At 38.8% G+C, this 230,686-nt stretch carries 219 protein-coding genes and 3 tRNA genes (2 of these 222 cut by a window edge); 114 read left to right on the top strand and 108 right to left on the bottom strand.

Annotated features, from left to right (window positions below; all coding sequences use genetic code 11):
* Together EJ994_RS08635 and EJ994_RS08630 are read left to right on the top strand one after the other, a co-directional pair.
* Nucleotides 1-823: the final stretch of a T9SS type B sorting domain-containing protein gene (locus tag EJ994_RS08635; RefSeq protein ID WP_126592085.1), read on the top strand. Its footprint begins 977 nt before the window's first position; the window shows 823 of its 1,800 coding nt (coding positions 978-1,800); the start codon falls outside the window, past its left edge; it ends in the stop codon at nt 821-823.
* A 123-nt stretch (nt 824-946) separates the two neighbouring features.
* Nucleotides 947-2,407, top strand: coding sequence for a T9SS type B sorting domain-containing protein (locus EJ994_RS08630; protein ID WP_126592084.1), 1,461 nt, complete (start codon nt 947-949; stop codon nt 2,405-2,407).
* 50 nt (nt 2,408-2,457) lie between these two features.
* Here EJ994_RS08630 and EJ994_RS08625 read toward each other — a convergent pair whose 3' ends face one another.
* Together EJ994_RS08625 and EJ994_RS08620 are read right to left on the bottom strand one after the other, a co-directional pair.
* The gene (locus EJ994_RS08625; RefSeq protein WP_126592083.1) at nt 2,458-3,963 is read right to left on the bottom strand and encodes an OmpP1/FadL family transporter; all 1,506 of its coding nucleotides are present in this window, start codon (nt 3,961-3,963) and stop codon (nt 2,458-2,460) included.
* 35 nt (nt 3,964-3,998) lie between these two features.
* Nucleotides 3,999-5,333, bottom strand: coding sequence for a hypothetical protein (locus tag EJ994_RS08620; protein ID WP_241240884.1), 1,335 nt, complete (start codon nt 5,331-5,333; stop codon nt 3,999-4,001).
* A gap of 95 nt (nt 5,334-5,428) precedes the next feature.
* Between EJ994_RS08620 and proS the strand changes: the two genes are divergently transcribed.
* The 4 genes from proS to rpsT all read left to right on the top strand — a co-directional run bounded on the left by proS (nt 5,429) and on the right by rpsT (nt 7,486).
* Nucleotides 5,429-6,904: a proline--tRNA ligase gene (gene proS / locus EJ994_RS08615; protein WP_126592082.1), complete on the top strand. Its 1,476-nt coding sequence runs from the start codon at nt 5,429-5,431 to the stop codon at nt 6,902-6,904.
* Nucleotides 6,905-6,984: 80 nt separating this feature from the next.
* A tRNA-Glu gene (locus EJ994_RS08610) sits at nt 6,985-7,056 on the top strand.
* Between the two features lie 59 nt (nt 7,057-7,115).
* Nucleotides 7,116-7,187 (top strand) — tRNA-Glu (locus EJ994_RS08605).
* A 47-nt stretch (nt 7,188-7,234) separates the two neighbouring features.
* Nucleotides 7,235-7,486: a 30S ribosomal protein S20 gene (gene rpsT / locus EJ994_RS08600; protein WP_099572807.1), complete on the top strand. Its 252-nt coding sequence runs from the start codon at nt 7,235-7,237 to the stop codon at nt 7,484-7,486.
* A 114-nt stretch (nt 7,487-7,600) separates the two neighbouring features.
* Here rpsT and EJ994_RS08595 read toward each other — a convergent pair whose 3' ends face one another.
* The 3 genes from EJ994_RS08595 to rho form a co-directional block, all read right to left on the bottom strand.
* The gene (locus tag EJ994_RS08595) at nt 7,601-8,287 is read right to left on the bottom strand and encodes a hypothetical protein (RefSeq protein WP_126592081.1); all 687 of its coding nucleotides are present in this window, start codon (nt 8,285-8,287) and stop codon (nt 7,601-7,603) included.
* Between the two features lie 14 nt (nt 8,288-8,301).
* Nucleotides 8,302-9,018 carry a hypothetical protein gene (locus EJ994_RS08590; RefSeq protein ID WP_126592080.1) on the bottom strand — a complete coding sequence of 239 codons (717 nt, stop codon included), beginning with the start codon at nt 9,016-9,018 and terminating at the stop codon, nt 8,302-8,304.
* Nucleotides 9,019-9,230: 212 nt separating this feature from the next.
* On the bottom strand, nt 9,231-10,844 hold the full coding sequence (rho, locus tag EJ994_RS08585) for a transcription termination factor Rho (RefSeq protein ID WP_126592079.1): 1,614 nt from the start codon (nt 10,842-10,844) through the stop codon (nt 9,231-9,233).
* 190 nt (nt 10,845-11,034) lie between these two features.
* Between rho and EJ994_RS08580 the strand changes: the two genes are divergently transcribed.
* Nucleotides 11,035-11,445: a DUF4293 domain-containing protein gene (locus EJ994_RS08580; RefSeq protein WP_126592078.1), complete on the top strand. Its 411-nt coding sequence runs from the start codon at nt 11,035-11,037 to the stop codon at nt 11,443-11,445.
* 108 nt (nt 11,446-11,553) lie between these two features.
* Here the strand turns inward: EJ994_RS08580 and EJ994_RS08575 are convergent, their stop codons facing one another.
* Complete coding sequence (locus EJ994_RS08575) at nt 11,554-12,048, bottom strand: metallophosphoesterase family protein (protein WP_126592077.1); 495 nt, start codon at nt 12,046-12,048, stop codon at nt 11,554-11,556.
* Nucleotides 12,049-12,143: 95 nt separating this feature from the next.
* Here EJ994_RS08575 and truA point away from each other — a divergent pair, with 95 nt between their 5' ends.
* Complete coding sequence (gene truA, locus EJ994_RS08570) at nt 12,144-12,893, top strand: tRNA pseudouridine(38-40) synthase TruA (RefSeq protein ID WP_126592076.1); 750 nt, start codon at nt 12,144-12,146, stop codon at nt 12,891-12,893.
* Complete coding sequence (locus EJ994_RS08565) at nt 12,886-14,652, top strand: ABC transporter ATP-binding protein (protein WP_126592075.1); 1,767 nt, start codon at nt 12,886-12,888, stop codon at nt 14,650-14,652. The genes truA and EJ994_RS08565 overlap by 8 nt, the downstream gene beginning before the upstream one ends.
* Nucleotides 14,653-14,656: 4 nt before the next feature.
* Here EJ994_RS08565 and EJ994_RS08560 read toward each other — a convergent pair whose 3' ends face one another.
* Genes EJ994_RS08560 through folP form a run of 3 tightly spaced genes read right to left on the bottom strand, consistent with a single transcriptional unit; the run spans nt 14,657 to nt 17,125 of the window.
* Entirely contained in the window at nt 14,657-15,460 is an 804-nt protein-coding gene (locus EJ994_RS08560) for a DUF3667 domain-containing protein (RefSeq protein ID WP_126592074.1), read from the bottom strand.
* Nucleotides 15,457-16,245, bottom strand: a complete 789-nt coding sequence (gene cdaA, locus EJ994_RS08555; protein ID WP_126592073.1) for a diadenylate cyclase CdaA — start codon at nt 16,243-16,245, stop codon at nt 15,457-15,459. The genes EJ994_RS08560 and cdaA overlap by 4 nt, the downstream gene beginning before the upstream one ends.
* Nucleotides 16,246-16,300: 55 nt before the next feature.
* Nucleotides 16,301-17,125: a dihydropteroate synthase gene (folP, locus tag EJ994_RS08550; RefSeq protein WP_126592072.1), complete on the bottom strand. Its 825-nt coding sequence runs from the start codon at nt 17,123-17,125 to the stop codon at nt 16,301-16,303.
* 102 nt (nt 17,126-17,227) lie between these two features.
* Between folP and EJ994_RS08545 the strand changes: the two genes are divergently transcribed.
* The 7 genes from EJ994_RS08545 to EJ994_RS17600 all read left to right on the top strand — a co-directional run bounded on the left by EJ994_RS08545 (nt 17,228) and on the right by EJ994_RS17600 (nt 26,105).
* A complete protein-coding gene (locus tag EJ994_RS08545; protein ID WP_126592071.1) occupies nt 17,228-17,779 on the top strand; it encodes a DUF1599 domain-containing protein in 552 nt (183 codons plus the stop codon).
* 3 nt (nt 17,780-17,782) lie between these two features.
* Nucleotides 17,783-18,880, top strand: a complete 1,098-nt coding sequence (locus EJ994_RS08540; RefSeq protein WP_126592070.1) for a BT_3928 family protein — start codon at nt 17,783-17,785, stop codon at nt 18,878-18,880.
* Between the two features lie 22 nt (nt 18,881-18,902).
* Entirely contained in the window at nt 18,903-19,652 is a 750-nt protein-coding gene (gene tpiA / locus EJ994_RS08535; RefSeq protein ID WP_126592069.1) for a triose-phosphate isomerase, read from the top strand.
* Between the two features lie 74 nt (nt 19,653-19,726).
* Nucleotides 19,727-20,563: a 50S ribosomal protein L11 methyltransferase gene (gene prmA / locus EJ994_RS08530; RefSeq protein WP_126592068.1), complete on the top strand. Its 837-nt coding sequence runs from the start codon at nt 19,727-19,729 to the stop codon at nt 20,561-20,563.
* Between the two features lie 21 nt (nt 20,564-20,584).
* Nucleotides 20,585-20,860: an ATP-dependent Clp protease adaptor ClpS gene (locus EJ994_RS08525; protein WP_099572822.1), complete on the top strand. Its 276-nt coding sequence runs from the start codon at nt 20,585-20,587 to the stop codon at nt 20,858-20,860.
* A gap of 60 nt (nt 20,861-20,920) precedes the next feature.
* Nucleotides 20,921-23,722, top strand: a complete 2,802-nt coding sequence (locus EJ994_RS08520) for a triple tyrosine motif-containing protein (protein ID WP_126592067.1) — start codon at nt 20,921-20,923, stop codon at nt 23,720-23,722.
* A 280-nt stretch (nt 23,723-24,002) separates the two neighbouring features.
* Nucleotides 24,003-26,105 carry a family 16 glycosylhydrolase gene (locus EJ994_RS17600; protein WP_241240883.1) on the top strand — a complete coding sequence of 701 codons (2,103 nt, stop codon included), beginning with the start codon at nt 24,003-24,005 and terminating at the stop codon, nt 26,103-26,105.
* Between the two features lie 8 nt (nt 26,106-26,113).
* Here the strand turns inward: EJ994_RS17600 and EJ994_RS08510 are convergent, their stop codons facing one another.
* From EJ994_RS08510 to EJ994_RS08490, 5 genes are all read right to left on the bottom strand, one after another.
* The gene (locus EJ994_RS08510; protein WP_126592066.1) at nt 26,114-26,401 is read right to left on the bottom strand and encodes a hypothetical protein; all 288 of its coding nucleotides are present in this window, start codon (nt 26,399-26,401) and stop codon (nt 26,114-26,116) included.
* Nucleotides 26,402-26,716: 315 nt separating this feature from the next.
* The gene (locus EJ994_RS08505; RefSeq protein WP_126592065.1) at nt 26,717-27,130 is read right to left on the bottom strand and encodes a DUF6691 family protein; all 414 of its coding nucleotides are present in this window, start codon (nt 27,128-27,130) and stop codon (nt 26,717-26,719) included.
* A gap of 1 nt (nt 27,131) precedes the next feature.
* Complete coding sequence (locus EJ994_RS08500) at nt 27,132-27,689, bottom strand: YeeE/YedE family protein (RefSeq protein ID WP_126592064.1); 558 nt, start codon at nt 27,687-27,689, stop codon at nt 27,132-27,134.
* A gap of 471 nt (nt 27,690-28,160) precedes the next feature.
* Nucleotides 28,161-28,382 carry a hypothetical protein gene (locus EJ994_RS08495; RefSeq protein ID WP_099572828.1) on the bottom strand — a complete coding sequence of 74 codons (222 nt, stop codon included), beginning with the start codon at nt 28,380-28,382 and terminating at the stop codon, nt 28,161-28,163.
* 278 nt (nt 28,383-28,660) lie between these two features.
* On the bottom strand, nt 28,661-30,997 hold the full coding sequence (locus EJ994_RS08490; RefSeq protein WP_126592063.1) for a spondin domain-containing protein: 2,337 nt from the start codon (nt 30,995-30,997) through the stop codon (nt 28,661-28,663).
* Nucleotides 30,998-31,283: 286 nt separating this feature from the next.
* On the opposite strand from EJ994_RS08490, the gene EJ994_RS08485 reads away from it, so the two are divergent.
* Nucleotides 31,284-32,411, top strand: a complete 1,128-nt coding sequence (locus EJ994_RS08485; RefSeq protein WP_126592062.1) for a LytTR family transcriptional regulator — start codon at nt 31,284-31,286, stop codon at nt 32,409-32,411.
* A gap of 21 nt (nt 32,412-32,432) precedes the next feature.
* On the opposite strand, the gene EJ994_RS08480 is transcribed toward EJ994_RS08485, so the two are convergent.
* The 4 genes from EJ994_RS08480 to EJ994_RS08465 all read right to left on the bottom strand — a co-directional run bounded on the left by EJ994_RS08480 (nt 32,433) and on the right by EJ994_RS08465 (nt 35,315).
* Entirely contained in the window at nt 32,433-33,356 is a 924-nt protein-coding gene (locus tag EJ994_RS08480; RefSeq protein WP_126592061.1) for a DUF5777 family beta-barrel protein, read from the bottom strand.
* Entirely contained in the window at nt 33,349-33,900 is a 552-nt protein-coding gene (locus EJ994_RS08475) for a YceI family protein (RefSeq protein WP_126592060.1), read from the bottom strand. The genes EJ994_RS08480 and EJ994_RS08475 overlap by 8 nt, the downstream gene beginning before the upstream one ends.
* On the bottom strand, nt 33,881-34,321 hold the full coding sequence (locus EJ994_RS08470) for an OB-fold protein (protein ID WP_126592059.1): 441 nt from the start codon (nt 34,319-34,321) through the stop codon (nt 33,881-33,883). Before EJ994_RS08470 ends, EJ994_RS08475 begins: the two co-directional genes overlap by 20 nt.
* Nucleotides 34,322-35,241: 920 nt before the next feature.
* Nucleotides 35,242-35,315: transfer RNA gene (locus EJ994_RS08465), tRNA-Arg, on the bottom strand.
* Nucleotides 35,316-35,390: 75 nt separating this feature from the next.
* Here EJ994_RS08465 and EJ994_RS08460 point away from each other — a divergent pair.
* Nucleotides 35,391-35,903, top strand: a complete 513-nt coding sequence (locus tag EJ994_RS08460; protein WP_126592058.1) for an adenine phosphoribosyltransferase — start codon at nt 35,391-35,393, stop codon at nt 35,901-35,903.
* On the opposite strand, the gene EJ994_RS08455 is transcribed toward EJ994_RS08460, so the two are convergent.
* From EJ994_RS08455 to EJ994_RS08445, 3 genes are all read right to left on the bottom strand, one after another.
* Nucleotides 35,900-36,052, bottom strand: coding sequence for an SsrA-binding protein (locus EJ994_RS08455; RefSeq protein WP_126592057.1), 153 nt, complete (start codon nt 36,050-36,052; stop codon nt 35,900-35,902). The genes EJ994_RS08460 and EJ994_RS08455 overlap by 4 nt on opposite strands.
* Before the next feature lie 522 nt (nt 36,053-36,574).
* Nucleotides 36,575-38,740 (bottom strand): M23/M56 family metallopeptidase, encoded by a 2,166-nt coding sequence (locus tag EJ994_RS08450; RefSeq protein ID WP_126592056.1) that lies wholly within the window; start codon nt 38,738-38,740, stop codon nt 36,575-36,577.
* Nucleotides 38,740-39,099: a BlaI/MecI/CopY family transcriptional regulator gene (locus EJ994_RS08445; RefSeq protein ID WP_126592055.1), complete on the bottom strand. Its 360-nt coding sequence runs from the start codon at nt 39,097-39,099 to the stop codon at nt 38,740-38,742. Before EJ994_RS08445 ends, EJ994_RS08450 begins: the two co-directional genes overlap by 1 nt.
* Before the next feature lie 160 nt (nt 39,100-39,259).
* On the opposite strand from EJ994_RS08445, the gene EJ994_RS08440 reads away from it, so the two are divergent.
* Together EJ994_RS08440 and EJ994_RS08435 are read left to right on the top strand one after the other, a co-directional pair.
* Complete coding sequence (locus tag EJ994_RS08440; protein ID WP_126592054.1) at nt 39,260-40,198, top strand: calcium/sodium antiporter; 939 nt, start codon at nt 39,260-39,262, stop codon at nt 40,196-40,198.
* 97 nt (nt 40,199-40,295) lie between these two features.
* Nucleotides 40,296-41,810, top strand: coding sequence for a carboxypeptidase-like regulatory domain-containing protein (locus EJ994_RS08435; RefSeq protein WP_164721440.1), 1,515 nt, complete (start codon nt 40,296-40,298; stop codon nt 41,808-41,810).
* Nucleotides 41,811-41,864: 54 nt separating this feature from the next.
* On the opposite strand, the gene EJ994_RS08430 is transcribed toward EJ994_RS08435, so the two are convergent.
* Nucleotides 41,865-42,887, bottom strand: a complete 1,023-nt coding sequence (locus tag EJ994_RS08430; RefSeq protein WP_126592052.1) for a glutamine synthetase beta-grasp domain-containing protein — start codon at nt 42,885-42,887, stop codon at nt 41,865-41,867.
* A 193-nt stretch (nt 42,888-43,080) separates the two neighbouring features.
* Here EJ994_RS08430 and EJ994_RS08425 point away from each other — a divergent pair, with 193 nt between their 5' ends.
* The 9 genes from EJ994_RS08425 (at nt 43,081) to pyrF (ending at nt 52,416) form a co-directional block, all read left to right on the top strand.
* On the top strand, nt 43,081-45,267 hold the full coding sequence (locus EJ994_RS08425; protein ID WP_126592051.1) for a glutamine synthetase III: 2,187 nt from the start codon (nt 43,081-43,083) through the stop codon (nt 45,265-45,267).
* A 67-nt stretch (nt 45,268-45,334) separates the two neighbouring features.
* Complete coding sequence (locus EJ994_RS08420; protein WP_126592050.1) at nt 45,335-46,513, top strand: AIR synthase related protein; 1,179 nt, start codon at nt 45,335-45,337, stop codon at nt 46,511-46,513.
* A gap of 49 nt (nt 46,514-46,562) precedes the next feature.
* Nucleotides 46,563-47,006 carry a ubiquinol-cytochrome c reductase iron-sulfur subunit gene (locus tag EJ994_RS08415; protein ID WP_126592049.1) on the top strand — a complete coding sequence of 148 codons (444 nt, stop codon included), beginning with the start codon at nt 46,563-46,565 and terminating at the stop codon, nt 47,004-47,006.
* 28 nt (nt 47,007-47,034) lie between these two features.
* Complete coding sequence (locus EJ994_RS08410; protein WP_126592048.1) at nt 47,035-47,469, top strand: thioredoxin family protein; 435 nt, start codon at nt 47,035-47,037, stop codon at nt 47,467-47,469.
* Nucleotides 47,466-48,461 carry an FAD:protein FMN transferase gene (locus tag EJ994_RS08405; protein WP_241240882.1) on the top strand — a complete coding sequence of 332 codons (996 nt, stop codon included), beginning with the start codon at nt 47,466-47,468 and terminating at the stop codon, nt 48,459-48,461. Before EJ994_RS08410 ends, EJ994_RS08405 begins: the two co-directional genes overlap by 4 nt.
* Before the next feature lie 9 nt (nt 48,462-48,470).
* Nucleotides 48,471-48,680 carry a DUF4266 domain-containing protein gene (locus EJ994_RS08400; RefSeq protein WP_099572873.1) on the top strand — a complete coding sequence of 70 codons (210 nt, stop codon included), beginning with the start codon at nt 48,471-48,473 and terminating at the stop codon, nt 48,678-48,680.
* A 388-nt stretch (nt 48,681-49,068) separates the two neighbouring features.
* Entirely contained in the window at nt 49,069-50,352 is a 1,284-nt protein-coding gene (locus EJ994_RS08395) for a DUF3570 domain-containing protein (RefSeq protein ID WP_126592047.1), read from the top strand.
* A gap of 134 nt (nt 50,353-50,486) precedes the next feature.
* The gene (gene prfA / locus EJ994_RS08390) at nt 50,487-51,563 is read left to right on the top strand and encodes a peptide chain release factor 1 (RefSeq protein WP_099572875.1); all 1,077 of its coding nucleotides are present in this window, start codon (nt 50,487-50,489) and stop codon (nt 51,561-51,563) included.
* 31 nt (nt 51,564-51,594) lie between these two features.
* Nucleotides 51,595-52,416, top strand: a complete 822-nt coding sequence (gene pyrF, locus EJ994_RS08385) for an orotidine-5'-phosphate decarboxylase (protein WP_126592046.1) — start codon at nt 51,595-51,597, stop codon at nt 52,414-52,416.
* Nucleotides 52,417-52,419: 3 nt separating this feature from the next.
* On the opposite strand, the gene EJ994_RS08380 is transcribed toward pyrF, so the two are convergent.
* Nucleotides 52,420-52,614, bottom strand: coding sequence for a hypothetical protein (locus tag EJ994_RS08380; RefSeq protein ID WP_126592045.1), 195 nt, complete (start codon nt 52,612-52,614; stop codon nt 52,420-52,422).
* 223 nt (nt 52,615-52,837) lie between these two features.
* Here EJ994_RS08380 and EJ994_RS08375 point away from each other — a divergent pair, with 223 nt between their 5' ends.
* Complete coding sequence (locus EJ994_RS08375; protein ID WP_126592044.1) at nt 52,838-53,626, top strand: alpha/beta fold hydrolase; 789 nt, start codon at nt 52,838-52,840, stop codon at nt 53,624-53,626.
* Nucleotides 53,627-54,314: 688 nt separating this feature from the next.
* Here EJ994_RS08375 and EJ994_RS08370 read toward each other — a convergent pair.
* From EJ994_RS08370 to EJ994_RS08340, 7 genes are all read right to left on the bottom strand, one after another.
* Entirely contained in the window at nt 54,315-55,115 is an 801-nt protein-coding gene (locus EJ994_RS08370) for a hypothetical protein (RefSeq protein WP_126592043.1), read from the bottom strand.
* A gap of 24 nt (nt 55,116-55,139) precedes the next feature.
* Nucleotides 55,140-56,846 (bottom strand): SusD/RagB family nutrient-binding outer membrane lipoprotein, encoded by a 1,707-nt coding sequence (locus tag EJ994_RS08365; RefSeq protein WP_126592042.1) that lies wholly within the window; start codon nt 56,844-56,846, stop codon nt 55,140-55,142.
* A gap of 24 nt (nt 56,847-56,870) precedes the next feature.
* Complete coding sequence (locus tag EJ994_RS08360) at nt 56,871-60,110, bottom strand: SusC/RagA family TonB-linked outer membrane protein (protein WP_126592041.1); 3,240 nt, start codon at nt 60,108-60,110, stop codon at nt 56,871-56,873.
* A gap of 603 nt (nt 60,111-60,713) precedes the next feature.
* Nucleotides 60,714-62,234 carry a helix-turn-helix domain-containing protein gene (locus tag EJ994_RS08355; RefSeq protein ID WP_126592040.1) on the bottom strand — a complete coding sequence of 507 codons (1,521 nt, stop codon included), beginning with the start codon at nt 62,232-62,234 and terminating at the stop codon, nt 60,714-60,716.
* A 348-nt stretch (nt 62,235-62,582) separates the two neighbouring features.
* Nucleotides 62,583-63,287, bottom strand: a complete 705-nt coding sequence (locus tag EJ994_RS08350; protein WP_126592039.1) for a DUF4197 domain-containing protein — start codon at nt 63,285-63,287, stop codon at nt 62,583-62,585.
* A 37-nt stretch (nt 63,288-63,324) separates the two neighbouring features.
* Complete coding sequence (purU, locus tag EJ994_RS08345) at nt 63,325-64,176, bottom strand: formyltetrahydrofolate deformylase (protein WP_126592038.1); 852 nt, start codon at nt 64,174-64,176, stop codon at nt 63,325-63,327.
* 97 nt (nt 64,177-64,273) lie between these two features.
* Nucleotides 64,274-64,663, bottom strand: coding sequence for a hypothetical protein (locus tag EJ994_RS08340; RefSeq protein WP_099572884.1), 390 nt, complete (start codon nt 64,661-64,663; stop codon nt 64,274-64,276).
* A 111-nt stretch (nt 64,664-64,774) separates the two neighbouring features.
* On the opposite strand from EJ994_RS08340, the gene EJ994_RS08335 reads away from it, so the two are divergent.
* Nucleotides 64,775-65,233 (top strand): Lrp/AsnC family transcriptional regulator, encoded by a 459-nt coding sequence (locus EJ994_RS08335; RefSeq protein ID WP_126592037.1) that lies wholly within the window; start codon nt 64,775-64,777, stop codon nt 65,231-65,233.
* Between the two features lie 113 nt (nt 65,234-65,346).
* Nucleotides 65,347-66,759: an alpha/beta hydrolase gene (locus EJ994_RS08330; protein ID WP_126592036.1), complete on the top strand. Its 1,413-nt coding sequence runs from the start codon at nt 65,347-65,349 to the stop codon at nt 66,757-66,759.
* Here the strand turns inward: EJ994_RS08330 and EJ994_RS08325 are convergent.
* Nucleotides 66,746-67,483 carry a DJ-1/PfpI family protein gene (locus EJ994_RS08325; RefSeq protein ID WP_126592035.1) on the bottom strand — a complete coding sequence of 246 codons (738 nt, stop codon included), beginning with the start codon at nt 67,481-67,483 and terminating at the stop codon, nt 66,746-66,748. The two genes, EJ994_RS08330 and EJ994_RS08325, sit on opposite strands and share 14 nt — an antisense overlap.
* Before the next feature lie 87 nt (nt 67,484-67,570).
* Between EJ994_RS08325 and EJ994_RS08320 the strand changes: the two genes are divergently transcribed.
* Entirely contained in the window at nt 67,571-68,218 is a 648-nt protein-coding gene (locus EJ994_RS08320; RefSeq protein WP_126592034.1) for a DUF1684 domain-containing protein, read from the top strand.
* A 63-nt stretch (nt 68,219-68,281) separates the two neighbouring features.
* Here the strand turns inward: EJ994_RS08320 and EJ994_RS08315 are convergent, their stop codons facing one another.
* From EJ994_RS08315 to crcB, 4 genes are all read right to left on the bottom strand, one after another.
* Nucleotides 68,282-69,346, bottom strand: coding sequence for a porin (locus EJ994_RS08315; RefSeq protein WP_126592033.1), 1,065 nt, complete (start codon nt 69,344-69,346; stop codon nt 68,282-68,284).
* Between the two features lie 118 nt (nt 69,347-69,464).
* Entirely contained in the window at nt 69,465-70,703 is a 1,239-nt protein-coding gene (locus tag EJ994_RS08310; protein WP_126592032.1) for an ammonium transporter, read from the bottom strand.
* Between the two features lie 30 nt (nt 70,704-70,733).
* Nucleotides 70,734-71,072 carry a P-II family nitrogen regulator gene (locus EJ994_RS08305; RefSeq protein WP_126592031.1) on the bottom strand — a complete coding sequence of 113 codons (339 nt, stop codon included), beginning with the start codon at nt 71,070-71,072 and terminating at the stop codon, nt 70,734-70,736.
* Nucleotides 71,073-71,362: 290 nt separating this feature from the next.
* Complete coding sequence (crcB, locus tag EJ994_RS08300; protein ID WP_126592030.1) at nt 71,363-71,734, bottom strand: fluoride efflux transporter CrcB; 372 nt, start codon at nt 71,732-71,734, stop codon at nt 71,363-71,365.
* A 550-nt stretch (nt 71,735-72,284) separates the two neighbouring features.
* On the opposite strand from crcB, the gene EJ994_RS08290 reads away from it, so the two are divergent.
* Nucleotides 72,285-72,671, top strand: a complete 387-nt coding sequence (locus EJ994_RS08290) for a nucleoside triphosphate pyrophosphohydrolase family protein (RefSeq protein WP_099572894.1) — start codon at nt 72,285-72,287, stop codon at nt 72,669-72,671.
* Between the two features lie 24 nt (nt 72,672-72,695).
* Here the strand turns inward: EJ994_RS08290 and EJ994_RS08285 are convergent, their stop codons facing one another.
* Nucleotides 72,696-73,766 carry a branched-chain amino acid aminotransferase gene (locus tag EJ994_RS08285; RefSeq protein WP_126592028.1) on the bottom strand — a complete coding sequence of 357 codons (1,071 nt, stop codon included), beginning with the start codon at nt 73,764-73,766 and terminating at the stop codon, nt 72,696-72,698.
* Between the two features lie 106 nt (nt 73,767-73,872).
* Between EJ994_RS08285 and EJ994_RS08280 the strand changes: the two genes are divergently transcribed.
* The 10 genes from EJ994_RS08280 (at nt 73,873) to EJ994_RS08235 (ending at nt 83,399) form a co-directional block, all read left to right on the top strand.
* The gene (locus EJ994_RS08280) at nt 73,873-74,355 is read left to right on the top strand and encodes a DUF4920 domain-containing protein (RefSeq protein WP_126592027.1); all 483 of its coding nucleotides are present in this window, start codon (nt 73,873-73,875) and stop codon (nt 74,353-74,355) included.
* Nucleotide 74,356: 1 nt separating this feature from the next.
* Complete coding sequence (gene mnmD, locus EJ994_RS08275; RefSeq protein ID WP_126592026.1) at nt 74,357-75,019, top strand: tRNA (5-methylaminomethyl-2-thiouridine)(34)-methyltransferase MnmD; 663 nt, start codon at nt 74,357-74,359, stop codon at nt 75,017-75,019.
* A gap of 106 nt (nt 75,020-75,125) precedes the next feature.
* Nucleotides 75,126-76,088, top strand: a complete 963-nt coding sequence (locus tag EJ994_RS08270; RefSeq protein WP_126592025.1) for a TIGR01777 family oxidoreductase — start codon at nt 75,126-75,128, stop codon at nt 76,086-76,088.
* 137 nt (nt 76,089-76,225) lie between these two features.
* The gene (locus EJ994_RS08265; RefSeq protein WP_126592024.1) at nt 76,226-76,774 is read left to right on the top strand and encodes a nucleotide exchange factor GrpE; all 549 of its coding nucleotides are present in this window, start codon (nt 76,226-76,228) and stop codon (nt 76,772-76,774) included.
* Nucleotides 76,775-76,782: 8 nt separating this feature from the next.
* Nucleotides 76,783-77,904, top strand: coding sequence for a molecular chaperone DnaJ (dnaJ, locus tag EJ994_RS08260; protein ID WP_126592023.1), 1,122 nt, complete (start codon nt 76,783-76,785; stop codon nt 77,902-77,904).
* 261 nt (nt 77,905-78,165) lie between these two features.
* Nucleotides 78,166-79,104 carry an ABC transporter ATP-binding protein gene (locus tag EJ994_RS08255; protein WP_126592022.1) on the top strand — a complete coding sequence of 313 codons (939 nt, stop codon included), beginning with the start codon at nt 78,166-78,168 and terminating at the stop codon, nt 79,102-79,104.
* Nucleotides 79,097-80,425, top strand: coding sequence for an ABC transporter permease (locus tag EJ994_RS08250; protein ID WP_126592021.1), 1,329 nt, complete (start codon nt 79,097-79,099; stop codon nt 80,423-80,425). Before EJ994_RS08255 ends, EJ994_RS08250 begins: the two co-directional genes overlap by 8 nt.
* 2 nt (nt 80,426-80,427) lie before the next feature.
* Nucleotides 80,428-81,372, top strand: a complete 945-nt coding sequence (locus EJ994_RS08245) for a mechanosensitive ion channel family protein (protein ID WP_126592020.1) — start codon at nt 80,428-80,430, stop codon at nt 81,370-81,372.
* Nucleotides 81,351-82,226 (top strand): DUF6268 family outer membrane beta-barrel protein, encoded by an 876-nt coding sequence (locus tag EJ994_RS08240; protein WP_126592019.1) that lies wholly within the window; start codon nt 81,351-81,353, stop codon nt 82,224-82,226. Before EJ994_RS08245 ends, EJ994_RS08240 begins: the two co-directional genes overlap by 22 nt.
* 9 nt (nt 82,227-82,235) lie before the next feature.
* Nucleotides 82,236-83,399, top strand: coding sequence for a sigma-54-dependent transcriptional regulator (locus tag EJ994_RS08235; protein ID WP_126592018.1), 1,164 nt, complete (start codon nt 82,236-82,238; stop codon nt 83,397-83,399).
* Between the two features lie 7 nt (nt 83,400-83,406).
* Here the strand turns inward: EJ994_RS08235 and EJ994_RS08230 are convergent, their stop codons facing one another.
* Nucleotides 83,407-84,102: a hypothetical protein gene (locus EJ994_RS08230; protein WP_126592017.1), complete on the bottom strand. Its 696-nt coding sequence runs from the start codon at nt 84,100-84,102 to the stop codon at nt 83,407-83,409.
* 195 nt (nt 84,103-84,297) lie between these two features.
* Here EJ994_RS08230 and EJ994_RS08225 point away from each other — a divergent pair, with 195 nt between their 5' ends.
* From EJ994_RS08225 to EJ994_RS08215, 3 genes are all read left to right on the top strand, one after another.
* Nucleotides 84,298-85,179 (top strand): PPK2 family polyphosphate kinase, encoded by an 882-nt coding sequence (locus EJ994_RS08225; protein ID WP_126592016.1) that lies wholly within the window; start codon nt 84,298-84,300, stop codon nt 85,177-85,179.
* Nucleotides 85,151-86,566, top strand: coding sequence for a M20/M25/M40 family metallo-hydrolase (locus EJ994_RS08220; RefSeq protein ID WP_126592015.1), 1,416 nt, complete (start codon nt 85,151-85,153; stop codon nt 86,564-86,566). The genes EJ994_RS08225 and EJ994_RS08220 overlap by 29 nt, the downstream gene beginning before the upstream one ends.
* A 102-nt stretch (nt 86,567-86,668) precedes the next feature.
* The gene (locus EJ994_RS08215) at nt 86,669-87,601 is read left to right on the top strand and encodes a peptidylprolyl isomerase (protein WP_126592014.1); all 933 of its coding nucleotides are present in this window, start codon (nt 86,669-86,671) and stop codon (nt 87,599-87,601) included.
* Nucleotides 87,602-88,100: 499 nt separating this feature from the next.
* On the opposite strand, the gene EJ994_RS08210 is transcribed toward EJ994_RS08215, so the two are convergent.
* Both EJ994_RS08210 and EJ994_RS08205 read right to left on the bottom strand, forming a co-directional pair.
* Nucleotides 88,101-88,295 carry a cold-shock protein gene (locus EJ994_RS08210; protein ID WP_013304911.1) on the bottom strand — a complete coding sequence of 65 codons (195 nt, stop codon included), beginning with the start codon at nt 88,293-88,295 and terminating at the stop codon, nt 88,101-88,103.
* A gap of 130 nt (nt 88,296-88,425) precedes the next feature.
* Nucleotides 88,426-89,064, bottom strand: coding sequence for a peroxiredoxin (locus tag EJ994_RS08205; RefSeq protein WP_099573786.1), 639 nt, complete (start codon nt 89,062-89,064; stop codon nt 88,426-88,428).
* A 109-nt stretch (nt 89,065-89,173) separates the two neighbouring features.
* On the opposite strand from EJ994_RS08205, the gene EJ994_RS08200 reads away from it, so the two are divergent.
* Nucleotides 89,174-89,701, top strand: coding sequence for a YfiT family bacillithiol transferase (locus EJ994_RS08200; RefSeq protein ID WP_317128100.1), 528 nt, complete (start codon nt 89,174-89,176; stop codon nt 89,699-89,701).
* A 25-nt stretch (nt 89,702-89,726) separates the two neighbouring features.
* Here EJ994_RS08200 and EJ994_RS08195 read toward each other — a convergent pair whose 3' ends face one another.
* Entirely contained in the window at nt 89,727-90,263 is a 537-nt protein-coding gene (locus EJ994_RS08195; RefSeq protein ID WP_126592012.1) for a GNAT family N-acetyltransferase, read from the bottom strand.
* A gap of 149 nt (nt 90,264-90,412) precedes the next feature.
* On the bottom strand, nt 90,413-90,973 hold the full coding sequence (locus tag EJ994_RS08190) for a thioredoxin family protein (protein ID WP_126592011.1): 561 nt from the start codon (nt 90,971-90,973) through the stop codon (nt 90,413-90,415).
* 106 nt (nt 90,974-91,079) lie between these two features.
* Here EJ994_RS08190 and EJ994_RS08185 point away from each other — a divergent pair, with 106 nt between their 5' ends.
* Together EJ994_RS08185 and EJ994_RS08180 are read left to right on the top strand one after the other, a co-directional pair.
* Nucleotides 91,080-92,003 (top strand): bile acid:sodium symporter family protein, encoded by a 924-nt coding sequence (locus tag EJ994_RS08185; protein WP_126592010.1) that lies wholly within the window; start codon nt 91,080-91,082, stop codon nt 92,001-92,003.
* An 8-nt stretch (nt 92,004-92,011) separates the two neighbouring features.
* The gene (locus EJ994_RS08180) at nt 92,012-93,049 is read left to right on the top strand and encodes a lysophospholipid acyltransferase family protein (RefSeq protein WP_126592009.1); all 1,038 of its coding nucleotides are present in this window, start codon (nt 92,012-92,014) and stop codon (nt 93,047-93,049) included.
* 25 nt (nt 93,050-93,074) lie between these two features.
* On the opposite strand, the gene EJ994_RS08175 is transcribed toward EJ994_RS08180, so the two are convergent.
* The 3 genes from EJ994_RS08175 to EJ994_RS08165 all read right to left on the bottom strand — a co-directional run bounded on the left by EJ994_RS08175 (nt 93,075) and on the right by EJ994_RS08165 (nt 97,875).
* Nucleotides 93,075-95,594 (bottom strand): M14 family metallopeptidase, encoded by a 2,520-nt coding sequence (locus EJ994_RS08175; protein ID WP_126592008.1) that lies wholly within the window; start codon nt 95,592-95,594, stop codon nt 93,075-93,077.
* 85 nt (nt 95,595-95,679) lie between these two features.
* Complete coding sequence (locus EJ994_RS08170; RefSeq protein WP_099573779.1) at nt 95,680-96,054, bottom strand: PUR family DNA/RNA-binding protein; 375 nt, start codon at nt 96,052-96,054, stop codon at nt 95,680-95,682.
* Between the two features lie 69 nt (nt 96,055-96,123).
* Nucleotides 96,124-97,875, bottom strand: coding sequence for an ABC transporter ATP-binding protein (locus tag EJ994_RS08165; protein ID WP_126592007.1), 1,752 nt, complete (start codon nt 97,873-97,875; stop codon nt 96,124-96,126).
* A gap of 170 nt (nt 97,876-98,045) precedes the next feature.
* On the opposite strand from EJ994_RS08165, the gene nusB reads away from it, so the two are divergent.
* From nusB to EJ994_RS08145, 4 genes are all read left to right on the top strand, one after another.
* The gene (gene nusB, locus EJ994_RS08160) at nt 98,046-98,993 is read left to right on the top strand and encodes a transcription antitermination factor NusB (protein ID WP_126592006.1); all 948 of its coding nucleotides are present in this window, start codon (nt 98,046-98,048) and stop codon (nt 98,991-98,993) included.
* Nucleotides 98,994-99,041: 48 nt separating this feature from the next.
* On the top strand, nt 99,042-99,512 hold the full coding sequence (locus tag EJ994_RS08155) for a DUF1573 domain-containing protein (RefSeq protein WP_126592005.1): 471 nt from the start codon (nt 99,042-99,044) through the stop codon (nt 99,510-99,512).
* A 23-nt stretch (nt 99,513-99,535) separates the two neighbouring features.
* The gene (gene yajC / locus EJ994_RS08150) at nt 99,536-99,823 is read left to right on the top strand and encodes a preprotein translocase subunit YajC (protein ID WP_126592004.1); all 288 of its coding nucleotides are present in this window, start codon (nt 99,536-99,538) and stop codon (nt 99,821-99,823) included.
* A 93-nt stretch (nt 99,824-99,916) separates the two neighbouring features.
* Entirely contained in the window at nt 99,917-101,266 is a 1,350-nt protein-coding gene (locus tag EJ994_RS08145) for a Gfo/Idh/MocA family protein (RefSeq protein WP_126592003.1), read from the top strand.
* An 8-nt stretch (nt 101,267-101,274) separates the two neighbouring features.
* Here the strand turns inward: EJ994_RS08145 and EJ994_RS08140 are convergent, their stop codons facing one another.
* On the bottom strand, nt 101,275-101,871 hold the full coding sequence (locus EJ994_RS08140) for a YdeI/OmpD-associated family protein (RefSeq protein WP_126592002.1): 597 nt from the start codon (nt 101,869-101,871) through the stop codon (nt 101,275-101,277).
* Nucleotides 101,872-101,876: 5 nt separating this feature from the next.
* Entirely contained in the window at nt 101,877-103,103 is a 1,227-nt protein-coding gene (gene pepT / locus EJ994_RS08135) for a peptidase T (RefSeq protein ID WP_126592001.1), read from the bottom strand.
* A gap of 64 nt (nt 103,104-103,167) precedes the next feature.
* Between pepT and EJ994_RS08130 the strand changes: the two genes are divergently transcribed.
* Nucleotides 103,168-103,623 (top strand): hypothetical protein, encoded by a 456-nt coding sequence (locus EJ994_RS08130; RefSeq protein ID WP_126592000.1) that lies wholly within the window; start codon nt 103,168-103,170, stop codon nt 103,621-103,623.
* Between the two features lie 77 nt (nt 103,624-103,700).
* Nucleotides 103,701-104,744, top strand: coding sequence for a quinone-dependent dihydroorotate dehydrogenase (locus tag EJ994_RS08125; RefSeq protein WP_126591999.1), 1,044 nt, complete (start codon nt 103,701-103,703; stop codon nt 104,742-104,744).
* Between the two features lie 130 nt (nt 104,745-104,874).
* On the opposite strand, the gene EJ994_RS08120 is transcribed toward EJ994_RS08125, so the two are convergent.
* Both EJ994_RS08120 and EJ994_RS08115 read right to left on the bottom strand, forming a co-directional pair.
* Nucleotides 104,875-105,291: a Dabb family protein gene (locus EJ994_RS08120; RefSeq protein WP_126591998.1), complete on the bottom strand. Its 417-nt coding sequence runs from the start codon at nt 105,289-105,291 to the stop codon at nt 104,875-104,877.
* Nucleotides 105,292-105,330: 39 nt separating this feature from the next.
* Complete coding sequence (locus tag EJ994_RS08115) at nt 105,331-107,394, bottom strand: T9SS type B sorting domain-containing protein (RefSeq protein ID WP_126591997.1); 2,064 nt, start codon at nt 107,392-107,394, stop codon at nt 105,331-105,333.
* 206 nt (nt 107,395-107,600) lie between these two features.
* Here EJ994_RS08115 and EJ994_RS08110 point away from each other — a divergent pair, with 206 nt between their 5' ends.
* A complete protein-coding gene (locus EJ994_RS08110) occupies nt 107,601-108,221 on the top strand; it encodes a LysE family translocator (protein WP_126591996.1) in 621 nt (206 codons plus the stop codon).
* 45 nt (nt 108,222-108,266) lie between these two features.
* Nucleotides 108,267-109,133: a hydroxymethylglutaryl-CoA lyase gene (locus EJ994_RS08105; RefSeq protein ID WP_126591995.1), complete on the top strand. Its 867-nt coding sequence runs from the start codon at nt 108,267-108,269 to the stop codon at nt 109,131-109,133.
* Here the strand turns inward: EJ994_RS08105 and EJ994_RS08100 are convergent.
* Nucleotides 109,130-109,486: a hypothetical protein gene (locus EJ994_RS08100; RefSeq protein ID WP_126591994.1), complete on the bottom strand. Its 357-nt coding sequence runs from the start codon at nt 109,484-109,486 to the stop codon at nt 109,130-109,132. The genes EJ994_RS08105 and EJ994_RS08100 overlap by 4 nt on opposite strands.
* Before the next feature lie 173 nt (nt 109,487-109,659).
* On the opposite strand from EJ994_RS08100, the gene EJ994_RS08095 reads away from it, so the two are divergent.
* The 6 genes from EJ994_RS08095 to EJ994_RS08070 all read left to right on the top strand — a co-directional run bounded on the left by EJ994_RS08095 (nt 109,660) and on the right by EJ994_RS08070 (nt 117,291).
* Nucleotides 109,660-110,166 carry a ferritin gene (locus EJ994_RS08095; protein WP_099573765.1) on the top strand — a complete coding sequence of 169 codons (507 nt, stop codon included), beginning with the start codon at nt 109,660-109,662 and terminating at the stop codon, nt 110,164-110,166.
* A gap of 352 nt (nt 110,167-110,518) precedes the next feature.
* Entirely contained in the window at nt 110,519-110,767 is a 249-nt protein-coding gene (locus tag EJ994_RS08090) for a hypothetical protein (protein WP_126591993.1), read from the top strand.
* 186 nt (nt 110,768-110,953) lie between these two features.
* On the top strand, nt 110,954-112,246 hold the full coding sequence (locus EJ994_RS08085) for a DUF4856 domain-containing protein (RefSeq protein ID WP_126591992.1): 1,293 nt from the start codon (nt 110,954-110,956) through the stop codon (nt 112,244-112,246).
* 101 nt (nt 112,247-112,347) lie between these two features.
* Nucleotides 112,348-113,475: an imelysin family protein gene (locus tag EJ994_RS08080; RefSeq protein WP_126591991.1), complete on the top strand. Its 1,128-nt coding sequence runs from the start codon at nt 112,348-112,350 to the stop codon at nt 113,473-113,475.
* Nucleotides 113,475-114,839 (top strand): HTTM domain-containing protein, encoded by a 1,365-nt coding sequence (locus tag EJ994_RS08075; RefSeq protein WP_126591990.1) that lies wholly within the window; start codon nt 113,475-113,477, stop codon nt 114,837-114,839. The genes EJ994_RS08080 and EJ994_RS08075 overlap by 1 nt, the downstream gene beginning before the upstream one ends.
* Nucleotides 114,820-117,291: a TonB-dependent receptor domain-containing protein gene (locus EJ994_RS08070; protein ID WP_126591989.1), complete on the top strand. Its 2,472-nt coding sequence runs from the start codon at nt 114,820-114,822 to the stop codon at nt 117,289-117,291. Before EJ994_RS08075 ends, EJ994_RS08070 begins: the two co-directional genes overlap by 20 nt.
* Nucleotides 117,292-117,352: 61 nt before the next feature.
* Here EJ994_RS08070 and EJ994_RS08065 read toward each other — a convergent pair whose 3' ends face one another.
* Together EJ994_RS08065 and EJ994_RS08060 are read right to left on the bottom strand one after the other, a co-directional pair.
* A complete protein-coding gene (locus tag EJ994_RS08065) occupies nt 117,353-118,054 on the bottom strand; it encodes a helix-hairpin-helix domain-containing protein (RefSeq protein ID WP_126591988.1) in 702 nt (233 codons plus the stop codon).
* Nucleotides 118,051-118,488, bottom strand: coding sequence for a hypothetical protein (locus EJ994_RS08060; protein WP_126591987.1), 438 nt, complete (start codon nt 118,486-118,488; stop codon nt 118,051-118,053). Before EJ994_RS08060 ends, EJ994_RS08065 begins: the two co-directional genes overlap by 4 nt.
* Nucleotides 118,489-119,016: 528 nt before the next feature.
* On the opposite strand from EJ994_RS08060, the gene guaB reads away from it, so the two are divergent.
* Nucleotides 119,017-120,489 carry an IMP dehydrogenase gene (guaB, locus tag EJ994_RS08055; RefSeq protein ID WP_126593677.1) on the top strand — a complete coding sequence of 491 codons (1,473 nt, stop codon included), beginning with the start codon at nt 119,017-119,019 and terminating at the stop codon, nt 120,487-120,489.
* Nucleotides 120,490-120,571: 82 nt separating this feature from the next.
* On the opposite strand, the gene EJ994_RS08050 is transcribed toward guaB, so the two are convergent.
* Together EJ994_RS08050 and lysA are read right to left on the bottom strand one after the other, a co-directional pair.
* The gene (locus EJ994_RS08050) at nt 120,572-121,105 is read right to left on the bottom strand and encodes a thioredoxin family protein (protein ID WP_126591986.1); all 534 of its coding nucleotides are present in this window, start codon (nt 121,103-121,105) and stop codon (nt 120,572-120,574) included.
* 60 nt (nt 121,106-121,165) lie between these two features.
* Nucleotides 121,166-122,404: a diaminopimelate decarboxylase gene (lysA, locus tag EJ994_RS08045; protein WP_126591985.1), complete on the bottom strand. Its 1,239-nt coding sequence runs from the start codon at nt 122,402-122,404 to the stop codon at nt 121,166-121,168.
* 181 nt (nt 122,405-122,585) lie between these two features.
* On the opposite strand from lysA, the gene EJ994_RS08040 reads away from it, so the two are divergent.
* The 3 genes from EJ994_RS08040 to EJ994_RS08030 all read left to right on the top strand — a co-directional run bounded on the left by EJ994_RS08040 (nt 122,586) and on the right by EJ994_RS08030 (nt 125,306).
* Nucleotides 122,586-123,224 (top strand): LON peptidase substrate-binding domain-containing protein, encoded by a 639-nt coding sequence (locus tag EJ994_RS08040; RefSeq protein WP_126591984.1) that lies wholly within the window; start codon nt 122,586-122,588, stop codon nt 123,222-123,224.
* Between the two features lie 125 nt (nt 123,225-123,349).
* A complete protein-coding gene (gene sucC / locus EJ994_RS08035) occupies nt 123,350-124,543 on the top strand; it encodes an ADP-forming succinate--CoA ligase subunit beta (protein ID WP_126591983.1) in 1,194 nt (397 codons plus the stop codon).
* Between the two features lie 427 nt (nt 124,544-124,970).
* Nucleotides 124,971-125,306 carry a hypothetical protein gene (locus EJ994_RS08030; protein WP_099573751.1) on the top strand — a complete coding sequence of 112 codons (336 nt, stop codon included), beginning with the start codon at nt 124,971-124,973 and terminating at the stop codon, nt 125,304-125,306.
* Between the two features lie 40 nt (nt 125,307-125,346).
* Here the strand turns inward: EJ994_RS08030 and EJ994_RS08025 are convergent, their stop codons facing one another.
* Nucleotides 125,347-125,712, bottom strand: a complete 366-nt coding sequence (locus tag EJ994_RS08025; RefSeq protein ID WP_126591982.1) for a DUF1456 family protein — start codon at nt 125,710-125,712, stop codon at nt 125,347-125,349.
* A 213-nt stretch (nt 125,713-125,925) separates the two neighbouring features.
* Here EJ994_RS08025 and EJ994_RS08020 point away from each other — a divergent pair, with 213 nt between their 5' ends.
* On the top strand, nt 125,926-126,327 hold the full coding sequence (locus EJ994_RS08020) for a TerB family tellurite resistance protein (RefSeq protein WP_126591981.1): 402 nt from the start codon (nt 125,926-125,928) through the stop codon (nt 126,325-126,327).
* Here the strand turns inward: EJ994_RS08020 and EJ994_RS08015 are convergent.
* On the bottom strand, nt 126,324-127,592 hold the full coding sequence (locus EJ994_RS08015) for a DUF2254 domain-containing protein (RefSeq protein WP_126591980.1): 1,269 nt from the start codon (nt 127,590-127,592) through the stop codon (nt 126,324-126,326). The two genes, EJ994_RS08020 and EJ994_RS08015, sit on opposite strands and share 4 nt — an antisense overlap.
* 197 nt (nt 127,593-127,789) lie before the next feature.
* Between EJ994_RS08015 and EJ994_RS08010 the strand changes: the two genes are divergently transcribed.
* Nucleotides 127,790-128,215, top strand: a complete 426-nt coding sequence (locus EJ994_RS08010) for an Hsp20/alpha crystallin family protein (protein WP_126591979.1) — start codon at nt 127,790-127,792, stop codon at nt 128,213-128,215.
* 101 nt (nt 128,216-128,316) lie between these two features.
* On the opposite strand, the gene EJ994_RS08005 is transcribed toward EJ994_RS08010, so the two are convergent.
* From EJ994_RS08005 to EJ994_RS07980, 6 genes are all read right to left on the bottom strand, one after another.
* Nucleotides 128,317-129,837, bottom strand: a complete 1,521-nt coding sequence (locus EJ994_RS08005; protein WP_126591978.1) for a M20/M25/M40 family metallo-hydrolase — start codon at nt 129,835-129,837, stop codon at nt 128,317-128,319.
* 136 nt (nt 129,838-129,973) lie between these two features.
* Nucleotides 129,974-131,965: an excinuclease ABC subunit UvrB gene (gene uvrB, locus EJ994_RS08000; protein ID WP_126591977.1), complete on the bottom strand. Its 1,992-nt coding sequence runs from the start codon at nt 131,963-131,965 to the stop codon at nt 129,974-129,976.
* A gap of 150 nt (nt 131,966-132,115) precedes the next feature.
* On the bottom strand, nt 132,116-133,849 hold the full coding sequence (locus EJ994_RS07995) for a T9SS type B sorting domain-containing protein (protein WP_126591976.1): 1,734 nt from the start codon (nt 133,847-133,849) through the stop codon (nt 132,116-132,118).
* Between the two features lie 22 nt (nt 133,850-133,871).
* Nucleotides 133,872-136,442, bottom strand: a complete 2,571-nt coding sequence (locus tag EJ994_RS07990; RefSeq protein WP_241240881.1) for a T9SS type B sorting domain-containing protein — start codon at nt 136,440-136,442, stop codon at nt 133,872-133,874.
* A gap of 279 nt (nt 136,443-136,721) precedes the next feature.
* On the bottom strand, nt 136,722-137,552 hold the full coding sequence (locus tag EJ994_RS07985; protein ID WP_126591974.1) for an ABC transporter permease: 831 nt from the start codon (nt 137,550-137,552) through the stop codon (nt 136,722-136,724).
* An 18-nt stretch (nt 137,553-137,570) separates the two neighbouring features.
* Entirely contained in the window at nt 137,571-138,473 is a 903-nt protein-coding gene (locus tag EJ994_RS07980; RefSeq protein ID WP_126591973.1) for an ABC transporter ATP-binding protein, read from the bottom strand.
* A gap of 88 nt (nt 138,474-138,561) precedes the next feature.
* On the opposite strand from EJ994_RS07980, the gene EJ994_RS07975 reads away from it, so the two are divergent.
* Complete coding sequence (locus tag EJ994_RS07975) at nt 138,562-139,647, top strand: hypothetical protein (protein ID WP_126591972.1); 1,086 nt, start codon at nt 138,562-138,564, stop codon at nt 139,645-139,647.
* Here the strand turns inward: EJ994_RS07975 and EJ994_RS07970 are convergent.
* Genes EJ994_RS07970 through EJ994_RS07945 form a run of 6 tightly spaced genes read right to left on the bottom strand, consistent with a single transcriptional unit; the run spans nt 139,644 to nt 145,142 of the window.
* The gene (locus EJ994_RS07970) at nt 139,644-140,702 is read right to left on the bottom strand and encodes a nucleoid-associated protein (RefSeq protein ID WP_126591971.1); all 1,059 of its coding nucleotides are present in this window, start codon (nt 140,700-140,702) and stop codon (nt 139,644-139,646) included. The two genes, EJ994_RS07975 and EJ994_RS07970, sit on opposite strands and share 4 nt — an antisense overlap.
* 43 nt (nt 140,703-140,745) lie before the next feature.
* Complete coding sequence (locus tag EJ994_RS07965) at nt 140,746-141,243, bottom strand: IS1096 element passenger TnpR family protein (RefSeq protein WP_126591970.1); 498 nt, start codon at nt 141,241-141,243, stop codon at nt 140,746-140,748.
* A 26-nt stretch (nt 141,244-141,269) separates the two neighbouring features.
* Complete coding sequence (locus EJ994_RS07960; RefSeq protein WP_126591969.1) at nt 141,270-142,301, bottom strand: COX15/CtaA family protein; 1,032 nt, start codon at nt 142,299-142,301, stop codon at nt 141,270-141,272.
* 3 nt (nt 142,302-142,304) lie between these two features.
* Nucleotides 142,305-143,723: a CCA tRNA nucleotidyltransferase gene (locus EJ994_RS07955; RefSeq protein WP_126591968.1), complete on the bottom strand. Its 1,419-nt coding sequence runs from the start codon at nt 143,721-143,723 to the stop codon at nt 142,305-142,307.
* A gap of 4 nt (nt 143,724-143,727) precedes the next feature.
* The gene (locus EJ994_RS07950) at nt 143,728-144,288 is read right to left on the bottom strand and encodes an L-threonylcarbamoyladenylate synthase (RefSeq protein WP_126591967.1); all 561 of its coding nucleotides are present in this window, start codon (nt 144,286-144,288) and stop codon (nt 143,728-143,730) included.
* A gap of 23 nt (nt 144,289-144,311) precedes the next feature.
* Nucleotides 144,312-145,142: a glycosyltransferase gene (locus EJ994_RS07945; RefSeq protein ID WP_126591966.1), complete on the bottom strand. Its 831-nt coding sequence runs from the start codon at nt 145,140-145,142 to the stop codon at nt 144,312-144,314.
* Nucleotides 145,143-145,243: 101 nt separating this feature from the next.
* Here EJ994_RS07945 and EJ994_RS07940 point away from each other — a divergent pair, with 101 nt between their 5' ends.
* A complete protein-coding gene (locus tag EJ994_RS07940) occupies nt 145,244-146,074 on the top strand; it encodes a glycosyltransferase family 2 protein (protein ID WP_126591965.1) in 831 nt (276 codons plus the stop codon).
* Here the strand turns inward: EJ994_RS07940 and EJ994_RS07935 are convergent.
* Complete coding sequence (locus EJ994_RS07935) at nt 146,056-146,850, bottom strand: glycosyltransferase family 2 protein (RefSeq protein WP_126591964.1); 795 nt, start codon at nt 146,848-146,850, stop codon at nt 146,056-146,058. The two genes, EJ994_RS07940 and EJ994_RS07935, sit on opposite strands and share 19 nt — an antisense overlap.
* Nucleotides 146,851-146,943: 93 nt before the next feature.
* Nucleotides 146,944-147,759: a 2,3,4,5-tetrahydropyridine-2,6-dicarboxylate N-succinyltransferase gene (locus tag EJ994_RS07930; RefSeq protein ID WP_126591963.1), complete on the bottom strand. Its 816-nt coding sequence runs from the start codon at nt 147,757-147,759 to the stop codon at nt 146,944-146,946.
* A 100-nt stretch (nt 147,760-147,859) separates the two neighbouring features.
* Between EJ994_RS07930 and ruvX the strand changes: the two genes are divergently transcribed.
* From ruvX to EJ994_RS07910, 4 genes are read left to right on the top strand one after another with little or no spacing between them, the layout of a single operon-like run.
* Nucleotides 147,860-148,270, top strand: a complete 411-nt coding sequence (gene ruvX / locus EJ994_RS07925; protein WP_126591962.1) for a Holliday junction resolvase RuvX — start codon at nt 147,860-147,862, stop codon at nt 148,268-148,270.
* A gap of 31 nt (nt 148,271-148,301) precedes the next feature.
* A complete protein-coding gene (locus tag EJ994_RS07920; protein WP_164721439.1) occupies nt 148,302-148,961 on the top strand; it encodes a DUF1919 domain-containing protein in 660 nt (219 codons plus the stop codon).
* Between the two features lie 3 nt (nt 148,962-148,964).
* Nucleotides 148,965-149,555: a peptide deformylase gene (gene def / locus EJ994_RS07915; RefSeq protein ID WP_126591960.1), complete on the top strand. Its 591-nt coding sequence runs from the start codon at nt 148,965-148,967 to the stop codon at nt 149,553-149,555.
* A 60-nt stretch (nt 149,556-149,615) separates the two neighbouring features.
* Nucleotides 149,616-150,038, top strand: coding sequence for a DUF5606 domain-containing protein (locus EJ994_RS07910; RefSeq protein WP_099573728.1), 423 nt, complete (start codon nt 149,616-149,618; stop codon nt 150,036-150,038).
* Nucleotides 150,039-150,090: 52 nt separating this feature from the next.
* Here the strand turns inward: EJ994_RS07910 and EJ994_RS07905 are convergent, their stop codons facing one another.
* The 4 genes from EJ994_RS07905 to EJ994_RS07890 form a co-directional block, all read right to left on the bottom strand.
* Nucleotides 150,091-151,707, bottom strand: coding sequence for a family 20 glycosylhydrolase (locus EJ994_RS07905; RefSeq protein ID WP_126591959.1), 1,617 nt, complete (start codon nt 151,705-151,707; stop codon nt 150,091-150,093).
* A gap of 6 nt (nt 151,708-151,713) precedes the next feature.
* Nucleotides 151,714-152,367, bottom strand: coding sequence for a GDSL-type esterase/lipase family protein (locus tag EJ994_RS07900; RefSeq protein WP_126591958.1), 654 nt, complete (start codon nt 152,365-152,367; stop codon nt 151,714-151,716).
* A 90-nt stretch (nt 152,368-152,457) separates the two neighbouring features.
* Complete coding sequence (locus EJ994_RS07895; protein ID WP_126591957.1) at nt 152,458-153,333, bottom strand: alpha/beta hydrolase; 876 nt, start codon at nt 153,331-153,333, stop codon at nt 152,458-152,460.
* Between the two features lie 19 nt (nt 153,334-153,352).
* On the bottom strand, nt 153,353-154,075 hold the full coding sequence (locus EJ994_RS07890) for an MIP/aquaporin family protein (RefSeq protein WP_126591956.1): 723 nt from the start codon (nt 154,073-154,075) through the stop codon (nt 153,353-153,355).
* A 180-nt stretch (nt 154,076-154,255) separates the two neighbouring features.
* Between EJ994_RS07890 and EJ994_RS07885 the strand changes: the two genes are divergently transcribed.
* Nucleotides 154,256-154,723: a hypothetical protein gene (locus tag EJ994_RS07885; RefSeq protein ID WP_126591955.1), complete on the top strand. Its 468-nt coding sequence runs from the start codon at nt 154,256-154,258 to the stop codon at nt 154,721-154,723.
* 106 nt (nt 154,724-154,829) lie between these two features.
* On the opposite strand, the gene EJ994_RS07880 is transcribed toward EJ994_RS07885, so the two are convergent.
* Nucleotides 154,830-155,663: a sugar phosphate isomerase/epimerase family protein gene (locus tag EJ994_RS07880; RefSeq protein WP_126591954.1), complete on the bottom strand. Its 834-nt coding sequence runs from the start codon at nt 155,661-155,663 to the stop codon at nt 154,830-154,832.
* A 319-nt stretch (nt 155,664-155,982) separates the two neighbouring features.
* Between EJ994_RS07880 and mazG the strand changes: the two genes are divergently transcribed.
* The 5 genes from mazG to EJ994_RS07855 all read left to right on the top strand — a co-directional run bounded on the left by mazG (nt 155,983) and on the right by EJ994_RS07855 (nt 160,685).
* Complete coding sequence (mazG, locus tag EJ994_RS07875; protein WP_126591953.1) at nt 155,983-156,759, top strand: nucleoside triphosphate pyrophosphohydrolase; 777 nt, start codon at nt 155,983-155,985, stop codon at nt 156,757-156,759.
* Between the two features lie 81 nt (nt 156,760-156,840).
* Nucleotides 156,841-158,208, top strand: a complete 1,368-nt coding sequence (locus tag EJ994_RS07870) for an MATE family efflux transporter (protein WP_126591952.1) — start codon at nt 156,841-156,843, stop codon at nt 158,206-158,208.
* Between the two features lie 19 nt (nt 158,209-158,227).
* A complete protein-coding gene (locus tag EJ994_RS07865; protein ID WP_126591951.1) occupies nt 158,228-158,455 on the top strand; it encodes a hypothetical protein in 228 nt (75 codons plus the stop codon).
* A 5-nt stretch (nt 158,456-158,460) separates the two neighbouring features.
* The gene (locus tag EJ994_RS07860; protein ID WP_126591950.1) at nt 158,461-159,030 is read left to right on the top strand and encodes a phosphatase PAP2 family protein; all 570 of its coding nucleotides are present in this window, start codon (nt 158,461-158,463) and stop codon (nt 159,028-159,030) included.
* Nucleotides 159,027-160,685, top strand: a complete 1,659-nt coding sequence (locus tag EJ994_RS07855; RefSeq protein WP_126591949.1) for an ArnT family glycosyltransferase — start codon at nt 159,027-159,029, stop codon at nt 160,683-160,685. The genes EJ994_RS07860 and EJ994_RS07855 overlap by 4 nt, the downstream gene beginning before the upstream one ends.
* Before the next feature lies 1 nt (nt 160,686).
* Here the strand turns inward: EJ994_RS07855 and EJ994_RS07850 are convergent, their stop codons facing one another.
* From EJ994_RS07850 to EJ994_RS07830, 5 genes are all read right to left on the bottom strand, one after another.
* Nucleotides 160,687-161,562, bottom strand: a complete 876-nt coding sequence (locus tag EJ994_RS07850; protein ID WP_126591948.1) for a lysylphosphatidylglycerol synthase transmembrane domain-containing protein — start codon at nt 161,560-161,562, stop codon at nt 160,687-160,689.
* Nucleotides 161,546-162,505 (bottom strand): glycosyltransferase family 2 protein, encoded by a 960-nt coding sequence (locus EJ994_RS07845; protein WP_126591947.1) that lies wholly within the window; start codon nt 162,503-162,505, stop codon nt 161,546-161,548. The genes EJ994_RS07850 and EJ994_RS07845 overlap by 17 nt, the downstream gene beginning before the upstream one ends.
* Nucleotides 162,506-162,594: 89 nt before the next feature.
* Nucleotides 162,595-163,611 carry a methylmalonyl Co-A mutase-associated GTPase MeaB gene (meaB, locus tag EJ994_RS07840; RefSeq protein ID WP_241240893.1) on the bottom strand — a complete coding sequence of 339 codons (1,017 nt, stop codon included), beginning with the start codon at nt 163,609-163,611 and terminating at the stop codon, nt 162,595-162,597.
* 85 nt (nt 163,612-163,696) lie between these two features.
* Nucleotides 163,697-164,284, bottom strand: coding sequence for a DUF2911 domain-containing protein (locus EJ994_RS07835; RefSeq protein WP_126591945.1), 588 nt, complete (start codon nt 164,282-164,284; stop codon nt 163,697-163,699).
* A 38-nt stretch (nt 164,285-164,322) separates the two neighbouring features.
* Nucleotides 164,323-165,231: an aldose epimerase family protein gene (locus tag EJ994_RS07830; RefSeq protein ID WP_126591944.1), complete on the bottom strand. Its 909-nt coding sequence runs from the start codon at nt 165,229-165,231 to the stop codon at nt 164,323-164,325.
* 105 nt (nt 165,232-165,336) lie between these two features.
* Between EJ994_RS07830 and EJ994_RS07825 the strand changes: the two genes are divergently transcribed.
* From EJ994_RS07825 to EJ994_RS07815, 3 genes are read left to right on the top strand one after another with little or no spacing between them, the layout of a single operon-like run.
* Nucleotides 165,337-165,879, top strand: a complete 543-nt coding sequence (locus EJ994_RS07825; protein ID WP_126591943.1) for an RNA polymerase sigma factor — start codon at nt 165,337-165,339, stop codon at nt 165,877-165,879.
* Nucleotides 165,863-166,441 (top strand): hypothetical protein, encoded by a 579-nt coding sequence (locus EJ994_RS07820; protein ID WP_126591942.1) that lies wholly within the window; start codon nt 165,863-165,865, stop codon nt 166,439-166,441. The genes EJ994_RS07825 and EJ994_RS07820 overlap by 17 nt, the downstream gene beginning before the upstream one ends.
* Nucleotides 166,425-167,879, top strand: a complete 1,455-nt coding sequence (locus tag EJ994_RS07815; protein WP_126591941.1) for a hypothetical protein — start codon at nt 166,425-166,427, stop codon at nt 167,877-167,879. Before EJ994_RS07820 ends, EJ994_RS07815 begins: the two co-directional genes overlap by 17 nt.
* A 96-nt stretch (nt 167,880-167,975) precedes the next feature.
* Here EJ994_RS07815 and EJ994_RS07810 read toward each other — a convergent pair whose 3' ends face one another.
* Nucleotides 167,976-168,710 (bottom strand): sugar-binding protein, encoded by a 735-nt coding sequence (locus EJ994_RS07810; RefSeq protein WP_126591940.1) that lies wholly within the window; start codon nt 168,708-168,710, stop codon nt 167,976-167,978.
* 249 nt (nt 168,711-168,959) lie between these two features.
* Nucleotides 168,960-169,658, bottom strand: coding sequence for a peptide-methionine (S)-S-oxide reductase MsrA (gene msrA, locus EJ994_RS07805; protein WP_126591939.1), 699 nt, complete (start codon nt 169,656-169,658; stop codon nt 168,960-168,962).
* Nucleotides 169,659-169,758: 100 nt separating this feature from the next.
* Here msrA and EJ994_RS07800 point away from each other — a divergent pair, with 100 nt between their 5' ends.
* Together EJ994_RS07800 and EJ994_RS07795 are read left to right on the top strand one after the other, a co-directional pair.
* The gene (locus tag EJ994_RS07800; RefSeq protein ID WP_126591938.1) at nt 169,759-170,439 is read left to right on the top strand and encodes a peptidoglycan DD-metalloendopeptidase family protein; all 681 of its coding nucleotides are present in this window, start codon (nt 169,759-169,761) and stop codon (nt 170,437-170,439) included.
* A 184-nt stretch (nt 170,440-170,623) separates the two neighbouring features.
* Nucleotides 170,624-170,860 carry a hypothetical protein gene (locus tag EJ994_RS07795; RefSeq protein ID WP_126591936.1) on the top strand — a complete coding sequence of 79 codons (237 nt, stop codon included), beginning with the start codon at nt 170,624-170,626 and terminating at the stop codon, nt 170,858-170,860.
* Here the strand turns inward: EJ994_RS07795 and EJ994_RS07790 are convergent.
* A complete protein-coding gene (locus EJ994_RS07790; RefSeq protein ID WP_126591937.1) occupies nt 170,857-172,590 on the bottom strand; it encodes an FAD/NAD(P)-binding protein in 1,734 nt (577 codons plus the stop codon). The two genes, EJ994_RS07795 and EJ994_RS07790, sit on opposite strands and share 4 nt — an antisense overlap.
* A gap of 437 nt (nt 172,591-173,027) precedes the next feature.
* Between EJ994_RS07790 and EJ994_RS07785 the strand changes: the two genes are divergently transcribed.
* Both EJ994_RS07785 and EJ994_RS07780 read left to right on the top strand, forming a co-directional pair.
* The gene (locus EJ994_RS07785) at nt 173,028-173,264 is read left to right on the top strand and encodes a hypothetical protein (protein WP_126591936.1); all 237 of its coding nucleotides are present in this window, start codon (nt 173,028-173,030) and stop codon (nt 173,262-173,264) included.
* Nucleotides 173,265-173,895: 631 nt separating this feature from the next.
* Complete coding sequence (locus EJ994_RS07780) at nt 173,896-174,135, top strand: hypothetical protein (protein WP_126591935.1); 240 nt, start codon at nt 173,896-173,898, stop codon at nt 174,133-174,135.
* Here the strand turns inward: EJ994_RS07780 and EJ994_RS07775 are convergent.
* On the bottom strand, nt 174,132-174,851 hold the full coding sequence (locus tag EJ994_RS07775; RefSeq protein ID WP_126591934.1) for an arylesterase: 720 nt from the start codon (nt 174,849-174,851) through the stop codon (nt 174,132-174,134). The genes EJ994_RS07780 and EJ994_RS07775 overlap by 4 nt on opposite strands.
* 61 nt (nt 174,852-174,912) lie before the next feature.
* Here EJ994_RS07775 and EJ994_RS07770 point away from each other — a divergent pair, with 61 nt between their 5' ends.
* The 4 genes from EJ994_RS07770 (at nt 174,913) to EJ994_RS07755 (ending at nt 179,766) form a co-directional block, all read left to right on the top strand.
* Nucleotides 174,913-175,602: an ABC transporter ATP-binding protein gene (locus EJ994_RS07770; protein WP_126591933.1), complete on the top strand. Its 690-nt coding sequence runs from the start codon at nt 174,913-174,915 to the stop codon at nt 175,600-175,602.
* A 47-nt stretch (nt 175,603-175,649) separates the two neighbouring features.
* Complete coding sequence (locus EJ994_RS07765) at nt 175,650-178,148, top strand: ABC transporter permease (RefSeq protein WP_126591932.1); 2,499 nt, start codon at nt 175,650-175,652, stop codon at nt 178,146-178,148.
* A gap of 230 nt (nt 178,149-178,378) precedes the next feature.
* Nucleotides 178,379-179,263: a RidA family protein gene (locus EJ994_RS07760; RefSeq protein ID WP_126591931.1), complete on the top strand. Its 885-nt coding sequence runs from the start codon at nt 178,379-178,381 to the stop codon at nt 179,261-179,263.
* A gap of 32 nt (nt 179,264-179,295) precedes the next feature.
* Nucleotides 179,296-179,766 (top strand): RidA family protein, encoded by a 471-nt coding sequence (locus tag EJ994_RS07755; protein WP_126591930.1) that lies wholly within the window; start codon nt 179,296-179,298, stop codon nt 179,764-179,766.
* A 365-nt stretch (nt 179,767-180,131) separates the two neighbouring features.
* Here EJ994_RS07755 and EJ994_RS07750 read toward each other — a convergent pair whose 3' ends face one another.
* From EJ994_RS07750 to EJ994_RS07735, 4 genes are read right to left on the bottom strand one after another with little or no spacing between them, the layout of a single operon-like run.
* Entirely contained in the window at nt 180,132-181,790 is a 1,659-nt protein-coding gene (locus tag EJ994_RS07750; RefSeq protein WP_241240880.1) for a serine hydrolase, read from the bottom strand.
* On the bottom strand, nt 181,787-182,125 hold the full coding sequence (locus EJ994_RS07745) for a hypothetical protein (RefSeq protein WP_126591929.1): 339 nt from the start codon (nt 182,123-182,125) through the stop codon (nt 181,787-181,789). Before EJ994_RS07745 ends, EJ994_RS07750 begins: the two co-directional genes overlap by 4 nt.
* 1 nt (nt 182,126) lies before the next feature.
* Nucleotides 182,127-182,681 carry an RNA polymerase sigma factor gene (locus EJ994_RS07740; RefSeq protein ID WP_126591928.1) on the bottom strand — a complete coding sequence of 185 codons (555 nt, stop codon included), beginning with the start codon at nt 182,679-182,681 and terminating at the stop codon, nt 182,127-182,129.
* Between the two features lie 6 nt (nt 182,682-182,687).
* The gene (locus EJ994_RS07735) at nt 182,688-183,029 is read right to left on the bottom strand and encodes a DUF6249 domain-containing protein (RefSeq protein ID WP_126591927.1); all 342 of its coding nucleotides are present in this window, start codon (nt 183,027-183,029) and stop codon (nt 182,688-182,690) included.
* 238 nt (nt 183,030-183,267) lie between these two features.
* On the opposite strand from EJ994_RS07735, the gene EJ994_RS07730 reads away from it, so the two are divergent.
* From EJ994_RS07730 to EJ994_RS07700, 6 genes are all read left to right on the top strand, one after another.
* Nucleotides 183,268-184,284 carry a hypothetical protein gene (locus tag EJ994_RS07730; protein ID WP_126591926.1) on the top strand — a complete coding sequence of 339 codons (1,017 nt, stop codon included), beginning with the start codon at nt 183,268-183,270 and terminating at the stop codon, nt 184,282-184,284.
* 364 nt (nt 184,285-184,648) lie between these two features.
* Complete coding sequence (locus EJ994_RS07720; protein ID WP_126591925.1) at nt 184,649-185,062, top strand: EthD family reductase; 414 nt, start codon at nt 184,649-184,651, stop codon at nt 185,060-185,062.
* A gap of 113 nt (nt 185,063-185,175) precedes the next feature.
* A complete protein-coding gene (gene rlmF / locus EJ994_RS07715) occupies nt 185,176-186,135 on the top strand; it encodes a 23S rRNA (adenine(1618)-N(6))-methyltransferase RlmF (protein ID WP_126591924.1) in 960 nt (319 codons plus the stop codon).
* A gap of 48 nt (nt 186,136-186,183) precedes the next feature.
* A complete protein-coding gene (locus EJ994_RS07710) occupies nt 186,184-186,618 on the top strand; it encodes a GNAT family N-acetyltransferase (protein ID WP_206507186.1) in 435 nt (144 codons plus the stop codon).
* A 115-nt stretch (nt 186,619-186,733) separates the two neighbouring features.
* The gene (locus EJ994_RS07705) at nt 186,734-188,086 is read left to right on the top strand and encodes a DEAD/DEAH box helicase (RefSeq protein ID WP_126591923.1); all 1,353 of its coding nucleotides are present in this window, start codon (nt 186,734-186,736) and stop codon (nt 188,084-188,086) included.
* Nucleotides 188,087-188,383: 297 nt separating this feature from the next.
* Nucleotides 188,384-188,641, top strand: a complete 258-nt coding sequence (locus tag EJ994_RS07700; RefSeq protein ID WP_126591922.1) for a hypothetical protein — start codon at nt 188,384-188,386, stop codon at nt 188,639-188,641.
* A gap of 161 nt (nt 188,642-188,802) precedes the next feature.
* On the opposite strand, the gene EJ994_RS07695 is transcribed toward EJ994_RS07700, so the two are convergent.
* From EJ994_RS07695 to EJ994_RS07650, 11 genes are all read right to left on the bottom strand, one after another.
* Nucleotides 188,803-190,389 carry an amidohydrolase family protein gene (locus EJ994_RS07695; protein WP_126591921.1) on the bottom strand — a complete coding sequence of 529 codons (1,587 nt, stop codon included), beginning with the start codon at nt 190,387-190,389 and terminating at the stop codon, nt 188,803-188,805.
* 39 nt (nt 190,390-190,428) lie between these two features.
* Nucleotides 190,429-192,948, bottom strand: a complete 2,520-nt coding sequence (locus EJ994_RS07690) for a M14 metallopeptidase family protein (RefSeq protein ID WP_126591920.1) — start codon at nt 192,946-192,948, stop codon at nt 190,429-190,431.
* Nucleotides 192,949-193,062: 114 nt separating this feature from the next.
* Complete coding sequence (locus tag EJ994_RS07685) at nt 193,063-194,277, bottom strand: sensor histidine kinase (RefSeq protein WP_126591919.1); 1,215 nt, start codon at nt 194,275-194,277, stop codon at nt 193,063-193,065.
* A gap of 227 nt (nt 194,278-194,504) precedes the next feature.
* Nucleotides 194,505-197,867, bottom strand: coding sequence for a preprotein translocase subunit SecA (gene secA, locus EJ994_RS07680; protein WP_126591918.1), 3,363 nt, complete (start codon nt 197,865-197,867; stop codon nt 194,505-194,507).
* A gap of 213 nt (nt 197,868-198,080) precedes the next feature.
* Complete coding sequence (locus EJ994_RS07675; protein WP_027064442.1) at nt 198,081-198,305, bottom strand: DUF2795 domain-containing protein; 225 nt, start codon at nt 198,303-198,305, stop codon at nt 198,081-198,083.
* Nucleotides 198,306-198,441: 136 nt separating this feature from the next.
* A complete protein-coding gene (locus EJ994_RS07670; RefSeq protein ID WP_126591917.1) occupies nt 198,442-199,017 on the bottom strand; it encodes a cob(I)yrinic acid a,c-diamide adenosyltransferase in 576 nt (191 codons plus the stop codon).
* Nucleotides 199,018-199,099: 82 nt separating this feature from the next.
* Entirely contained in the window at nt 199,100-199,240 is a 141-nt protein-coding gene (locus EJ994_RS17420; RefSeq protein ID WP_164721438.1) for a hypothetical protein, read from the bottom strand.
* Between the two features lie 31 nt (nt 199,241-199,271).
* Nucleotides 199,272-199,622, bottom strand: a complete 351-nt coding sequence (locus tag EJ994_RS07665; RefSeq protein ID WP_126591916.1) for a hypothetical protein — start codon at nt 199,620-199,622, stop codon at nt 199,272-199,274.
* A 341-nt stretch (nt 199,623-199,963) separates the two neighbouring features.
* Entirely contained in the window at nt 199,964-200,200 is a 237-nt protein-coding gene (locus tag EJ994_RS07660; protein ID WP_099573705.1) for a hypothetical protein, read from the bottom strand.
* Nucleotides 200,201-200,410: 210 nt separating this feature from the next.
* Nucleotides 200,411-202,282 (bottom strand): ABC-F family ATP-binding cassette domain-containing protein, encoded by a 1,872-nt coding sequence (locus EJ994_RS07655; RefSeq protein WP_126591915.1) that lies wholly within the window; start codon nt 202,280-202,282, stop codon nt 200,411-200,413.
* Between the two features lie 15 nt (nt 202,283-202,297).
* Nucleotides 202,298-203,485: a DUF4105 domain-containing protein gene (locus EJ994_RS07650; RefSeq protein ID WP_126591914.1), complete on the bottom strand. Its 1,188-nt coding sequence runs from the start codon at nt 203,483-203,485 to the stop codon at nt 202,298-202,300.
* A 174-nt stretch (nt 203,486-203,659) separates the two neighbouring features.
* On the opposite strand from EJ994_RS07650, the gene EJ994_RS07645 reads away from it, so the two are divergent.
* The 8 genes from EJ994_RS07645 (at nt 203,660) to EJ994_RS07610 (ending at nt 213,079) form a co-directional block, all read left to right on the top strand.
* Nucleotides 203,660-204,415, top strand: coding sequence for a CDP-alcohol phosphatidyltransferase family protein (locus EJ994_RS07645; protein WP_126591913.1), 756 nt, complete (start codon nt 203,660-203,662; stop codon nt 204,413-204,415).
* Nucleotides 204,416-204,418: 3 nt separating this feature from the next.
* Nucleotides 204,419-204,892 (top strand): GyrI-like domain-containing protein, encoded by a 474-nt coding sequence (locus tag EJ994_RS07640; protein ID WP_126591912.1) that lies wholly within the window; start codon nt 204,419-204,421, stop codon nt 204,890-204,892.
* A complete protein-coding gene (locus EJ994_RS07635; RefSeq protein WP_126591911.1) occupies nt 204,892-206,148 on the top strand; it encodes an MFS transporter in 1,257 nt (418 codons plus the stop codon). The genes EJ994_RS07640 and EJ994_RS07635 overlap by 1 nt, the downstream gene beginning before the upstream one ends.
* Before the next feature lie 11 nt (nt 206,149-206,159).
* Nucleotides 206,160-206,546: a DUF4345 domain-containing protein gene (locus EJ994_RS07630; protein ID WP_126591910.1), complete on the top strand. Its 387-nt coding sequence runs from the start codon at nt 206,160-206,162 to the stop codon at nt 206,544-206,546.
* A gap of 54 nt (nt 206,547-206,600) precedes the next feature.
* A complete protein-coding gene (locus EJ994_RS07625) occupies nt 206,601-207,407 on the top strand; it encodes a DUF4198 domain-containing protein (RefSeq protein WP_126591909.1) in 807 nt (268 codons plus the stop codon).
* Between the two features lie 57 nt (nt 207,408-207,464).
* Nucleotides 207,465-208,094 (top strand): low molecular weight phosphatase family protein, encoded by a 630-nt coding sequence (locus tag EJ994_RS07620; RefSeq protein WP_126591908.1) that lies wholly within the window; start codon nt 207,465-207,467, stop codon nt 208,092-208,094.
* A gap of 81 nt (nt 208,095-208,175) precedes the next feature.
* Entirely contained in the window at nt 208,176-210,596 is a 2,421-nt protein-coding gene (locus tag EJ994_RS07615) for a hypothetical protein (protein WP_126591907.1), read from the top strand.
* 92 nt (nt 210,597-210,688) lie between these two features.
* Nucleotides 210,689-213,079 carry a hypothetical protein gene (locus EJ994_RS07610; RefSeq protein ID WP_126591906.1) on the top strand — a complete coding sequence of 797 codons (2,391 nt, stop codon included), beginning with the start codon at nt 210,689-210,691 and terminating at the stop codon, nt 213,077-213,079.
* A gap of 7 nt (nt 213,080-213,086) precedes the next feature.
* Here EJ994_RS07610 and lptB read toward each other — a convergent pair whose 3' ends face one another.
* The 4 genes from lptB to EJ994_RS07590 are packed head-to-tail and all read right to left on the bottom strand — an operon-like array spanning nt 213,087 to nt 216,057.
* Nucleotides 213,087-213,827 (bottom strand): LPS export ABC transporter ATP-binding protein, encoded by a 741-nt coding sequence (gene lptB, locus EJ994_RS07605; protein WP_099573887.1) that lies wholly within the window; start codon nt 213,825-213,827, stop codon nt 213,087-213,089.
* Nucleotides 213,828-213,878: 51 nt separating this feature from the next.
* Complete coding sequence (locus EJ994_RS07600; protein WP_099573888.1) at nt 213,879-214,229, bottom strand: carboxymuconolactone decarboxylase family protein; 351 nt, start codon at nt 214,227-214,229, stop codon at nt 213,879-213,881.
* Nucleotides 214,230-214,231: 2 nt separating this feature from the next.
* Nucleotides 214,232-215,080, bottom strand: a complete 849-nt coding sequence (gene tatC / locus EJ994_RS07595) for a twin-arginine translocase subunit TatC (RefSeq protein WP_126591905.1) — start codon at nt 215,078-215,080, stop codon at nt 214,232-214,234.
* Entirely contained in the window at nt 215,080-216,057 is a 978-nt protein-coding gene (locus EJ994_RS07590; RefSeq protein ID WP_126591904.1) for an SIS domain-containing protein, read from the bottom strand. Before EJ994_RS07590 ends, tatC begins: the two co-directional genes overlap by 1 nt.
* A gap of 173 nt (nt 216,058-216,230) precedes the next feature.
* Between EJ994_RS07590 and EJ994_RS07585 the strand changes: the two genes are divergently transcribed.
* Nucleotides 216,231-218,441 carry a RecQ family ATP-dependent DNA helicase gene (locus tag EJ994_RS07585; RefSeq protein WP_126591903.1) on the top strand — a complete coding sequence of 737 codons (2,211 nt, stop codon included), beginning with the start codon at nt 216,231-216,233 and terminating at the stop codon, nt 218,439-218,441.
* On the opposite strand, the gene EJ994_RS07580 is transcribed toward EJ994_RS07585, so the two are convergent.
* Complete coding sequence (locus EJ994_RS07580) at nt 218,442-219,497, bottom strand: LD-carboxypeptidase (protein ID WP_126591902.1); 1,056 nt, start codon at nt 219,495-219,497, stop codon at nt 218,442-218,444. It abuts the gene before it with no gap.
* Between the two features lie 176 nt (nt 219,498-219,673).
* On the opposite strand from EJ994_RS07580, the gene EJ994_RS07575 reads away from it, so the two are divergent.
* A complete protein-coding gene (locus EJ994_RS07575; RefSeq protein ID WP_410504176.1) occupies nt 219,674-220,153 on the top strand; it encodes a fasciclin domain-containing protein in 480 nt (159 codons plus the stop codon).
* A gap of 80 nt (nt 220,154-220,233) precedes the next feature.
* On the opposite strand, the gene EJ994_RS07570 is transcribed toward EJ994_RS07575, so the two are convergent.
* From EJ994_RS07570 to EJ994_RS07555, 4 genes are all read right to left on the bottom strand, one after another.
* Nucleotides 220,234-221,547, bottom strand: a complete 1,314-nt coding sequence (locus EJ994_RS07570; RefSeq protein ID WP_126591900.1) for a carboxypeptidase-like regulatory domain-containing protein — start codon at nt 221,545-221,547, stop codon at nt 220,234-220,236.
* A gap of 351 nt (nt 221,548-221,898) precedes the next feature.
* Nucleotides 221,899-222,642 (bottom strand): 23S rRNA pseudouridine(2604) synthase RluF, encoded by a 744-nt coding sequence (rluF, locus tag EJ994_RS07565; RefSeq protein WP_126591899.1) that lies wholly within the window; start codon nt 222,640-222,642, stop codon nt 221,899-221,901.
* A gap of 22 nt (nt 222,643-222,664) precedes the next feature.
* Complete coding sequence (locus tag EJ994_RS07560) at nt 222,665-223,801, bottom strand: serine hydrolase (RefSeq protein WP_126591898.1); 1,137 nt, start codon at nt 223,799-223,801, stop codon at nt 222,665-222,667.
* Complete coding sequence (locus EJ994_RS07555; RefSeq protein WP_126591897.1) at nt 223,802-224,050, bottom strand: hypothetical protein; 249 nt, start codon at nt 224,048-224,050, stop codon at nt 223,802-223,804.
* Nucleotides 224,051-224,190: 140 nt separating this feature from the next.
* Between EJ994_RS07555 and EJ994_RS07550 the strand changes: the two genes are divergently transcribed.
* From EJ994_RS07550 to EJ994_RS07530, 5 genes are all read left to right on the top strand, one after another.
* A complete protein-coding gene (locus tag EJ994_RS07550; protein WP_126591896.1) occupies nt 224,191-225,090 on the top strand; it encodes a peptidyl-prolyl cis-trans isomerase in 900 nt (299 codons plus the stop codon).
* Entirely contained in the window at nt 225,083-226,531 is a 1,449-nt protein-coding gene (locus EJ994_RS07545; RefSeq protein WP_126591895.1) for a peptidylprolyl isomerase, read from the top strand. The genes EJ994_RS07550 and EJ994_RS07545 overlap by 8 nt, the downstream gene beginning before the upstream one ends.
* Before the next feature lie 4 nt (nt 226,532-226,535).
* On the top strand, nt 226,536-227,489 hold the full coding sequence (locus tag EJ994_RS07540) for an AAA family ATPase (protein ID WP_126591894.1): 954 nt from the start codon (nt 226,536-226,538) through the stop codon (nt 227,487-227,489).
* A 183-nt stretch (nt 227,490-227,672) separates the two neighbouring features.
* On the top strand, nt 227,673-229,946 hold the full coding sequence (locus EJ994_RS07535) for an aconitate hydratase (protein ID WP_126591893.1): 2,274 nt from the start codon (nt 227,673-227,675) through the stop codon (nt 229,944-229,946).
* A gap of 73 nt (nt 229,947-230,019) precedes the next feature.
* On the top strand, nt 230,020-230,577 hold the full coding sequence (locus EJ994_RS07530) for a TlpA family protein disulfide reductase (RefSeq protein WP_126591892.1): 558 nt from the start codon (nt 230,020-230,022) through the stop codon (nt 230,575-230,577).
* 8 nt (nt 230,578-230,585) lie between these two features.
* Here EJ994_RS07530 and EJ994_RS07525 read toward each other — a convergent pair whose 3' ends face one another.
* Nucleotides 230,586-230,686, bottom strand: partial view of a carotenoid biosynthesis protein gene (locus tag EJ994_RS07525; protein WP_126591891.1) — the end only. It continues 544 nt past the right edge of the window; only the last 101 of its 645 coding nucleotides appear in the window; its start codon lies beyond the right edge, outside the window; it ends in the stop codon at nt 230,586-230,588.

Raw genomic sequence — 230,686 nt, 5'->3', positions numbered from 1 at the left:
CTATATACCAACTGAACCCTCCCAAACCATATTTGTAAGAACTACCTCCATTGCAAATACCAATTGCTTCGATGTTTCAGAATCCTTTGAAATAAATACCGTTGCGGTACCGGAGTTAGATTTTCCCACTTCGGTTTTTATCTGTGAGGATACACCAGTAGCAACCGTAGGACAGAGAATTCCAAATCCGGATTACTCTTATTCATGGGATTCTGGTCAAGTGTCTTCTCAGATTACGGTAACCACAGAGGACACGTATACGTTATCTGTTACCAATGTACAAGGAGCCGTTAGTTGTGTTGGCGTGCGATCGGTAACCGTAACCTTTTCCAGACCTCCGGTAATTACGGATATTGACGTAGTATACGATGACGATAGCAATATGGTAACCGTATTTACTCAGGAAGATGGTGATTTTGAATATCAATTAGATGATAAAGGCCCTCAAAGTGCTCCTGTTTTCAGGGATATCCTTCCAGGACTACATAGTATTACCGTGAACGATAGAAACGGATGTGGAGCTGATACGCAGGAGGTTGTTATTGTAGGCTTTCCAAAATTCTTTACACCAAATGGAGATGGGATTAACGATTTATGGACAGTTGGGGGTATGAGCGTTCTAGATAATCCTGTGGTTCATATCTACGACAGGTTTGGGAAATTATTATTTCAAATGGACGAAAATAGTCCGGGTTGGAATGGTAATTCCAATGGAAAACTAATGCCGGCGTCAGATTATTGGTTCAAACTTTCTTATACCGATCAGGACGGGCAGTTGGCCACTGCAAAATTTATCAACAATCACTTTAGTATCAAGCGCTAAGTTCGCTCTCGCACCATAAAAGTGTATTTCATCGATTAAGTGCATAAAAATCCGATATAGGATACTAAACTGGGAGCAACATAGTTATTATATACGTTAGTATATGAAATAGCCCCACATTTTATGCGAATACTTTTTTGTGCTGCCTTTTGTTTTTTCCTTCAAGTATGGGAGACGAACGCTCAAAACTCACCGGATTGTAGAACAGCGATACCCGTGTGTGCGGACCAACCTATAATGGGTCTCGCTGATGGTGGTGGTGATATAGACGATTTTGACCCGGAGGTTATCACGCAGACTGGTTGCCTTGAAAAGGGTAGTGTTAGCTCTGCCAATATAGAAAACAACACATCGTGGTACGTCTTTAGGGCGGGCACTGGTGGTCAAGTGGGCTTTGATATAGAAGCCCTCCCTACCAATGGCGGAATGGGAACGCCCACTGCGGAGTGGGATTTTGCTGTCTATGGCCCATATGATGAAACAAGTGGACAAAACTTTTGTTCAATTATTGGTGATGGTACTTCTGAACCAATTCGCTGCAATTACGAAGTGAACAATACTAATTTTACCGGGGTAGGGGTTAATCCCGAAAATGGTCAGGAAGGAGCTCCTTTCCTAGTCGGAAGCCAGAATACCTATGATGAGTGGTTAGATGTAGAGCCCGGTGAAATCTATTATATCCTGATAAACAATTTCAATACTAATTTCGATGGCGACCCTGAGCCATACATGCTCACCTTCACCGGAAGTTCTGTTCAAGAAGACCAGAATACAGCTTTGGACTGTACCCTGAGAGATGAATTTTTAGGTTTGGATATCATAGCCTGTGAGGGAGACCCTGATATAACCTTGAGTGCTTTGAACTCTCCCGCCGGTTCTAATATAGCCAGTGTGGAATGGACAGTAGATTATGAAGACGACGGCACTGTTGACGATACCTTAACGGGTTCCGGTCCTTTCGGAGCTGAACTGGTGGTTTCCAGTCCTAATTCCGGACGTTATTTTGCGAGGATTACAACACTATCTGGTTCTCCGCAATTTGTGGAAGACCAAGGAGGTATTTTAATAACCTTTTTCGGTATTCCTGTATTAGACCGCGTAGAGATATTGGAGACGAACTTAGCCATAGACCCTGACATCAATAACGTTGAGATTATTGTAGATGGTGATGGTTCTTATGAATATTCACTCAATGGGGGTGCCTTCCAGGATGACCCTATTTTTATGGATATCCCTCCGGGACTAAATACTATTATTATCAATGATAAAAACGGATGTGGTACTACAGAACCCATCGAATTTTTAGTCGTAGCCTATCCCAAGTTCTTTACTCCAAATGCGGACGGTATAAACGATTTATGGAATATTAGGGGTATAGAAACCTTGACCGATCCGGCCGTATTCGTTTTTGACCGTTACGGTAAACTAATAAAACAGCTAGGCCCCGTTGGTGGCTGGGATGGTACTTTTAACGGCAGACCAATGCCATCTACCGATTATTGGTTCCGGTTTGAATATGCGGAAGACGATGCGGGTATTGTCGTTGCCAAGACTAGGAAAACGCACTTTACTTTAAAACGATAAAAAAAAGCCGCTATTTTGCGGCTTTCTTTTTTTATCTACAATTCTTTTTGTTAAAAGTTAAGCGTATAACTTAATGTAGCATTGGTAAGTATTCTATTGATCATTATAGGCGTTGTAACACCCGTATCAAAAATACTTTCATTAATATCCTGTTCAGTTCTGTTAATTCCGAAATCCAATCTGCTGCCTCCAAAATTGTATCCGATACCCGCGGAGAATCCGGTTAAATCATCAATAGTATTTCCATTGGCGTAGGGGCTTTGCTCAAATCGATAACCGCCTCTTAGACTAATTTGTTTAATTCTGTATTCACCACCTAACCTAAAGGTTGAAACTGCTGCAAGTTCATTGGAAATCTGTGCGTTAACAGTTTGAAAGCTAACATCGTTCGTTGGTCTCAGCTCTGCCTGTGAAAAATCCTGATAACCATAGTCAAAACTCAATAACCCGTTTTTGCCAAAGATTATTGCCATGCTACCGGTTAGTTTGCTAGGTGTTTTAATTCTATATACATCAAAAAGGTTGATGATATTAAAATCTATAAAGCCAATATCATCATCCGCCAAGTCCGAACTTATGCGTTGCGAAAAATCATCCGTTAAACGATACCAAGTAGGTGACTGATAGCTACCGCCTAATCTTACATAGTCGTTTAGCTTTGCAATTGCCCCAACACTAAAAGAAAATCCGTTTCCTTCGGTACTAAGAAAATTGTCAAAAGTTGTATTCTGTATTTCAGAGTCGGCATCATAACCACTCTCCCTTAGTTGGTCCAGCCTGTCATAAAATATACTATGGAAGTTTAAGGAACCACCGATGTACAGGACGTCCCTGTATTGGGATGCCGCGTTTAGCGTAAATTTACTATTATACCCGGCCGTTGTTCTAGAAAATTGTTGGTTTACGCTGGAATATGTGGCATTGCTCACATAATCTGTAGTGCTGTCATCATCACCTACGGGGTCAATTAAACCGCCATAGTACCCAAGAAAAGCTTGTTGGCTAGCGAAACCCTGATTTGCACCAATATCTAGATAAGCGTCTTCTATAAATTCACCCTCCTGCAAAAGAATGGAATTGAACGGTACCCCTTGGGCGAAATTCAAAAAGTAGTTATCGACACCTTCCGTACTTTGTCCGGAGGCAAGGATTCTATTTTCGAAATTTTGAGTTACATCGTAATTAAAGGCTAGCGTGAATTTTTTCCAATCAGCGTCATCATCCAAGGTCTTGAAAACGAACGCTCCTCCAATTTGGTTCAAATCCGTGTCATTGAAAGAGGTATTGTTCAGTGTTCCAAAATAGCTGGCATCGTTATCTCTGGAATAGTAGGAACCCGACAGTGTTATTAAACTGTTGTTGAAAACCGCAGACCCCGCCGGATTTATATTTAATGATGATAAATCCCCACCGAGAGCGCCAAAAGCACCGCCCATGGCTTGGAACCTTGCCGTACCCTGAAGGTTTTCATTAGAATACCTAAGCACGTCATTTATATTCTGGGCACTACCTATTAGACATAGGGATAGGGCTATGAAAGTTAAATACTTTTTCATTTATAATTTTTTTAGTTTGAGTAAATTGGAAAATATTACTGTCTTCTTCCGCCGCCTCTACTACCGCTAGATCGTGACCCAGAAGATCTTGAACCGCTTCCAGAACTTCTATAGCTGCCAGAGCTTCTTGAACTACTTCCAGAACTTCTATAGCTGCCAGAGCTTCTTGAACTACTTCTACCGGAACTATAATTTCTACTTCTAGAGCTACTACTTCTTCCAGAACTGTAGCCACTACTTCTTGAACTTGTTCCCGATCTGCGATATGTAGATGTTCTTGGCGTCGTCATCCTACTGGTTCTAGCACTAGACCTTGAAGAAGAAGTACCACTTCTGTATCCACTGGTTCTTGGACTCGTACTGCTGTACAATCTTCCACTCCTTGATGAACTGTTGTATCTAGGAGTTGCCCTGGTGCTTCTACTGGTCCTATAAGCCCTGTTCTGATCTACGCCTACCGTTCTTCTAGAAGTAGTATTACCTCTGTAACTCCTGTTGCTTATGGCGCTTCTTGATCTTGCACTTGAAGAGCGAGTACCCGTACTTCTGTATCTTGGAGAATTACCTCTCCTTGTGTTCACGTTAGACCTCCCTCTAAGTGACGTAGCTATGCCGCTGTTGTTTACAGTATTCCTGTTATAATATCCTCTTCGAGAATTGTTGAAAGCAAAATTTTGTCCCCTGAAATTTCTGCCGTTCCAAGCCCAGTTGTTGTAGCCCCATCCAAAGCCGCCGCCCCAGCCCCAGTTGTTCCACCCAAGACCGTAGCCGCCCCAGCCCCAATTGTTCCAGCCAAAACCGCCTCCCCATCCAAAGCCGCCACCCCAGCCAAAGTTGTTCCAACGGTTCCATCTCCAAGGATTGTTCCAGCCCCATCCAAAGCCACCACCCCATCCGAAGCCACCGCCCCAGAGAAAAGGATCGTTCCAGCCCCATCCAAAACCGTTATTCCATCCATTATTGTGAAAATTGATGCTTACATTGGTAGCATTATCTCCCCATCCTCCAAAACCTTGGTAGTCGTTACTATTATTGTAATAATCTACTAATTGGTCCTGATTGACATCTTCGTCGATACCATTACTAGCGTATGAATCAACATCAGTAAAGATTTCACTATCTAGTATTTCATCATATTGATTGGCTTTTTGTTCAAAATAATCAGAGTAGGTATTAGACTCCTCTTGCTGTCTCTGGGTATATCCTTGTCGCGGTTGCCGTTCCGTAACACGTGGTGTGTCACTGGAATAGATTCCATCGTTGTCATAATATGACGCTTGCTGATAAGAACCACAGGAAACGAACAGCGCTGCTAAAATTGCAATCGCTGAAATGTTGCGCAATTTGTTGAGGGGTAGAGAATATATCATCAGTCTAAAATTAATTGTTGAACATATTAAAAATAACTAGTTTTACCGAATTATTTTTCTTCAATAAACACAAGTTTTGTGCCAAACTACTTAAAATGGGTAAAAATTTAACGAGCAGAAGCGAAGATTATTCTAAATGGTACAACGAACTCGTCGTGAAGGCGGATTTGGCAGAAAACTCTGGCGTAAGAGGCTGTATGGTCATAAAGCCTTATGGCTTTGCCATATGGGAAAAAATGCAAGCAGGTTTGGATAAGATGTTCAAAGAGACGGGTCATGAAAACGCCTATTTCCCTCTTTTTATTCCAAAATCATACCTGAGTAAGGAAGCAAGTCATGTAGAAGGTTTTGCCAAGGAATGTGCCGTAGTAACGCACTACAGATTAAAAAACGCTGAAGACGGAAGCGGTATTATAGTAGATCCCGATGCGAAACTCGAAGAGGAGTTGATCGTAAGGCCTACGTCGGAAACCATCATATGGGATACCTACAGAAAATGGATTCAGTCCTATAGGGATTTACCATTACTAATAAATCAGTGGGCCAATGTAGTGCGTTGGGAGATGCGTACACGTCTTTTTCTTAGAACCGCAGAATTTTTGTGGCAAGAAGGGCATACTGCCCACGCTACGGAAAAAGAAGCATTGGAAGAGGCGGAACAGATGATGCACGTGTATGCCGATTTTGCTGAAAACCATATGGCCGTTCCCGTTATTAAAGGGGTGAAAACGGAAAGTGAACGTTTTGCAGGTGCTATTGAAACGTATTGTATTGAGGCATTAATGCAAGATGGTAAAGCCTTGCAAGCAGGAACTTCCCACTTTTTGGGTCAAAACTTTGCGAAGGCTTTTGATGTGAAATTTGCGAACAAGGAAGGTCAGAAAGAATATGTTTGGGCTACATCTTGGGGAGTTTCAACAAGATTGATGGGGGCTTTAGTGATGACGCATAGTGATGATAATGGCCTAGTGTTACCACCAAAACTTGCGCCAATTCAAGTGGTAATCGTTCCAATATATAAAGGGCTTGAACAGTTGGACGAAATATCCGCAAAAGTACAGCCTTTGTTGAAAGAACTAAGGAAGAATGGGATAACCGTGAAGTATGATAATAGGGATACGCATAAACCTGGTTTTAAATTCAATGAATATGAACTTAAAGGTGTTCCCGTGAGATTGGCCATTGGAAAAAGAGACATGGAGAACGGTACGTATGAGGTGGCTCGGAGAGATACTTTGGAAAAAGAGACCGTGCCTATGGAAGAAGTAGTTGCAAAAATTGAGTTTTTGTTAGAAGACATTCAGAAGAATATCTACACAAAGGCATTCAACTATAGAAAAGAGCACATTACTTTGGTGGAAACTTATGATGAATTCAAAGATGTTATAGAAAATAAGGGTGGTTTTGTCTCGGCACATTGGGACGGAACTTCTGAGACAGAAGAACTGATTAAAAACCAAACAAAGGCTACGATTAGGTGTATTCCTATTGATGCAAAAGAAGAGGCTGGTACCTGCATGGTCACAGGAAAACCTTCTACAAAAAGAGTGCTATTTGCCAAGGCTTATTAAAAGATTTTAAAAAATAATATCAAGGAGTTGTGGTAGTAAAAAATAATTGTATTTTTGCATCCGCAATTGTATAACGCAATGGCCCGTTCGTCTAGGGGTTAGGACGCCAGGTTTTCATCCTGGTAACAGGGGTTCGATTCCCCTACGGGCTACAAGGTTTAATGAATAGTTTTTAAGTTAAGAAATCGTTTTTGATTCTTAACGTTTATTGGGCCCGTTCGTCTAGGGGTTAGGACGCCAGGTTTTCATCCTGGTAACAGGGGTTCGATTCCCCTACGGGCTACTTAATTTAATGGAAGAAATTCCATGGAAAATATAACAAGTTAAAAGATGGCAAATCATAAGTCTGCATTAAAAAGGATAAGAAGAAACGAAGCGGTACGTTTACGTAACAGGTATCAGCACAAAACAACCCGTAACGCAATTAAGAAATTGCGTTCTGAAGAAAACAAAAAAGATGCAGAAGCTCTTTTTCCAAGTGTTGTTAGTATGATCGACCGTTTAGCGAAACGTAATATCATTCATGATAACAAAGCGGCCAATTTAAAAAGTAAATTAGCCAAGCACGTAGCTGCGCTTTAAAAATTTATAATTTAATACAAGAAGCCTTCTTTTTTAAAGAGGGCTTTTTTTGTTCTAGGAGTTTCAAACTCTTATCCTCCGCTGAACACAGCTATGTTTTTATTCGATAAGTCATTAGCGTGATATTTCATACGGTTTGGTTCTTTTGACTTTGAGAAATCCAATTACAAAGCAAGCATAAAAAATTGCGATGGAGAGGTAGTGAAACCTGGCTAATTTTAAATGATTGTATAGTTCATATTCAAAACTGATAATATACATGGTAATAGGATAAAAAAGATGAAAGAAAATAATTCCAATACTTATCCAAAATAATAGGTTGCTGGTTTTTAGGGCGAAGCTGTCTTTTTTTAGTTGTAGTAGGTATATCAAAGCAGAACCAGCAGTAAAAAACGAACCAACGATTATGGCATAATTCTGCGGGTCAACATAAAAATTCTGAACGAAGAGATTGACAATGCTCACAACTATGAAAACTACTATACCAAGTTTCACAAACTTTTTGCTTTTGATCGTAATAAGGACTTTGTGATAAATTGATAGAAAATATAAGTAGAAGATAATATCGAATACATTGAAAATAAGTGTATTGTAATAGCTATATTCTTCTTTATATACAATTTGTATTTCATCAAAATTCCTAACCATAAAACCTAAAACTTCAGATAATACGGTATAGGCAATGAGTATGGGTAAGTACTTTAAAGCGGTGTCGTAGTACTTCCTATACCGTACTATTGAAAGTAAAAGCGCAGCAAAATAGAGTAAAAAGTAATAGTTATGGTATATAAGCTCTAGCATGGACTATATCTAATTTACTGATTTTTTGGCGGTGGTACACCGGTCCCCCTATTCATCGTAAGGCTTGTTCCGCCCTGTAAACTATATGTTGGCAAGGCGGTAGTAGATTCTAAATTTGGAATGAGTGAGGCGTAAGCTTTGGTTTCGGTATCTTCAATTGTACCAAATCCTTTTATCTCTCCAAAATTATTGTTCAAAGGAACTACTTCTGCACCCCTTGCACCTTGTGCAATATAAAAGAGGTAATCTCGTTGACCATCGTTATAGGTTGGAGAAATAAGTATAGAATTCTGTCTTGGATGTTTTATAGAATCCTTAGTTCCGGGAAAAAAGGTTTCATCTGGATAATTAGAAAAATAGAATCGCAAGGTGGAAATTTCAACATCGGCTTTTTTGGCCTCCTGCTCAATAAATGCTAAGTACTGCTTTATGGTCTTATAGTCATAATAGACAAATCTTCCTACATCAAACGGTTTTTCTTTTTCAGTGCTCTCCACTTGTAAATTCTTTCGAATTCTATTAATGGAGTCCTCGTACCTTTGAATAAGCGGAACGCGTCTTTCACTATAGGTGTCATAGGCTTTTCTTGCGTCAGGTATTTGAACAATTTGTTCCGGTGCCAGAACTTCAATTTCTTCTTTCTGTTCATTAGGTTTTACTTCTCCACAACTTATGAGGTTTAGGACCAATGCGATAACGAGTACGTTTAGTAAGGTTCTTGATTTTTTCATTTTGTAATTAGTTTTAAAGATTAGCATGCTTTATGAGAAAATACGGCTATAGATTGGGGGAAGAATCTTTAACGCATTAAAGATATTAAATTACGGATAGTGTGCTTCATCCTATAAAAGAAATCGACGGAACCCTTTATTTCTAAATAAGATGAATTAAAAAACCCCAATTTCGTAAGCGAAATTGGGGTCTATTTAAATATTACAATCAATTATTGATTCATTGTCATCAAGAACTCTTCGTTGTTCTTTGTCTGTTTAAAGCGTTGTTCAATAAATTCCATTGCTTCAACAGGATTCATATCGGCCAGATACTTACGCATGATCCACATGCGTTGTAAGGTGCTTTCATCCAATAGCATGTCATCACGTCTTGTACTAGAAGAAGTAAGGTCTATGGCAGGGAAGATTCTTCTATTCGCAATCTTACGATCTAATTGAAGTTCCATGTTGCCGGTACCTTTAAATTCTTCAAAGATTACTTCGTCCATTTTTGAACCGGTCTCGGTAAGTGCTGTGGCAATTATGGATAATGATCCACCACCTTCAATATTACGAGCAGCTCCAAAGAATCGTTTCGGCTTATGCAATGCGTTGGCATCTACACCACCACTTAACACTTTTCCTGAAGCAGGCTGCACGGTGTTATACGCTCTTGCCAATCTTGTAATCGAATCTAATAGTATAACCACATCATGGCCGCATTCTACCAGTCGTTTTGCTTTTTCCAATACAATATTCGCTACCCTTACGTGCTCGGTAGCTTCCTTATCGAACGTAGAGGCAACGACTTCGCCCCTAACATTTCGTTGCATATCGGTAACCTCTTCAGGACGCTCATCAATTAATAATATTATTTGATATACTTCTGGATGATTTGCCGCTATACCGTTGGCAATATCCTTTAACAACATGGTCTTACCCGTCTTGGGTTGAGAAACGATCATACCTCTTTGCCCCTTTCCAATAGGAGAGAACAAATCTATAATCCTGGTTGAAATGGTGCTTTGTCTTTCCGCAAGATTAAATTTCTCTTGTGGGAACAAAGGCGTAAGGTGTTCAAAAGAAACCCTGTCCCTCACAATTTGAGGGTCAATTCCGTTTATCTTGTTCACTTTTATAAGAGGAAAGTACTTTTCACCTTCTTTAGGAGGACGCACGTTTCCTAATACCGTATCTCCGGTTTTTAACCCGAATAACCGTATTTGAGACTGGGACACATAAATATCGTCAGGAGAAGAGAGGTAATTATAATCGGACGACCTTAGGAAACCATAACCATCTTGCATAATGTCAAGAACTCCTTCACTAGCTATAATGCTATCAAACTCATATTCCGGTTCTTTGTAACGGTTCTTTAGATCCTTGTCAAAATTACTCTTGTCGTGGTTGTTCCTAGGGTTATGTTGTTTTTTGCTGTTTTGATTTCTGTTTTGGTTGGGATTGGATTTTTTCTGGAAATCCTTCTTGTCTTTATCCGCCGGTCTAGGTCTAGGTCTAGGTTTTGGTTTTTCCTGAGATGTAGCGGTAGCTTCATCTTTGGGTGATTCGGTATTTGAAACTTCTTTTTTTTTCTCGGATTTTGCGGGCGCATCCTCCTTCTTTTCCACTTTGCGGGTCACTCTTGGTTTAGGTTTTTTTACCGCTTCGGTTTTTGCGGGTGGGGCAACGGCTGCAGCTGCTTTTGGGTTTGCTGCCTGTAAGTCTAGAATTTGATAGACTAAATCTAACTTTTTTAAGGTCTTAAATTTTGGAACATTAAGTCCTTTAGCTATTTCCTGAAGCTCAGGTAGCTTTTTTGATTTTAAATCTGAAATCTCAAACATTAATTATGGAATAAATTATACGTGTTTTGTATTGACAAGAAGTAAACTGTTAACTTGGGTATGCTTTGGAATTGATCTTCCTAAGGTAAGTGTTACGATATAACGTCACAATAATACAAATTATTTTCAATAATTAGACGATAATTTTTAAAAAGACCTGTATTTTTGTTGTCCCAAGTAGAAAAAGGATATGATTCAAAGAATACAGAGCATATATTTGGTAATAGTAGCCCTAATCACTGGGATATTACCATTTTTTGTGAATCTTTGGTCAGATGCTAAAGGTGTAGAAATATATGCGCAGAACGAAATTTTTATTTCCAGTGCTTTTTATATTTCCGGAGCTCTAGCCTTAATAGCCATCTTTTTGTTCAAGAATAGAAAAAACCAGTTTGTAGTGAACAGACTGAATATGATATTGAATCTTTTTTTACTAGGATTTTTCGTTTACCGATCGCTAAACTTATCCGGAGAAACTTTAGTTTCTGAGAAGGGTATTGGGATGTTGATTCCAGTATTTTCTATCGTTTTTTTAGTTCTTGCAAACAGAGCTATCAAGAAGGATGAAGATCTTGTAAAATCTGTTGATCGTTTGCGTTAAACCTAACATCTTAGTAGTATTAGTGCGTAAAACCCGGGGTAGTTCCCGGGTTTTTTATGAGCAGCTTTTTGAACTTTTTGTCGTTAAATTTTTGAATTGATAAGTGAATTAACGTTTCCCCAGTTCTATTATTTCTAAATCCTTAATATCCTTTCCATCGATAACGAAGCGTAGCATGGTCCTTACTTGGTGAAAGCCGTGCTTGCCACATGCTCCGGGATTCATGTGGAGTACGTTAAGTTTTTTATCCCACATCACTTTTAGAATATGTGAATGTCCGCAGATGAATAGCTTTGGAGGGTTTTTCGTGATTTCCGACCTTGTTCTGGAATTGTATTTTGGAGGGTAACCGCCTATATGGGTTATCCATACATCTACGTCTTCGCAATGAAACCTATTGTTCAGAGGAAATTCTTTCTGTATGTTATAATCGTCAATATTGCCATGAACTCCTCGCAAAGGTTTTATATTGGATAAGGTATCCGTAACTTTTAGAGAGCCGATATCACCCGCATGCCAAATTTCATCGGCTTTAGCGGCATATTTCAAAATAGCGTCGTCCACATGGGAATGTGTGTCGGATAGCAGTAGTATTTTTGTCATATAATAGTGGGTAATACTTAATTGTTTATGGATATCTAACTGAATTCTTGCTTTGCTTTTGATATCTTTGTGTACCACAATATTAGCATATCCTTTTGAGATATTTCATTCAATTTTCATACTTCGGCAAAAACTACCATGGTTGGCAGAAACAGCCTAACGCTATAACGGTTCAGGTAATTCTAGAAGACGCACTATCTAAAATTACACGTGCTAAAATTGAACTGGTAGCGGCAGGGCGCACCGATGCCGGTGTTCATGCAGAACAAATGTATGCCCATTTTGATATAGATAAAATTGAGGACACCACAGATTTGATCCATAGGTTAAATTCCCTATTACCAGAGGATATTGCCGTTCAAAAATGTTTGCCAGTTCAGTCCGATGCGCATGCCAGATTTCACGCTTCAGAACGGTCGTACGAATACCACATAACAAAATCCAAAAATCCTTTCTTAAAAGACACCGCACACTATATCATACAATCCTTGGATATGGAAATGATGAACAGAGCATCCAAGATTTTGCTAGGGAAGCAAGATTTTGAGTGTTTCTCTAAATCAAATACGGATGTGCATACGTACATGTGCGACATAAAAGAGGCTTTATGGGTTGCAGAAAATGATAAGGTCATATTCAAAATTACGGCCGATCGCTTTCTTAGAAATATGGTCAGGGCTGTAGTTGGTACCTTGTTAGAGGTAGGTACGGGTAAAAATTCTGTTGACCATGTTAATACCGTCTTAAAAAGTAAGGATAGGAGTAAAGCAGGAGTTTCTGTACCCGCAAAAGGATTATATTTGACTTCTATTATCTATCCCAAGACCATATTTAGTAATGGATAAAGACTCCGGAAAAGCTTTTGATACAAAACTTTTTAAGCGCCTAATGGCGCACACGCGCCCTTACAGGATTACCTTTTATGGGGTTGCTTTAGCGGCAATTTTACTTTCTGGTTTTGCGGTCTTGAGTGCGGTGCTTTTAAAACTCATCATTGACGATGCCGTTAAGGGTAGCGATGCCCAAAAGCTTTTAAATTTAACTATTGGTATGTTAGCCGTGCTTATCGGTCAAGTGGTCAGTCAATTGTGTTTTAATTACTATGCAAATTTGTTGGGAGAATCTGTAATCAGGGATGTAAGGATTAACTTGTTCCAAAAGATGCTCGGTTTCCGAATGAAGTATTTCGATAATTCTTCACTGGGTGTACTTGTTACAAGAGCTGTTGCGGATATGCAGCGAATAGGAGAAATTTTTAGTCAGGGCTTCTTCGTTATTGTGGCCGATTTGCTAAAAATGCTGGTAGCTGCCGCAGTAATGTTATTAATAAATTGGAAACTGGCACTAATAGTCTTTGCGGTACTTCCGCTCATATTATACGCTACCCGCTTATTTCAAAAAGCAATGAAGGTAGCCTTTACAGAGGTTAGGGCAGAGGTGTCCAATTTAAACTCCTTTGTGCAAGAACGTATTACGGGTATGCGCATCGTGCAATTGTTCACCAGGGAGAAAATTGAAAGCGAAAATTTTAGGAAAATCAACGAGAAGCATCAAAACGCTTGGCTAAAAACAGTATGGTATAACTCTATTTTTTTTCCTATTGCTGAAATTGTTTCTTCAATAACCGTTGGTCTAGTAGTTTGGTATGGAGGATTGCAGAACGTAGCGGGCATTACCGATGATGTGGCGGGTACGGTCTTTGCTTTTATCATGTTGATAGATTTACTCTTTAGACCCTTAAGACAGATAGCGGATAAATTTAATACCCTACAAATGGGTATGGTTGCTGCAAACAGGGTTTTTAAAATATTGGATACCGATAGTACCATTGAAGATGTCGGTACTATTGTAAAGGATAGGGTAAAGGGCGATATCAGTTTTGAGCATGTAAAATTCGGTTATCTTGAAGATGAAGAGGTGCTTCATGGTATTTCCTTTGAGGTAAAGGCGGGTGAAACAGTCGCTATTGTTGGTGCCACGGGAGCCGGTAAGTCTACCATAATAAACCTTTTGAACCGATTTTACGAAATAAATGCAGGTACTATACGTGTAGACGGTACGGATATCAAAGAATATAAATTGGCATCTTTAAGAAGTCATATCGCTGTAGTATTGCAGGATGTGTTTTTGTTTGCGGACACTATTGCCAACAACATATCGTTAAAGGATACATCGGTAACGGTTTCCGATATAGAGAATGCGGCCAAAGCCATTGGGGTCGATGAATTTATCACAAGTCTGCCAGGGGGATATGCCTACAACGTAAAGGAACGAGGCACCATGCTTTCTAGTGGACAACGGCAATTGATTGCTTTTCTAAGAGCTTATGTAAGTAACCCAAGTATTTTGGTGTTGGATGAGGCCACATCTTCTGTGGATACCTATTCTGAACAGTTGATTCAAAAAGCTACCGAGAAGATTACGGAGGGTAGAACATCAATAGTAATTGCGCACCGATTGGCCACCATTAAAAAGGCCGATAAGATTATAGTTATGGATGCCGGAAATATCGTAGAAATGGGCACACATCAAGAACTTCTTAAAAAAGGCGGTTACTATAACAATCTTTACGAAGCGCAATTCTTGGCAGAGGAAGTAGCTTAGTCAATTATTTTGCAGGAGCTAAATTTGCAAAAGTGTCGGTAAAAAAGGCGAGATACATACCCAGAAGAACAATTATAATTGCAAATACCGCACCTAAAATCACCAAGAAAAATAGAAGCTTTAATACCGTCTGTTTCAGATTAAGCTTAAAAATTTTCTTGAACATATAACTGAAATACAAAATTTGGAATATTCCATTTATTGAAGCAGCATAATAAATAAGTTGAGCGTTCCAGATAAATATAATGTACATTAGGTTAACGCATATGGACATTTGAGAATAACCATAAATATTCATTACAAAATGCTCGCTAAGGTTGTACTCCTTTTTATTAATGAAAATTAGTCTGGATATTAATGCTAAAAATGGAAGCATTAAAACATAAAATAGATTTTGATATTCAAAAGTATAATCTTGAAATTTTTTAGCTAAGTCCACACCAAACCTATCGGAGTCGGTCATTTCTTGAGTATTCATAGAGCTGAACTGATAATCCATTGCTTCCGGAAAATACTGCTTGTTCAAGAAGACGAACAGACCACCTAACATTACTGCAATAGTAAAATAACTAATGGGATTGAGGTATTTTTTTCGAACACCTTTGATGTAGCCAACAATCACCAAATCTGGATTTGTAAAAAGGTTTTTGAAAGTGATTAGGAACGTATTGTCAATATTGAAGAAGCGCTCAACGGCGTCATACCAAAGATTTTTAACTGTTATCCTGTTTCGAATCACTTTAGCACCACAATCGGGGCAAAAACTGTAATCCGTTCGTAGCGTGTTCTCGCAGTTCTTACAATTCATTGAATTAAATCCTGTTTGAGCATTGCACCCAAATGCGTTAGGGAATCATACAATACAAATTCGCCATTCTTTATGTAGGAAATCAGTCCGGTCTCTTCGCTCACTACAATACTTAGGGCATCCGTTTTTTCCGTTATGCCCACTGCGGCTCGATGTCGTAATCCAAAACGCAGTGGTATGTTGCGTTCATTTGAGACGGGTAAAATAACGCGCGTCGCAACGATATAGTTGTTCACTATTACCGCCGCTCCGTCATGTAAAGGACTATTTTTATAAAAGATACTCTCTAAAATGGGCTGGGTGATTTCAATATTCATACGGTCACCCGTATTTTTAATAAAATCTAGGGAATTATTTCTTTCTATTACTACAATGGCTCCCGTCTTGGAGGCTGCCATTTTTTCACATGCTTTTAAAATAGCGTCTACGTCTACGCTGGTAACAATGCCCTCTTGCCTTAGAAATTTAAAATGCTTAATAAAGTTTCGTTTGTTGGCAAAATTCGTGGAGCCGATCATCAAAAGAAATTTTCGTATTTCCTGTTGAAAAACAATGATTAGGGCTATTAATCCTACTTGCATAAATGCGCCGACCATGCTACTGATCATTTCCATGCCCAAAAGCTCCGTAAGCTTCCAAAATGCCCAAACGATGACGATACCAATGAAAATATTAATGGCCACTGAGCCACGTACCAATTTATAGATGTAATAAAGGAGTACGGCTACTAAGACAATATCCAGGACATCCGTAATCTTAAAATCAATAAAATTCAAAAAATCCAAGTGGTGCCGTTTTTGTAAAATTAACAAAAATAGATGAACGAAAACCGTATAAGTTCTATGCTTCTAGCTGTTCCTGTAGCTTTACACATTCCATAGCTTCTTTTACATCGTGTACCCGCAGTATCTTGGCACCTTTGTGTAATGCTAACATGTGTAAAGCCGTAGTTCCGTTCAGTGCCTGTTCTGGAGTTTTTTCCAACAGCTTGTAGATCATGGATTTTCTGCTTAGACCAACCAATACGGGATGGTCTATTATTTTAAAAAGGTCGAGTTTATTGAGTAAAGTATAATTTTGGGCTAAGGTTTTAGCAAACCCGAACCCCGGGTCAATAATGATATCTTTTATGCCTAATGCTTTCGCCGTCGCTAATCGTTCTGAAAAGAAGAATAGAATATCATTGAGTAAATCGTCATATACGGTTTGCTTCTGCATGGTTTTTGAGTTCCCTCTCATGTGCATCATAATATAGGGTGCTTTTAGTTCAGCGACGGTGGGCAGCAAAGCTTCATCCTTTAGGCCTGCCGAAATATCGTTTACTATGGCAGCCCCACGTTCTACACATGCGCGAGCAACGGCCCCTCTAAAGGTATCAATAGAAAGTAATGTTTCAGGAAAACGTTTCATTATGACTTCTACTACAGGTAGTATTCGTTTTAATTCCAGCGTTTCTGAAACAAAAGGAGCCCCAGGCCTAGAACTGTAGGCACCAACATCTATAAAGGTTGCTCCTTCCGTTAGCATTTTTTCTACATGTTTTAATATCCTGTGCTCATTTTTAAACTTTCCGCCATCATAAAATGAGTCTGGAGTAACATTTAAAATACCCATAATTTTGGGTGTTGAAAGGTTGATTAGATTGCCATTACAATTGATGGTCATATATTGGTTTATGATGATTTTGTTGTAAATCCTAAGTTTGAACCCTCTGTTTTGATGGTTACGAAATTTTAAGCGAAATTTACACAAATTAGAAAGAATTACATGCGAAACACGGTAGCGGAGTATGATGCAGTTATAAACATATGCAAGGAGTTGTACCAAAAGAAAATGTTGGATTATGGTGCTGCTTGGCGTATTCTAAGATTACCATCTCTTACAGACCAGATCTTTATAAAGGCGCAACGTATTAGGGGTTTACAGGAAAACGAGGTCCATAAGGTAGATGAAGATGAAAAATCAGAGTTCATAGGTATTATTAATTATGCGATAATGGCTTTGATTCAGTTAGAACTAGGTGTTGCGGAACAGCCCGATTTAGAACCTGAGAAGGCTATGGCGCTTTACGAGAAACATTGCGAAATCACAAAGCAATTGATGCTTGATAAAAATCACGATTACGGAGAGGCGTGGCGCGACATGCGCGTAAGTTCCTTAACGGATTTGATACTTCAAAAATTATTACGCGTAAAGACTATCGAGAATAACAAGGGAAAAACTTTAGTGAGTGAAGGTATAGACGCTAATTATCAAGATATGGTCAATTATGCCGTATTTGCACTGATTCACTTGAAAGTAGGACAAAATCTAAGCTAGAGTATGAGGTATATTGTTGGAGTAGTTCGGATTTTTGTCGGTATTCTTTTCATTATTAGCGGATTCATAAAGTTAAATGACCCTGTAGGTTTTTCTTTTAAGTTAGAGGAATACTTTAGTCAAGGTGTGCTGGATTTACCGGTCTTTGTTCCTTATGCACTGGCCATATCAATCATCGTAGTGATTTTAGAGGTCCTTTTAGGTGTATTCTTAATTGTGGGTTTTAAGGTTAAATTTACGCTTTGGAGTCTTTTGGGCATGATCGTGTTCTTTACATTTCTCACGTTTTACTCCGCTTATTTTAATAAGGTTACTGATTGCGGTTGTTTTGGAGATGCCATAAAATTGACGCCATGGGAATCCTTCACAAAGGATATCATTTTATTGGCCCTTATTCTATTGCTGTTTTTTGGTAAAAAGTATATCGCACCTTTGTTCAGGCCATTTCTGGGCAAAGCTTTGATTGGGCTGTCTCTGCTTTTTTGCATTATTTACGTCAACCATGTTTTAAACCATTTACCAGTAATAGATTTTAGGCCTTATGAAATAGGAAAAAATATCGAGGATGGTATGGGCGTTCCTGAAGGCGCACCAAAAGCTATCTTTGAATATTCATGGAAATTCAATGTAAACGGGAAAGAGGAAATTTATGTCACCAATGGTGATTATCCTACCGTTGATGGCGAATTCATAGGCGTAGAAACGGAAGAAATTCAGAAAGGATATGAACCACCCGTTCATGATTTCACCATTGAGCAGAACGGTGAAGACTTTGCAGGTCAGTTGCTTCAAGAGCCTAAATTGCTGATGATCGTAGCTTATGATTTAAGAAAATCCGATTTGGATGCTTTCAAAGAAGTAAAGCGTATTACCGATAAGGCTTTAGAAAATGGTTATAAGGTGATAGGGATGTCTGCTTCAGGGCCTGACCAAACCGATGCTCTTGTCGCTAATAATAATCTTGGATTTCAGTTTTATTTTACGGATGAAACCACACTAAAGACCATAGTTAGGTCTAATCCTGGTGCCTTGGTATTGGAAAAAGGAACTATTGAACAAAAAGTACATTACAACGATTTAGACGAATTGGTTTTTAACTAGAAACAGAATTAAAATAATAAAAATGAGAAGTAAAATTGTAGCTGGAAATTGGAAAATGAATAAGAATTTGGACGAGACGGAAGCCCTTTTATCTGCCTTGGCCGCCAAATTACCAGATACCGTCGCTGAGGTAATGGTTGCGCCTACCTATATCAACCTGACCGCTGCAGTACGCAATCTGGAATCATCAAAAATTGAGGTCATTGCACAGAATATGCATTTTGCGGAAAGCGGGGCCTATACTGGAGAAATTTCTGCGGATATGCTTTTAAATGTCGGTATCAATACAGCCATAATAGGTCACTCGGAAAGAAGAGCTTATTTTGGTGAAACTGACGAAATTTTAGCTAAGAAAGTGACTACTGCTCTAGAGAAAGGTATCAGAGTAATGTTCTGTTTTGGAGAAGAGTTGGAAGATCGCAAGTCCGGAAATCACTTTGCTGTGGTAGAAAGTCAATTGAAGAACGCATTATTCTCTTTAGAGACTTCGGCATGGAGTAAAATTATTTTAGCTTACGAGCCGGTTTGGGCCATCGGAACAGGAGAAACGGCGTCTCCGCAACAAGCTCAGGAAATGCATGCATTTATCCGTAAAACCATAGGAGAGGCCTTTGATACCGGTGTAGCCGATAAAGTGTCTATACTCTATGGCGGTAGTGTAAAGCCAGGAAACGCTGAGGAAATTTTTTCTAAGCCAGATGTAGACGGAGGTCTTATTGGCGGTGCGTCTTTGGTTGCGGATGATTTTGTCGCAATCATCAAAGCTATTTAAAAAGTACAAATTCAGTAGTTGTTCCTTTAGGAGGTTTAAGGGTATGTTTTCATACCCTTTTCAATGTAATAAAAATGGAGAATTCTGTCTATATAGAGTATAAATTTCGAATAGCACCCTTGCAACCCGCGTCCGATATTTTAGTCGCTGAGCTTGGTGAAGTAGGATTTGAAAGTTTTGTGGAGAATGAAACAGGTGTTCTTGCTTACATTCAAAAACAAGAATGGTCTGCGGATATTCTTGATGATGTCACTATCCTAGATAACCCCAATTTTAAAATAACACATGCGATTCAAGAAATTGAACAGGAGAATTGGAACGCCACCTGGGAGCAGAATTTTGAACCCATTTTAGTGGAGGGTGACTGTATGATTAGAGCTCCATTTCATGAAAAATCCAGTGCCACTTACGATATCGTAATTGAACCTAAAATGAGTTTTGGTACGGGACACCATGAAACCACCCATATGATGGTTCAGCATCTTCTAGAATTAGACCTGGTAAGTAGGGCAGTACTGGACATGGGGAGTGGAACAGGTGTTTTGGCGATACTATCCGCTTTAAAAGGTGCAACGGTCGTTGATGCCATAGATATTGATAATTGGTGTTATTTGAACGCAATGGAAAATGTAAAGCGCAACAAGGTTAGTTTTATAGCGGTATATGAAGGTGATGCCAGTCTGTTAAAAAATCAGGAGTACGACTTGATAATTGCGAACATCAACAGAAACATTTTACTAGAAGATATACCTAAATATGTAAGATGCCTTAAACAAGAAGGCATACTCTTGCTGAGCGGGTTTTATTTGGAGGATTTGGATTTGGTCAATAAAAAGTGTTCGGAACAAGGTTTGCAATTTGAAAAAAACTTCGAAAAAAATAAATGGGTTGCAGCAAAATATGTATTTTAGGGTATAAGAAAAAGAATTGTGATGAGCACTAAAGAAAAAATTTCCGAAGAGCTACTTGTAGAGGAAGAGACCGTAAGGCAGAATGAAATTGTTCTCTTCAATGACGATGTCAATACTTTTGACCACGTCATCGAGACCTTGATGTCAGTCTGTGAACATACACCGGAACAGGCAGAGCAATGCTCTTTGATTGTTCATTATAAAGGCAAGTGCACTGTCAAAACAGGGGAGTACAATGACTTGGAGCCACGATGTTCTCGCTTGTTACAGGCCGGTCTGAGTGCAGAATTAGTCTAAAAATTAGATTAGAGTTTCATTGTTGCTTATATTTAGCTAAACTCATAGTATAGCTAAGTTTTGCGTTCGTTATTCCTTGTAGTATTTATTTTTTGCTGTAATTGCGTCTATTCGCAAGCACTCCCTCCTATACAGAACTTTACACCCCTGGATTATAACGGAGAGAATCAAAATTGGGGTATTACCCAAGGAGAGGATGGTCACATATATGTAGCTAACAACCATAATTTATTGGAGTACGATGGTGTACGCTGGAATATTTATAAATCACCTAACGCGTCGGTTTTTCGGTCTATAGATGCCAAGGGGTCCTTGCTGTTTACAGGTCAATATTTAGAATTTGGATTTTGGGAAAGAGACGACTTTGGGAATTTGAATTATACCTCCATATCCAAGCAGCTTAAAGAACCTATGCTCGAGGATGAGGAGTTTTGGAATATCGTAACGGTAGAAGACTGGGTGTTGTTTCAATCATTGGATAGAATTTATAGCTATAATATTCAAACCAAGGAATTTGAAATATTAGAAGCTGAATCTAACAAGGCTCATATTTTTAAAGTAGAAGGTACGGTATACTTTCAAAATCAAAATGAAGGTATTTATAGGATTCGGAACGGTAAACCTATATTGGTTGTTGATGATTCTACCATTAAAGGTAGAGGTGTAGTGGGTATTTATAAAACAGACGATTATCTCACCTTGGTTCTAGATGATGCGCAGATACTTCATGTAAGTGAAAAAGAGAGTGTGGTATCCAGTATTTCTGCAACGAACGATTTAAAAGGGCTAAATGTATATTGTACGGCACAACTCAAGGACGGTTCTCTTGTTCTAGGAACAATTTCCAAGGGAATTTTTCAAATCAGTAGTACGGGGCAACTTATTAGAAGAATAAACCAGCGTAAAGGTCTTAACAACAATACGGTCTTAGCGGTTTTTCAAGATGTGGATGATAATCTCTGGTTAGGTCTTGATAATGGTTTAAGCATAATAAATCTTAATTCACCTTTCAATGAATATGTGGATAATCTTGGTCGTTTGGGTCTAGTATATACATCAAAATCATTTGACAATAACCTTTATTTAGGTACCAATCAAGGACTTTTTGTTAAGCCAGAAAACACCGAGGACGACTTTAAAATGATAGCCGGTACCGATGGCCAAGTTTGGAGTTTGAGGGCTATTGATAATATTCTTTTTTGTGGTCACAACAAAGGTACCTTTCTTATTGAGAATGAAAACGCACGTTTAATTTCCAAACTACCAGGTACATGGGATATGAAAGCTATCAATGAAAGTGCCGAGGTAATTCTTCAGGGAAATTACGATGGGTTATCTACCCTAAAAAAGGAAAATGGGAATTGGATTTTTGGTAGTAAGATTTCCGGATTCGATATTTCAAGTAGATTTTTTGAAATTCTAGATGACGGGAAAATACTGGTCAATCATGAATACAAGGGGTTATACGAACTTACTGTCGATTCCACTTTTCGCAAAGTACTTCATTCTGAAACACATCCAATAATGGGACATGGTTCTAGTATTTTGGAATATCAGAATAAACTTATTTATGCATCTTTGGATGCAGCTTTTAGAAAAGAGGAAGATAGTTTGGTCTTCAAGCCAGATACGACCCTTATCAGAATGTTGTTCACTGAGGAAGGTGGTGTAACAAGTGCTCTGATACCGGATAAAAAAGCCAATAGGTTTTGGTGCTTTACTAAAAAAGGACTCACCTATATTGTTCCAAGTGCCTTCAACAGCACCTTGAAAGCGCAGACCATACCAATCCCAACTTTTTTTCGTAAAAGTTTGGGGGTCTTGGGTTTTGAAAATCTTACTGGAATCAAAGATGAAAAATATCTAATTGGCATTTCTAATGGTTATGTAGAGTTAGATGTAGCCAAAGTGAAAGAATCTGTGCATCGTATAAAAATCAACCAAGTCAGTAATCGGTTAGGAATAGAGGAGACCTCCAGAATGTCCCTATCCTCAACGCAGCTATTGCCACATAATCAAAATTCTGTTTCTTTTTATTATGCAGTACCGCAGTATGATAAGTTCAGTGAGGTATTTTATCAATATCGTCTACTTGGGTTGTATGATGAATGGAGTCCATGGGGCAACTTACCGGAGATGTCGTTCAACAACTTAGCGTATGGTACTTACGAATTTCAAGTAAGGGCTAAAGTGGGTAATTCTATTTCAGAAAATATGGCGTCGTATACGTTTCAGATAGAGCGACCTTGGTATTGGTCTAGATTGGCAATAATCCTATATTTCATCGGTTTAATGGTTGTTCTTTTTGGCGTACACAGATTATATAAATCGTACTACTCCAAAAAACAAAAAAGAATTCTGAATATTGAGAAAAAGAAATCGAAGCGGAAAAAACTCAAGGCCGAGAAAGAACTGATTGAAGTAAGGAACGATAAATTAAAGAGTGAGATTGAAGCTAAGAATCGTGAACTGGCCGTAGCCACAATGAGTATGATTAAGAAGAATGAATTTTTGAACGCCATAAAACACGAGCTCACCAAGATTGAAAGTACTGCGGAAATTAAGAGTGTAATTAGGACTATTGACAAAAGCATAACGAATGAAGACGATTGGAAATTTTTTGAAAAAGCGTTTAATAATGCGGATAAGGAGTTTTTAAAAAAGATAAGAAATATCCATCCAGCGCTTTCGCCAAATGATTTAAAGCTTTGCGCCTACCTAAGATTAAATTTGACCTCTAAAGAAATAGCACCCTTACTAAATATTTCTGTTCGTAGCGTTGAGGTAAAACGCTATCGATTGCGTAAGAAATTGGATTTATCTCATGAAAGTAGTCTTACCAAATATATTATGGAGTTATAAACACTACAACAAGATTGAAAATAACCACAACATTACCCATACAATGTTCTATTTTGAGGTAAACCATTAGCTTTTTGTATTCTTGTCAACGACACGTTTTTACTTGTGAAATTGCTTATATGGTATTTTTAGTTCATTTTTTTTGAATTGTATGTTTTTTGTAGTGGTAGTTTTTGCGAATTCTTCTATTTACTTTTCTAATTTGCATCATGATATTAGGAAGCCTTCTTCGTAGGTTCTGCTTAATGTGAAATAAAAACTAAACTAAAATCAATTTCAAATGAAAAAGAATTTTGCAACTTTTATCTTTAGTATGTTGAGCATAATTGCGGTTGTCGTTTCTTGTAAGAACGATGACGATATTATGTTGCAGGGTATAATTCCAGAAAACTTGGTAGTAGATACTAACGTCTCAACAAACGGATCAGGTGTAGTGGAAATTACACCAAGTGCGGACAATGCGGTTACGTTTATCGTAAGTTTTGAGCCAGATGCTGCTAATGTCGTCGTAGGTAGAGGCGAGACCGCTACTTACAAGTACACTATGACAGGGCAATCTAGCTACGATATCACGGTTACTGCATACAGTATTGGTGGTGGTAAAATTAGTTCTACTGTTACCGTTAATCTCGAAGTAAGTCCCCAGATAGATCCTGAGGTACTTCAAAACTTAGCAGGTGCTGGTTCTAAGAGATGGGTTTGGGCTCAAACGACTGGTGGGCATTTCGGGGTTGGTCCAACAACAGGTGATTTTCCCGAGTTTTTTAGTGCTACACCAAACTCATTGAACCCTTGTTTATATGACGACGTTCTAGTTTTCAGCTTTGATGACAATGGTACTTTGACCTATACCCTTGACCCAGGAGCGGACGGCCAAGTTTTTGTAAACTGGACAGAGGTAAACCGATTCTTCCCTGAGGCAAGTCCAGAACAATTTGTAGATGAATGTAGGGATATAAGTGCGCAGGCTAGCTTTCAAAGTGAGTTTAACGTTACAGATAATGTTGATGGTACACGCACTCTTAGTGTAGGGGATAGCTTCCTTAGTTATTGGGCGGTAATTTCCGGAGAATATCAAATTACGGAACTTACAGAAAATAAATTAACCGTAAGGGGAATAAGTCAACCGTTTAATGGTGACGATCCACTAGCCTGGTACAGTACTTTTGTTCCCGAAGGAGACACTAGTGGTGGTGAGCCATTAGTATCGGTTTTCTCTAATCTGGTATGGTCGGACGAGTTTGATGCTGACGGTGCTCCAGATCCTGCAAATTGGACCTATGACCTTGGTAATGGTGATAACGGATGGGGAAATGGTGAGTTACAATCCTACACGGACGATGCTTCAAATGTTATTGTTGAAGGAGGTAATCTAAAGATTACTGCGCGCACTGAGGCTTCTAATGGGCAGGGTATTTATTATTTTGATGACTTACAGTTATTTAATGCGGGAGGTGCTAGCCAAAGTGTAATCCAAGATTTTGAAGGTGCTGCGCCCGCTTTTACTGATTTTGGAGGTGCTTTCTCCGCTGTAATAGCCAATCCTGACGCAAGTGGTTTGAATACGTCGGCCACGGTGGCACAGACTACAAAACCGCAGGGTTCCGAAACTTTTGCCGCATCATTCTTCGATGTCACTACGGCAATAGATATCCCCGCTAATCCTGAAATAAGACTTAAAACGTGGTCCCCGATAGCTAATGCCGTTGTGAGGATAAAATTGGAGGATTCTTCCAATGGAGATAACTTTGCAGAAGTTGATGCTATGACGACCGTTGCAGGTGCATGGGAAGAGTTAACTTTTGATTTTAGTGGTGCCGGAGCTTTTAATTATGATAGAGTTGTAATATTCTTTGATTTTGGTAACCCAGGAACGGCTGGTGCCGGATTCTCCTCTGCTAGAATAAAAACGGAAGGATTACAGGAGTTTACGTACGGAAGGGTGGCCGCTAGAGCCAAACTACCCACTGGAGGCGGTACTTGGCCTGCCATTTGGATGTTAGGAGGAGATTACCTGACAAACCCTTGGCCAGCAGCGGGTGAAATGGATATTATGGAGCACGTAGGCAATCAACAAGACATTGTATTTGCCTCCACACATGATCCAAATAACTTTGGTGGTAATGCTAGAACAGGTTCTACATTGGTTGAGGGTGCATCCGAGGATTTCCATCTGTACGAAATGGAATGGACGGAAACAGAAATTAAATTTGCCGTGGATGGTATAGTTTACCATACCGTGAGCAATGACGGCACCTTACCGTTCAATAAAGATTTCTTCTTTATTCTGAACGTTGCCATGGGAGGAAATTTTGGCGGTACCGTTGATCCTGCCTTCACAGAATCTAGCATGGAAATAGATTATATAAGAATGTACCAGTAGTATATTTGTTAATATTGCAGATTTGAGGGCCAGTATTCGTTACTGGCCTTTTTTATTTTAGGTAAACCGTAAATACCTATATCTGTCTTACCTTTTTTCTCCTTCGGTATTAAGAGTCTATTTACGGTAATGATATATAACACGTAGATGTTATCAATTTTAGAAAAATCTAATACTCCCAGATGTAAGGTGGAAGTTATTTTTAGGCTAACTAGTGCTTTATGGTAAATTCTGGCGTTGTAAGTGCCAGAAGGGGTAGTCGATGGGTTAAGATTGGCTTTCTCCGGAGTAGCCATTCTAAGTACCCTTATAACTAGATACTTAATGCGCAATTATAGCATTATTGAAGATAGTGCCAATGAAATAGGGTGCAACTAGAGGAAAGAAAAGCATGATTTCATTGCACAACAATATCTGTAGTTGTGGTTAAGAGTATGGGCAGTTAAAGTCAAATTATCTTTAGCATGGCCATTCGTTGAGTCGAGATGTTCGTTCGTCCGAAATGGGAGGATACGAACCCCTATAAAAACTAGTACTTTTATTATTTTAAAACGATAGTTGACGCATTAATTTGGTGAAAGTCAAAATAACTTATGGTCGCATAGTTCTCTTTAGTGTGGTAATTTTTCTCTTACTAGTCCGTAAGCAAAGGTTCCCAACATCGCTGCCGCAATAACTATGAGAATAGGAAATACGCCAGCACCTATTAGGATGTACATTGGTCCAGGACAAGCTCCTGCCAATGCCCAACCTAAACCAAAAATTGTACCCCCTAGAATATAACGTGCTATGCTCTTGTTTTTTGGAGCTAGGGCTATAGGGTTGCCTTCAATACTTTTTACCTTGAATCGCTTTATAAAGAAAAGCCCAATGATTCCGAGTGTTACTGCCGAACCTATGATGCCATACATGTGAAAGGATTGAAATTTGAACATTTCAAAAATACGGTACCAAGAAACAGCTTCAGATTTCACAAGAACAATCCCGAAGAATATACCGACCAAAAGGAATTTTAAAAATTTCATATTAAAATAATAAAGGGAGAATAAAATGTGTCATGATCAAACCTCCGATGAAAAAGCCTATTACCGCTATCAAGGAGGGGAGCTGAAGATTACTTAATCCCGTAATGGCATGACCGGAAGTACAACCCCCGGCGTATCTAGTTCCAAAACCTACCAAGAACCCCGCAATAATTAATATACACATACCTTTAAAGGTTAAAACGGCGTTCCATCCATATATTTCATTAGGTAATAATGTATGTCCGGCTGCATTAAAATTCATTTCAGCCAAGTCGGTAATGGTTTCTTCACTCAATTGAATTGGGGTGCCATCAGATAGAAATTGTGTTGCTATAAATCCGCCAACGATAGCTCCAAGTACCATAACTAGATTCCATCGCTGCGCTTTCCAATCAAACTGAAAAAAGGTGGCGTATTTCCCAGCTCCTGATAAGGTGCAAAGTGTCCTGAGATTGGAAGACATACCAAAAGTCTTACCAAAATAAACCAAAGTTAGTAATATGATGGCGATAAGAGGCCCAGAGACAAACCAAGGCCATGGTTGCAGCAGATATTCCATAGAATATTAATTTAATATTCCGGAAAGGTCATTAAACTTTTTGAAACAACAAAATGTAAGGAGGTTGGATATACCGGCCTACATGACATATAGATACATGATAATAAACGCCATAGCAAAACAAAAGAACACAAAGAAAGATAGAAAGTGCTCTAATACAAAGCCAATAAACTTGTTAATCTTCTGGTATATAGTTCTGGTTGACATAATTATTACCTGTTGATTTCATAACCATTGAAAGTTAAAGATCAACTGAAATAATAGTTTGTCATAAAAAAAGGGATAAAAGGATGCTATAAGGGGTAATTGGTAAGGATATAGAGGAAAGGTCGATAACAGGTTTAAAATCTTGGTCAAATGGAAAGACCTCTTACAGGATAAGAGGTCTTGTTTTATAGATTACGTGTAAATTGAAATTTACGGCATAATACAAAAAAGGGTATTATAATTCGTGTAAAAGTCTAAATGAATTTAAACTAATGGAACGCCATTTAGACGTTTTTCAATTTTCTTCTTTTTTTCCGTAACACGTTTCATTACGTCCATAAGGTTAGAATCCTTCGTTTCCTTGTATATCTCGTTAATACTTAATATTAATGCCTTAGCTTCTCTAGATGCTTCCACTCTATCACTAGTGGACATGTTGCTCATCTTCCGCTTAATAAATTCCTCAGCTTTATCCAATAACTCCATTGATGTTTTTTTTCAAAGTTAATATAAAATTCAAATTACGCAACTCTTTGGCAATTGTATCTAACTATAGTGCAATTAGATTCATCCATTTATGAATAATTTAACTAAAAAAGCGGTAAAATTTGAGCTAATGGGCCTTTGAAAGAAAATTTACGACTTTAAAGGACATCATTATTGATAAGTACGCTGAAAACCATAAAGGATAACAAAGAAAAAGCCGAAAGAATTAACTTTCGACTTTCTCCATCCTAACCTAACCATCACACTAGATTGTCTATTTATTGAGCTTGTATTTCCACTCTTACAATGTTATAACCACCTCTTGGGTCCTGCAACCAAACTACACCTGGTCCGCTAGAAATAGTTCCTTTTCCAAACTGCACATCGTTAAGTTCGTTAACTCTTCTAATAGTCGTGTTTGCATCTGTCGGGCCTTCATTCGCAGCAGATTGTCTTGGAGCTTGGTAAATTCCAAAACCAACAGCTTCATCAATTTCTGTGCCTGCATCATATAAATATGATTTTTCACTGGCTCCGAATCCTGAGACAGGGTTTCCATTTACGTCAAATAAAGGGTATCCTGCATTATTGTACGAGACAAACCAGTCGTTCGTTGCTACGAACATTGTAGAAAACCCAAATTTAAAGTTCTGTCCTTGGGGAACTTCCAACGTAAAAGTTAAATCTTCTCCTGGACCAACAGGCGTGGTTTCTTCACTGGCTGCTACTGGTAGCCCCAGGCTTTCTAGGTAAGAAATGGCTATAGCGTTGTTCCCATCCTCTGCAAGTTCCTCTAAGCCGTTTGCTGGATTATTACTTTCGCCTTGCAAAACCAATGGGTCTTTTTCTCCGTTAAAGGCATAAACCAAACCTGGGGAGAAAACACTTAAAGAAGATGCCAAACGTAGAGGAGCTCCTTGAGAACCTGTTTCCTTGAACCAGTTGTACAAAGGCATTGGATTGCCATCTTCTGCAATTGCTTCTAGACCAACTCCTCTGTCCTCTTCACCTAAAGTGAACAAAGGATTTGCCAGTGCGTGCAGAACTACGATCCCTGGAGTAACCACAAAATTGGTGGCTTTTTTGGTAATCGTTAGCGTAAATGTACCTGCTGCACTACCATCACCTGGTGTATAATCCAATATTGCAGTTATATAGAAATCACCTCTGTTTCCATTTCTGTCAACAACCCTAGTCAAAGGATTAGCATCTGCTGGTCCTACATTGGCACCTGCTGGCGGGAATGTGGCAGAGTCGTTATCCGCTTCTGTACCAAGGTCAAAAAGTATCAATTGATCAGCAATATCTACTCCATTAAGCGCACTGCCATTTTGCCATAAATCTATTCCGTTGAAATCCTCAGGGGCCAAGAACCAATCATTACTATTGCCCATCATTGTTACCGGAGTGAATTTTGTTCCAGGCACCGCTTGAAACTCTATTTGATACTGACCACCTTCTGTAGTCAAAGGACCTGGAGCAGATGCCCCAACGGGAGTAGTAAATGTATGTACATTAAGATAATTGGTAACGTTGCTGATTTTAACATTAAATACCGTTGTCTTTGCGGCAGCGTCATTAGCCTCCCCCAATGAAGGTATAGCTTCTGCTGACCAATCTGAAGCAGCATCGCCTTCACCATCATATTCTATACTCGCTGATAAACCAACTGTTGGCACAAAATCACCAGTATTCCATATACCGGCATCGGCTGCAACATTTTCACGTGCGCTTCCGGCAGCTCCCCATTGTACGAAATCTACTATGGCATCCGAACTTGTAAATGAATTAGTAGAGTAAAGTCCTAATCCACCTTGGGTATCTGGCATTTCAAAAGGTAATACAAGGAATTCTCCTGCCTGTAGTTCTATAGTACCGGTTTTAGGTGTTAAGTTCCCAATCTGTGCATAACCACCTGGACCTAAACATAACCAGTATCCACTAAGATCAAGAGCAACATCACCGTTATTAAAGATTTCAACGTAGTTAAGGTTACCGTACTGTACCTCGTTCAAAACAATAGATTGTTTCATTTGCTCAGGCATGGTAAGAACGTTTTCTGCACCAAAGGTAACGGTGCTGGTTTCTGACCAATTGGCAACTCCATTTCCATCACCGTCATATATAATAGTATTGTTAGCATCCCCTAAAACAGGGACAAAGTCACCGGCAGTCCATAATCCTGCTTCTACGGCAACGTTTTCACGCGCATTTCCTGCAGCTCCCCATTGTACGAAATCTACCATGGCGTTAGCATTGGTGAACTGGTCTGCTGAATAAAGACCTAAACCACCGCTCTGGGCTGGTAAATCGTAAGTAAGGGTTGCAAAGGCTCCGGGAGCAAGATTTAAACTACCTTCTACTTCTAGGTTAGCTATTTGTGCATAAGCTCCAGGTCCTAGACATATATAATGACTTCCTAAATCTGCCGTAGCATTACCATTGTTTAAAATCTCAATTTTGTTACCCTGGTAAGCTACTTCATTTATTACAAAGGAAGCTTGGCCGGTAACCTCTGGACCATTGGTTTCTGGAATATCTACAACAGTGTCGTCTTCCGAGCAACCTACTGCTAAAAGTGATAAAGCCATTAATTTGATAAAGTTCTGTTTCATGATAATTTGTTTTAATTTTTATATTTTAATTTCAATTATTTTGATGGGACAAATTAACCGTGAAATGAAGCGTTGATAACTATAAATGTTGGTGAAGATGAAATTTCAGCCTTAAAACGGAATTAGAGGCAAATCCTATGAGCTTAATGTTTACTAGGTCTCACGAAGCATATCGTTATAATAGACTAATAAACTATCTTTGGATTCGTAAAAATGATTCAAAAGCTTAATAGGGGGGTGAAATCTATTCAGTTCTCATAAAAAACCTAAAGCCTAAGACTGCTTAATGAGAAAAGACAGACTTTATTTATATACATTTTTAGCAATTTCAATACTCTTCGTAATTATCGGAGGTATCTCTGCAAAATATTATGTTGCGCTCAGTGCAGAGCAGATGTTAAATACCCAATTGGTATCCAGTAAGAGAGAAGCAAAGGAGGTAGCCTCATTGATCGGTGATCAATTTTCAAATGGAATAGCAAAGCAGGAGATTAAGCAAAATACGCAGAGGAGTATTCAAAACACAAATGATGATAACAGCTTCATCAGTATACTGGATTGGTCCGGCAAAATTATTTCTCATCCTGATAGAACATTGGTTGACACCATGCTCCCTCAAGAGGCTTCTTCTGGTTTTACGATGAATAAAGAAATAAGCGCAGAAAATTTCTATGAACTAATTCTAAATGCCACTCCTGACCAAACGGATGTATTGGTTCTTAATCCCGTACCAAATTCAGATTGGATAATTGCTGCTTATGCCAATACTGGTAAAATAAGCAATGAGATTAAGACGGTAAGGAACAGATTTTATGTGATTTTCGGAATCATGGGTTTTGTAATGGTACTCACAAGTGTTTTTACAGTAAGGTTAATAGGTAGTCTCTATGAAAAAAAATTAGAAATTAAGAATGAAACTTTAGAAACCGAGATAATTAACCTAGCAAAACTTAACAGTGATTTAAGTGATTACCAGAATAGGGTAAACCAAGACATTACCCAAGTACAGGAAAGTCTAGAAACAGAAGAGCAGGCCAAAGAGACCAATATTATAGAAGATGCCGTAACGGAAAAGAGTAAAATGAGAATTCTTACCTATCTAAGAAATGAGCTACGCTCTATTGCCACCGAAGAGATCGCTTATATTTATACAGAACATACGATTACCTATGTGGTAGATTTTCAAGGAAAAAAATCTACTACAAATTCAAGTTTAGACGAGTTATATTCCGGTCTTAATGATAGTTATTTCTACAGGGCCAACAGACAGTTTATTATAGCCATATCTGCCATTCAAAAAATTATACGCTACGGTAATAACCAATTAAAAATTGTTGTAGACCCTAGTTCGGAAATAGATATAATAATAGGAAAGAATAAAGCGGCCGAATTTAAGCAATGGTTAAACCTGTAATATAATTGACACGTTGAAAATTTATTCCTCCATAGTCTTGAGGCTCTTAGGTTTGCGTTTGTTCAAATGAAGAATATAAGTCGCATTTACACCAATATGCAAGCCTCCGGGTCTAAAATGAAAATTATTAGGATTAAAATTATATATAGCAATATCATCAAAGCTCTTACTATTGGTAAACGAGAAGTGCATAATTAAATCTCCTACTTCCCAATTTACACCAAGTCCAAAAAGATTATACCCTTCTTCATCTTCATTGCGTCCCAATAGATACCCGTACTCACCGGCTAAGGATACATGATTACTTAATTTATACCGGCCTCCAAACCCTAAAAGGAATAAATTATTCTTATCATTTACAGGTTGGTTGGTACCCGTTCTTATATAGCTCGGGGAAAATTGTAGAGAAAGGTTTTTATTAAATTTTCTAGCTATGATAACTTGGCTTATATAAGATAATCGGTCAGAAGAATTTTCGGGTAGTGTGAAGGTTCCAAAATCTCTAGTAAAATAGGATAGTCCTTGTACCAAGGTAATCCCCAATGGAACGTTTTTATCTTCTCGCTGTCTAACTAATCTATATTTTGCAAAACTATTGAAATTTCCATCTACGGAACCTACGCCCGCTCCTAGTGTAAAACGGTCGGAAAATGAATATTGCATGCCAAAATATCCAGAAAACCTATCAGCACCAAAACTTTGGCTGTCATCATTGTTGGGAACGTTCCAATAGCGTGTGCCTAGCAGAAATTCTAGTGTTCCTTTTTTTCTAGTTTCTACGGACTGTGTTAACACCACTCTATTACCTTTAAAGGTGGCTTGCGTGTACATAGGTATATCTGGAGTTTCATTCTCGATAATATCCAGTAAGTCCTGCGCCTTTATTCCTAATATTCCAAATAGAAAAAGAGCTAGGGTCGTTAAGAGTGATAGTTTATTATTCATAAGGTGCGTATTCAAACCTGAACATTACTTGTATTTCTTTCGATATGTTAGGAACAAGTAGGGGGGGTACAGTAATTGCGAAATCGGCTATATTTACATTGAAATCCCCTTCCAAAACAAAAGTGTCGGTACTGGTTTGGACCATAGTTTTTATTTCAACAGGTTTTTGAACCCCATGAAAATCCATTATACCTTTGATAAATATTGGGGCATCATTCAATTCTTCACCTTTTAAAGCATCTGTTGTTCCTGAAAATGTTAGTTTAGGATAAGTATCTGACTCTACGTAACTTTCGTTAAAGTGCTCTTCCATCAGAGCCTTTTTGAATACAAAGGCACGCATCAACATTTGCACTGCTATTTCACCACTTTCACGGTCTATGATGCTTATCACTTGGTTATTGGTGGCCTCTATATTCTCGACAGCAGTATAAGAGAAGAAAGAAACTTTTCCTTGACGCGCAATAATCTTATCACTTTGGCCAAAAATACTCCCGTGTAGTAGGAATAAGAAAAGCGCGAGATTAATTGTTTGATTTTTCATTGATTGGTATGCAATTTAACATTATTACGTCTAAAAGATACCCTTTGCAGATACCTTTTAGTGTTACAGTATCTCCTGTGGTAAAGGTGTTGATAGTTTTAGTTGTTGAAGAGGACATATCGCACATAACGAAATTATCGTTAAAAACTTTGCTCTCTAAAAGAATGGTATGTCTCTCATTTATGAAGGAAATCTCCTTGATAACTCCGGTTACCGATATGACCTGATTGACGTAGATAGAGTTCGCCTTTGGTTCATCGTTTTGAAAAAAAACAATTAAGTCACCTGCATTAAAATTATTTACAGCGGTGATTTTTGAAACATCTTGAGGTGTATGCTGTTGAAACTTTAAATAACCCAAAATACAAAAGACTAGCATGGCTGCTAGTAAAATTTTGTAGATAAAGGTTTTTTTATACATATCTCAAATCAAATTTATAAAAAACGGGCAAGCTTGTATGGGATTTGCTTACCCGCTTTTTTCATAGCAACAATGTTTCCCATCGTCAATGCAAAGTAATGATAGTATGGGTAAAATATCAGCAAGAATAGGGTGGAAGAGGAAATATAGACCTTAAAAGTGAATTTTAAGTAGATAAAATAGTAGGCACTATCTCTAGTTCCGTAATTTAATTTTAATCTTAAATTTTTAAAATATTGAAAAACAGGAAGAGAGAATCACTTACGTTCCACTTTTTTATTCTTCATCCTGATTACGATGTCGACTTCCTTTAGATGTCTTAATAAATAATAAACCCAAACAAATTTAAGTAGAGCTCTTGCTATTTATACGCTAGCAAGCCTTGCCGTGAGCATCCTTGATAGATACGCTTTGAAAATAAGAAAGCATCACATGCAATTTAAGTAAGAATGCATAGACTTCATTTTGGGATTGGCTGCGCCCTTCCCTCAAAGCTCTGCTTTGAAAAAAGTTCAAACAAAAAAACTCTCAAGCAAGCTTGGCGTTTTTTCTAATCGAACTATTTGTTCGTGACCTCGACAGGATTACCTTCGGTTTTCCCTTGAACTCACATGTGAGAATAGGAAGTTCATATCGCCTAAAATGGCGATATGATTTTTCATTTCAATCCATTTACATAAGCTTGACGCTTTTAACATTTCTTGAAACGAAAAATCCACTCCTTTGGGGAGTGGACTTTCTGTTTTAAGTGACCTCGACAGGATTGTTTCACATCCTTTGTGCTCCTTTCTGAAAATGCAGTCCTGCATTGCTCAGGCAATACGGTTTTGAAATTTTATGTTGTTTACAAAAGCTTCTCGCTTTTGACACTTTCTAAAATAACAAAACCCTGTATTTTAATACAGGGCTTGCGCTTTAAGTGACCTCGACAGGATTCAAACCTGTAACCTTCTGAGCCGTAATCAGATGCGCTATTCAGTTGCGCCACGAGGCCAATATACCCTTTATATAAGGGGATGCAAATATATTTCTTTTTACATTTACCGCAAAATTAAGAACAGCATAATAAATGAATATTGATAGCTATGTAAGGGATGTCCCTGATTTTCCAAAGAAAGGGATTGTTTTTAAGGATATTACTCCATTATTAAAAGATAAAAGAGCCCTTACCTATACGTCTGCGGCACTTTCAGATTTATTAAAGGGCACATCTGTTGATATCGTGGTAGGCATGGAGAGCAGAGGGTTTATCTTTGGACCTATGCTCGCAGAAAAACTAGGGGCTGGTTTCGTGCCTGTTCGTAAACCTGGTAAGTTGCCTTCTAATACCATTAACGAGTCTTTTTCATTGGAATATGGCTCGGATACTTTAGAAATACATATTGATGCCATTAAAAAAGGAGATAAAGTACTTATTCATGACGATGTCATTGCCACGGGAGGAACCGCTAAAGCTGCCTGTAAACTTGTGGAAAGGCTAGGGGGAGAAGTGGTTCGATTAAATTTTTTAATTGAATTAGAATTCCTTAATGGTAGGGAACAATTACAAGAATATACGATACAGTCGTTACTTAAATACTAATCCAAGGCGTTAGTGGTAACGAAATAGCGCCAACCTATTATCGCCATCTGTAATTTGGAGGCTTTGGAAAGGTCTAATTGCCGCTTTGCAAAGGAGGGAAGTACCGTCTTGTTCAACTTGGCCAATAGTTTAAAAAGCGTTTTTTTCAAAAGTTGGTTTTTTTCAAAAATACAAAATTATAATGCGGCCATGGGCCGCGTTCTGTTTATGTTGACTTGCGCTTAGCTATTAAAATAATCTAGAAGCTCAATACTAATAGGGATAGCAACAAGTAAACCAAAATCTTTATTAGCGTTATCATACATCATAGTTTTAGGTTATACAAAAGTTGACTGCAATCGATTATTTAAATAAGATATGAGAGAAGCATGTCCGGACACAAATAATTTATGTTAAATCAATATAATTGGATACATATATGTAAGCTTATAAATTAGAATGGTTATAATAATTATCATATCCTCTATGATAAGATTTCATTTTTTTATTATAAACCACTAAATTGATTTCATATGACAATAATTGTAGGCGTGTTTTATGGGGTATTCTAATTTGTAAGGGACTTTTCCTTTTAATTTTGGCCCTATTTCCACTTTTCATTCTTTCCAATGCAAAAGACCTGCCTTGTGTAAGGACAGGTCTTAAAGTGGTCTTAACGTTAAAAATGTGCGCTATTCTTTCTTTGTGGTTATTTCAATAACACCATTCTTAGCTTTTTTTCCGTATTTTTCTTTTGCAGCTGCTCCCTTAATAACATTGATATTGGCAATCTTGTCGGTGCCCAGCTTTTTCATTGCTTTCCTATCTGCGTTTTCACCATCAATTATATATAGGGGTTCATCCTTTTTATTTCCAGAAAGGAAAATGGATTTTTTCTTCACTACTACCTTCACATCCTCATCATTTTCTGTATCTGTGTGTATGTAAACACTTTTATCACCATCTTTAGTTTTGCTTCGGTAAATTTTAACGCTCTTTTTATCAGAGGTTTCGTCGTCGTCTGAAATGAATACCAGTGAGCTGTCATCCATTTGTATGTCCATATCTTCAAATTCATCCTCTTTCAGCTCTTTACCATTAAGGGTTACTATTTTTTTGCCTTTAACTTTTTTAACGATAATTTCCTTTGATTCGGACGCGTCGTCATCAGAAATCCAGACCATGCTGGTGCTATTGCTGGTTTTGAGATCGGTCTGCTTACCTCTGCCAATACTTATAGTACTCTTGTCCGTGTCCACGAAGATAAAGACCGGTTCAATAGCATCTTTATCAGCTCTTTCCTGTCCGTCACTATTATAAGTGGCCGTTGAAATTGTACCATTTACCAGTTCTAGTTCTATAGCGATGATTTCACGAGCATCGTTTCTAACGGTGGTATAGGAAAAATCAATGTTCTCTTCCGCTAAATCAGCCTTCATTTGAAGTAGTTGACCATCAGTGGTATTTTTATTAATGACTAATTCTATTACTGCCGCAGATGCATCGGATTTCTCAGTTTCAATTTTGGGAGCTAGCGATTTACGAGTATTAGTCAAGGGTATAAAGCTTGCAGGGTTGATGGCTTTTTCGGATTTTAATATCTCAAAATGCAAATGTGGACCTGTAGACTTACCGGTGCTTCCCACATGACCTATGGCGTCGCCAGTTCGTACTGTTTCTCCTTTGGCCACCGTTCTGTCTTTTAGATGCATATACTTGGTGCTATACCCGCCAGTATGTTCAATAACGATATAATTTCCTTTGCTCTCATCTTTATTGCTGGTTTTTACGATTCCTTTGGCACTTGCTGATACCGGTTTACCACTCTTGGTAACCAAATCAATACCAGTGTGATTCTCTATTTTCTTTGTGAAGGGACTTCTCATTGGCCCAAAATCAGAAGAAACTCTGATAAGGTCTTCAGTTTTTATGGGATTTTGAAACTTCGGGACCTCAAGATCTAGTGAAATTGATGATTCGTTCTCTGAAAATTTCACAATTTCCTTAGCATTGAACCCTACTAGGAATAGTCCTAGAAATGGCAGAACTATTAAAAATTTAAGGAGATTAATTCGTTTGGATTGATTTCGATTTAACATGACTATTCGTTTTTTGATGATTGAATTAAAAAATGGATTTACGATGTTGATTTTGTGGTGTTCTGTAGCTTGTTTCAGCATTAGATACTGATAGGCTCTTTTGTCTTCTCCATCTTCACATGTTCCAGCATCGGCTAAAAATTCTAGGTTTTGCTTTATCAGATTTTTATAGAACCATATGGCAGGGTTGAACCACATTAGAATAAGTGTAATTTCCGTGAAAAGGATGTCTAAAGAATGCATTCCTCTAGCGTGCATTTTCTCGTGAGAAATAATAGTGCGCAATTCCCGATGGGAAAACTGGTTTGGATAGTAAAATATATGCTTAAAGAACGAGAAAGGAGAAATGGCCGAACTCGTTTTTACATGAGAAAACTCATCTTCCAGAACTACATCACTATTCTTTTTGAGGACATGGATAGTTCGTAATTGAATTATAAGTCTAATAGCGAAGTAGATTACGCCAATTAGATAAATAGTGACAATCAAGTTTATCCAACTTAAGGAAACGGAAGATGCATTGGCCATTACTATATTTTCCATGTTCGCCGTATCTATTGTTGATATGGCAGGTCGGGGGACATATATGATTTTCGTAATGTTTACAAATGGCAGAAGTAAAGAAGTTAAAAGCCCCATTATTAAAAAAAAGCGGTTGCTACCAAAGAAGGTCTCCTTTCTTAAAAAAAGATGGTAGGACCCTAAAAAAAGCAGTAGAATAACAGAGGACTTCATAAGATGTTCTAAAAACAGTTCCATTATTTTTTCTTTTCAATAAGGTTAATAATCTCTTTTAAGTCCTCAACGGAGATTTTCTCCTCCTTGGCAAAGAAGGATACCAGGTTCTTATAAGAATTGTCAAAGTAGTCCACCATGCTAGAATTGACAAACTTTTGTCTGTAATCCGCCTTACTTACTATAGGAAAGTACCTATATGTTTTTCCAAAAGCTTCGTGGCCAACGTAGTTTTTTTCTTCTAGGTTCCTTACAATAGTGGATAGCGTGTTGTAATGAGGTTTATCGCCAGCTATCTGCTCCATGATTTCTTTTACGAAGGCCCTTTCTAGAGTCCAAAGGATTTTCATTATTTCCTCTTCCTTATTCGTGAGTTTTTCCATTATCAGTATTTGTTAGAGCAAACGTATAACTATTTTTATAGTTATACAACTATATTTGCAGTTATTTAACTATTTATTTAGTTTTAATAGCGGGCAGCGAATAGAGTAGTTCACAGTATTATGAGCAATACTTCTCCTATATTTGTTGAAAACCGATTTAATGCAAGACTTTTTATATGTGGTTGGAGGTTTGTTGCTTTTGATAGCAGGTGGTAATTGGCTGTTGAAATCTGCCGTAGATCTTTCCTTAAAACTGAACATACCTAAAATTGTTATTGGTATGACTGTCGTTTCCTTCGCAACCTCCGCTCCGGAATTAATCGTTAGTATTAACGCTGCGCTAGACGGCTTTCCCGACCTGGCCTTAGGTAATGTAGTGGGGTCCAATATCGCCAACTTAGGACTTGTTTTAGCCATTACCGTATTGCTGAGTCCCATTAGTGTAAAGCGAAGTTTTTATACAACGGACTGGCCGGTGATGATGTTAGCTTCGCTTTTGTTTTTTGGATTTATCTATTTTGATGGTATACTGGAGCAATATGAGGGTATAATAATGGTAGTCTGCCTTTTCTTATTTCTGGTATATCTGCTCCGCTTTCAAAAACCTGCGGTAGATGAAGAAGAAGATGTAGTGACCATAGCACTTCCAATATACAAGACCTTTCTTTTTCTAGGTTTGGGAGGTATTGCTCTTTGGGGAGGGTCGGAATTATTGATAAATGGAGCCGTAGGTATGGCAACGGTCTTTGGGGTTAGTGAAAGGGTAATAGCAATTACCGTAGTTTCCGTTGGCACGAGCATTCCCGAATTGGCAGCGTCAATAATAGCGGTTATTAAAAAAGAAAAGGCCATTTCTTTAGGGAACCTTATTGGTTCCAATATATTTAATTTATTAGCCGTGCTTGGCATCACAGCTATCATAACGCCAGTAAAAGTAGTAGATGATGGTCTGTTAAGTAACGATATATTTTGGATGTTGGGAATTTCCTTTATTATTCTACCTCTGGTATTCATTCCAAAAGGGCTTCGTTTAGGTTGGCGAGATGGTTTAATTCTCGTGGGAATTTACCTATCTTTTGTATATATTACGATTAGTTGACCAAATCATCTATATGCAAGTATTCTTCAAACAATTAATGTTTTGTTATTTACTGTTGAAGTCTTGCACTATACTACACGCACAAGATTCAGAATTTTTGAGCGGTAAAGTAATCGACGAAAAGACCGAAGAGCCCATAATTTTCGCTACTGTACGTATAAAAGGTAAGGCCAAAGGAGTAATTACCAATATGGATGGGAGTTTCAAGATACCTTCATTTTTTAAAAAAGAAGGAGATACCCTATTGATATCATCCATGGGTTATGTCTCAACTCCCATTGCATTATCTGATGTCGTTTATGATAAAGTGAATATTATTAGATTAAAACCTAACATAGTTACGTTGAACGAGGTTGTTGTTAGGGCGAACAAAAAACGGGGAATCAGACGTAATTTATCAGCCAGGACAATTGTTGAGATGGCAATTAAAAATTTATCTAAAAATTTATCTCAAAACCCCTATTCCTATGTTGGTTATTACAGAGATTATCAAATCAAGGATGGTAATTATGTAAATCTAAATGAGGCAATCTTAAAAGTAGTCGACCAAGGTTTTTATGCCAAAGACTTTGAAACATCTAAAATTAAAATATTCGATTATAAGAAAAATACTGACTTCCAAAGAGATACCTTAGGAGCGATAGCATATGATTATAAAAGTAAAAAGAAAGTTATTTCAAACGCATTCTTAAAAGGGTATGGCGGTAATGAATTTGTTATTCTTAGAATTCATGATCCTGTAAGAAATAGAAATGTAAATACTTTTGATTTTGTAAATGTATTTGAATACGATTTTGTGGACAACCATAGCTTTCAAAAAGAAGGAGAAATGGTTTTCAATGATGATTTGTTTTATAAGGTTTCTCTTAAAAATTTAGAACCGAACAGTGGTTTTCAGGTAGCAGGAAGTTTGTATGTCAATAAAAGTAGTTTTGCGATTAAAAAGTTTGATTACATTATTAACTACCCAAAGAGAAAAACAAAAAAAAATAAAAGTTCTAATGAAACCTTACTAGACATAAAACTCGAATATATGGAGAAAGATAATTTAATGTATTTAAATTACCATTCCATGCGCAACGGTTTTGAAGTTGCTTTGCCTCCTGAGTTTTATGTAGAAGAAGCGTTGATTAACTTTAATAAAGCTTGCTTCGTGCTAACTTTCAATAATGAATTAGGTGAAAAGGAGGTTTTTAGAAAATCTAATTATAAACTAAGATATAAAGGTAAAAGAATCAAAATCAGAAAATTAGTCGTGTTGGGAAAAGAAGTGTTACTATATGCTGATGGCGACAAAAGGGCGAGTAAACTAATGTTCGAAACCTTAAAACCTAAATATCGAGATTCTGAAATTGACTCTGAGTTATTGAAAATTGTAGTTAAGAATGTAGAAGATGTAAATGGAAATATCGTCTACGAAAAAAAGTTTTCAAGTAGGATGCAGTTTAGAGAATTTTTTGTTCAACAATTAGAAACCAAAAATACGACTGTACCTACGGATTCATTAGTAATGAAAAAAGATTTTCCAATTTTTGAGAATCAACCCATTGTTAAACCGGATAATTTTGGAGACTACTGGATGAATACGCCCTTGCAGCCCATTAAAAACTAAAAAACCGACTTAACAATAGTTAAGCCGGTTTATAGCAACAATTAATTCGGTTTATTAAACTTTCGCTGTTTTAACTGTTTTTATAATTCTGGCGGCAATCTTATAAGGATCACCATTTGAAGCTGGTCTTCTATCTTCTAACCATCCTTTATATCCTTTCTCAACTGCAATAATTGGAATACGGATAGAGGCACCTCTATCAGAAACACCCCAAGAGAAATCTGTAATGGCAGCTGTTTCATGATCTCCCGTCAAACGTTGATCGTTGAATTCACCATAAACGGCGATATGTTCTTTTACGTATGGGCGGAAAGCTTCACAAATGGTTGCGTAGGTTTCTTTTGAACCACAAGTTCTTAACGTGGTGTTAGAGAAGTTTGCATGCATACCAGAACCGTTCCAGTCCATATCCTTACCTAAAGGTTTTGGGTGATATTCAATATAGTAACCATACTTTTCCGTTAGTCTGTCCAATAAATATCTGGCAATCCAGATTTCATCACCAGCTTTTTTAGCACCCTTGGCGAATAGTTGAAATTCCCATTGACCGGAAGCAACCTCTTGGTTAATACCTTCAAAGTTTAAACCAGCTTCTATACAAAGATCGGCGTGCTCTTCAACCAAATCTCTTCCGTGCGTATTTTTTCCGCCCACAGAACAGTAATACATTCCTTGTGGTGCAGGGTAACCACCGATAGGGAAACCTAAGGGTAATTGTGTAGCAGTGTCCATTATAAAATATTCTTGCTCAAAACCGAACCAGAAATCATCATCTTCATCATCAATAGTGGCTCTACCATTTGAAACATGAGGAGTTCCATCTGCATTCATAACTTCTGTCATTACCAACCATCCGTTGATTCTTGCCGGATCCGGATAAATAGCTACAGGAACTAATAAGCAGTCAGAGGAACCACCTTCGGCTTGTCTTGTAGAAGACCCGTCAAAAGACCAGTTTCCTAGCTCCTCTAACGTTCCTTTAAAATCTTCGTGTTCTTCTACTTTTGTTTTACTTCTCAAGTTTTGGGTCGGAAAATAACCATCCAACCATATATACTCTAATTTAACTTTAGCCATATTTTCATGTTATAAATTAATAATAAAAAGACAGACAAAAATATGTTTTTTATGGAATTATATGAATTTTTACGGGGGTAATTCGTTATAAATGAGAATATTTTAGATACACCCCCATTTTTTGGCGGGTATTTTGTGATATTTCTATTTTAAGAACGTAATTTTGTGGAATTAATAATTCATTTGGGGTCATATGTCAGTACAAAGGTCAGCGGCAATAGCGGAAAGTCATAGAAGAAAAGCAATCGCTATTGAAGAAAAAGGAAGAAGGTCAGACTTGTTCGGAGTAAATGTTTTTAACGAAAAGAGAATGCTTCAATATCTTACCAAAGATGCATTGGCAAGTGTTAGGGATGCTATTTTTTCGGGTTCTAAAATTGACCGTAAAATCGCGGACCAGGTAGCGGAAGCTATGAAAGGTTGGGCCATTTCCATGGGTGCCACACATTATACACATTGGTTTCAACCTTTAACCGGAGCTACAGCAGAAAAGCACGATGCTTTTTTCGATTTATTGCCAGATGGTACAGCTCTTGAAAAGTTTGGAGGCGGACAGTTGGTGCAGCAAGAACCAGACGCGTCAAGCTTCCCTAGTGGCGGTATCCGCAATACTTTTGAAGCACGGGGTTATACCGCTTGGGACCCGACATCCCCGGCATTTATCTATGGTACTACCTTATGCATTCCTACTATTTTCGTTTCCTACACGGGAGAGGCGTTGGATAACAAGGCGCCGCTGTTGAGAGCTTTGCACGCCGTGGATGAAGCAGCGACAGCAGTGGCTAAATATTTTGATAAGAACGTTGCCAAAGTAAACGCCACTTTAGGTTGGGAGCAAGAATATTTTTTGATAGATAAGGCCCTTGCACATTCTAGGCCTGATATTATTATGACTGGTAGAACCCTAGTAGGAAATAACGCTGCGAAGGGACAACAGTTAGATGATCATTATTTCGGTGTTATCCCAAGTAGGGTGCTCAGTTTTATGAGCGATTTAGAAAAGGAATGTACCAAGTTGGGTATACCGGTAAAAACCCGTCATAATGAGGTTGCGCCGAACCAGTTTGAGTTGGCCCCGGTCTTTGAAGAGGCTAATTTAGCCGTAGATCACAACCTTTTATTGATGGATGTGATGGATAAAATTGCGGATAAGCATCAGTTTAAAGTGCTTTTTCATGAAAAACCATTTTCAGATATCAATGGCTCAGGCAAACATAATAACTGGTCCTTGGCTACAGATACCGGCGTCAATCTTTTGAGTCCGGGCTCTACGCCCATGAAGAACCTCCAGTTCCTTACGTTCTTCATTAACACTATCAAGGCGGTAAACACTTATGAGGAACTCTTACGCTCCTCTATAGCTTCGGCCAGTAATGATCACAGGCTAGGTGCAAACGAGGCACCACCTGCTATTTTTTCCATATTTATCGGAAAGCAGTTAAGTAGTGTGCTTGATGAACTGGAAGGAGTGAGCCAAGGTAAACTATCACCCGAGGAAAAGACGGAACTGAAGCTAAATGTAGTTGGGAAGATTCCGGAAATATTATTGGATAATACAGACCGTAATAGAACTTCTCCGTTCGCTTTTACAGGTAATAAGTTTGAAATGCGCGGGGTAGGGGCAAAGACCAATTGTGCTAAACCCATGACCATCTTAAACACCATTGTTGCAAAGCAACTTAAGGATTTTAAAAAGGAGGTAGATGTCTTAATAGATAAAAAGAACCTTAAGAAGGATGAGGCCATATTCAATACCCTTAGGGAATATATAAAGACCTCTAAGCGGATTCGTTTCGATGGCGACGGTTACAGTAAAGAATGGGAGAACGAAGCAAAAAAGAGAAAACTAAGTAATAATAAAAATACCCCGGATGCTTTAAATATACTGACCTCAAAAGAGAGTCTGGCTTTATTTAAGACGATGAAGGTGATGAGTGATGTTGAAGTGGGCGCAAGGGTGGAAGTTGAATTGGAGGCCTACATATTACACCTTCAGATTGAAGGTAGAGTGTATAGTGATTTGGTATACAGTAGCGTTATTCCTGCCGCAATTGCCTATCAGAATAAATTGATAACAAACGTTTCTGGTCTTAAGGAAATTTACGGAGCTGCCCATAAGAGTTTTTCTGTAGGTCAACTAACCATGATAGAGGAAATTGGAGAGCACTTAAATGAGCTCAAAAAACTCACAGATGCAATGACCGAGGCCAGAAAGAAAGCAAATGTTATTAAGGAAAGTAAAAAGAGAGCGGTAGCCTACTGTGAGAACGTAAAACCTTATTTTGATAAAATTCGATTACATTCCGATAAGCTAGAGAAGCTTATTGAAGACCAATTATGGCCATTGACTAAATACAGGGAGCTATTGTTCATTAAATAGCAATTACTTTCGCTTGCTAAATTCTGATTTTAAATCAATTCTCCTATTTTTGTCGTAAAGAAATTATATGTCCTCATCCACGAGCGAAAGATACAGTCAAAGGGGCGTTTCCGCCTCTAAAGAAGATGTACACAATGCCATAAAGAACATAGACAAAGGCCTGTTTCCAAAAGCTTTTTGTAAAATAGTTCCTGATTATTTAACGGGAGATGAGGATTACTGCCTTGTTATGCACGCAGACGGCGCGGGTACCAAATCCTCATTGGCCTATATGTACTGGAAAGAGACGGGAGATCTATCCGTTTGGAAAGGAATCGCACAAGATGCTCTTATCATGAACATTGATGATTTAATCTGTGTGGGGGCAACGGACAATATTATGCTATCCTCAACAATAGGAAGAAACAAAAATAAAATTCCGGGAGAAGTGTTATCCGCAATTATCAACGGCACGGAAGAACTCATTAAAGACTTATCGTCCTACGGTATCTCCATACGCTCCACAGGAGGTGAAACTGCCGATGTTGGGGATTTGGTCAGGACAATTATCGTGGACTCTACGGTAACCGCTAGATTAAGAAGGGACAAAGTCATTGATAACGCTAATATTAAAGCGGGAGATGTAATCGTTGGGTTAGCTTCCTACGGGCAATCCACGTACGAAAAAGAATATAATGGAGGCATGGGAAGTAACGGACTTACTTCCGCACGACATGATGTTTTCGCAAAATACTTGGCGGACAAATTTCCTGAGAGTTATGATGCCGAGGTTCCCTCTGATTTGGTCTATTCCGGCGCAACCAAACTAACGGATAGCGTGGCTGATGCTCCCCTGGACGCAGGAAAGCTAGTGCTTTCTCCTACGAGAACTTATGCGCCCATCGTAAAGCAAATACTATCACGATATACCAGCGACGATATTCACGGAATGGTTCATTGTAGCGGAGGTGCGCAAACAAAGATTCTTCACTTTATCGATAATCTTCATATCATCAAGGATAACCTTTTCGAGGTTCCGCCGTTGTTCAGGCTCATTCAGGAGCAATCGGGAACGGATTGGAAGGAAATGTATCAGGTTTTTAACTGTGGTCACCGCTTAGAGATTTATGTAAATCCGGAGATGGCACAGGATTTGATTACAATATCAAAAGAGTTTAATGTGGATGCCAAGATAATTGGTAGGGTCGAGGCTTCCTCAACAAAAAAACTCACTATTGCCAGCCCGTACGGTACCTTTATATACTAAGGCATACGATAAGAAGTAATACTACGTTGTTTATTATAAATATGTAGTTATGGAAAGAAAGCAATTTTTAAAGAGTTTAGGCGCCGGTGCGGCCTTCGCCATTACATTTCCCTGTTTGGGAGGTTGTGGTAAAGATGATGGTATAGATGGAAACCTGGTAGATCCACCAACAGGCATTGATTTTACGGTAGACTTAAACTCTGCCGAGGCTGCCAACTTAGAAAATAACGGCGGCTTTATTCTTAAAAGTTTGGTCGTAGTGGTTAAGAATTTAGAGGGGGAGTTCGTTGCTGCTACCCAAGTTTGCAGTCATCAAAATTATGATCAAGTAAGATTTGTAAATCAGAACGGAGGTATTTTCTTTTGCGATGTCCATGGATCTAGATTTGACCAAACGGGAGCACCTTTAAATACCATTCCCAATAGTGTCGCAAAGCCATTAAAGATATATAACACGGAACTGAACGGAAGTTTACTCCGCGTTTTTGAATAGTATACACAACGTCCCAAATTATTGAATTTTGAAACTAAAGCTCCTCATCTGCCTTTTTGTAATTCCACTTTGTGCGTTATCGCAAGATTGGGAGGAAAGTTACGAGCATTCAATTTCTAGGTCCAAGAATACGAACAAACCAATTCTTCTTGTTTTTGCCGGATCTGATTGGTGCGCCCCATGCATAAAATTAGATAGATTATTGTTTCAATCTCAAGAGTTTAAGGAGTATGCAGACAAGAATTTGATTTTGTTCAAGGCCGATTTTCCTAGGACAAAAAAGAACCGATTACCACTTCAGAAAGAACAAGTAAACAAGCAGTTAGCGCAGAAATTTAATTCCAAAGGTTATTTTCCCTTGGTCCTTTTATTGGATAAGGACGAGACTGTTTTAGGAAGCTTTGCCTACGAAAATCAAGAAGCCGAAGAATACATTTCACTTTTAAATTCCTTTCAAAAGTGAAAACTGTTTTATCCATAGTAGTTCTATTTTTCGTTACAACCGTGTTCAGTCAAAGTAAGGATTATGTCACGGTTAAAAAGTCATTGAAACTTATGGGTAGCCGTTTTGATATTACGGTAGTTTCAGTTGATGAAGATTTGGGTTACATATATATTCAAGAGGCGATAGGAGAAATAAGAAGAATAGAAAAAATGATTTCTTCATGGGATGCGTCTTCTGAAACTACTCTAATAAACAAAAACGCTGGGATAAAACCGGTAAAAGTAAGTTTAGAGCTTTTTAAGTTGATAGAGCGGTCCAAACAGATATCGGAAATAACGGATGGTGCTTTTGATATTTCATATTCCTCGATGGATAAGATTTGGAAGTTTGATGGTTCTATGACGACAATGCCAACGAACCAAGAGATTAGGGAATCGGTTTCCAAAGTGGGCCACAAGAATATTATTCTTAACAGTTTGGATAACACTGTTTTTTTGAAGTATAAAGGAATGAAAATATCGTTTGGGGCGATCGGTAAGGGATATGCTGCGGATAAGGCAAAAGAACTCCTGGTCTCTAAACAAGTGCCTGCAGGTATCATTAATGCGTCCGGGGATTTAACGACATGGGGAACTAAGGCTAGTGGAGAGAAGTGGTTAATCGGGATAGCCAATCCGTTAAGTAAGGACAAAATTTTCTCGTGGCTGCCCATATTGGAATCTTCTGTAGCCACTTCTGGAAATTACGAGAAGTTCGTAACGATCAATGGTAAAAAATATACCCACATCATAGACCCGAGAACTGGATATCCATCAGCGGGTATCAATAGTGTTTCCGTTTTTGCCAAAAGTGCCGAACTTTGTGATGCCTTGGCTACAGCAATTTTTATAATGGGTAAAAATGCTGGTCTTTCCCTTGTGAACCAATTGGGAGGTACAGAGGTGATTATTGTGGATAGCGCGAACAAAATTCATAAAAGTGGTGGAATCCTTTTCGACAATAATCCTTAACTTCAAACTATGAACAGATTGTTTTTTTTATTAATGTTCTTGGTGTTTTGCACTTCCTGCGTTGCGGTAAAGGAGTATGATAAAGCGTATTTGAACGATGAGGAAATGCAATTATCCGCCAGAAACGCAGAACGATTTGAAACCAATTTTCAAATATACAGGGAAGCCTCTGCAGGCGCCAACGGCGGCAAAACAGGAGGTGGCTGCGGTTGTAATTAAATGAAACCCAAAGTTCTGTTTGGAACTTTGCTGGTTGAATTTACCCTGAGCGTAGTCGAAGGGTCCTCGTTTTGGGAAGCACCAAGACTGTAACCCAAAGTTCTTTTTAGAACTTTGCTGGTTGAATTTACCCTGAGCGTAGTCGAAGGGTCGGCGTTTCGGGGAGCACTGAAACTATAACCCAAAGTTTTTTTTAGAACTTTGTTGGTTGAATTTACCCTGAGCGTAGTCGAAGGGTCGGCGTTTCGGGGAGCACTGAAACTATAACCCAAAGTTCTGTTTAGAACTTTGCTGGTTGAATTTACCCTGAGCGCAGTGGAGCTGTATGAAAAAGCGGAGTGGCTTATTTAATTTTAAATAAAATTTTACTGAAACCTAATCAAGTACCTTGGGAAATTTAAAAACTGTTCCGCTGATTTTTTTTCTATGTGCTTTTTCAATTTTTGGACAGGACAACACTACCTATACCAAAAGAGTTTTGGAAGCCACAGAGATTAACCTGCTTTTTAACTATTACGGTCAGGACGGTGAAAATGCTGCGGTGACCGGAGGAGAGGGTACCGAACAGCTGACCGATGCAACTTCCACTATTGTTGTAAAAATTCCCGTCAATCCAGATGATGTACTAACAGTAGATGCAGGGATATCTGCCTACACTTCGGCTTCATCGAGCAACGTGAACCCCTTGGACGGCAATCCAAACAATAATACCAGTCCCTTCAGTGCTTCTTCCGGAGCTTCAAGACAAGATGTGCTCGCGTATTTTAACCCATCCTACCAACACAGTTCAGAAGACCGAAATTCCATTGTAAGTGCAAATGCTTACATCTCATCGGAATACGATTATTTCTCCGTTGGTTTCGGTGCGGGATACACACGTTTGTTCAATGAAAAGAATACGGAAATTGGGCTCAGTGCAAATGTATTTTTGGATCAATGGAATCCACAATATCCTATAGAGCTAAGAAATGGCTTTGCAGATGCTAGAATTTCCGGACCTGGCACGTACAGCTCTAATTTTACCGTTTTTGAAAACGAAAACCGGAACTCTTATGCCCTTTCCTTGTTCTTTTCCCAGATTCTTGGTAAGCGATTACAGGGTTCTGTATTCTTAGATTTGGTTTGGCAACAAGGTTTGCTGAGCACCCCTTTTCAGAGAGTGTATTTTGGTGACGTCGCAGATTTTTTCATTGAAGATTTTCAGTTGGCGGATGATGTAGAAAGACTACCGGATAGTCGTTTTAAAATCCCTATCGGCGCACGTTTAAATTATTTTGCAGGAGACCGGTTCGTATTACGCTCCTATTACCGTTTCTATACAGATGATTGGGGTATTACCTCACATACGGCCAATCTAGAGATTCCTATTAAACTAAGTGATTCTTTTACGCTCTATCCCTCCTACAGGTATTATGTGCAGATTGCGGCAGATTACTTTTATACCAAAGAAGGTGCAACTTCTGTGTTGGATTTTTATACTTCGGATTACGACCTGTCGGACTACAATGCTCACCAGTACGGTATTGGCGCCCGTTACAAGGATATTTTTACCAAGGCCAAAGTATTTATGTTCGGGCTTAAAACGATAGATTTACGGGTAAATGCCTATGATAGAAGTGATGGTCTTAACGCCTTTATTTTTACTTTAGGAACTACTTTTGTAACTGATTAATGCTTTCCCTTTCAATGCAATAGTGAGACGTTTTCAGTAAGATTTTTTGAAATTGATTTTTTAACAATACGATTGAGCAAGCCTAAAGCTTCTACAAAATTATTGTAAATTCGCAGGACAAGTGATGCATACCTATGATAGATAAATTAAACATTGTAAAACAACGTTTTGATGAGGTGTCCGACCTAATCATTCAGCCGGATATCATAACGGATCAGAAGCGTTATGTGCAATTGACGAAGGAGTATAGTGATCTTAAGGCACTTGTTGCCAAGCGAGATGAATATTTGGAGTTGACAGGTAATGTTGAGGAAGCGGAGGAGATAATTTCTGACGGGAGTGATGCCGAAATGTTGGAAATGGCAAAAATGCAGTTGGAAGAAGCAAAATCAAGATTGCCGATTCTGGAAGATGAGATTAAATTTATGCTTATTCCCAAAGACCCAGAGGATGCTAAAGATGTCGTTGTAGAAATCAGAGCAGGAACAGGTGGTGACGAGGCCAGTATTTTTGCGGGAGACCTTTTTAGAATGTACACAAAGTACTGCGAGAGCAAAGGATGGAAAACCAATGTCATAGATTTAAGTGAAGGTACTAACGGTGGATACAAGGAAATTCAGTTTGAAGTTACCGGCACCGATGTTTATGGAACCTTAAAGTTTGAAGCCGGCGTCCACAGGGTGCAGCGAGTTCCGCAAACCGAAACCCAAGGAAGAGTGCATACCAGTGCTGCAACCGTAATGGTATTACCAGAGGCGGAAGATTTTGATGTGCAAATAGACCCCAAAGACGTTAGAATAGATTTTTTCTGTTCTTCAGGACCTGGTGGACAATCTGTGAATACAACTTATTCCGCGGTACGTTTAACGCACATCCCAACAGGTCTGGTGGCACAGTGCCAAGATCAAAAATCGCAGCATAAAAACAAGGATAAGGCTTTTAGGGTTTTGCGCTCAAGACTCTATGATCTGGAATTGGCCAAGAAACAAGAGGAAGACGCCGCCAAAAGAAGCTCTCAGGTTAGTAGTGGTGACCGTTCCGCAAAAATTAGAACTTATAATTATCCGCAGGGTAGGGTTACCGATCATAGAATAGGTTTAACCTTGTACGATCTTTCTAATATTATTGATGGTGACATCCAAAAAATCATTGATGAACTTAGTCTTGTAGAAAATACAGAAAAGCTAAAAGAAGCATCAGAGATTTTTTAATAATTTATACATCTCCTCCCATAATTGCAATATGACTACCAAAGCACTCATTGACCAAATTCATAAGAAAAAGTCCTTTTTGTGTATTGGTCTGGATACAGATTTAGATAAAATACCAGAACATCTTTTACAGGAGGAAGACCCCATTTTTTCGTTTAACAAAGCCATTATTGATGCCACACACCACCTTTGCGTAGCCTACAAGCCAAACATTGCTTTTTACGAGGCATACGGAATAAAGGGTTGGATGGCACTAGAGAAAACGATTACCTATCTCAATGCAGAATATCCGGAAATTTTTACCATTGCCGATGCAAAACGGGGCGATATCGGAAACACCTCAACGAGATATGCTAAAGCTTTTTTTGAAGATTTGAATTTTGATTCCATCACCATTGCTCCCTACATGGGCAAGGACTCCGTTGAACCTTTTTTGGCTTTTGAAGATAAACATACGATTCTACTCGCATTAACCTCAAATGTGGGTGCGTACGATTATCAAACCAAAAAAATCGATGGGGTGGAACTTTATAAAGAAGTTCTTGAAACATCAAGACATTATGAAGGCTCAGAAAATTTAATGTATGTGGTAGGAGCCACTAAAGCGGAATACTTGGCGGAAATAAGGAAAATAATTCCCGATAGTTTTTTGTTAGTTCCAGGTGTAGGTGCCCAAGGAGGTAGCCTTAAAGAGGTATGTACGTATGGAATGACACCCTCCGTAGGATTGTTGGTAAACTCCTCTAGAGGTATTATTTATGCCTCAAAAGACAAGGATTTTGCGAGCGCAGCTCAAAACAAGGCCAGAGAGCTTCAAACCCAAATGAGTGAAGAACTTTCAAAAATTGAATAGTCTCTAAACCAAGCTATCTAAAGCTTTTTGAATTTTTTTTGCCTTCTGTTCAAAAAATTCTCCCAATTTTGTGTCGGAATACTTCATGTTAGCGGCCTTATCCAAGAAGTTTTGATACTGATACTCTAACATAGTAATGGCATCTGCCTTTGCTGCTATCGGTGTTACCGACCCTACTTTACAATATTGCTTTTCCATAATAAAGATTTGTTCTAACAAAGATACGTTGCAAAAGAGGGTTTAGATGTTTGGGTGATAGCTATACAACTAATAATCAGGTAATTTGTCTTTTTTTTAACAAAAGTGATAGGAATTCTTTAAAAATAGCAAAACGGATAACTAATTTTCTTCGTAATAGTACTACAATTAGAAAAGATTCAATACATTGTGGGTTAGCCCTTATTTTGGGCAAAAGAGAGCATTGCTAAACTATACCAAATATATCAATGAGAATGCCCATAGCTGGGTTACCTTCGTTCATGGAGCGGGTGGTAGCTCATCTATATGGTTTAAACAGTTACGGGAGTTTAAAAAACATTTCAATGTGCTCTTGTTGGATTTAAGAGGGCACGGTAATTCAAAACCAAACTTAAAGGACACTTTTAATAGTGAATACACTTTTGACGCCATTACCGACGATATTGTGGAGGTCATCGATTTTGAGAATATAGAGCGATCCCATTACATAGGAATATCCCTTGGAACGATATTGATAAGGAATCTGGCCGAGAAACACCCTCATAGAGTAGAGACCATGATTATGGGCGGTGCCATTATGAAGCTTAATCTCCGTTCTCAAATTCTGATGAAACTGGGAGTAGTGTTCAAATCCATCATCCCTTATTTGTGGCTATATAAATTTTTTGCATTTGTTATAATGCCGAATAAAAACCATAAGGAGTCGAGGTCATTGTTCGTACGGGAAGCTAAGAAATTATATCAAAAAGAATTTATTAGATGGTTTAAGCTTACCTCCGAAATAAATCCATTACTTCGTTTCTTTAGGTCTGCAGACATTAAAATTCCTACGCTTTACGTAATGGGTGGAGAAGACTATCTTTTTTTACCATCGATACGAAAAATAGCTAATGCCCATGAGAATTCTAATTTGTTCATAATCGAAGATTGTGGCCATGTTGTCAACGTAGAACAGCCGAAATTGTTTAATAGAATGGTTATTGGTTATCTGGTCGGGATGGAAAATAGATAGTAATTATTGACTTGATATTTCTTACTGAAAGCAAGTATCGATAGTATAAGCGTAATAATGCAGCCCTGAGAGGATATTGATAGCTAATTCAAATAACCACTCTAAAAAATAAGACAGAAGTTCTTTTTTTTGAAGGTAGACTCAGAGCTGCTTTTTAATTACTCTTGATTTAGATTACGCTGTAAAGAAACACACTAACCCAAGTATAACGGGTAATTCCTATAAACATTTCCCTTTACCGATGAATTTTTACCTATTTTTTACTCTGTTTGCTTACGCCTTCCTTAAAACCATAGTCTTTGATAGCTTTCTATAATAGTTATGTCATGCAAAAACCCTTCTGTTCCTAGGTTTTTCTTCTTAACCGTCAATGGCAATAGGTATAGAATTCCTTATCGGCTAAGTTTTTGTTTGCGGCTTGGTTGAGGTTCTCAGATCAGCGTATTTTCAATCCATTATTAGGATTAAAAAGCTCCAACGCTTGCCTTAAAGTAAATGTTGGCTTTCCGTATAATGCCTCGTAGGCTTGCCCCGATGTCATTTACTGGATCTTGGCGGAGCATATAACGATTTTGTTTTGGTATTGGCCCCAACGAAAATAGAGCCATCCTATCATTTGTTTCATGATAAGGATGACTCTAATTACTAAAATTAAAGATTGATGCAGTGGAAAGTGTATCTAAATCTATTAATTAATACAAGGTGACGGATTGGGTCCAAAAGGTCCTCTTACATCACCATCTGGCGTTTCTATCGTATAAATATGTTCCTCTTCAAAAGCACCACTTGTATAGGATATAACCAAGTTGGAAGTACCTGCGGGAACATCAACCTCAAAATTGGCCGCTGATCCTGCGGTGAAGGTATAGTCTGTGGTTACTCCGTCTATTTCAAAGGTTACGAACGCTCCGTCCCATCCGTCTCCGAAAAGGTCGGTCATATCAATGACCCATGTTCCTGCTAAAGTTGCATCCGTAATCGGGGAACATTTCACCAGTACTATAAAGTTGAACGCCTGTCGCTGCTCTGGCTGTCCCGTAACATTTGGGCTAAAATTATCGAATGTTACTACCGTGCCGTCCGTACCTGTCGCCGTACCCAAAAAGCGAATGAAATCACCACCCGAAATTTCATCGGTGCTGATACCTAAAGCATCTGCGATTTCCGTGTAGGGAATGGATATTTGACCTGGAAAATCGGTAAGTGTAGTCAATACAATGGCATCACTAGCAACTCCTCCAGATTCTCTACTAACCGCCAATTGCCAAGAAGCTACATTGTCCTCAAGCGCATCTACCTTGGCTACAAGCGAGCTTGATGCGATATCACCTGCGGCAACTATAGGTTCATCTACTATGATGCGTACAAAAGGAGATTTTGAATTATCCAGTTCCAATAGGTTAAGGGGGTTCTTATCTTCGTCTTCGCATGATGCAAACAGTATTGCCATCACTAAAAATCCTAGAATTGATCTTATTGTTATTTTCATCTTAATTTTCTTTATTTAATTATACTACTCAACAAACCCCTCAGGATTGGTATCCCAGAAAACAGGAGTGTCTGGCGCAGCCTTCTGTGTAAAATTGTTATTACTGTCCGTGGCCGTTTGTGGGTACCACATGGATCTCAAAAATGTTCCCGAATCCTGCAGTACAAAACCTGGAGTTACGTTATCTGGCTGTCCCGTTCTTCTATAGGTATTATATGCTTCAATACCATTGCCCCATAGCGCTATGAAATACTGCTCTGCAATAATTCTTAACTTATCGGTATCGTTTCCGCTATCATAGGAGGCCAATATCTCAGCAATATGAGCGTCAATTGCGCCGCTTGAGGGTACAAATGTAGAACCCGATGCCAATGAAGAACCAAAAGAAACCACCGTATTAATCGAAGCTCTTATTCCGTTTTCTAAGTATATTCTGGCATCACCTGTTGTGCCTAATTCCAATGCTGCTTCGGCCAACATAAAGTTGGTGTAGGAAGACATCATCAGTGGTGAGATACCTGCACCTGCGAGCCCTTCTGTAACAGCTCCCGAACCGGATACGTTTCTAAAGGAATCATCGTCAAAAGGACCACCCACAGGATAAACTCCGTGTAAGGTTCGAAATGCATCATCTGGCGGAATACCGTCATCATCTAAATGATTTCTACCCCAATAGCCGTTTAGACCATTGATATTGGGTACGGTACAGTAAGGTTGGTTAGCGGCCCACCAAGATGGTGTTGATATCTGTGTAACACATTCTTTTGTGACTACATCCGCTCCTGAAAAATCACTTTGTTGACGATAAAAATAGTATCTGATCCTTGGATCCGGTTCGCCGTATTGGTTCGCCATAAGATCCATATAATAATTACAGGTATAAAAATCAGCGCTAGGCCCCGCACCATCATAATTAGCATCGAAATATGGATGCCTGTTGTCCGGAGCGGCATTTGACGTTCCCCATTGGAAAAAGAAATCATCAGAAGCGTCCAACAGAAGTTCACCCTGCGCTATAAGACTATTTATCACTGCAATGGACTCCGATTCGTTTACCAAACGAGTCTGCAAATATAACTTTAAGCGCATGGTATTGGTAAGACGAATCCACTTGTCTTCATCACCACCGTAAAAAAGGTCGTTAGAGGGTAAGACCAATTCGTCCTTGTTAAAATTATCCAGCGCAGCTAGTAATAACGCATCTGCCGCAGCGTAGATAGATGCACCCGAATCTACATTAGGATTAAGAATTCCTTCGCTACCTACCAATGCTTCTGAATAGGGTACATCTCCAAAGAAATCTACCATGGACATCATTATGTAGGCTTCTAGTACTTGACCTATAGCCAAATGTGTAAACTGCTCCGCCTCCTCCGCTAATGGATTCATGGTGCGGATATCTATTAATGCCCTTGCATACACGTTGTCCCACAGTCTGTCAAATTCCGAAGGATTGTACATATCCCTATAAGTAGGGCCAAAACCATGCTGTATCCTTACGGGTTCCATACCAAATTGACTGAGACCATTTTCATTTCTGCCCTCTTCACCAGAATGTATCTGGGCTGTCATTTGTTGAATCTGGTTTAGGAAAAAGTCCACGCTTGCTTGATTAGGACTTAGGTCGTTAGGGCTTTCTACTACTCTTAGTTCCGTGGTTTCACAACTGCTGAATAGTAGGGTGACTAGGAGCACGGAAGCCCATTTTCTTATATTTAATATTTCTTTCATAATTTTTGTTTTATTTCTTGACGATTAGAAACTTGCCCTTACGGTAAAACCATATCTGCGTGCCGATGGTCCTGTGATATAATCTATTCCTTGCCCATTACCTACACCGGCACTTGAAGCGTTCGTGTCATAATTAATATTGTCAGGAAAATTAACTGCCTTGAACCAAAGGTTTTGTCCAGATAGTGTAAACGATAGTGCTCCAAAAGGTGTTTTCTCCAATAGTTTTTTTGGAATGGCATAACCTAAAGAAGCTTCTTGTAGTCTAATAGTAGTACCATCAAAAACACTTAATTCATTGATATCACCTCCAAAAAAGGAGTTGAAACCTACTTCAGTTGACGAAATCGCCACATTGTTAGGTGTGCCATCAGCGAATACACCCGGTAAGATGTAGTTTGCTTCACGATCAATAGGATTATCAGCATCTACGGTTCCACGACCAATTAAGGAAGCTGCTGTTAGCGAGTAGATATCTCCACCGTGTCTGTAGGATAAATTTGCGGAGAACGTTAAGCCCTTATACGATATTGAAGGAATTAGTGCTGTGGTCCAATCTGGATTGGGGTCACCGATTTCTGAAATGGTATTGTCCACCAAATAGCGTCCGTTACCGCCAACTATTCTGTTTCCGTTATCATCACGTAGAAACGTTGAGCCTAGAAATACGCCAAAGGGTCTGCCCTCTACTGCGTAGTTAGCAGCTTCCCCTGCTACGGCAAAAGTTAAGAGTATGTTGTTGGTTCCTTCAGCTAAATCCGTTACAATGGTCTCATTGGTCGTGAAATTACCCGCTAAATTGAACTTTAAACCGTTACCCTGATTTTTAATGATATCTAAATCATAATCTATCTCCACTCCCTGAGAACGTATTTCCCCAATATTTACAAAGGTATTCGTGAAACCTGTTGAGCTATCCAAGGTTTGTTGTGTAATGAGGTCTTTTGTAGTTTTTTCATAGATACTCAGGTTTAGGTTCAATCTATTGAAAAGTCGGAAATCCATACCTAATTCTAACTCTCCTATACGCTCAGCTTTCAAATCTCTATTACCAAGCGTATTGGAGACTGTATTTCCAGAAATTACGTTTCCATTACTGTCAATAAAGTTTCTTGCACCTAACGTAAGTACATCTCTTGTATTGAACGGTGTAGGGAAACCAGCGGAAGACCCGTATCCAAATCTTAATTTCAAATAATTAAGAACATTTCCTTGCATACCGTCAAAGGCTTCGGTGGGTATAAAGGAAACGCTGGCTCCGGGATATAGTATAGAGTTGTTCTCTGTCTCCAAGGTTGAAGACCAATCATTACGTGCCACGGCGTTTAGATAGATGTAGTCTTTATAGGATAAGGTTGCATCCAAGTAGACACCAACTAGATTCTCTTCAAAATCCCTATTAATGGGAATTCCTGAAAATGAATTTATGGCAGAAGGCACTGTAAAATTAAAATGCTCCAGTACTCCAAAAACCAATTGTCCCGTACTTTCAAGACCATCTCTTGAGAAGGTGTCCCTTCTACTGTTTAAGCCCAGTGTAGCTTTAAGATTCAGGTTTTCGCTCAAGTCCTTATCCGAACTTAATATCAAATCGTGATTAAAAATACTGTTTCTCGCGGCCGACGTTCTTAAAATACCCAGAACAGGTCCGTCTACACCACCTTTATTCTGAGAGTAGCTATTGAGTTCGGTATAGCTATCCAATCCTAGTCTATAGGTAAGGTTCATCCAATCATTAAACTCGTAGCTCAAAGACATATTACCAATGAAACGTTCTGTATTCTGAGAGGTTTTGGCGTTGGCAACGGTCCAATACGGATTTTGAATATCATTACCTGATCTGTAATAAACACTTCTACCATCTGCCGCTTGGAAAGGAAGGTTGGTTAAATCTACACTTCTTGGTGTGTAAAGGATATCACCGAAAATTGCACCACCATTAAAGGCTGCGCCACTACCTGTACTAACCGCATTTGGAGGAGATTTAAAACCTGTTCTCACAAAGTTAAAAACACCCGATGCGGTAAGTTTGTTAGATAACCGGGCATTACCACCGATGCTGAAATTATTTCTGATCAAATTATTTCCTGGTGTAAATCCGATATCCTCTGTACGACCATAATTAGCGTTAAAACTTACTTTTTCAGAACCACCTCTTATATTCACAGAGGTACTGTAAACATATCCGGTTCTAAAAAATTCTTCTACACCGTTATATGGTTTGTAAGGGTATGGATCATCTAGCAGATCTTCAAAGCCTGCTATTAACGTAGGATCCGCAATAAAGTTAAAAGGATGCCTTAAAATAGCTGTTCCGTTGGGAGAATCACCTACATATTGTGCTGCGTTAGCTATACCGTCATCGTCCGTACGGTCAAATCTAGGACCCCAGTTACTAAAGAAATAACCAAAACCCTGGTGAAAACCACCACCGTAGTTATCTTGATAATTGGGTAATAGCGCGTTGGAAAGAAAGACAGATTGGGTCAAGGAAACCTCGGTCTTGCTTGGAGCATTACCAGTTACAGAGCCTTTGGTCGTAATTAAAATTACACCGTTTCGGCCTCTGTTACCATATAATACCGTAGCACTTAATCCTTTTAGAACACTAACGGACTCAATTGCATTGGGGTCAATATCCAAGAAACGGCTAGATTCTGTATTGCCATCCAAGAAATTGGATTGTGTATTGGTGCCGGAATCGAACGGAATTCCATCTATTATGAACAAGGGTTGGTTAGATTGCGTAGCCGAAGAAAAACCCCTGATAATTATATTTGTTCCTGATCCAGATAGCCCGTTGTTGGCCGTAATATTTACACCTGCTACTTTGCCGCTTAGAACCCTGCCTATATCGGCTTCGGGTCTTGCTTCTACGGCTTCGGCCTCTACTGTCGTTACCGCATATCCAAGGGATCGCTTTTCTCTTACGATGCCCTGTGCCGTTACCACAACTTCTTGTAGCGCCTGGGCATCTTCGGCCATGGTAACATTAATGATGTTTTCTTGACCTACGGTTCGCTCCTCGGTAGCCTGCCCTATGTAGGAATAGACGAGGACTTCACCTACTGATACCTGAATTGCGTAATTACCGTCAAAATCGGTCTGGATACCTGTCGTGGTACCTTTGATTAAAATGTTTACACCGGGTAAAGGAACACCTCCTTCATCCGTTACGTTACCTGTTACAGTTTTTTGTTGTGCATACGCCCAAGTCATCCCGGTCAGGAAAAGCATAAACAACCAAATACATTTTTTTTTCATACTTTAAAATTTAAATGAGTTAGTTATAAATGTTGAATGCAAAATGGAGCTCCGATGGTTATGGTATCTGTAGCGAGGTTATACTTTTTGAAAAAGTAATAGATGGTTTTTAAGATAGTAACGGTTTAAGAGCTGTTTTACATTAGTCATTCACGTCAAAGAAACATGCTCTTGAATGGAAATAGGGAAACACTTATAAACGTTTACGCAGCCGATGAAAGTTTACGCCCATTTTACCTTTTGTAACAAATAGAGCCATACGCGTTATATATTTTGATATCTAAAAAAGTATGGCCCTATCCTATTAAATTGAGAATTTGACTGTACGGTTAATGAGAAAAAATAAACACAGGGCTCTTTGAAAAGTTATGCAGCCTGTTTTTTATAATGCGTAGTGAAGAATGTAAATTGCAGCCCTGAACAGGTTTGATGACTAATTCAAACAAAACTCTAAGGAATAGAAAAGAAGTTTTTCAATAGAAGTTTAATTTCAGAGCTGCTTTACACTAGAATGTATTACCTCAAAAATAACGTGCTCTGTATGTAGTTATGGGAAAGACTTATAAACGTTTACGTATCCGATAAAAAATTCCCTAGGGTTTACTATGATGCCTCTATGGACATTCTTTGGTATTCGCTTGGAGTGGTTTGCGTATCCTTTTTAAATGCTTTGTTAAAAGTTACCTTATTATTATAACCTACCTCATAGGCCACATCTATAATGTTTAAATTTCTTTGACTATCCTCATTAAATATTTGCTTGGCTTCACTGATTCTATATTTATTCACTAGCTCATGAAAATTCATTTGAAAGTGTTCGTTAATGACCTGAGAAGCATTATGTCTTGTTGTATTTAGGCGCTCGGCAAGTTTTTCCAGGTTAATATCATTTTCTTTATAAATTTTTTCCTCATCGAATAAATAGATTAAACTATCTTTTAGCTCTACGGATAAACTTGGGGTAAGACCAGATTTTTCATATTTAAAAAAGAGTTTGTTAAAGGTAAAGGAACCTCCAAAAACACTAGGTTGAATGTTGGCACAGTACCCTATATACATAACCATTAATGCCATACAAACGACCTGTGAATGGTAAAGAAAACCTGATATGATATGGTTGCTGATCAATATGCCGTAGCCCGCATAGCATAAAACATAGGCAATATGAATGAAATATATATTACGCTGCCATATCCGGTGTTCTTTATTCGTATGTTCCTTAGAGTTTTTAGAAGCGAGATAAAGTTCGCGGATGAAGTACCCATAAATTACAAGGGAAATCAATTTTAATATAACTATAATAATCACGTCGGGTGAGTCGCCTGGATTAAGTCCCTTGCTAGCTCTGTCCAACATCATGGCAAGTTTCTCGTCTGCGGACATTATATAGGTAGGGAATATGTATATTAAAAATAATACTGTCGGGATAAGATGTAAAAGGTCTGATTTTTTAAACTTATATTTCTGCGTTATCCGTTTAAAATAAAAATACAATAGAGGGCCATATAGAAAGGAAAAACAGGTAGACATTAAATACGAATGTGGAAATTTATACTGATAATTTGTAATGTTCAAACAGATATGAAGTATAAAGAAGGAATGAATGAATATGAAACTACCTATCAATACCTTGGCAGGGCGGTCTACCTTGCGATTAAACTGCACAATGATGGCGATATAAAAACCGATAAGCGCAACATACAGGTACATGAAGGACCAAAGACTAAATTTAGGGGTGTACTTTTCCGTAGCAGCTTCAAATTGAGGATTTTGCCTTATGTTATCAAACCATGAATCTGCAAAAACATCGGTATTGAAATCAGCATATAAATATTGTTCTATATAGGCAACACTCTCTTCGGTCTGATGGAGCGCAGCAAAGCCCTGCGCTACTTTTTTTAACGTCTTGGAATCATTTGGATCATTAGCCGTCAAGACCTTTTTATAGGTTTCAATGGCCTCTGGATACTTTTGTTCTATGAATAGTTTTTCGGCTGTGCTTCTCTGGGCCTCATGCAAATGTTGTTGAGGATAGTCTGTGTAGTCATCAAAGTCTATCGGTGGACTAGGATAACAGTAGAAACTAAGAAACAAGAATGTGATGAAGATTCTTAAAGTTCTCATTGGTTTTGATTGATGAATTAGCGTTCTATTAAAGTAATCATAAAATTTGTATGATCGCTGATTCCATCCTTAAAAAAGTAAGCCCCGATAATAGTTTACCTCTGTATATCAGCTAATTGTTTAGAGAATGATAGACCTGACTACTTCATTTTGCTGTCTCACCATTTAAATTGACCACAAAAAAAACCGGTGCTCCCACCGGTTTTTAACTAACTAACTCAAAAATTACTAACTCAAAAAAATTGAAAATAAATATCTAAAGTTTTAAATGCTTTTATCAATGTATTGATACTTAATTTTTTAACGCCGTATAAACGAATATATTGTTGTAAATGTTAAAAAATTAAATTAGTCCTGTAAGGCAAATACTTTTCTAAGTAGATCGCTTGTTCTGGAAGATACTTTTGTGCGTATTTCTTTTTCCTCCACCGCAATCATGGTATAAACTCCTTCTAAGGCCTGAGAGGTAACGTAATCCGTTAAATCCGGATTCACATTATTGGTCAACGGTATCGAATTATATCTATTGATTAAAGAACTCCAAATTTTGTCGGCACCTACCTTTTCAAATGAGGATTTAATCACCGGATTAAATTTGTCGTATAACTCTTTCTGGGTAGCATTGGTAAGGTACGAGGTAGCCGCTTTGTCATCTCCTAATAAAATGGCTTTGGCATCATTGAAGGAAATTCCCTTAACGGCATTAACAAATATCGGGGTGGCCTCTGATACCGCATCTTCCGCCGCTCTATTTAAAACTCTTAGCCCTTCATCGGCTAGATTGTCCAGACCTATATCGCGCAGGGTTTTGTCAACTTTTCGAAGTTCCTCCGGTAAAAGAATTTTTACCAGGTCGTTCTTATAAAAACCGTCCGTCTGCGTAAGTTTACTCACTTGTTTTGCAATACCCTTGTCCAAGGCAGCTCTAAGACCATTACCAATTTCTTCATTTCCCAGTGTCGTACCTTGGGGCAGTTGATCTACAACTTGTTGTAATTCCGCACAGGAGATAAATAATGTCAGAAGTGTTGCTATTCCTATCTTTTTCAGCATAATTTTATTTCAAAGTATTAATATCTTGTTTCTTCACTTACGAGAAAACTACGGTTTTATTGTTGTAAACCATCGTTTTCCTTTCAATATGTAATTTAAGCGCCCTGGACAGTACTATTTTTTCTAGATCTCTTCCCTTGGTAATAAAATCTGCAATGGAATGGGTATGGGATACGGTGGTTACATCTTGCTCAATGATTGGGCCTGCATCTAATTCTTCCGTTACGTAATGGCTAGTAGCGCCAATTATCTTCACTCCTCTGGCAAAAGCCGCATGGTAAGGTTTGGCTCCGGCAAAAGCGGGTAAAAAGGAATGATGGATATTGATTATCTTATTCGGAAATCTGTCGATCAAAGTTGAGCTGACAATTTGCATATATCTGGCTAAGACTATAAAATCGATTTGATACTCTTTCAGTAATTTCAATTGTTCTTGTTCTGCCGCATCACGCTTGTCCTTTGTAAAGGGCACATGGTAAAAAGGAATGTTGAATTGTGCTGCAATATATGCCAGGTCCGGATGATTGCTTAATATGAAAGGGATATCCACTTTGAGCTCACCGGAATTAAACCTACTAAGTATATCGTACAGACAATGGTTGTACTTGGACACGAACAAAGCCATTTTTGGTTTGGAGTCAGCACTATGAATACTAAAATCCATATCGTGTGTAAGCGCTAGCTCTTTCTTGAACCTTGTACGGAACTCTTTTAACTTAAATGATTGAGTATCAAAATCGCTCTGCAAACGCATGAAGAATACATTTTCTGATTTATCTACATGTTGGTCCAAATAGATAATGTTTCCACCATTGGAATGGATAAAGCCGGTTACGGAACAAACTATTCCGGATTGATCTGGACAATTTATTAGAATAAAAATTTTCAAAATAGTCTTATTAAGCTAGTAAAATTAGACTATTCTTTCTAAGGTTTAAAGCCGTACCACTTAATATAACAAAACTTTTAAACTTGATGCGAAACTATTAATTCATTGCAGTTTTCCACCTTTTAAAATAGCGTTTAAAACTTTTAATCTCTGAACGGAGAAGATTTATATACTCTAATTCCTTTACGCCATCCTTTTCAAGGCCCAGACAATAGGAATTCATATTTCTTATCATAATATTGATGTAGGATACTTGTTCCAAACGCTCAGTATTGGAGATGGATCGCTCTGCTTTAGCGATTTTTTGGGGAATTAATATGGTATCCGTAAGTAAGGCATTGGCAATACTATCCCTAAGACTATTGGATTCGTACAGTTTTAATAGGTCCTTGTTAAAGGAAACGTACGAAACGATTTCTCTACTCACATAACAGAGTTCCAGAGCCTTTTTATAGATGGGAATATGTCTTAAATTTTTCTTGCTCATTACAACTAAACTTAGATTAAAGTTACTTTGGTATTTTGAAGATTTATCTTTGTAATCGAAAGAGATTTATTAAATTTACCTTTAAAACGAAATTAATTTAATTGTAGAGTTTTGAATGTAAAGCTAGATGAGCTTAATTGGAAAATACTTCAACGTTTGCAGTTGAATGCCAGGGAATCCTTCGCCAAAATCGGTAGATATGTCGGCTTAACAGCCCCTGCAGTGGGAGAACGCGTAAAGAAAATGGAGGATTTAGGAGTACTGGTCGGATATAACGCCAGAGTGTCCCATTCGCTTACAGGCCATCAACTCAAGGCAATTATTACCCTCAGAGCGTTTATGGGAAAATTAAAACCTTTTTTGTCGCTTGTGCATACCTTAGATGAGGTGGTAAACTGCTACAGGATTACAGGTAATGAAAATATTGTTATGGAGGTGGTCTTTCAAGATCAATTTCATTTAGAACAATTTATAGATAAATTGATACAATATGGGGAAACCAGAACCAATATTGTATTGTCCCAAGTCATCTCAAATGCACCTATCAAAAGGATTATTGAAAAAGAGTAGCTTGTGGCTTTTTGTGGTCTCTCCGAAGAATAATTTAATTTTTTTCCTATTGCTAATTAGTATAACTAAATTTAAAAGAAAAATTTGGCTAGATTTTTGATAAAGTCTTAAGTATGAAAAAAACTATTACGCTTCTTTTATTCATAATTCCTTTTATAGTACTTGCACAAGAACTGAGAATATCAAAAGGTGTCATAACAGATAATATTAAGGTTAACGATACCTTGGCCGAAACGTTTTCGCTCTACCTTCCAACAGATTTTACCACGTCCAAGCCTTGGCCAATCATTTTTGTGATGGATTTAGAGGGTAAGGGAAAGCAAGCCCTTTCTATGTTCAAAGCAGCGGCAGAGGAAGAAGGTTTTATTTTGGCTAGTTCTAATGATGTTAGTGATACACTAACACTATCAAAGAATGTTTTAATTGTAAGTAGGATGTTCAATAGCGTAGCTAAGCTGTTGCCCATACGCAAAAATATGACTTATACCGGTGGTTTTTCGGATGGTGCTAGGTTTGCTTCCATTGTCCCTACGTTCATTTCTGAGATAAAAGGAGTTGTTTCATGTGGCGCGGCAGTTGGTAATGCTGAAATTCTTAGTGCCAAAAAACCCTTTCATTTTATTGGGATAGCCGGGCGAGAGGATTATAATTATAGGGAATTGTTAGAAACTAGAAAAATTCTGAACGAAATCAAATTCCCCAATAACCTTCACTTTTCCGATGTGGGTCATGAATGGCCTAAAAAGGAAGAACTGGCAAACGCCATGCGACAACTAAAGCTTGCGGCAATGGCCAAAGGACATTTAGAGAAGGATATGGATTTTATTCAAAAAGCATATGAAACCGATTTTACAAAGGCGAATAGGATGTTTACTGATGAAAAACCTTTATTAACAGATCATATTCTTAATGAGATGATGCGTTCCTATCGTCCTTTTTTAAGTCTGGATTCTCTAAAGAGTAGTCGCAGACAATTACGACGTAGTAAATCGTTCAAGACCAAAAATAGAGCACAAAATAATTACTTTCTTAAGGAATCCTTTATAAAGGCAGATTACGGTTATTACTTGGAAGAGGATGTAATTACGTATAATTACAACAACCTTGGATGGTGGAACTACCAGATGTCCGAGTTGACTAAAATGGAAAAAAGTTCCATTTTTTTCCAAAATCAAATGGCAAAACGTTTAAGAGGTTATGTAAATGCCTTAATCGACGATAATATAGATGTAGTGAATTCAGATAAAGTGGTAGATGTACAGGCGCTGAATTTCCTCTATATGCTAAAAACCATAACGCAGCCTGATGAGTATGAAGGGTATTTGAAGGTTATTTCCAATAGCTCGTTAATTGAGGATTATGGTACAGCGTTATTTTACTTGGAGGAGTTGCTGAAGGCGGGATACACGGATAGAGCAGCATTATACGATCTGGAGCACACCGCTCTCCTGAGAATAACACCGGAATTCAACAAAATAGTCGACAAATATCTTAAGAATGCCCGTTACGATATTATTGAAGACTAAGATGGGGCACGGTATCTAGATCCCAATCTATGACCAACCCCTTTGCAAGGGAAATAGCTATTTCTTCTCCGTATAGTTTTTCGCACAAATACAGCGCGGCTTCAAAGCTTTTTGCACCACCCGCTGAGGTAATGTATTTACCGTCGTGCACGAACAATATACTATCCTTAACTTTTAAATGGGGAAACGTCTTTCTGTAGGTGTCAATATCACTAGGGAAAGTTGTGGAGGTAACATCATTTAAGACACCTGCCTTTGCTAGAACAAACGCTCCGTCGCAGTGGCTGGTAACGTAAAGGGCCGTTTTGTCGGTTTTTCTGATAAATTCCAGTAAAACGTCATCTTCTAAATCAGTATCTAAATGATGCTCTGCGCTTGGTACTACAAGGATGTCTATTTGTGGTAGACTATCTTTTGTATAATCGAAATCCGGTAAAATTCTAAGTCCTTCAAAAGAAGTGATAGGCTCAAGAGTATTCGCTACGGAAAAAGTGTTCATGGCCTTTATATTGTCACGATATTGTGTATGCTGAAAAATATCATAAGGCGCGGTAAATTCCGTATTGTATACACCGTCCATAATTAAGAACGCAACATTATACCTATTTTCTTTAAGTTCTGGCACAAAACGTTCTGCGACGGCTTTTGTGTCATTTTCTGTTTTTTCTTGCTTACAACCAAAAGCGATTAGTAGTATTAAGAGGATAAGTGAATTGATTTTCATTAGGTATGTTTTTATGCTACACAAGTTAATGGTAATACGAAATATGAAAAATATAGATATCGTATTTTTGTAAAAAAAGCGGAATATATGTTTAATTCAAGAATATGGTTTGTTTTATGCGTACTAATTTTAAGTTGTAGGCAAGAAAAACGATATCATGATGTTAAGGAAGAGGTTGTTGCAGTCGCCAATAACGACAAACTTGCCGCTATTCTAGAATTTCAAAAAGAGCTCAATTCGGAATTTAAGGACCCGGAGGTATCTCCATTGGCAGATAGGCACCGCAAAAATTTTGAAGGTTTGGAATTTTTTAAACCCGATACCAATTATGTGGTGCAGGCAAAATTCATGAGAACACCAGATGCTTTACCTTTCTTAATGCCTACCAGTACAGATAGAAAATCTGAAGAAGTGGTCTATGCCATAGTAGAATTTCAACTTAAAGGAAAGACTTATGAGTTGGAAGTATATCAAAATCCGGAGTTAATACTTGAAGAAAAATATACAGACTATTTATTCTTGCCCTTTACCGACCTAACCAATGGAAAGGAAACCTATGGCGGTGGAAGGTATTTGGATTTGAGAATACCTGACGGGAACACTATTGTTATCGATTTTAACAAAGCCTATAATCCCTATTGTGCCTACAACAAGAAATATTCATGTCCTTTAGTACCTTCAGTGAACAACCTGAGCACTAAAATTTTGGCGGGCGTTAAAGCTTTTAAAAAATAAAAACCCAACGTCTCCGCTGGGTTTTTGGTGTTTAAAACTATAAATTAACACTGTAATTTGTTCTTAGAAAGAATAGATGGCCGCTAAAACAAAAGAAGAAAGGCTGCTTATTGGCTCACCGTCTCCGTTTGTAAACGTTGTATCTTCTGAAGTACTATCCAATCTAAGTTCAGGCTTAATAATCAGGTCTCCAATTGTTGCGCTACCTGTAAGGGTTACTGCAAAAACACTGGCATCCCCTTCGGCATCAACCGCACCTACGGCACCGAAAAAATCTGTTTCAGCAAAGTACTCACCTCTTAGACCAATAGTGAAGTTCTCTGAAGTTGCCAATTGTGGATAAACCGCTACGCCTGCGAAACTTCCAATCCCGTCTTCTTCATCACCGCTGAAAAGCGCAGCATTCAGTCCTAAGAAAAAAGAATCGGAAAGATCAAAGCCACCTGTATAGTCTATCTCGAAAGACCCATTATCTATTAGGAGGTTAGCATACTGTCCGCTATACCCTAATTGCACACCATACGCATATTGTCCTGTAGGATTGAACTCGGTCAAATCTGTTGGGTTCATTACGGCAAGCATTAAACTTAGGTCATCGGATAAGGTGAAATCTGCCTTTAAGCCCGTATGAGAAAACGGCCCATAAGAGAATAGGTATGAAGTACTATAGTTAAAATTAGCAACTGGAGATATTACTTCATATCCTAAAAAGGTATTGAAATTACCAAATGTCAATTTTACCTTATCGCTTACATTCCAGTAGGCATATAACTGATTTACAATATCTCCTGTTGCGGAATACATTGGGGAGGCAAAAATAGCATCGGTACCTCTTGGTCCAAATACTAAATCGGCAACAAAACCAACTTTCTCTCCTTCATAGCTACCAATTACGTTGGCCATACCAAGTGCAAAGCCGGGTAGATTAGCAAACGAACTGCCTGGGGCTTGAGCGTCCACACCATTACCGGCATTTAAGTTGGCTCTATAATAGGCATCTACTGAGCCACTAAAGGAGAATTTTGAGGTTTCCTCTTCTTCTTGTGCTACAAGAGAAACGGTAGAAAAAATAGTAAATGCTAAAAGAAATAAATTTTTCACGAATTTTGTAGAAATAATCGTTTTCATAAGTTTGAATTTATAATCCTGTTGAGGATTGTTGTAATGAGTGATTTAAATTTTTTTGAAAAGGTTATATAACGGAGCGTTCTGCAAAACGCTCCGTTTCCTTTTCCGTTTTTTGATTTTAGTGCTGATTCATTCTAAAGTCAGAATAGGCATCCATTCCATGTTCATGGATATCCAAGCCTTCCAATTCTTCTTCTTTAGAAACTCTTAGACCTAAAGTAGCTTTTAACACGCCCAGTATTATTCCTGAGGTTATGATACAAAAGGCTCCGATGATAAGTATTCCATACAGTTGCGTTAAGAATTGTTCTCCGCCAGCTTTTGCACCGAATATCCCTACGGCAAGTGTTCCCCAGATACCACAAATTAAGTGTACGGTAATTGCACCTACAGGGTCATCTAGTTTTAATTTGTCTATCAAAGCAACACCAAGTACTATGATAAGACCAGCTAGAAAACCGATAACTACTGCCTCGTTAGGAGACATTAAATCCGCCCCTGCAGTAATACCTACTAAGCCACCAAGGATACCGTTAAGGAACATGGTCAAATCTAAATTCTTATAAAGAATTGTAGAAAGAATGAAAGCTCCAAAACCACCTGCTGCTGCTGCTAAACTTGTAGTCACGAGAACCAGAGAAGTTAACTCAGGGTCTGCAGAAAGGACAGAACCACCGTTAAACCCGAACCATCCTAACCAAAGAATAAGTACCCCGGCCGTTGCTAAAGGTATATTGTGTCCAGGAATTGCCTTTGCCTTACCGTCTTTACCGAATTTGCCTATTCTTGCGCCTAATAAGGTAACAGCTACAAGAGCGGCCCATCCGCCAACGGAGTGTACTAAAGTAGAACCTGCAAAATCATAGAATCCCCAAGAATCCAAGAAACCACCTCCCCATTTCCATGCGCCTACTATTGGGTATACCAAGCCTACATAGAATACGGTAAATATCATGAAAGAACCTATTTTAATACGTTCCGCTACGGCACCAGAAACAATTGTTGCCGCTGTTGCTGCGAACATTCCTTGAAAAAGGAAATCTGTCCACCACGTGTAACCACCATCTGCGTAATCTGGTGTCATTCCTCCTTCTGGAGCCCCAATACCGAAGCCGGCGAATTTTAATATGCCCATATCTCCGTCTTCAAAGCCTGGATACATTAGGTTAAATCCAAAGGCATAATAAAGTAAGAGACCCCCTGTAATAATAAATATATTCTTGAATAAGATGTTAATCGTGTTCTTTTGTCGTGTTAAGCCAATTTCTAAAAAGGCAAAACCAGTATGCATGAAGAATACCAATGCGGTAGCCAACATCATCCATACATTATTCGCTGTAAATAATCCTGCGTCCATTTTAATAAAGTTTTAGTTAGTGCTTCTGAGTTAGTTGATTCCTGCTTGACCGCTTTCTTTCGTTCTTATACGATAGGCCTCTATGACATCGGAAACAAATATTTTACCATCCCCTACGTTGCCGGAGTACGCCGATTCTAGGATAGCGCTGACCGTTTTGTCTAGAAACTCATCGGAAACTACTATAGAAAGATATCTTCGCTGTATATCCGTAGTACTATAGGATATTCCTCTATAGACATGTCCCTGTTTTTCATTTCCAACTCCGGTTACATCCCAGTAACTGAAGAAATTAACCTCGATTTGATGCAATGCCTCTTTGACATCGTCAAATTTGGATTTTCTGATAATTGCCTCGATTTTTTTCATTTTATATTAGTTTTAATGCGGTAAATGTATGTTAAAAAAATTAACACCCTCATTTTTTGAGGGTATCAAAGTGTATTTTTATGTTTATTATAATTTATACCCTTAAAAATTAGAGGTATGCTTAAATAATCATATAAATTTTGAGGATATGAAGATACTGCCCAGTCATTATTAGCAGAAAATTGAAAATAAGATATAGAAAACCTTATTTTTTTGAAGAATCATTAGAAAGAATGATAAAACCATATAAATTATTCAAAATATAAAAAGATGATAGCTTAATGTTAGTATTATAACAATTTGGAAATCCAAAGCCCTAAAGAGACGGCCAGGATACCGATTACAATACTACCTATGGTGTACACTGAAAAATGAAGTAGGGTTGATTCCTTTAATAAGGAATGGCCTTCTAGCGCAAAAGTGGAGAAAGTTGTAAAGCCGCCGCAAAAACCTGTGGCCAATAAGAGCGTTTGGTTTTGGGATAATAAGTCATTCTTAATGGTGATACCTAATAAAAGTCCAATGAGTAAACATCCAATGATGTTCACCAAAAAGGTACCTAAGTAGAAATTTGAATAATAAGGGTTGAGAATCTTTGAAATCCAATAGCGAAGTACACTACCTAAACCACCACCAATAAAAACAAGCACTATTTGTTTCATACCTTATAAAGGTAAAAAACTAAACTGCCTTTTTGTAATTAGTACTAAGTAAATCTATAGGATATATAATAGATGTTGGTGCATCATTAAATTTTGGTGTAGGTTTTTTCGTCTTTTTGTTTATGCTCTGTAAGCTGCTCAACAAAATGATTGCATTTAAACCAACCAGAATTAAAAAAATTGTAAAGAATGTCATCATAATTTATTGCCCCTTATAGATGAATAACGCAAAATTACGTTATTTGGTATATTATACGAGGAAAAGTAGTTTTTTGTTGTGTAGAGGCCAATTTTTGTGGTGTACGTAAAATTTTGGCTAATTTTTAAGGAAATACTTAATAATAAAGAGTGTAAACAAGAAGATTACGAAGAATATTCCTACCCATTTTACACCTTGGTAATTTTTTTGATGCAATTTAAGGTCTTTACGGTAGGCGAAAACGATAATTATGATAAAAGCGAGTGCAAAAAGGATTGCAAAAACGATTTGTCCCGTGCTGAACATATTTCATATTTTTACGCAAAGCTACGGCAAAAACCAAGGTGATAGATGAAAAATAAAATTAATGCAGTACAACAGTTTCACGAGTCTTTTGGACTAGGAGTTTCTGAGGAAATGAAAGCGGATTTGGGTAAAGAAAAAAATCTCTTACGATTTAATTTGATGGATGAGGAAAACAAGGAATACCTAGAAGCTGCTATGGATAACGATTTGGTAGAGGTTGCAGATGCCTTGGGAGATATGTTATATATACTTTGCGGTACTATTTTGGAACACGGCATGCAGTATAAAATAGAGGAGGTATTTGAAGAAATTCAACGCAGCAATATGAGTAAATTGGGTGCCGATGGTAAACCTATATATCGAGAGGACGGAAAAGTACTTAAGGGACCTAATTATTTTAAACCGGACATCTCGGCAATTTTAAACAAATAAAAAAGGGGCAAACTGCCCCTTTTTTTATGCTGTCACTTTAAATCGCCAGCCATACTTATCCGCAGATTTGTTGTATTGTATATCGGTAATAATTTTTTTAAGCTTGGAACCGTAGCTGTTCTCCAATTGTGGCAGGTCGTAGTCTTGGTCCTTATACCCAAATGCCGCTATGGGCGATATCACTGCCGCAGTTCCTGCTCCGAACATTTCTTTTAAGGTGCCTTGTTTGGCGGCTTCTACTACTTCTGTTACGGATATTTTCCTTACCTCGGTCGCAATTCCTTGGTCCGCAGCAATTTTCAAAATACTTTTTCTTGTAATCCCGTCCAAAATCCTGTCGCTCGTAGGACCGGTAATCAAAGTATCGTTTATGCGAATGAAAATATTCATTGCACCAGCCTCCTCTATATACTCGTGTTCGGTATCGTCAGTCCAGATTACTTGGTTGTATCCTTTTTCTATGGCCAGTTGGGTAGGGTAGAACTGTCCTGCATAATTCCCACCTGCCTTTGCATAACCCACACCTCCGTTGGCCGACCTAGAATAGGTCTGTTCAATGAGCACCTTTACCTTACCGGAAAAGTAAGCTCCGGAAGGAGCGCAGGCAATTATAAATTTATAGGCATCCGCTGGTGAGGCATGAAAACCTTTGCCAGAAGCAAAAATAAAGGGGCGTATATATAAGGATGAGCCTTCCTTCGTTGGAATAAATGCTTCGTCCAATTGCAATAGTTTGGTCAGACCTTCCATAAAATATGTTTCAGGAAGTTCTGGTATGGATAATCTTTTTGCAGAAATGTTTAAACGCTTGTGGTTATCCAAAGGCCGGAATAAAAAGATGGCACCTTTTTCGTCCTTGTAGGCTTTCATACCTTCGAAAATGGATTGGCCATAATGGAAAATCTTTGAAGATGGATCTAATGTTATAGGTTGATAAGGAACAATTTTTGGAGTTTCCCATATACCATTCTTATAATCACAAACCAACATATGGTCAGAAAACACGGATCCAAACGCAAGATTGTCAAAATCTATTTGGTCAATTTTAGAGGTGGCCGCTTTTTCTACGATAATATTATTTGTCTCAGTATGCATTCAAAATCGTATTAGAAGGATAAAATTAATTAAATATACGGATTGAGGCTTCTTTTTAAGTCCAAAAATGCCCAGTTTTGTAGTACAATCTTAATTTTTATAAAATATGAAAGGTTTTAACATTTTACTTGTTGTTTTATTTGTCTCGTTTTCTTCCGTGGGACAAGATTCTCAGGGTAACGAAAATGGTTTGAAGAACTATGGTGCTGTAATTACCCTAGAAAATACCAAAGAGGCAAAACATATGTTGGATGCATACCATACTATGACGGCCGCAGATACCTTGCAGACCAAGTTTACTGCTAGGGTTAAGGAAGTTTGTAAAGTCAAGGGATGTTGGATGAAATTGGATATGGCAAATGGTGAAGAAGTTATGGTCCGTTTTAAGGACTATGGATTTTTTATGCCTACGGATATCGAAGGAAAGGATGTTGTAGTCAACGGTTTAGCTTTTGTTGAAGAAATGAATGTTGAAGATCAAAGACATTATGCTAAGGACGGCGGAGCCTCCGATGAAGAAATTGAAAAAATTGTGACGCCTAAAAAAACACTTGGCTTTGAAGCTGATGGTGTGTTGTTGAAACATTAATTTGGAAAGGGAGATAATCACTACCGGTGATGGTTCTAAAACCATACAGTTAAAAGGTTGGAATGAGCAATATCATTCCAAACACGGTGCTATACAGGAGGCGTATCACGTTTTTATAACAAATGGACTCTACCTTTTTGAAAAGACCGATGTTGCTATCTTGGAAATTGGTTTTGGAACGGGTTTAAACGCCTTTATCACATTCTTAGAGAGTAAAAAGAAGGAATTGAATATTCATTATACGGGCGTAGAGGCTTTTCCTGTTAGTGCGGAAGAAATTCAGCAATTGGCTTATGTAGATGCCCTCGCGGTTCCAGAAATGGACACTGTCTTTAAGAAGTTTCACGATAGTGAATGGAATAATGAGGTAGTAATTGCGCCCCATTTTCATTTGCAGAAGCAACAATTGGATTTTAGGGATATCAAAGCTAAAAACCTGTTTAACCTTATTTATTTTGATGCTTTTGGTCCAAGAGTTCAGCCAGAACTATGGACAGTTTCAATTTTTGGTAAAATGTTCGATGCCTTAAAAACAAATGGATACCTTGTTACCTACGCAGCCAAGGGTAGCGTTAGGAGGGCCATGCAAGAAGTCGGTTTTCAGGTCGAAAGACTTCCCGGTCCGCCTGGTAAAAGAGAAATGTTACGAGGTTTCAAGCCATAAACCAGAGCCTGAATTATATTACAGTAACTCTTCACAGGTTAAACAAAGGTGTTAAATCCAAATTAAAGTGTCTGTCAGCTTCCTTTTTATGCAATATCTTTAGGTTATGAAAGTATTGATAACTGGTGCAACAGGTTTAGTTGGAAGTGAAATCGTTCGTCAATGTCACGATAAAGCATATGACGTTAATTACCTCACTACAAGCAAGCATAAAATAGTTTCTGAACATAATTATCAAGGTTTTTATTGGGACCCATCAAAGAACCTGATAGACGATGCTTGTCTGGATGAAGTTTCTGTGATTATCAATTTAGCAGGAGCCAGTATTTCCAAAAGATGGACGTCAAGCTACAAAAAAGAAGTATTGAACAGTCGAGTTAATTCTTTGAGGACCCTCTATAAGGCTATTGAAAAAGGTTCCTTTGATACTATAGCGTCTTTTGTATCGGCGTCGGCCATAGGTATTTATCCATCTTCACAAAGTAATTATTATGATGAGGACTGTGAGCAAGTAGATGACAGTTTTCTTGGAGAAGTAGTTTCCAAATGGGAAGAAGAAATAGATGCATTTAAAGCCTTGAACCTCAATGTTTCCAAGGTCCGCGTAGGTCTGGTCATATCCAATGATGGTGGCGCGCTACCAGAGATGGCAAAACCCATTAAGTATTATGTAGGAGCTGCCTTTGGAAGTGGTGACCAATGGCAATCTTGGATTCACATATCGGATTTGGCTAAAATGTTCCTTTTCTTAGGAGAAAATAATCTTAGAGGTACTTTTAATGGTGTAGCTCCAAACCCTGTTAGCAATAACAAATTAGTGAAGGAAATAGCCAAGGCACTTAAAAGACCGCTATTCCTGCCAAATATTCCAAAGTTCGTAATGAAGACTATACTCGGGGAAATGTCCTATATTCTCTTTGCCAGCCAAAGGGTCAGTAGCAAAAAAATAGAGGAGGAGGGCTTTAATTTTACTTTCAGAAATATTTGTTCAGCATTGGAAGATATCTATGGACTAAATGGTTTCTGTGCTCAAAAAGAAACTGTAATCGAAAAAGAATACGCTTCATAGATAAGAGCGTACCGATATATTTAGATAGAAATCCGCTTTTGGCGGATTTTTTTATATTCCTTTGTGACATTTTGACATTTTTAAAGATTTGGCAGTACTTTTGCCACCTCAAATTCGGTCTTAAATAAGGAATAGATATGAGTGATAAAAATAAAGCTGAAGATATAGAGGATGCTGTTTCCAAAGAGGAAGAAATCATTGAAAATGATGGCGAAGCCCTAGAACAAGAACAATTGAGCGAGGAAGAGCAGTTAAGGGAGGACTTGGGTAAGGAAAAAGATAAATTTTTGAGATTGTTCGCAGAGTTTGAAAACTATAAAAAACGCACATCCAAAGAACGGATGGATCTTTTTAAAACCGCGGGCCAAGAAGTTATCGTATCCTTATTACCTGTATTGGATGATTTTGATCGCGCCCTAAAAGAACTTTCCAAATCCGAGGATAAAGAAATGTTCAAGGGAGTTGAACTCATCAACGGCAAACTGAACGAAACTTTAAAATCTAAAGGTCTTCAAAATGTAGCGGTAGATTCAGGAGATACTTTTGATGCTGAAGTCCATGAAGCCATTACGCAGATTCCTGCACCCAATAAGAAAATGAAGGGTAAAGTTATTGACGTGATCGAGAAAGGCTATAAACTTGGGGACAGAATAATCCGCCATCCAAAAGTGGTTGTTGGAAAATAAAGAGAGGTATGAAAGAAGATTATTACGATATTCTTGGTGTAAGTAAGGGCGCTTCCGCTGCTGAGATTAAAAAGGCCTATCGCAAGAAGGCACTACAGTATCACCCTGATAAGAATCCCGGTGATGCCAAGGCAGAGGAGATGTTCAAAAAGTCTGCCGAAGCATATGAAGTATTAAGTGACGCCGATAAAAAAGCACGTTACGACCAGTTTGGACATGCCGCTTTTGAAGGTGGTGGTGGTTTTGGTGGCGGCGGAATGAACATGGATGATATATTCAGTCAATTCGGTGATATTTTTGGCAGTGCCTTTGGAGGCGGTGGTTTCGGTGGTTTTAGCGGCTTTGGCGGTGGTGGTCAAAGAAGGGCTAAAGGAAGTAACTTAAGAATTAGAGTTAAACTTTCATTGGAGGAAATCGCTAATGGTGTTGAGAAGAAAGTTAAGGTAAGACGAAAAATACAGGCGGAAGGGGTTACCTATAAAACCTGTACTACCTGTAACGGTCGAGGTCAGGTAACCAAAGTTCAAAATACGATCCTTGGTCGCATGCAAACCGCTGCTGCTTGTAGTACTTGCGGAGGTAGCGGTCAGATTTTAGATGGAAAACCCGGAGATGCAGATGCGCAGGGATTAAAAGTTGCCGAGGAAACTGTTTCCATTAATATTCCAGCGGGTGTTGAAGAAGGTATGCAGCTCAAAGTTCCGGGCAAAGGTAATGATGCCCCCGGTAACGGTGTACCTGGAGACTTATTGGTTGCTATAGAAACGCAAGAACACGATACCCTAAAACGAGAAGGTGATAATTTACATTATGATCTTTATGTGAGTATTTCTGAAGCTGTATTGGGAACCTCAAAAGAAATAGATGCCGTTGGCGGGAAAGTTAGAATAAAATTAGAACCGGGTATACAGTCCGGAAAAATCTTAAGATTACGAGGTAAAGGCATTTCTAGCCTTAATGGTTACGGAAGTGGCGACCTACTGGTACACGTTAATGTTTGGACCCCCAAAGAACTTAATAAGGAGCAAAAAGAATTTTTTCAGCGTATGCAGGGCAGTGAAAATTTTGAACCTAAACCGGAAAAATCAGATAAATCTTTTTTTGAAAAAGTTAAAGATATGTTCTCTTAATACTAAAATCATTGATTTTTAAATAAAAAACGTATATTTGATTTGATATTGGGAAACTAATATCAATTTTCTTTTTCATAGCAATTTTTTTCCCATCCTTAATCTTTTGAGGGTGGGTTTTGCTTTTAAGGAAGTTTGTAATCTTATTTTTTAAAGATTAAGTGCTTAAATAATTGATACGACCAGCATTAAGTTTGTGTTGTTGCCCTTCATGTTCCCTGCTTTTTAAAACATTTCAATATCTTTGGACAAATTGCCTACATGAACAACATTTTGGTCACTAAAGAGGTTACCAAACAGTACGGAAACTATACTGCTTTAAAGAATATCTCCTTAGAAATTCCTAAAAATAGTATTTACGGATTGTTAGGCCCCAACGGTGCCGGTAAGACTACCCTAATACGTATCATCAACCAAATTACCTATCCAGACAAGGGAGCGGTTCTATTTGATGGTGAAATCCTAAAAACAGAACATATTTCGCAAATCGGCTATCTGCCAGAGGAACGCGGTCTCTATAAGAGTATGAAGGTCGGAGAGCAAGCCTTGTACTTAGCGCAACTCAAAGGATTGTCAAAAGCAGATGCCAAGGCTAAACTGAAATTTTGGTTCGATCGTTTAGAAATCGGAGATTGGTGGAACAAGAAAATCCAGGAGCTTTCCAAAGGTATGGCACAGAAAATACAGTTCATTGTTACCGTACTTCATGAGCCAAAACTTTTGATTTTTGACGAGCCTTTCAGTGGCTTTGATCCCATTAATGCCAATCTTATAAAAGATGAAATACTAAAGCTCAAGGACGCAGGCACATCGATAATATTCTCTACCCACCGTATGGAATCTGTTGAGGAATTATGCGAATATATTGCACTTATACATCAATCTGAAAAAATATTGGACGGTAAATTAAGTGACATTAAAAAAGCGTACAAGAACAATATTTTCGAAGTCGGTTTGGAAATTGAGAATCCTGATAATTTTTTGACCCAGTTAAAGGAAAAATTTGCCATACTAAGTTCGGAATATGATAGCGATGAGAATCAGCTTAATTTTTCTGTGCAATTAGAATCTAATGAATCAAGACCCTTGCTACACTATTTAGGAGACAAAGCCAATGTAAATAGTTTCGTGGAGACCATACCATCGGCAAACGACATATTTATACGAACTATAAAAAGTAAAGGTATTTCTCATGAATAAATTACCGTTGATCATTAAACGAGAGTATCTGGCAAAGGTCCGTAATAAATCCTTTGTGATCATGACTTTTTTGAGTCCTATCCTTATGGTCGGTATGATTTTGCTTATTGCCTATCTCACCAAATTAAACGATAACGAAAAAAGAGTGATATCGGTTTTAAACGAGAGCGATTATTTTTCCAATTCTTTTTTAACAACGGATACTACATCCTTTGTACGATTTAAGGATATAAGTTTAGAAGAAGCAAAGGACTCTACCCTGAACATGGGTTATTATGGTTTGGTCTATCTCCCCAATGAAGCTGATTTGGAAAAGGTAGCAAAAAGGTCGTTTTTCTACAGTAAGGAATCACCTAGTACATCGGTCTTGGAAAAATTAGAAGGCTTGTTCAAGGACAGACTGCGGCAAGAGCGTTTGCGAGAACTTGGCATATCTGCCCAGCAGTATTCAGAAATGGATAGCTCATACGAAATGAATATCTCCACTTTCTCGGGGGAACAGAACCTTAAAGGCATCAATGAGATAAAAGCTGTTATTGGCGGTGGGTTCGGATATCTTATTATGATGTTCATTATTATTTACGGAGGCTTTGTAATGCGCAGTGTTATCGAGGAAAAAACCAGTAGAATAATAGAAGTCATTATATCTTCTGTTAAGCCTTTTCAGTTAATGTTGGGTAAAATTATCGGTACTTCTTTGGCTGGCATTACTCAGTTTGGAATATGGATAGTATCCGGTACGCTATTATTGGTTATTGCAATGACCATTTTTGATATAGACCCGGCCACCATTTCCGGAGGAGGTCTAAACCCCACCCGAGTAGATACAGGGATGCCATCTGCGGATATGACCATGCAGTTGTATGCTCAAGAACTTTTTGATATTCCCTGGGTCATGCTAATCACTTTCTTTCTGGTCTACTTTATTTTGGGGTATTTAATTTATAGTTCCATATATGCCGCTATCGGTGCTGCCGTGGATAACGAGACAGATACGCAGCAATTTATTTTTCCTATAATCCTGCCCCTAATGCTGGCCATATATGTTGGCTTCTTTTCGGTTTTCAGTAATCCGCACGGGCCAATCGCCGTGGGTTTCTCCCTTTTTCCACTTACATCCCCTATTGTGATGTTAATGAGACTACCGGGAGGTATAGGTGAGGGAGGTGTTCCGGTCTGGCAATTGATAACATCCATTTTAATATTAATAGCTACCTTTATTGGTATCGTTTGGTTGGCAGCAAAAATATACCGTGTGGGCATCCTTATGTACGGTAAAAAACCAAGCTATAAGGAACTTTTTAAATGGCTTAAGTATTAACTATGATTCAGGAGGAAACCGAGAAACTAAAGGAAATTATCGAGGATGATATCTGGGGTACCATTAAGGAGTTTTTGAACTTAGGGTTTCACTATGGAGAAGGTGAAAAATCAATCCACATTACCATAGGGCTATTACTTTTACTAACCGCCGCTTTTATTGTCACCAGTTTTTTTCTTAGATGGATTCGCCAGTTTTTTACCCGAAAAATGGAGAACGATGATAAACTGAAGTTTGTTAGTATTTTCAAGTTTATCAAGTACGTGGTCTATATCGTAGTTATACTGTTTACCATGAGTACTGCGGGTATAGATATCACTATACTCATTACAGCTTCGGCCGCTTTATTCGTGGGTCTGGGGCTTGCCTTGCAGGAACTGTTCCAAGATATCATTGGGGGAATATTCATTATTTTGGATAAATCGCTCAGGGTAGGAGATATTGTAGAAGTAGACAATCGGGTAGGAAAGGTTTTTGAGATTAAACTCCGCACCACTAGGGCCATTACCAGAGACGATAAGGTAATTATAATTCCCAACCACAAGTTCATTAGTGATATTGTCTATAATTATACCCAAAACCACAAGACCACTAGAGAGGATGTTACTATTGGAGTGGCATACGGAAGTGATGTTCAATTGGTCACCAAAATATTGGAGGAGGTGGTTCAAAACCAAAGGGGAGTACTTAAAAACCCGAAACCTTTTGTATTATTCGAAGATTTTGGGGATTCCGCATTGCTGTTTTCTCTGAACTTCTTTATTAGTGATAGTTTTACGGACCCCAGGATAAAGAGTGAAATTCGGTATAAAATCGATGCCGAATTTAGAAAAAATAATGTGGTCATACCTTTTCCACAGCGAGATGTGCATATTTTCCAGCAAAAACCGTTTCAACATAGTAATGTTCAAAATACAGATAAAGAATGGGGAATGGGCGAAGATTAGGACTGGTATTTTTTATTTTTTCTGTCGCTCTTACCATCGCTCAAACTCCAGATGTCTTTAGGGCGGAATACATGTTGATGCCAGAGAATAGCTTTGATGTTAGGACCACCAGAATAAAATTATTGGCCAATGTTCCTATACCGGTACGTGAAAAGAAGGATTTTGTGGTTCTAGGTGCGGAGTACAACAAGTTTGATTATACCGTACCCCAAACCACCTTGCCGAATGCGGCCGACCTCAGTAATTTTCATGTGCTGGACGTAAATTTTGCGTATGTGTACAAGTGGAACGAGGATTGGCGTTTTATAGGAGTGGTGACACCGCGTTGGGCATCGACTTTCACGGACGGAATTCAAAGAGAGGATTTTAATATTAACTATACCGCCGGAGGATATAAAGAAAAAAAGGACGTGGAGAAGCCCTATAGGTTGGTATTGGGCCTTTCCTATAGCGCTACTTCTCCCATTCAGGTGCCACTGCCTTTTGTGTATTACGAAAAGCGTTTTAGGCCTAATTGGGCCTATACCATAGGTGTGCCAAAAACGGGCATTAAATTATACACCAAAAAACAACATTTTTTCCAGGCAGAGCTTTTCTTGGACGGGTATTATGTGAATATTCAAAATAATATACTTCTTTCAAATAATAATTTATCTACGGATATTTCACATACGGCATTATTATTGACCCTTGGTTATCAGTATAAGTTTACTAAAGATATTTCTGTTTATCTTTTAGGGGGGCATACCATAACGCAAAACGGAGTGTTAAGGGATAGTGACCGACAGAATATTTTTACACTCAATAATGGACCCGGGTTGTATTTCAGGACAGGATTTAGAATAGGAATTTAAAATAGGAATATGTCAAAGATTTTGGTAATAGAGGATGAGGCCGCAATTAGAAGAGTATTGGTTAAAATACTATCTGAGGAGAACAACGCTTATGTTTTAGAGGAAGCGGAAGATGGACTCAAGGGGTTGGAAACCATAAAGAATAACGATTACGACTTGGTACTCTGTGATATAAAGATGCCAAAAATGGATGGTGTCGAAGTACTGGAGGCTGCCAGAAAAATAAAACCGGAGATACCTTTTATCATGATTTCTGGCCATGGAGATTTAGATACCGCAGTGAACACTATGAGACTGGGAGCCTTCGACTATATTTCTAAACCGCCGGATTTAAACAGACTGCTAACTACTGTTAGAAATGCACTGGATAGAAAAGAACTTGTCGTAGAGAATAAAATTTTAAAGAAAAAAGTTAGCAAGAACTATGAAATGGTTGGTGAAAGTCAAGAGATTGAAGCCATAAAGGACATGATAGAAAAAGTGGCTCCAACAGATGCCCGGGTTCTTATTACGGGTTCTAATGGAACGGGTAAGGAACTGGTTGCGCATTGGATACATGAAAAAAGTGCAAGAAGTAGCGCACCCTTTATAGAAGTGAACTGTGCGGCAATACCTTCTGAATTGATAGAAAGCGAACTTTTTGGACATGTAAAGGGGGCATTTACCTCTGCGGTCAAAGATCGTGCGGGAAAATTTGAAGCGGCAAATAAGGGAACCATTTTCTTGGACGAAATCGGTGATATGAGCTTATCTGCTCAAGCCAAGGTACTTAGGGCTTTACAGGAGAGTAAAATTTCTCGTGTGGGTACGGATAAGGATATTAAGGTAGACGTTAGGGTCGTAGCGGCTACTAACAAGGACTTACAGCAAGAAATAGCGGACGGTAAATTCCGTGAAGACTTGTATCATAGGTTGGCCGTTATCTTAATTAAAGTCCCGGCATTAAACGAGAGAAGGGATGACATTCCTTTATTAATCAATCACTTTACAAAGAAAGTAACGGAGGAGCAGGGAATAGCGGACAAATCATTTTCTAAGGACGCCGTAAAACTTCTTAAAGCCTATGATTGGACGGGTAATATTCGTGAATTACGAAATGTTGTTGAACGTCTTATTATATTGGGTGGTGATGAAGTTTCTGAGGATGACGTAAAGTTGTTCGCTAGCAAATAAAGAAATCTTATTTGGCAGCGCAGGTTCCAATACGACGATGCGCCGCAAGGGTTATTTCTTTTGTTCTAAGGTTGTAATATATTTTACCTTCGGATAGGTTATCCCTTAATAGTTCCTTTTCGCAATGTTCTATAATTCTAGAAGTAAAGGCGCGTGCTTCTTTACAATTTACCGTTTCTACAACTTTGCTCAAGGATACACTATATTTTTCTAAAGAAGCGTCTATCTTTTGATATAGTAATTTTACGGGTTTCTTAGCTGTAGCAGAACCATTGGAGGCCGTATCAACGGTATCAATGATTGCCATACTTTCGTTAAATTTTACTTTGTGCAAATGATGGTCCTGTAAGGCGTTTAGACTACCCATGGTATTCTCTAAAGAACGTAATAAATATATCCGCGTAGCATCTAGTGTAGTTGCTTTGGTCGCCAGTTTCAAATTCTTAAGTCCCTCTAGTAAATTTTGCTCTGCGAACTCACATCCACAGATTTCCAATTGCTTTTTTGATTTTTCAATAGCATTTAAGGCTTTGTAGGCCAAATAACGCGCTTGGTTGATATCATCAATCGCGATAGCTTTTTCTGTTTTGGTTCTTGCAAAATCAATATTGGCACCGGCATATTCACATTCCGTACTACCTTTAAAAGAAGAAAAAAGGAGGAACGCCACAATAGCGTATGAGTAAATGTAGGTTTTGTTCATTATAAAAGATTTGGCGTAAAATTTGGGACTTTTACAAGTATAAAGTTAATCACGGGAGGCCCTAGTAGCACTTTTTATTCGATGGAAAGGCTGCCATTTACGTTTATTGGTTGAAATGTATATTTCAAGGGTTTAATGACCATCTTTTTTTGACCTTTTAACCTATTTCAAAAATTAAATCTTTTATATTTCGGTATGGATTATATAAATAGTAGTGCGTATAGGGTCACGGGACCGATGAAAATTTCAGAAGTTCCCACACGAGAAGATTTTGGACTTTCGGATAAACAACTAAAAAAAGACCTTAAGATAACTAGGAGAGAACTGGGTGAATTTCAAGATATGCTCTATGCTCACGGAAAGTATAGCGTTCTTATTTGTCTGCAAGGCATGGATACCTCCGGTAAGGATAGTCTTATTCGTGAGGTCTTTAAGGATTTCAATGTCAGTGGTGTTGAGGTACACAGTTTTAAGGTGCCTACGGAATTGGAACTGGACCATAATTATTTATGGAGACACTATATAGCATTACCGGCCAAAGGTAAATTCGGGGTATTCAATAGAACACACTATGAAAACGTATTGGTGACCAGGGTACATCCGGAATACATTTTGGGAGAGCGTATACCTGGCATACATTCCGTTGTGGATATACAACAAGAATTCTGGGACAAGCGTTTTGAACAGATCAATAATTTTGAAAGGCATTTGTTCGAGAACGGTACTATTATTTTTAAGTTTTTCCTTCATCTCTCCAAAGAGGAACAGCGTCAGCGGTTGTTGCGTAGGTTGGCCATTAAGGAAAAACACTGGAAATTTTCTCCAGGAGATTTAAAAGAACGAAAATTATGGGAGGCCTATCAATCTTGTTACGAGGAAGCCATCAACAATACTTCAAAAGAACATGCGCCTTGGGATGTCATTCCGGCCGATAATAAAAAAGCGGCTCGGGTCATTGTCGCTACAATCCTGTTAGAAAGGTTAAAAAAATACAAAGATATCAGGGAGCCAGCCTTGGACGCTAAAATAATGGCTAATTTAGAAACCTATGAAAATCAACTACAAGGTGAAAAATAAGATAGGTCTACTGGCATTATTACTTTTTTTAACAGGTACAGTCCAGGCCCAGAACAAAGACGAGATTCAGATTCGTAAAATTTACGATACCGCACTGGAAGATGGAAAGGCGTATGATTGGTTAAATTACCTTTCCAATCAGATTGGTGGACGTCTTTCGGGTTCTATACAGGCAGAACAAGCCGTAAACTATACCAAATCGCAATTAGATTCCCTAGGCTTGGACCGCGTATGGTTACAGCCGGTAATGGTACCCAAATGGGTAAGGGGTACACCGGAATTCGCCTATTTTGAAACCACACCGGGGGTTACAACAAATGTACCTATCACCGCACTTGGTGGTTCTGTACCTACACCGCAAAAGGGTATTAAGGCCAAAATCATAGAGGTACAAGGGCTAGAGGAACTGGAGTCTCTGGGAAGAGAAAAAATCCAAGGAAAAATTGTTTTTTACAACCGTCCTATGGATGCTAAACTGATCAATACCTTTTCTGCGTATTCCGGAGCCGTAGACCAAAGGGGTAGAGGTGCTGTAGCCGCTTCAAAATACGGTGCTCTTGGGGTCATTGTGCGTTCTATGAACCTTCGTTTGGACGATTTTCCGCATACCGGAGGTATGGGCTATGGAGACTTGCCGGAAGCGGAACGAATCCCCGCGGCGGCCATTAGTACCAATGCTGCCGACCTATTGAGTACCGCGGTAAAACTGAATCCAGAAATACTATTCTATTTTAAACAGAACTGCAAGCAGTTTCCCGATGTGCAGTCCTTTAATGTGATTGGAGAAATAAAGGGAAGTACCTATCCGGACGAGATACTTGTCGTAGGCGGTCATTTAGATTCTTGGGATTTGGGTGATGGTTCGCATGATGATGGCGCTGGGTGCGTACAGAGTATGGAGGTATTGCGAATCTTGAAGAAAACAGATTATCGACCCAAGCGTACGATTAGGGCCGTTCTTTTTATGAACGAGGAAAATGGCCTAAGAGGTGGCAAGAAGTATGCTGAGGTAGCTCTAGCGAATAAGGAGAACCATATTTTTGCCTTGGAGAGTGATTCTGGGGGATTTACCCCAAGGGGATTTTCATTTGATACTACGGATGACAGTTTTCAACAAGTAAAGTCCTGGGCGCATCTTTTTGAACCTTATCTGACGAACTTGTTTACCAAAGGAGGCAGTGGTGCGGATATTGGTCCATTGAAGAACGAAAATATAGTTTTAGCCGGACTACGACCGGATTCTCAGCGGTATTTTGATTACCACCATGCAGAGAACGATACTTTTGAGCACGTAAATAAAAGAGAATTGGAACTGGGCGCCGCCGCTATGACCAGTCTTATTTATCTTTTTGATGCCTATGGTACTGATGTTTCGAAAGGGGAGTAGGTATTGTTTTAAAATCATATCACTAGTAGATTTCAAACTCTAAACCCAAAAGGTTAACTCCCAACTTTTCCATATCTTTGCCGCTCATTAAAAATTAGTACTATGGAAGATGGAATTTATGCCAAATTCAACACATCAAAAGGCGAAATATTAGTAAAATTAACACACGATAAAACTCCGGGAACAGTAGGTAACTTTGTTGGTCTTGCCGAAGGGGATAAAGAAAATTCGGTTAAGGGAAAAGGCGAGCCGTACTACAACGGACTAAAATTTCACAGGGTCATTCCTGATTTTATGATACAAGGGGGTTGCCCGCAGGGTACCGGTACCGGTGACGCCGGTTATAAGTTCGATGATGAATTTCATCCAGAGCTAGACCACAGTGAGCCGGGAGTGCTATCCATGGCCAATGCAGGTCCAGGAACTAATGGAAGTCAGTTCTTTATAACACATGTTCCTACACCTTGGTTGGATAACAAACATACTGTTTTTGGACATGTGGCATCCGGACAAGAAGTGGTGGATAGCATTGCCCAAGGGGATAGTTTGGACACTGTTGAAATTGTAAGAGTAGGTGATGAGGCCAAGAACTGGGATGCTGTAGCAGCTTTTGATAAGTTTGAAGCTTCTGGAAAAGAGCGTATAGCAGCTGCAAAAGCAGCACAAGCCGCCGAGTTGGATAAAGTTGCGGCAGGTTTTGAGGCTACCGACTCTGGATTACGTTATAAAATGATTCAGAAGGGTAGTGGCGCAAAAGCCGAAAGTGGTAAAAAGGTATCCGTACATTATGAGGGTTCTTTATTGAACGGTCAGGTATTTGATTCTTCATATAAAAGAAATTCTCCTATAGATTTTCAATTAGGGGTTGGTCAAGTAATTCCAGGATGGGATGAAGGTATTGGACTTTTGAAAGTAGGGGACAAGGCGCGGTTCGTGATTCCGTCTGATTTAGCCTATGGTAGCGCAGGAGCTGGTGGAGTTATTCCTCCGAATGCAACACTGATATTCGATGTGGAATTAATGAACGTGGGATAACGGCAGTGAGCTAAAAAGTAGCATTTTAATAATAAAAAACACCTTGATTTTATCAGGGTGTTTTTATTTTGCCTTGGTTAGACTGAACAGAAAAAGAACAATATTGACCAGCAACAAAATACAGACGATAATTAAAAAAGTTTTCATAGGTATGGGTTTATAATCCTTATTGGTCATATAACAACCCTCAGAAGAAAAACCCTACTTTAAAAAAAGCAATAGGTGAATTATTTTCTTTCGCTCCATAAACTGCCTATAAGCATTAAGGCATTCAAGAAAACTAAGAAAAGAAAAACTGCAAAAAAAGTACTCATGGATTGGGTTTAAGTTCTTGGGGAACTCTTATGTTTACTTTTTAGATGCGAAAAATAGTAATGGTTGCGTAAACGTTAAACAAAATTAGAAAAAAGTAACTTATTTCTTACGGTTTTAAAATTTAAATATAAAAAAAGCCTGAACATTTGTTCAGGCTTATACTATAAAAAAGTTAAATCTTTACCTAGTCAACTACTTTCACATTAACGGCGTTTAATCCTTTTTTACCTTGTTGTAGTTCAAATTCCACAACATCACCTTCTCGAACTTCGTCGATTAAGCCAGAAATGTGTACAAAATGATCTTCGTTTGAACCATCTTCAGTGATGAAACCATATCCTTTGGAATCATTGAAGAATTTTACTGTTCCTTTACTCATAATAGAAAAAATTATATATTAATTAAAGTGCAAAGATACTATTAAAATATTTAATTGTAAGATTTTTAGTAAGTTATATTACCGTTAAGTAATCTTATTTGCATCTTCACAGCTACTTGGAAACCAACAATTATGCCAAAGGATCGGGCGTCATTCGTAAATACGGCTTTATTTCTTCTACACCTTTTTTAAAGATCGTCTTTGCTTCTGCAGTAGGAATAGAAGGGCTCACCACTACATCCTGTCCTTTATCCCAATTTGCCGGAGTGGCTACTTTATGGTAGGCGGTGAGTTGAAGTGAGTCTATTACACGTAATAGCTCATAGAAGTTTCGTCCTGTCGAGGCAGGATAAGTAAGGATTAATTTTACGGTTTTATCGGGGGCAATTATAAATACGGAACGTACCGTTAAATTGTTATCCGCCTTTGGATGTATCATATCGTAAAGATGAGACACGGATTTATCCTCATCCGCTATAATGGGGAAATTTACAACGGTATGCTGTACTTCATTTATATCCTTTATCCATTCTGTATGGGAAGCTGCACTGTCTACACTCAAGGCAATCATTTTAACGTTCCGCTTGTCAAATTCATCCTTAAATTTTGCCGCGGTACCCAATTCTGTAGTACAAACAGGTGTGAAATCCGCAGGATGTGAGAATAATATTCCCCAACTATCTCCTAGGTAATCATAAAAATTTAGAGTTCCCACAGAGCTTTCTGCAGTAAAATTCGGTGCGGTATCTCCTAATCGTATCGTAGCCATAATAGTATCTATTTAAATTACTCTACAAAATTAGTAGATTAATTAATGCTTCTGTTTTATCAAGGGTTAAAAATGTATTAAAGTTTAGTATTTTTAAAGTATGGAAAATATGAGAGACTTACGTTATCCTATTGGGAAATTCAATTGTCCGGATAAGCTTACTACAGAACAGATTTCTGAATATATTCTGGAATTGGAAACGCTGCCAAGTCGTTTGGAAGATTTGGTCACGGATTTTTCCAATGATCAATTGGAAACACCCTATAGGCCGGGAGGATGGACCGTGAGACAAGTGGTACATCATATCGCAGACAGTCATCATCATAGTTATACCCGTTTTAAATGGGCGCTTACAGAAGATGAGCCTTTAATCAAAGCTTATGAGGAGAAAGATTGGAGTAGCCTTTTTGACGCGCGTACGGCACCAATTTCCCTATCGCTCCACTATATCAGAGCGCTACATGCCAAGTTGGTATTTTTACTCAAAGGCATTGCTGCAGATGATATGAAGAAATGCTATCTGCATCCAGAAGGTAATTTTAAAGTCTCCGTAGCTGAAAATATTGCCAAATATGCATGGCACGGTAATCATCATTTTGCGCATATTAAAAATTTGGCCCAACGGGAAGATTGGTAATCTTTTTAAACTATTATCGAAGAGCCTATACCTTAGAGACAGTTTTGGTCATGATAAACATCGGTTTTTCCTCCTCTATGGCTTGGGGAAAGGGTATTTCAGTTGTGCTATGTTTTTTAAAGCCATTTTTTAAGTAAAAATGTAGTGCCGGTCCTTTTTGCATGGTATCCAACCAAATGATACGCTTTTTGAGTTCCTTGGCCCTCAGCTCTACAAATTGTAATACCTTTTTGCCAATACCTTTCCCAGTAGCCTGTTTTATGATATAGATTTTATCAACGTAAAGTGCTTCTTCTCTGGAATAAGAATCCAATGCTTTTTTTAAGGATATTTTTAGAATGCCTACAGTTTTTTTATTGTGATGAATAAGAAATAATCGGGTATTGGTATCCTGTTCTTCTTGAAGCAGTACTTCCTTGGTAAAACTACTTTGAATATACGGTGCGGAATCTCCTTTTGGCCATAAGTGACTATAATGCTGGTTGTAGGCTTTGGTTCCTACGGTAATATAAGTGGCATACTTCTCTTGGGTCAGCGGTTCAAAATGAATAATATCTTTCATAAATGATAGTACTACTAGGGCAAACGGGGTATAAGCTTAGGTCTTTCTAAACTAATGTCACTCTTAAATAGGTAAATTACTTTTGTTGTATTTCTCATCCTATAAGTAAAAAGGAAGAATTGCCCGAAAATTGTAAGGACCATTCATTTTTAGGAAATGATCCATTTTATATTACATCCTATGCTCGGTTTTTGGTCCGGAGAAATAGGTTTGTTCTGTAGTAGTGCATCCATTGCTTGCCTTAAATCTTTTCCTGTTAGCTCTTTGCCATTTCCTGGCCTTGAATCGTCTAATTGACCACGATATACAAGTTTTAAGTTCTTATCGAAGAGGTAGAAATCTGGTGTACAGGCTGCATCATACGCTTTGGCCACTTCTTGTGTTTCATCATAAAGATAGGGAAAGGTGTAGTCTGCCTCTATGGCTTTTACGCGCATTAATTCCGGTCTGTCCTGGGGATAGTTAACGACATCGTTACTAGAGATGCCTATGAATTGAATTCCTTTCGATTGGTACTCCTTGGCCATTTTGCTAATTTCTGGATTCACATGTATCACAAACGGACAATGATTACATATAAATAGGATAACGGTACCATTCTTTCCTACCATCTCCGAAAGGTGCATGGTTGTACCACTAACGGTATCCGGTAGTCTAAATTCTGGCGCTTGTGTTCCAAGGGCCAACATATTGCTCTCTGTTCTTGCCATAGCTTTTATTCTGGAGTCATAAAGTTAAGTGTAATTCTATTGTTGTTTGTACTTATAAACCATATTTTTAACATCAATGTGCTTAGGCTAACCAACTAGATACACTTTGAGGGACGTACTTTTAGATAACGTACATATTAATTTTGATAGCGGATCACTATGGGTTTTAAACGTAGTCTTGGCATTTGTGATGTTCGGGGTTGCCCTTGAGATTTCCATAAAGGATTTTAAAGAACTTTGGTCCAATCCCAAGCCCATTCTAATAGGTGTTTTAAGTCAGTTCGTATTATTGCCGGTCACAACTTTTATCCTGATTCTTATTTTGAAACCTTACCCCAGTATTGCTTTAGGAATGATAATGGTCGCCGCTTGTCCCGGTGGTAATATTTCCAATTTCATTACCCATTTGGCAGGAGGTAATAGTGCGCTTTCTGTTTGTCTTACCGCCATAGCCACGCTTCTGGCCGTGATTATGACGCCCTTAAGTTTAGAATTTTGGGGATCACTCTATCAACCGACTGCAAAGATTCTAGAGGCCGTTGCTATTTCCCCATTGGAGATGGTAAAACTCGTTGCGCTCCTCTTAGGAGTGCCACTACTGCTTGGAATGTCCTTGCATCATTTTAAGCCTAAGTTGGCCTTAATACTCGCAAAAGGTTTAAAACCCTTATCCCTACTATTTTTTATAGCCCTCGTATTTCTTGCATTATACAACAATAGCGATATTTTTATGGACTATATTTTTTATGTGTTTTGGATTGTGGTACTCCATAATTTATTGGCATTTTTCACAGGGTTTTCCATTAGTAAAATTTTTAAACTGAATCGGAAAAACAGTAAATCCATTACCATTGAAACCGGAATACAGAATTCAGGATTGGGTTTATTGCTGATTTTCACTTTTTTCGATGGTCTTGGCGGAATGGCGCTACTTACAGCCTTTTGGGGTATTTGGCATTTGGTCTCAGGCCTGTTGCTCGCGGGGTATTGGTCAAATAAGAGTATAACAAAGAAAGAAACTTTGGCTTAAAGAATAGGATGTATTATTTCATAAAAATCTTGATGAAATTGGCGTTGCACGCCTATCATAAAAAAATTGAGGTACACGGACTAGAAAACGTACCAAAGGACAAACCCGTTCTTTTCTTGCCAAATCACCAAAGTGCATTGTTAGATGTGCTTCTTATCGTAGTCGCATGTAATAGAAAGCCCTTTTTCTTGACACGTTCAGACGTTTTTGGAAAACCGCTTCTTGACGCTATTTTTAGATATTTTAGAATGATTCCTATATACAGGTTAAGAGACGGTAAGGATAAATTATCTAAAAACGATATGATTTTTGATGCCTGTGCCGATGTACTTCGGGATAAAGAGGCATTGGTAATGTTTCCGGAAGCCAACCATAATTTAAAGCGACGGGTGCGTCCTTTGAGTAAAGGATTTACAAGAATTCTGTTTAGGGCAAAGAACAAATACCCCGATTTGGATATTCATCTGGTACCTGTTGGATTAAACTATAAGGATGCTACAAATTTTCCGGACGAGGTGGCTATTTACTATGGCAAGAGTATCCCTTTAAATGCACATTATGATAGCGAAGATATAATTGCATCTACCAATAGGGTAAAGACGCTAGTCTCCGATTGCTTAAAGGAATTAACTACGCATGTTGCCTCGGAGACGGAATATGATAAGGTGATTCGTTTCTTGGATGGAGCAGGCGCGGATTATTTGAGACCAAGAGAGGTCAATACAATGATTTCAAACTATGCAGAAGCTAATTCAAAAATTCAGCATAAAAAGCCAAAGCGGAAAAGTGTAGCTGTTCAAACAGTTTTGGTTTTACTAAACGCACCAGTATTTTTGCTATGGAAAGGTATCATGAAACCGAAGGTCTGGGAACCGGAATTTACGGGAACCTTGCGCTTTGCTACGGCAATAATAGGTTTTTTAATCTACTACACTTTGCTTTTTATTGTATTATACTTCTATAGTGGATTAGCGCTCGCTTTGGGCATAGTGGTAGCGTTATTTGTATGTAATTGGATTTTAGTAAAGTACCTAAGCCCCTTTTAATCGATAGCGGCTTAGGTAAATTGTTTTACATCATTTCCCCGAAGAAAATAGCATTCATCAAGAGTTTATTGGTACCGTACCAAAAGGCCCTGAAATTGGTATTGTCCGTGAAGGCGATAACACGTCCTTTTCCTAAACGTTGCACTTGAAACGGAACGGAACCTTTAAGAAGTGCTAGATTTTCTTCTGAGATGTACCCGCTTAATAATGGATCGTTGGTGTATGTGATGGGGTTGTTGTAGCTATCTTCATCTGGAGAGATATACACATTGGTATTTCTGAATAAAGCAAGTTTATCGTTGTTGTAGCCAAAATTTATGGGATGGGAACGGTCCAATGTTGCCTCGAATATAGCCCCTCCGGTTACCTGGGCACCGTTAAAATCTCGTTTCTGGTCAAATGCGATGTTCTTAGCGACTAAAGTATCCTTTCTAAACTTTAACTTCATAAATTCATTGGTATTGAACCACTCTGCCACATTTCTATAGCCAATTAAAGTGCCACCGTCTTTGACCCAATCTTTCAGTTTTTCCGAGTTGTTCTTGTTCAGTGCCTTTCCATAAGCACTGGGAATAATGATATCGGTATATTTGCTTAAATCAACAGAAGAAAAATAACCCACATCTATTTTGGTGAGCTCCATGTTATAGCGTGTATCGAACAAGTGCCAAATTTCTCCGGCATCATAGGAACGAATTCCATCGCCGACAAGAATAGCTATTTTCTGTTTCTCAACAGGGTCAAAATCATTACTTCCCAAATCGATTCCTCTTGTAAGTCCTGTTCCTACGGCGGTAATCGTTACATTACTTTCCTTGGCCACGTCGACTAAGAATGTGTGCAGTTCGGAAGCACTTAAATCTTGGTTCTGTACGGGAACCATGATGGTTCCGTAATCATACGTTTTGCCTTCCAAGGTAAATGGGGATTTTGCCACTTTGGCCCTAAGGCCTTTTTCTACAATAGCGTGTAAGGCCTTTGGAGTGTAATACTCGTTCCATTCAAACAGATATGCATAGTTACTTTTAGCACTAACAGTGCCTTGTAAAGCGGCTAGCTTATCAATTTGTGGTCCTGCGTTACTTAGTGAGCCAAGCTCGGCGTAATCAACATTAAATGCTAACGGAAATGTCCAGGCAGAGATATCATAGAACAAACTGTCCGTAAACGTGGTGCGCTTTTCAAACATCGCTTTGACCAGTCGTGGATTTTTCTGATCCATGGGAACAACATAACTTTTTCCTTTCACATATGTTTTTCCATTAATGGTTACATCATTTGCCAATTCATGTATTTTCATTTTGTGGCGTTCCAATATCTCGGCCAGGTGCCACGCCTTTGCACCATCTTTACTATCTCCAAAAACAATTCCTTTGGTTTTGCTTCTTGCGGCTTCATTCTTTACATCTTCATAGAATTTTTTCTGATAACCCAAGATTTTTTCGCGCATGTTTGTCGCGGCCTCAATCGTAGACAAGGCGGTGGTAAACTGATTGCGAATCGTAAACGGAAAGGTCAGTAAGCCGTTCTCGCTTTCCTGAACATGACCTCTAGAGCTTCCTTGTTCGAAAAGAATACCTACACTACCATTTACATCTGGGAAAGTAGAGCCTTTTCCGTAGTAGTAATCGTCGTATCCTTCCTCGGAATAGTATAAAGAGCCTATTTTATCTAGCGCTTTTGCATGATAGGTACCAATCTCGGTGGTTAACTCCTGATTAATTTTTGGGGTTAGTGGATGTACCCTCGTAGGTTCTCCCGGCTGAAAGAAGAAGGTGGAGTTCGTGCCCATTTCGTGGTGGTCCGTAAGGATATTCGGTAGCCATTTATGAAAACTTTCTATACGGGCCCTACTTTCGGGAAGTTGTACCGGTAACCAGTCCCTGTTCATGTCAAACCAGTAATGATTTGTTCTTCCTCCGGGCCAAACCTCATGGTACTCGCGCTCGTTGTTATCTGCTACTAAATTGATGCTTTTATTGGTGTTTGCCCAATAAGCAAAGCGTTGCAAGCCATCAGGATTGTAAGATGGGTCCATTAAAATTACCATATCACTCAGCATCTTTTCAATCTCGGGGCCTTGAGCTGCTGCCAAATAATACGCATACGCCAAACCTGCATTTGCACCACTAGGTTCGTTTCCGTGAATAGAAAATCCTTGGTACACTATAATGGGCATATTAGAAATATCGCCGCTACCGGCATTCTCGGTGAGCGCAATATGGTCTTCCCTTATTTTATTTATATTCCCATGGTTCTCTGGAGTGGTAATGGTCAGTAGTAACAATGGTCTGCCTTCAAAAGTTTCCCCTCTGTTCTCTATGCTGATACGGTCGCTAGACTTGGCAAGGGTCTGCATGTAGAACATTAACTTATCATGTGTTACGTGCCATTCTCCTACTTCGTGACCGATAACTTCTTTAGGCGTTGGGATAGATGCGTCGTAGGTAATTCCCTGTGGTAAGTAGTAATCTAATGCTACTGGTTGTTGCGCGCTGGAGTAAAAGCAAGTGGTCAGTACAAAGGCAAGTAAAATTTTCTTCATTTTGGTTGAATTTAGCTATGGTATAAAAATAGAAAACGACCCTTAATTACAAGGGTCGTTATCATTTATTTAAGAGTATTTTTATCTAAATGTCGTCAAAACTGACATCGGTAAAACTACCACTTGGTTTTTCTTCACTAACGGCAGTGCCATCCTCCTCTTTCTTAAAGTCTTTTTGATGTCTTTCCGAGATAACTTCGGTACCTTTTTCCTCTATAATAAAGTCCATCATCTCCTCAAAATTTTCTTTGAAGGCTTCAAAATCTTCTTTATAGAGGTATATTTTATGTTTTTTATAATGAAAAGAACCATCATCATGAGTAAATTTCTTACTTTCTGTAATGGTTAAATAGTAGTCTCCGGCCTTTGTGCTTCTCACATCAAAAAAGTAAGTTCTTCTGCCCGCACGTAAAACTTTAGAGTGAATTTCCTCTTGGTCCATTGATTCTCTGTCGCTCATTTCCTGTCGTTATAATGTCTGATTATTCTATCAAAAATGAAAAAAAAAACGCTATCCAACAACAATTTTCTAGTTTTCTTTCTCGGAAAGCTGATTATTATAGAGCTCTTTATAGTAGCCGTCGATAGCATTTAGTTCCTCGTGTGTTCCTTCTTGCAAAAGCTTCCCATCTTCCAAAACCAATATTTTATCAGCGTTTTTAGCAGAAGAAACCCTATGGCTTACAATCAGTGTAGTCCGGTTTTTCGAGGCCTTTTTCAGGTTCGCTAATATCTCCTCTTCTGTTTCGGTGTCCACCGCCGAGAGACAATCATCAAAAAGATATATCTGGGGGTCTTTCATCAAAGCACGGGCAATGGACACGCGTTGTTTTTGTCCACCACTTAGGGTAATTCCTCTTTCTCCTAATACCGTTTCATACTGTTTGGAAAAACCGATGATGTTATCGTGTACGACCGCTTTTTTGGCCGTGGCTATAATTTCTTCGTCCGTAGCATCATGCTTTCCGAATTTAATATTGTTTTTAATGGTATCGGAAAATAGAAAGGCATCCTGTGGAACAGCACCTATGGCCTCCCTGAGATTTCTTACATTCATTGTTTTAATAGGAATACCGTCTATCAGAACTTCTCCAGAAGTAACATCGTACAACCGCGCAACCAAATCTAATATCGTTGATTTCCCCGAACCGGTTTTACCGATAATTGCCGTAGTTTCTCCTTGCTTAATATGGAAGGAAAGATTTTTTAACGCTGTTATTTCCGTATCCTCATAAGTGAAGGTGACATACTTGAACTCAATATCCCCCTTAACTTCATGTGTTATGGCATTGTCCGTGTTTAATTCTGATGACTCGTTCAAAAATTCATTTATTCTTTTTTGACTTGCCTCCGCTCTTTGAACGATAGAGGTCAACCACCCAACAATGGCCACGGGCCATGTTAGCATGTTTACATAAAGGATAAATTCTGCGATTAGACCAACACCTATTTCCCCGTCTATATATTGCTTACCACCGATATATATGACCAGAATATTACTAATGCCAATAAGTAATATCATAAGAGGAAAGAACCATGCGTTTACTTTAGCCAAGCTCATACTCTTTTCCCTGCCTTCATTGGCCAAATCACTTAGTTCCCGGTTCGTCTGAGGTTCTAAAGCATAGGCCTTAATTACGGAAACACCGGAAAATACCTCTTGCGTAAACGTGGATAGGGAGGATAGGTACTCCTGTACGATAGTACTTCTTTTATGGATAATTTTACTGATACGATATATGAGAACCGAAAGAATAGGTAAGGGTAACAGCGTATAAGCAGCTAAAGTTGGTGCTTTAATGAACATTAATGGAATAAGGCAGGCGAAAAGCGTAAGGGTCTGCATCCCGTACATGATTGCAGGACCGGCATACAAACGTACCTGATTAACATCTTCACTTATACGGTTCATTAGATCACCTGTTCTATTTTTTTTATAAAAGTTGAGGCTTAAAATTTGATAGTGATCAAAAATTTCATTTTTCAGGTCGTACTCAATATACCTGGAAACATTAATAATGGTCTGTCGCATTAAGAAAGTGAAAAAACCAGAAAGTAATGCGGCTCCGACAATGATAAGAATGTATTCCTGTAAAAGCTCCTTTGCGGTGGCGGTGGGCAGTTCTTCTCTTATGAATTGCTCAACAACGGAAATAATCTTGTTGACGTAAGAAGGCATTACGAGTTGAAAAAGGCGGGCAATAATGGTGATTATAATTCCTACCAGGAGTTTAAGCCAATATTTTTTGAAGTATTTATTAAGATGCTTAAGTTCCTTCATTAAAGCCTACGGTTGCAAAATTCTGATTTAAGATTTGCCAAAGATAAGTTTTTGATAAAGAATCGAATGTTATAAAATACCTAAGATAAATGCTAATGCTTTTGTGGCAGTCTGAATAGATGCTTACTTTTGCCCTGCGAAAATCAATCATAAAACAACAGTTCTTTCACATGCTTACACGAAGGCACATTAGGGTAAAAGTAATGCAATGCATTTATGCCCTAATTCAATCAAAAGACGACTCCTTGCCCAAACAGGAGAAATTTTTAAAAGTTAGTATAGCTAATACGTACAGTTTATACTTGTTATGGTTAAGTCTTTTTATAGAACTTCACCAACGTGCTGCAAATCAAATAGATTTAGCTTCCAAGAAATACTTGAATACAGAAGAAACGGCATTCCCAGACGAGTTGAAATTTACAAAGAACAAACTCTTACTTCAACTCATTCAGAGCCAGACTTTAAAGGAAGAATTGACCAATAGAAAACTGGATAACTGGTACCTTAACGAGGAATATGTAAAGCTCATCTATAATGCTATCTTAGAAAGTACCATTTACAAGAACTATATGAACTCTAACGATAACAGCTACGAGTCCGATAAGCAAGTTATTATAGAATTGTTTAAAGAGGTCATTGCCCCGAACGACAAAATTTACGAATATTTTGAGGATGATAAACTTACTTGGATAGATGATATCCCCATTGTAAATACCTTTATCGTTCGTTTGTTTAAGAAGGCAAAAGCACAACAGAAGCCGGATTACTTTACGCCCAAATTGTTGAAAGATAAAGAGGATATGGATTTTGCCAATCAACTTCTTTCTAAAACATTGCTTAAGAACGATGCTTTAGAGAAGGAGATAGAGGGTAAAACACCCAATTGGGACAAGGACCGTATTGCCGATGTGGATGCCATTCTACTTAAAATGGCCATTTGCGAACTACTCCATTTTCCATCGATACCGGAGCGGGTAACAATTAACGAATATTTAGAAATCGCCAAAGAATATTCAACACCTAAAAGCAGTATTTTTATCAATGGTATTCTAGACAAGCTAACTAAAGAATATAAGGCCGAAGGAAAACTGAATAAGATGGGTAGAGGGCTGTTATAAAATATTTTTCTAATTTTACGTTTAATTAAAAAATAAATACCTTAAATAATGAAAAAGATAGTAGTTGCAATTTGTACGATTTCCTTGTTCGCATTCACCTCTTGTAAAGAAAATGCCTCAAGTAAAATTAACACTGATAATGTTGCGGAAGCAGCTGTTAGGGATGAAGCTGCTAAGGCTATTCCGGTAATGACCTTTGAAAAAGCCGAGCATGATTTCGGTACTATTGAGCAAGGTACTCCACAAGAGACGGCTTTTAAATTTACCAATACTGGTAACGCCCCTCTAATCATTACCGATGCTAAAAGTAGCTGTGGTTGTACAGTACCAAACCCGCCAAAAGAACCAATTGCTCCTGGTGAATCTAGTGAGTTATTGGTGAAATTTAATGGGTCTGGTCAAAATCAGGTTACCAAGACCATTACAGTGACCGCAAATACAGAAAAGGGTTCTGAGCTTTTAAGAATCAAAGCTTTTGTTAACCCAAAAGGAGCAGCGCCACTTGGGCCTGTTAAATAATTTTAAAATTTAATAGCTACCAAATGGGTGATATAGGACAGTTTCTTCCAATGATTTTAATTTTCGTTGTGGCTTATTTCTTTATGATAAGACCGCAAATGAAAAGACAAAAGGACGAGAAGAAATTTTCGGCGGAATTAAAACGTGGTGATCGCGTAATAACGAAAAGTGGACTACACGGTAAGGTTGTAGATTTGAACGATAAGGATGCTTCCTGTGTCATTGAAACAATGGCCGGAAAATTAAAGTTCGATAGGTCCGCCATATCTATGGAGATGAGCAGAAAACTAGCCGCTCCCGTTAAAAAATAATGTTGCAGCGCAGCAGAAGTGAAGCACCAATGGAAACATTGGTGCTTTTTTTATGTCTTATTTTTTTAACTTATAACCACAAAGAACATAAAGATGATAAATAGTAGAAGAGATTTCATTCGAAAAGGTGCGGCAGGCTTAGCTCTAACAGGGGCCTCATTTACTTTTCCAATGGAGCTATTAGGGGCTATGCGCAGAAAATTAGGCCCCAATGACACTATAAATGTTGGTTTAATCGGTTGTAAGGGCATGGGTTTTTCGGATTTAACATCCGTCCTTAAAATGAACGACACTAATGTAATTGCATTATGTGACGTAGACGAGAACGTATTACGCTCCAGAACGGTAGATTTGGAAAAGGCGGGTATTAAAAAACCGAAATGGTATAGCGACTATAGAAAGTTACTGGAAAATAAGGATATTGACGTAGTGATAATCGGTACTCCAGACCACTGGCATTGCTTACAATTAACAGACGCCCTAAAGGCAGGTAAGGATGTATATTGTGAAAAGCCTATTGCCAATTCGGTCGAGGAGGCAAACCTAATGTTGGGCCATGTGCAGGCAAGCGACCGTATGGTTCAGGTTGGGCAATGGCAAAGAAGTCAGCCTCATTTTGTGGATGCCATCAATTATGTACATTCGGGTAAGTTGGGTGAAATACGCCTTGCTAAGGCTTGGGCGTATCAAGGCTGGATGAAACCAGTGCCTGTTACGGTGGATAGCGAAATACCAAAAGGTGTAGATTATAAGATGTGGTTAGGACCTGCTCCTCAACGTGCATTCAATGTAAATAGATTTCATTTTAATTTTAGATGGTTCTGGGATTATGCCGGAGGTTTAATGACAGATTGGGGTGTTCATTTAATTGATTATGCCTTATATGGAATGAAGGTGGGTACGCCTAAATCCGTTATGGCTTTAGGCGGAAAATTTGCTTACCCGAATGATGCATCTGAAACACCGGATACCCTTCAAACCGTTTATGAATATGATGGGTTCTCCATATTATGGGAACATGCTACAGGAATTGATGGAGGTAATTACGGGCGTAATCACGGCATTGCCTTTATAGGCAATAACGGAACATTGGTTTTGGATAGAGGTGGATGGGAAGTAATTCCTGAAAAAGAATTTCAAGGATGGGATAAAGAAGGTATTCCAAAAATGAAGGCCATCACATATAGTAGGGGCGAAGCGAATGGGCTTGATTTACATACTGCCAATTTTATTGATGCAGTAAAGAATAGAGATACTGCCAAATTAAATGCACCCATAAAGGTTGGTTATGATGCTGCTTTAGTTTCGCATATGGGTAATGTTGCCTTTAAAACAGGTGATAGGATTTATTGGGACGCCGCCTCAGGCAAATTTAAAAATGAATTAGCGAATCAATTATTAAGCGCAAAATATCACAACGGTTGGAAGCTGCCAACACTGTAATGACAGAATCATCGGTACTTATCATTGAGTCCCTTTCCTTCTAGAATCATCGGGGGTATTTTAAGTAAGCGAGCTTCTTTGGTCTGTTCCCGTTTGGCTCCGCTGATATACTCGGCATATTCTTTTTGTCGGGATGGGGATAGCGTATGAAAAGCCTTCTTGAGGTCTGGATTATTTTCAAAGGCAATCTTGAGTTCCTTTGGCAAGACCACAACAATAGCTTGCTTCTTTTTGGGGGCCAATCGTATGCCTTTTCTTTCGTTTTCAATGGCCTCATTAATGTAGGCGGAAACCATTTTCTCTTTTATCTCGTCCCTAGATTTAAATTTCCAATGGCGCATTGCCTGGGTCTTACCTTCTTGGGCATTCTCCAGCACGTTCTTGCTGTCACTTAAGAACACGCCGTTAAAGAACCAAATACCAAAATGCCCTTTAAATTTACAGATCGCCAGTACGTTTTTTCCGTTTAACGTATAGGTTGGAAACATCCATTTAAAAGTTTCCTCTAAATCGGTTTTTATTACCAATTCCCTGAGTTGGGTTATGGCCTCTTTAAAGAGGTGTTCTTCCTCGTAATAGGCTTCTATTTTTTCGGATTTATCCACTGCACTTATTTTTCTTTAGCAGTAAGTTCGCAAATTTTTACGATAACTTCTACCGCTTTCTGCATACTTTCCACAGGAACGTATTCATATTTTCCATGAAAATTATGACCACCGGCAAAAATATTGGGACAGGGGAGGCCCATAAAACTAAGTTGTGACCCATCCGTTCCACCACGAATGGGTTTAATAATGGGCGAAACACCAACTTGCTCCATCGCTTTTTTTGCTATGTCTACAATATGCATCACAGGTTCAATTTTTTCGCGCATGTTAAAATACTGGTCGGCTATTTTCAATTCTATGCAGTCATTGTAATCTTTATTCAATTGATCTGTAACCTCCCTTAGTAATTCTTTTCTTTTTAGAAAATTACCATGGTCATGATCACGAATTATGAGTTCAATGTTGGCTTTTTCTATCTCTCCATGGAGTTCATAAACATGGAAAAAACCTTCCCTGTTACTGGTTCTTTCAGGAGTTTCGTTTTTGGGTAGTCTCCCCAAAAACTCATTTGCAATTCCTAAGGCATTGACCATTTTACCTTTTGCATAACCAGGGTGGACACTCTTCCCTGTAATACTTACTTTCGCGCCAGCGGCATTGAAATTTTCATACTCCAATTCACCTATTTGGCTACCGTCCATAGTATAGGCCCATGCAGCACCGAACTTTGCTACATCAAACTTATGTGCGCCTCTACCTATTTCCTCGTCAGGGGTAAAACCTACCCTAATGGTACCATGTTTTATTTCTGGGTGTTGAAGGAGGTATTCCATAGCGGTTATTATCTCCGTAATCCCCGCTTTGTCGTCGGCCCCTAAAAGGGTGGTGCCGTCCGTTGTAATTAACGTCTGCCCCTTATATTGAAGTAAATCTTCGAAATAATCTGGTGAGAGTATAATATTTCCTTCTTTGTTCAAAATGATGTCCTTACCGTCATAATCTCTAATAATCTGTGGATTAACATCGGTCCCGGAAAAATCGGGTGTGGTGTCAAAATGAGAAATGAACCCGATTACGGGTACCTTCTGCGTAATGTTGCTGGGTAAGGTGGCCATGATATAGGCGTTATCATCTATGCTTACGTCCTGCATGCCAATTGCTTCAAGCTCGGCAACTAGTTTGTGGGCAAGGTTCCATTGCTTTTCCGTACTCGGTGTCGTCTCCGAGTTAGGATCACTTTGTGTATCAATTTTCACATAGCTTATAAAACGGTCAATAAGTTGTTGCATAGGTCGTGTTTTAATCAAAAATAGGGTTATAAATTGTATTTTAGCTTAGTTTTAAATTACCTAGATGATACATAAAAAATGTAGTGTTCTTATTTACTTACTATTGATTATGCTTTTTTCTGTTGATCTTAGAAGCCAAGCCGATTGTGTTCTGGGGGTAGGTATAACAGAGGACGAAACATTGATTACTATTTTTCAAATGAATGAAATGCAGCAAGAGAATCTGGTAAATTTTGGTGCGGAATTGAAATATAGAAATGAAATTCTAAATAATCAATTAGAAAATATCATGCAACGGCATCCACAAAGCACACCAACAGAATTAGGTCAACTCGCTGATAAATATAAAGCGGTCATGGATAGCATGCAGATGATACAGGCGTTCATAGATAAAAAAGTGCTACGGCTCTTTAACGAAAAGCAGTACGAGCTTTATCTGGAACTCTGTAAAGAGGCTTCTCGGTCCCCTTTCATAGTAGTGCCAACGGTTTATAATGATAGCATTACAAGAAAGGATTAATGTACATCTGATTTTTGTGATTGCTATAGAAGGTTCGTTTACTTTTCAGTTTGTATTTTTGTAGTTCACTATGCTTTATGTATAAACTAATTATCCGCCAAATTCTTTTTTTATTGGACCCTGAGAGGGTGCACTATATAAGTTTTTCCCTCATTAAGTTTGCTTCAAAAATTGGTCTTTCCGGACTTATAAAAAATCACTTTACGCATGAAGATGTACGATTGGAACGAGAGGTATTCGGGTTAAAATTTAAAAATCCTGTAGGTTTGGCCGCAGGTTTTGATAAGAATGCCTTGTTATACAATGAGCTGTCGGATTTTGGGTTCGGTTTTATTGAAATAGGAACCTTAACACCCAAGCCCCAAGATGGAAATCCAAAACAGAGATTATTCAGACTCAAGGCAGATAAAGCTATTATCAATAGAATGGGCTTCAATAACAATGGTGTTTTTGATGCTGTTGAGCAATTAAAAAAAGAGCACAACGTACTTATTGGGGGTAATATAGGCAAGAACAAAGTGACTCCCAATGATGAGGCCATTAAGGATTACCTCATTTGTTTTGATGCATTATTTGATCATGTGGATTACTTTGTCGTAAACGTAAGCTCACCGAATACCCCAGGTTTACGGGAATTGCAAGACAAAGAACCACTCACGGCATTATTGAAGGAACTTCAAAAAGAGAACGATAAATATGCACTTAAAAAAAGTGTTCAGCGAAAGCCGATTTTACTAAAAATAGCTCCCGATTTAACGGATGACCAATTACTGGATATCATCACTATCGTGGCAAGCACTAAAATTGATGGAATCATCGCCACGAACACGACAATATCTAGAGCCCATCTTAAATCGGACTTATTTTTAGTGGAACAGGCCGGAGGTCTAAGTGGAAAACCTTTAAAAGATAGAAGCACGGAGGTCATTCGTTTTCTGTCTGAAAGGAGTAATAAGGCGTTTCCAATAATTGGCGTAGGCGGCATACATTCACCAGAAGACGCTCTAGAAAAATTAGAGGCCGGTGCGGACCTAATTCAATTATGGACTGGATTTGTTTACGAAGGTCCGGGTCTAATTAAAAAAATAAACAAGGCCATTTTAGCCGATGTGCAAGATTAAATCTCAACGCTGTAAGAAGTCATAAAAGAAGTTTTCGTCTATTTATTGGCGCCGCCTAGGGTATACCCAAGGTAGTTTACTTTCCTCACATCAACCCTCTCCTTTTGCTTAGTAGAAGGAGTCAATCATTTTACTTCGTCCAATAGTCCAATACGAGCACATCATCTAAATGCGGCCCTAAAACCTCACCAAACGCTTTATGATCCGGGTGTGGTAAATAGATACCTCTGTCTTCTTCATTTTCAAAAGTTAAGAAAAAACAGTGGGTCAATCCCTTATTAAGGCTTTCCGGACTGTTATTGATTCCCCATTCGTAGCCCTTGATTTCTGGTATTTTGCTGGGTAAGGCGCTAAAGGCGTCTTCAACCTTTTTGATATCTTCTGGAGCAGTGCCATCCTTGAATTTAAAAAGAACCACATGTCTTAATACACTATCCGCGCTTATATGGGTTATCTGGTTATTTTTATTAGTAGTCTCAAATGAATAAAATGACATTGTAAGTACTGATAGAAGGACTAATGCTCCTGTAATTTTTAAGGTTTTCATGATGCGTTATTTGCTTTTGTGAAAGATAAAGAAAGATAACTACCTTTTTAGAGAGAAATGATTTTTAAATTCTTTTTGTTCTCCGTTCATCGTGTAACTAATTTTGAACCAGTAATCTGAGGATGGTAAGAGTTTTCCGTTGCTATTTCCGTTCCAGCCATCTTCATCATTAAATTGAAAGTGTAGCTTTCCAAAGCGGTCGTAGATATAAATTTGGGCATTCTCAATTTCTGACAATCCAATAATTTTCCATGTATCATTGGTTCCATCACCATTAGGAGTAAAAAATTTGGGGTAGTCAACCACTAAGAAGGGTTGGGACAACACAGTGCAATTCCTAGTATCTGTAACATATGCTATGTGTTCACCTGCTTCCAAATTATCAAACCTGAAATTAGTAGTGAAATCAGAATCGTCAACTGCAAATAAATATTCATTACCTCCCTCGACCTCAATAGCTATGGAATTGTTTCCAGAGAACAGGTCGTTCAGGGGAACGATTTCAAAAAGGGTCGGAGGACTAACAGGAACAACTTTTGTGAAAATCGTGAATTCACAACCAAATTGTAAATTTTCTAAGACTACAAAATAAGTACCTGGAGTGGTTGGACTATAGTTGTTCGCTGTAGCATTGGGTATCCTATTTTCTTCCCTAACGACATCTTTGTACCATTGAAAATTGTAGTCTGATGTCGCCAATCCGGTATCTAATAACGGTAAGGGTGTCAAGGGGTTGTTATCTTCATCCAAACATAGGGGATACTCTTCAGCTAGCGGAGAGACAAATTCTAATTTTCGAAGGAAAATTTCAAACGAAGTAATTTCATAGCAACTTTCACCAGAAGATATGCGAGCAAAGATAGTTTTGGTTTCTTCGGTTCCAAAGTAAGGGCTGGTGCGCGTGATGTTGTTTTCGAGATTTTCGGCATTTTCCTGTGTTTCAAAAAAGTAGACTTTATAGATTCTATCATTTTGATTTCCTAAAATCCTGTTTCTATTCGCCGTAAAATCAAAAGGCTCAATATCGTTCCCGTCCAAATCACAGGCGTTTATATCCAAGGGTTGCTCGGCTATCAGCGGTGGTTCAATATATTCTATTTCAATTGCTCCGTTTGAAATACATACTGCTGAAAATACCACTTCTACCTCGTATAATCCATCATCATTCACGGTTATGACAGGAATATCGTCGAATGCCATTAGTTGTGTTCCGTCCCTATACCAAACGTAACTTTGCGCTCCTTGTGAAGTAGCGTCCAGTATTAGTTCTTCACCGATACAGAGTGGTTTGCCGTTGGCAACCGTTCTATTTTCTCCCAAACTAACATCTATGGAGAAACTACCGGCCTCGAGGAAAACAGCGGAGTCTAGATCAGCGTCTAGATTATCGGCAATTACAAGTTTAATCGTGTAATTTTCTCCAGGATTTACCTCGGAGAATGCAACTAAGCTTTTCGTTTGTCCAAAAAATGAAATTCCAGAATTCTCGCCATTCAGACCACCAAAAAAATCCTCATTCGCAGGTTCACAGGCATCTTCAACTCCGGGTCGTATAGTTGTAGCACTAACAGGAGAATCAGTACCAGGAATAACTGCTAGATTGGAAGAAATTCCATTCGCATCGGTGAGAATAAAAGCAAATACATCAGAGAACGTGCATTGAAAATTATCGGAATATTCTTCCGAGGCGAACAGAAAATTGAAGCTTATACTGTTGGTGCTTGGCACAAAGTCGAATTGTATATAGGAGGCGTTAAAAAGGTTTCCTGTTCCCGTTGCTGATCTTAAATCATTATCTCCTGGCCAGTCCGTATCTCCAGTAGTATAGATTTGATCGTTAGGGCCCACTGCATCGGCAGCATTACCTGTGGATAAAATGATGCCTTCCCTGTATTGAAATCTTGCTCCGTTAGAATTAAAGTAACCTATACCGTTTACCCCGAAATCCGTGCCGGTATAGGAAGTGTAGTTAGAGGTTTCCGCGCAGCTACTATTTACAAGGATATCTCGTATAAGCTCTTCTTCCGAGAGACCAGTGTCCACTTGGAACTGACCATAACAAGATAGGGTGGTGAGCAATAAGAGTAATACCGCTTTTTTCATTTCTGGTCTAGGGCAAAAGTAATCTTTGCGATTTCTCGTTAGCTAGGAATATAAAAACTATTTTGGACTTATCATTATTTTATAAGTTAAGAGTGATTTTTTTTCAGATGAAAACAATATACGAGGTATTTAAATAGAAAAATAGTCAGGCTTACTCCTTGGATATAGGTGGTAATTCGTATTTTATCGGTCTTAATCAACGAGTATTGAATTTAGAGCTATTACTTCCTTTTTGTGCCGCAACGGCGGCCTTGGCCCTATCACCCGGACCAGATAATATTTTTGTGTTAATACAGAGTATGACCAATGGTAAACGATATGGTTTAGCCACTATCGCAGGGCTTATGACGGGTTGTTTAGTCCATACGAGCTTATTGGCATTTGGGGTATCCATAATAATAAAGGATAACCCCATTGTGTTTAATGCGATTAAGATTTTTGGAGCCTTATACCTTTTGTATTTGGCATGGCAAGTTTTAAATTCGGATGAGGCCATTTCCTTGGGCAATGGTAAAGGCAATAAGAAAGGGCTTTTGGCCTTATTTAAGCAGGGGTTTGTTATGAACGTACTTAACCCTAAGGTGACCATTTTCTTTTTAGCATTTTTCCCTGGCTTTTTGTTCTCAGAAGAATTGAGTACCGTGGTACAATTTTATGTTCTAGGCTTTTTGTTTATTCTGGTCTCTTCTTTCGTTTTTTGTGGAATAGCTCTTTTAGCTGCTTCTATAGCTGATTTTCTAAAGAAAAATGCTAGAACAGGAGCTGTATTAAAGTGGCTTCAAATTATTGTTTTTGTGGGAATAGCTATCTACTTGTTGATAGGTTGAGCAAATTTAAACTTAAACTTGATTTTGAGTTTGTACTTTTACAATATGTCCGAAAAGGTAAAGATTATTGAATGTCCCAGGGATGCAATGCAAGGCATAAAAGACTTTATACCTGTGCATAAGAAAGTGAGGTACATTCAATCTTTGCTCAGCTGTGGTTTTGATACCATAGACTTTGGAAGTTTTGTTTCGCCAAAGGCCATTCCGCAAATGGTAGATACGGCTGAGGTCCTGGCAAAGCTAGATTTATCCGGAACTACAAGCAAGTTGCTGGCCATAGTAGCGAATGTTAGAGGGGCAAAGGCAGCTGCTTTACATCCGGAAATACGATACCTAGGATTTCCATTTTCTATTTCGGAAAACTTTCAGATGCGAAATACCCACAAGACTGTGGCCGAATCTGTCGTTACGCTAGAAGAAATTTTCAATATTGCGGACGCGGCCAATAAGGAAGTAGTAACTTATATATCCATGGGTTTCGGAAATCCCTATGGAGACCCATGGAATGTGGATATTGTTGGAGAATGGACAGAAAAACTGGCGGGTATGGGCGCTAAGATCTTATCATTGTCGGACACCGTGGGTACATCGGATCCTGAGACCATTACTTATCTTTTCTCAAATCTCATTCCGAAATATCCAAATATAGAATTTGGAGCTCACTTACACACGACCCCCACAAAATGGCATGAAAAAGTCAATGCTGCTTATAAAGCGGGATGTCAACGTTTTGATGGTGCCGTTCAAGGATTTGGTGGTTGTCCAATGGCCAAGGACGAGCTTACAGGTAATATGCCAACCGAAAAAATGTTATCGTATTTTACCGCCGAAAAAGCACGCACAGGGGTGAATTGGCTGGCTTTTGAAGCGGCCTATAATAAGGCTTCCGAGTTATTCGGTGCCTACCATTAATTTCTTAATATATCATCGAGTAAATTTTCCAAATCTAGGTGAAATAAGGTGCCTTTTACCAAGTCATTCATAGCTTTTAGCTCCTCTACGTTCATGGCAAAGGAAACTTGTGTAAAGGGAGAGTCTACCAATAATGCCCTACAAGAGTGCTTTGCGCTGCAATCGGCGCATGGCGAACTGGAGCGTTTGGCGTGCTGAATATTCTTTAGAAACTGCCATAATTCCTCTTTGCTCAGCATTAAACCAGTATCTCTAAAGACCAATTGAATTTTCTTCGTTGTATAACTCGGTGCGGTAGGCCATTCGAAAGCTATTCCAAATGAGTTGACATATAAGAGGTTTACATCTGTCATCTTGTGTGGGTAAAATTTATATTGCTTGTCAAAAATACTATTCTTATTTAGAATGATTAAAAATAATTTGATATTCTTGTATACGGGGATTAAAGAGATAATCCATTGGAAAAAAAAGTCATAATTGAATAAAACCCAATAAAAGCTCATTAAATTTGTAAAAAGCGATAAGGATGAACAAGACTATAGAAGCACTGTTAAACGACCAGATTAAATATGAGGCAAACGCGTCCATGCACTACTTGGCCATGGCTTCATGGGCCGATGCTCAAGGATACAACGGAATTGCAGAATTCTTTTACAAGCAATCGGAGGAAGAGCGTGTTCACATGACTAAATTGGTAAAATTTGTAAATGAACGTAGTGGAAAGGTAATAGTACCGGCTTTAGAAAAACCCAAAGAAAGCTTTGAATCCCTAAATGAATTATTTGCCGATTTCTTAAAGAGTGAAATGTTCGTAACGGAGCAAATCAATCACGTTATCTTCGAATGTTTAAATAAGAAAGACTACAATGTCCATAATTTTATGCAGTGGTATGTTACGGAACAACTCGAGGAGGAAGCCGTAGCCAGAACACTTCTGGATAAGCTGAACATCATCGGAGACGATAAATCCGGGCATTATATGTTTGACAGGGACATTAATGCCATAGCCCTATCGGTAGATGCTGAGGAATAGCAAACAGTGTCTGTAAAAGTTTTCAAAAAAGACTTCCAATTGGAAGTCTTTTTTTAGTAGCTTTGTTGTTATTTAGATTTAATAAAAATAATGAAGACAGCATTTTTTATGACTCCTTGTTTGGTTATCGACTCTAATTGTGGCGATTGTACTGCCGTGGGTAAGAAAAAGAAGTGCTGTAAAAAGTATAAAAAAAAGGGTAAGAATAACTGCAAACGCTGCCCCAAAATCTAAAACAATAATTTCTTTTATTTTAATATAATCTAAATAGATATTATTGGATATCAGTTATTTGTATTGGTTCTAACTGGTTTCTCACGTAGTTTTATAGTATAATAAATAAAAAAATGTTATGTCTATAAGATTAGGAAATAGTTGTATCAATTGTGAAAATTTAGTTGAAGGTAATACCTGCAAAAAACATGGTGTGCAAGTGGGTAACAGTTACACTTGTGACAGTTTTGAAATGAAGGCAGCATTAAAAACGGAGCAGAATTGTGTTAGTTGCGTTCGCTTTGAAGCAAGCGACTGCGCCAACCCTCAAAAAGCTGCACCTGGGATGTCTTGCAACCATTGGGCTCCTCAAAACATTACTGCATAATATTCCAAACATCATTGAATAAAAATAGGACTCCGGAGGAGTCCTATTTTTATTTATGCCATAGCCCAAGTGTTAAATTTTTAATTTTATTTAGATTTAATACAAATAAGCTTGTCCGTTGTCATTTTAGGTTTTAGATTTGTTGCTCTATTTAAAACAAGTCTAAATAAACTTAAAAACCTAATAATGAAAAGAATTGTATTTGCAGTAGCTATAGTTGGAGGATTACTATTGACCTCATGCGAGTCGGATGATAATGGTGGAGACATAGGAGCAACTTGCTCTGATGGAGTAATGAACGGTGATGAAACCGGTATTGATTGTGGCGGTTCCTGCGCACCTTGCGAAACTGCCATTGAAAACCCTGCCACCTATCTATTTTCTAGAAACGGTGAGAGTACGGTCAGTTTCTCCGGTCAGACTACTCGGTTAAAGATGGGCGATGAAATTGTAAGTGCATTAAAGAACCCCATGATGACGGCGAATGAATTATTGGCCATGTACGCCCACGCAATGGGTGATATGAATTTTGAAGATGCAGAATTAAATGCTTCCGATAAAAATATGAGAAGTAAAACGGCTGCATCCGCAGATTTCTTCTCCTCTAATGCCACCGACCAGGCTTTGATACGTGCAGATTTTGACCAGTGGTTGACGGCTCAGGCTGAGGAGGTCTTTCCAAATTGGAACGTAGCGGCATCTGCTGGAATGGCGGGCCAACTACCCGATGGAGCATCCACACGTTATGTAAATGAAAAAGGATTGGAATACGACCAACTATGGACAAAAGGTTTAATCGGCGCATTAACCGCTGACCAATTATTGAATAATTATTTAAGTCCAGCCGTTCTGGATGCCGGCGAAAATATAGCTGATAACGATAACGGTACACCTGCTGAGGGTAAGACCTATACCAACATGGAGCATAAGTGGGATGAGGCTTATGGTTATGCTTATGGTTTAAATGCGGATGCTGCAAATCCAAATGCTGATTTAGGTGCGGATAGTTTTTTGAACAAGTATATCGGTAGGGTAGAAGGCGATGATGACTTCGCCGGTATAGCGGATGAAATTTTCCAAGCATTTAAGTTAGGAAGAGCGGCTATTGTTGCCAAACAATACGATGTTAGGGATTCGCAGGCAGCAATTCTAAGAAAGAAAATTTCTGAAGTAATTGGGATTAGAGCTGTCTTCTACTTGCAACAAGCTAAAGTGTCATTAGATCAGGAAAGCCCGGCATACGGAACAGCTTTTCATGATTTATCCGAAGGTTACGGATTTATTTATAGCCTTCAGTTTACAAGAAAACCAAGTTCCAATGAGCCTTATTTCACTAAATCTGAGGTAGATGCCTTTTTGGTTGATTTAATGGACGATGGCGCAAACGGACTTTGGGACGTAGAACTGGCTACCTTGGATAGTCTGGCAGCGGCCATTGCCGATAGATTTGAGTTTACTTTAGAACAAGCTGCAGAATAGTTTGAGTTGTGTTATGTTGATAAAAAAAGTGACTCTTTCCTTATCTAGAATGAGTTGCTTTTTTTATTTTCGCTTTTAATTAGAATAAATAAAAATAAGCTATGGAGAGGATTTTTGGAATTGCGTTTTTTCTGTGCCTGGTTTGGGCCTGTTCTACCGATAATGAGGGAGAAGAACCTGTTATAAATCCAGGTGCTGAGGTAAATTTTGAAAGGAGTGCCATGTTGGTGAACTGGGCGGATAACATTATTATTCCGTCTTATGAAGCTTTTAATGGTGACATGGCCGCCTTAAATGCATCTTTTGAATTATTCAAAGGAGCGTCCAGTGAAGCCAATCTCACAGATTTGCGTGCGGCATGGCTCGCGGCGTACAAAACATGGCAACGTGTTTCCATGTTTGAAATAGGACCGGCCGAAACGGTTGGACTTCGATTAAATCTTAATATCTATCCCACGGACCCGGAAAAGATTGATGCCTATGTTGCATCAGGGGCATATGACCTTTCATTATCTTCCAATAGAGATGCTAAAGGTTTTCCGGCGCTAGATTACCTGATTAACGGTTTAGATACTACTGATGCGGCTATCGTGGCCAAGTTCAATACTGCGGACAAAGATGCCCTGCTTTCTTATATGGAGGACGTCCTCAACGATATGACCCTACTTTCCAGTGGTGTTCTTGCGGAATGGAAATCGGGTTATAGGGATACTTTTGTGGCTAATGATGGTGCTTCGGCTACGGCATCCGTAGACCGTATGGTCAACGATTATATATTTTACTACGAAAAATTCCTCAGAGCAGGTAAAATGGGTATTCCCTTGGGTGTTTTTTCGGGCAGTCCATTGCCTGAAAATGTTGAAGGCTACTACGAACAGGAAATCGCCAATACCCTGTTTTTAGAAGGATTAAGCGCTGTACAGGATTTCTTTAACGGTAAGCACTATGGTTCCAGCGCTTCAGGGGAAAGTTTGGCTTCCTATTTAGATGTCCTCAATACGGTGAAGGATGGGGAAGATTTGAAAGCGCTTATCAACAATCAGTTCAATACGGCAAGGAACATGGTAAGTAGTTTAGCTCCCTTTAGGACCGAAATTGAAAATAATACGCCACCTACCAATATGCTCTTGGCTTACGATGAGGTACAAAGAGTGGTGCCCTTATTAAAAGTAGATATGGTTTCGTCCATGAGTATTAGTATCGATTTTGTTGATGCCGATGGCGACTAATGACCTTTGTAGCTAAACATATAAAAGCTCCTACGGAGGCCGCCCCTTTGGCGGTCTTTCGTATTTTATTCGGTTTAATGATGCTTATAAGTATTATTAGGTTCTGGAGCTACGGGTGGATTGATAAATTGTACATACAGCCCAAGTTATTTTTTTCCTATTATGGTTTTGAGTGGGTAAAACCCATCGGTGATTATACGTATTTGCTTTTCGCAATTTGTGGGATTTCGGCCTTTTTTGTGGCATTAGGTTATCGGTACAGAATATCTATTATCGTTTTCTTTTTAAGCTTTACCTACATCGAGCTAATGGATAAGACCACCTACCTAAATCATTATTATTTTATAAGTATCTTAAGTTTTTTAATGATCTTTCTTCCTGCACAGGCATACTTTTCAGTTGATGCAGCACGAAACCCTAAAAAAGCCTTTCAATACATTCCCGCTTGGACCATAAACAGTATAAAACTATTACTGGGAATTGTCTATGTATACGCAGGTTTGGCAAAATTGAACTCCGATTGGTTATTCAAAGCTATGCCCTTGAAAATTTGGCTTCCGTCTAAGTTCCATATTCCATTGATCGGTGATCTGTTGAGTGAAGAATGGGTACACTACGCTTTTAGCTGGACGGGAGCAATCTATGATTTAGCTATTCCATTTTTGTTATTGTCAAAAAGAACACGCCCCTATGCTTTCATTTTAGTAGTAGTTTTTCATGTACTTACACGCGTACTTTTCCCTATAGGAATGTTCCCCTATATTATGATTATTGCTACACTTATCTTTTTTGATAATGGCCTTCATCACAAGATAATTGCTTATATCGGGCGCCTACTCAGATTCAATACTTCTCGGTTTAACAATCAGAAGGTCTTCAGAGAAAATACCATGGGGTTGGCTTCCTTAAAGTATTCGGTCGTAGTTCTTTTTTTTATACTTCAGTTAACAGTTCCTTTCCGCTATCTATTATATCCGGGAGAATTATTTTGGACGGAAGAAGGGTATCGGTTTTCGTGGAGGGTAATGCTCATGGAGAAATCTGGGTATGCCCAGTTTAAAGTGGTCGATGCTGAGACCAATAGATGGTTTTACGTAAATAATTCAGACTTTTTAACACCATTTCAGGAAAAGCAAATGGCATTTCAACCAGATTTCATTTTAGAATACGCACACATGCTAAAGGAGCATTTTGAAGAGGACGGTCATAAGCAAGTGGCTGTCTATGCGGACTGTCAAGTAAGTTTAAACGGTAGATTAAGTACAAGATATATAGATCCTGATAGGGATTTAACCAAGGAGAAGGCTTCTTTTGCCCATAAAGATTGGATTATACCATTTAAGGATGAGATTAAAGGAATTTAGTGGATTACTGCTATTGTTAATGACTTTCCCGGTATGGGGTCAACTAAGTATATCAGGAAGTATCACGAACGAGGAAGGTAAACCACTCCCTGATGTGGAGGTATATCTGCGTGAATTGGAACGTTTGGAAATGACCGATGCTAATGGAGTTTTTACGTTTGGAGATATACCCGGTGGTAAGTATTCTATTGTAGTTTTTGCCTATGAATATGAAGTATTGGAAAAAGAATTGACTTTTGACAAGCCTTTTTCCTTGGATATCATATTACAAAGACTGCAGGCGGAAAATCTTTCTGAAGTAGTGCTCACACAGAAGCGAGAACAGGTTTTTGCTTTAAAACAACTTAAAAAGGTAGAAGGTACAGCAATCTATGCGGGTAAAAAGAGCGAAGTAGTGCTGCTTGATGGCATTACAGGAAATTTAGCTGCCAATAATCCTCGACAGATTTACAGTCAGGTGGTAGGTCTTAATATTTACGATAATGGCGATGCCGGTCTTCAACTTAACATTGGTGGTAGGGGATTGGACCCCAACAGAACCGCAAATTTCAATACGAGACAAAATGGTTACGACATTAGTGCGGACGTTCTAGGCTACCCAGAAAGTTACTATACGCCACCCGCGGAAGCTCTGGAAGAAATTCAAGTTGTAAGAGGTGCCGCATCCTTACAATACGGCACGCAGTTCGGTGGTTTGGTGAACTTTAAATTCAAAAAACCAAGTACTACCAAAAAAATAGAATGGGTAAGTAGGCAAACCTTGGGTTCCTATAACCTTAGGACCAGTTTCAATAGTCTAAGCGGTACGGTAGGTAAACTTAGCTATTACACCTACATTAATTATAAGGAAGGAAATGGGTTTAGACCAAACTCCGATTATAACAGTAGAAACTATTTTGCCCATATAGGATACCAACTTACGGATAGGACCAAGCTCACCTTAGAGACCACTTTCCTGAATTACTTGGCCAAACAACCAGGAGGCTTAACGGATGCTCAGTTCATCGCAGATCCAACCTTTAGCAACAGGGACAGAAACTGGTTTGATGTAGATTGGAAATTATATTCCCTGCGTTTAGATCACAAATTTTCTGATAAGACGGATTTTAGTTTGAACATCTTTGGATTGGATGCTTCAAGGAGTGCACTAGGTTTTAGGACCAACCGTGTTTCCCAGCCAGATGACCCTGAGGAACCAAGGGAATTATTGATTGATAATTTTAAAAATTGGGGTGCAGAGGCACGGGTGCTTACGAGATATAAACTAGGCGGTACGGAGTCAGCCTTGCTACTTGGTTCAAAAATATATAAGACGGATAATAATCAAAGACAGGGACCTGGAACAAATGCTTCCAATGCCGATTTCAATTTTGCCGATGACGCCTTCCCCAATTACGAACGGCAATCTCAATTTGATTTCCCCAATTTTAATCTAGCCTTTTTCGGGGAGAACATTTTTAATATTACCCCAAAGTTTACGCTAACGCCCGGATTTAGGTTAGAACATATAAAAACAGAAAGTATTGGTAGCTTTAGGAATGTTGTTTTGGATTTGGCAGGTAATCCACTATTGAACGAAGAGATTGACGATAACAGAATATTCGATAGAACTTTTCTTTTATTGGGACTAGGCACTACGTATAAGGTGACCCCAACTACGGAGTTATATGGAAATTTTTCCCAAAACTACCGGTCGGTAACCTTTAGTGATATTAGGGTGGTGAACCCTTCTTTTCAGGTAGATGAAAATATTGGGGATGAAGATGGTTTTACGGCTGATTTAGGACTGCGAGGTAGAATAAAAGATGCTCTGTCTTATGATTTGAGTGCATTCGGGTTGTTGTACGATAACAGGTTGGGAGAGGTATTGAAAAGTGAAACCAGGACCAATGCTGCCGGTGAAGAGGTAGAAACTGGACGTATCGTTCGTTTCCGCGGTAATATAGGAACCGCTTTTATGTACGGATTGGAAGGTTTTGCCAATTGGAGTTTAAAGGAAACGTTCTTACCATCGAAAGAGAAGTTAAAACTGAATTATTTCTTGAATTTGGCCTTGACCAATTCTGAATACCTATCCTCTGAAGAAACCAATGTAGAAGGTAATCAAGTAGAGTTTATCCCGAATGTCAACCTGAAAACGGGATTGAATTTTGGATTTGGTAATCTATTGGGCAGTTTGCAATACACCTACTTGTCCAATCAATTTACAGACGCGACCAATGCACTACAGGATACTAACGACAATCAACGTGGTATCGAGGGAGAAATTCCCGCATACGATATATTAGACCTTTCCTTGTCTTACAGTTACAAAAAATGGAAGCTAGAGGCAGGAATCAATAACGTATTGAACAATAGCTATTTTACACGTAGGGCTACGGGATACCCGGGACCTGGAATAATTCCTTCGGAACCACGAACCTTTTATACCACCTTGCAACTAAAGCTGTAATACAAATAAAAAAGCCCCAAGATTGAGGCTTTCTAAACTATGGTCGTAATTGTAGTGTTTGTTATTGCTTTAAGTAAACAAAACGTTCCAGTCTGGCCAATTCCTTATCATCAACATATTTGCCAATTTCTTTTCTAAACTGTGCCATGTTCTTATAAGGTCTATATTCCTCGAACTCATGAGCCATACGTTTTCCAACACCTGGAAGGGCTAAAATCATTTCTTCCGATGCCGTGTTCAACTCAATAGGAACAAATACATAATTTTCATAACGAGCCACCTCCGTTTCATCAACATATTTACCTATTTCACGTCTAAATTGAGCTAAAGATACATAAGGTCTATATTCCTCGAACTCATGTGCCATACGGTCACCAACACCTGGAATCATCTTAAAATCGGCCTCCGCAGTAGTATTTAAATTGAAGGGCACGAACATTTTTTTGTACAATTCGGAGGTATTTACCTCGCTACCGAACAAACTATTAAAATCCGTCATGGTGAGAAACGGTCTACTTTTTACAATTTTTTCAACCATTTCGTCGGATATGCCAATAGCTTTCAAATCTTCCTCCGTAGCCAAATTGGCATTTAACACAGTTGTCATTTCCGATTTTGTAACTTCCTGAACTTCTTCAGTGGCCGATGCTTCTTGTTCCGCAGTTGCAGCTTCGGTGCTTTTGTCTTTTTTATCTTCTTTGCATGCCAAAACCATAATGGCCAATAGTGTTAAACTGCATGTCAATTTTAAAAAATGTCTCATTGTTTTTGTTTTAGTAGTAATATATATGAATAACCGATTAATGCTAATAGGATCATGCTCCCAGGGGCAAGGGTAGGTAGAGCGCCTGATAAACTTTCTATAAATAAATCCCAATCACGGGCATTAGGCTTCATTTCCATTTCAAACTCATAGTTGGCCCTTAAATGCAGAAAGGTGCCATAGATACCGCTTAGTGCCGTACAACCCAAAATAACTTTGAACAAGGTTATTACAAAAGAAGACCTTTTGAATAGTAGTATGATAAGGACCAAAATGGCACTGCCAATACAAAATAGGGGTATTCTTTGTAGCGTGTCTTCATAATGACTTAGAAGATATAATTCCAAACCAACACCCAACAGCATGAAAACGAACGTAGCAAAAATGAGCTGTTTTTGTTGCTGCTGTTCAAATGTATCCTTTTGTGTCTTCATTGCCTTTGGCAAAATTAAGGATGAATAATGGGTTATGAAAATTATTTAGATGAATTCTAAATAATGTTTGCAAGTTCAAATGAGTTTTCTTTTCCCATTACTTAAAGACAATTGTTATTACCTAGGACATATTGCTTTTAATGACCGTTAATATCAGTTGCTATTAGGATAGTGTAGTGTGTACTATGGATAGCTACTACAAGCATAACACCTAGCTTTATTGGTTTAATGTTGAGCTTTTGAACTTTTGCTAGATAAACGTTTACCTCTTTAACCAAAGGAATATATATCGTCTTGATGGCTTTTATTGTTGTATTCATTTTACTTCCTATTGCTTGGTTCAAGAATTTTCTTTGGCTAGAACGACACTTGTAGTCTTCTTTTTTTACGGACCATACCAACTACAGCGCATCCAATGAACGTATGCAAGGCATCCATATCAACAAAATATTGGTCTTCTAATACCTGGTTTTCTCATTTCTTGAAGTAAAAAGAGTATCTTTGCACGCAATTAAATCCTTAATTGCAATGGAAGCTCACCTAAACAAAATTCTCGGAGAAGGTCTAACTTATGATGACGTACTCTTGGTCCCGGCATATTCTGAAGTGCTTCCTAGGGAAGTCAGTATAAAATCAAAATTTACACGGAACATTACCATTAATGTTCCTATCGTTTCCGCGGCTATGGATACGGTTACCGAATCCAGCATGGCTATTGCCATTGCCCAAGAGGGCGGTATTGGTGTATTACATAAAAATATGACCATAGAACAACAGGCGATAAAGGTCAGAAAAGTGAAGCGAGCGGAAAGCGGAATGATTTTGGACCCTGTTACGATGCCTTTGAATTCTAAGGTAAGTGATGCCAAGGCCAATATGAAAGAGCATAGTATCGGTGGTATTCCCATAGTGGATGCAGAAGGAAAATTGATCGGTATCGTCACCAATAGGGACTTACGTTTTGAGAAAAACAACGAAAGGCCTATTGCTGAGGTGATGACATCTGAAAATTTGGTCACTGCCGCAGAAGGAACCTCACTCTCTGAGGCAGAGGATATATTACAGGACCATAAGATAGAGAAGCTTCCTGTGGTAGATATGGACAATAAGCTGGTCGGTCTCATCACTTTTAGGGATATTACGAAACTTACGCAGAAACCCAATGCCAACAAGGACAAGTACGGACGTTTAAGAGTGGCTGCCGCTTTAGGAGTTACGGGCGATGCCGTGGATAGGGCAGAAGCTTTGGTCAATGCTGGGGTCGATGCAGTTGTAATAGATACGGCACATGGTCATACCAAAGGAGTGGTTTCCGTCTTAAAGGAGGTTAAGGAACGCTTTCCGGACCTTGATGTCATTGTTGGAAATATTGCAACGGGTGAAGCTGCTAAATACTTGGTGGAGGCGGGTGCCGATGCCGTGAAGGTGGGTATTGGTCCAGGTTCCATTTGTACAACAAGGGTTGTTGCAGGAGTCGGTTTTCCACAGTTTTCTGCGGTTTTAGAGGTCGCTACGGCCATTAAAGGTTCAGGGGTTCCCGTAATTGCAGATGGTGGTATTCGTTATACAGGAGATATTCCAAAGGCGATCGCCGCTGGCGCCGATACGGTAATGTTAGGTTCTCTCTTAGCAGGAACTAAAGAATCTCCCGGAGAAACTATCATTTATGAGGGTAGAAAATTTAAGTCTTACCGAGGAATGGGTTCTGTTGAAGCTATGAAGCAAGGAAGTAAAGACCGATATTTTCAAGATGTTGAAGATGACATTAAGAAGTTAGTCCCTGAAGGTATTGTCGGCAGGGTTCCTTACAAAGGGGATTTGTTCGAGAGTATTCACCAGTTTGTGGGTGGTCTGCGCGCAGGGATGGGCTATTGTGGCGCTAAAGATGTGAACGACCTAAAGGAAAATGGAAGGTTTGTAAAAATAACGGCAAGTGGTATTAATGAGAGCCATCCACACGATGTCACCATTACAAAGGAATCTCCTAATTACAGTAGATAAAAGAGCCATTTTTAGCTAAGTATATAAAGAAGCCGAGTGTTCCCACTCGGCTTTTAGTTATAATATTATGTCATGTCGGAGATTATTTTCCTTCGGCAGCGTAGGTTTTCCAATCTTTGTCCTTGTAGATATTTTCTCCAAAGTATTTTGCAATGTTCAGAAAAGGTTCCGGTTTTTGATATCCTGATACGGGAGAAAGCATATTCAATTCCTCATCCAAGAATATTGTGGTAGGATAACTTAAGCGACCCTGCATTAATGTTGCAGCAAACTCGTGATATCCTTTTCTTCCAGAAGGAACAAATTTATAGGTTTTCCCCTTGAACTCTATGGGCTCTTTACCTTCGCCGTCCAATTTTACCATATAATAGTTCTTGGACATGTATTCCGCAACTTCTGGATTTTGAAAAGTATCCTTATCCATTTTTTTGCACCATCCGCACCAATCCGTGTAGACATCGATAAATACTTTTTTAGGATTTTTGTCTGTTGCGGCAAGTGCTGCAGCTTCGTCCCAACTTAACCATTGTACCTCTTGGGCTGCAGCAAAATTTGTACTGAGCGCAATGACTAAAAGTATGACGTAATTTTTATAGGAAGCCTTATGTTTTATCATCGTATATTTTTGAGCAATTAGTCCAACAACTATACCAAAACTAACGATTTTTTAAAAGCTTTATTTTACTTTGGCAGGTTCCTTAACATCAAAAAGGTCTTTTACGTCCACTTGGTTATTGATGAGGTCATTAAAAGTTTCCCTTTCCCTAATGAGAATGGCTTGTCCGTTATGCCAGAGCACCTCTGGCGGTCTAAACCTGGAATTGTAGTTGCTAGCCATCGTAAAACAGTATGCTCCTGCATTCTTAAAGCATAGAATGTCACCTTCGGATATTTCGTTGATACGTCTATTGCTCGCAAAAGTATCCGTTTCGCAAATATAGCCTACCACAGAATAATAGCGTTCCCTTCCTTTTTCATTGGATATGTTTATGATTGAATGAGAAGCTCCATAAAGCATGGGCCGAATGAGATGGTTAAAACCGGAATCGATACTAGCGAAGACCGTAGAAGTAGTTTGTTTTACTACGTTTACCTTGGCAAGAAAGAATCCTGCTTCACTTACTAAAAATTTACCCGGTTCAAAAGCTAAAGTCAGTTCCTTTCCGTACTCTTTGCAAAATTCATTGAAGCGTTTGCTTAGTTTTTTGCCCAATTCTTCTACATTGGTTTCAATATCACCGTCCTTATAAGGCACTTTAAACCCACTTCCAAAATCAATAAAGTCTAATTTTTTAAAATTCTTTGCTGTTTCAAATAGGATTTCCGATGCGTACAGGAAGACGTCAATATCAAGTATATCGCTGCCCGTATGCATGTGTATTCCGTTGATATTCATCTGGGTTAATTCTACGATTCGTAATAGATGTGGAATTTGATGAATACTTATTCCGAACTTAGAATCTATATGGCCAACAGATATATTGGAGTTACCCCCCGCCATAACATGTGGGTTAATTCGAATACACACAGGAATATCAGGATGCTTGCTTCCAAACTGTTCTAGAATGGAGAGGTTATCGATATTTATACGAACCCCCAATTTTGCAGCCTCTTCAATCTCTTCTAAAGAAACCCCGTTAGGCGTGAATATGATAGATTCCGGTTTAAAACCGGCCAAAAGACCTAATTGCACTTCTTGAATGGAAACGGTATCCAAACCGCTGCCTAGACTGTTCATCAGTTTAAGAATGGAAATATTAGAAAGCGCTTTTGCAGCGTAATTTAATTTCAGATTTTTAACCGAGCTGAATGCTTTGGTCAACCTTTTGAACTGTGAGATGATTTTTGCGGAATCATATACATAAACAGGATCTCCGTAGGTTTCGGCAATTTGAAGTAGGTCCGAATTTTTCATGCGTAAGGGTTTTTGACAAATCTAGGTCACTGAAGGTATACTCACAAAAAAAATGCTCAAAAATTGATAAAAAAAACAAAATGTTATAATTGCAACAATTATTTCTAAAGCTTTTCTTGTTCCAAGTTGAGCGGATTTGTACTTTCATCAAGAAAATTACTTTAATTTTATACCATCTTTAATGAGAATACCATTATTTCCTTTACAATCTATATTTTTTCCAGGGGAGACCGTACCGCTGCATATTTTTGAACCTCGCTACAAACAGTTAATTCAGGACTGTAGGGATGAGGCCATCACTTTTGGAATACCGGTTTACATAAACGGGAAAATGGAATATGGTACCGAGGTGCAGTTGGTCGAGGTCGTTACCACGTACGATGGAGGAGAAATGGATGTTGTTGGTGTAGCGCGCCAAGTTTTCAAGGTGCTTTCATTTGAGAATCAAATGGACGATAAGTTATATGCTGGGGGGGAGGTAGAATTTTACGAATACAATTATGAGGCGGATAAAGACGATAAGCTTAAAGTGATAGAGCACATTCAGGAACTTTACGATATAATGGAAGTTCCCTTTACGCCAATTGATGTAAATACCTTTAATAGTTTTACGCTAGCCCATAAGATTGGGCTTTCCTTTGAGCAGGAGTACCAATTGCTACAAATGTCCAAGGAAACGGAGCGTTTAGGTTTCTTAGAAGCCCATTTAATGGCTACCATTACCGTACTTACCGAAGTGGAGCGTACCAGAAGAACTATTGAGTTGAACGGACATTTCAAAAATTTTGACCCGCTTGATTTCAAGGATATTGAAGTATAGATTTATAGATTGATTTAATCTTAACAATACGCTATTAATTTCCTCTGCTCAATTAGTTCGCTATTATTTTCTATAATTACCGTGTCTTCCCTATTTTTGTATAACAAATAAAACCACGTTAATATATGAATCTTCACGAATATCAGGGTAAAGAGATACTTGCAAGTTTTGGTGTGCGCATACAGCGCGGAATCGTTGCACATAACGCAAAAGAAGCTGTAGATGCCGCTAAACAATTAACTGCCGAGACAGGCACAGGATGGCATGTTATTAAAGCGCAAGTACACGCCGGTGGTCGTGGAAAAGGTGGTGGTGTAAAGCTTGCCAAAAACCTTAAAGAGGTAGAAGAAATAGCAGGAAGTATCATTGGTATGAACCTGATTACTCCTCAGACATCTGCCGAGGGTAAAAAAGTACACCAAGTTTTAGTTGCAGAAGACGTATACTATCCTGGCGATAGTGAAACGAGTGAATTTTACATGTCGGTACTTTTAAATCGTGGGACGGGCAGAAACATGATCATGTACTCTACTGAAGGGGGTATGGATATAGAAGAGGTGGCCGATAAAACGCCACATCTTATTTTTACGGAAGAAATAGACCCTTCCACCGGACTCTTGGGATTTCAGGCAAGAAAAATAGCTTTTAACTTGGGACTTTCCGGGATTGCATTCAAAGAAATGACAAAGTTTGTTGCTTCTTTATATAAGGCATATGTGGAAAGTGATTCTAGCATGTTTGAGATTAATCCTGTTCTAAAGACTTCTGACGACAAGATAATGGCAGTAGATGCTAAAGTATCTATCGACGATAATGCTTTATACCGTAGAAAGCAATACGCGGAAATGCGTGATTTAAGAGAAGAGAATGCCATAGAGGTAGAGGCTGGAGCTCTTGGACTCAATTATGTAGATTTAGACGGTAATGTTGGCTGTATGGTTAACGGTGCTGGTTTAGCTATGGCAACGATGGACTTGATCAAGATGGCGGGCGGTGACCCAGCAAACTTCTTGGATGTCGGGGGTACTGCCGATGCAAAAAGAGTGGAAGAGGCCTTTAGGATTATATTAAAGGATGATGGTGTTAAAGCAATTTTAGTGAATATTTTTGGAGGTATCGTTCGTTGTGATCGCGTTGCGAACGGTATTGTTGAAGCGTACAAGAACATGGGAGATGCCATAAACGTTCCTATTATCGTTAGACTACAGGGAACAAATGCTGAAATAGCAAAAGAGATTATAGATAATTCTGGATTGGCGGTACACTCTGCAGTGCAATTCCAGGAAGCTGCGGATAAAGTAAAAGAAGTATTGGCTTAAAGACGGCTATTAGACGTATTATTTTGGAGGGGAAAATGGCAATAAAGCATTTTCCCCTCTTTTTTTGTTTAACGTGTGATGTTGGAGTGGCCCGATGACAAATATAATTGCCATTCTTTTCAGCATATTTCTTAGCCGTAGAAAAATTAAACAAAGAAAATTCAATTATTTTCTTCCCTCTGTAAAAACTCGTCTTTACTCAATTTTAAGTTCTAGAAAATAGCTGTAAGTATCATGTTTACGGGTCGTTTAGATGTGTTTCCTATGTAATCCCGAACGTTTTCTTTGCGTTGGAGTATTGAATAAAAAAATGTTAAAAATCAATTTTGCTGTAACATTCTCATTTTTGGAACGTCTTTTTAGTAATTCATCATCAATCAATTATTAATCAATCTCTAGAATCATAAAGAGATAAAAACAACAAGTCATGAGAAAATTAAGTTTAGTTTTTGTAGCTGCAATGCTATTAGCAACCGGTAATGTTCTAGCTAATGATACCGAAGGAGTAAAACCTACCAAAAGTCTTTCTACACAAATCAGTAAAATGTTATCGGACAATTCTTTTTCTGAGAAAGAAAATGATTTAACCGCACAGGTGAGATTTACTTTAAATAGTGAGGGAGAAATTGTGGTACTTTCTGTAGATACGGAATATACCAGATTAGAAGGGTTTGTAAAAAGTAGATTAAACTATAAAAAAGTGGACATTTCTACTATTGAGGAAGGAAAATTATATACCATACCAGTACGTATATCGGCATAATTATTTGAATATAGCTAAAAAATCCTGATGCTTTAAAGCATCAGGATTTTTTTTTGTTCTTATATTTCACGGGAGAAATGGCCCGCTCCATCTTCTTTCTTTGTTGTGTTTTAATTCTATTGTCGTGTGCTTTCTCCGGTTTGGGTACTTTTGTCCCAAGTAGTACCTCTCCAGGTATTTTCGGGTCTTCTTTGGTCCCTCTCAGATGTATAACCAATCCATTCAGAAAGTTACGTAAAACTTGGTCTCCACATTCCATGTAATTGGGATGGTCTTCTTTTCTAAAAAATGCGCCGAGTTCGCTTTTAGACATTTTAAAATCGACCAGGGTTAAAATATCTACGATGTCGTCGTCCCTTAGTTTTAATGCTACCCTTAATTTTTTAAAAATGTCATTATTGGTCATGTACCAGATTTTTTTTCGCAAGTTATTATAAATACATTTAATAACGCCCCTACAGAAATGCTTTGATACTATAAGTTCTTTTTTTAGTTATCTATATAGTGCTTCATTCGCTCAGGCGATTTATGATACACAGACGCTTGCGTTGAAATAAATGTGGACTTTCCTAGTAATGCTGTCCCAGGTTATTTAATTAAAAACCAGTTGCTTGAAGAAATGAACGGTAAAAAAGAGAAATTAAGTATACTTTCAGAAATGATTGCTTTTGCAAGGGTAGATAATACTATAAAGCAATCTGAATACGATTTTCTTTTCAATGTCGCCCAACAACTGGAAATAAGTAAAAAATTGTTCGATGGCTTGTTCAAAAAAGAAGCGGAGCATATCGTCCCAAAGACACAGGCAGATAGATTGGTTCAGTTTCATAGACTTATGCTTCTTATGAATGTGGATGATGTAGTAGATCTTGTGGAATTAAAACGCCTTCATAATATTGGTCTGCTTATGGGATTGCCTCCTTCGGCGATAGAGCAAGTGCTATCCATAATGCATAAATATCCTAATAAGATAGTTCCTCCAGAAGTGCTCATCAATATTTTTAAAGCTCATTATAATTAGGACCAAGAGACAAAATCCGTTTCTATTTTAGATACATCCCGTTCATTATCTATATGCGTATTGATAACTAATTTGAGTTGCGCTATTTCTAAGTGGATAGCTTCCCTTAGTAGGGAGTTAGGTGCTATTGTGGCCAAAGTATTTAACATGCCCAATAATTTTTTCATAACCAATGTGTCATGCTTGCAGTAAATTCTGTAACTGGTCATTACGTTGTACAAAATTTCCGAAAACTTGATATTCTTTATCTCAACCCTATTTTTCCCGTTATCGTCTGTCAAGTAATACTGTTCTCTTTTGTCCATGTATAAGACAAATAAAGAGGTTAAGCAATCAATACTGCTCAGCGCCGTTCCGGGATCATTGATTCCCGGTGACATGGCCTTGATTCCTATTTCGGATATTTGCCTAAATCCATAAACGTCATTCTCGCCTACGAGTTCTTCATTATTGAATAATAAGGTGTCCATTATTTTTTCTCTTACCTCAGGGGGAACTGGCGTTTCGGTCAGAAAGCTGTTCGTGCCACTCACTATAAATTGTCCTTTCAAAATATGTACTATGACGTTAGTACTATGTTCTTTGCAGATTTCGAGGAGTTCATTTTCTAGAATACCATAGAAATAACCCGTTTTATTTATTTTAACGTCGGTCCAATTATCTCTTCCATTAAAATCTGCCGATACTGCATTTTGTTCCTTAATGGTTTTTAGAATTGTATTCTTGGTTCTTTCATGTATGGAGGTAAGGATTTTTCCTACTTGTATAGATTGTGAAATATGATGGATGAAATAGATAAACGAGCCAAGACATACGACTGTCAATATAATTCCTATGAGAACAGCGAATCCTGGGGTCTGATACGCGCTTCCGGTAGGCTCTATGGAGACTAGAATAAAAATCATGTAAAGTATCGTTGCAATATATATCCCGAGTACAACTTGGTGTTTTTGGTTGGATATAATGCCCGGAAGTACTCTTGGAGAAAAGTTGCTGGAGGCTTGGTTTAGAAGCACCATCACCATAGAAAAGCTAAAAACCACTAAGGATATGAGACCACTTATCAAAGTACTTAAAAGTATTTGGGCCGTATCTAAATTATTAATGACCAAGCTAGGAGCTACCTTCATCAAATAAGCGGAAATTTGCTTTTGCTCAAGATAGATCATGACAAACGCTAGTAGTACACCCAACAAAGAGATTAGGCTGGGGTAAAAGGCAATCTTGCCTTTAATGGTTTGAAAGAATTTTTTAAGTCTATTCATTTTTTTGCAGTTCTGATGAATTTAATAAAGTACAAATCAAAACTGTACTCAATCGAAAAAATAAAGATCTGAATTGAAAAAGACAAAATGACATTAATTTAGACTGGTAAAGCGACATAAAGTCAGTTTTTGTGTAATGGTATAACATTTGTCCTATAGAGGTCAATTAAGATGTTTAATCCATTAAAAATTAAGTTATGAGTATTATAAAAAGAAATGATATGGCTTTTCCTTCATTAATGAATGAAATTTTTAGACCAGATTGGTTTGGAGGTATGGAAAATCATAGATCTACTGTTCCCGCGGTGAATATCACGGACAATGAGACAAATTATGAATTGGCCCTGGCTGTTCCTGGGCGCAACAAGGAAGACTTTAACATTGAGATAGACGATAATGTATTGTCCATTTCGGCGGAAGTTAAAAAAGAGAACGAAGACGTTGAGGAGAATTATACGAGACGCGAGTTCAGCTTCACTTCCTTTAAAAGAGCGTTTACCTTACCGGATACGGTAAATACGGAGAAAATCGAGGGTAGTTACGAGAACGGAATATTGAATTTTGTTCTTCCAAAAAGGGAAGAGGCTCTACCTAAGCCAAAGCGTCTAATAGCTTTATCTTAAGGAATAATGAAATTATGGTCCTTATAGTGTAGGGACCATGATAGTTGGTTTAGTTGGTTAGTTTGGAAAAGCACTTTGAGAAATCAAGGTGCTTTTTTGTTTCATAAACGTTCCGTAAGAATTGCCAAACAGGATATAATTCCTTCTTTGAGATTGCCCAAACGAAGATTTTCATTTGGCCCATGGATGCTGTTGTCCGGATTAGGAATTCTTATGGATACTGCAGGTACGTTGAGTGTTCTTATAAAAGGGGCCATGGGCTGCGAGCCTCCGGTGGTTCTCATGTTTACCACGTTTTCACCAAAAACTTTGTACATCGCCTTGTTGAGAAATATACCAATGGGACTATCCATTTCCGTTCTAAACGGAAGAGAGCCCAGTCTATATGAAAATGAGGCCAATTTGGGATGTAATCTTCGTTCTTCTAAAGATGGAATGGAATCTACGATATGGTATCCCTTTTCCAGAATGTGGTTTTTTAACAAACTCATTTGTCTTTTTCCGCTAGTTTCGGGTACCAATCGCATATCTATTTCAATTACTACCTCTGATGGGATAATAGTGCGGACTTCCTTGCCTGTCCACCCAGCTTTAAGGCCCCTAACGTTCAGAGACGGATATTGCAGCGCTTCTTGGTACGTGTCTCCCACAGCATCCTGCTCAGCAATCCCAAGGTTCTGTTTGATACTATCTATATTTTCGGGTATTAATCCTAAGCGATATTTATCCTTATCACTTAGTGTAACACCTTCGTAGAAGTTAGGAATGCTAACACGTCCTTTCTCATCCTTAAGGCCTCCGATTAATTTTGACGCTTCAAATACGGGGTTAGGCGCAAAATTTCCATATTGCCCACTATGTAAACCGTACTTAGGTCCAAAAACCGTAATCGTTGCCGTAGCTATTCCCCGAGCTCCGAATGTAAGTGTCGGAAGATTTGAAAGGTGTCTGGTCCCGTCCATGATAAATAACATTTCGGACTGTAATAAATCTCTATTTTCTTCAACTGCTTTTGGAAGGTCGGGAGAACCAAGTTCTTCCTGAAAATCCATAATTACCTTTATGTTGAATTCCGGTTCAATCTTTTTTGATTGTAGAATTTGGAGGGCGGAAATGAGTGCAATTGCAGGTCCTTTAGAGTCCGATGCGGAGCGCGCAAAAATACGCCATTCCGGGTCCACTTTTTTATGGATGTTTTCGAAGTCTATCTTGGTCCAACCTTGCTCTTTTTTTTCTTTCAAAACCGGCTCAAAAGGATTGTCTTGATGCCATGCCGATGTATCCACTGGTTGTCCGTCAATTTGCAAATAGAATAAAATACTTTTTGCATTTTTATGAAATTTCTTTTCAGCAAAGAGTAGGGGAGCCCCTGCCGTTTTTATAGTCGTAGTTTTAAACTTCAGGGCTGTGAAAACACTGTCGCACCACTGTTTGTTTTGCGCTATTTGTTCGGGGAAATTACCGTCGTTTTGTAGTCTTAAAAAATATCGTAAATTGAAAATAGTTTCCACTAATTTGTCCGCTGCAAATTTCTCTATTTTGCCTGCACTAAGTTGTTGAGAGCTGCAATATTGTGAGAACAATAGACAGCAAGAAAAAAGAGTTAGTATCGCAATTTTCATCTTAATTAGAGCATTTTATTTGATTTTAGACTTGTCTAAAAAATTAAGTAAATAATTAAATTCCAGTATTTTAAATACTTTTATTTAAAGTTTTAGTACGATTTTTTAAAAATTGTGCTTTTCAAGAGTAAAATGGTCAATTTTCCTGTTCTTGTAACACTTTTATTTCATCCCTCAACTTTGCCGCCTGCATAAAGTCCAACTCCTTTGCGGCTTTTTCCATAGCCTTTCTTTTGTCCCTGATAAGCTTTTCTATCTGCTCTTTTGTTAGGTACTCCAGGTCTGGCTCGGCCGCTCTCAATTCCTCCTTTTCAAAGTGATACGTAGAGACCGAGTTTTTGGCTAGGACACTGTCCAAGTTTTTCTTTAATGCCTTCGGGACAATGTTATTTTTGGTATTATAATCTATCTGTTTTTGACGTCGGTAATTCGTTTCGTCAATGGTTTTTTGCATACTGTCCGTAATTTTATCGGCATACATTATTGCCATTCCGTTCAGGTTTCTTGCAGCTCTTCCAACAGTTTGTGTAAGCGATCTATTACTACGTAAAAACCCTTCTTTATCCGCATCCAAAATTGCTACTAAAGAAACCTCTGGAAGGTCTAAACCTTCCCTTAAAAGATTTACTCCGATGAGCACATCAAAAATACCTTTCCTTAGATCTTGCATAATTTCAACGCGCTCTAAAGTATCCACGTCGCTATGAATATATCTACATCGAATATTTATTCTATCCATGTATTTTGCCAACTCCTCCGCCATCCGTTTTGTCAAGGTAGTTACAAGAGTGCGTTCGTCTTTTTCGACACGTTGTTGAATCTCCTCAATAAGATTATCTATTTGATTTAAACTTGGCCTTACTTCTATTGTTGGATCTAATAATCCCGTTGGGCGTATTACCTGTTCTACGTACACACCTTGGCTTAATTGCAGTTCATAATCTGCCGGAGTGGCGCTTACGTAGATTACTTGGTTTTGCAAGGCTTCAAATTCTTCAAACTTTAATGGTCTATTATCCATTGCCGCTGGAAGTCTAAAGCCGTATTCCACTAAATTTTCCTTTCTTGAGCGGTCTCCCCCGTACATGGCGTGTACCTGTGGAATGGTGACATGGCTCTCGTCTATGACCATAAGGTAGTCATCAGGAAAGTAATCAATAAGGCAAAAGGGCCTTGTTCCCGGTTCTCTTCCATCCAGATATCTTGAATAATTCTCGATTCCGGAGCAGTACCCAAGTTCCCTTATCATTTCTAAATCAAAATTGGTACGCTCTTCAAGCCTTTTTGCCTCTAGCGGTTTTCCTATTTCCCTGAAATAATCTATCTGTTTGACGAGGTCGTCCTGAATATTGTGTATGGCATTCTGTAGCACATCTTGTGAGGTGACGAACATGTTGGCGGGATAAATGGTCAAGTTCTCATAAACCTCTATCACGTTGTTGTTGAAAGGGTCAAAGGCTTCAATTTCCTCAATTTCATCACCAAAAAAATGTATACGGAAAGCATGGTCGGCGTAACTGGGAAAAACATCCACCACATCTCCCTTTACCCTAAAATTTCCATTTCTAAAGTCCGCTGTTGTCCTGGAATACAGACTTTGCACTAACTGATGTAAAAATTTTGTCCGTGCGATTACTTGGTCTTTTTTAATGGCAATCACATTCTTTTGAAATTCCACCGGGTTTCCTATTCCGTATAAGCAGGATACGGAAGCAATTACAATAACATCACGTCTACCTGATAGTAAGGACGAGGTTGCACTTAGCCTCAGTTTTTCTATATCCTCATTAATAGAAAGGTCTTTTTCAATGTACACACCGCTTGTAGGTATGTATGCCTCAGGTTGGTAATAGTCGTAATAGGACACAAAATACTCTACCGCATTGTCAGGAAAAAATTGCTTGAACTCGGAATATAACTGGGCTGCAAGCGTTTTATTATGGGCAAGCACCAAGGTAGGTTTTTGAACTTCCTTGATAACATTTGCAATCGTGAACGTTTTACCGGAACCGGTTACACCGAGTAAAGTTTGATATTTTTCTTGCTGATCAAGTCCTGTACTTAATTCATTGATAGCATTGGGCTGATCACCAGTGGGCTTGAACTCTGAGACAACATTGAATTTCATCTTTTAAAAATACAAAACGAGCATTGTAAAGCGCTGACTTTTTCAGCAATAATGAGCAATACCTTTTAATTGTTGATAAAAATTTATCGCTAATTCTTTAAACAGCAAAACACTACCGTGACCAAGAATAAATTCTATAAATGGATTAATTTATCTTTTCAGTGAAAAGTTGCCCTTTATTTCCCTGTTCTCTAAGGATATTGCTTTAAACCAATAGTCCGATGCCGGTAGAAGTCTTCCGTTCACCATGCCGTCCCAACCCCTTGAGCTAGGTGAAATCTGAGCTAATAATTTTCCGTAACGATCGTAAATGGTAATCGTACTTACATTGATTTCTCCCGTGGCAACGGGCGGAATGTACTGCCAAAAATCATTTACTCCATCCCCGTTGGGCGTAAAGAACTTTGGAAAACCTTCTAAGGTTAAATCTTGTTCAACTCGTTCTTCATCGGTACCGCAACCTCCTTTATCCCTAACATATACCGTATATGAACCGGCAGGTACGTTAGTGAAAATATTACTGTCTTGGTACGGGCCATTAATATCGTCCAAAGCAAATTCATAAGAACCAACGCCTTGTACAATGGTCTCTAATCGCAAACCGGAGACTTGTTCCGTTACCAAAACCGTGCTTATTCTAGGTGCTTCGGAAACTACTACATTGAAGTTTTTACTGGTAGGACATTCTACGGTGTTTCCGGACTGGGCAGCTGTATTAAACGCCTCGTATCTATATTCTCCCAGTTCCGACAGTTCTACTTCGGAGCTTGTTGATATCAGTGTTTCACTGCCTCCTGTTTCTATTTTGTACCACCTGTACCCTTCGGCTACATCTGTTGAGGTAAAGGTGGTTCCCCCATTATTTAAGCAGATGCCTACTTCGTCGGGAAAATCGATTTCCGGATTTAGAAATACAAGCTCTCCCGTTACCGCATCAAAATAAGGGCCACACCCCAATATGGTAGAAAATGTTTCTTGAGTACAGCCTATGGCTTCACCAGCCGCATTGAAAGGTGTAATGGTTACGAAAAAGGTACGGTTAGGTTCAAAATCGATAACAAAGGTAGAATTCGTATCAAATACCGCGTTTTCTAAGATATCCTGGTCAAATGGAGAGGTTCCTATAGATAATCGATAACCAGTGGCACCAGGAACTGGGTTCCATTCTAAAAATGGTGTTAAGGGAACATTTATGGCTCCGTCCGCAGGGGTTATCAAACTTGTACAGTTTGGCAGTGTCGCCGCCGCCCCAGTAGTAAAAGTCGTTTCTGTACATAAGTTTGCGGCACCATTTTCATTGTACGGTGTAATGGTGATATAAAGCAAGGTGCTGGCGGGTAAATCTGCTGGCGGATTATAAGTGAGGGTATTGCCAACGTCTACATTGTTCGCCACATCGGTTCCGTTAGGTGATGTACCCATAGATACACGATACCCCGTTGCTGTAGGTGCATAGTTCCACGAAATGTTGCTGGCACTATTCACATTTGTGGTGCCGTCTAATGGAGAGCGAATCGTTGTACAAAGGGGAGGCGTTGTGACGTCTCCTGTAGTGAAACTTTGACTGGGACAGGTGATATCGGGTAGATTAAGAAAGAATAAGGTAATAGTTACAAAAATCTCAGTATTCTCGGGTAATCCAAGAGGAGGGTCGTAGGTAGTAACACTGCCAACAGCTCTTTGATTAACGATATCCGTCCCGTTAGGAGCGGTTCCCAAAGAAATAACATAACCGGTTACTCCGGGAATGTTTTCCCATGTAATGGAAGTGTCAACGGGGATGTTCGTAGCGCCATCTACCGGTCCTATCAAGTTTGGACAATCTTGGGCTTGAACTATATTCCCCATTAAAACTAAGAATGTACCGATAATCAATTTCTTCATTCGCTCTTTCTTCTAAATTGATTTATTTTTTTAACGAAAAATGCCCTTTAAATTCCCTACCGTCCTCTAAGGTGGCCTTAAACCAATAATCTGCTGCTGGCATGGCTTTCGAATCTTTTGTCCCGTTCCAGCTTGGGGTACTCGCATTTAAATTCACCAAACTTTTTCCGTAACGGTCAAAAATACTTACCGAACTGTTCATTTGAAAATTTTCATTTACCCCGATCAATTGCCAATTGTCATTTATTCCGTCTCCGTTTGGGGTAAAGAATTTAGGATATCCTATGACCGATAATTCCTGCTCAGAAATTCCACAGCCATTACTATCGCGCACGTACATAGTGTAAAATCCAGGCGCTATCCCCTCGAAAAAGTTACTTTCTTGATACATGAAACCGTCTAAAGAATATTCATAATTACCATCGCCGTCCACAAAAACTTCTAGGGTATTATTTGCAGAGATATCTTTAATTTCAATATTCCTTATCATTGCGGGGTTAGAAGGTAGTACCTTAAAATCAAAACTGGCCTCACAACTAAATGTGCTTGTACTGGTAGGGTATTCATAGGCTACGGTTAATGAATAGTCGCCCGTTTCTTTAATAGCTGCGATCTCGTTTTCTGAAATCGTTTCGTGCGTGCCATTTACGGTTCTTGTCCATAAATAACGGTCGTAGCCAGTGGGTGCGTTGATGGAAAGTTCTGGTTTATTCGTACATATCAAATATGTCTCTTGCAATGTTATTACAGGAGAAGGATGGACTACCAGTTCCACATTTGCAATATTTTCACATTGATTGGCATTCTCTTGTCGTGCAAATATGGTAGAGGTACCAGATTCGTAAATGCCGATGAGTGCATTTTTCTCTAAAGTTGCATCCTCCATGGTAGCGTAGAAAACCGTTTCAAAGTCTGAAAAATTCTCAACTATCAATTTTTCCAGATCAAAAGTAGCGCGCAGCTCTTGGCCATCACTTTTTTCGCTACATTCATGAACATATAAGGGTGAATTTATATCTGGTGGTGTAGGAACCACCTCAATCTCCAACAATCCATAATTTTCGCAGTTAAATTCGTTCACTGACTTATAATACAGTGTTTGTAAAAAAGCAGTAGTATTGGTATAGTTTTCAATGTTCGGGATTACATTATCATTTAGTAAATCTTCTTGAGTTTCATAATAGTAATAGGTCTCATCCGGATTTTCATTGACTTGGTTCAGATTTATTTGCGTAATGCCATCTGAGGGATTTATAATGTCACACTGTTTCAGAAATAAGTTATCCGCCGTAGGAATAGGATTTACCCTAATTACGGCTTCTCCAAGTATGGGGCATTTTTTAGGATCAGGGGACAGTATTTCTAATTGATACCTACCTTGGTCAATTAACTCCGAGCTGTCTATGTTTAAAAAAAATTGGTCCGGATTATCAAACGGGATACCGTCTTTACTCCAATTATAAATGGCATCCACTTCTTCATTTGTTTCTAGTCTAAAGGAATCACCTTCGCAAATTTCCAAGTAGTTGGTGGATTCCCCATTTTCATTGACTAGCAAATCCGTTTTGTCAAAGAAAGACTGAATAAAGGGTGGGAGGCCTTGTGTGCTATTTCTTCCAGATAGGGTAACCGCTCTATGGCTATAATTAGCTGCCACTCCTTTGCTATCTGGATTATTGATTACGCTTAAAAAAGGTTTTCCGGTGAAATAGTCATCCGACAAGGTTCTGTAGATCTTTCCATTATTCCCAATTTGTAAAGCACCCCTAAAAATTGGTCTTCTATCTAATTCTACTTTTGATGCTGAGATATCAATGGCTTCTATATCAAACTGAAGTAGCAAGGAAAGAAAGGATTCTTGCTGCTCAATAAATCTTGTGGTGTGGGCATAGAGAAATTGCCCTTTTGCGGAGAATTCTATTCCGTAAGGTAATTGACCGACATCGGTAATTGAAATATCCTGTCTATTCGAAAATATTCCGGTGTCGCTATCGAAATCGAATAATTGTAATCCGTCTCGCATATTGGCGCTTGCCATTTTTGAACCATCAGGAGAGAATTTTATATAACCCCTAGGGTCTTCTATTCTTAAATCCGAAAAGGTTGTTTTAACGGAATTTGTAGCTACTCCCGCAGTACTCACCTCAAAAGCATGATAGGTATTGAAAAGTGGAGATAATCCATCTTCCGAAGCTAATGTAACGACCCAAATAGACTCATCAAAGCAATTTTTAAGTAAGGCAGCAACTTTTTCAGAACAGTCTTTTAACAGGTTAATGTTCTTTTCCACTACCGCACCGTTACCATCGTTCATAGAAAGGTCTACGACGGAATAGTTAAGACCACGGTCGGCATCAGCTTCTGCCACTGAGGTATCCACTGTAAAGATGTAATAAATGTTAGGGTCTTCTGGTTTTGGAACAATTATGGCAGATTGTGTGCTAGAGGGGTCGCCGTATAAGCCCGTACCGTTCTCCATGGTGTTGTGATTTCTATCATAAACGAAAATCCCGTCCGTGTAGAATAAGAGGTCGCCAAAAGGGTCGGAAATGGAAGCACAGCCCTCAACAGTATTAATTCTTCCGTCGGTCAACGGAGTTACACTGCCATCATTATTAAATTTTATTCCCGCTCTGTTTCCAAAATACCAAGTAGCCGTCTCACCCTGCCCAAAAAAGAGATAAGGAGTTAGTAAACCAATTAGTAAAACTAAGGTTCTTATTTTTTCATAGCGTCCTCGAAAACACTACAATATAAGATAAATTGACTTTCTTTGGCTTGCTGATACTGTTAAATAGGATGAAAGGCTAGCGTATTCGTTGAGTTATATCTAAATATTAATTTTAGGTCTACCTACAGAACGCGCCTTAAGCTATAAATCTCTTTTCTTCAACAAAGCATAGGATGAATAGATGAAAATAGCCGTCCAGACCAAAACAATTAGAATTTCATACCAGTGTACGTGGTAATTCAAATTAATTTGTTCACCAACCTGGTTGGCCACTGTCTGTACAGCTTCCAGTCTGGTAATAGGTTCCTTTATGAGATTGAACATAGCCTGTAAGGGGAAGAAGCTCATAAGTATTTCAGTAGTATCTCCATCAAAGAGCTTCCAACGTACCAAGCCTCTGAAGACCAATTCAAAAATTTGCCAAAGTACTAGAAAACCAAGGGCAAAGGCAGAACGTTTCACTAAAATGCCTAAGAACAGGCAAAAAGAGAAGAAACCAACAAGTTTAATAAAGAACGCGAATACAAATTCTAGATCTGAAAATATGATGGATAATTCATTATAATCCGAATAGATCAGTCCAAGGATTAAAGAGACGACAAAGACGAATACCGTGGAGATTAGCGCAAAGGACAATACGGTCAAGAATTTGGATAGTATAAACTCTTTTTTAGATAGACCATCAATTAAATTCTGTTTAATAGTCTTGTTACTATACTCATTGGCCATCATGGAAACAATGACTATGGCTAAGAATAGTTTAAAGAACGCCGTAATAAAGGTGTTGAAATGCCAAATGTAGGGGAAGTTAAAAATACCGATTTCCGCCAAACGAACATTTGCCCCAAAAGGGAATTTGATTACGGATATCAGTGCTATTGAGGTCAACAGCACAAAGTATGATATAATAAGGACCTTACTCGCTCTGTTATTCCAAAGTTTTATGAATTCTATCTGTAGTAAACGTATCATTTCTGTGGTTTAGGGCGGTTAGTTACTTTGGTTTTTGGTTAAAGTCAGGAATTGTTCCTCAAGACTTTCTTTGCGTTTTACCAAATGCGAGAGAATTATGCCTTTGTCAAAAAGGGTTTTGTTAAAACTTTTTGCATCCATCTCTTCTTTGAGAAACGCCGTGATTAGTTCTCCCTCCTTCTTAATTTCTCCAAATCTGCCGTCTGCATTGAGTATGGAAATCAATTTATCCTCATTATCTGTTTTCAGTTCAAAAAAGCCGTGACTTGCCAACATTCCGTCCACACGACCAGAGTACAGTTTTTCCCCTTTCCTAAGAATGACCACATGGCTACATACTTTTTCAACTTCATCCAAGAGGTGAGAGGCTAAAAGTATAGTAGTTCCCTGAGACGCAATCTTCTTTATGATTTCCCGTATTTGATGGATTCCCTGTGGATCTAAACCGTTCGTTGGTTCATCGAGAATTAGAATTTCTGGATCGTTGAGTAAGGCGGACGCGATGGCCAAGCGTTGCTTCATGCCCAGGGAGTAGGTTTTAAAGGTACTGTTCTTGCGTTCTAATAGACCGACCAAAGCTAGTTTTTCTTCAATTTTATCGTTGGAAACTTCCTTGATCTTACAGACAAGTTTTAGGTTTTGTACCGCTGTCATGTAGGGGTAAAAGTTAGGTCGCTCTATAATGGCTCCCACCTTTTTTAAGGCGTCATGGGTAGAAGTGTTACCGTCGAACCAGGAGAAATTCCCCGTGGTCTTGTTTACTACGTTCAGAACAATACCTAGCGTGGTGGATTTTCCGCTACCGTTGGGTCCTAAAATGCCGTAAACATTTCCTTTTTCTATGGTGAACGATAGGTCTTTAACGGCGGTTAGGTAACCAAACTTTTTAGTGAGGTTACTCACGGTCAGTATTTTCTCCAAAATGAAGTTGCTTTTTGATTGATATACTTACTTGACGAAGAAAGCCTAACTTTGTTACAGCGCCGAGGTGTAATTTTAAGAAGACGTAATGAGCGAAGAGAAATTGATGTCAAAGAAAAAACCTGCTTACCCCGTGAGTAAGGAGTTAGATGGTTATTTGGCAAATTATAATCGGAAAATTGAAATTCCTATTTTTTATGATGATCTCCTTCGTTTTTCCGGCTCCGTGGTTGTATACAATGCCAATGATGAAGATACGCTTTGGATAAGAGTTTATTATTCAGAATTTGATAGACAGGAAATAGATGATAGTCTTAAAAAAGTATATTCCATACTGCATTCCGATGGTAGCGAAAATATTAACCAATACCTTAATGTGGATGCCGTTGATTTTTGCACCTTCGGTAATTCGAAACCCTTTCGTATAAAAATCAGAAATATTCTCAATGACAATTTCACTTATTTCTATATCAAAAGGACGGATGCATCGCGGATATATGGCCTTGAGCTAGAGCATATGCTCTCTCCTTATAACCTAAACTTTCTGGTGTACAAGGACACTTTGATAGAAGAGCATATTGCCGGAATTCCTGGGGATGAGTTCATTAAAGATATGTTACCGAAATGTACGGAGCCCGAGAAGGCACAGTTGGCCAAGGAGTTCGTGAAATTCAATGAACGTTGCATGATTCGCCTGCTTGGGGATATGCGTGCCTATAATTACGTTATTGTTCCCACACATGATTTTGATCATGTAGTCTATAAGATCCGAGCAATAGACTTTGATCAACAATGTTTCGAAGGTAAGCTAAAGGTATATCGCCCACAATTTTTCAAAGAGAACTATCAAATGGTAGAACTGGTTCGCGCTAAACTATTGCGCGATTCTGTAGACCAATATAAGTTAGAGGAACGTTCTATTGTAGCCAAACGTATTCTTAGTTCTGGAAACCGTATTAAAAAATTAAGGGCCATCTGTAAAAAGGATATCATTTCTACCAAGGAAAATATTGCAATGCTCCGCGAACAAATATTAGAACTGACCTTGGATATGGACTTTAAGAAATGCCAGACCATGGGAGAAGTCTTGGACTTGGCCTTGAACTTTGTTCGCCGTAACTATGAAGATGTTAGTATGAAACAGATTATTGAGCAGAATATTAAAATGCCCTAACTCTTCTGCTCTTTATTGAAATACACAAGATAGTAGTACATCTGCCTTTCCTCGTCCCAACCTTTTTCTACAAATTTTTCTGCTGATTCCGGATTAATGAAATCCATTTTAATCTGAATGTTCGTATCCAGATTAATGACATTTTTAATTTTTTTTCTGGCATCGGAGACCGCTTTGTTGGCAATGTCAAAATTAGAAACATCCTCAATGCTATACTTTGGACCTTTTTCTACCTTATAATGTTTAAACTCAGGAATCAGTTCTGGGTTTTCCATTACTTCGTTCAGGAAATTACTCTCCTCAAAAGCATCATTTTTTGCAAAATGATTTACCGCGCGGTTCATGAACAATACCTCTTGCTGTTTATCCTCGGCAGGTAATACAACATCTTTGGCAAAATTTTGACAGAACTTTAGGTAATTCTTGGTCTTAAAATTATCGTCCGATAACACATCAACATCTAGAAAGTGCTCTAGCCAATATTTAGTATCATATTTATTGCTATCCACAGAGAGTACTTTGTATCCTTCTTCCTTATCAACATTTAGAATAAGGCATCCCTTGTCTAGTTTGTTAATATTTATGCCCTGCTGTACTACTATGTCCAAGTTGGCATCTTTTTCTTGAAATTGAAGAAAATCGTGTTTCAACTCACTTTTAAATATACCTACGGCATCCACTTTTTGATTGTCTAAAAGTACTCCGGTTAAATAAGTGACATATACTTCTCCACTCTTGATGTGGGGATGATTGGATTGTTCAAATAAATGTGTGGCTATCTTCTTGGAATTAAGATGCGTACTAGAGCTGTCCGAAAAAATTTCGCTCACTATCTTGTAAAGCTCATTGAACTCAACATCAACTTCGTTGCTAAGTTTAAAATAGTTTTCCTCTTTTTCCCTAAAAGGTTTAAAGAAATATTCTTTTAATAACCCTGTGGTCTCATCGTTCAATGAAAAGGGTTCGGATGATAAAAAAACACCTTCGTTCTTATTTTTGTTGCCAACGCGATGAATTGAAATATTTTCGATTTGAGTGGCGTAAAGATTAATCATAGATTGTAACGATTATGAAGTAAGTAATACTTGAGGTTTGTGTTTAATTCCAGTTTTCATCAAAATCCAGGTCGTCATAGTTTTCGAAAGTATCATCAAAATCAAAAGCACTATTTTCTGATTCAAACCTTTTCTCTGGTGGATTCTCTGGCAGTTCCCCAAAACTGAACAACACATTAGGATAAGCCCTGCCATCTTCTTTTTCAACAATATCCGCCAATTCAACGAAAAAAGTCCACATGTTCAAAAAATCATAGACATAAATCAGTTTGGGACTTTTTGCAGTTATGATATCTTCCAAGAACGTCTCATTCATTAACCGCACATCCGAACCGGATTCGCTCATATCAAACAACGCGATTTCTTCTTCCTGTTTCCAATCTTCATCACAGGTATAGAAAGATGCCATTTCATTACCTAGGAAGCCAAAAGCTTGGGTAATGGCATTATGAAAATCCTCCAGGGAGTTGTGCGCCTCTATCTCTAGGTCCCGGAAAATATCCTCCTCTGCATCAAGTATAATTCTGATTTTGTAAACCATTCCTTAAATTTTGTGGGATGGCAAAGTTACGAAGTTTTCAGACTAATTTTAGGCTTTAACGCATCTAAAACTAAATAGAACTGCACCCCGAACAGAATGGATGCCAATACCAAATGAAGCGGTTGACTTGCAAAGGGGAAATCTAGATAATACATCGCTATACCAGAGAATATTTCAACGATTAGAATAAAAAGTACCCAGAATATCTTAATGTGCCCAAGTTTTAGAGTAATGATTCTGTAGGCCAGTAAGGAATTGATCAGAAGAATAGCTATAGAGAAGGACCTATGAAAATAAAACTTAAAGGTTGGGTTCTGTAGCCAAAGGTTTTTTGCATTTTCACCAACCAGGTCTATTTGGTCGTCTACAAATTGCCTTACCTGTGTTCCTAGAACTACCTGAACCAGGGTAAAAATTAAAGCGACCACTGCTAAAACTAAGGTGTTCTTGTCAAAAGAAATTCTCTTGTTCTCTTTGTTTACCCTGAAAATGATATAGAGTAGCAGCGCAACTATCAATAAGGCCATGAGCATGTGTGTGGTAATCTTAACGGGCTCTAAGACGGAATAAACTACCGTTGCGCCCAACCATGCCTGAAAACCCATTCCCAGAACTACCAACCACGACAATATGGTGATTTGTCTTTTGTTTTTCCAGTATTTGATGGATGCAAAGGCTAAAATTAGCGTTGCTAAACCGGCGAGTGCACCTAAGAGTCGGTTTATATATTCTATCCAGGTATGCCAAGGGTTAAAGATAGCATAGTCATGTTTGGTGTATTGCTCCCAATTTTCGTTGCTGAATTTTAAACCAGTTATGATATCTTCTTTAGCAACCTGAAGTGTTTCGTTCAGAATAATAACCTGTCCTTTCTCAAATTTTTTGTTGGGTCGCCATTGCAACACGGAGGCTTCGGTAGGAGGGATGTAATACCCAAAACACTTGGGCCAATCCGGACATCCCATACCGCTTCCCGTCATACGGACTACGGCGCCCGCAACAATTACTAGATACACCAGTATCAAGGCTGTTTTGGCTATTTTTCTAAAGGATACCATATACTATTTTTTAAGACCAAGGGATGCACCCTTCTTTAACATAAAATCCCGCGCAGCTCCATGTTCATTTGGTATTTCACCCTCAAGGATAGCTTCTTTAATAGCCTCCTTTATTATTCCTATCTCTTTTGAGGGTTTCAAATTAAAGGCTTTCATAATCTCCTCACCACTTACAGGGGGCTGAAAATTGCGGATTCTGTCGCGTTCTTCTACTTCCGTAATTTTCTCACGCACGAGCTTAAAATTATTCTTGTAACGCCGTTGTTTTTTTGGGTTTTTAGTAGTGATGTCGGCCTCGCATAGTGTCATTAAGTCTTCTACGTCCTCTCCGGCATCAAAAACGAGTCTTCTCACGGCCGAATCGGTTACAAATTCCTCGGCCAAGACTATTGGTCTTGAGCTCATCAACACCAATTTTTGAACGTATTTCATTTTTTCGTTCAAAGGAAGCCGTAATCTTTTGAAGAGCTTGTATACCATTTTCGAACCAACGAACTCATGCCCGTGAAAGGTCCAACCAATTTTCTTGTGGAAGCGCTTGGTAGGGGCTTTGCCAATATCATGCAGTAATGCCGCCCATCTTAACCAGAGCTTGTCCGTGGTCTTACAAATATTATCGACCACTTCCAGGGTATGCCAGAAATTATCCTTATGCTTTTGACCTTCGATTTCTTCAATGCCCTGCAAAGCCGTCAGCTCTGGGAGTATAAGTTCCAGTAACCCTGTTTTGTGTAACAGAGAAAAACCTTTAGATGGCACGTCGCAAAGCATTATTTTGTTCAGTTCGTCCACTATACGCTCTTTGGATATGATTTTTATACGCGCTTTATTGTCCGTAATCGCTTGGAGCGATTTCGCTTCAATAACAAAATTAAGTTGCGTCGCAAAACGTATGGCGCGCATCATTCTCAACGGATCATCGGAATACGTGATATCCGGGTCTAGTGGTGTACGTATTATTCCCTTTTCTAGCGCGACTATACCATCAAAAGGGTCTAGTAAATTTCCAAAATCATAGGAATTAAGGGATAGTGCTAGGGCATTGATGGTGAAATCTCGTCTATTTTGGTCGTCTTGAAGTGTACCATTTTCTACTACGGGTTTTCGGCTATCCCTGTGGTAACTTTCTTTTCTAGCGCCAACAAATTCTAATTCAATATCATCATGCTTGATCATGGCCGTGCCAAAATTCTTAAAGACCGAAATAGCTGGGTTACCCTCTAATTTAGACGCCACTTTTTCCGCCAATGCTATTCCGCTTCCAACAGCAACGATATCGATATCCTTTGCAGTTCCTCGATTCAGTAAATAATCGCGTACAAAACCGCCGATCACATAACATTCTACCCCAAGCTCATCAGCTGCTTGTGAAATGATTGAAAATATGGGGTCTGTTAAAGCTTTTTCGTGGCTTTCCTGCATAGTGCTAATGACGAATAATCTTGACGGTACCGTCGTTTCCTAGTTTAATGATGGATGAAGGGTTGGCAATTTCCTTATCCTGATACAAATTTACCACATAGTCTACACCTGCTAAAATAGCGCCATCTATTTCTTCAAAATTTTTTGGAAGGGGTGTTCCCGCAATATTTGCCGCCGCGGCTACTATTGGCTTCTTAAACCTTCCAATAAGATAGCTGCAAAACTTATCGTTTGCTACGCGAACAGCTACAGAACCGTCCGTTCCTAGGACATTCTTAGCGAAGCCTTTTGGAATATCGTAAACTATAGTCGTCGCTTTGGTAGCCAAATCCATGATATCAAAAGCAAGGTCTGGTACAGTGGCCACATAACGTTCTAACATGGCGTCATTGGCGACCAGACAAATGGTTGTTTCGCTAAGGTTTTCTTGTTTTAAATCCTGAATCTTTTTTACCGCTAGCTCATTTGTAGCGTCGCAGCCTATTGCCCAAAAGGTATCGGTAGGATAGAGGATAAGACCTCCTTTGTGCAATATCTCGACAGATTCGTTAATCTCTTTTGTCATTTAAATGGCATCAAGTTAAAGCGCTATAGAAAATTTTCGAATGGAATATTAAAGTATTCGGTGACTGCAATCCATTGAATTTTATTCTTATCAGCTCCAATATTCGTTTTTTTCAAAGAGTATTTTTGCGAACCGAGAATTGGTATTGCCCTTTGAGGCCTATTGGAAGCTAAAATTGCCTTGGTATTCTTCAAAATTGCCATAGCTTTAAACCATAAGTCATCAGCATATGGCGTTAGTTCTAAAAAAAGCTCTGATTCTGTTGTCTTTTCAGACAAGACATCCGGTGGGTAAAGAACGCCTTCGGCACCAATGGGTATTACTGCATTCTGGTTAAAAGTCCTTTCATTTCTATATACCCAATTTTTGTAAGACAATGGGTTTCCATTTGAATCATATTGAATGTACCTTGTTTGATTTGCAATAATATAATCGGGATTCCTCAAATGCTCTTCATAAATATTTTCAAGCCAATTGGGCCTATACATAAAGTCATCATCGCAGGTTATGATAATTTCATTCGGAAATTCTTCCAAAGAGTGAACCAATTTTCTATGAGAACAATTTAATTGTGAATACCTGATTTCAAAAATTTCGTTCTCGAGGTCTTTTAATACTTTAGGGAGTTTCTTTTTTAAATCAACATTAAGCCATAATATTACTTTTTTTGGTTGTACGCTTTGGTTTAGAAGGCTTCTAATAGTAAGATGCAAAGTTTTAAGTCTCGACGGAATAGAAGTTAAAGAGACTATCGGAGGGATTTTTTTTTTATTACCAGTTTCTAAATCTTTTTTTGATTTTGTCAATAAACGAAAAGAAGTGTAAATAGATAGTGGTATTTCTTTCAACTTCATCCTGCAATGTTGTTATTTGCTATTTAAATAAAAATCGATAATTAAATAGATCGGCTTAAGTAACTCAAAGATAGATAAGACTTTTATATTTTTGTACTATTATGAAGGACACCGTTGAAATTCCCAAAATAAGTGTTATCGTTAGCACCTACAATGCCGAAGAATGGTTACAAAAGGTCCTTTGGGGTTTTAACCAACAAACGTTCAGGAATTTTGAGGTGGTCATTGCCGATGACGGATCTAGGGATGCCACCAAAGAGCTGTTAGAACAAATGTCCAAAGAGGTTTTCTATCCTATAGTACATGTTTGGCAGGAAGACGATGGATTTCAAAAGTCTAGAATTCTTAATAAAGCCGTATCGTCCTGTGCTGCCGAATACATTATCATGACCGATGGGGATTGCATACCGCGAGAGGACTTTGTACAGGTACATTATATCAATAAAGAAGAAGGTTACTTTATTTCTGGTGGGTATTATATGTTACCCATGAATATTTCTAAATTGATTACCCTAGAGGATATTCAAAAGCAGAATTGTTTCAATATCAATTGGCTTAAAGAAAAAGGAATTCCGCAAACCTTCAAAAATAACAAGCTAACCGCTAATGGTCTTATCTCTAAATTGCTCAATTGGATAACCCCAACTAATGCAAGTTGGAACGGTCATAATTCCTCTGGATGGAAAAAAGACATACTTAACGTAAACGGATTTGATGAGCGTATGCAGTATGGCGGACAGGATCGTGAGCTCGGTGAGCGACTCTTTAACTTTGGTGTTAAGTCCAAACAATTACGATATAGTGCCGTTTGCGTGCACCTAGACCATAAAAGGGGTTACAAAACACCAGAATCAATCGCGAAAAATGTGGGAATAAGAAAGGATACCAAACGAGAAAAACGGGTATGGACTTTTTATGGCATCACTAAATAGTACGCCAATTTATTCTTCTGTTCTAGTCGTTTCAGTTCTTTAAAACGTTCCAATACACCAAGCGCATTGAGGTAACAAACGGAAAATCCTTTTTTACCGTCCAAGAAACCAAGTCTAAGGATATAATGATTGAAGAACTTCCAACTTGGCTTAATGCACATAAGAACATAGTTAAAAGACTTCTCCGTGTAGAAAGACTCTACCGCTTTTAACCTACCGTATTTTAACATTTTACTTTTGTAATCCTCGTAATTCTTGTAACAATAATGAATAAGTTTTTCATTGAGTATACCAGACTTTCCATCTACGTCCAACGTTTCATGGACTATTTTCCGATCACAAAACTTGGCCTTACTTTTTCTGAAAAGGCGGTAGTTTTTATCGGTCTGCCAACCGCTAAATCTTAATTTTTCGTCTTGGAACATAAACTGTCTATAGAACCAAAATGCTACTTCCTCAGGCTGTCCGTCAACAGTTTGTGTTATCTCATCCTTTAAAGTTGGGGAGACAATTTCATCGGCATCTAAAAATAGTACCCAATCATTGGATGCCTGTTTAAGTGTGAAGGACTTCTGCGCGGTAAAGTTTTCAAACGGGTGCTGTATGACCTTTACTTTAGGGTGCTTTAGAAGATATTCATAGGTACCATCCGTACTAAAGGAATCTACGACTATGATTTCATCTGCAAAAGAAACGGACTCAATACATTTTTCTATGTAACCCATTTCATTATAGGTAATAATCAGGGCCGATATTTTCTCTGCTATGTTAGTCATACAATGAATAAGTAGGATTGTCTAAATAGTTCAACAAAGTTATAACTAAAAAAAAGCAAAAAAGTATAATTAAGATAAATTTCCTACAAAATATTAGACAGCAACATCATAGGTCCGCAATGCATCGTTCAACGATGTTTTCTTATTGGTACTTTCTTTTCTTGTGCCGATAATTAGGGCACAAGGCACGTTAAATTCTCCCGCAGGAAACTTCTTAGTATAACTCCCTGGTATAACAACTGAACGGGCGGGAACCCTACCTTTTAATTCTATCGGATTTTCTTTTGTGACGTCAATAATCTTAGTAGAGGCCGTTAAAACTACATTTGCTCCGAGTACCGCCTCAGTTTCAACGTGCACTCCTTCAACAACGATACATCTAGAACCAATGAAGGCATTGTCTTCAATTATAACGGGTGATGCCTGTAGTGGCTCTAGCACCCCTCCAATACCAACACCTCCGCTTAGGTGTACGTTCTTTCCTATTTGAGCACAGCTACCTACCGTTGCCCATGTATCTACCATTGTCCCTTCATCCACGTAAGCGCCGATATTAACGTAGCTTGGCATTAGAATAGTTCCTGGTGATATGTAGGCCCCGTGTCTGGCTACCGCATTGGGAACAACACGTATACCTTTTTCCGCGTAACCTTTTTTCAAAGGCATTTTATCATGATATTCAAATATCCCCGCTTCAAGGGTTTCCATCTTTTGAATTGGAAAATACAGCACAACAGCCTTTTTTACCCACTCGTTTATTTGCCAGCCGTCTGTGGTTGGTTCTGCGCAACGTAACTTGCCCAGGTCAATTAAATTGATAACCTCCCTAATCGCTTTTTGAATATGGTCTTCTTTTAAAAGCTCTCTGTTTTGCCAAGCTTTTTCTATGGTATTTCTTAAATCCGTCATTTTTCCTAAAATTTTGTCAAATATAGGCTGAAGTTCAGTAATTAGCTCCCATGAGAGACACATATAACAAATTATACTTTATTTTTGCCAAAAATTTAAATTGGGAAGAATTCTCGCAATTGATTATGGTTTAAAAAGGACTGGAATTGCGGTCACGGACGAAATGGGTTCCATAGCGTTTGGTCTTACTACCGTGGCGACTGAAGATATTTTTGTTTTCCTGAAAAAATACATGACGGATGAAAACGTTACGGATTTTGTGGTAGGAGAGCCCAAACAAATGAATAACGAACCATCAGAAGCAGAAGCTTTAATTCTACCGTTTTTAGAGGAGTTGGCCAAGAATCATCCAACGATAAAAATACATAGGCAGGATGAGCGATTCACCTCAAAAATGGCCTTTCAGAGTATGTTAGATGCTGGGTTGGGTAAAAAACAACGAAAGAATAAGGCGTTGATAGATGAAATAAGCGCAACTATTATTCTTCAGTCCTTTTTGGAAAGATCCTAATTTGAATATGTTACGGAAACTAGAAATTTTCTTGAAGAGAAAGATAAGGCATGTATTTAGTTCTTATTACCAAAAGAAGGATATTACCAGATTAAAAAATAGAACGTTTGTTCTTATCAGTCGTAATTGCTGGGGAGGTCAAGTCTACCAGTGGTTGGGAATACCCTACAACACACCTTTTGTGGGGCTGTTTTTATTTGGACCGTGTTATATGAAGCTTTTAAACGATTTTGATAGGTACATGAAATTGGAATTGAAATTCCGTGAAATTTCTAAGTACCCCGAAGCTCATAACGATTATCCCATAGGCGTTTTAGATGATATAGAGATTCATTTCCAACATTACTCAAATCCAGAGGAAGCTAAGGAAAAGTGGTATAGAAGAAGGGAACGCATGCTAAAGCATAAAAATAAGGACGATTATTTTTTTAGTATCTGTGATAGGAGGGGAGTTACCGAAAGTGATATCCTGGCTTTTCATAAGCTAAACTTTAAGAATAAAATATCCTTCTCTTTCTATAAAATAAAAGGCTTGGACAAGCACCGGCATATTAAGTTCATTCAAGATTTATCCAAGAAGAAGGGAGCACCGCCTAACGGCAAGAAAAGATTTAAACTTACCTTTTTGTATTTTGATGTAGTGAACTATTTGAATACGGCGAGTGTAACACGAACAAGATTTAAACAATAAGAAATGATTTTACCTATAATAGCTTACGGTGACCCGGTTCTAAGAAAAGTGGCATCCAATATAGATAAGGATTATCCTAAATTAAATGACTTGCTTGCCAATATGTGGGAAACCATGTATAATGCGAACGGGGTAGGTCTTGCGGCACCGCAGATAGGTTTGGCGATTCGTATTTTTTTGGTGGACACGGAACCGTTTGCCGACGATGAAGAATTGTCAACAGATGAACAGCAGCAATTAAAGGGCTTTAAACAGGTCTTTATAAATGCGAAGATAGAAGAGGAGACGGGAGAGGAATGGCCTTTTAACGAGGGTTGTCTTAGTATTCCCGATGTGCGAGAAGACGTTAACAGAAAAGACACGATAAAAATTACTTATCTAGACGAAAATTTTAAAAAGCATACCAAGACTTATGATGGTCTTTTGGCGCGGGTCATTCAACATGAGTACGATCATATAGAAGGAGTGCTTTTTACGGATAAGTTATCCTCGTTGAAAAAACGACTCATAAAAGGTAGGTTGACCAATATTTCGAAAGGTAAAATTAATGTGGATTATCGCATGCGTTTTCCAAATCAAAAAAAAGGACGTTAAATCTTTCCGTTTATCATTATAAAAATATAATATTTGTCGCTCAAAATTTAAGTATAGCTCATGGGATTGGAAAAAATATTATCTGTTGCCGGGAAACCGGGCTTGTACCAGCTTATTACCCAGACTAGATCTGGTTTTGTTGCGGAGTCCCTATTAGATGGTAAAAAGATAAGTGTAGGTTTACGCAGCAACGTTAGTGTGCTTTCAGAAATTGCGATCTATACTCTTGATGAGGAATTGCCTTTACGTGAGGTTTTTCTCAATATACAAGTAAAAGAAAAAGGAGCTAAGACATCTATAAGTCATAAAGCGGAAAAGATAAAGTTAGAAGAGTACTTTTTTGAAGTACTTCCTAATTATGACGAAGACCGAGTTTATGCGAGTGATATTAAAAAAATAATACAGTGGTACAATATTTTGGTGGATAAGAACATGGCGGACTTTTCTGAAGATTCGGCCGGTGATGATGCTACTGAGGAATAGGTACCCATGAGAACAAATAAAAAGCCTCGACAAAATGTCGAGGCTTTTTTGTTTAGTCCTTATCTATTTTTTCATAACTGAATTTGCTCTTTTTCCAATCTATAAGTGGAGAGGGGTAATATTTTACGTTCATCCTATCCAAGAAGGGAGCTTGGTCTGCCAACCGTATTTTATAATCCTCCCAATCTCTATTTTTGGGAATACTCCAGCTCAGCTCGGAATAGCCAATAACTCTTGGAAAGGCCAGATATTCCAATTCATCAATATTACTTATAGTTTCTGACCAAAGGGGTGCTTCAACACCTAATATATGCTCTAGAGGTATCTCGCCATACTCTTCAGGTGACCAAACGTAGGCGGTATCTACAGGAATATAGGCCGCCCAATGCAAACCGTGCTTTGATAGACTATCGTAGGACATGTCTAAATAGGCCTTTTTTGCTGGAGAAATAATTATTTGCATTCCTTTTTCAACTGCTTTTTTCGCATTCTTTTCGCTAGACCACCAGTGAGAAATAGAGGTGGAATCGATATCCGCAATGGCAACTTCGTCCCAACCAATCATGCGCTTGCCATACTTCTGCACTATTTTTTCCACTTTATTTACAAAATAGATGTAATCTTTTTTCTTGGTAACATGGCTTTCGTCTCCTCCGATATGGAAATAGGGACCAGACGTTATCGCCGAAATTTCCCGGACAACATCATCCACAAAAGCGTATACTGTATCTTTTCTGGTATCAAATGTGCTAAAACCGACATGGGTGCCTTCATATAACTTTGGCATTTTACCATTTCCATTTAAAAACGGATAGGAGACCGATGCGGCGTTGGTGTGCCCGGGCATATCAATTTCCGGTATGATGGTCATATACCGTTCTGCCGCGTAACGCACAATTTCCTTATAGTCTTCTTGGGTATAGAAACCGCCGGCTTCACCGCCTACTTCTGTGCTGCCTCCTACCTCGGTCAATTTTGGCCATGATTTTATTTCTATCCGCCATCCTTGATCATCGGATAAATGTAGATGTAGCACGTTTATTTTATAATAGGATAAAAGGTCAATGTATTTCTTTACATCCTCCACACTAAAAAAATGGCGTGCTACATCTAACATGGAACCTCTATAGGCGAAATTTGGACTGTCCGTTATCTTTCCTGTCGGAACCGGCCATATGGATTGCTCCGCTAGGGTATCATTGCTCGTTTCTGGTACGAGCTGCCTCAACGTCTGTATTCCCCTAAATGCACCCTCTGCCGTGTTGGCATTGAGTATTATGGAATCTTGATTGATATAAAGTTGATAGGCCTCTGGAGTCCCAAGCTTAACACTATCCGATTGATTGATATAGATAATACGTTCTACCGTATTCGATGTGGCTTGATTCACAGGTATTTCCAAATCTATCTTGGACTTTAATTTTTTGGACAGGAACTTTCCTACTTGTTCAAAACCGGTATCTCCTTTTGCAGTATAGATTGCCGTAAATTGGTCTAGCGCAAAAGCGGAATGTGTGGGTACGGTCTTGAGGGGTTTAGGCATTAAACTAACCTTACTCAAATCTGTAGTGGGCATCGGTATTCTTTTCTTCTCTTCTTTTTGACAAGCTATTACTGCCATCGCTAAGGCCAATAAAAATAAACATCTCGTTAAAAAATTTTTGGTCATTCTCTTTTAATTAAGGTCGGTTACTAAATTTTTCATGGCGGTATACCAAATATCATAGCCTTTTTGGTTCATATGTAGGCCATCGGTTATAAAAATATCCTTTTTTAATTTTCTTCCGTCGAGCATAGGATTCCATACATCAACATAACTTAAGTACATATCCTCCTTACTTAAACCTTGAAACTTTTTGTTGAGTCGTTTGTACTTTCCTCGAAGTCTCCATCTGCTAATACTCGGTTTTGCAGAAATAAGTATAATTTGAGTGAAGGGGTTTTGATTCCTTATTTCTTGTATAATCGCATTTGTAGTTTGTATGATTTCCTTAAGTTTCTTTTTTGCTGAAATATCATTGTCGCCTTCGTAGATGAATACTTTAACCGGCTTATATTTTAAAACCAGACTATTTAAATGTAACAATAAGTCGGATGTCTGTGAGCCACCGAAACCGGTGTTTATGATTTGATGCTCTGGAAAGGATTCTTCTAAACTTTTCCAGAGTCTAACACTGGAACTTCCCGTAAATACGATGGTCTCTTTAGAACTATCCCAAATGGTATCATATTTCATTGCAATATTGGCTACTTCCTCTGCAAAAGGAATATTTTCTTGTGCATGGGATATTGTAGCTATGAAAAGGTAAAGTATCAGAAGTTTTTTCATCAAAGGGTGTTAAAAGTATAAATAAAGATGCCTTAAAAGTTTTATCAAATCATTTTCGACAAATGTCATTTAAAGGAACATGAGGGTAAATTATTTAGAAGGTGTTACGATATTTTCCGCTACTGCCCAATCGTAGAATAACTGTATCCAATCATCAGAGGGTAAACCTTGTTTTTTCATGCCAAATCCATGTCCGCCTTTAGCATACATATGTAGGCCTACTGGTTTTTGAATCTTAAGCCAAGAGGAATACAACTCAACGCTTCCGCTTGCTAATCCTAGTGGGTCGTCAGAGGCACATATGACGAGCATTGGTGGCGCATTCTTTGGGGCGGGCTGTACGGGTAAAACGGTTGTCCAAGGATACACTGGAACAATAAAATCCGGACGGTTAGCTTCTCCATAATTATAAGTAACACCCATGGTCACTGCGCCGCCCGCAGAAAAACCCATAAAACCTATTTTATTCGGGTCTAGCTTAAGAGAGGATGCATTTGACCTCACGTAGGCAATTGCAGAAAGGCCATCTGCTATGGATAGTGGCATAACGGGCGCTACCCGCTCTCCGATTCTTTGTGGATTTGTAGCACCTTCTTCCGAAATTTCTTTGACACCATCCTCGCCTGTGGGGACTAATCGGTATTTAAGCACAAACGCGGTAATTCCCTTCTTGTTCAGCCATTTGGCTACGGCTGTACCCTCACTTTCAATACTCAATGCGTACAACCCGCCTCCCGGAGCAATAATAACACTTACACCGTTCGGGTTTTCTGGTTGAAACAATTCCATGGTCGGGACTGATACATTGGTCACCACTGGGGTTTGCCAGATGTCCGAAAAGTATTCTTTTTCTTCACCCACCCAAGTGATATTTTCTGAAGTTTCATGTGGAATAGGTATAATATTTTGTGCATAAATGCTGGAGGCCATAAAAATAGTGATCATTAAGGATAAAAAAGTTTTCATGAATTAAGTTTTATTTTGTTCAACCTATCAATAAAAAGATTCCAGCTGCTAATAAAGCACCTAATATAGGACCTATTATAGGAACCCAAGCATAGTTCCAATCACTTGTTCCCTTGTTTCTCAGAGGTAGCAGGGAATGTAGTAAACGTGGTCCAAAATCTCTGGCAGGATTTATAGCATACCCCGTTGGTCCACCAATTCCAAAACCTATTCCCATGACCAAGAAGGCTACGGGCAAAGCATCTAAGGAGCCTAAGGATATGGTTTCTTCGCCGACAGCACCTCCTGCTATGTAAAAGACCCCAAATACTAGGGCAAATGTGCCAATGGCCTCTGTGATTAGATTCCAAAACGGACTTCTGACCGCAGGCGCCGTGGAAAACGTTGCCAATATAGCATTAGGGTCTTCAGTGGCCTCATACTGTTTCTTGTAAGCCAACCAAACCAAGATGTTACCCATCATGGCTCCTAGAGTTTGAGCTAAAATATACCCAGGGACCATTGTCCATGTGAATTTTCCTGCGGTGGCCAAGCCTATGGTGACGGCCGGATTTAGATGTGCCCCGCTGACGTCCGCAGCTATAAAAACACCTATAAATACGGCAATACCCCATCCTAAGGATATCCCTACCCATCCAAGGTCGGAACCTTTTGTTTCCTTTAAAACCAAATTAGCAACAATACCGTTACCTATAAGAATAAGCATAGCGGTACCTATAAATTCAAAAATGTAATTATTCATTATTATCGTTTGGCCGATTAAGATAAAAAAATGTAATGATTAAAGTGCGTGATGCGCCCTTTACTTTTGTTTGAATATAAGATGCACTGCCGATTGCTTCATCTTCTTTTAGTCTAAATTAACTTTCCATATTTTTTTATCTTATCAAAAAATTATAATCTTACTAAAAAATTTGTAAAAATGGCTGTTCAAAAATGGAGTACCTTATTTATAATCCTAATGGTTTTATTTTCATGTTCATCCGATGACGGGGGAACTCCTGTTGTTCCGGAATCATTTTTAGCCATAGGAGCTTGGGATTTGACAGCGGTGAACATCAATCTTGCACAGGACGTAAATGAGGACGGAACTTCTTCAACCAACTTGATTGATGAACTACCTTGTTTATCGGGGCTTTTGACAATTAACAGTAACAATACTTGGACGGCAAGAATTACTGATGTGAGCGTAACTCCGGTAACTGGAGAGCTTTATATTATTGATTGTGGTAATACACTTTCGTTTTCTGGCAATTGGAGTAATACAGGAAATACCTTATCATTAAATTCTTCGGATTTTCAAGACTTTACCTTAAGCGGGGATACCTTAACTGAAAATAGGGGAGAAAACTTACCCGGTTTTTTGAACTTTGTGTACACAAAGCAATAGATGTTATACGAGCTCTAGGCCTTTTATAGTTACTAGAATCACCGTTCAAAGAATACTCCTCCTTACAGCTGATATCGCTGATAATTAATAATGCTAGGCGTATCGCTTAAAGTTTTGCTAAATATGCCAGATTGTGGCGCATACTGTCAAGGGGGTTACTAGCGTACTCTTCCTGCTCTATGAAAATATGTTTTACTCCTGATAATTTCTGATACTGCATCATCAATGGTATGTCCAGACCACCTTTTCCAAATTCTGTACTCTCTTTTTCCGTCATGTTCATATCCTTTAGATGCCAAAGGGGGAATCTTCCCGGATATTTTTCAAAGTAATGTACCGGGTCCTTTTCTGCGATGATGACCCATCCTAAATCTAGTTCCATATGCACTAGGTCCGGCTCTGTGTTATCCATTAGAATATCATAGAGGACTTGCCCGTTCTCGGATTCAAATTCATATTCATGATTGTGATAACCAAATTTGATACCTAACTTTTTGCAGGATTCCCCCGCTTTATTAAAAGCTTCGGCGACTCTTTTGTAATTGTCTACATTTTGTCCACTTGATGGCATGGACGAGCAAATTAAGTATTCTTGTTCAGCAGCCACTGCCTCCTCAATGGTGCTATCGAAATCTTTATCCAAATGCACGTGCCCACTCTTCAATTTCATCCCCAATTCATCACAAGCAGTTTTCATGTCCCGGGGAGAAAGGCCATAATAATGACCCATGGAAGACTTTGCGGATTCTATTTCCTTAATTCCTAAATCCGCAATTTTTCTCAACGTTCCTTTGGCATCTCTTGCCATGTCGTCCCTAAAGGAATATAATTGTACTCCATACACACTTTTGGGAGAACTAGCTAAAGAAATGTGGGGCGTTACGAGAGCCCCAGCACAGCATAAGCCAGATTTTATCAGAAAGTCTCTACGTGCGTTCATGTTTTATATAATTAATAGTTAGTAAGTGTCACCTATTTCCGCAGTTTTAAGAAACTTACCGAGAAATATCGGATTACGGTGAAAATTTATGTTCAAAAAAGAAGTGCATCACCACGTTGGTTTTAAAAGTAATGAAAACAATTCAGATGCAAGTAATCTACACTAGTTTGCCGGCCACTTCAAGTAACTCGACCAACTCTTTTTTCTAGGTCTCTTTGGTGTACGAACTGTTGAAGTGATTCTAAAGTGCTAAGAGTTACCGAAACAAAAATTAAATGGAAACACCTACTATTCGTACTTTTGGCTAAATTTTGGAACAATGAATTCTAGAGAAACGCAGTTACAGGCATTTGACCGTTTGCTGACCATTATGGAGGAACTCAGAGCGCAATGTCCATGGGATAGAAAGCAGACCATGCAAACACTTAGGCATCTTACTATAGAAGAAACCTATGAATTAGGAGATGCTATTCTAGACAATGACCTAAAGGAGATTAAAGGAGAATTGGGAGATTTGTTGTTGCACATTGTTTTCTATGCAAAAATCGGTTCGGAATCAAAGAGTTTTGATATCGCTGATGTGGCGAACGGTATCTGCGAAAAACTCATCAACAGGCACCCTCACATCTATGGAGATGTAAAGGTCGCAAATGAAGAAGAGGTCAAACAGAATTGGGAAAAAATAAAGCTCAAAGAAGGTAAAAAAAGTGTTCTGGAAGGTGTTCCAAAAAGTTTGCCCGCTTTGGTCAAAGCCAGCAGAATACAGGATAAGGTTGCCGGTGTAGGTTTTGATTGGGAAGAACCACACCAAGTATTTGAAAAGGTAAACGAAGAACTCGAAGAACTGCAACAAGAAATTGTAACGGGCGACAAGGATAAAATTGAAGCGGAGTTTGGCGATGTACTATTCTCTATGATAAACTACGCACGTTTTCTAGGTATTAATCCAGAAAATGCCTTAGAAAGAACCAATAAAAAGTTCTCCAAGCGTTTTCAGTATTTGGAACGTGAAGCGCAGAAGAAAGGAATTTATCTTCAGGATATGACACTAAAGGAAATGGATATATACTGGGAGGCGGCGAAGAAGGCAGACTAACGCTAATACTTAAACGCTTACCTATATTTTGAGATGCAAACTCATTTTTAGAAGTATCTTTGCTCCCGTAACATTATTATTTTGTTTCAGAACTATACCAAAGAATTTTCGTATAATATTAAACTATCGGTGCCTGTTATTTTGGGAATGCTAGGGCATACTTTTGTGCAGTTCGCAGATAATATTATGGTCGGGCAGTTGGGAACAGCAGAGCTAGCGGCCGTTTCCCTAGGCAATAGTTTTGTATTTATAGCCATGTCCTTGGGGATAGGTTTTTCTACAGCTATAACCCCCTTGGTAGCTGAGGCAGATGGTGCCAATAATAGAGAGAACGCCAAAGGTGCCCTGAAACACGGTTTACTACTTTGCACTTTTTTAGGAATGTCCTTATTCGGTTTAATTTTGTTGGCCAAACCCATCATGTTTTTAATGAAACAGCCAACAGAGGTGGTAGCGTTGGCCTTACCATATTTGGATATCGTTGCCTTTTCCCTGGTTCCTTTAATCATATTTCAAGCCTTCAAACAATTTTCAGAAGGACTTTCACAGACCAAGTATCCCATGTATGCCACGGTAATTGCCAATGTTGTGAATATCATACTTAATTATCTATTGATATTCGGTGCGCTTGGTTTTCCCAAATGGGGTATCGTCGGTGCCGCCATAGGTACCTTGGTGGCTAGAATAATCATGGTAGCCTATATATGGTTATTGCTCAGAAGCAAAACTAAATTTAGATATTATGTTACGGCGTTCAATTTTAGAAATATTGAAAGAAAGATTATCAATAAAATCGTTTCTCTTGGTTTTCCTTCGGCCTTACAAATGTTCTTTGAAGTTGCTATTTTCACTGCGGCGATTTGGTTGAGCGGAGTTCTAGGTAAGAATCCTCAGGCCGCTAACCAAATAGCTCTTAATTTAAGTAGCATGACGTTCATGTTCGGGATGGGGCTAGGGGTGGCCGCTATGATACGGGTGGGAAACCAAAAAGGATTGAAAAATTTCACAGAACTCCGTAGGATAGCGCAGTCTATCTTCTTTCTGACATTTTTATTGGAAATCGTATTTGCCATACTGTTTTTGTTGGGCAGAAATTGGTTTCCTACCTTGTATCTGGATGCGAACGACACCCTGCATCTCGCCGATAATGCGGAAGTTATTTACTTGGCAGCCCAGTTGTTATTGGTGGCCGCGTTCTTTCAAATTTCGGACGGAGTACAAGTGGTTGTGCTAGGAGCTCTAAGAGGTTTGCAAGATGTTAAAATCCCAACGCTTATTACCTTTATAGCATACTGGCTAATCGGTTTTCCTATTTCGTACTACCTAGGCCTTTATACCGATTTTAAAAGTATAGGCATTTGGTTAGGCCTACTGACGGGCCTGACCGCTTCTGCCATTATGTTGTATATTCGATTCAATTATTTGACTAAAAAATTGATTGCTAATTAATACTAAACTTGAGTTTTAAATGGAACTGCCAAAATTCTTATTAGGGGACAATACCGATTATCCAAGTGCAATTTTTATAGTACATACGGAGTATCCAAGATTCGTAATCAATTTAGAGAATGATGAGGTAGAGTGGTTAGAGGAGTTCTCTAAAGAGGACGAAAAAGAATTGGAAGCCGAGGCGGAAAATCTTATAGAAGCCGCCACCGCTTTTTATGACAGGGAAATCTCTCGCTACGAAGATTGATAAAAATGCTAGAACAACTTCTTCATTTAGATAAGGAGGTATTCCTTTACTTGAACGGATTGGGTGTTGATTCATGGGATAATTTTTGGCAATTTGTTTCCAACAAGTTCAGTGCTATTCCTATCTATACTTTTCTATTGTTGATCACTTATCGAAAATACGGTCTAAAGAGTACCGCTCTTTTACTGGTAAGTATTGCATTGCTCATAACGGTATCCGACCAATTGAGTAATTTTTTCAAATACGGTATTGGGCGTTTAAGACCCTGTCATGATTCAGATATTTCAGGAATTATGCGTTTGGTGAAAAGTTACTGTGGCGGAAAGTACAGTTATTATTCTGCACATGCATCCAACTCCTTTGCTATAGCAATCTTTTTTGGAGTTGTGCTAAAGTCCGAAGTAAAATATATTTCCGCTGCTCTTCTTTTTTGGGCTGCGCTCGTGGCTTACAGTAGAGTGTATATTGGAGTTCACTTTCCTTTAGATATCCTCACTGGTGCCTTCATTGGTGCTCTTCTTGGATGGTTGTTTGCAAAGTTGTATATATTTGCCCTTCGTAAATTCTCCCTATGATATCCAACTTAAGATATTGGTTTTTAATCCTTCTTATCGTGTTGGTCTATATTGCGGGTACTTTCGTGACCCTTTTTGAGAATGATTCTGCCCAGTTTGCCGTAATGGCAATGCGTATGGTCCAAGAAAATGATTTTTTGAACCTGTTTAAGGGTCCTAATGAGTATTTGGACAAGCCGCATATGCACTACTGGCTGGCCGCACTTTCTTTTAAATTGTTCGGTATATACGATTGGGCCTATCGCATACCTGGAATCTTGGCAACGCTTCTAGGGGCTTATAGCTGTTTTGGGCTCGGTAGACTTCTATACAACGCACATACGGGAAAGCTGGCAGCACTGATATTCATGACCGCCCAAACCATAGTGTTAAGCGTCATCGATGTTCGTACGGATGCCATACTTACCGGCTTTACCATTTTCGCTATCTGGAAATTAGCTACCTATATTGAAAACGGTAGTGTTAAAGCAATCATTCTTGGGGCTCTAGGTGCGGGAATAGCTTTCTCTACTAAAGGACAGATTGCCATATTGGTGATTGGCTTACCGCTTCTTTGCCATGTTGCCTATACTAGAAAATGGAATGCCTTCCTGAATTGGAAGGTGCTTATTGCCTTATTGGTTTTTGGTATCGTAATCAGTCCCATGCTGTATGCCTATTACCATCAATTTGATTTACACCCGGAAAAGGTAATTCGTGGCAAATCTAACCGAAGCGGTATCTTTTTTATTTTTTGGGAACAAAGTTTTGAGCGGCTGAGCGGTGAGGGAATTGGGAAGAACAGTAGTGATTACTTTTTCTTTTTTCATACTTTTTTGTGGGTTTTCCTTCCTTGGACCATACTGGCCCTGACGAGTATATGGTGTAGAATAAAAACCTTCATCAAACTAAAATTTGAGTACCATCCCAAGCAAGAATTTTTAACGCTCGGTGGTATTATATTGGTCTTCATATTAATAAGTTTTGCCCAATTTAAACTGCCGCATTATTTAAATGTGACCATTCCGTTGTTCTCGGTAATAACCGCATCTTATTTGTACGATTTACATCGATTTCAAAAGGAAAAAGCAACTAAATATTTGATGGCGAGCCAATATTTTATTTTAGCAATCGTATTCATAGCTTCGGCTTTATTGTGCTTCTTTGTTTTTAAGGTAACCAGCTTATTTACCTATGGTATTTTTCTTGTAGGCGGAATCATAATCATCTATTACGCTTTAAAAAGAGAGGCCAGGTATGTTCGTTTAATTACGGTTTCCGTCTGTGCATCCCTCTTGTTAAATACGGTTCTTAATTTTCATTTTTACCCAAATTTATTGGCCTATCAGGGTGGGTCCGCAATGGCATCCGTCGTAAAGGAAAATACGATTCCTGTCGATAGGATTTACAAAATCGGAAACGATTTTACATGGGCTTTGGACTTTTATAATCGTCATCCGGTTCAATTAATAACGGCAGAAGACCTTAAGGAAAAGAAAGATATTTGGGTGTATGCCAATGAAAAGGAGTTAGAGACCCTTAGGGCAACCGGTATAGATTGGGACAAAAGACATAGTGTAAAACAGTTTCGAATCACCCGTTTACAGGGCAAATTCTTAAATCCTAATACGCGTTATAAAGTCTTGAAGAAAATGTATCTCATACATATTTATTGAACTAGTGCTGTGACGTGGTTTCCAACTCTACTTTTTTAAAGTGATACCATATCCCCAAAAGTGATACCACGGCGGTTATCAGAAAGAATACGACACTTATTCCTACCGAAATGGTTTCATCTAAACCAAGTAGCGAGGCACCATAGAAAAAAGTTACTTCCCTACTTCCAATGCCACCAATGGTAAGGGGTAATACCGAAACGATTGAGGACACCAAGAAAATAACTAAATAGGCTACCTTATCCTCCTCGATACCCAAGGCCATCATAATGAACCAGACACTGATTAATTGGGCCAATTGCACTAAGGTGGAGTATCCTAGGGCGGACCAGAATACGGGGAATACGTAGTTGAAAAAACGCTTGTTCAGGACCCAAAAGACAAGAACGGCAAGCGGAATTCCTAGAATAAATAAGTATTTTACTCCTGCTAACACCGGGTTTTGCAATACATAAAACAGCACACAGGCATATACAAAAAGTAGGAGTAGTCCACTTAACCTATCCAAAACCAGAACACTGACCACTCTTTTTGTAGGCACCTCAAAACTTTTTTTAATGAGATACCCCTTATAGGCATCACCACCGATTCCCCCAGGCAAGAACAAGTTATAGAACATACCTAAAAAGTAAAGCCTCAGGTTACTTTTATGTGTCAACCGAACATCTAATTGGTGGAAGTATCCGTTGAGACGAAAGGCAGCTAAAATTTTAGAAACTAGGAAAAAGAATAATGCTATGACTAGATACGTAGGCTTACTCTTTTCTAAAGTATTCCCTATCTCATCGATATTTATTTTCGTATAAACAAAATAGATAAGAATTACGCTTATAAGAAGCTTTAAAGCGGTAGTTATACTTTTACGCGTATTTGCCACCTACACTTATTTTTTTAATGCGATATGGCCTCTTTTTCTGTGATTCATAGTAGGTACGGATTAAAAGTTCCATAACAATACCGATGGTAAAGAGTTGTATGCCCGCCAAGATGAACATCATCCCGAACATGAGCAGGGGCCTTGTTCCTATATCTTCACCAAAACCTAACTTTACCACTAGCAAGTATAGGTTGATTAAAACACCCAATAGAATCATCAAAAAACCGAAAATACCAAAAAGGTGAATGGGCCGTTGAAAGTATTTTCTAATAAAAAGGAGCAGCATCATATCCGCTACCACTTTAAAAACCCGTTCTAATCCATATTTTGAAACCCCCGCATGTCTGGCATGGTGCTTTACAGGAACTTGTTTTATCTGTGCGCCTTCCAAATGTGCTAAAAGGGTGATAAATCGATGCATTTCCCCGTAAAGGTTCAAATCCTTTGCAATATCCTTTGTAAAGACTTTCAGTGCGCAGCCGTTATCCTTAATATCCAGTTTAGTGACCCGGCGCACCAAAAAATTCGCAATTTTAGATGGTATTTTCTTCACCAAAGAATCTTTTCGTTTTTGTCGTATTCCTGTGACCACATCAAATTCACCATCAACTGCATAGGAAAGCATTTCAGGAATATCGCTTGGGTCATTTTGTAGGTCACCATCCATGGTAATGATAAATTCGCCCTCGGCGTAATCGATACCAGCTGCCAATGCTAAGCTTTGTCCGTAGTTCTTTTTCAATGCAATGAGGTGTACTTTCTGGTCTTTTAGCTCATTTACCACTTGTTTGGTGCTATCTCTAGAAAAATCATCGACGTAAACAATTTGGTAATTATAACCTGCTAAACTCTCATGGATTTTTTGTGTTAAAAGTGCTACGTTTTCTTCCTCATTATAAAGGGGTACAACTACAGATAAGAGGGAAGCGGTAACAATAGCCATTGGTCGGTATTAGAATTAATTACAAAGTTATGTTTTTTATCCCTAAGATGTTCTATGGTATAGCGGTTAGAGTGCTTAGACAATTACTCCTAACTATTTTTGTACGCCTGCAATAACTGCTGCGCCGCTGCAAATGGGGACATACTGCCATTAACTACCTTTTCCTCTAGGATTTCAAGCTTTTTCCTTACTAACGGACTTGTGTAAAAGTCCATTTTAAGGCTAGTTTCAATATGCTGTTTTAACCAGCTTTTATTTTGTTCCTGTCTTTTAATCCTAAAGTGACCGGACTCTTTTGTTTTTTCCGCATAAGAAGCTATTATAGACCAAAGTTCTTCTAGACCTTGGTTCTGTAAGGCCGAACAACTCGTTACCACTGGCACCCATCCGTTTTCCTTTGGAGGGAACAAGTGCAATGCTCGCTTAAATTCCACTTCGGCCAATTTGGCTCTTTTTATATTATCGCCATCCGCTTTGTTAATGGCTATGGCATCTGCCATTTCCATGATGCCCCTTTTTATTCCTTGCAATTCATCACCCGCCCCTGCTAATTTTAATAGTAGAAAGAAATCTACCATACTGTGTACGGCAGTCTCACTTTGACCCACACCTACGGTTTCGATTATAATGATGTTGTACCCCGCGGCCTCTAAAAGTATAATGCTCTCTCTTGTTTTCCGGGCTACGCCTCCCAAAGAATCACCTGAAGGTGAAGGTCTTATGAATGCATTCTTGTCCTGTACTAATTCTTGCATACGCGTTTTGTCGGCGAGTATGCTTCCCTTGGTAAGATTACTGGATGGGTCTATGGTGAGAACGGCCAAGCGATTACCCTTTGATGTCAATAATTTGCCCAAACGCTCTATGAACGTGCTTTTGCCAACTCCTGGAACACCGGTTATTCCTATTCTAACGGTATCGATTTTCTTGGAAAGACATTTTTCGATGATGATGTTGGCAATCTCTTGATGTTCAGGTTTGGTGCTTTCCACCATGGTTATCGCCTTGCTCACTGCAGCTATATCCTTAGCAAATATTCCATTTACCAAGGCTTCCGCAAGTAGTTGTGGATTTAAATTACCAGATTCTTTCGTTCGAGAAATAATAGCTTCTTTTTTGAGGTTTATTTATTGGTACCGCCTAAGGGTCAATATTCCGAGACTTATCTCGAAATCAAAATTATGTTTTTTATCAATTTATCGTGGGCTTGCCCTGAGATAGTTTACTAAGCGGGACATTTATTTTAACCCTATCCCAGGCAAAACTTAAATAGCTTTGTTCCTTATCTTCAAAAGAGATCGTAAAGTTTTCTTGGGTTTGGGCTAGTGTTCTAACGGGTACTTCTACCTGAAGTACATCTGCCGCTTCGTTTCGGGTAGTCTCCCTGCCACCACTTGAAAGCGTAACTCCCCAATCGGGAACTTCATTATTAAAAATGACTTTCCAACTCTCTTTGTTGGGGATTGTCCATATCGAATAAGTGCCTGCCGGTAGCGGTTTATCTATAATCTTTATGCCTGTACTCGTTGTAAAGGTCGTAGGTTCATTAGCACCCGTACGCCATACCTTACCATAGGGCACTAACGCACCGAATATTTCCCTTCCCTTTTTCGATGGACTGGAATAGTGGACCTGAAGTTCCGTGCCATCAAAATCATAGGTAGTCGTTGTTTCCGGGCTGTATTTCTTGGTATAACTTTGTAGATAGGGTATTCCCACAAAGTAGAAAAGAGCGCCTAAAACCAGTAGTGCTATCAGTAATTTTTTTAAAACCTTCATTATCCTTGTCTATGGCGAATGCCTAGTGTTTATTGTGTCTAAGGTACTAAATCAAACTTATATATGGCAATGTTGTTATACGTCTCTCCGGGTCTCAACACGCTATTCGGAAAATCAGGTTGGTTAGGTGCATCCGGGTAGTTTTGCGTCTCAAAACAAATCCCGGGAAAATCCAAGGGCGTGTATACGATTACAGCGGGTTGGTTCGTGTAGACCTTCATTGATATGCCCGATTTTGGGGAATAGAGTTCTGCAACTTTTTCACTACCCATATCTTTCACAAAAGGGGTATCTAAACGTTGGACCCCAATTTCCCGCGGAATCAAAAAGTCATTTTCCGTACCCCTGACGGGAATTTGATTTCCCGTAGGCAGCAAATTTTCTTCTACTTCCAAAACTAAGGGGCAATTTAGCTGTAGCTCGTAATTATCAATGTAGGGGCTGTCGTCTAACTTAAAATAAGAATGATTGGTAAGGTTAACCACCGTGCTTCTGTCCGTTATGGCTTCATGTACTATTTGTAAAGCGTTGTTGACAAGTTTATACGTTACGTTGACGGTTAAATTTCCGGGGTATCCTTCTTCCAAATGTTTGCTCACATAGGATAATTTAATGAAGGGGTCATCCTTTTGTTTTACCTCTTCAATTTTCCAATACTTCTGATGAAAACCTTCTTTACCTCCATGCAAATGAACCCCATCTTCTTGATGGAGATAAAATTGTTCGCGATCCAGTTCAAACCCTCCCTTAGATATCCTACCGGCATAGCGTCCCACACAAGAGCCAAGACAATTATCATCTAAACGGTACCTGCTCGGATGGTTGTAACCTACGACGGCATTGGTATATTTGCCGTCTTTTCCCTTAACCAATAATTTCTGTATCGTAGCCCCATAATCTAGGACCATTAGGGTTATAAACTCGTTGGATATCGTAACTTGTTTCAATTGTAGATTTTAAAAGATTTGTAAAAATAGAAGTTTTTTGCAACATCTATTTTTTTCTTTCGTCCTTAAGATAACAGCAACTAAAAACAAACACCGAACCGACCAATGTTTCAGATTGACGTTGTAGAGAAATGTAAATCCAATGACCGTAATGCGCAATTACAATTGTACCGGCAGTATTGCGATGGAATGTATGCGGTTGCCATGCGATTTGTAAAAAATTCTAACGACGCTGAAGATGTATTGCAAGAGTCCTTTGTAAAGGCTTTTCAAAAATTGCATCAGTTTAAAGGGGAGGTAACGTTTGGAGCATGGCTCAAGAAAATAGTGGTTCATAAATGTATCGACTTTTTAAAATCGAAAAAACAACATCTAGTTTCTTTAGACGAAACCTATATGACCCCCGTAGCGGAAGAGGATTGGACGGTAGAGGACGGAATCTCTTTGGAAGTGGTGAAAAAGGAGATAGAAAAACTATCGGAAAAATATAAATATGTAGTGCTTATGTACTTGGTAGAAGGTTTTGATCATAAAGAAATTGCCCAAGTATTGGATATTACGGAAACCACCTGCAGAACCAGATTATTAAGGGGAAAAGGTCAATTAAAAGAATTATTAAAAACAAAACGATATGGGACAGGATCTTAGGGAAATGTTCAAAAAAGAGCGTTCGGAACAACAGTTTAAACTAAAAGAGGGGCATGAAACACGTTTTTTAGATAGACTGGACGAAGCATTTCCAAAACAAAAAAAGTTTGATTTCAGTCTATTAAAAATAGCAGCATCCGTATTATTAGTGGTAGGTCTTAGCTTTTTTGGATACCTGCAATTTGCTAAGGACGGTGCAGTAAATAATACTACGATTACCGATGTGGATACGAACTCGGAAACCGATACCGATTTTTCTTTTGGAGACCTTTCTCCGGACTTGAAAAAGATTGAAAATTATTACGTGGCCAATATCAACATGGAACTTTCCAAATTAGAAGTTTCCGACGATAACAAGGAATTGATAGATAGTTATATGGAACGTTTGGCCGAGTTAAACGCAGAATATGAAGCATTAAACGCGGAGCTTAACGAACTAGGTCCTAACGATCAAACCATAAGCGCACTCATAGAGAATTTACAGTTACGATTACAATTATTACAGCAGTTAAAAAAGCAGTTGAACCAAGTAAAAACATCAAAAAATGAACAGATCATCTAAAATGCAGCTAAGGCAACTCATCATTGCCTTAAGCTTTTTCGGAATTACAACTATTGCCTTAGGGCAGAAACAACAGAAAACTTATAAAGAGACCTTTAATGTTGGGGCGGATGCCGTTCTTGATATCAATACAAGTTATGCTGATATAGAATTTGAAACCTGGAACAAGGACGTGGTAGAAATTAGCGCTACCGCAACTTTGGAGGGAGCTACCGACGAGGAGGCAGAAAAATACTTTAGAAACGAACCTTTTGATATTTTAGGGAACAGTAAAAGGATTGAGATTACTTCTAGATCTAGCCGCATGGGCTTGTTCATGAACCATGATTTCGATTTTGATTTTGAAAACCTTCGTATTGAAGTGCCGGATATGAGTCCTTTTATAGAGGAATTGGCGGATATAGCTCCTTTTCCCGAAATTGCGGAAATAGCTTCTCTTCCGGTAACCAAAACGTTTCATTTTGATTATAGCGAGTACAAGAAAGACGGGGATAAATACATGAAGAAATGGCAAAAGGAGTTCGAAAAGAGTTTTGATAAAGACCATTTAAAGAAACTGGAAGAATGGGGAGAGCGTATGGAAAAAAGAGGCGCCGAAATGGAGAGAAGAATGGAGGAACGGGCAGAACGTAGAGAGGAACAGAGAGAAAAGAGGGTCGCCGAAATGGAAAAAAGAGCGGAGGAAAGAGAAAAACGATTTGAGAAAATGCATCAAAAAAGAGCGGCTTGGTCCATACGCCAAGATTCTATTAAAAACTCATTTTTTAGAAGAGATTCTTTGAGGAACGAACCCAATATCTTTTATTTTTCTTCTGATGGGGAAAATAAGAACTACAAGATCAAGAAAACCATTAAGATAAAACTGCCAAAATCTACACGTATAAAAATGAACGTGAGACATGGGGAAGTAAAGCTTGCCGAAAACACAAAGAACTTGAATGCGACCTTGTCGCACTCAAGTCTTTGGGCGGCGACAATTTCTGGCGATGAAACCAATATACAAGCTTCTTATTCGCCGGTAGAAGTTAAAAACTGGAACTATGGGCAATTGCAGACAAAGTATAGTAAAGATGTAAATTTGTCCGAAGTGTTGCACTTGCGTTTGAGTGCTACTTCATCTGAGGTGACCATCGATAAACTGTTCGATACGGCTTACATCAAAAATGATTTTGGGCCATTACATATTATCGCTTTTAGTGATGGATTCAAGGAATTGGACGTGAGCTTAAAAAATGCTGAGATGGACTTGAGGTTGCCAGAAACCCCTACGGAAATCTATGTAAAGGGAAACTCTTCTAAACTGGAAACACCTGCAGGCTTACAATTGAAAAAGACGGTAAATGGAAATACGGTCGTGAATAAAGGATTTCATTTAAAACAAAACAGCGGAAAATCTATAGTGATCAATTCAGCTTATAGTGATGTAATCATACACTGATTTATTGCCACTGCCCAAGGGTATAATATCCTAAGGTTTGCTTCGAAATTAAATACTCAATTCTTATAAATTTATCGTGGGATTGCCCAAGGTAGTTTACTTTTTCAAAACCAATGTCCCAAAAATATCCGCGTTGATCCAGCCTTGATTCTTATCCTCTCCCGGCACAAATACGGAACCTATAAAATTCTCCCTTTCCGCACTAGAATCGTTATCACAGTACGCTAAGGCAAAACCCATTTTTTTCTTGGATTTCAATGTTACCGGTTTATTCTTTGCACCATCGGTATAGGAATCATCGAAAATAGAAAGTGCTAGCTCCCATGTGGTTACATTATCTACCGTATGATGTTGGGAGCGTACATGGTCGTTATACAACTTTGGGGTTTTATCCGGCGCTAAGTCCACCACATTACCGTCTAATGCTACATGGTAGGCAAATGCATTATGACTGTATTGATGCAGACCACCGGAATTATCCTCGTCAACAAAAACTTCAACGCAATCGTCGTTCCACCATAATTTTAAAGGGTCCTCAGACTTGTCGTAGAGAACATCGTCCATAATTTCAACAAGTAAATATAAGCCTTGTTCGTTCCAAGCCAATTTGTAGCGGCCATTGAAGTCCTCATGGTCGTATGGGCCTCCGATCCAGTTTTGATTTAAGGAATTCCAATCAATTAAGTTCCAAAAACTTTCCGTGGCCTTACCGTCTAACTTGGGTGCGTTATCCGTGTAAGACACATCAATGATGGTAGTATCCGCTTTTTTCTTTGCGCTATTGCAGGACACTGCTAGCATCGCGCACAGTGCTAAAAATATCGGTCTCATATGTTGCAAGTTTGGGGTTTGTAATATTAAATATAGCGAATTCACGGGTTATGTAAGCTTTTTATTACATTGAATAAGTGAGTAAGCGGTTTTATATGTATACGTTGGGGGAACTAGTTTTAGATGTAAACTTTAGGTTTTAGTGGCCAAGTCCGGTTTTTTGTAAGCAGAACAAATGACTAACTAACAGTTTAGTCCATAAAAAAAAGCGCCCGGTAGGACGCTTTATAATTGATGATTTTGTTGCTTTTAGTGTATATCCTCTTTTAAGAATGCTCCAAAATTTTCTTTGAACCTATTCAATCTTGGAATAGAAACATTTCTGATGTAGGAATTGTTAGGGTTGTTACGTTCGTAGTCTTGATGATAATTCTCTGCAATCCAAAATTTTTCAAATGTCTTTACCTCTGTGGTAATGGGAGCACCATCATAGACGTCTTGGTCCTTCAAAGCTTGTATGTAAGCTTCAATTATTTTCTTTTCTTCCTCATTCTTATAAAAGGCGATAGAGCGGTATTGCGTTCCTCTGTCCGGTCCTTGTCTGTTTAAAGTAGTTGGATCGTGCGACCCAAAAAATACTTGGACCAAGGCCGTAAAGGAAATCACCTCTGGATCGTAATATACTTCTACGGCTTCTGCATGTGTAGTTTTTCCGTAACCGATCATTTCGTAGGTGGGATTATCTTCCTTTCCTCCGGAATAGCCAGATACCGCTTCCTTGACCCCCTTGACGCTTTCAAAAATGGCCTCCACGCACCAAAAACAACCACTGGCAAAATAAGCCGTCTCGTACTCGCTTAAATCCTGTGGACTCAATTTCTCTTTTTTTGAAGTGATTTCTAATTCCGAACTTGGAGCTTCTGCGGTAGTAGTTTTCTTAGTATTGGACTGGCAGCTGGTCACAAATAGTGCTGCAACCGCTAAAATGGTTAATCGTAATCGTTTCATTTTTATTTCTTTAAGCAATTTGTAGGCAATTTACAAAGTACTTACAGTACTAATGGTTAAAATATGTTAAGGAATTCAACGGGAATTCTATTTTTACAAAATGAAGACTTTTACAGAACAATTGAGTTTCCTTTCCGAAGGGGCAATCAGCATTCTTGATCATAACATTGCCTTAGAACGTTACGTTCCCATAGATTTGTCGGTAGACAATAAAGATTTAAAGACTAGGAACATTACCGACCCTGAAATTTGTGCATCTTACATTGATCAACAGCTCGTAACGCATAAGGGAAGCGTGGCCTATGGCGGGTATTTGGAAAAAAGAAATCTGTATTCGGACAAGGAGGGTTTCAGCGGTAACGCCTTACATCCACGAAACATACATTTAGGGGTCGATTTTTGGTGCACTGCTGGGACCAAAGTGCAAACCCCGATCAGCGGAAAGGTACATAGCTTTAAGGATAATGCCAGCGTGGGCGACTATGGTCCTACGGTTATCCTAGAACATCAGTTGGTTGATGAGGTTTTTTATACACTCTATGGTCATTTATCCAGAACTTCTTTGGAAGGCTTGTTTGTGGGCAAGAAATTTATAGCAGGCTCCGTTTTGGGAGATTTGGGTACTCCAGAGGTTAACTTAAATTATGCGCCACATTTACATTTTCAGATTATTAGGGACATGAAAGGATATAGCGGTGATTATCCCGGAGTATGTTCTCAAAAGAACCTGGCTTTCTATCGGAAAAATTGTCCCGATCCGAATATTTTGCTAAAGTTATAGGCGAAATTACCGTTTATCTACACCTTTTTTCGGTAAGGTGTTTTTGGTGTGCGTGCCGTTCATCGATTGATTTTTACACTTCAACCGGGTAGCTGTCAGATACCGAGTATTATGGGTTTTTCGGCGAACGACCACCCTAGGAAGTACACTTGCACCCGTTATCATAGTGTAACAAACGCAAGTCATGAAAACAATAGCAACCATCTTCTTTATCTTCTTCATCGGAATGACCGCTCAGGCTCAGAACAACACTACCGATGTTAAAGTTGAAACGGTTGAAATGACCATAGTGACGGAAACGGCTTACGAGTTGAACTTGGAAACCAAAACGGAGGTTGCTAGATTGTACAAGCACAAGAACGCTAGAGTAACGAAGGCATTATCTTTTACAACAAAGAGAAACAAAGCTAAAATGGCTTAAGCGTACATTCTTTCTACCGCTGCCTTGGCCCAATCCCTTGTCCTTGGACCAAAACATTCTAATATAGCATCAACACCAATAACACTTCCTTTGGAGAGTCGGCCCAGTACGGCAATGGGAATTGTCTTGTTTTCCTCTGAACGTACACGGCCATCCGTTCGGGTATCAATTCCCAGTGCGGTATGTAAAGGTTTTATTAAATCGTCCTGTAGTAAATTTTTCACCAAGTTTGCTTTTACTTTCAACAGCTTTGGTCCATCTAAAACACAATTCACCATAACATTGCAGCTAATTACTGTATTGTTTGATTGTAGTTCCCAGCCACTAGCTACAAGTTTTATGTAAGGATCGTTAATAAAATCAAGATCTAAGATGCCCACTTTTTGAAGTGCTAGTAATTGTTGCATGCTTTCCACGGGCGGTCCATAGGAATAGCGTTTAATACGTTCATCCAATGCAATAATATCAGCAATAACTTCATCCTTGAGTTGGGCATGTGAAAACACCTTGTAAAGGGTAGGCTGGCAGTGGCGCCAAACCTGACCAACGCAATAATCCAATGAGGGTACACGAGTTCCTGTGGCCATTGCGATAAAGGCGGATATTGTTTCCGATACACTTTTGGTCTTTGAAAAAATTAATGAATGCTCAAATTTGGGATTATGCAACCAACTTTTGATACTATCACCTATTTCTTCACGATTGGTTTTAGCGTTGCCATGTTCTTTTAATATATCCTCATAAACTCTTGATGCAATTCGGGCAATGGCTACTGTTAAGAAGGTGATATCCGTCGTTTTGGTTTCTGCCGATAAGGCTTTGGATATTTCTTTTCCGAAGCTTTTAATTTCCGATGCCGTGGGTTCAAATTTTTCATCCACCTTAGAACTTATAGGTTTTGCGGCTAATGGAAGACCATCCAAGGAAAAGGGAACCAGTTTTCTGGGAACCATGTCCGTAGTAATAAATTCCACCTCCCTTGTCCGTTCATTGATTAACTTAAATTGGCCACCTTTGCCAATGGTTAAAGCTCTTATGACGTCTATGGTGGCAAGACCAAAACCTCTTAAACCAATAATACTGTTGTTATGTATTTCTTCTGTATCCGTAATCTTTGAAACGGGATAGGCTTTTTTAAAAAGAAGTGCTTTCTTTGTTTGCACCGTATGTGCCATCCAATTCTGTAGTTGTTCAGAGGTTTCTATTGGCTGATGCCCTATGGTAAGCAAAACTTCATCAGCGCTGTAGATTTTTTTTTCTACGTCACTTATCAGGAAACCATTATTCTCATTGACTAAGGTTTGAATTTTTGCCTTATTGAATACCGCTGTCTTATTAGTCACTAGAATGTCTATGATAGATTGAAATCTTTGATGAAGGTAGTTGCCCATCTTAGCACGGGGCGGAAAAGTATCCATTGCTTCTGGGGTGGCATTCGTGGCTTTTTTAGCACTCCATTCCCTATAAGATGGAAATGCAGGTATTTTTAAGTTGTCCAGTTCACAGGCTGTCCTTCCTGGTAAATTCCTTAAGGCCCGCTCTGAGATATTCATCCAATTGGTGTGTGGTTGTTCTGGATTCCAGACCTCACCAGCCCCGGGATATTGCGAATAATTGAAAAGAAGTAGCTGAAATGTTTTTAGCTTTTGCTCCTTAGAACAGGCATTTAAGAATTGTTCTAATGCATATAGTCCCCGAGGTCCGATTCCGATGATGGCAATTTTTCGCATAGGTGTTCAATTGAGTATGTAACGTTACTTGTATAACAGATCCTACAAAAATAGCCTGTTCAGTTTAGAGTATTAACGCATCAGGTACAAATGCTAATGGTAACGCTTTTTCCGATAATCGAGGTTTATAATGCTACGAGGCTTATGAAGAAGATAATGTTATACTCCTTTTTATACCCAGTGAACTTGTTCCAGGTTAATTACTTAAGGTCACTTGCATTTAAATAATAAGCGCTCATGAAACGAAATTTTTCTCAAATCTACGTTTAAAAGCATCTTTTTTCGGTAAGGTGTTTTTGGTGTGCGTGCCGTTCATCGATTGATTTTTACACTTCAACCGGATTGCTGTCAGATACCGAGTATTATGGGTTTTTCGGCGAACGACCACCCTCCGAAGTACACTTGCACCCGTTATAATAGTGTAACAAACGCAAGTCATGAAAACAATAGCAACCATCTTCTTTATCTTCTTCATCGGAATGACCGCTCAGGCTCAGAACAACACTACCGATGTTAAAGTTGAAACGGTTGAAATGACCATAGTAACAGAAACGGCTTACGAGTTGAACTTGGAAACCAAAACGGAGGTTGCTAGATTGTACAAGCACAAGAACGCTAGAGTAACCAAGGCATTATCTTTTACAACAAAGAGAAACAAAGCTAAAATGGCTTAATACCTAACAAGATAAATAGTAACGATTATGAAGAATTTCATTAGCACTAGTATCAAGAACCTATTACTAACTGTAGGTATATCCCTAACAGCTGAACCAAAGAGGAGGTATGTCCTTGTTCCTGTTAAAAGGACCAATCAATTCAAAAGATAATTTCAATCGGGTAGTAAATACATGCCCTATTATTTTAGGCCTCATTCACTTTATTCCAATTACGCCGTAGCTACTCTTTTATAAGGTATAGGTTTTGACCTATTGCATGCTGGTCATCAAATTTTCAGAATGCTTCCATAGCTGCGAATAGGAATGGAAAAAGCCCTTAAGGATATTGAATTATACGCTTTATATCCGTCGTGTAAGCACAACTTTCTCTAGTTAAATACAAGTTTTTTTACCTATTAATACAGCGAATCGACACGACTTCAAAAAAAATATTGTAGGAAAAAGCTTATAAAATCGATAAAGTGTTTAAAAAATCGGATTAAAAACAAGAGTGTTTGTAGGAATTTTTGAGTCAAATTGTGCCACTCATCGAAAATTTTGCATTTCAACGGTAAAACCGGACTTATTATCGATTCAAATCAAATGAAAAGGAACATGTGGTAGTTATCAATATCCCAAATAACCTACAATGCGATCTATTCTTATTTTAGTACTAGTTATCTGTATGGGGGCTTTTGCCCAAGCCCAGAATACAAAAGCAGAAATAAAGGTAAACCCTATTTCCATGCCTGTAGTCAAAACTGTTCACCAAACTAAATTGGTCAAGGAGCAGCTCCCAGCGGTAACCGGGATTTTTATCCTAAAACATTCCAGAATCAAAAGAGCCTTAACCTTTCAAATAAGAAAAAGAGATGTTAAATTGGTTTAATCGAGCACCATCTCTGTTTCTTCAACAGGTTGGATTATTTCTTGTAGCACTTCCCAAACGTTTTGTGCAACTATTTTTTGACCTTCGGCAGTGGGATGAATCCCATCTTCCAGATTCAGGTCCGGGTTCCCTGCGACTCCTTCCAGTAAGAACGGAATAAGCGAAATGGCATTCTTTTCGGCCAGGTTTGGAAAGATGTTCCGGAATTCTGTGGTATATGCTTCTCCCATATTGGGTGGAATTTGCATTCCCGCAAGGACTATTTGCGTATGTTCGTTTTTCGCGCGGACCAAGTCAATCATTTTCTGCAGATTAGTACGGGTTTCAGTTAATGGAATTCCACGTAATCCGTCATTTGCTCCTAGTTCCAGTACAAAGATGTCTACTTTTTGATTCAATACCCAATCCAATCTATTTAAACCGCCAGACGTGGTTTCTCCGCTTAGGCCAGAATTAATTACGGTATAGTTCAACCCAAGGGAATCTATCTTCTCCTGTATTCTGTTGGGAAAACCCTCTTCCGTCTCCAAACCATAGGCCGCGGTTAAACTGTTTCCGAAGAAAAGAATTGTTTTGTTCCCTTCGGAGCTTACCTCCACATTAGCTTCGGTATTTTTCGTGGTGGGAGATGCAACGGTCTTCTGTTTCGGATTTTCGCCACAACTGCTTATCAATATTGCGATAAAAAAATAACTAAACTTTAATACTTTGCCCATGTGCTATACTTCTAAAAGTCGAAATCATTGCCTTATTTTGTTGCCTTGTACAAAATAATTTATGACAAAGATATTAAACGTCCGTAACCTAAAGAAAATCTACACAAGCGGTTCTAAGGAACTCACTGTTTTAGACGACATTAATTTTTCTATTGAAAAGGGTGCCACTTTCGCTATTGTGGGCCCATCTGGTAGTGGAAAGACCACCCTTTTAGGGCTTTGCGCCGGTCTTGATAAATTGGATACGGGTTCCGTAGCATTATGCGGACAGGAATTGAGTGAGCTCAACGAAGATGAACGTGCGCTGTTACGCAATCAGAAAGTAGGTTTTATTTTTCAGGATTTTCAACTCTTACCCACCCTAACGGCCTTGGAAAACGTGGCGGTACCTTTAGAACTGCAAGGAGTTTCACACGCGACCAAAGACGCCATGGATTTGTTAACGAAAGTAGGGTTAGGGAACAGATATGATCATTATCCTTCCCAATTATCCGGCGGAGAACAGCAACGTGTAGCACTGGCAAGGGCTTTTTCCAATAAGCCGGATATCTTATTTGCAGACGAACCGACCGGTAATCTTGACGAGGAAACCGGTGAAAAGGTCATAAAACTACTATTCGACCTAAACAAGGAGATGGGAACTACCTTGGTCATTGTTACCCACGATTTGGACCTAGCACAACTTACGCAGCATATATTACGATTAAAAGGAGGTAAAATAATGGCTAACGAAATTACCACGGCATCTTGAGTGATTTTAGGCATACTTCGAAAACGCCGATAAGCTGGCTGTTTAAAATGGCCTGGCGAGACGGTAAGGCCAGCGGCAAGCGTTTACTTCTTTTTATGGCGTCCATTTTACTGGGTATTGCCGCTGTGGTGTCCATACAATCGTTCAGTCAGAATTTAAAAGAGAATATAGGATTACAGTCCAAAGCCTTAATGGGTGCGGACTATTTGATCGACAGTAACCAGCCGGCCAATGCCCGCGTGCAACAGCTGATGGATTCCTTAGGTGGCGCCGATGCCATGGAAGTGAAGTTTGCCTCCATGGCCGCTTTTAACAAGAACGGTGCGACAAAATTGGTGCAAGTACGTGGGGTAGAAGGTGATTTTCCTTTCTATGGCGCATTGGAAACCGAACCTGCCGATGCTGCAACAACCTATCAAGAAAGGGGAGGAGCTTTGGTAGACGCTACTGCAATGCTACAGTTTAACCTGAAACCAGGGGATAGTGTTAAACTGGGTACCCTAACGTTCCCCATCATCGGGTCTTTGGTTACCGCTCCGGGAAGTACGGGAATCGGAACATCCGTTGCGCCACCGGTTATGGTGCCGTACCGCTTTATGCAGCCTAGCGGGTTATTGCAAAAGGGGAGTAGGTTGGCATACAATTACTATTTCCTTGACCCCGATGCCGATTTGGAGGCGCTGGACGAAACCGTGGATCCTTTGTTGGATGAACAGAACGCCGATATGGACACGCACACCGCTACTAGTCAACGCTTGGGAAGACGGTACGACAATGTAGGTCGGTTTTTAAATCTGGTAGCGTTCATCGCTTTGCTACTCGGCTGTGTAGGTATTGCCAGCAGTGTTCATATTTATATTAAAGAAAAACTTAAGGCGGTGGCTATCCTAAAATGCTTGGGAGCATCTAGGAAGCAGACCTTTCTTATCTTCTTACTTCAAATCGCGGGCATGGGCCTTCTAGGTGGGTTGATAGGCACTTTGGCCGGTTTGCTGCTGCAACAATCCTTTCCCTTGCTATTGCAAGAGTTTTTGCCCTTTGACGTCACCATAAGCACTTCGTATGCCGCCATTATCACCGGGCTGTTATTAGGTATTATCATGTCGGTACTCTTTGCGCTTTCGCCTCTTATCAATACTTGGTACGTATCGCCATTAGCCGTCTTACGCGTTCAAGAGCGTACGGGCGAAAAATCGAGATGGGCCAATTTTGGCGTGCTCGCCGTCATCGTGCTTTTTGTTTTTCTATTTGCCTATTGGCTGTTGGGTAATTTTAAATTTGCCCTTGGTTTTGTAACTGTGGTACTGGTAACCTTCGCCATTTTGGGAGGAGTGGCCGTTGGATTTATGAAGCTGATAAAACGCCTATTTCCAAAGTCATGGACCTTCACGTCTCGGCAGAGTCTATTGAACCTTTTTCGGCCCAACAATCAGACTGCGGTACTCATTTTGGCCATCGGTATCGGTACTTTTTTAATCAGCACGCTCTACTTTACCAAAGATTTTTTACTAGCAAAAACTTCGTTGGAATCTAGCAACAAGAGTCCCAATATGATTCTTTTCGATGTACAGACCGAACAAAAATTGGCCGTCGCCAATACAATTACCCCAAAAGGCATGCCTGTTTTGGAAAATATTCCGATTATTACCATGCGCTTGGAAAAGATTAAAGAACGCTCCGTGAACGCCATTCGGTTGGACACTACGACCGGAATCAATAAATGGATTCTAAACCATGAGTTCCGTGTCACGTACCGGGATTCCTTGATCGGTTCCGAAAAACTGGTATCGGGCAACTTTGGGGCCAAGGCAGGACCCGACCAACCTATACCTATTTCCTTGTCGGATAATGTGGCCCGGGATGCGCAAGTGGTTTTGGGAGATACCTTACTATTTAATGTGCAAGGAATGCTTATGGAAACTGTGGTGGGTAGCATTCGCCAAGTGGATTGGGGTAGAATGCAACTGAATTTCTCTATCGTCTTCCCTACTGGAGTTTTGGAAAAGGCCCCGCAATTTCACGTATTGACGACCAATGCGCCCAGTAAGAAGGCTTCGGCGAGTTTACAGCGCGAATTGGTGCAGCGGTTCCCCAATGTGTCCATTTTAGACTTGCGACAGGTGATTACCCTTGTAGAGGGCATTCTGGATAAAATAGCTTGGGTCATTAGTTTTATGGCCTTTTTTAGTATGCTTACCGGTATCATTGTACTTATAGGTGCCGTACGTAATAGTAAATATCAACGAATACGTGAAAGTGTGCTGTTGCGTACCCTAGGGGCCAAAAGCCATCAAATCCTAAAAATTACCGCTCTGGAATATCTGTATTTAGGACTCTTGGGCAGCGGGGTTGGCATTTTGCTGTCCTTGGTCAGTAGCCAATTATTGGCCTATTTTGTTTTTGATACTTCCTTTGTACCTTCTTTGGTGCCGTTTTTGGTGGTTTTGCCGGGGGTGACATTGTTGGTATTGGCCATAGGGATGTCTAATAGCAGCAGTGTTTTAAAAAGTCCACCGTTACAAGTATTGCGCAAGGAGGCAAGTTAATTTATTACTTAAACAAAGAAAACATTTAGAAAATTAGACCGATCAATAAAAATGTGCGATAACCATGTATAGTCATAATTACAGTGATACGAACTACCCTTTTACCAGGGGAAGAGCGAGTTGAATCCGATTTGAACTTCAAAACAAGTTCTAGCCCTTCGGATACACTTATATTAACCTGTAGACGGTCCTACGAGACCGATGTAAAAAAGCAAAGCAATACTCATAAAATGAAACAATTGAAAACTCTTATATTAACAACATTATTACTAGTATTCTTTAATCCGCTTTCAGCCCAAGAAGAAGAAAGAAAAGAGTTGGCCAAACTATCCTTTTTAATGGGCAATTGGTCAGGAATATCAAGCTCTTATACCCCAAACGACACTACACGGGTAAATGTCAGGGAAAGTGTAAACTACATTATGAATGGAGCTATTTTAACTCTAGATGTGGTATCCTCAAATATTGAATTGCATACCCTAATTACCTATAGCAAAAAAGATACATGTTATTATTACCAGCCCTTCAGCAAAACAGGAGGGGGTAAATACAAAGGCAAATTAGAAGACGGTAAATTTATCGTTTATTTTAATCCAGAAAGTCGATTGATTTTTGAAAAAACGCCAAATGGGGAATTTCACGAATACGGTGAATCTTTGAAGGACGGAAAATGGAAGAAGTACTTTGAGGATATTCTCTTACCGGCCGGTGTGGCTAAGGCAAATCAAATAAAAGCTGAAAAAATCACTAAGGAATATATAGACCCTATTACAGCCTTAACCAATGTTGTATCGGTTGAACATGAAAATTTCAAAACGATATACATTGCAGGACAAGTTGGTACCGGAACCACTAAAGAGGAACAGCTGGAAACCGCTTATAAAGCCGTCGAAAAAAGACTGGCGCAGGCGGGGGCCACTTTTTCTGATTTGGTGGACATGAAAATTTATATTGTGGATTATGATCCGGATAAGGATTTAGCTATGTTTTTTAGGGTTCGTAAAAGACTTTATGGCGACATGAAAATGCCTCCAAATGTATTCATTGGAATTTCTTCACTTTATAGTAGAGAGAAAAAAATTGAATTATCAGGAACCGCGGTACTAATTAAATAAAAATAATACCCCATTATCAATTGGTAAATAAGATGAAAAATATCGCAAAAATTTATAGTGGTCCTATTTTTATAATAATACTAACCATATTGTCCAATTCAATCTTTGGTCAAGAGAACGAAGGCAAACAGTTTAAAAAACAAAAAATTGGAGGTGAAGCCAATTGGACTTACTCGGAAGCAGTAAAAATTTCCGACTATTCTGAATTATTATTTATTAGTGGTCAAATTCCCGTAATTAATGATAATCCGGTGCCTGATGATATAAAAGAACAATGTGAAATTGCTTGGTCTAACGTGGAAACTCAGTTAGAAAAGGCCGATATGACTGCAGAGAACCTGGTAAAAGTTACTTTTTTTGTGTCCGATAGAAAGTATTTAAATGAAATTTCTCAATTGAGAAAACGAAAACTATTAGGCGTAAAACCAGCTATGACTATCATAATAACAGGTATTTATAATGAAAATTGGTTATTAGAAATCGAGGGAATTGCTGCTAAATAAAGAAGTCTATGTTTAGTCATGTACATTTACAGTCTTATTATGATAACTAAACTTTGACCAACACTTAATATACTAGTAAAGTTAAAAAACTGAAAACCAGATAGAAAAAAAGTTATAAATAGACATGAGTCTTCCTAAATTAACTTTAATTCTCTCTCTTATTCTTTCTGATAATACTATTACTTCAAAAGAGATTCCAAATTAAAAAGAACTGAGCTAAGAGATAGCAAATAATTCTTTAATCTATTAAAACACTATTCCAAGACCATTGATGTAAGGATTTGGCTTTATAGTTCTTTTTGCTGATGGGAACAGAAAAGTCCCGTAACGCATTGTATTACGGGACTTTTCATTATAACAGGTGCTTATCTTGTGCCATTAGCCGGCGATGTACTTTTTGAAATCCGTTTTAAATCTAAATCTTGGAAGTTAAAGCTGAAATCAATGAAACGAGAAATGCCTTTCATCTTAATGCGTTGTGCTTTGCCATTTTCATCTAAGGAAAATAGGGCAAAAGCATCAGCTTTCATATCTTGATATTCCCATTTAATTGCAAAAGTATTGCCTTTATAATATGCCATTTTACCATTTAACCTCGGCGACTTTTCTGATCTAAACCATAAATCACCATTTTTATCAAACACTTCCACTTTTCCGAACCAATTATCCTGGTATACGCCGATATACCTATCTTTATTGACTTTTTTATTTTTATTCGCTTCAACTTGGGCCCAAGCTTTTTCGGTGTCAGGGTCGCCCATTTGTCCACCTTGTTGTTGCATTCCCTGTGCCATTTGGAGCCAGTTGATGCCGGTGTTTAATTGTAAAAATTCATCCAATAGAATAAAACCCATTAATCCATTTAAGAAACCGGCTCCCTCGGAATTGTTCAGGACAACGATGCCCAGCTCTAATTCTGGAATTAAAGTAACTTCTGAAGACATCCCCGCAATTAAACCCGAATGTTCAACTTTGAGAAAACCGTTAAAATCTGACAGAAACCAACCTAAACCATATCCTGAAAAGTGAGATTTAAAGGGCGATCTTGGGTCTGATTGTTTATTCATGGCTGTGTGAACACGCCACATTTCTTGTTGTTGCTGTTCCGAGAATAAGGTCTTATTTAAATCAGCACCGTATTTGCCTTCGTTCAACTGTGCCAACATCCATTTACACATGTCGTTCGCACTTGCCCAAATACCACCTGCGGCTCCGTTCATCTTTTGCTTTTTATTAGCGTTCAAGTTTGATTTTTGTATAACACTCAACTTTTTACCATCAAAGGAATGCGCCATAGCAATGTTATCATTTTTAATAGCGTCGTCGTAACTGGCGAAGGAATGGTTCATTCCCAATGGTTTAAGAATTTCTTGTTGAATAAATGTCTCCCATGGTTTTCCGCTTACTCGTGCAGTAAGTTCGCCTGCCACGAGGTACAATAGATTGTCGTAATCAAATTTTGTCCTAAAAGCTGTAGTGGGTTCAAAATGTTGAAAAGCGGTAAGTACATCGTTGATCGTAAAATTTGAGCCATCTGGAAAGATCATCAGGTCGCCTGCGCCAAGACCTAAACCGCTCCGATGCGTCAAAAGGTCTTGGATGTTGAAGTTGTTCGTAACGTAATCGTTGTACATCTTAAACTCTGGTATGTAATCGATAACCTTATCTTCCCAATTGATTTTTCCCTGCTCCACTAAAATGGCTAACGCTGCTGATGTAAAAGCTTTGGAATTGGAAGCGATACCAAAAGGTGTGTTGGCCGTTATGGCTTCATTTGTGGCTATTGAGTTTACTCCATAACCTTTTGCGTGCACAATTTTACCGTCTTTCACGACACCTATTGCAAAACCCACAGTATTATCCATCGTATCCATTGCCTTATGAACGATACTGTCGATTTGTTCTGTGGTCATTTGGCCATTTACTTTTCCCCAGGATAGCAGTGCCACTAGCGCGACCAATGTGCTGATTTTGAAATAATCGATATTAATTTTTATACTGTGATGCTGTTCTGTATTTTTCATGATAAATAGTTTTTTATTTGATTAAAAATTTTAGCGCCGCCCATTTCTAGCTGAATAAATAGAATGAGTAAGGCTAGGCTTAATCCCACGAATGAAGTAATAAATCGAGTTGAAGTACCCATGCTACTGGGTAAGCTAAAAAGTACACCAAGGATTACAATCAATACAGCGGACACTAGTAGAGCGGTAGTGCCTCTGGCTTGATAGCGTGATATTTGAAGTTCTATGCTTTCTCGTTGTTCTATTGTTTTTAAGATAGCTTCTTCCAAATCTACAGGCTCATTTACGTCATCAACCTTTCCTAAAATTTCCTTTAGGTAGTCTTTATTTTCCATTTTAATAGGGTTTTCCGATTTTGTTGTTCTTTAGTATTCCATAAAAATTTGTTCTTCCCCGATATAGGAGAACCTTTATATTGGCCTTCGTAAAAGCTGTGATATCTTCAATTTCCTTAATACTTCGTTCGTCAATGTAATAGAGCTGTAAGACTAACGCCTCTTTCGCAGGTAGCTTTTCAAAAACACGTTTTATCAGTCTTTTTAATTCTTGCTTCTCTAATTTGGCAATAACATTGTTCAAGTTGGTCTTCTCATTATCGGTAATGGAGTGTTCCCCGACGACTTCATCCTTGCGCTTTTCTCGTTTTATAAACTGTAATGCCGTATTTATTACAATGCGATAAAACCAAGTTGAAAATTTGGCTTCCTTTCTAAAGTTGGGTAGGGAAGAATAGGCGATAATGAAACTATCCTGAACAACATCCTTTGCATCTTCATCTCGCTTAACAATTGAAACGGCTACTCCAAAAGCCTTGTTCTGATACGTTCTAATGAAATAACCAAAGGCATTCGTATTTCCATTTAAGACCTCATTGATATAATGGGCATCCATATAGGGCTATTTGTTTTTCTGTAATTTCTTCGCCCAGAAAAATGATGCGATAAGACTTACACCACCAAACAATAGCATAAAAGACGGATAAAAAACTATTTCGTCAATTTTTAAGGCTTTTTCCAAGAGGTATGCCAATAGTAAACCGAAAGCAATACCTACCATTAACATTCCTAATTTCAATTCTAGATACCTCCCATTATTGGAGGGTGCATTTGTGTCTATTCCTTTTTCTATTTTAGCCATGCGTTCTAAATGCGAGGCTTTAATAAAAGTATAAATTGTGTACCCTGCGGCGACGAAAAGTGCCATTAAGACGATTCCAGGTCCAAAGAAAAAATCATTCATCTTTTTAAGTTTTATAGTTTACATCTATATGATTATTGTCAATACAAAAAGGTTACAGATTTTATGGTTTACTCATAAAAAATCTTAAAGCCTTGACCTTTGCGTTAGAAGCTTTAAACGGCAATATAGTTACCAGGAATAAAACCAAAAAGGCTTAACTTTATAGAAATCCCTTCTAGATGCGCAAGCAATAATTGATGCTATTTAGACAGAAGATAACCATTGTAAAGTAAGGACTATGACAAAGCGCTTAAACCTTGAAAAGACTGTTCTTCCATTTGCGGTATTGCTTTTTATTATCGCCATGATGGTCGGTATTTCCCAAACCCGAATGTTTAGCGAAAATTCTGGTACCATTTCTATTGGCATTACTTTTGATTTGCTCCTTACGGCACCTATTGTCTATTTTTTGTTCGTTAGGAAAACCAATATTCCAAAGTTTACGGTACTTCCTATTTTAGTTTTGGGTATGGTCGTGGCTTCATTGATTATACCTCCTGAAAATCAATATTATCTTCATCTTTTCAAAATATGGGTGTTCCCTATTATAGAACTGACCATTCTGAGCTATGTAATCTACAACCTGATTAAAGCAATAAAGAAGTACAGCGTCCATAAGACAACATCGTTCGATTTTTTAACCACTTTGAAGAAAACGTGCCAAGAAATCTTGCCTAGATTCGCGGTAATCCCCGTTGTTACGGAAATCGCGGTTTTCTACTATGGTTTTATCCATTGGAAAAAAAGAACTTTAAAAGCGGGGGAATTCTCCTATCATAAAAATAGTGGTACCATAACGGTGCTTATTGGTATACTCTTAATAGTGGCTACAGAAACAGTAGTACTTCATATTTTACTTGCGAAATGGAGTACGGTCGCCGCGTGGATTGTATCTTTTTTAAGTATCTATTCTGGCGTTCAAATTTTTGGCTTTCTAAAATCTATGTGCAAGAGACCTATACGAGTCACCAAAGACCAACTGTTTCTTAGATACGGGATTATGTCAGAAACCACTATTGCGCTCAAGAATATTGATGCAATTGAGATTTCATCAAAGGAGTTCGTGAAAGATAATGAAACTCGGAAACTGTCCATTTTCGGTGAATTAGAAACACATAATATTGTCATTCGCTTAAAGCGGGAAAATGAGCTTATAGGACTTTATGGTCTAAAAAGAACGTATAAGAATTTAGCCTGCTACGTAGATGATAGCGTAGCGTTTAAGGAGTTTATTGATAAACTCAAGGTTAGGTAAAGGACAATATTGCAAATGGGAAATATGGTATGTATTGTGTAATATCGGTTTGGATAGCTGTACTATTGCATTTTGGGGAAGTATGTGAGCATCTTAAGACATATGCTTAATTATTGGGGAATAACTATAACATCAAAAATGAAATTTTATAAGATATATAGCTTGTTGTTTTTAGTCTTAGCTAGTGCTTGTGGTGAGGAAAAAAATGTAACACCGAAACAATGGTTTAAGGGAAATTTACATACCCATACATATTAGAGTGTCGGGGATGAATTTCCTGAAGTGATTATGGATTGGTATAAATCCAACGATTAAAAGAAAAATTCCTGATTATTCAATCGCACTTAATTAAAATTCAATGAATATGAAAACAAAAGTGAGCTTTATAGTCTTTGCTCTGGGGCTTTTAATAAGTTGCCAACAAAATAAATCGATTACCACTGGTGCAATAAAAGAGGGTATGGTCAAGGTAGCTATCTTTTACCCAAATGGGGAGAACAAGAACTTTGATATGCAGTACTATGCCCAAAAACATATGCCTATGGCCGCAGGTTTATTCGGAGATGCTTTAGTTGCTATGGAAATTGATAAAGGTATAGTCAATGGTAATCCAGAAGAGCCCTTGCCCTATGTGGCTGTAGGTTATTTTTATTTTGAGGATATGGATGCTTTTCAAAATGCTATGGGACCCAACTCGGCAACCCTCAGGGAAGACGTGCCTAATTATACTAATATCAAACCAATACTTCAAATCAGTAAGGTGCAAACCGCTAGATAGAGACCGGACAAGGATTGGTATAGAAAAACGTAAACTGATATGAAATGTGTATTGTTGCAAAGTAAAGGCGCAATGTATAGAGCGAATTGAGCCTTTAGGAATAAAACCTGATTATGTCCTTACACCAAGAAAAGCAGATTAAAACAAGGTTGCACACCCGTAATAAGAATAGAACACCTTATGATATTGAGGCGCTTGTGCTTGCCGTACCCGAATTGGAACATCATCTTAAAAAGAACAAATTGGGCTTACCTTCAGTAGATTTTTCTAGCCCTATAGCAGTAAAACTTTTAAACAGGGCACTACTAAGTTATTACTACCAAATTGGATACTGGGAGTTTCCGGATGAGCACTTGTGCCCGCCCATTCCTGGGAGAGCGGATTACCTTCACTATATGGCAGATGTGCTGCGAGAAAGTAATTTTGGGAGAATGCCCGCTGGAAATAAAATTACTTGTTTGGATGTTGGTGTGGGTGCAAGTTGTATTTATCCCATTATCGGGGTTGTGGAATATGATTGGAATTTCATTGGCTCGGATATTGATTCGAAATCATTAATGGCTGCAAAGAAAATCAGGAGTAACAATGCTTCACTTAAGGATAAAATAGACCTTAGATTGCAAAAAAATCCGAACGTATTTTTTCAGGATATCTTAGAAAATGAGGAAAAAATAGACCTTTCTATTTGTAATCCTCCTTTTCATGCCTCACTAGAGGAAGCTCAGAAAGGCACGCGGAGGAAAGTAAAAAACTTATCGGGGAAGAAAATGAGTACACCAGAGCTTAATTTTTCGGGGGTTGAAAGTGAATTGGCGTATAAAGGTGGTGAACTAAAGTTCATTCAGAATATGATTTGGGAGAGCCGTAGAAATGCGGAAAATTGTTATTGGTTTTCCACTTTGGTATCTAAACAATCCAATCTCAAGGCTATCAACAGTCTATTGAAAAAAGTAGCGGCCAAAGAAATTAAAGAAATACCCATGGGTACCGGAAATAAGACTACTAGAATTATTGCCTGGACTTTTCTTTCTAAAGAGGAACAAAAGGAATGGAAAAGGTTGAGATGGCAATAGAGAGGTCAAATGGTTTAGAAATTATCAAAATTCACTACGTTGGGTTCTTTGCAGATAGAAATTAGACGGATTCAGGCTCAAGAAACCTACCATTTGCGTCACGAGGTAATGTGGCCGGATAGACCGCTTGATTTTATAAAATTGGATAATGATGAAGACGGAATCCATTTTGGACTCTTTAAAAATAATGATATTGTATCCGTGGTATCTTTATTCGTTAATGGCCATAGTGCCCAGTTTAGAAAATTGGCTACCAAAACTTCGGAGCAAAGTAAAGGGTACGGAAGGCGTCTATTGCAGTACCTAATAAACTATGTTGAAGGGGAAGGGAAAATTCACCATTTATGGTGTAATGCCCGGGTAGATAAAGCCGGTTTTTATAAACATTTTGGCATGAAGCAGACAGACCGGACGTTTCAGAAATTGGGACAGGATTATTGTATTATGGAAAAGTATTTTCATGACATTCTGAACGGAACCTGAAACCAATTCCCAACACGGTCAAGGTACAGACAATGGTAGAAATTGGTATTAAATATTAGTTTTTGTGGTATTACAAGTTTTAACCGCATAGCTTTGCAGCATAAACACATTGCCTATGGCCTCTTTTTCCGAATTTAAAATTAACAATCCCCTGCGAAACGCTTTAGATGACTTGGGGTTTCAAGAGGCTACACCCATACAAGAACAGGCTTTTTCTGTGGTGATGAGTGGTAAGGATGTTGTTGGAATAGCGCAAACGGGAACAGGCAAAACCTTTGCGTATCTTTTGCCGCTATTGAATATGCTCTCTTTTTCCAAAGAGATACATCCGCGAGTGCTGATATTGGTTCCTACACGCGAACTAGTGGTGCAGGTAGTTGAAGAGGTAGAAAAATTGGCTAAGTATGCTTCCGTCAGAGTCACTGGCGTATATGGAGGCACTAGCATGAATAGGCAGAAAGAAACTTTGGCACTAGGCACGGATATCGTAGTAGCTACTCCGGCGCGGTTGTACGACCTGATGCTTACGCGAGCGTTACAACTAAAGAATGTAAAAAAACTGGTCATTGACGAGGTAGACGTTATGCTGGATTTAGGTTTTCGTTTTCAACTGGTGAATATCTTTGAACTCTTACCAAAACGTAGACAGAATATTATGTTTTCCGCTACCATGACAGACGATGTAGAAAAGTTGATCAATGATTTTTTTGAAGGGGTACAGCAAATTGCCGTAGCGGTTAGTGGAACGCCTTTGGACAATATTGCACAGACCTGTTATGCCGTTCCCAATTTTTATACCAAGGTAAATCTATTGGTGCACCTACTTCAAGATGTGGATACTTTTCATAAAGTACTTGTTTTTGTTTCCAGTAAACGAAGCGCGGATTTATTGTTCAAGGAATTGGCCGAATTTTTCAGCGAGGAAACTTGTGTTATCCACTCTAATAAGACCCAAAACTATAGACTGCGCTCTATAAACCAGTTCGATTCTGGTCAAAATCGAATTCTCGTTACCACCGATGTAATGGCACGTGGACTGGATTTGGACCAAATTTCACATGTTATTAATTTTGATACACCGGTTTATCCAGAAAACTATATGCACCGTATAGGACGAACGGGTAGGGCAGAGAAGGAAGGCAGTTCTATTCTCCTATTTACAGCAAAGGAGGAACCTGCAAAAGAGGCTATAGAGGAATTAATGAATAGAAAAATCGATGTGCTTCAACTACCTGGAGAAGTTGAAATTGCTACCCAATTAACACGGGACGAAAGGCCCAAGCATATAGAGCGCGAAAATCCGCTTAAAGAAAACGAAGAGGAAAGGGGTGCTAGCTTTCATGAAAAATCGGAGAAAAACAGAAAGCAAAACCAAGGTGGCGCCTACAAGAGAATTATCAAAAAGAAATATACCAAACCAAAAACGCGTGGGGATAAAAATTTTGGTAAGAAGCGCAAAAGAAAATAACCTGTTCGGCAAGCAACGGTTTTCTACAACTTTCCACCACCGATTTATTCTGGATTCCTAGTTATTGATAGATATAAACTCCAATTTTATTATAAAACTCGATTCTAAGTGTTAGTTTTTCTCCGATAAAATACAAGCCTAATCGTTGAAAAGTTTAACGGGTAAATTGTCTTTGTCGATGCTTTTAGCCCGTTCATCTATCATTTTTTAGATAAGCGAAAAAGTCTGTATTTCAACGACATAGCAAGGGTTCTAGTCTGTTCTTGAGGTTATCTTTAGGTAACCCAAATGAATAATATGAAATCTGTTTTAACCTTAGTATTAGTTCTTTTTTTAGGTACTATGGCCATCGCACAAAACACGGAAAACAATGGTAAAGTGGACACTTTTAAAATGGGTGTTGTTTTGGTTATTAGCACTCCTGATATTGACCTCTCGGAAAATAATCCGTTTATTGACACACAAGCTTTAGCGCGCTTATATCGCTACCCAAATTCTAGGGTAAAGAAGGCTTTATCTTTTAGCACAAAGAAAGACAGCCCAAAATTGGCCTAATCTTTGCTTTAAGAAAAAAGTACACTAAAGTACTTTATAAAATAATAGTTTATGTTAGTATCTATCTTTTTAGTTTCAGTGGTTGTAACACTTAAGGTCTTAGGTAACGCCATGAAAAATAAGCCAGCCCCTATTAAAGTGCGTAGCACGTATAGGAGGTCCTAGTCCTTTATCCCTGGCTGTTTGATTGTATAGTTGTTCTTGGCCTTAGCCTCGTCTACCTGCCTTTTTACGTCTGCCAATAAGGCTTTTGAGTCATATATGATGCCGTCCTTAATGGTGTACTTTACACCTCCTGCACGCACCACATCGTTATCTTCGGTCAGTTTTATAGCTCCTGTACCATAAAGTACTTTTAAATTTTTCAGCGGATTTTCTTCTACCACTACAAAATCTGCCATTTTTCCGATGGCAACGGAGCCAATTTTATCATCCATTCCTAAGGCTTCTGCACCGTTTAAGGTGGCGGACCGGATAATTTCCAAAGGATGGAATCCGGCTTCACGAAGTAATTCTAACTCTCTGATATAGGCAAAACCGTACAATTGAAATATAAAACCGGAATCCGAACCTGTGGTAACCCGGCCACCCCTGTTTTTATATTCGTTGATAAAGGTCATCCAAAGTTTGTAATTGTTTTTCCAAGCTACTTCCTGTTCCGTACCCCAGTCATGCCAGTACGAGCCATGCGATATTTTACTTGGCTGATAAAATTCCCATAAAGATGGCAAGGTATAGTCTTCATGCCATTCCGCACGTCTTGCACGCTGCAAGTCCCTACTGGCCTCGTAAATGTTGAAGGTGGGGTCTAACGTAAAATCAAGTTCCAGTAATTCGTTCATAACAGCGTTCCAATGGTCAGAATAAGGTGCTGCCGCTTGAGACCATAGTTTGCCTGCGTTCTCGAAGCGATGCTGTTCATTTTGATAGTTATAGTCCAGCGGATAGTCTTGTACCGTTCTATCGTCAAATAAGGCCTCTGGAAGCCCGTACCAGTGTTCCATTGAGGTTAGGCCCGCACGAGCGGAATGTAACACGTTCCATCTCGCTACGCTTAGCTGTGCATGATGACAGGCAGAACCCAGTCCTAGTTTTTTGTTTTCGTCCAAAGCGGCCGCCATAATTTCCGGTTCCGCACCAAAGAACTTTATTCCGTCCGCACCTTTTTTTGCGTTTGCCCGTACCCACTCACGCGCTTGTTCCGGTGTGGAAATGGGAATATCGTTCAAAGGATTAAAGGTCTTGCTGGTTTGTCCAAAACCCGTATAAGCCATTATACGCGGTGCAATAATTTCATTTTTGGCACTCTTACGTTTTAAGTCCATCGTAAAATCGACGCCTCTACCGCTAGGTTCGCGCACCGTGGTTACCCCATGTGCCATCCAAAGTTTAAATACATAATCTGGTTCTGCTCCTTGGGCAGTTCCCCCGATATGGCCATGCATATCAACGAAACCGGGCAGCAGATACATATCATTGCAGTCCAATTCCTTACCGCCAGCCTTTAATTTTGGTCTTTTGGTCTCATCAATAGGTACACCGTCATAACCAACAACCTGAATTTTTTTGATAATGTTATTTTCCACCACAATGTCAATTGGCCCTTGAGGCGGCGCTCCATTTCCATTGATAAGCATCACTCCCCTTATGATGAGTTGTGAATGTGGGCCGTCTCCCTGAAGCGACTGTGCCATAAGACCTGAGATGGATATTAGGGTGGCGAATAAGAGTAGTTGTAATTTTTTCATGCTAGTATGCTTTGGTAAGTTGATGTATTAGGTCTATAATTAATTTTCGGTAGGAACATTTATCTTATCTCCTAAGAAAAGGGCGTTCAGGAATAACCGATTGGTTCCGTACCAAGACCCCCTAAAGTTGGGATTGTCCGCAAAAAGCACAACGCGACCTCTTCCTAATTTGCTGACAATCAGTGAAGCGGATTGCTTTACGTTTTCCTCCATATTCTTTTTGGTCAGGAATCCATCGATATGGGGATCTTTACTATATTTTGCCACGGTAGCATAAGCATTATCACTGGGAGATAGCCACACGGTATTGTTCTTGTAAACAGGAATACTCTCATCATGATATCCAAAGGCTAGCGGATGGGTATGGTCTATATCGGCCTTTAAGATGACGCCGCCCACACTTTCCTTTCCAATATTTTCACCTGCATCTACGTAAGGTTTTTGCACTACTGTTATAGTGGAATCCTTTTCTGATTCGGTAAGTTTCTCCTTTACTAATTTCTTGTCAATGACCCATTTGCTGGCAGTTCCTATGGTAATCAACGTATTGCCCTTACTCGTCCAATCCTTTATTTTGTCCTGTTGCTTCTCCGATAGATTGTACCGGCCGGAAACCATGACCATTACGTTATATTTATCAAAATTAGCACGGTCAAAATTACGCATGGGTATTTTGGTAATTGGCATATGTACTCTTGTATCCAGTAAGTGCCAAACTTCTCCAGCTTCGTAGGAACGTACGCCATCACCGATGAGCATTGCGGCCTTGGTCTTTTTTATAGGGGTAATAAAACGACTGCCCATATCAACTCCTCCTAAATTCAGTCCCGTATTAACGGCGACGATGGGAACTTCAAATTTATTTTGAACCTCTTTTAAAAGGTTAAAGATGCCATTGGCATCCATTTTTTGGAGGCTAACAGGGATAAGCACTGCACCATAATTAAAATTCTTGGTGGTATTTCCTGTTTTTACCGTAAAAGGTTTCGCAGCGGAAGAAGCTACAATCCCTTTTTGTTGTAAGTGGTATAGTGCGGCCGGCGCATTGTAATCATCCCAGTCCATTACGTAGGCGTAATCCGATTTTTGGACAGGAATTACCTTGACCAAATTATCGGTCGTGGTAATTTTATCGCCTAAATTCAGTGTGTTCGTTGTTTTATACTTCATATTGTAGAAGTTGGCAACGGACCAGGCAGAGGCATCGTAATATACGCTGTCTCTATACTTTTCATATGTTTCGAACATGGTTTGCACCATTCTGTACTGCGGTTGCCGGGTGGGAACCACATAGCGGTCCCCTGCCTTATAAACATCAATCTTATGCAGTAATAGTTTGTCTACAAATGCTTTTGTCCGATTTTGATCGTGAGCATCTCCAAAAGTGTATCCTTTTATTTTACTTTTTCCCGCATTGGCCAGGGCACTTTTAAAGAATTGCTGCTGGTATTTTCGCATATACGCTTTGTTGTTCACGGCGGTCTTTACCGTGGTAATGCTAGAGGTATATTGATTTCTGATGGTAAAGGCGAAAGTGATTTCCCCAAAGGCCGTAGTTTGGCGGTGTCCTCTAGAGCTCGCCTGCTCGAATAACAATCCTAGACCTCCTTGCAGGTCCGGATATGAAGAACCATAACCCGGATAAGTACCATCGAACACTTCTTTTGTAAAATAGAGGGAACCAATACTGTCCAACGCCTTGGCAAACTCATTACCGAAAAGTGTGTTCAAGTCTTCGTAGTTCTCCTTGGGCATAATAGGGTTGAGGGAACCGTTGGTTTTCATAGGTTCAAAGAAATAACTGCTTTGTGTTCCCATTTCATGAAAATCGGTGACGACGTTAGGATACCATTGATGGTACCAGTTTAGTTTGCCTCTACTTTCAGGATGTATCCCCAATAACCAGTCGCGATTCAAATCAAACCAATAATGATTGGTTCTGCCCATTGGCCAATACTCGTTATGTTCCGCGTCTTGCGGGTCCGATACCTCGGGAGAACCTTGATAGGTATTTGCCCATTGCGTATGCCGGTCTCGGCCGTCCGGATTAATCGTTGGGTCAATAAAAATTACCGCGTTGTCAATATAGTTCAGGATTTCAGGATTTTCAGAGGCCACAAAGGTATAGGCCGCTAATAACGCCGCTTCTGAGCTAGAAGGTTCATTGCCATGTACGTTGTACGCCAAATTGATGAAAATGGGAACATCTCCATAATTGGATACTGATTGAGATGGATCCGTAAAGGCCAAGTGAGCCGATTTGATTGCGGCTAGATTGGAATGATTTTTGGGCGAAGAAATGGTGAGCATCACCAATTTACGTCCTTCATGGGTTTTGCCATACTTCTGTATCGTAGCTCTGTCGGATACTTCTGCCAGCTTTTCTAAATAGGCCACAATTAAGTCGTGCCGTGTATGATGCTCGCCAATGCCGTAACCTAAAAATTCTTCCGGGGAAGGAACTGCAGTGTTAAAGGGTTTAAATTTTTCAAAGAAGTAGTCTTGTCCATATACGGTAGTACAAGAAAGAAAAAAAACGAGAAGCAATTTTTTTAACATGAAACGGTTTTTTTGAGTTAGCCGTTTAAATATAAGTAATATCCTAGGATTATTTGCCCTAGTGAAATACTTGACATGTTTTATTGTGAAGTTGACAAAATGAACATCCTTTGATTACATAGCTGGTGCCAATTGCTGCTTTACTTCTTGAAATTTAATAATATAGTTGGTACCTTTTTTACTGCTATCTCTTTGAATGGTACCTTTTAATTGCCGCGTAAGATTATGTATGAGTTTTAATCCTAAGGATTTAGAATTTTTGTAGTTGACCGTTTCCGGGAAACCAACTCCATTATCCCCTATATTAAGCACGTACTGCTTGTTCAGTTCTTTCTTTAGGGCGATATAAATCTCTCCTTCCTCTTCATCTGAAAAGCCATATTTAAGCGCATTGGTTACCGCCTCGTTAATGAGCAGTCCTAAAGGTATGGCCGTATCAATACCTAATTTTATATCGGGAATATCAATTTTTAAATGCACCTTACTATCCAACCCTTTGATAGAACGTATGAGATATTCACTTAGTTCCTGTACATAGGATTTGTACTCTATGTGCGCTATATCCTTTCTCATATAGAGCATCTCATGAACCATGGCCATGGAGATAACTCGGTTCTGCGTGCTCTTGAGCAAGGTTTTCATCCGAGCTTCCTCAACATTTCTAGATTGAAGGCTTAACAAGCTAGATACAGTTTGTAAATTGTTCTTTACCCTATGGTGTACTTCTTTTAAAAGGGTTTCCTTTTCCTCCATTTGCTCCATTAATTGCTGTTTTGACTTATACAGGGCATGGTGCGTTCTCAGTAAGTTTTTACCAAAAATGTTTCCTAGTAAGTAGACGGAAAAGAGGATGGAAAATAGATTAAAAAGATTTCTGGATTTTTCTGGAATAACATTTTCTGTAAAGGAAAAGTCAGGAATGCTTTGTGAAAAAATCAGAATGACCAAAAAGAAGATTAAATTCAGATAAATCTGACCGTATTGCCGGGTGGTCACATAACCGGCAAAAACAATTAGTGCCAAGGTAAAGATAAAGGAGCTATTGATGCCGCCAGAATATATCGTAATGATGAAGGCGCTTAACAGTGCCAATATGGAGGAAATGTTGTAGGTAGATGTGAGGCTTTGATGTTTTCTAAAGAACAAGGTATTGGCCAAGTTGAGCAGACCAAAGATGACGAACACATAGGGAATAATCTCCTTGATGTCTAGAATAAAAAAGCAAGCAAAGCCAAAAACAATCGCTAGTGCGCTAGAAACATAATTCACTTTCAAGATAAGATTGATCTTATCTTTTAAGCGTTCTTGGTCGATATTAAAATCGTTCATAGAATCAAATTAATTTCTCGGTTTCAGGAACATTTTTCTATTGTAAAGCTAGGTATGTTTTGGGCATATTTCAAAAAACTTTATAAAAAGTTAAATGTACCCTTGTAAAATACAGCATCACCATGATTGTTTCATATAAAAAAAGCGACCTGAATAGGTCGCTTTGCACTAAATAGTTGCAGTTCTGTTTTAAAAAGGCTGTGAACTTTGATTTGAAAGCTACAGGTTTAATCCTGGGTCAAGACCCATTCTCCTTTTAAAATAAGCGGTTCTGCCTGCTTAAACTTTACCGTTTTGCTCTCGCCAGACATTACGTTCTTAATGGTGACCCGCTCGTTTCTACCGATTTTTGGTTGTTCCCTGGTTATGGTCTCCGTAACTGCTGGTCTTTGTCGTTGTGTATTTCCTGCTGCCCTGTTTTGTGCGGCAAGTTCATCACTATTGGGTATTTCCTCTTTTGTCGTCTGCAAGTTGTCCTTGCTACGTCTTACGCTACGTGCCTCTTGGATTTCGTTTGGATTTCCTGAAGGCAGTTCTCCCTTGAACAGGAAGGAAACTATTTCCTTATTTACCTTTTCTATCATGCCTTTGAACAGCTCAAAAGCTTCGAACTTATAGATGAGTAGAGGGTCTTTTTGTTCGTGGACCGCTAATTGCACGGACTGCTTTAACTCATCCATTTTTCTGAGATGGGTTTTCCATGAGTCGTCAATAATGGCCAAGGATATATTTTTCTCAAAATCGGTTACCAATTGCTTACCGTCACTATCATAAGCCTCTTGTAAGTTGGTAACAACGTTAAGACTCTTGATACCATCCGTAAAGGGAACCACAATACGCTCAAATTTATTGGCGTTGTCTTCATATACTTGCTTTATTACTGGTAACGCCGTAGCCGCATTGCGCTGCATTTTTTCCTTGTAATGTTCGTAACCTGCTTTGTAGACTTTAGCGGTAATATCCTGCGCACTTAGTTTTCCAAAATCTTCTTCGGAAACGGGAGAAGTCATTGAAAAATACTTGATCAGTTCAAATTCAAAATTTTTGAAATCGTTGGCCGCTTTATTACCCTCAACGATTACCTCACAGGTATCGTATATCATATTGGCAATATCCACTTTTAAGCGTTCTCCTTGAAGAGCATGCCTTCTTCTTTTGTATACCACTTCACGCTGGGCGTTCATCACGTCATCGTACTCCAACAAACGCTTACGCACACCAAAGTTGTTCTCTTCCACTTTTTTCTGTGCCCGTTCTATGGATTTGGTCATCATGCTATGCTGAATAACTTCCCCGTCTTCCAAGCCCATTTTATCCATCATCTTTGCCACACGGTCAGAACCGAACAAACGCATCAAATTATCTTCTAAAGACACGTAGAACTGTGAGCTTCCCGGGTCTCCCTGACGACCAGAACGACCTCTAAGCTGCCTATCCACTCGTCTAGAATCATGACGTTCCGTACCCACAATGGCCAAACCACCTGCTTTTTTAACCTCGTCAGAGAGCTTAATATCCGTACCACGCCCCGCCATATTGGTAGCTATGGTTACGATACCGGCATTACCTGCCTCAGCAACAACGTCCGCCTCTTTTTTATGAAGTTTCGCGTTCAAAACATTGTGTGGTACTTTGCGTACGCTCAATAGTTTAGAAAGCAATTCCGATATCTCTACGGAGGTTGTACCGATCAATACCGGTCTTCCGGATTGACTCAGTTTTGTAACCTCATCGATTATGGCGTTATATTTTTCTCTCTTGGTCTTGTAGATCAAATCATTTCTATCATCACGGGCTATAGGTCTGTTGGTAGGAATCTCCATCACATCTAATTTGTAGATTTCCCAGAATTCCCCTGCTTCCGTAATGGCAGTACCTGTCATACCTGCCAATTTACTGTACATTCTAAAGTAGTTTTGCAAAGTAACGGTGGCGAAGGTCTGTGTTAACGCTTCAATCTTTACGTTTTCCTTTGCCTCAATAGCTTGGTGCAGACCGTCCGAGTAACGACGACCGTCCATAATACGGCCCGTTTGTTCGTCTACGATCATTACTTTATTGTCCATCACCACATATTCCACATCTTTCTCGAAAAGTGTATAGGCCTTTAATAATTGGCTCATGGTATGAATACGTTCACTCTTTACGGTAAAGTCTTTGAAAAGCTCCTCTTTTAACTCCGCCTCCTTTTCTATTTCTAGGTTCTGTTGTTCTATTTTGGCAATTTCCCCACCAATATCTGGCATTACAAAGAAATCTCTGTTTTGCTCTCCGGAGATATAATCTACGCCCTTGTCCGTAAGCTCTATCTGATTGTTCTTCTCATCAATGACAAACAACAGATCCTCGTCTACCTTGGGCATCTCTCTATTGTTGTCCTGCATGTAAAAGTTCTCCGTTTTTTGAAGCAGCTGCTTTACACCTTCTTCACTCAAAAACTTTATTAACGCTTTGTTTTTTGGAAGGCCTCTAAAAACGCGAAGCAGAAGAAATCCGCCTTCTTTGGTATCTCCTTCTTTGATAAGTTTTTTTGCCTCAGCTAGAACACCTGTCAAATGCTGACGTTGTTTCTGAACAATTTCGTTAACCTTTGGTTTTAGATCATTGAATTCATGCCGATCTCCTTCAGGAACAGGTCCTGAAATAATTAAAGGAGTCCTGGCGTCATCTACCAATACAGAATCCACCTCATCCACAATGGCATAGTTATGAGGGCGTTGCACTAAATCCTTTGGTGTATGGGCCATATTATCCCGTAGGTAATCAAAACCGAATTCGTTGTTGGTACCGTAAGTAATATCTGCATTGTATGCGGCTCTTCTACCATCTGAATTAGGCCTGTGGTGGTCTATACAATCTACCGTAAGACCATGGAACTCAAATATTGGTGCCATCCATGCACTATCTCGCTTGGCCAGATAATCGTTTACGGTTACCAAATGTGCACCATTGCCTGTTAATGCATTTAGATATAGTGGGAGCGTAGCGACCAAGGTTTTACCTTCCCCGGTCTGCATTTCTGCAATTTTACCTTGATGTAACGCAATTCCTCCAATGAGTTGCACATCGTAGTGCACCATGTCCCAAGTAACTTCCTTACCCGCTGCATCCCAAGAATTTTTCCAAATGGCCTTTTCGCCGTCCAGCGTTACATAATCCTTTGTTCCAGAAAGTTTTCTATCATTTTCCGATGCGGTTACGGTAATGGTTTCATTGTTCGCAAAACGTTTGGCCGTTTCCTTGACTACGGCAAAGGCTTCTGGTAAGATTTCGTTCAGCATTTCCTCAGAAATCGTGTAAGCTTCTTCCTTAAGCTTATCTATCTCGGCGTAACTATCCTCGTTTTTGTCAATATCGGTAGACTCCTGAACTTCTTTTTCTAGTGCTGTTATCTGTTCCGTAATCTCTTTGTAGGATTCCCTTATTTTTTGTTTAAAATCTAGGGTTTTCTGTCTTATTTCATCATGGGTTAGACTTTCTAGATTGGCTTCAAAGGACTTTATTTGGTCTACTAAAGGCTGAAGTTCTTTTACATCTTTCTTAGATTTATCACCTACAAAGGCCTTTAGTATGGAATTAATGAAACTCATAAATTTTTCTATTAGTATTGCGTTTATCGGAACTATAAACTTCCGACCTTATTACAATAAATTATTTGCAGTCAGTAATTAAAACCGACATCTGAGTGCAACAAAAGGTATTCCAGTATGTATTTTGAACTAAAATTCCCTAATCGACTGCCAAAATTACATAAAAAAAAAGCCTCCGAGGAGACTTTTAGTAGTAATTGTGATATCTAAATATTAATATTCATCCTCGTTCCAGAGGTAGTCTTCTTCTGTAGGATAGTCTGGCCAGATTTCTTCGATTGATTCGTAAATCTCGCCGCCTTCTTCCTCCATAGATTGTAAGTTTTCTACAACCTCTAAAGGCGCACCGGTTCTAATAGAGTAGTCGATTAACTCATCTTTACTTGCCGGCCAAGGTGCATCACTTAAATAAGATGCTAATTCTAATGTCCAATACATTGTAATAGTTTGATTTTAATTTTTTGCAAAAATAATTTTTAAAAGTAAATGACCAAGATAAAATGTAATTATTTCAATCCAGTTATCAACATAATTTTTGCATTGATAAATTGATAACGAAGAAATTAGGAATTTATTAGTCCTTTTTTTCAGGTATCCATTTAATTTCTTCGGCCTTTAATTCTTTGGACAATTTTCGTGCCAATACAAAGAGGTAATCCGAAAGTCTGTTCAAATAGGAGAGGACCTCCTCGTCAAAGGGTTCATTTTCGAAAAGAAGGGTCGCCATTCTTTCTGCGCGTCTGCATACGGTACGCGCTATATGACAGTATGACACACTTGTGTGGCCCCCTGGAAGAATAAAATGGGTCATTTGTGGTAGGGTAGCGTCCATTTCGTCGATAGCGTTCTCTAGTATTTCAATATCGGATACACTTATCTTGGGAATATTTAGCCGCTCTTTGCCATTCTTTAAGATGGCTTTTTCAGGATCGGTCGCTAATATAGCCCCTAGGGTAAACAATTTGTCCTGAATTTTTGCTAGCTGGTCTTTGCTCTGTGTATTTATTTCCTGGTCTCTAATAAGCCCTAACCAAGAGTTGAGTTCGTCCACAGTACCGTAACTCTCAATTCTGATGTGATGTTTTGGAACTCTAGTACCCCCAAATAGCGCGGTAGTTCCTGAATCTCCTGTTTTTGTATATATTTTCATTGAATAAATTCAAGTTCAAATATCAAGCTCAAATAAAAATATGGGCCGATATGATCATCATTTTTGAAATATTTGCCTTTGACTAATCCTTTTTGTCCTTTCGCTCATAATTGTCCATAAATTTTTTGGATTTTCGAGCCCTTGATTTATTCCTATTTGTAATGGTAATACCGATATAAATCGCAAAAACTACGCCGAGTACAATATAAATGCTATTATTCATATAATTACTTGTCTTGTTTAAAATTAGTGGATTAAATCCGAATTTTAAAATGCTCTTTTGCCTGCTCCCTTCTGAAAAAGACAATTCCGCAATAATATAAATCCAAAGAAACGGTGACTTCTTTTAAATTTTTTATGGTACACCACTGCGCGGTTCGACCCTTATTCTGATAGATGCCCTCTATCAACAGCATACTATTATTATGAATGTTCTGTTTTGCTATTGTTTTAAAAGTTTTGCTGGATAGGTCAGCATAAATCAGGTCAAACGGAATGTTAGTATAACGGAGTCCCGGAAATAGGGCGTTCAATTTTATTTTTAAGGCATTGGAATCATTTACGAGCCCTATTTGGGAGTAATCAAAATAGGATATGCATTTCAAAAGTACGTTTTCCGTTTTGGAATAGTTTTTATTCCCCTTCCTATATAAACCCTTCGTAACAAATTGATATATAAATGGGGAGTGTACGCCATGTTGATTGGTTGCTGAAAGCAGAAATTTTATACGGGCAAAAAAACGATACACTAGATACACTTCAAGATTACCCAAATGTACTAAACCTTTGTAAACCTATTGAATGGTCATGGCACGTTTTTAACTAAGCGGTATAGTAGGATAAATGAAGGTTTCTATTTCTTAAAATTAAAATGCCCATTTTCCAAAACTCTGGCAGGAGGATGAAATAATGGGCACATAAATCGCGACAGTCAGTCGGTATAAGATTAAGCCATTTTAGCTTTGTTTCTCTTTGTTGTAAAAGATAATGCTTTCTTTACTCTAGCGTTCTTGTGCTTGTACAATCTAGCAACCTCCGTTTTGGTTTCCAAGTTCAACTCGTAAGCCGTTTCGGTTACTATGGTCATTTCAACCGTTTCCACTTTAACATCGGTAGTGTTGTTCTGAGCCTGAGCGGTCATTCCGATGAAGAAGATAAAGAAGATGGTTGCTATTGTTTTCATGACTTGCGTTTGTTACACTATTATAACGGGTGCAAGTGTACTTTGGAGGGTGGTCGTTCGCCGAAAAACCCATAATACTCGGTATCTGACAGCTACCCGGTTGAAGTGTAAAAATCAATCGATGAACGGAACGCACACCAAAAACACCTTACCGAAAAAAGGTGCTTTTAAACGTAGATTTGTTTATTTTAATAGGTGGTTTTTTGAGAATTATCCTTCCATTTGAGCTGAAAGTTCGAACCAACGCTCGGTTTTTTTATCAATAGTATCGGATAATTCCCCTAATTCTATGGAAAGGGTGGCTATTTCTTCTCCAGATAGGGACGCATCGGTAAATTTATCCTGTAACGCAGCCTTCTTAGATTCCATCTTTTGGATATCACGTTCCAATTGCTTGTATTCTTTTTGCTCCGTATAAGACAACTTACTCGTGGTTTCGGTCTTTTTCCAAGTTTTTTTACTCGTATCCCCTTTGTCTTTTTGTGCTCTCTGTTCTATAAGCTGACTATCTTCGTAAGCGCGGTAATCCGAATAGTTCCCAGGGAAATCCGTTACCACACCATCTCCTTTAAATACAAATAGATGGTCTACAATTTTATCCATAAAGTAGCGGTCATGGGATACCACTAACAGGCAGCCCTGAAAATCCAACAGAAAACTTTCCAATACATTTAGCGTTACGATATCCAGGTCGTTGGTAGGCTCATCCAAAATCAGAAAATTAGGATTCTGGATTAATACGGTACAGAGGTACAATCGCTTTCGCTCGCCACCACTTAACTTATCTACAAAATCATATTGCTTTTTGCGATCAAATAGAAACCGCTCTAATAACTGCTGTGCCGATATCTGTTTTCCTTTCTTTAGGGGAATATAGTCCCCGAATTCACGAATAACGTCTATTACCTTTTGACCCTCCTTTATAGTGATTCCTTTCTGAGTATAGTATCCAAATTTTATGGTTTCCCCAACAATTACCTTTCCACTATCCGGTTGGTCCCTGCCCGAGAGGATATTAAGAAAGGTAGATTTGCCCGTTCCGTTTTTTCCGATAATACCAATACGCTCCCCTCTATTAAAGTTATAATCAAACTTGTCTAAGATAGGCTTGTTGGGGTAGGACTTAGATACCTTCACCAGTTCTATGATTTTTGTACCCATGCGCTCCATGTTCAGTTCTAGCTGTACCTCGTGCTCTTTTCTACGGTTACTTGCTTTCTCTTTGATAACCTTAAAATCGTCTATTCTAGATTTTGATTTGGTAGTCCGTGCTTTGGGTTGACGACGCATCCAGGAGAGTTCCTTTTTAAAGAGCAACTCGGTTTTGTGCTGTTCCACGGATTCTTGTTCCAAACGGGCCTCCTTTTTCTCTAGGTAGTAGGAGTAATTGCCTTTGTACGGATAAAGCACACCATTGTCTAACTCTATGATTTCATTACATACCCGTTCTAAGAAGTAACGGTCGTGCGTAACCATGAACAGCGTCATGTTCTCTTTTGCGAAATATTCCTCTAACCACTCTATCATCTCCAAGTCTAAGTGGTTGGTAGGCTCATCAAGTACTAATAGGTCCGGTTTATTGATTAGGGCATCGGCCAGGGCAAGCCGTTTCTTTTGCCCACCGGAAAGTTTTCCCACATTGGCACTTAAATCGTCCAGTTTTAATTTAAATAGGATTTGTTTGTACTGCGTTTCAAAATCCCAAGCTTCAAACCGGTCCATAGCTTCAAAAGCACTCTGGTAGGCATCCGCATCTTCCGGATTGGTCAAGGCCCTTTCATAATTGGCAATGACCTGAAGCACTTCATTGTCAGAAGCAAAAATCGTTTCCTCAACAGTTAGGTCCGGATTCATGTTCGGCTCCTGTGCCAAAAAAGAAACCCTAGTGCTTTTACGATAATTCACCTGTCCCGTATCTGGGGTGTCCGTGCCCGATAGTATGTTCAGTATAGAGGTTTTACCACTACCGTTCTTTGCTATTAGCGCAATTTTTTGGTCCTTGTTTATGCCAAAGGAGAGCTTCTCAAAAAGAACCAGTTCGCCATAGGATTTAGAAATATTTTCAACGGTGAGTAAATTCATTGTGAGATAGCTCGATTATTGGATAATTCGATTTTTTGAAGCTTTAAAATAGCGTAATAGAAATAGATACCGCATCAATAGGGCTGGCAGTATAAGAAACATTAAGATAGAAAATATTTGAACCTTGAATAGCCACAGGACAATACTTAAGAGTAAAAGCCCAATGGCGATAAAAATATAAATCCGTAACCATTTTGGGGGTTGTTTTTTGAAAAGGTAGCACCCTACGATAAGGTTAGGGGCAAAGGCCCATAAAAAGTTGAAATTTATTTTAGTGGCCATATGGTCCGTAAAGAACCAAAGAAAAAGAATAAGCAGGCCGGCCAGACCGGTAACCGTAAACAGCGAAACGTCTAACCAAATGCTACGCTTTTGTTGGGAATAATCCTTGTACGTAATGTATGCTACCAACAAGAGAAGTAGACCAAGCCAAAATACGGGGGTCAATAGAAAGGGGGTATTTACTTTTGGAGTTGGTATATCCAATAGAACGGATTCGTTTTTCACCAAAGGTTTGCTATCTAAGGTGGTATGTTTTAGCTGTTCATAGACATACGCTGGTAAGAACAAATGTTCATAGGGAGTAGCTTTACGGTCTATAACAGAACCCAATGCTAAATCTATTCCAAAATTAGACCAAGAATTTACAGTAAGATTTTGATGAATCAATTGTCGGAAAGTGAATTGATTGTCTAGATGGTTGTAATCGAAATGCAGACCCTTACCTAGATTTTTCTCGAATACTTCAGGAATCTTGGTTGCGCAGTTTTCAAAAAGGAAATCATACTTATAAAACCGATTTTGCGGCAAAAGATTGGTCTCTAAAAAGGCGACGATTGCTTTTCGTTGTTCAAGGTTCAGGTCTAGTTTTTGTTCTTTAATCCACCTTTTTTCAAGGATGTAACCGCGTTCAAAATACTTGTAGGGATACCGTGTAATGGTATAATCTAATTTACCACGAACAAAATTCAGGTAGAAATTGGGGTCTTCAAAATTATAGGTGCCATAACCGTAAACTTCGTCTATACCTAAGCTAGGGTCTTGGAAACGTATGGCACTATGCCCAAATTTAGACGCCAAATCTTGTCCTGTACCTACTGTTAATAAACTTAGTTCAGAAAGTGACGATAACCTCGCGTCTTGGGGAAAACCCCAGAAACCTTGTAGTGCAATTATCGCAAGAAGACCTAATTTTTTAAACATCGTGTATTCTAATACTATAGGATAACAAAGATGCGAATAATAAGAGATTAAAGCGATACAAGCGTATTACTATTTCTAGCGTAGCTTTAAGATGCTTTTCAATTAAGAACGCATAACCAAATGAATTGTATTATTTTTAAGCTGATATAATCAATGCCTCTAAACAGACGAACCATGCGAAGACATATACCTAATTTTATTACACTCTTGAATGTTTTTTGTGGCTGTGTTGCCACCGTGTTCGCAGCATTGAATCAGTTGGAGCACGCTGCTCTATTCGTTGCCTTGGGTATTTTCTTTGATTTCTTCGATGGTTTAGCTGCTCGTGTTCTTGATGTGAAAAGTGAGTTAGGACTGCAATTGGATTCCTTGGCAGATATGATAACCAGTGGTCTGGTACCAGGGATAGTGATGTTTCAATTGATAGGATTGGCGCAAATGGGAGGTTGGGATAACGACATTTTAAATAGCATGGCTTACTTGGGAGATTTTCAATTACGTTCTTTCTGGCCTTTTACAGGTTTCATCATCACCATGGCATCTGCGTATCGTTTGGCCAAATTTAACTTGGATGAAAATCAGGTTTCTTCATTTATTGGGTTACCTACACCTGCCAATGCATTATTAATTCTGTCCCTTCCGCTTATTTTATTTTATCATCCCAGCACCATACTCAGCGATATTATATTGAACCAATGGTTTTTGATAGGCTTAACTTTGTTAAGTGCATTTTTGCTGAACTGTAGTCTTCCGCTGTTCGCATTAAAATTCAAAAACTGGAATTTTAAGGATAACGCCTTGCGCTATATTTTTTTGATAATAAGTCTAGTACTTTTAATTACCATGCAATTCTTGGCGGTGCCGTTCATCATTCTATTTTATGTGCTAAGTTCACTAGTGAGTCAATTTTCGCAAAAGAGTGGATCTTAGCGTATGATACCAAGAATAATCCGCGAAAAAGGAAAAAAAATGATCGGTCTATCACTATGCACGAGTGTGGTGGACAACCAAACCGGGCAGCTCTGGGGCTCTTTTATGCCTAGAATTAACGAAATTGTGAATAGGGTGGGGAATGATTTTTTCTCGTTACAAGTGTATCCGCCCGAGTATCATATCAATTTCAATCCATCGTTAGAATTCACAAAATGGGCCCTTGTGGAAGTATCGGACTTTACTCATATTCCTAAAGGTATGAAGGCTTTTATACTGCAGGCCGGAGATTATGCAGTTTTTGACCATAAGGGGTCTAGTGGTGATCCTAGCATTTATCAATATATTTATGGGGAATGGATTCCTAAATCCGAATACGTTTTGGATGACCGTCCGCACTTTGAAGTATTAGGAACAAACTATAAAAATAATGATCCTGATTCTGAGGAAGAAATTTGGATTCCTATTAAAAAATAATGGAACAGCTACAAAAAGCACCTTGGTATTATCTTGTATTGCTCATATTAGCCGGCGAAAGCGTTTTCATTCTACCTTTTGTGCTGCCACGTGTCTTTAGGCCAACTGTGTTAGATGTTTTCACCTTGGACAATACCCAATTAGGACTTTGCTTTTCGGTCTATGGCCTAGTTGCTCTTGTTTCCTATCTTTTTGGCGGACCTTTAGCGGATAAATTTCCACCGAGAAAACTAATTGCCACAGCACTTTGGATGACGGCCCTTGGGGGCGTGGTCTATGCCACTTTTCCAAGCTATGTCATCCTCAAAATATTATATGGTTATTGGGGCTTTACTACAATTTTTCTGTTCTGGGCAGCTATGATCAAGGCCACTCGCGTTTGGGGCGGCACAAGTTCTCAGGGAAAGGCTTTCGGTTTCCTAGACGGAGGCCGTGGTTTGGTAGGTGCGCTATTCGGAACCATGGGTGTACTTGTTTTTTCCGTTTTCATTACATCTGAAATTGCTGAAGCCACGCTTACAGAAAGCCGAGCCGCATTCCGTTACGTTATTTTGGTTTCATCGGGTATCGTTGTTGCAGTCGGGTTTTTGGTTTGGTTCTTTCTAAGGATGGACAAGACTTCCGAAAGCGCTATTATATTGGACAAAATTACCGTTTCGCAAATCAAAGAAGTTATAAAACTGCCTGCGGTAAGTTTACTAATGGTAATCATCTTGTGTGCCTATGTGGGTTATAAAATCACTGATATTTTATCACTGTACGCCCAAGACGTCATGTTGTACGATCAGGTACAGTCTGCTCAAATTGGTACGCTCCTGTTATTCGTTCGTCCTGTTGTTGGTGTCGTGATCGGTGTACTGGCAGACCGTTCCCAAACTACGTATTGGCTTATGGTCAGTTTTGTTATTTCGTTTATTGGTGCTTTATTGTTCGCTACGGGTATCATTTTAAGTTCTTCCACTTTTCTTTTCTTTATGTCCATTATGGTCGTAGCCACTGGGGTATATGCTGCACGCTCCCTCTATTTTTCGGTGATGCAACGTGGTCGTATTCCCTTGGTACTCACTGGTACGGCCGTGGGTCTTATTTCTTTAGTAGGCTACACTCCAGATATTTTTGCAGGTCCGGCCATGGGATATTTGTTAGATGCTTATCCCGGGGCAACGGGACATCAATATGTTTTTTGGATGTTAGCAGTATTTTCCTTTGTGGGTGGTATTGCGGCATGGTATTACTTTAAACTGTATAAGAAATAGTCTGTTAAAATATGCAGAAGAACCTACATTTATCTTTATCCGGTATCATCGTTATCTGTGCAGGAATCGTTTATGGAGGCAATCCTTCTCATTTAATGCCTTTGATCTTGGATTTTCAGGTTACTTCATTAGAACTACAGAATATGCTCCGTGCGGTTATGGGGATTTATATGGGTATTGGTATATTTTGGTTGTTAGGAGCTAGAAAAGAAAAGTTATGGTACGCTGCTACTTTAAGTAATGTGCTTTTTATGGGCGGTATTTCCTTTGGAAGAATTATAAGTACTGTTTTTGATGGGGTATCCATTCCGTTTACTCCTGCTTTGATCTTGGAATTATTGTTCCTTGGTTGGGGTTTGTTTAATTTAAGAAAGTATAAATTTATGGGTGAAAGCTAAAACCTTTTCATTTTTTGAACGTATATAGATTAAAACAATTTAAAATTATAAAGCATGCATAATTCTTTTCGACTCGTATTTCTTTGTTTGGCAACATTTTTATTCATGTCCCATGAGTTATTTCTTAAAACGGATACACACTTTTTAGAAATCAACAAAGCCACCCAATTATATTTGTTGAACGGTACTTTTGATACTAGTGAAAATGCGATAACTACTGATCGTATCATCAATAGTAAAATTATAGGTCCGGATTACCTAATGGAACCAAAGGAAGGACAATATGAAATAAAAAATAAGATTACCTATCTCAATTTTGCTACAGGTAATTCTGGTACGTACGTTGCTGGGGTTTCTACACTGCCAAGAGTTCTTGAGATGGATGCTAAGGCATTTAATGCCTATTTGGAACACGAGGGTCTAGAGACCACTATTGCAGATAGGAAGAAGCAGGATATAGATAATACCGGCGCTAAGGAACGTTATTCCAAACATGTGAAAACACTTTTACAGGTTGGGGAAAAGAGAACAATCGATTTTATGAAGCCTTTGGGATATCCTATAGAATTTGTTCCTATGAACAATCCCTATGATATTAAAATGGGCGATGCTGTAGCATTTAAACTACTAAGAGATGGCGTTCCGTTGGCCAATCATATCGTGCACTACAGTACCGCTGTTCCGGGACAGGATACGCACGAGAATGAAAATTCTACCAAGACCAATGAAAATGGTTTTGTGTCCATTGTTCCGAATAAAAAGGGGAAGTGGTACATAGCAACCATACATATGGAAAAAAGAAATGGTGTAGAAGTGGATTACGAGTCCAACTGGGCAACATTGACCTTTGAGATTAAATAATTGTTAGCTTTTACCAACGCTGCCATTCTTGAAAGCGATATGTTGTAATATTGTCCTATGCAACAAAAAGGAACGGTGCTATTTGAAGAACTCCGGAAAATCATTTCCAAATTAGATGTTAGCACGATCTCTGAGGAAAGACGAGCTATTCTTCAGGTACTTGTTGGATTTATTCAAGAGAAAAAAGACCTTAGAAAACCAATTAACCTGAATTTTGTCTGTACGCACAACTCGCGCAGAAGTCACATGGCTCAAATATGGGCGCAGGTCATGGCGCATTATTTTAATCTGGAGCAAGTGTATTGCTATTCTGGTGGTACGGAAGCAACGGCTTTGTTTCCAAAAGTAGCTGAGGTACTACGTAAATCGGGCATTGAAATTATTGAACTTTCAACTGGTGCTAACCCTGTGTACAGCATCAAATATGCCGCTGATGCACATCCTATCATAGGTTTTTCAAAAACATATGACCATTCTTTTAATCCAAAGAATAATTTCGCTGCGGTCATGACCTGCTCACATGCGGATGAGAATTGCCCCTTTATACCCGGGGCAGAAAAAAGGATAGCGTTAACGTTCGAAGATCCAAAAGAATTTGATAACACTCTGTTACAGACTGAAAAATATCAAGAACGTAGCAATGAGATTGCTACGGAGCTACTGTTTGTTTTTTCTAAAATAAAATGATTTTAAAGGGTCAGTTTAAGTTTGAATAATAATTACTATGCACTATCTTTTAGATTTATTATCTGGGCTAAGCTATTATTTATGAAATGGCATTTATTATTCAGAAGAAAAACTTTTCTTTTTTTTGCTCTTTGGGCAGTAGGGGCTTACATGCTCTTAGGGCAGAATTTGAGTGTTAATGCCAAAATAAAACCTGCTTTCAAAGATTATTTCGGTCTCCCTAGAGTTTCTGTATTTCTTCATCTTAATAAAAGTGCATTTGTCAAAGGTGAGCATATATGGTTCAAAGGGTATTTGTATAATCGTTTAAAGCAAACTCCTTTTAAAGAACCTGTTAATCTCTATGTTGGAATATATAATAGCAACGGAGATCAAGTCACAAAGGAGCTTTTTATTAGCGAAGAAGGTTTTTCAAAAGGTCAGATCTTAATAGATTCTACTTTTGCCGGAGGCGAATATTATATTAAGGCTACAACAAGTTGGATGCGTAATTTTAAGGAGGATGATTCGTTTATTCAGCAGTTTACTGTAGTGGATGACCAACTACCGGAAACAAATGATTATCAGTCTCCAATTCTTGATATTCAGCTTTTACCTGAGGGAGGGCATTTAGTGTCTGGGGTTCAAGGTACGGTGGGGGTTAAGGTGCTAAATAGGCTTGGTTATGGGGTTCAGGGTCTTGATGGATATATAAAAAATAGGCTTGGAGATAGTATAGCTAGTTTTAGGACCAATCGTTTTGGTCTTGCCAAATTTCAGTTTATACCAGATAAAAATGAAGATTATTATTGTTATATAAAAAATAGTGATGGTAATGAGCTAAGTTTTACATTGCCTAATATAGCGGACATTGGAATAGTAATGTCCGTAAAGCGAGTTGCTCAAAATCGAATAATGATTTTACTAGGCACTAATTCGTTCACCAAAAATAAAATAGGGAATAAGCCCTATTCTTTGCTTTTTCATAGAGATGGTTTATTAAAAAACATTGAAGTAAATTTTCCATTTGGAGAATCTTATATATCCTATATCCTAGATTCAAAAGGATTGCATAAAGGAATGAATATTATAACCTTAATTGATAATGAAGGTAGACCAATAGCGGAAAGACTAGTCTTTAATTCAGAAGGAATTAAACAAGGCGAATTAAGTGTATCACTAAACACAATAAAAGAAGATTCGGTAAAAATTAGATTAAATGAACTTGTTAATACTGACAGTTTACAATTTTTAAGCGCATCTGTTCTTCCTGTAGGCACTCAAGCCTATCAACACAGGAAGAATATTCTAAATTCATTTTTATTAAGTCCTTATGTCAAAGGTTTTATTGAGCACCCATCATATTATTTTACTAATATGACAATGGTTAAAGAAGAAGAATTAGATTTATTATTGATTACTCAGGGATGGTCTCGTTACAACTGGGACAATCTGTTTAACAACCCTCCAGAAAAGAAATACAATTTTAAAACAGGGGTGGATTTGATGGGCAAGTTAAATTTTGAGTTGCCAAAAAAATATGATTTAATGTTGTATCCGGGTAAAAATACCGCGTCAAGGATGATAGACTTAAAACAAGGGCAAGACAGTTTTGATATTAAAAACTTTTATTTAGAGAAAGGAACTGAACTTAAATTAACGGCACTTGGTCCTAATGGTAAATTACTTAGACCTAATTTATACATAAGAGTAGACGACGGTATAACAACTGATAAGATCTATGATTTGCGCAGAAAGAATCATAAGTTATTTTACAATATGGAGTTAGACGATTATAGACTAGAGAATTTTATAACACCAGACAATACAATTGCTCTAGAGGAGGTGATTGTAACGGAAAGAAAAGAAAGGAAGCGTTTTACCAATCCCCAAATATCCGAGGATAAGTTAACCGAAGTAACCACCGAAACAGAAGCTAATTTCCCTCAATTGTTGGATTTAATTCGTTCAAATGGCTTTAATGTCTGGGAGATGCCTAATACAGGTTATGATAGGATACGAATAACAACTAAAAGGGTAATGTCGTTTTCGTTAACGCAGCCTTCACCTATTTTATATGTGGATGACGTTTATTATAGCGATTTTAATATTCTCCAAGATTTTTCTACGAAAAAAATAGCCAGTTACTATATAGATAGGTCTGGCAATGGGGAGCCTGGCGGTGCTGGAGGTATAATACGCGTATACACCCGTGGTGACGGAGATTTGGGAGCCGCTGGCTCATACGAAGCTATTGCGGACCCTAATTTTTTTGTTCACAAGCTTCAAAACGGTTTTAGTCCCGTAAAGGATTTCTACGTACCTAAGTACGCGAGCGTTTCGGATGATTCCTTCCGGAACTTCGGTACCGTTCATTGGGAGCCCAACATAAGCGTCAATGAAAGCGGGAAGGCATATTTCGGTTTTAACAATCTTGGTTGGAAGGAGTTCGAGATTTTCATCGAGGGCATGGGCGCCGACGGGACTTTGTATTCTCAAAGAGAGCTTATTTCTGTAAGATAGTTGTTATCTTTAAGTAGGTAAAAAAGTGATTTTATTACTTAATACTACCCGTTCGGAAGGGTTAAAGTAACTTACCGTACAAATTCAAGATTATGTTTGCTAGGAAGATGTGTCCGGTACTGCTGGGTATTTTAATGTTATTTTCCATTTCATCACTAGGACAGAGCAAGGTAGTGGAGAAAAAGGTCAAGCCGGCCTTCCGGGATTATTTCGGTCTTCCCAGAGCTTCCGTTTTCCTACATCTTAACAAAAGCACTTACGTGTCCGGGGAGCATATGTGGTTTAAGGGTTACGTCTATGACCGCGTCAAGGGAGTTCCCTTCGAAGAGTCCATTAATCTCCATGTAGGCATCTATGACAAAGATGGGAACGAATTGGAGAAACACCTTCTTAGTGCCCGCAACGGTTTATCCATAGGTCAGATCAAGATCGATTCTACTTTTGCCGCGGGATTCTATTACATAAAGGGAACCACCAGTGGTATGCGCAACTTTAAGGAGGACGACTCCTATGTTCAGGAGTTCAGGGTATTGAGCAAGGTCGAGTCGAAGAAGGAGAGGAGAAATACCGGTAAATTGGATGTGCAGCTTTTACCTGAGGGCGGATATTTGGTATCGGGTGTCAGGGCAACCGTAGGTGTTAAGGTACTTGATTCTTCGGGTCTAGGGGTAGGTGGTCTTAAAGGACGGTTTACCGATGGGTCGGGGAACATCATCTCCGAGTTCGTCACCAATAGGTTCGGTCTGTCCAAATTCGAATTTCTGCCGAACGGATTAATGGACTATAAAGGTACCTTGACCAACGTTGAAGGTGATATGATGAACTTCTATCCCCCTGAAATAAGGGAAAGGGGTATAGGTATGTCCATCAAAAGGCTACCGTCCGACAGGATAGAGGTGGTTCTCTCCACCAATCCGTTGACCAAGGAACAAATGGGTAAGGCGAGCTATTCGTTGCTGTTCCACCGGGACGGACTTCTAAAATATATGATGGTCGATTTTCCTGCGGGTCAAGAAACGGTTTCCTATGTTCTTGGTCCCGATCAGTTACAGTCGGGGATGAACATAGTCACCTTGGTCGACGATAAGGGCAATCCCTTGTTGGAGCGTTTGTTGTTCAATGATTACAACGTCGAAAAGGGAGCTTTGGATATCGCCATAAGCTTTGTCCAGGGAGATTCGGTAAAACTAAGCCTGTTCAATATGGGACGAAGGGATAGTTTACAGTTCTTGAGCGCCTCTATTCTTCCGGCCGGGACCAAGGCCTATAGTCCTAAGAAAAATATATTGAGTTCTTTTTTGCTGAGGCCCTACGTAAAAGGGTTCATCGAGTATCCTTCGTACTACTTTTCTGAAACGGACAAAGAGAAAGAGGAAGATCTGGACCTTTTGTTATTGACCCAAGGTTGGTCCAGGTACGATTGGGACGCAATCTTCAACGACCCGCCGGTAAAGGAATATGACTATAAGGACGGAGTAGATCTCTATGGGAAGTTACATTCGGGATACATGAAGGACCGCAACCTTATAATGTACCAAGGTGGTAAGGGAAACCCAAAGGTCATAGAGTTGGAGCGTGGTTCTACCGAGTTCTTCATAGGTGGTAATTATTTTGAGAAAGGGGACGAACTAAATTTTGCCATGATGTATTCCGATGGCACCTTGTTCCGCCCCAACCTTTTTGTACGACTGGATGATGGGACGGTCACCGACAAGGTCTATAATGTCAATAAGGAAAATAGGGGAACTTTATTTTCTGAAAACCTGGAAACCTTAGGTATAAACGGTTTTATAATTCTTGATAATACAATAGAACTGGATGAAGCAATAGTTGTAGATGAAAAAATCGAAAAAAAGGTTTTTAGTCCCCATGTTAACGCAAATAGAATGACAACAACAACTAAGCGGACTGTAAATACGTACCCCCTTTTTCTCGATGTAATTAGAAGCAATGGATTTAAGGTCATGATTTTGCCTAATGTGGGATATGACAGGATAAGGATTAGTAGAATGAGACCCCCAAATGTTCGGCCTGTTTTTTATATAGATGATGTCTACCAGCCTGATTTTAATATGTTAGAAGATATTTTCACGGAACAAGTTGAAAGTTACTTTATAGACAGGTCGGGGAATGGAGAACCCGGGGCTGGTGGAGGCGTTATAAGGATATATATGAGAAAAGGTGAATATGAATTAGAGGCTAATTCTGATATGCCAGATTTTATCAAATATACCGTACCTAAGGGCTTTAGTACCGCAAAGGATTTTTACGTACCCAGGTACGCTAGCGTTTCGGACGATTCCTTCCGTAACTACGGGACGGTTCATTGGGAGCCCTCTATAATCTTCAACGATAACGGGAGGGCATATTTCGGTTTCAACGGTCTTGGTTGGAAGGAGTTCGAGATTTTTATCGAGGGCATGGGCAAGGATGGCACTCTTTATTCTACTACGAAGACTATACGATTAGAGTCCAGTAAATAATATTTAATCAAAAATCCAACTTCTTTTTGCGAAGCTCAAAATTCTGGCCTAAGTATACTTTACGTACCATTTCATCAGCTGCCAGGTCTTCTGGAATACCTGATTTTAAGATACCACCTTCGAACATAAGATACGAACGTTCCGTTATGGCTAATGTTTCTTGTACATTATGGTCGGTAATCAAAATACCGATGTTCTTGTTTTTTAGTTGGGCCACTATGCGTTGAATGTCCTCTACGGCCACTGGGTCAACCCCGGCGAAAGGCTCATCTAGCAATATAAATTTGGGGTCGGTCGCCAGTGCACGTGCTATCTCTGTTCTCCTACGCTCTCCACCGGACAAGAGATCACCACGGCTTTTTCTAATATGCCCCAGGCCAAACTCCTCTATAAGGGATTCCATTTTCATTAGCTGCTCCTTTTTACTGAGTTTGGTGAGTTGAAGCACGCTCATAATATTTTTTTCAATACTTAATTTTCTAAAGACCGAAGCCTCTTGGGCCAGGTATCCAATACCGTTCTGAGCTCTCTTGTACATCGGAAATTTTGTAATTTCCATTTCATCAAGATAGATATTCCCCCCGTTCGGTTTTATTAAACCCACGATCATGTAGAAAGAAGTTGTTTTGCCGGCACCATTAGGTCCTAACAAGCCCACGATTTCTCCTTGATTCACTTCAAGCGAAATGCCCTTGACCACTCTGCGGCCACGGTAGGATTTCATAATGTTTTCGGCTCTTAACTTCATTTTTTCAAATCTAAACCTATTTTGCTACGTGAAAATGGTTTTATATTTTATTTAACCTTCGTTGTTTTCTAAAACTTCCCAATACTCATAGGCCTTTCTTAAATGGGGAATTACAATAGTGCCTCCTACTAAAGTAGCAATACTTAGCGTTTCCATCACTTCTTCCTTTGAAACCCCGGAATTATAAGAGCTTTCTAAATGGTACTTTACACAATCATCACAACGCAGCACCGTAGATGCAACCAAACCTAGAAGTTCCTTTGTTTTGACATCCAAAGCTCCGGCAGCAAAGGCATTGGTATCCAAATTAAATATGCGTTTGATAACTTTATTGTTATCCGCCAGAAGTTTATCGTTCATCTTAGAACGATAGGCATTAAATTCTTCAACAGGGTTTGACATTTTTATTTAGCTTTTGCTTTCTCTGCTTTTTGGGCACGTTTTAATTCATTTTTTATGACTCTTCCAGAAATATAAATACTCACCTGATATAGGATAAGTACCGGGATGGCAACTATTATTTGACTGGTTACATCCGGGGGGGTAATTACCGCGGCAAGAATCAACACAATAACCAATGCTATCTTTCGGTATTTCTTCATTATTTCAGGAGTTACCAAACCTACTTTGGTCAAAAAGAAAATAATGATGGGTAACTCGAACAAGATACCACAGGCGATTACAGATGTTCGAACCGTAGAAATATAGGAAGCTAAATCGAATTCATTGGTAACTTCGGCACTTACTTGGTACGTGCCCAGGAAGTTTATGGATAATGGTGCAACCACATAATAACCAAATAGCACGCCCATGAAAAAGAGGAGGGAGGCGATAAGTATAAAACCCCTAGAATTTTTGCGTTCTTTCTCATACAATCCAGGACTAATAAATTTCCACATTTCATAGAGTACATAGGGAAAACCTATAATAAAACCGGCCCAGATTGATGTCCATATATGGGCAGAGAACTGACCGGACATTAACCTACTTTGAATAGTGAAAGGTAGTTTGTCCGCGCAAAAATCAGAATCAAATCCTAAAAATGTAGCGATATCACAAAAAAGCCTATACGTAGGAAAGTCCATTTTTTTAGGGCCAAAAATGACCGTATCAAATATGAAGCCTCTAAACATAAAGGCGGCCACACCTATGATGACAATGGCGAGCGTAGACCTTATCAAATGCCATCTAAGCTCTTCTAGATGGTCCAAGAAAGACATCTCGTTCGGTGGAGTAATACTTTTATCTCCCATTACAAAATTCCTTCATTTATAAGATTATGTAAATGAATTACACCTTTATACTGGCCCTTGTCCATTGCCAATAACTGGGAAATTCCTTTTTTCTGCATTAGTTCCAAGGCTTTGAGCGCCAAGGTATCCATTTCAACGGTCTGAGGGTTGGCGGTCATTATATCTTTCGCAGATAATCCCTTTATATTATCGTGCTTGTTTAACATTCTTCTGATATCCCCATCGGTTATTATTCCAACTATCTTCTCATCCTTTAGCACAGCTGTTACACCAAGCATCTTTTTAGAAATCTCAACGATTACTTTCTTAATATCCGTATCCGTTTCCACTCGTGGAATTTGATTATTTTTCGCAATATCCGCTACCCGCAAATACAATCGCTTTCCTAAGGAACCGCCAGGGTGGTATTTTGCAAAATCGGTACTACTGAATCCTTTTAAATTTAATAGTACAATGGCCAATGCGTCCCCGATAACTAGTTGTGCCGTAGTACTAGTCGTGGGTGCTAGACCATTTGGGCAGGCTTCTTTCTCCACATAAGTGTTCAGCACATAGTCCGCTTGCTTTGCTAAAAAGGAATCTAAATTCCCGGTCATGGCTATAAGTTTGTTGTTGCCGCGCTTAATTAACGGAATAAGCATTTTAATCTCTGGTGTACTTCCACTTTTAGAAATACAGATGACCACATCATTGTCTTGAATTATACCTAAATCTCCATGTATAGCGTCTCCGGCATGCATAAAAATTGCAGGGGTACCCGTAGAATTTAAGGTCGCTACTATTTTGGAGGCAATTATGGCGCTCTTACCTATTCCGGAAATGATTACCCTGCCTTTAGAGGCAATAATACAGTTGGCCGCATCAGGGAAATCAGTAGTCAGTAGCTCGGCGAGATGCCCAATAGCATTACGTTCAATTTCAATAGTTCGCTTTGCTAATTCGATAATTCGTTGTGCGGATGTGAATGTATTATTCAATTTTATGGATTGTATTCCTAAAAGATTATCTTATCTTTAAGATTACAAAATTACGGAAACTTACTTTTAGTAAGATATCTATCAAGTAATATTTTGGTGATGCAACTAACGTTTTAAGGATTTTGATTTTATTTACTTGTGCAATAGATATTCCTCTCACGAAATAGTAGAAGGTGACATACGATAAAGGTTTAAGTGAAACTGATTTACACGCCGCGTTAAAAAAATATTTTGGATTTTCTAAGTTCAAAGGTCTTCAGGAAGGCGTTGTAAAGAATATATTAGAAGGAAAAAATTCTTTTGTAATTATGCCTACAGGTGGAGGAAAATCGCTCTGCTATCAACTTCCTGCTCTCATGCAGCCCGGCACGGCGATAATAGTTTCGCCTTTAATTGCGTTAATGAAGAACCAAGTAGATGCCATAAGAGGTATTTCTAGCGAAGTGGGTATTGCGCACGTGCTTAATTCTTCTTTGAACAAGACCGAAGTAAAACAAGTAAAACAGGATATTGTTGACGGCGTCACTAAATTACTTTATGTAGCTCCTGAATCGCTAACAAAAGAGGAGAATGTAGAATTTCTTAGAACTGTAAAAATTTCTTTCGTAGCCGTTGATGAGGCGCATTGTATTTCTGAATGGGGTCATGATTTTAGACCCGAGTACAGAAACTTGAAGTCTATTATTGCTCGTTTAGACGATACCATACCCATTATTGGATTAACCGCCACCGCTACTCCTAAAGTACAGGAAGATATCATAAAGAACTTGGGAATTACCGATGCCAAACTCTTTAAGGCCTCATTTAATAGGCCAAATTTATTTTATGAGGTACGTACCAAGACCGAAAATATAGAGGCGGATATTATCCGCTTTGTGAAACAGAATTCTGGTAAATCCGGTATTATCTATTGTTTAAGTCGTAAGAAGGTTGAAGAGCTCGCGCAGGTACTTCAAGTAAATGGTGTTAGTGCTGTCCCTTATCACGCAGGGTTTGATGCAAAAACCAGGTCAAAATACCAAGATATGTTCTTGATGGAAGATGTAGATGTGGTCGTGGCAACTATCGCATTTGGTATGGGAATAGACAAGCCAGATGTTCGTTTTGTCATACATCATGATATTCCTAAAAGTATTGAAAGTTATTATCAGGAAACGGGTAGGGCCGGCCGTGATGGAGGTGAAGGACACTGCCTAGCTTTTTATTCGTATAAGGATATTGAGAAGCTAGAGAAGTTCATGTCCGGTAAACCTGTAGCGGAACAGGAAATCGGAAATGCGCTGTTACAAGAGGTCGTCGCTTATGCAGAAACTTCCATGTCCAGACGTAAATTTATGCTTCATTATTTTGGAGAACAGTTTGATGAGGTGAATGGTGATGGTGCAGATATGGACGATAATACGCGTAATCCAAAGGATAAAGTAGAATCCATGGACGATGTAGTGAAGCTTCTGAAAGTGGTGCAGGGGACGAGCGAAAAATTTAAGTCAAAAGAAATCGTATTTACTTTACTGGGTAAAACGAACGCGATTATTTCTTCCCATAAGACCAGTGAAAAAGAATTTTTCGGTATTGGTGCTGATAAGGACAAAAGCCATTGGATGGCTTTGGTAAGACAGGTGTTGGTTGCCGGTATCTTGAAAAAGGAAATTGAACAATATGGTGTGCTTCATATTACACCCAAAGGACATGATTTTCTGAAGAATCCTAGTTCGTTCCTGATGACGAAAGACCACGTCTACAGCGCCGAAAACGACAATGCTATTGTCGGCGCCGCTAAATCGGGCGGAGTAGCAGATGAAAAATTATTAAAACAGCTTAAAAGCTTAAGAAAGGCCGAGGCTGATAAGTTAGGTGTACCGCCTTTTGTCGTGTTCCAAGATCCCTCCTTAGAGGATATGGCCATGAAGTATCCTATTACCCAAGAAGAACTGCTGAACGTTCATGGTGTAGGAGAAGGAAAGGCCAAGAAATATGGAAAACCCTTTGTAGCATTTATTGGAACCTATGTTGAGGAAAACGAAATTATACGACCGGACGACCTTGTGGTTAAAAGCACGGGTGCCAATTCTGGCTTAAAGTTATACATCATCCAAAATGTAGACCGTAAACTTCCTTTAACGGATATTGCCTCTGCCAAAGGCTTAGAGATTTCCGATTTGATTAAGGAAATGGAACAAATCATATTTAGCGGTACCAAATTGAATCTTAGTTACTGGATAGATGAGGTGTTGGATGAAGAGCAACAAGAAGAGATTCACGACTACTTCCTGGAAGCTGAGACCGATGATGTTGAAGAAGCAATGACGGAGTTCGATGGGGAATATGAGGACGAGGAGCTACGCTTGTATCGACTTAAGTTCATAAGTGAGGTGGCCAACTAGTTATACTACTGCTTTTTCCATTAATCTAATGACCATTTCCTCAGTATTGAACGTGGCTCTTATGCCAATGGGGAAGGTGAAGTTCTGTGCTACATGACCAAAACTCATCCCGTACACCGCAGGTATTCCTAGCGGTTTTATCCTATCTATAAGCACTTCCTTTAAGGTAAAGGAATTAGGATTGGTACTTTTATTACAGCCGGCGAAAACTCCGAATACGATACCCGCAGCTTTCTTAAAAGTAGGCCCCTCGATGAGTTGGGTCAACATCCGGTCTATACGATATGGGGCCTCTTCTACATCTTCAATGAAAACGATGGTATCCGTAAAATCTATTTCGTGGGAGGTTCCTATAAGCGCATTAATAAGTGTTAAACTGCCTCCACATAGAATTCCTTCAGCTTTACCTTTGGTGATAGTATATCTTTCGTATTCAGGATTACCTATATATTCCGGTAGAAGAACTGTATTGTGAATTGATTTTAAATTTCTGTGGGATGTCAATATTTCTGAAAGCGACTTTTGGCTATAGACATCATTCAAGGTACTTCCCACTGGTCCATGAAAGGTTACTAATCCGGTCATTTTATAAATTCCGTTAAGTAGCGCCGTTACGTCACTAAAACCTATTAAGGCTTTTGGATTTTTCTGAATAGCCTCATAATCTATAAGACTCATTATTCGTGTACAGCCATAGCCACCTCTAACACATAATACAGCATCAACCTGAGTATTGTTAAACATGTGATTTAAATCTTTTGCCCGTTCCGCGTCGGTATTACTGAAATATCCATGTCTTTTATTGAGTCTTTCTGTATAGTATGGTATAAACCCCATGGCTGTCAGGGTCTGTTTCGTCTCTTCTAAGACCTTTGCGGGAAAAGTATAGCCCGGTGCAATTAAACCAATGGTATCTCCTGTCCTTAGGCCTTTAGGTAGAATTTTCACCTCCTGATTCTTCGCGTTTTCCGTTTTTGAAAACAATTCATAAGGTGCTAGAGTGGTAAGGGATAGTCCCATTAGTCCATTAAAAAACCTTCGTCTGGAATGATGCATAAATGTGATTATTTTTCTTTTTAAAAATAGGCATTCCATTAGAATTGTATTTTGTTTAACTAAATCAATAAAAAATTAAACAATATTTATGATTTATGTGTTAGTGATAGCTGTACTTTTATCGAAAATCTAAAAACAACACTATGAAAAAGATTAAGATTACATTATTGAGTACAATGCTATTTTTAGGTGCCACAGCCGTATTAAAAGCGCAAAACATTGTGGGTGTAGCCGCAGAAAATGACAATTTCACTACGTTGGTTACTGCGGTGAAAGCTGCGGAATTAGTAGACACATTAAGTGGAGATGGACCTTTTACCGTTTTTGCGCCAGTTAACGATGCTTTTGCAGCTTTACCAGAAGGTACAGTAGCTACTTTACTAAAACCTGAAAGTAAAGATGCGTTAACGGGTATTCTCACCTATCATGTTGTTGCGGGAGAGTATAAGGCGGCAGCTGTAATAGAGGCAATCAATGGAAATAATGGTTCTTTCCCTGTAACAACCGTACAAGGAGGAATTATTGAACTGTCGTTACAAGATGGGAAGGTTATGCTAAAAGATGAAAAAGGAAATAGCGCAACAGTGGTTATGGCCGATGTTGCGGCTTCTAATGGCGTAATACACGCTATAGATACGGTAGTAATGCCCAAATAATTGGCAGAAAAGTTTCCCCAAAACAAAAGCCTTAGTTCTTTGAAACTAAGGCTTTTTATTTAGAACGATATTGTTATAATTTATGGGGCTGAAGTGCCTCCGTTGTTATTTTTAGCTCTTCTCAGTTGTCTTTGAATTTTCTTAATTGCCGACTCAATTGATTTTTCTGGCTCTATAATATTATATTCCCCCCAAAAATCTGGGTCTGCAAAACCTATAGCCTCGTCGCTTAAAATAATACTGGATTTAATCCGCTCTTTGGATTTAGGAACAGTATTGGTGAGATTTTTCTCCCAATCCGTTATAGCCATCTCGCAGCTCATACTGTAAACGGAGTTGAACAGTCTTTTATCCCAGTCTACCTTGAACTCCAAAAGGGCATTACTATAACCGTAATACCATTTACCATCTTTTTCCCTGTAGTCAACCCTGTAGGCTACCTCAGTCGGCCAAACATTGGCATTTCGTGGTTTCTTCCTTACAAACATCCGTGCTGCCAAATTTTTATCCGTTATATTCAACGAGTAGATAGCACTGGTCAATATTTTTTTATCTGCATCTATATAGAGTTTGCCTTTGTACATTGGGTCAATATATTCGGGCTTTTGCTCAAATTGAACTACATAAATAAGCTTATCATTTACCCTTGTAGAATTTACAAAAGAGAAGTTGTAATAATTTATAGATTCGTCGGTGAAGATGTAATCAGGATATTTAACCATATCCACGAACAATGCATTGAAGGGTCCGCCCTGTAATTTAAGTGCTACAGTATCCAGTTTGCTGTAATCCGTACTCTTTCTTGCCTTATAGAGTTTAAGAGCATCAGTTCTGTTAGAGGTATAAGGCGTTTTATAAATATTTACCACGGCCTCGGAAAGACTTACGTTTTTTCTTCTTTTCTTAATCGTTTCCCTATAAAATGCGGTCATTACCGTAGGGTCACTAATATAATTTTCACCTTTTTTCTTTAGTGTTTCACGGACTAGACCTTCCGCATCTTTTGGCACTTTTATATTTACCTCTGAAAGTTGCGTAACCGATTCGGTCATGAACAGTTTGTTATTGTTTTCCTTTAACTCAGATATAGGCAAGCTTAAAGACTTATAGCCTAAGAAAGAGATATTTATAGTGCCATTGCTATTGGCTTCAGGAACTTTAAGCAGAAACTTTCCTTCTGTATTGGTAATGGTGCTAACATTACTACTTTCTAAACTAAGTGTGGCAAAAACTAATGGTTTTTTGGTGTCTTTATCTAAAACTTCTCCCGAATATTCTTTAAAGCTATCTTGTTGTGCCAAGACATTGGTGCCAAAGGTGGCCACCATCAAAATCGATACGAAAAAAGATTTGATAAAGGCTTTTTTTTCTGTTGTAGTACTATTGTTTTTCATAATTTTCTTTGCAAATTTCTATAACTCTAAGTTAATGATTTTAAGAGGAGTAGCATTATAAAAAATCTTAAAATTAGGCACCTTTTTACAGATTCAATATTCCACTTGCCTGTTTATTCACTATCCTAATCATCTTAGAAAACCCTGATTTTACTAGATAATCTGGATTTATACCACTCCGATGCTTGCGTCGAAATAAATATTGGCTTTATTTCTAATGCCTCGAAGTTCTGCCCCGAGGTCATTTTTCTTTTTTTCGCGGTATACGGATTGTTGGTTATTTATTTTTTATGAGATATGACACATAAGACTTGCCTTAGGGGCGACTGATGAAATGGTCTCCGAAAGCGGCTATTTTGGTTCTTCATATGTCTTGGATGAAGTACTTACCAATCTATTGATTTCCTCTAGTTCTTTTGAGGTAAGCTTTCTCCATTTCCCAACGGGTAGGTCCAAGTTTACGTTCATGATTCTAATACGCTTCAATTTTTTTACTCTGTATCCCAAATATTCGCACATGCGTCGTATTTGCCTGTTCAATCCTTGAGTTAATATAATGCGAAACTGGTACTTGCTGACTTCAAAAACCTTACATTTTCTTGTTACCGTATCTAGAATTGGGACCCCATTTCTCATTTTGTTGAGGAAATCATGATGTATAGGTTGGTCCACGGTAACCAAATACTCTTTTTCATGGTTGTTTCTAGCTCTTAAAATTTTATTTACAATATCTCCATCATCGGTTAAAAAAATTAAACCTTCGCTTGGCTTGTCCAGCCTGCCGATGGGGAAGATTCTTTTAGGGTAATTTATAAAATCTATGATATTGTCCTTTTCTACGCCCGTATCCGTAGTACAAACGATACCTACGGGTTTGTTAAAGGCTAGGTACACGTTTTCGTCTTTGGTCGTAGTAATCAATTCACCATCAACATAGACCACATCACTTGGTGAAATTTTTGTTCCCATTTCTGGCACCACGCCATTTATGGTCACTCTTCCTTCGCCTATGAGTTTATCTGCAGCCCGTCTAGAGCAATAGCCAGCTTCGCTAAGAAACTTATTTATCCTGATGAGTCTGTTTTCTTCTGGCATAGTGCTATGGTACAACTACAAATTAGTTTTTTCTCTCTATTTCTAAGCGATGTATTTCTCTTCCTAATTCTGCTAAAAACGGGATACCAACAGCATCGTACTCATACACGTTATCATTGAAAATACCGTCCTTATTTACTAAGATGGTTGCGGTAATCAAAAAATCCACGTTATTTTTTTCGTCTTTAATATAGGCGCAATCCGTTAAGGTGCCATAGGCAAAACCCACCTTATTATAAATTTTAATATGGTCTGGTATGGTCTTCTTTGTGTCCCCGTACATGAAAAATTTGCAGTAACCGTCATAATAATTATCCGGGTCGTAACCAACTTTTCTTGGTAAGGTGTGCATTGCGTTCAATAAGAAATCATGTTGATTTTTAGTAAGGTTAAAACGTTCGTTATTTGAAAATTTTTCAGGGAAGATGACGCGCTTTAATAGTTTGTGTTGCGTACTAACAGGATAATAATTCTTAAGGCTAAAATTGAACGGTTCATTGATTTGCTCATCATCTTCGTAATAGCCAATGCCTTTGTGTATTGCATTAAGTTTTAAGGGAAACGGCGCGCTATTTAGCGAAGGTTCGGTAGGCGTTGTGGTACTATCGTTCAAATAGATGATCAGCGGTTTTGTCGTTAACTCATCGGTATGGTAGCCCAATCTATGTGCTATTCTAACAGGGGACAGGCCTTTTTCTTCTAAACCTTTGTTGATAGCGTCTTGGCCAAGAAATTCAACAAGTCTATTATTCGCCAGATTATCGCTAACGGCAAATATTTGGGAAATATCTTTTGCAAAGGTTGTCTCTATGGAATCTCCTTCTACGTAATACCTGGTTTCTCTGGTAAGCGTGTCTGTCTCGTTGAGTCTTTCCAAGGCCATCACCGCAACTGGAAATTTAACGGTGCTAGCAGGATAAAAATAATAATCATCATCGACTTGAAAATCGTAATCCACAAAATGGATACTGTCTCCAGTGCGGTTAATTTGAGTGTACCGAATTTGAACTTCATATTGGTCCACACTATCCATAACGCGTTTAATGGCAGGTTTTTCCGATGCCAAGGCAAGTGCCAATAGATTTTCATCCCTATTATTATCTTGGCAAGAAATGAAGGTGAGGAACACCATTACTAAAGTGTAGAATAGCTTTTTCATTTAATCTGTTTTAGAGGTGTAAAGCTCGCCTCGATGAGGTTTTAGAATATCCCTTACGGTAATCATATTTTTTTCTTCGACTACCATATAAGCTATACTGTGCATGTCGTTCAATTGCTCATGACCGGTAATGTTCAAACCGATATCTTCAATTGCGATATAATCCTGAAGATGCTTTTCGTGGTGCTCTGCAGTTGGTAAGGCAGCAGGTCCTCTAAAATCCCAGATAAGTTTAATGTTCCTTGCCAATTATAATAAGGTTAAATTAGGTGATAAGATTCACTGATATGCTAACACGAAAATAGCAAAATTAGATAGTAGCCCCTAAAATTGTGTTAAGTAAAGTAAGCGGTTCTTGCATGGGATTTTGTATTTGCTATTTTTGCCAAATGCTTTTTAATAAGATATCTACACAAAAAGTTTTGTGGCGTGCTGTTCTCCGTGCGTTAATATTCTTGGTATTACTATCCTCTTGTGATGCTTATTTTAAGAAGAAAGAAGAGCGTGCGCCTTTAGCTAGGGTTGGTGAAGCCTATCTGTTCAAAGAGGATATCGCAAATTTAATTACCTCCGGAATGTCCAAGGCAGATAGTGCTTCCTTTGTGTCTAACTATATTAACAGCTGGGCGTCTAAACAATTGCTATTAACAAAATCTAAAATTAACTTATCGGAACAAAAGCTTAAAGAATTTGATGCACTGGTAGCTAATTATAGAGCGGATTTATATACTAGGGCCTACAAAGAAGCATTGGTTAGTCAAGGTGCCGACTCGGTAATTACCGATAATCAGTTACAAGAGTTTTACAATCAGGAAAACGAGAATTTTAGGTTAAAGGAGCGCCTTGTACAAATACGGTTCATAGAATTGCCCAAAGCATTCTTAAATAAGGAAGAGGTCATTAAAAGTTTAAAAAACTTTGAACCGAAGGATATTGCCTACCTCGACTCTATTGGAGTGCAGTTTAAAAAGCTGCATTTTAATGATTCTATTTGGGTAACCTCCTCCAGGGTGTTAGATGAAATCCCTACGATAACCGCAGCTAACGAAGATAAGTACTTAAAAAAATCACAATTTTTTGAATTGGAGGATTCAATGGCGGTATATTTGGGTAAAATTGAGGATGTTAAGCAAGTAAATGATATTGCACCACTATCCTTTATTTCGCCTACCATAAAACAAGTTTTATTAAGTCGTAGAAAATTAGACTACCTACGTAAGCTAGAAACTGAAATCATAGATGAAGCGATTAGAGATAAAGAATTTGAGATATTTACAAAAGATGAATAAATTAATTTTATTGTTAGTGTTTGGTTCGTGTGCGCTTCACATAACTGCACAGGACTCAATACCGGTTGTTCCGGATAACCAAGCAGAACCTATGGAACCCATAGCTGAGGCACAGGTTTCTGAAAAGAAGGATTCCACTTCAAACTTCAAGAAAATTAAGCTTGATGGTATTGCCGCCGTGGTGGGAGATTATGTGATATTGGATTCTGATATTGAAAAGACCTTAATCGATTTAAAAAGTCAGGGTGCATCAACGGAAGATATTACCCATTGCGGACTTCTAGGTAAATTAATGGAAGACCGTTTATATGCACATCAGGCGGTACAGGATAGTATCTTGGTCTCTGATGATGAGGTAAATGCTACCGGCGATCGTCAATTACAGTCGCTTGTGCAACAGATCGGTTCAATGGATAAGGTCTTGAAATACTACAAAAAGCAGGACGAGGCCAGTTTTAGGGAGGAGCTTTACAAAATCAATAAATTGCGTATGCTTTCGGAAAGAATGCAGCAAAACATTGTTAAGGACATAGAGATAACTCCTGAAGAGGTTCGTCAGTTTTTCAATAAGATACAAGAGAGTGAAAGACCTGTTTTTGGTGCAGAACTGGAAATTTCCCAAATAGTGAAAGAGCCAAAGCCCACAGAGGCTGAAAAACAAAAAGTAATAGATAAGCTGAATCAGATTAAAGCGGATATCGAGGATAATGATGCTAGTTTTAGCGTAAAGGCCATATTGTATTCGCAAGATCCGGGTTCTAAATCTAAAGGCGGATTGTACAACGGTATTACCAAGAAATCTGGTTTTGTAAAAGAATTCAAGGATGTAGCGTTTAGTCTAAAGGAGGGTGAGGTTTCCGAACCTTTTGAGACCCAGTTTGGTTATCATATTATTTATATAGAAAAGATACGAGGGCAAGAATTAGATTTAAGACACATTTTATTGCAGCCCGAGATACCTGATGCTGCCATGGAGGAGGCCAAGAAAGAGCTGGATACTATTCGAAAGAAAATTATGGAAGGGGAATTTACTTTTGCTGAAGCGGCATTGAATTTTTCTGATGAAAAAGAAACTAAATTCGATGGTGGACTGCTTAGGAATCCACAAGATTTTAGTTCTAGATTTGAATTGACTAAAATGGACCCATCACTTTATAACCAGGTGAGAAATTTGAAGGATAATGAGATATCCTATCCATTAATTGAAGAAGACCCACGTGGTGGCGCCCCTAAATATAAGATTGTTCAGGTTTCCAATAGATTCGATGAGCATACGGCAGATTTCGCAAAGGATTACACAAAAATTCAACAATTAGCACTTACGGAAAAGCAGTTCAACGCTATAAAAAAATGGATGGACGAGCATATTGAGGATACCTACATCAGTGTTAACGAAGCAAACAGAGCTTGCGATTTCGCTAATAACTGGGTTAAGGAATAAGTATATGTCAGACGTTGCCGCGCTTAACAATTTAGTTGAAAAACACAATGCGCTTAAGAAAGAGATAGGAAAAATCATTGTGGGTCAAACAGAAGTTATTGACCAAATTCTATTGTCAATTTACACGGGAGGACATTCCCTGCTTATTGGTGTTCCTGGCCTCGCTAAAACTTTAATGGTAAATACCATTGCCCAGGCTTTAGGGCTAGACTTTAAGAGAATTCAGTTTACCCCGGATCTAATGCCAAGTGATATCTTGGGAAGTGAAGTTTTAGACCAGGCTAGAAATTTTAAGTTTATTAAAGGACCTATATTTTCCAATATTATCCTTGCGGATGAAATTAATAGAACACCTCCAAAAACACAAGCGGCCTTATTAGAGGCCATGCAGGAGCGTGCGGTTACCATTGCAGGTCATCAACATAAGTTAGCATTACCGTATTTTGTGTTGGCTACTCAGAACCCCATAGAACAAGAAGGAACGTATCCGCTTCCTGAAGCACAGTTAGACCGGTTTATGTTTGCCATAGAGTTAAAGTACCCCTCAATCGAGGAAGAAATCCAGGTAGTTAAAAACACCACTTCAATGGCATCTAACCAGGTTGTTCCCCAATTCTCGGCAAAAGAAATTATCGAAGTGCAGGAACTTGTACGCCGCATACCCGTTCCTGATAATGTTGTGGAGTATTCCGTAAAATTGGTGAACAGCACCAGACCTAATTTAGCCTCCGCTTCTGACTACGTAAAGCAATATGTAGATTGGGGCGCTGGTCCTAGAGCATCTCAAAATTTAATATTAGGCGCTAAAGCCAATGCAGCGATCAATGGTAAATATTCTCCAGATATTGAAGATGTCCAAGCCGTTGTAAAGGGTATTTTAAAGCACCGTATCATTAAAAACTACAAAGCAGAGGCAGAGGGAATAACGGAGGAAGCGATTATTGATAAACTTCTTTAACCAATATCATAATAAAATATCTTTTCTCCTGTTATTTACGCGTGGGTATATAGACTTTGCTAGTCGCAGCGTCTCAAATCTATTAATTCCTTAAAAACAAGGTTTTCATTCTTAGAAAGTTTTAAATGCCCCTTAGATTTTCTTAAATTTACAATATTGCTTTAACCTTAAAATAAATAAATAATGGCATTCGATATCGATATGATTAAAGGGGTGTACGCCAATATGGCGGAGCGAGTTGACAAAGCTCGTGAGATTGTGGGTAAACCACTGACCCTTTCGGAGAAAATATTATACTCTCATTTATGGGACGGTAACCCAAGTAAGGCATTTGTCCGAGGTAAGGACTATGTAGATTTTGCTCCGGATCGTATTGCTTGCCAAGATGCAACGGCTCAAATGGCTTTGCTTCAATTTATGCAAGCAGGCAAGCCAAAAGTCGCTGTGCCAACAACCGTACACTGTGATCACTTAATACAAGCTAAAAATGGGGCCGCGGCCGATTTAAAGTTTGCGAATACTTCCAGTGCTGAGGTTTTTGATTTCTTGGAGTCCGTGTCTAACAAGTACGGCATAGGGTTTTGGAAGCCAGGGGCAGGTATTATTCATCAAGTAGTCTTGGAGAACTATGCTTTTCCGGGTGGTATGATGATAGGGACGGACTCCCATACGGTTAATGCAGGCGGATTAGGAATGGTGGCCATTGGTGTTGGTGGTGCAGATGCGGTAGATGTTATGGCAGGTATGGCTTGGGAACTTAAGTTTCCTAAGTTGATAGGGGTTAGGTTAACAGGAAACATTTCCGGTTGGACAGCTCCTAAGGACGTAATTCTTAAAGTAGCGGAAATACTTACCGTCAAAGGAGGTACCGGAGCTATCGTGGAATATTTTGGACCTGGCGCAAAAGCATTATCCTGTACAGGAAAAGGTACCATTTGTAATATGGGAGCTGAAATAGGGGCAACGACCTCTACTTTTGGATACGATGAATCGATGGAGCGTTATTTAAGAGCTACCGACAGAGCAGATGTAGCCGATGCCGCGAACAAAGTGAAAGATTATTTAACGGCTGATGAAGATGTATACGCAAATCCAGAGCAGTACTTTGATCAAGTGATAGATATAGATTTAACGGAATTGAACCCATTACTGAATGGGCCGTTCACTCCGGATTTATCTACACCCGTAGGTAGCGACATGACCGAAAAAGCCACTAAAAATGACTGGCCTATTCAAGTAGAATGGGGCTTAATAGGTTCGTGTACCAATTCGTCCTATGAAGATTTATCACGTGCATCTTCCATAGCGCAACAGGCTTTGGATAAAGGTTTAAAAATGAAAGCGGAATTAGGTATTAATCCAGGTTCTGAGCAAGTTCGTTTTACTGCGGAAAGAGATGGTATCCTTGGAATTTTCGAGGATTTGGATGCAAAGATTTTTACGAACGCTTGTGGTCCTTGTATCGGGCAATGGGCGCGTTACAGTGATCCCAAAAATGCACCGAAAAACAGTATTGTACACTCTTTCAATAGGAACTTTGCCAAGCGTGCGGATGGTAATCCAAACACGCACGCTTTCGTAGCTTCACCAGAGATTACGGCGGCCATAGCCGTTGCAGGTCGTTTGGATTTTAACCCTATGAAAGACACCCTGATCAATGAAAACGGAGAAGAGGTTAGATTTGACGAACCAACAGGTTGGGAACTTCCACCTAAAGGCTTCGAAGTAGAAGATGCTGGGTTTTTAGCACCTATGGAAGACGGTTCCGGTGTAAAGGTTGTAGTGGACGATTCTTCTGAGAGACTTCAGCTTTTAGAGCCATTCGTACCTATTAAAAATGAAGAGTTACAAGGAGTAAAGTTGCTTATTAAAGCCTTTGGAAAATGTACGACTGACCATATTTCTATGGCCGGACCGTGGTTGCGTTTTAGAGGACATTTGGACAATATTGCCAATAATACACTTATCGGCGCTGTAAACGCTTACAATAAGAAAACCAATTTTGTAAAAAATCAACTTACTGGTGAGTATGGTGGTGTTCCTGATACACAAAGGGCCTATAAGGCTGCTGGTATCAAGTCTATCGTAGTAGGCGACCATAATTATGGCGAGGGTTCCTCTAGGGAGCACGCCGCGATGCAGCCTAGACATTTAGGAGTGGCTGCCGTATTAGTGAAGTCCTTTGCAAGAATCCATGAGACCAACCTCAAGAAACAGGGGATGCTTGGTCTTACCTTTGCTAATGAAAGTGACTACGACTTAATACAAGAGGACGATACGTTTAACTTTATAGATATTGCAGATTTTGCACCGGACAAACCACTAACCTTGGAGATAGTTCATGCTGATGGCAGTAAAGATACCATCAAAGTAAATCATACTTATAACGAGGCTCAGATAGGATGGTTCAAAGAAGGTTCTGCGTTGAACGTGATTAAGCGTGAAAATGCAGCTTAATAAACACAAATAGTTTCAGAAAACTCCCGATATTCCTCGGGAGTTTTTTAGTTTTGGGCACTACGTTAGTAAAATGAAAAAACAGACCGTTTATACTTTATTGATAATTGCCTTTGTACTTTCTTTTTTTGTTACCCCCTTGGGCGACTTTAGTAAAATAATATTGAATCGCTTGTTCGCTACGGCACCAACGGTAATACAAAACGAGAATAGGGGTAAGATTGCCGATTACAAGTGGAGATTAAAAAATTCCGAGTGGGATTTTATCAGCTTTGAAGATGCCAAAGGAAAAGTCGTTTTTATCAACTTCTGGGCGTCATGGCACCTACCATCAAAAGCTCAATTAAAGGACATTCAGACCTTATACGATACATATAAGGGCAAGGTTTCATTTTATATTATTACGAATGAGGAGCGTGCGCCGGTGGAACTTTTCATGGAGAAGAACGGCTATACTTTTCCTGTAACCTATCAAATTGTTGGTGACCCTAGTCCACTGACTTTGTTGAAGCCTCCTGGTTCTTACATCTTAGATAAGAACGGGGCCATTGCGGTACATCAAAATGCCATAGCGGATTGGGACAACGAAACGGTATTTGCCCTATTGGACACTTTGCTTCATGAAAAATAGAAACTCCTTCAAAAATAAAAATAGAAGTAAAAGAAGAAGAAGAACTGTGCTAGGTATAAGTTTAGTGAGAATACTTTGTCTCCATTTATCTTTAATAACCTAAGGATAC

Source organism: Maribacter sp. MJ134, assembly GCF_003970695.1.
Lineage (GTDB): Bacteria > Bacteroidota > Bacteroidia > Flavobacteriales > Flavobacteriaceae > Maribacter.
Note: the sequence above shows the minus strand (reverse complement) of the source record. Positions and strands in the feature narration are given on the sequence as shown.

What these genes read in the sequence shown, in the direction of transcription:
- EJ994_RS08425 (WP_126592051.1), top strand. Translation starts at nt 43,081, where the DNA reads ATGTCAGTACAAAGGTCAGCGGCAATAGCGGAAAGTCATAGAAGAAAA.
- EJ994_RS08175 (WP_126592008.1), bottom strand. Translation starts at nt 95,594, where the DNA reads ATGAAGAAAATTTTACTTGCCTTTGTACTGACCACTTGCTTTTACTCC.
- secA (WP_126591918.1), bottom strand. Translation starts at nt 197,867, where the DNA reads ATGAGTTTCATTAATTCCATACTAAAGGCCTTTGTAGGTGATAAATCT.
- EJ994_RS08595 (WP_126592081.1), bottom strand. Translation starts at nt 8,287, where the DNA reads ATGCTAGAGCTTATATACCATAACTATTACTTTTTACTCTATTTTGCT.
- EJ994_RS07640 (WP_126591912.1), top strand. Translation starts at nt 204,419, where the DNA reads ATGATACCAAGAATAATCCGCGAAAAAGGAAAAAAAATGATCGGTCTA.
- EJ994_RS08355 (WP_126592040.1), bottom strand. Translation starts at nt 62,234, where the DNA reads ATGAGAACTTTAAGAATCTTCATCACATTCTTGTTTCTTAGTTTCTAC.
- EJ994_RS08580 (WP_126592078.1), top strand. Translation starts at nt 11,035, where the DNA reads ATGATTCAAAGAATACAGAGCATATATTTGGTAATAGTAGCCCTAATC.
- EJ994_RS08255 (WP_126592022.1), top strand. Translation starts at nt 78,166, where the DNA reads ATGAACAACATTTTGGTCACTAAAGAGGTTACCAAACAGTACGGAAAC.
- EJ994_RS08470 (WP_126592059.1), bottom strand. Translation starts at nt 34,321, where the DNA reads ATGTATAAAAAAACCTTTATCTACAAAATTTTACTAGCAGCCATGCTA.
- EJ994_RS07545 (WP_126591895.1), top strand. Translation starts at nt 225,083, where the DNA reads ATGAATAAATTAATTTTATTGTTAGTGTTTGGTTCGTGTGCGCTTCAC.
- EJ994_RS08240 (WP_126592019.1), top strand. Translation starts at nt 81,351, where the DNA reads ATGGGGAATGGGCGAAGATTAGGACTGGTATTTTTTATTTTTTCTGTC.
- EJ994_RS07955 (WP_126591968.1), bottom strand. Translation starts at nt 143,723, where the DNA reads ATGCAGGAAAGCCACGAAAAAGCTTTAACAGACCCCATATTTTCAATC.
- EJ994_RS08025 (WP_126591982.1), bottom strand. Translation starts at nt 125,712, where the DNA reads ATGACCAATAATGACATTTTTAAAAAATTAAGGGTAGCATTAAAACTA.
- EJ994_RS08565 (WP_126592075.1), top strand. Translation starts at nt 12,886, where the DNA reads ATGGATAAAGACTCCGGAAAAGCTTTTGATACAAAACTTTTTAAGCGC.
- lysA (WP_126591985.1), bottom strand. Translation starts at nt 122,404, where the DNA reads ATGAAAAATTCGGACCTACTTCAAATTGCCGAAACCTACGGAGATCCT.
- EJ994_RS08215 (WP_126592014.1), top strand. Translation starts at nt 86,669, where the DNA reads ATGGAAGATGGAATTTATGCCAAATTCAACACATCAAAAGGCGAAATA.
- EJ994_RS07855 (WP_126591949.1), top strand. Translation starts at nt 159,027, where the DNA reads ATGATATCCAACTTAAGATATTGGTTTTTAATCCTTCTTATCGTGTTG.
- EJ994_RS07560 (WP_126591898.1), bottom strand. Translation starts at nt 223,801, where the DNA reads ATGAAAAAGCTATTCTACACTTTAGTAATGGTGTTCCTCACCTTCATT.
- EJ994_RS08540 (WP_126592070.1), top strand. Translation starts at nt 17,783, where the DNA reads ATGAGGTATATTGTTGGAGTAGTTCGGATTTTTGTCGGTATTCTTTTC.
- EJ994_RS07865 (WP_126591951.1), top strand. Translation starts at nt 158,228, where the DNA reads ATGGAACTGCCAAAATTCTTATTAGGGGACAATACCGATTATCCAAGT.
- pepT (WP_126592001.1), bottom strand. Translation starts at nt 103,103, where the DNA reads ATGCAACAACTTATTGACCGTTTTATAAGCTATGTGAAAATTGATACA.
- EJ994_RS08625 (WP_126592083.1), bottom strand. Translation starts at nt 3,963, where the DNA reads ATGAAAAAGTATTTAACTTTCATAGCCCTATCCCTATGTCTAATAGGT.
- EJ994_RS07755 (WP_126591930.1), top strand. Translation starts at nt 179,296, where the DNA reads ATGAAAAATATCGCAAAAATTTATAGTGGTCCTATTTTTATAATAATA.
- EJ994_RS07940 (WP_126591965.1), top strand. Translation starts at nt 145,244, where the DNA reads ATGAAGGACACCGTTGAAATTCCCAAAATAAGTGTTATCGTTAGCACC.
- EJ994_RS08310 (WP_126592032.1), bottom strand. Translation starts at nt 70,703, where the DNA reads ATGGACGCAGGATTATTTACAGCGAATAATGTATGGATGATGTTGGCT.
- EJ994_RS08500 (WP_126592064.1), bottom strand. Translation starts at nt 27,689, where the DNA reads ATGGAATATCTGCTGCAACCATGGCCTTGGTTTGTCTCTGGGCCTCTT.
- EJ994_RS08005 (WP_126591978.1), bottom strand. Translation starts at nt 129,837, where the DNA reads ATGAAAATTGCGATACTAACTCTTTTTTCTTGCTGTCTATTGTTCTCA.
- EJ994_RS08340 (WP_099572884.1), bottom strand. Translation starts at nt 64,663, where the DNA reads ATGAGCAAGAAAAATTTAAGACATATTCCCATCTATAAAAAGGCTCTG.
- EJ994_RS07835 (WP_126591945.1), bottom strand. Translation starts at nt 164,284, where the DNA reads ATGAAGGTTTTAAAAAAATTACTGATAGCACTACTGGTTTTAGGCGCT.
- EJ994_RS08460 (WP_126592058.1), top strand. Translation starts at nt 35,391, where the DNA reads ATGAATATTGATAGCTATGTAAGGGATGTCCCTGATTTTCCAAAGAAA.
- EJ994_RS08365 (WP_126592042.1), bottom strand. Translation starts at nt 56,846, where the DNA reads ATGAAAGAAATATTAAATATAAGAAAATGGGCTTCCGTGCTCCTAGTC.
- EJ994_RS08510 (WP_126592066.1), bottom strand. Translation starts at nt 26,401, where the DNA reads ATGGCTACTCCGGAGAAAGCCAATCTTAACCCATCGACTACCCCTTCT.
- EJ994_RS08190 (WP_126592011.1), bottom strand. Translation starts at nt 90,973, where the DNA reads ATGGCAAGAACAGAGAGCAATATGTTGGCCCTTGGAACACAAGCGCCA.
- EJ994_RS08430 (WP_126592052.1), bottom strand. Translation starts at nt 42,887, where the DNA reads ATGGCTAAAGTTAAATTAGAGTATATATGGTTGGATGGTTATTTTCCG.
- EJ994_RS08475 (WP_126592060.1), bottom strand. Translation starts at nt 33,900, where the DNA reads ATGAAAAATCAAACAATTAATCTCGCGCTTTTCTTATTCCTACTACAC.
- EJ994_RS08485 (WP_126592062.1), top strand. Translation starts at nt 31,284, where the DNA reads ATGAGAAAAGACAGACTTTATTTATATACATTTTTAGCAATTTCAATA.
- EJ994_RS07935 (WP_126591964.1), bottom strand. Translation starts at nt 146,850, where the DNA reads ATGACTAACATAGCAGAGAAAATATCGGCCCTGATTATTACCTATAAT.
- EJ994_RS08505 (WP_126592065.1), bottom strand. Translation starts at nt 27,130, where the DNA reads ATGAAATTTTTAAAATTCCTTTTGGTCGGTATATTCTTCGGGATTGTT.
- EJ994_RS08360 (WP_126592041.1), bottom strand. Translation starts at nt 60,110, where the DNA reads ATGAAAAAAAAATGTATTTGGTTGTTTATGCTTTTCCTGACCGGGATG.
- EJ994_RS08420 (WP_126592050.1), top strand. Translation starts at nt 45,335, where the DNA reads ATGTCCTCATCCACGAGCGAAAGATACAGTCAAAGGGGCGTTTCCGCC.
- EJ994_RS07735 (WP_126591927.1), bottom strand. Translation starts at nt 183,029, where the DNA reads ATGAATGATTTTTTCTTTGGACCTGGAATCGTCTTAATGGCACTTTTC.
- EJ994_RS08630 (WP_126592084.1), top strand. Translation starts at nt 947, where the DNA reads ATGCGAATACTTTTTTGTGCTGCCTTTTGTTTTTTCCTTCAAGTATGG.
- EJ994_RS08205 (WP_099573786.1), bottom strand. Translation starts at nt 89,064, where the DNA reads ATGGCTACGATACGATTAGGAGATACCGCACCGAATTTTACTGCAGAA.
- EJ994_RS07600 (WP_099573888.1), bottom strand. Translation starts at nt 214,229, where the DNA reads ATGTCAAACCCTGTTGAAGAATTTAATGCCTATCGTTCTAAGATGAAC.
- EJ994_RS07880 (WP_126591954.1), bottom strand. Translation starts at nt 155,663, where the DNA reads ATGAACGCACGTAGAGACTTTCTGATAAAATCTGGCTTATGCTGTGCT.
- EJ994_RS07975 (WP_126591972.1), top strand. Translation starts at nt 138,562, where the DNA reads ATGAGCGAAGAGAAATTGATGTCAAAGAAAAAACCTGCTTACCCCGTG.
- EJ994_RS07690 (WP_126591920.1), bottom strand. Translation starts at nt 192,948, where the DNA reads ATGTTAAAAAAATTGCTTCTCGTTTTTTTTCTTTCTTGTACTACCGTA.
- EJ994_RS07750 (WP_241240880.1), bottom strand. Translation starts at nt 181,790, where the DNA reads ATGAAAAATACAGAACAGCATCACAGTATAAAAATTAATATCGATTAT.
- EJ994_RS08015 (WP_126591980.1), bottom strand. Translation starts at nt 127,592, where the DNA reads ATGAATAGACTTAAAAAATTCTTTCAAACCATTAAAGGCAAGATTGCC.
- EJ994_RS08235 (WP_126592018.1), top strand. Translation starts at nt 82,236, where the DNA reads ATGTCAAAGATTTTGGTAATAGAGGATGAGGCCGCAATTAGAAGAGTA.
- msrA (WP_126591939.1), bottom strand. Translation starts at nt 169,658, where the DNA reads ATGAAACGATTACGATTAACCATTTTAGCGGTTGCAGCACTATTTGTG.
- EJ994_RS07815 (WP_126591941.1), top strand. Translation starts at nt 166,425, where the DNA reads ATGAACAGATCATCTAAAATGCAGCTAAGGCAACTCATCATTGCCTTA.
- EJ994_RS07845 (WP_126591947.1), bottom strand. Translation starts at nt 162,505, where the DNA reads ATGGCTATTGTTACCGCTTCCCTCTTATCTGTAGTTGTACCCCTTTAT.
- EJ994_RS07945 (WP_126591966.1), bottom strand. Translation starts at nt 145,142, where the DNA reads ATGAAGTTGAAAGAAATACCACTATCTATTTACACTTCTTTTCGTTTA.
- EJ994_RS08290 (WP_099572894.1), top strand. Translation starts at nt 72,285, where the DNA reads ATGAAAAATAAAATTAATGCAGTACAACAGTTTCACGAGTCTTTTGGA.
- EJ994_RS08180 (WP_126592009.1), top strand. Translation starts at nt 92,012, where the DNA reads ATGTATTATTTCATAAAAATCTTGATGAAATTGGCGTTGCACGCCTAT.
- EJ994_RS08280 (WP_126592027.1), top strand. Translation starts at nt 73,873, where the DNA reads ATGAAAGGTTTTAACATTTTACTTGTTGTTTTATTTGTCTCGTTTTCT.
- uvrB (WP_126591977.1), bottom strand. Translation starts at nt 131,965, where the DNA reads ATGAAATTCAATGTTGTCTCAGAGTTCAAGCCCACTGGTGATCAGCCC.
- tpiA (WP_126592069.1), top strand. Translation starts at nt 18,903, where the DNA reads ATGAGAAGTAAAATTGTAGCTGGAAATTGGAAAATGAATAAGAATTTG.
- EJ994_RS08320 (WP_126592034.1), top strand. Translation starts at nt 67,571, where the DNA reads ATGTTTAATTCAAGAATATGGTTTGTTTTATGCGTACTAATTTTAAGT.
- EJ994_RS08620 (WP_241240884.1), bottom strand. Translation starts at nt 5,333, where the DNA reads ATGATATATTCTCTACCCCTCAACAAATTGCGCAACATTTCAGCGATT.
- EJ994_RS07775 (WP_126591934.1), bottom strand. Translation starts at nt 174,851, where the DNA reads ATGGGCAAAGTATTAAAGTTTAGTTATTTTTTTATCGCAATATTGATA.
- folP (WP_126592072.1), bottom strand. Translation starts at nt 17,125, where the DNA reads ATGACCATCAATTGTAATGGCAATCTAATCAACCTTTCAACACCCAAA.
- EJ994_RS07660 (WP_099573705.1), bottom strand. Translation starts at nt 200,200, where the DNA reads ATGAAAACAATAGCAACCATCTTCTTTATCTTCTTCATCGGAATGACC.
- EJ994_RS07635 (WP_126591911.1), top strand. Translation starts at nt 204,892, where the DNA reads ATGGAACAGCTACAAAAAGCACCTTGGTATTATCTTGTATTGCTCATA.
- EJ994_RS07625 (WP_126591909.1), top strand. Translation starts at nt 206,601, where the DNA reads ATGCATAATTCTTTTCGACTCGTATTTCTTTGTTTGGCAACATTTTTA.
- EJ994_RS07645 (WP_126591913.1), top strand. Translation starts at nt 203,660, where the DNA reads ATGCGAAGACATATACCTAATTTTATTACACTCTTGAATGTTTTTTGT.
- EJ994_RS07760 (WP_126591931.1), top strand. Translation starts at nt 178,379, where the DNA reads ATGAAACAATTGAAAACTCTTATATTAACAACATTATTACTAGTATTC.
- EJ994_RS07615 (WP_126591907.1), top strand. Translation starts at nt 208,176, where the DNA reads ATGAAATGGCATTTATTATTCAGAAGAAAAACTTTTCTTTTTTTTGCT.
- EJ994_RS08245 (WP_126592020.1), top strand. Translation starts at nt 80,428, where the DNA reads ATGATTCAGGAGGAAACCGAGAAACTAAAGGAAATTATCGAGGATGAT.
- EJ994_RS07810 (WP_126591940.1), bottom strand. Translation starts at nt 168,710, where the DNA reads ATGAGACCGATATTTTTAGCACTGTGCGCGATGCTAGCAGTGTCCTGC.
- EJ994_RS08195 (WP_126592012.1), bottom strand. Translation starts at nt 90,263, where the DNA reads ATGAAAGATATTATTCATTTTGAACCGCTGACCCAAGAGAAGTATGCC.
- EJ994_RS07610 (WP_126591906.1), top strand. Translation starts at nt 210,689, where the DNA reads ATGTTTGCTAGGAAGATGTGTCCGGTACTGCTGGGTATTTTAATGTTA.
- EJ994_RS07910 (WP_099573728.1), top strand. Translation starts at nt 149,616, where the DNA reads ATGGGATTGGAAAAAATATTATCTGTTGCCGGGAAACCGGGCTTGTAC.
- proS (WP_126592082.1), top strand. Translation starts at nt 5,429, where the DNA reads ATGGGTAAAAATTTAACGAGCAGAAGCGAAGATTATTCTAAATGGTAC.
- EJ994_RS07765 (WP_126591932.1), top strand. Translation starts at nt 175,650, where the DNA reads ATGGCCTGGCGAGACGGTAAGGCCAGCGGCAAGCGTTTACTTCTTTTT.
- EJ994_RS08225 (WP_126592016.1), top strand. Translation starts at nt 84,298, where the DNA reads ATGGATTATATAAATAGTAGTGCGTATAGGGTCACGGGACCGATGAAA.
- EJ994_RS08070 (WP_126591989.1), top strand. Translation starts at nt 114,820, where the DNA reads ATGAGATTAAAGGAATTTAGTGGATTACTGCTATTGTTAATGACTTTC.
- EJ994_RS07970 (WP_126591971.1), bottom strand. Translation starts at nt 140,702, where the DNA reads ATGATTAATCTTTACGCCACTCAAATCGAAAATATTTCAATTCATCGC.
- EJ994_RS08230 (WP_126592017.1), bottom strand. Translation starts at nt 84,102, where the DNA reads ATGAACAAAACCTACATTTACTCATACGCTATTGTGGCGTTCCTCCTT.
- EJ994_RS08200 (WP_317128100.1), top strand. Translation starts at nt 89,174, where the DNA reads ATGAGAGACTTACGTTATCCTATTGGGAAATTCAATTGTCCGGATAAG.
- EJ994_RS08120 (WP_126591998.1), bottom strand. Translation starts at nt 105,291, where the DNA reads ATGAAAACCTTAAAAATTACAGGAGCATTAGTCCTTCTATCAGTACTT.
- EJ994_RS08010 (WP_126591979.1), top strand. Translation starts at nt 127,790, where the DNA reads ATGAGTATTATAAAAAGAAATGATATGGCTTTTCCTTCATTAATGAAT.
- EJ994_RS07885 (WP_126591955.1), top strand. Translation starts at nt 154,256, where the DNA reads ATGGCTGTTCAAAAATGGAGTACCTTATTTATAATCCTAATGGTTTTA.
- tatC (WP_126591905.1), bottom strand. Translation starts at nt 215,080, where the DNA reads ATGGGAGATAAAAGTATTACTCCACCGAACGAGATGTCTTTCTTGGAC.
- EJ994_RS08085 (WP_126591992.1), top strand. Translation starts at nt 110,954, where the DNA reads ATGAAAAGAATTGTATTTGCAGTAGCTATAGTTGGAGGATTACTATTG.
- lptB (WP_099573887.1), bottom strand. Translation starts at nt 213,827, where the DNA reads ATGAAGTTAAGAGCCGAAAACATTATGAAATCCTACCGTGGCCGCAGA.
- EJ994_RS07730 (WP_126591926.1), top strand. Translation starts at nt 183,268, where the DNA reads ATGACAAAGCGCTTAAACCTTGAAAAGACTGTTCTTCCATTTGCGGTA.
- EJ994_RS07570 (WP_126591900.1), bottom strand. Translation starts at nt 221,547, where the DNA reads ATGAAAAACAATAGTACTACAACAGAAAAAAAAGCCTTTATCAAATCT.
- nusB (WP_126592006.1), top strand. Translation starts at nt 98,046, where the DNA reads ATGCTTACACGAAGGCACATTAGGGTAAAAGTAATGCAATGCATTTAT.
- EJ994_RS08350 (WP_126592039.1), bottom strand. Translation starts at nt 63,287, where the DNA reads ATGCTGAAAAAGATAGGAATAGCAACACTTCTGACATTATTTATCTCC.
- EJ994_RS07890 (WP_126591956.1), bottom strand. Translation starts at nt 154,075, where the DNA reads ATGAATAATTACATTTTTGAATTTATAGGTACCGCTATGCTTATTCTT.
- sucC (WP_126591983.1), top strand. Translation starts at nt 123,350, where the DNA reads ATGAATCTTCACGAATATCAGGGTAAAGAGATACTTGCAAGTTTTGGT.
- EJ994_RS08495 (WP_099572828.1), bottom strand. Translation starts at nt 28,382, where the DNA reads ATGGAGTTATTGGATAAAGCTGAGGAATTTATTAAGCGGAAGATGAGC.
- EJ994_RS08075 (WP_126591990.1), top strand. Translation starts at nt 113,475, where the DNA reads ATGACCTTTGTAGCTAAACATATAAAAGCTCCTACGGAGGCCGCCCCT.
- EJ994_RS07895 (WP_126591957.1), bottom strand. Translation starts at nt 153,333, where the DNA reads ATGAAAACTTTTTTATCCTTAATGATCACTATTTTTATGGCCTCCAGC.
- EJ994_RS08050 (WP_126591986.1), bottom strand. Translation starts at nt 121,105, where the DNA reads ATGATAAAACATAAGGCTTCCTATAAAAATTACGTCATACTTTTAGTC.
- guaB (WP_126593677.1), top strand. Translation starts at nt 119,017, where the DNA reads ATGGAAGCTCACCTAAACAAAATTCTCGGAGAAGGTCTAACTTATGAT.
- EJ994_RS08370 (WP_126592043.1), bottom strand. Translation starts at nt 55,115, where the DNA reads ATGAAAATAACAATAAGATCAATTCTAGGATTTTTAGTGATGGCAATA.
- EJ994_RS07540 (WP_126591894.1), top strand. Translation starts at nt 226,536, where the DNA reads ATGTCAGACGTTGCCGCGCTTAACAATTTAGTTGAAAAACACAATGCG.
- EJ994_RS07930 (WP_126591963.1), bottom strand. Translation starts at nt 147,759, where the DNA reads ATGACGGATTTAAGAAATACCATAGAAAAAGCTTGGCAAAACAGAGAG.
- EJ994_RS17600 (WP_241240883.1), top strand. Translation starts at nt 24,003, where the DNA reads ATGAAAAAGAATTTTGCAACTTTTATCTTTAGTATGTTGAGCATAATT.
- EJ994_RS08250 (WP_126592021.1), top strand. Translation starts at nt 79,097, where the DNA reads ATGAATAAATTACCGTTGATCATTAAACGAGAGTATCTGGCAAAGGTC.
- EJ994_RS07695 (WP_126591921.1), bottom strand. Translation starts at nt 190,389, where the DNA reads ATGAAAAAATTACAACTACTCTTATTCGCCACCCTAATATCCATCTCA.
- EJ994_RS07795 (WP_126591936.1), top strand. Translation starts at nt 170,624, where the DNA reads ATGAAAACAATAGCAACCATCTTCTTTATCTTCTTCATCGGAATGACC.
- EJ994_RS07790 (WP_126591937.1), bottom strand. Translation starts at nt 172,590, where the DNA reads ATGCGAAAAATTGCCATCATCGGAATCGGACCTCGGGGACTATATGCA.
- EJ994_RS07860 (WP_126591950.1), top strand. Translation starts at nt 158,461, where the DNA reads ATGCTAGAACAACTTCTTCATTTAGATAAGGAGGTATTCCTTTACTTG.
- EJ994_RS07620 (WP_126591908.1), top strand. Translation starts at nt 207,465, where the DNA reads ATGCAACAAAAAGGAACGGTGCTATTTGAAGAACTCCGGAAAATCATT.
- EJ994_RS08210 (WP_013304911.1), bottom strand. Translation starts at nt 88,295, where the DNA reads ATGAGTAAAGGAACAGTAAAATTCTTCAATGATTCCAAAGGATATGGT.
- EJ994_RS07580 (WP_126591902.1), bottom strand. Translation starts at nt 219,497, where the DNA reads ATGCATCATTCCAGACGAAGGTTTTTTAATGGACTAATGGGACTATCC.
- EJ994_RS07550 (WP_126591896.1), top strand. Translation starts at nt 224,191, where the DNA reads ATGCTTTTTAATAAGATATCTACACAAAAAGTTTTGTGGCGTGCTGTT.
- EJ994_RS07900 (WP_126591958.1), bottom strand. Translation starts at nt 152,367, where the DNA reads ATGAAAAAACTTCTGATACTTTACCTTTTCATAGCTACAATATCCCAT.
- EJ994_RS07575 (WP_410504176.1), top strand. Translation starts at nt 219,674, where the DNA reads ATGCTATTTTTAGGTGCCACAGCCGTATTAAAAGCGCAAAACATTGTG.
- EJ994_RS07700 (WP_126591922.1), top strand. Translation starts at nt 188,384, where the DNA reads ATGAAATCTGTTTTAACCTTAGTATTAGTTCTTTTTTTAGGTACTATG.
- EJ994_RS08060 (WP_126591987.1), bottom strand. Translation starts at nt 118,488, where the DNA reads ATGAAGACACAAAAGGATACATTTGAACAGCAGCAACAAAAACAGCTC.
- EJ994_RS07960 (WP_126591969.1), bottom strand. Translation starts at nt 142,301, where the DNA reads ATGGTATCCTTTAGAAAAATAGCCAAAACAGCCTTGATACTGGTGTAT.
- EJ994_RS08065 (WP_126591988.1), bottom strand. Translation starts at nt 118,054, where the DNA reads ATGAGACATTTTTTAAAATTGACATGCAGTTTAACACTATTGGCCATT.
- EJ994_RS07675 (WP_027064442.1), bottom strand. Translation starts at nt 198,305, where the DNA reads ATGTATTGGACATTAGAATTAGCATCTTATTTAAGTGATGCACCTTGG.
- EJ994_RS07685 (WP_126591919.1), bottom strand. Translation starts at nt 194,277, where the DNA reads ATGAACGATTTTAATATCGACCAAGAACGCTTAAAAGATAAGATCAAT.
- EJ994_RS08560 (WP_126592074.1), bottom strand. Translation starts at nt 15,460, where the DNA reads ATGAATTGTAAGAACTGCGAGAACACGCTACGAACGGATTACAGTTTT.
- EJ994_RS08105 (WP_126591995.1), top strand. Translation starts at nt 108,267, where the DNA reads ATGTCCGAAAAGGTAAAGATTATTGAATGTCCCAGGGATGCAATGCAA.
- EJ994_RS08415 (WP_126592049.1), top strand. Translation starts at nt 46,563, where the DNA reads ATGGAAAGAAAGCAATTTTTAAAGAGTTTAGGCGCCGGTGCGGCCTTC.
- mazG (WP_126591953.1), top strand. Translation starts at nt 155,983, where the DNA reads ATGAATTCTAGAGAAACGCAGTTACAGGCATTTGACCGTTTGCTGACC.
- EJ994_RS08040 (WP_126591984.1), top strand. Translation starts at nt 122,586, where the DNA reads ATGAGAATACCATTATTTCCTTTACAATCTATATTTTTTCCAGGGGAG.
- EJ994_RS08020 (WP_126591981.1), top strand. Translation starts at nt 125,926, where the DNA reads ATGAACGGTAAAAAAGAGAAATTAAGTATACTTTCAGAAATGATTGCT.
- EJ994_RS08145 (WP_126592003.1), top strand. Translation starts at nt 99,917, where the DNA reads ATGATAAATAGTAGAAGAGATTTCATTCGAAAAGGTGCGGCAGGCTTA.
- EJ994_RS08325 (WP_126592035.1), bottom strand. Translation starts at nt 67,483, where the DNA reads ATGAAAATCAATTCACTTATCCTCTTAATACTACTAATCGCTTTTGGT.
- EJ994_RS08100 (WP_126591994.1), bottom strand. Translation starts at nt 109,486, where the DNA reads ATGACAGATGTAAACCTCTTATATGTCAACTCATTTGGAATAGCTTTC.
- EJ994_RS08575 (WP_126592077.1), bottom strand. Translation starts at nt 12,048, where the DNA reads ATGACAAAAATACTACTGCTATCCGACACACATTCCCATGTGGACGAC.
- EJ994_RS08155 (WP_126592005.1), top strand. Translation starts at nt 99,042, where the DNA reads ATGAAAAAGATAGTAGTTGCAATTTGTACGATTTCCTTGTTCGCATTC.
- EJ994_RS08220 (WP_126592015.1), top strand. Translation starts at nt 85,151, where the DNA reads ATGAAAATCAACTACAAGGTGAAAAATAAGATAGGTCTACTGGCATTA.
- EJ994_RS07670 (WP_126591917.1), bottom strand. Translation starts at nt 199,017, where the DNA reads ATGAAAATATATACAAAAACAGGAGATTCAGGAACTACCGCGCTATTT.
- dnaJ (WP_126592023.1), top strand. Translation starts at nt 76,783, where the DNA reads ATGAAAGAAGATTATTACGATATTCTTGGTGTAAGTAAGGGCGCTTCC.
- EJ994_RS07800 (WP_126591938.1), top strand. Translation starts at nt 169,759, where the DNA reads ATGAAGACTTTTACAGAACAATTGAGTTTCCTTTCCGAAGGGGCAATC.
- EJ994_RS07705 (WP_126591923.1), top strand. Translation starts at nt 186,734, where the DNA reads ATGGCCTCTTTTTCCGAATTTAAAATTAACAATCCCCTGCGAAACGCT.
- EJ994_RS07655 (WP_126591915.1), bottom strand. Translation starts at nt 202,282, where the DNA reads ATGAATTTACTCACCGTTGAAAATATTTCTAAATCCTATGGCGAACTG.
- EJ994_RS07820 (WP_126591942.1), top strand. Translation starts at nt 165,863, where the DNA reads ATGGGACAGGATCTTAGGGAAATGTTCAAAAAAGAGCGTTCGGAACAA.
- EJ994_RS07740 (WP_126591928.1), bottom strand. Translation starts at nt 182,681, where the DNA reads ATGGATGCCCATTATATCAATGAGGTCTTAAATGGAAATACGAATGCC.
- rlmF (WP_126591924.1), top strand. Translation starts at nt 185,176, where the DNA reads ATGTCCTTACACCAAGAAAAGCAGATTAAAACAAGGTTGCACACCCGT.
- EJ994_RS07965 (WP_126591970.1), bottom strand. Translation starts at nt 141,243, where the DNA reads ATGGTTTACAAAATCAGAATTATACTTGATGCAGAGGAGGATATTTTC.
- EJ994_RS08445 (WP_126592055.1), bottom strand. Translation starts at nt 39,099, where the DNA reads ATGGAAAAACTCACGAATAAGGAAGAGGAAATAATGAAAATCCTTTGG.
- EJ994_RS08030 (WP_099573751.1), top strand. Translation starts at nt 124,971, where the DNA reads ATGAGAAAATTAAGTTTAGTTTTTGTAGCTGCAATGCTATTAGCAACC.
- EJ994_RS07950 (WP_126591967.1), bottom strand. Translation starts at nt 144,288, where the DNA reads ATGACAAAAGAGATTAACGAATCTGTCGAGATATTGCACAAAGGAGGT.
- EJ994_RS08400 (WP_099572873.1), top strand. Translation starts at nt 48,471, where the DNA reads ATGAACAGATTGTTTTTTTTATTAATGTTCTTGGTGTTTTGCACTTCC.
- EJ994_RS08480 (WP_126592061.1), bottom strand. Translation starts at nt 33,356, where the DNA reads ATGAATAATAAACTATCACTCTTAACGACCCTAGCTCTTTTTCTATTT.
- EJ994_RS08115 (WP_126591997.1), bottom strand. Translation starts at nt 107,394, where the DNA reads ATGAAAAAAGCGGTATTACTCTTATTGCTCACCACCCTATCTTGTTAT.
- EJ994_RS08330 (WP_126592036.1), top strand. Translation starts at nt 65,347, where the DNA reads ATGAAAAAAACTATTACGCTTCTTTTATTCATAATTCCTTTTATAGTA.
- EJ994_RS08305 (WP_126592031.1), bottom strand. Translation starts at nt 71,072, where the DNA reads ATGAAAAAAATCGAGGCAATTATCAGAAAATCCAAATTTGACGATGTC.
- EJ994_RS07650 (WP_126591914.1), bottom strand. Translation starts at nt 203,485, where the DNA reads ATGTTTAAAAAATTAGGTCTTCTTGCGATAATTGCACTACAAGGTTTC.
- rho (WP_126592079.1), bottom strand. Translation starts at nt 10,844, where the DNA reads ATGTTTGAGATTTCAGATTTAAAATCAAAAAAGCTACCTGAGCTTCAG.
- EJ994_RS08315 (WP_126592033.1), bottom strand. Translation starts at nt 69,346, where the DNA reads ATGAAAACGATTATTTCTACAAAATTCGTGAAAAATTTATTTCTTTTA.
- EJ994_RS08265 (WP_126592024.1), top strand. Translation starts at nt 76,226, where the DNA reads ATGAGTGATAAAAATAAAGCTGAAGATATAGAGGATGCTGTTTCCAAA.
- EJ994_RS07745 (WP_126591929.1), bottom strand. Translation starts at nt 182,125, where the DNA reads ATGGAAAATAAAGACTACCTAAAGGAAATTTTAGGAAAGGTTGATGAC.
- EJ994_RS08545 (WP_126592071.1), top strand. Translation starts at nt 17,228, where the DNA reads ATGCGAAACACGGTAGCGGAGTATGATGCAGTTATAAACATATGCAAG.
- EJ994_RS08590 (WP_126592080.1), bottom strand. Translation starts at nt 9,018, where the DNA reads ATGAAAAAATCAAGAACCTTACTAAACGTACTCGTTATCGCATTGGTC.
- EJ994_RS17420 (WP_164721438.1), bottom strand. Translation starts at nt 199,240, where the DNA reads ATGAATAATAGCATTTATATTGTACTCGGCGTAGTTTTTGCGATTTAT.
- EJ994_RS08490 (WP_126592063.1), bottom strand. Translation starts at nt 30,997, where the DNA reads ATGAAACAGAACTTTATCAAATTAATGGCTTTATCACTTTTAGCAGTA.
- EJ994_RS08125 (WP_126591999.1), top strand. Translation starts at nt 103,701, where the DNA reads ATGTATAAACTAATTATCCGCCAAATTCTTTTTTTATTGGACCCTGAG.
- EJ994_RS07905 (WP_126591959.1), bottom strand. Translation starts at nt 151,707, where the DNA reads ATGACCAAAAATTTTTTAACGAGATGTTTATTTTTATTGGCCTTAGCG.
- EJ994_RS08270 (WP_126592025.1), top strand. Translation starts at nt 75,126, where the DNA reads ATGAAAGTATTGATAACTGGTGCAACAGGTTTAGTTGGAAGTGAAATC.
- prfA (WP_099572875.1), top strand. Translation starts at nt 50,487, where the DNA reads ATGATAGATAAATTAAACATTGTAAAACAACGTTTTGATGAGGTGTCC.
- EJ994_RS07770 (WP_126591933.1), top strand. Translation starts at nt 174,913, where the DNA reads ATGACAAAGATATTAAACGTCCGTAACCTAAAGAAAATCTACACAAGC.
- EJ994_RS08450 (WP_126592056.1), bottom strand. Translation starts at nt 38,740, where the DNA reads ATGGAACTGTTTTTAGAACATCTTATGAAGTCCTCTGTTATTCTACTG.
- EJ994_RS08090 (WP_126591993.1), top strand. Translation starts at nt 110,519, where the DNA reads ATGTCTATAAGATTAGGAAATAGTTGTATCAATTGTGAAAATTTAGTT.
- EJ994_RS07720 (WP_126591925.1), top strand. Translation starts at nt 184,649, where the DNA reads ATGAAAACAAAAGTGAGCTTTATAGTCTTTGCTCTGGGGCTTTTAATA.
- def (WP_126591960.1), top strand. Translation starts at nt 148,965, where the DNA reads ATGATTTTACCTATAATAGCTTACGGTGACCCGGTTCTAAGAAAAGTG.
- EJ994_RS07785 (WP_126591936.1), top strand. Translation starts at nt 173,028, where the DNA reads ATGAAAACAATAGCAACCATCTTCTTTATCTTCTTCATCGGAATGACC.
- EJ994_RS08440 (WP_126592054.1), top strand. Translation starts at nt 39,260, where the DNA reads ATGCAAGACTTTTTATATGTGGTTGGAGGTTTGTTGCTTTTGATAGCA.
- yajC (WP_126592004.1), top strand. Translation starts at nt 99,536, where the DNA reads ATGGGTGATATAGGACAGTTTCTTCCAATGATTTTAATTTTCGTTGTG.
- EJ994_RS08285 (WP_126592028.1), bottom strand. Translation starts at nt 73,766, where the DNA reads ATGCATACTGAGACAAATAATATTATCGTAGAAAAAGCGGCCACCTCT.
- EJ994_RS07995 (WP_126591976.1), bottom strand. Translation starts at nt 133,849, where the DNA reads ATGAAGAAATTGATTATCGGTACATTCTTAGTTTTAATGGGGAATATA.
- EJ994_RS08380 (WP_126592045.1), bottom strand. Translation starts at nt 52,614, where the DNA reads ATGGAAAAGCAATATTGTAAAGTAGGGTCGGTAACACCGATAGCAGCA.
- EJ994_RS07985 (WP_126591974.1), bottom strand. Translation starts at nt 137,552, where the DNA reads ATGATACGTTTACTACAGATAGAATTCATAAAACTTTGGAATAACAGA.
- EJ994_RS08130 (WP_126592000.1), top strand. Translation starts at nt 103,168, where the DNA reads ATGATACATAAAAAATGTAGTGTTCTTATTTACTTACTATTGATTATG.
- EJ994_RS07535 (WP_126591893.1), top strand. Translation starts at nt 227,673, where the DNA reads ATGGCATTCGATATCGATATGATTAAAGGGGTGTACGCCAATATGGCG.
- EJ994_RS07530 (WP_126591892.1), top strand. Translation starts at nt 230,020, where the DNA reads ATGAAAAAACAGACCGTTTATACTTTATTGATAATTGCCTTTGTACTT.
- pyrF (WP_126592046.1), top strand. Translation starts at nt 51,595, where the DNA reads ATGACTACCAAAGCACTCATTGACCAAATTCATAAGAAAAAGTCCTTT.
- crcB (WP_126592030.1), bottom strand. Translation starts at nt 71,734, where the DNA reads ATGAAACAAATAGTGCTTGTTTTTATTGGTGGTGGTTTAGGTAGTGTA.
- EJ994_RS08525 (WP_099572822.1), top strand. Translation starts at nt 20,585, where the DNA reads ATGAGCACTAAAGAAAAAATTTCCGAAGAGCTACTTGTAGAGGAAGAG.
- EJ994_RS07630 (WP_126591910.1), top strand. Translation starts at nt 206,160, where the DNA reads ATGCAGAAGAACCTACATTTATCTTTATCCGGTATCATCGTTATCTGT.
- EJ994_RS08080 (WP_126591991.1), top strand. Translation starts at nt 112,348, where the DNA reads ATGGAGAGGATTTTTGGAATTGCGTTTTTTCTGTGCCTGGTTTGGGCC.
- rpsT (WP_099572807.1), top strand. Translation starts at nt 7,235, where the DNA reads ATGGCAAATCATAAGTCTGCATTAAAAAGGATAAGAAGAAACGAAGCG.
- EJ994_RS08095 (WP_099573765.1), top strand. Translation starts at nt 109,660, where the DNA reads ATGAACAAGACTATAGAAGCACTGTTAAACGACCAGATTAAATATGAG.
- EJ994_RS08165 (WP_126592007.1), bottom strand. Translation starts at nt 97,875, where the DNA reads ATGAAGGAACTTAAGCATCTTAATAAATACTTCAAAAAATATTGGCTT.
- EJ994_RS07780 (WP_126591935.1), top strand. Translation starts at nt 173,896, where the DNA reads ATGCGATCTATTCTTATTTTAGTACTAGTTATCTGTATGGGGGCTTTT.
- EJ994_RS07825 (WP_126591943.1), top strand. Translation starts at nt 165,337, where the DNA reads ATGTTTCAGATTGACGTTGTAGAGAAATGTAAATCCAATGACCGTAAT.
- rluF (WP_126591899.1), bottom strand. Translation starts at nt 222,642, where the DNA reads ATGCCAGAAGAAAACAGACTCATCAGGATAAATAAGTTTCTTAGCGAA.
- prmA (WP_126592068.1), top strand. Translation starts at nt 19,727, where the DNA reads ATGGAGAATTCTGTCTATATAGAGTATAAATTTCGAATAGCACCCTTG.
- EJ994_RS08170 (WP_099573779.1), bottom strand. Translation starts at nt 96,054, where the DNA reads ATGAGCGACAGAGAATCAATGGACCAAGAGGAAATTCACTCTAAAGTT.